General features: G+C 72.7%; 213 protein-coding genes and 6 pseudogenes (2 of these 219 running past the window's edge). 120 read left to right on the forward strand and 99 right to left on the reverse strand.

What is annotated here, in order from left to right:
- The 5 genes from RV983_RS32360 to RV983_RS32380 all read right to left on the reverse strand — a co-directional run.
- On the reverse strand, window positions 1-446 hold the 5' portion of the coding sequence (locus RV983_RS32360; protein WP_475989255.1) for a hypothetical protein. It extends 76 nt beyond the left edge of the window; the window shows 446 of its 522 coding nt (coding positions 1-446); it begins with the start codon at window positions 444-446; its stop codon lies off the left edge, out of view.
- Complete coding sequence (locus RV983_RS32365; RefSeq protein ID WP_475989256.1) at window positions 443-2,227, reverse strand: nickel-dependent hydrogenase large subunit; 1,785 nt, start codon at window positions 2,225-2,227, stop codon at window positions 443-445. Before RV983_RS32365 ends, RV983_RS32360 begins: the two co-directional genes overlap by 4 nt.
- 91 nt (window positions 2,228-2,318) lie before the next feature.
- Window positions 2,319-3,398, reverse strand: coding sequence for an NADH-quinone oxidoreductase subunit B family protein (locus RV983_RS32370; RefSeq protein ID WP_475989257.1), 1,080 nt, complete (start codon window positions 3,396-3,398; stop codon window positions 2,319-2,321).
- Window positions 3,399-3,838: 440 nt separating this feature from the next.
- Window positions 3,839-4,693, reverse strand: coding sequence for a hypothetical protein (locus tag RV983_RS32375; protein WP_475989258.1), 855 nt, complete (start codon window positions 4,691-4,693; stop codon window positions 3,839-3,841).
- Between the two features lie 696 nt (window positions 4,694-5,389).
- Window positions 5,390-7,048, reverse strand: a complete 1,659-nt coding sequence (locus RV983_RS32380; protein WP_475989259.1) for a hydrogenase maturation protein — start codon at window positions 7,046-7,048, stop codon at window positions 5,390-5,392.
- Between the two features lie 214 nt (window positions 7,049-7,262).
- On the opposite strand from RV983_RS32380, the gene RV983_RS32385 reads away from it, so the two are divergent.
- The 8 genes from RV983_RS32385 (at window position 7,263) to RV983_RS32420 (ending at window position 14,243) form a co-directional block, all read left to right on the forward strand.
- Window positions 7,263-8,831: a cellulose binding domain-containing protein gene (locus RV983_RS32385; protein WP_475989260.1), complete on the forward strand. Its 1,569-nt coding sequence runs from the start codon at window positions 7,263-7,265 to the stop codon at window positions 8,829-8,831.
- A gap of 321 nt (window positions 8,832-9,152) precedes the next feature.
- Window positions 9,153-9,590 carry a subtilase-type protease inhibitor gene (locus RV983_RS32390; protein WP_475989261.1) on the forward strand — a complete coding sequence of 146 codons (438 nt, stop codon included), beginning with the start codon at window positions 9,153-9,155 and terminating at the stop codon, window positions 9,588-9,590.
- Window positions 9,591-9,893: 303 nt separating this feature from the next.
- On the forward strand, window positions 9,894-11,090 hold the full coding sequence (locus tag RV983_RS32395) for an alginate lyase family protein (protein ID WP_475989262.1): 1,197 nt from the start codon (window positions 9,894-9,896) through the stop codon (window positions 11,088-11,090).
- A 36-nt stretch (window positions 11,091-11,126) separates the two neighbouring features.
- Window positions 11,127-11,918: a crotonase/enoyl-CoA hydratase family protein gene (locus tag RV983_RS32400; protein ID WP_475989263.1), complete on the forward strand. Its 792-nt coding sequence runs from the start codon at window positions 11,127-11,129 to the stop codon at window positions 11,916-11,918.
- 280 nt (window positions 11,919-12,198) lie between these two features.
- Window positions 12,199-12,531: a putative quinol monooxygenase gene (locus RV983_RS32405; protein WP_475989264.1), complete on the forward strand. Its 333-nt coding sequence runs from the start codon at window positions 12,199-12,201 to the stop codon at window positions 12,529-12,531.
- Window positions 12,528-12,983, forward strand: coding sequence for a group II truncated hemoglobin (locus RV983_RS32410; RefSeq protein ID WP_475989265.1), 456 nt, complete (start codon window positions 12,528-12,530; stop codon window positions 12,981-12,983). The genes RV983_RS32405 and RV983_RS32410 overlap by 4 nt, the downstream gene beginning before the upstream one ends.
- A complete protein-coding gene (locus tag RV983_RS32415; protein WP_475989266.1) occupies window positions 12,980-13,612 on the forward strand; it encodes a TMEM175 family protein in 633 nt (210 codons plus the stop codon). The genes RV983_RS32410 and RV983_RS32415 overlap by 4 nt, the downstream gene beginning before the upstream one ends.
- A gap of 271 nt (window positions 13,613-13,883) precedes the next feature.
- The gene (locus RV983_RS32420) at window positions 13,884-14,243 is read left to right on the forward strand and encodes a nuclear transport factor 2 family protein (RefSeq protein WP_475989267.1); all 360 of its coding nucleotides are present in this window, start codon (window positions 13,884-13,886) and stop codon (window positions 14,241-14,243) included.
- Window positions 14,244-14,474: 231 nt separating this feature from the next.
- Here RV983_RS32420 and RV983_RS32425 read toward each other — a convergent pair whose 3' ends face one another.
- The 11 genes from RV983_RS32425 to RV983_RS32475 all read right to left on the reverse strand — a co-directional run bounded on the left by RV983_RS32425 (window position 14,475) and on the right by RV983_RS32475 (window position 29,606).
- A complete protein-coding gene (locus RV983_RS32425; protein WP_475989268.1) occupies window positions 14,475-14,942 on the reverse strand; it encodes an SAM-dependent methyltransferase in 468 nt (155 codons plus the stop codon).
- Window positions 14,943-15,232: 290 nt separating this feature from the next.
- Window positions 15,233-15,964, reverse strand: a complete 732-nt coding sequence (locus RV983_RS32430; RefSeq protein ID WP_475989269.1) for a PhzF family phenazine biosynthesis protein — start codon at window positions 15,962-15,964, stop codon at window positions 15,233-15,235.
- A gap of 3 nt (window positions 15,965-15,967) precedes the next feature.
- Window positions 15,968-16,582, reverse strand: a complete 615-nt coding sequence (locus RV983_RS32435) for a DUF4328 domain-containing protein (protein WP_475989270.1) — start codon at window positions 16,580-16,582, stop codon at window positions 15,968-15,970.
- Between the two features lie 139 nt (window positions 16,583-16,721).
- Window positions 16,722-17,300, reverse strand: coding sequence for a hypothetical protein (locus RV983_RS32440; RefSeq protein WP_475989271.1), 579 nt, complete (start codon window positions 17,298-17,300; stop codon window positions 16,722-16,724).
- A 246-nt stretch (window positions 17,301-17,546) separates the two neighbouring features.
- The gene (gene sbnA / locus RV983_RS32445) at window positions 17,547-18,644 is read right to left on the reverse strand and encodes a 2,3-diaminopropionate biosynthesis protein SbnA (protein WP_475989272.1); all 1,098 of its coding nucleotides are present in this window, start codon (window positions 18,642-18,644) and stop codon (window positions 17,547-17,549) included.
- A 74-nt stretch (window positions 18,645-18,718) separates the two neighbouring features.
- A complete protein-coding gene (sbnB, locus tag RV983_RS32450) occupies window positions 18,719-19,798 on the reverse strand; it encodes a 2,3-diaminopropionate biosynthesis protein SbnB (protein ID WP_475989273.1) in 1,080 nt (359 codons plus the stop codon).
- Entirely contained in the window at window positions 19,795-20,802 is a 1,008-nt protein-coding gene (locus tag RV983_RS32455; protein WP_475989274.1) for a TauD/TfdA family dioxygenase, read from the reverse strand. The genes sbnB and RV983_RS32455 overlap by 4 nt, the downstream gene beginning before the upstream one ends.
- Window positions 20,803-20,825: 23 nt before the next feature.
- Complete coding sequence (locus RV983_RS32460) at window positions 20,826-24,104, reverse strand: non-ribosomal peptide synthetase (protein WP_475989275.1); 3,279 nt, start codon at window positions 24,102-24,104, stop codon at window positions 20,826-20,828.
- Between the two features lie 33 nt (window positions 24,105-24,137).
- Window positions 24,138-26,753 carry a Pls/PosA family non-ribosomal peptide synthetase gene (locus RV983_RS32465; RefSeq protein WP_475990525.1) on the reverse strand — a complete coding sequence of 872 codons (2,616 nt, stop codon included), beginning with the start codon at window positions 26,751-26,753 and terminating at the stop codon, window positions 24,138-24,140.
- Window positions 26,754-27,153: 400 nt separating this feature from the next.
- Window positions 27,154-27,951 carry a hypothetical protein gene (locus RV983_RS32470; protein ID WP_475989276.1) on the reverse strand — a complete coding sequence of 266 codons (798 nt, stop codon included), beginning with the start codon at window positions 27,949-27,951 and terminating at the stop codon, window positions 27,154-27,156.
- On the reverse strand, window positions 27,948-29,606 hold the full coding sequence (locus tag RV983_RS32475) for a serine/threonine-protein kinase (protein ID WP_475989277.1): 1,659 nt from the start codon (window positions 29,604-29,606) through the stop codon (window positions 27,948-27,950). The genes RV983_RS32470 and RV983_RS32475 overlap by 4 nt, the downstream gene beginning before the upstream one ends.
- 179 nt (window positions 29,607-29,785) lie before the next feature.
- Between RV983_RS32475 and RV983_RS32480 the strand changes: the two genes are divergently transcribed.
- Window positions 29,786-30,751 carry a lytic polysaccharide monooxygenase gene (locus tag RV983_RS32480; RefSeq protein ID WP_475989278.1) on the forward strand — a complete coding sequence of 322 codons (966 nt, stop codon included), beginning with the start codon at window positions 29,786-29,788 and terminating at the stop codon, window positions 30,749-30,751.
- Between the two features lie 184 nt (window positions 30,752-30,935).
- On the forward strand, window positions 30,936-31,898 hold the full coding sequence (locus RV983_RS32485; RefSeq protein WP_475989279.1) for an NAD-dependent epimerase/dehydratase family protein: 963 nt from the start codon (window positions 30,936-30,938) through the stop codon (window positions 31,896-31,898).
- A 60-nt stretch (window positions 31,899-31,958) separates the two neighbouring features.
- On the opposite strand, the gene RV983_RS32490 is transcribed toward RV983_RS32485, so the two are convergent.
- On the reverse strand, window positions 31,959-32,162 hold the full coding sequence (locus RV983_RS32490) for a hypothetical protein (RefSeq protein WP_475989280.1): 204 nt from the start codon (window positions 32,160-32,162) through the stop codon (window positions 31,959-31,961).
- Between the two features lie 322 nt (window positions 32,163-32,484).
- On the opposite strand from RV983_RS32490, the gene kdpF reads away from it, so the two are divergent.
- The 6 genes from kdpF (at window position 32,485) to RV983_RS32520 (ending at window position 40,404) form a co-directional block, all read left to right on the forward strand.
- Complete coding sequence (gene kdpF / locus RV983_RS32495; RefSeq protein WP_360909391.1) at window positions 32,485-32,574, forward strand: K(+)-transporting ATPase subunit F; 90 nt, start codon at window positions 32,485-32,487, stop codon at window positions 32,572-32,574.
- The gene (gene kdpA, locus RV983_RS32500) at window positions 32,574-34,238 is read left to right on the forward strand and encodes a potassium-transporting ATPase subunit KdpA (RefSeq protein WP_475989281.1); all 1,665 of its coding nucleotides are present in this window, start codon (window positions 32,574-32,576) and stop codon (window positions 34,236-34,238) included. Before kdpF ends, kdpA (RV983_RS32500) begins: the two co-directional genes overlap by 1 nt.
- Entirely contained in the window at window positions 34,238-36,355 is a 2,118-nt protein-coding gene (kdpB, locus tag RV983_RS32505; RefSeq protein ID WP_475989282.1) for a potassium-transporting ATPase subunit KdpB, read from the forward strand. The genes kdpA (RV983_RS32500) and kdpB (RV983_RS32505) overlap by 1 nt, the downstream gene beginning before the upstream one ends.
- A 19-nt stretch (window positions 36,356-36,374) precedes the next feature.
- Window positions 36,375-36,998 (forward strand): K(+)-transporting ATPase subunit C, encoded by a 624-nt coding sequence (kdpC, locus tag RV983_RS32510; RefSeq protein WP_475989283.1) that lies wholly within the window; start codon window positions 36,375-36,377, stop codon window positions 36,996-36,998.
- Between the two features lie 215 nt (window positions 36,999-37,213).
- A complete protein-coding gene (locus RV983_RS32515) occupies window positions 37,214-39,724 on the forward strand; it encodes a sensor histidine kinase (RefSeq protein WP_475990526.1) in 2,511 nt (836 codons plus the stop codon).
- Window positions 39,721-40,404: a response regulator gene (locus RV983_RS32520; RefSeq protein ID WP_475989284.1), complete on the forward strand. Its 684-nt coding sequence runs from the start codon at window positions 39,721-39,723 to the stop codon at window positions 40,402-40,404. The genes RV983_RS32515 and RV983_RS32520 overlap by 4 nt, the downstream gene beginning before the upstream one ends.
- Window positions 40,405-40,420: 16 nt before the next feature.
- Here the strand turns inward: RV983_RS32520 and RV983_RS32525 are convergent, their stop codons facing one another.
- The 3 genes from RV983_RS32525 to RV983_RS32535 form a co-directional block, all read right to left on the reverse strand.
- The gene (locus RV983_RS32525) at window positions 40,421-40,999 is read right to left on the reverse strand and encodes a GNAT family N-acetyltransferase (RefSeq protein ID WP_475989285.1); all 579 of its coding nucleotides are present in this window, start codon (window positions 40,997-40,999) and stop codon (window positions 40,421-40,423) included.
- A 270-nt stretch (window positions 41,000-41,269) separates the two neighbouring features.
- A complete protein-coding gene (locus RV983_RS32530; protein ID WP_475990527.1) occupies window positions 41,270-41,347 on the reverse strand; it encodes a 50S ribosomal protein bL37 in 78 nt (25 codons plus the stop codon).
- A gap of 29 nt (window positions 41,348-41,376) precedes the next feature.
- Window positions 41,377-42,186: an SDR family NAD(P)-dependent oxidoreductase gene (locus tag RV983_RS32535; protein WP_475989286.1), complete on the reverse strand. Its 810-nt coding sequence runs from the start codon at window positions 42,184-42,186 to the stop codon at window positions 41,377-41,379.
- A 441-nt stretch (window positions 42,187-42,627) separates the two neighbouring features.
- Between RV983_RS32535 and kdpB (RV983_RS32540) the strand changes: the two genes are divergently transcribed.
- Window positions 42,628-44,778, forward strand: a complete 2,151-nt coding sequence (gene kdpB, locus RV983_RS32540; protein WP_475989287.1) for a potassium-transporting ATPase subunit KdpB — start codon at window positions 42,628-42,630, stop codon at window positions 44,776-44,778.
- A gap of 11 nt (window positions 44,779-44,789) precedes the next feature.
- On the opposite strand, the gene RV983_RS32545 is transcribed toward kdpB (RV983_RS32540), so the two are convergent.
- Together RV983_RS32545 and RV983_RS32550 are read right to left on the reverse strand one after the other, a co-directional pair.
- A complete protein-coding gene (locus tag RV983_RS32545; protein WP_475989288.1) occupies window positions 44,790-45,302 on the reverse strand; it encodes a hypothetical protein in 513 nt (170 codons plus the stop codon).
- Window positions 45,303-45,401: 99 nt separating this feature from the next.
- Window positions 45,402-47,339, reverse strand: coding sequence for an APC family permease (locus RV983_RS32550; RefSeq protein ID WP_475989289.1), 1,938 nt, complete (start codon window positions 47,337-47,339; stop codon window positions 45,402-45,404).
- A gap of 471 nt (window positions 47,340-47,810) precedes the next feature.
- Between RV983_RS32550 and RV983_RS32555 the strand changes: the two genes are divergently transcribed.
- Window positions 47,811-49,382: a Na+/H+ antiporter gene (locus RV983_RS32555; protein WP_475989290.1), complete on the forward strand. Its 1,572-nt coding sequence runs from the start codon at window positions 47,811-47,813 to the stop codon at window positions 49,380-49,382.
- A gap of 1 nt (window position 49,383) precedes the next feature.
- Here RV983_RS32555 and RV983_RS32560 read toward each other — a convergent pair whose 3' ends face one another.
- A complete protein-coding gene (locus RV983_RS32560) occupies window positions 49,384-49,926 on the reverse strand; it encodes a universal stress protein (RefSeq protein ID WP_475989291.1) in 543 nt (180 codons plus the stop codon).
- A gap of 241 nt (window positions 49,927-50,167) precedes the next feature.
- On the opposite strand from RV983_RS32560, the gene RV983_RS32565 reads away from it, so the two are divergent.
- From RV983_RS32565 to RV983_RS32585, 5 genes are all read left to right on the forward strand, one after another.
- Entirely contained in the window at window positions 50,168-50,575 is a 408-nt protein-coding gene (locus tag RV983_RS32565) for an SAV_915 family protein (RefSeq protein ID WP_475989292.1), read from the forward strand.
- A gap of 132 nt (window positions 50,576-50,707) precedes the next feature.
- On the forward strand, window positions 50,708-52,867 hold the full coding sequence (kdpB, locus tag RV983_RS32570) for a potassium-transporting ATPase subunit KdpB (protein WP_475989293.1): 2,160 nt from the start codon (window positions 50,708-50,710) through the stop codon (window positions 52,865-52,867).
- 3 nt (window positions 52,868-52,870) lie between these two features.
- Window positions 52,871-53,710: a potassium-transporting ATPase subunit C gene (locus RV983_RS32575; RefSeq protein ID WP_475989294.1), complete on the forward strand. Its 840-nt coding sequence runs from the start codon at window positions 52,871-52,873 to the stop codon at window positions 53,708-53,710.
- 2 nt (window positions 53,711-53,712) lie between these two features.
- Window positions 53,713-55,335, forward strand: coding sequence for a potassium-transporting ATPase subunit KdpA (gene kdpA / locus RV983_RS32580; protein ID WP_475989295.1), 1,623 nt, complete (start codon window positions 53,713-53,715; stop codon window positions 55,333-55,335).
- A 473-nt stretch (window positions 55,336-55,808) separates the two neighbouring features.
- Window positions 55,809-56,324, forward strand: coding sequence for an HD domain-containing protein (locus RV983_RS32585; RefSeq protein WP_475990528.1), 516 nt, complete (start codon window positions 55,809-55,811; stop codon window positions 56,322-56,324).
- A gap of 9 nt (window positions 56,325-56,333) precedes the next feature.
- On the opposite strand, the gene RV983_RS32590 is transcribed toward RV983_RS32585, so the two are convergent.
- From RV983_RS32590 to RV983_RS32600, 3 genes are all read right to left on the reverse strand, one after another.
- Window positions 56,334-58,535 carry an FUSC family protein gene (locus RV983_RS32590; protein ID WP_475989296.1) on the reverse strand — a complete coding sequence of 734 codons (2,202 nt, stop codon included), beginning with the start codon at window positions 58,533-58,535 and terminating at the stop codon, window positions 56,334-56,336.
- Window positions 58,536-58,881: 346 nt separating this feature from the next.
- Window positions 58,882-59,511 carry a peptidoglycan-binding domain-containing protein gene (locus RV983_RS32595; RefSeq protein ID WP_475989297.1) on the reverse strand — a complete coding sequence of 210 codons (630 nt, stop codon included), beginning with the start codon at window positions 59,509-59,511 and terminating at the stop codon, window positions 58,882-58,884.
- Window positions 59,512-59,694: 183 nt separating this feature from the next.
- The gene (locus RV983_RS32600; RefSeq protein WP_475989298.1) at window positions 59,695-60,702 is read right to left on the reverse strand and encodes an AbfB domain-containing protein; all 1,008 of its coding nucleotides are present in this window, start codon (window positions 60,700-60,702) and stop codon (window positions 59,695-59,697) included.
- A 318-nt stretch (window positions 60,703-61,020) separates the two neighbouring features.
- Between RV983_RS32600 and RV983_RS32605 the strand changes: the two genes are divergently transcribed.
- The gene (locus RV983_RS32605; RefSeq protein ID WP_475989299.1) at window positions 61,021-62,511 is read left to right on the forward strand and encodes an MFS transporter; all 1,491 of its coding nucleotides are present in this window, start codon (window positions 61,021-61,023) and stop codon (window positions 62,509-62,511) included.
- Window positions 62,512-62,530: 19 nt separating this feature from the next.
- Here RV983_RS32605 and RV983_RS32610 read toward each other — a convergent pair whose 3' ends face one another.
- The gene (locus tag RV983_RS32610) at window positions 62,531-63,046 is read right to left on the reverse strand and encodes a mycothiol transferase (protein ID WP_475989300.1); all 516 of its coding nucleotides are present in this window, start codon (window positions 63,044-63,046) and stop codon (window positions 62,531-62,533) included.
- 446 nt (window positions 63,047-63,492) lie between these two features.
- Window positions 63,493-63,648 (reverse strand): annotated as a pseudogene (locus RV983_RS32615) (LysR family transcriptional regulator); the annotation flags it as partial.
- On the opposite strand from RV983_RS32615, the gene RV983_RS32620 reads away from it, so the two are divergent.
- On the forward strand, window positions 63,642-64,145 hold the full coding sequence (locus tag RV983_RS32620) for a DMT family transporter (protein WP_475989301.1): 504 nt from the start codon (window positions 63,642-63,644) through the stop codon (window positions 64,143-64,145). The pseudogene RV983_RS32615 and the gene RV983_RS32620 overlap by 7 nt on opposite strands.
- On the opposite strand, the gene RV983_RS32625 is transcribed toward RV983_RS32620, so the two are convergent.
- Entirely contained in the window at window positions 64,112-64,855 is a 744-nt protein-coding gene (locus RV983_RS32625) for a class I SAM-dependent methyltransferase (protein ID WP_475989302.1), read from the reverse strand. The two genes, RV983_RS32620 and RV983_RS32625, sit on opposite strands and share 34 nt — an antisense overlap.
- 55 nt (window positions 64,856-64,910) lie before the next feature.
- Window positions 64,911-66,437: a S1 family peptidase gene (locus RV983_RS32630; RefSeq protein WP_475989303.1), complete on the reverse strand. Its 1,527-nt coding sequence runs from the start codon at window positions 66,435-66,437 to the stop codon at window positions 64,911-64,913.
- Window positions 66,438-66,666: 229 nt separating this feature from the next.
- On the opposite strand from RV983_RS32630, the gene RV983_RS32635 reads away from it, so the two are divergent.
- Entirely contained in the window at window positions 66,667-67,113 is a 447-nt protein-coding gene (locus tag RV983_RS32635) for an SRPBCC family protein (protein WP_475989304.1), read from the forward strand.
- A gap of 74 nt (window positions 67,114-67,187) precedes the next feature.
- Here the strand turns inward: RV983_RS32635 and RV983_RS32640 are convergent, their stop codons facing one another.
- From RV983_RS32640 to RV983_RS32660, 5 genes are all read right to left on the reverse strand, one after another.
- The gene (locus RV983_RS32640) at window positions 67,188-68,306 is read right to left on the reverse strand and encodes a baeRF3 domain-containing protein (protein WP_475989305.1); all 1,119 of its coding nucleotides are present in this window, start codon (window positions 68,304-68,306) and stop codon (window positions 67,188-67,190) included.
- A gap of 114 nt (window positions 68,307-68,420) precedes the next feature.
- The gene (locus RV983_RS32645; RefSeq protein WP_475990529.1) at window positions 68,421-68,651 is read right to left on the reverse strand and encodes a hypothetical protein; all 231 of its coding nucleotides are present in this window, start codon (window positions 68,649-68,651) and stop codon (window positions 68,421-68,423) included.
- The gene (locus RV983_RS32650; RefSeq protein ID WP_475989306.1) at window positions 68,638-68,904 is read right to left on the reverse strand and encodes a DUF6400 family protein; all 267 of its coding nucleotides are present in this window, start codon (window positions 68,902-68,904) and stop codon (window positions 68,638-68,640) included. The genes RV983_RS32645 and RV983_RS32650 overlap by 14 nt, the downstream gene beginning before the upstream one ends.
- A gap of 109 nt (window positions 68,905-69,013) precedes the next feature.
- Window positions 69,014-69,619, reverse strand: coding sequence for a VanZ family protein (locus RV983_RS32655; protein ID WP_475989307.1), 606 nt, complete (start codon window positions 69,617-69,619; stop codon window positions 69,014-69,016).
- Window positions 69,620-69,884: 265 nt separating this feature from the next.
- A complete protein-coding gene (locus RV983_RS32660; RefSeq protein ID WP_475989308.1) occupies window positions 69,885-70,931 on the reverse strand; it encodes a ricin-type beta-trefoil lectin domain protein in 1,047 nt (348 codons plus the stop codon).
- A gap of 231 nt (window positions 70,932-71,162) precedes the next feature.
- Here RV983_RS32660 and RV983_RS32665 point away from each other — a divergent pair, with 231 nt between their 5' ends.
- The 6 genes from RV983_RS32665 to RV983_RS32690 all read left to right on the forward strand — a co-directional run bounded on the left by RV983_RS32665 (window position 71,163) and on the right by RV983_RS32690 (window position 79,075).
- Window positions 71,163-71,711: a sigma-70 family RNA polymerase sigma factor gene (locus tag RV983_RS32665; RefSeq protein WP_475989309.1), complete on the forward strand. Its 549-nt coding sequence runs from the start codon at window positions 71,163-71,165 to the stop codon at window positions 71,709-71,711.
- 199 nt (window positions 71,712-71,910) lie between these two features.
- On the forward strand, window positions 71,911-75,756 hold the full coding sequence (locus RV983_RS32670; protein WP_475989310.1) for a S8 family peptidase: 3,846 nt from the start codon (window positions 71,911-71,913) through the stop codon (window positions 75,754-75,756).
- Window positions 75,757-75,905: 149 nt separating this feature from the next.
- Window positions 75,906-76,907, forward strand: coding sequence for a helix-turn-helix domain-containing protein (locus RV983_RS32675; protein ID WP_475989311.1), 1,002 nt, complete (start codon window positions 75,906-75,908; stop codon window positions 76,905-76,907).
- A gap of 233 nt (window positions 76,908-77,140) precedes the next feature.
- On the forward strand, window positions 77,141-77,776 hold the full coding sequence (locus RV983_RS32680) for an ATP-dependent DNA ligase (RefSeq protein WP_475989312.1): 636 nt from the start codon (window positions 77,141-77,143) through the stop codon (window positions 77,774-77,776).
- A 333-nt stretch (window positions 77,777-78,109) separates the two neighbouring features.
- Window positions 78,110-78,364, forward strand: a complete 255-nt coding sequence (locus tag RV983_RS32685; RefSeq protein WP_475989313.1) for a hypothetical protein — start codon at window positions 78,110-78,112, stop codon at window positions 78,362-78,364.
- Between the two features lie 402 nt (window positions 78,365-78,766).
- The gene (locus RV983_RS32690; RefSeq protein ID WP_475989314.1) at window positions 78,767-79,075 is read left to right on the forward strand and encodes a hypothetical protein; all 309 of its coding nucleotides are present in this window, start codon (window positions 78,767-78,769) and stop codon (window positions 79,073-79,075) included.
- Between the two features lie 119 nt (window positions 79,076-79,194).
- Here the strand turns inward: RV983_RS32690 and RV983_RS32695 are convergent, their stop codons facing one another.
- From RV983_RS32695 to RV983_RS32705, 3 genes are all read right to left on the reverse strand, one after another.
- Window positions 79,195-80,550 (reverse strand): FAD-binding oxidoreductase, encoded by a 1,356-nt coding sequence (locus RV983_RS32695; protein ID WP_475989315.1) that lies wholly within the window; start codon window positions 80,548-80,550, stop codon window positions 79,195-79,197.
- A gap of 160 nt (window positions 80,551-80,710) precedes the next feature.
- A complete protein-coding gene (gene sthA, locus RV983_RS32700) occupies window positions 80,711-82,114 on the reverse strand; it encodes a Si-specific NAD(P)(+) transhydrogenase (RefSeq protein ID WP_475989316.1) in 1,404 nt (467 codons plus the stop codon).
- A 100-nt stretch (window positions 82,115-82,214) separates the two neighbouring features.
- Window positions 82,215-83,462: a glycoside hydrolase 5 family protein gene (locus RV983_RS32705; RefSeq protein ID WP_475989317.1), complete on the reverse strand. Its 1,248-nt coding sequence runs from the start codon at window positions 83,460-83,462 to the stop codon at window positions 82,215-82,217.
- A 346-nt stretch (window positions 83,463-83,808) separates the two neighbouring features.
- Here RV983_RS32705 and RV983_RS32710 point away from each other — a divergent pair, with 346 nt between their 5' ends.
- A complete protein-coding gene (locus RV983_RS32710) occupies window positions 83,809-84,900 on the forward strand; it encodes a LacI family DNA-binding transcriptional regulator (protein ID WP_475989318.1) in 1,092 nt (363 codons plus the stop codon).
- A gap of 81 nt (window positions 84,901-84,981) precedes the next feature.
- Here the strand turns inward: RV983_RS32710 and RV983_RS32715 are convergent, their stop codons facing one another.
- A complete protein-coding gene (locus RV983_RS32715; RefSeq protein WP_475989319.1) occupies window positions 84,982-85,449 on the reverse strand; it encodes a winged helix-turn-helix transcriptional regulator in 468 nt (155 codons plus the stop codon).
- Window positions 85,450-85,552: 103 nt separating this feature from the next.
- Between RV983_RS32715 and RV983_RS32720 the strand changes: the two genes are divergently transcribed.
- Window positions 85,553-87,121, forward strand: a complete 1,569-nt coding sequence (locus RV983_RS32720; RefSeq protein ID WP_475989320.1) for an MFS transporter — start codon at window positions 85,553-85,555, stop codon at window positions 87,119-87,121.
- Window positions 87,122-87,453: 332 nt separating this feature from the next.
- On the opposite strand, the gene RV983_RS32725 is transcribed toward RV983_RS32720, so the two are convergent.
- From RV983_RS32725 to RV983_RS32750, 6 genes are all read right to left on the reverse strand, one after another.
- Entirely contained in the window at window positions 87,454-88,125 is a 672-nt protein-coding gene (locus RV983_RS32725) for an alpha-ketoglutarate-dependent dioxygenase AlkB family protein (protein WP_475989321.1), read from the reverse strand.
- Window positions 88,122-88,964: an ABC transporter substrate-binding protein gene (locus RV983_RS32730; RefSeq protein WP_475989322.1), complete on the reverse strand. Its 843-nt coding sequence runs from the start codon at window positions 88,962-88,964 to the stop codon at window positions 88,122-88,124. Before RV983_RS32730 ends, RV983_RS32725 begins: the two co-directional genes overlap by 4 nt.
- The gene (locus RV983_RS32735) at window positions 88,961-89,695 is read right to left on the reverse strand and encodes a 2OG-Fe(II) oxygenase (protein WP_475989323.1); all 735 of its coding nucleotides are present in this window, start codon (window positions 89,693-89,695) and stop codon (window positions 88,961-88,963) included. The genes RV983_RS32730 and RV983_RS32735 overlap by 4 nt, the downstream gene beginning before the upstream one ends.
- Before the next feature lie 13 nt (window positions 89,696-89,708).
- Window positions 89,709-90,218, reverse strand: coding sequence for a methylated-DNA--[protein]-cysteine S-methyltransferase (locus RV983_RS32740; protein ID WP_475989324.1), 510 nt, complete (start codon window positions 90,216-90,218; stop codon window positions 89,709-89,711).
- Between the two features lie 117 nt (window positions 90,219-90,335).
- Window positions 90,336-91,844: an AlkA N-terminal domain-containing protein gene (locus RV983_RS32745; RefSeq protein WP_475989325.1), complete on the reverse strand. Its 1,509-nt coding sequence runs from the start codon at window positions 91,842-91,844 to the stop codon at window positions 90,336-90,338.
- Window positions 91,845-91,900: 56 nt separating this feature from the next.
- Window positions 91,901-92,320: a hypothetical protein gene (locus RV983_RS32750; RefSeq protein WP_475989326.1), complete on the reverse strand. Its 420-nt coding sequence runs from the start codon at window positions 92,318-92,320 to the stop codon at window positions 91,901-91,903.
- A gap of 309 nt (window positions 92,321-92,629) precedes the next feature.
- On the opposite strand from RV983_RS32750, the gene RV983_RS32755 reads away from it, so the two are divergent.
- The 13 genes from RV983_RS32755 (at window position 92,630) to RV983_RS32815 (ending at window position 105,228) form a co-directional block, all read left to right on the forward strand.
- On the forward strand, window positions 92,630-92,755 hold the full coding sequence (locus RV983_RS32755) for a hypothetical protein (protein WP_475989327.1): 126 nt from the start codon (window positions 92,630-92,632) through the stop codon (window positions 92,753-92,755).
- Window positions 92,756-93,280: 525 nt separating this feature from the next.
- A complete protein-coding gene (locus RV983_RS32760; RefSeq protein WP_475989328.1) occupies window positions 93,281-94,573 on the forward strand; it encodes an ABC transporter substrate-binding protein in 1,293 nt (430 codons plus the stop codon).
- Between the two features lie 53 nt (window positions 94,574-94,626).
- Window positions 94,627-95,472 carry a carbohydrate ABC transporter permease gene (locus tag RV983_RS32765; protein WP_475989329.1) on the forward strand — a complete coding sequence of 282 codons (846 nt, stop codon included), beginning with the start codon at window positions 94,627-94,629 and terminating at the stop codon, window positions 95,470-95,472.
- Window positions 95,472-96,395: a carbohydrate ABC transporter permease gene (locus tag RV983_RS32770; protein ID WP_475989330.1), complete on the forward strand. Its 924-nt coding sequence runs from the start codon at window positions 95,472-95,474 to the stop codon at window positions 96,393-96,395. Before RV983_RS32765 ends, RV983_RS32770 begins: the two co-directional genes overlap by 1 nt.
- Window positions 96,392-98,503, forward strand: coding sequence for an alpha-galactosidase (locus RV983_RS32775; RefSeq protein WP_475989331.1), 2,112 nt, complete (start codon window positions 96,392-96,394; stop codon window positions 98,501-98,503). The genes RV983_RS32770 and RV983_RS32775 overlap by 4 nt, the downstream gene beginning before the upstream one ends.
- 56 nt (window positions 98,504-98,559) lie before the next feature.
- Window positions 98,560-99,318, forward strand: coding sequence for an SDR family NAD(P)-dependent oxidoreductase (locus RV983_RS32780; RefSeq protein WP_475990530.1), 759 nt, complete (start codon window positions 98,560-98,562; stop codon window positions 99,316-99,318).
- A gap of 65 nt (window positions 99,319-99,383) precedes the next feature.
- Entirely contained in the window at window positions 99,384-100,139 is a 756-nt protein-coding gene (locus RV983_RS32785) for a FadR/GntR family transcriptional regulator (RefSeq protein WP_475989332.1), read from the forward strand.
- Entirely contained in the window at window positions 100,136-101,281 is a 1,146-nt protein-coding gene (dgoD, locus tag RV983_RS32790) for a galactonate dehydratase (RefSeq protein ID WP_475989333.1), read from the forward strand. The genes RV983_RS32785 and dgoD overlap by 4 nt, the downstream gene beginning before the upstream one ends.
- Window positions 101,275-102,075, forward strand: coding sequence for an aldose epimerase family protein (locus RV983_RS32795; protein ID WP_475989334.1), 801 nt, complete (start codon window positions 101,275-101,277; stop codon window positions 102,073-102,075). The genes dgoD and RV983_RS32795 overlap by 7 nt, the downstream gene beginning before the upstream one ends.
- Window positions 102,076-102,117: 42 nt before the next feature.
- Window positions 102,118-102,753, forward strand: coding sequence for a bifunctional 4-hydroxy-2-oxoglutarate aldolase/2-dehydro-3-deoxy-phosphogluconate aldolase (locus RV983_RS32800; RefSeq protein ID WP_475989335.1), 636 nt, complete (start codon window positions 102,118-102,120; stop codon window positions 102,751-102,753).
- Window positions 102,750-103,634 (forward strand): SMP-30/gluconolactonase/LRE family protein, encoded by an 885-nt coding sequence (locus tag RV983_RS32805; RefSeq protein ID WP_475989336.1) that lies wholly within the window; start codon window positions 102,750-102,752, stop codon window positions 103,632-103,634. The genes RV983_RS32800 and RV983_RS32805 overlap by 4 nt, the downstream gene beginning before the upstream one ends.
- A gap of 53 nt (window positions 103,635-103,687) precedes the next feature.
- On the forward strand, window positions 103,688-104,671 hold the full coding sequence (locus tag RV983_RS32810) for a sugar kinase (protein WP_475990531.1): 984 nt from the start codon (window positions 103,688-103,690) through the stop codon (window positions 104,669-104,671).
- Window positions 104,668-105,228, forward strand: a complete 561-nt coding sequence (locus RV983_RS32815) for an SMI1/KNR4 family protein (protein ID WP_475989337.1) — start codon at window positions 104,668-104,670, stop codon at window positions 105,226-105,228. Before RV983_RS32810 ends, RV983_RS32815 begins: the two co-directional genes overlap by 4 nt.
- 50 nt (window positions 105,229-105,278) lie before the next feature.
- On the opposite strand, the gene RV983_RS32820 is transcribed toward RV983_RS32815, so the two are convergent.
- The 4 genes from RV983_RS32820 to RV983_RS32835 form a co-directional block, all read right to left on the reverse strand.
- Window positions 105,279-105,602, reverse strand: coding sequence for a plasmid stabilization protein (locus RV983_RS32820; protein ID WP_475989338.1), 324 nt, complete (start codon window positions 105,600-105,602; stop codon window positions 105,279-105,281).
- A 44-nt stretch (window positions 105,603-105,646) separates the two neighbouring features.
- Window positions 105,647-106,738 (reverse strand): NAD-dependent epimerase/dehydratase family protein, encoded by a 1,092-nt coding sequence (locus RV983_RS32825; RefSeq protein WP_475989339.1) that lies wholly within the window; start codon window positions 106,736-106,738, stop codon window positions 105,647-105,649.
- 82 nt (window positions 106,739-106,820) lie between these two features.
- Complete coding sequence (locus tag RV983_RS32830) at window positions 106,821-108,023, reverse strand: MalY/PatB family protein (protein ID WP_475989340.1); 1,203 nt, start codon at window positions 108,021-108,023, stop codon at window positions 106,821-106,823.
- Window positions 108,024-108,070: 47 nt separating this feature from the next.
- Window positions 108,071-109,339, reverse strand: coding sequence for an ATP-binding protein (locus RV983_RS32835; RefSeq protein ID WP_475989341.1), 1,269 nt, complete (start codon window positions 109,337-109,339; stop codon window positions 108,071-108,073).
- 206 nt (window positions 109,340-109,545) lie between these two features.
- On the opposite strand from RV983_RS32835, the gene RV983_RS32840 reads away from it, so the two are divergent.
- Entirely contained in the window at window positions 109,546-110,187 is a 642-nt protein-coding gene (locus RV983_RS32840) for a class I SAM-dependent methyltransferase (protein WP_475989342.1), read from the forward strand.
- An 18-nt stretch (window positions 110,188-110,205) separates the two neighbouring features.
- On the opposite strand, the gene RV983_RS32845 is transcribed toward RV983_RS32840, so the two are convergent.
- The 4 genes and pseudogenes from RV983_RS32845 to RV983_RS32860 form a co-directional block, all read right to left on the reverse strand.
- Window positions 110,206-111,102 carry an oxidoreductase gene (locus tag RV983_RS32845; protein ID WP_475989343.1) on the reverse strand — a complete coding sequence of 299 codons (897 nt, stop codon included), beginning with the start codon at window positions 111,100-111,102 and terminating at the stop codon, window positions 110,206-110,208.
- A gap of 14 nt (window positions 111,103-111,116) precedes the next feature.
- Complete coding sequence (locus RV983_RS32850) at window positions 111,117-111,467, reverse strand: nuclear transport factor 2 family protein (protein ID WP_475989344.1); 351 nt, start codon at window positions 111,465-111,467, stop codon at window positions 111,117-111,119.
- A 131-nt stretch (window positions 111,468-111,598) separates the two neighbouring features.
- Window positions 111,599-112,702 (reverse strand): Gfo/Idh/MocA family protein, encoded by a 1,104-nt coding sequence (locus tag RV983_RS32855; protein WP_475989345.1) that lies wholly within the window; start codon window positions 112,700-112,702, stop codon window positions 111,599-111,601.
- A gap of 192 nt (window positions 112,703-112,894) precedes the next feature.
- Window positions 112,895-113,649, reverse strand: a pseudogene (locus RV983_RS32860) (YqjF family protein).
- A gap of 187 nt (window positions 113,650-113,836) precedes the next feature.
- On the opposite strand from RV983_RS32860, the gene RV983_RS32865 reads away from it, so the two are divergent.
- Window positions 113,837-114,007, forward strand: a complete 171-nt coding sequence (locus RV983_RS32865) for a hypothetical protein (protein ID WP_475989346.1) — start codon at window positions 113,837-113,839, stop codon at window positions 114,005-114,007.
- A 245-nt stretch (window positions 114,008-114,252) separates the two neighbouring features.
- On the opposite strand, the gene RV983_RS32870 is transcribed toward RV983_RS32865, so the two are convergent.
- The gene (locus RV983_RS32870) at window positions 114,253-114,432 is read right to left on the reverse strand and encodes a carotenoid oxygenase family protein (protein WP_475989347.1); all 180 of its coding nucleotides are present in this window, start codon (window positions 114,430-114,432) and stop codon (window positions 114,253-114,255) included.
- On the opposite strand from RV983_RS32870, the gene RV983_RS32875 reads away from it, so the two are divergent.
- Window positions 114,431-114,973, forward strand: a complete 543-nt coding sequence (locus RV983_RS32875; protein WP_475989348.1) for a hypothetical protein — start codon at window positions 114,431-114,433, stop codon at window positions 114,971-114,973. The two genes, RV983_RS32870 and RV983_RS32875, sit on opposite strands and share 2 nt — an antisense overlap.
- A gap of 15 nt (window positions 114,974-114,988) precedes the next feature.
- Here RV983_RS32875 and RV983_RS32880 read toward each other — a convergent pair whose 3' ends face one another.
- Window positions 114,989-115,822 (reverse strand): class II fructose-bisphosphate aldolase, encoded by an 834-nt coding sequence (locus RV983_RS32880; RefSeq protein WP_475989349.1) that lies wholly within the window; start codon window positions 115,820-115,822, stop codon window positions 114,989-114,991.
- 76 nt (window positions 115,823-115,898) lie between these two features.
- On the opposite strand from RV983_RS32880, the gene RV983_RS32885 reads away from it, so the two are divergent.
- From RV983_RS32885 to RV983_RS32910, 6 genes are all read left to right on the forward strand, one after another.
- Window positions 115,899-116,687 carry a DeoR/GlpR family DNA-binding transcription regulator gene (locus RV983_RS32885; protein ID WP_475989350.1) on the forward strand — a complete coding sequence of 263 codons (789 nt, stop codon included), beginning with the start codon at window positions 115,899-115,901 and terminating at the stop codon, window positions 116,685-116,687.
- Window positions 116,688-116,862: 175 nt separating this feature from the next.
- The gene (locus RV983_RS32890) at window positions 116,863-117,777 is read left to right on the forward strand and encodes an SIS domain-containing protein (RefSeq protein ID WP_475989351.1); all 915 of its coding nucleotides are present in this window, start codon (window positions 116,863-116,865) and stop codon (window positions 117,775-117,777) included.
- A 147-nt stretch (window positions 117,778-117,924) separates the two neighbouring features.
- Window positions 117,925-118,353, forward strand: coding sequence for a hypothetical protein (locus RV983_RS32895; protein ID WP_475989352.1), 429 nt, complete (start codon window positions 117,925-117,927; stop codon window positions 118,351-118,353).
- Entirely contained in the window at window positions 118,347-118,592 is a 246-nt protein-coding gene (locus tag RV983_RS32900; RefSeq protein WP_475989353.1) for a helix-turn-helix transcriptional regulator, read from the forward strand. Before RV983_RS32895 ends, RV983_RS32900 begins: the two co-directional genes overlap by 7 nt.
- Window positions 118,589-119,566 carry an NAD(P)-dependent alcohol dehydrogenase gene (locus tag RV983_RS32905; RefSeq protein WP_475989354.1) on the forward strand — a complete coding sequence of 326 codons (978 nt, stop codon included), beginning with the start codon at window positions 118,589-118,591 and terminating at the stop codon, window positions 119,564-119,566. The genes RV983_RS32900 and RV983_RS32905 overlap by 4 nt, the downstream gene beginning before the upstream one ends.
- A 149-nt stretch (window positions 119,567-119,715) precedes the next feature.
- Window positions 119,716-120,465 (forward strand): GNAT family N-acetyltransferase, encoded by a 750-nt coding sequence (locus RV983_RS32910; RefSeq protein ID WP_475989355.1) that lies wholly within the window; start codon window positions 119,716-119,718, stop codon window positions 120,463-120,465.
- A 17-nt stretch (window positions 120,466-120,482) separates the two neighbouring features.
- Here RV983_RS32910 and RV983_RS32915 read toward each other — a convergent pair whose 3' ends face one another.
- Entirely contained in the window at window positions 120,483-121,787 is a 1,305-nt protein-coding gene (locus RV983_RS32915) for a GAF domain-containing protein (RefSeq protein ID WP_475989356.1), read from the reverse strand.
- Window positions 121,788-121,958: 171 nt separating this feature from the next.
- Here RV983_RS32915 and exaC point away from each other — a divergent pair, with 171 nt between their 5' ends.
- The 3 genes from exaC (at window position 121,959) to RV983_RS32930 (ending at window position 124,553) form a co-directional block, all read left to right on the forward strand.
- On the forward strand, window positions 121,959-123,482 hold the full coding sequence (gene exaC, locus RV983_RS32920; protein WP_475989357.1) for an acetaldehyde dehydrogenase ExaC: 1,524 nt from the start codon (window positions 121,959-121,961) through the stop codon (window positions 123,480-123,482).
- Window positions 123,483-123,687: 205 nt separating this feature from the next.
- A complete protein-coding gene (locus tag RV983_RS32925; protein WP_475989358.1) occupies window positions 123,688-124,092 on the forward strand; it encodes a hypothetical protein in 405 nt (134 codons plus the stop codon).
- A 107-nt stretch (window positions 124,093-124,199) separates the two neighbouring features.
- Complete coding sequence (locus tag RV983_RS32930; RefSeq protein WP_475989359.1) at window positions 124,200-124,553, forward strand: hypothetical protein; 354 nt, start codon at window positions 124,200-124,202, stop codon at window positions 124,551-124,553.
- A gap of 12 nt (window positions 124,554-124,565) precedes the next feature.
- Here RV983_RS32930 and RV983_RS32935 read toward each other — a convergent pair whose 3' ends face one another.
- Window positions 124,566-125,543: an AraC family transcriptional regulator gene (locus RV983_RS32935; protein ID WP_475989360.1), complete on the reverse strand. Its 978-nt coding sequence runs from the start codon at window positions 125,541-125,543 to the stop codon at window positions 124,566-124,568.
- A 144-nt stretch (window positions 125,544-125,687) separates the two neighbouring features.
- On the opposite strand from RV983_RS32935, the gene RV983_RS32940 reads away from it, so the two are divergent.
- The 3 genes from RV983_RS32940 to RV983_RS32950 all read left to right on the forward strand — a co-directional run bounded on the left by RV983_RS32940 (window position 125,688) and on the right by RV983_RS32950 (window position 127,655).
- Window positions 125,688-126,707, forward strand: a complete 1,020-nt coding sequence (locus RV983_RS32940) for an aldo/keto reductase (RefSeq protein WP_475989361.1) — start codon at window positions 125,688-125,690, stop codon at window positions 126,705-126,707.
- A gap of 164 nt (window positions 126,708-126,871) precedes the next feature.
- The gene (locus RV983_RS32945; RefSeq protein ID WP_319660420.1) at window positions 126,872-127,069 is read left to right on the forward strand and encodes a hypothetical protein; all 198 of its coding nucleotides are present in this window, start codon (window positions 126,872-126,874) and stop codon (window positions 127,067-127,069) included.
- A 64-nt stretch (window positions 127,070-127,133) separates the two neighbouring features.
- Window positions 127,134-127,655 carry a hypothetical protein gene (locus RV983_RS32950; RefSeq protein WP_475989362.1) on the forward strand — a complete coding sequence of 174 codons (522 nt, stop codon included), beginning with the start codon at window positions 127,134-127,136 and terminating at the stop codon, window positions 127,653-127,655.
- 1 nt (window position 127,656) lies between these two features.
- Here RV983_RS32950 and RV983_RS32955 read toward each other — a convergent pair whose 3' ends face one another.
- Complete coding sequence (locus RV983_RS32955; RefSeq protein ID WP_475989363.1) at window positions 127,657-128,124, reverse strand: GNAT family N-acetyltransferase; 468 nt, start codon at window positions 128,122-128,124, stop codon at window positions 127,657-127,659.
- A gap of 192 nt (window positions 128,125-128,316) precedes the next feature.
- On the opposite strand from RV983_RS32955, the gene RV983_RS32960 reads away from it, so the two are divergent.
- The 9 genes from RV983_RS32960 (at window position 128,317) to RV983_RS33000 (ending at window position 136,170) form a co-directional block, all read left to right on the forward strand.
- Window positions 128,317-129,186 carry an NAD-dependent epimerase/dehydratase family protein gene (locus RV983_RS32960; protein WP_475989364.1) on the forward strand — a complete coding sequence of 290 codons (870 nt, stop codon included), beginning with the start codon at window positions 128,317-128,319 and terminating at the stop codon, window positions 129,184-129,186.
- A gap of 99 nt (window positions 129,187-129,285) precedes the next feature.
- Window positions 129,286-130,161 carry a LysR family transcriptional regulator gene (locus RV983_RS32965; RefSeq protein ID WP_475989365.1) on the forward strand — a complete coding sequence of 292 codons (876 nt, stop codon included), beginning with the start codon at window positions 129,286-129,288 and terminating at the stop codon, window positions 130,159-130,161.
- A 153-nt stretch (window positions 130,162-130,314) separates the two neighbouring features.
- The gene (locus RV983_RS32970) at window positions 130,315-130,821 is read left to right on the forward strand and encodes a SigE family RNA polymerase sigma factor (RefSeq protein ID WP_475989366.1); all 507 of its coding nucleotides are present in this window, start codon (window positions 130,315-130,317) and stop codon (window positions 130,819-130,821) included.
- A 5-nt stretch (window positions 130,822-130,826) separates the two neighbouring features.
- Window positions 130,827-131,378, forward strand: a complete 552-nt coding sequence (locus RV983_RS32975) for a cellulase (RefSeq protein WP_475989367.1) — start codon at window positions 130,827-130,829, stop codon at window positions 131,376-131,378.
- Between the two features lie 140 nt (window positions 131,379-131,518).
- Window positions 131,519-132,760, forward strand: coding sequence for a bifunctional glycosyltransferase family 2/GtrA family protein (locus RV983_RS32980; protein ID WP_475989368.1), 1,242 nt, complete (start codon window positions 131,519-131,521; stop codon window positions 132,758-132,760).
- The gene (locus tag RV983_RS32985; RefSeq protein WP_475989369.1) at window positions 132,757-134,010 is read left to right on the forward strand and encodes a hypothetical protein; all 1,254 of its coding nucleotides are present in this window, start codon (window positions 132,757-132,759) and stop codon (window positions 134,008-134,010) included. The genes RV983_RS32980 and RV983_RS32985 overlap by 4 nt, the downstream gene beginning before the upstream one ends.
- 73 nt (window positions 134,011-134,083) lie before the next feature.
- A complete protein-coding gene (locus tag RV983_RS32990) occupies window positions 134,084-135,487 on the forward strand; it encodes an MFS transporter (RefSeq protein ID WP_475989370.1) in 1,404 nt (467 codons plus the stop codon).
- Window positions 135,488-135,492: 5 nt separating this feature from the next.
- Window positions 135,493-135,660 carry a hypothetical protein gene (locus RV983_RS32995; RefSeq protein ID WP_475989371.1) on the forward strand — a complete coding sequence of 56 codons (168 nt, stop codon included), beginning with the start codon at window positions 135,493-135,495 and terminating at the stop codon, window positions 135,658-135,660.
- A 360-nt stretch (window positions 135,661-136,020) separates the two neighbouring features.
- Window positions 136,021-136,170, forward strand: coding sequence for a hypothetical protein (locus RV983_RS33000; RefSeq protein WP_475989372.1), 150 nt, complete (start codon window positions 136,021-136,023; stop codon window positions 136,168-136,170).
- A 22-nt stretch (window positions 136,171-136,192) separates the two neighbouring features.
- Here the strand turns inward: RV983_RS33000 and RV983_RS33005 are convergent, their stop codons facing one another.
- The 3 genes from RV983_RS33005 to RV983_RS33015 form a co-directional block, all read right to left on the reverse strand.
- Complete coding sequence (locus RV983_RS33005) at window positions 136,193-136,603, reverse strand: hypothetical protein (protein ID WP_475989373.1); 411 nt, start codon at window positions 136,601-136,603, stop codon at window positions 136,193-136,195.
- Window positions 136,600-137,250 (reverse strand): RNA polymerase sigma factor, encoded by a 651-nt coding sequence (locus RV983_RS33010; protein WP_475989374.1) that lies wholly within the window; start codon window positions 137,248-137,250, stop codon window positions 136,600-136,602. Before RV983_RS33010 ends, RV983_RS33005 begins: the two co-directional genes overlap by 4 nt.
- 65 nt (window positions 137,251-137,315) lie before the next feature.
- Complete coding sequence (locus RV983_RS33015; protein WP_475989375.1) at window positions 137,316-137,672, reverse strand: hypothetical protein; 357 nt, start codon at window positions 137,670-137,672, stop codon at window positions 137,316-137,318.
- Window positions 137,673-137,912: 240 nt separating this feature from the next.
- Between RV983_RS33015 and RV983_RS33020 the strand changes: the two genes are divergently transcribed.
- Both RV983_RS33020 and RV983_RS33025 read left to right on the forward strand, forming a co-directional pair.
- Window positions 137,913-138,092 carry a hypothetical protein gene (locus RV983_RS33020; RefSeq protein ID WP_475989376.1) on the forward strand — a complete coding sequence of 60 codons (180 nt, stop codon included), beginning with the start codon at window positions 137,913-137,915 and terminating at the stop codon, window positions 138,090-138,092.
- A gap of 129 nt (window positions 138,093-138,221) precedes the next feature.
- Window positions 138,222-139,010, forward strand: a complete 789-nt coding sequence (locus tag RV983_RS33025; RefSeq protein ID WP_475989377.1) for a VOC family protein — start codon at window positions 138,222-138,224, stop codon at window positions 139,008-139,010.
- A gap of 70 nt (window positions 139,011-139,080) precedes the next feature.
- Here the strand turns inward: RV983_RS33025 and RV983_RS33030 are convergent, their stop codons facing one another.
- Window positions 139,081-140,223 (reverse strand): glutathione-independent formaldehyde dehydrogenase, encoded by a 1,143-nt coding sequence (locus RV983_RS33030; RefSeq protein WP_475989378.1) that lies wholly within the window; start codon window positions 140,221-140,223, stop codon window positions 139,081-139,083.
- A 218-nt stretch (window positions 140,224-140,441) separates the two neighbouring features.
- Between RV983_RS33030 and RV983_RS33035 the strand changes: the two genes are divergently transcribed.
- Entirely contained in the window at window positions 140,442-140,630 is a 189-nt protein-coding gene (locus RV983_RS33035) for a hypothetical protein (RefSeq protein ID WP_475989379.1), read from the forward strand.
- Window positions 140,631-140,680: 50 nt separating this feature from the next.
- Here RV983_RS33035 and RV983_RS33040 read toward each other — a convergent pair whose 3' ends face one another.
- From RV983_RS33040 to RV983_RS33055, 4 genes and pseudogenes are all read right to left on the reverse strand, one after another.
- A complete protein-coding gene (locus tag RV983_RS33040; RefSeq protein ID WP_475989380.1) occupies window positions 140,681-141,487 on the reverse strand; it encodes a thioesterase family protein in 807 nt (268 codons plus the stop codon).
- A gap of 120 nt (window positions 141,488-141,607) precedes the next feature.
- A pseudogene (locus RV983_RS33045) lies at window positions 141,608-141,956 on the reverse strand (hypothetical protein).
- On the reverse strand, window positions 141,953-143,131 hold the full coding sequence (locus RV983_RS33050) for a PP2C family protein-serine/threonine phosphatase (RefSeq protein ID WP_475989381.1): 1,179 nt from the start codon (window positions 143,129-143,131) through the stop codon (window positions 141,953-141,955). The pseudogene RV983_RS33045 and the gene RV983_RS33050 overlap by 4 nt, the downstream one beginning before the upstream one ends.
- Window positions 143,128-144,717, reverse strand: coding sequence for a sensor histidine kinase (locus RV983_RS33055; protein WP_475989382.1), 1,590 nt, complete (start codon window positions 144,715-144,717; stop codon window positions 143,128-143,130). Before RV983_RS33055 ends, RV983_RS33050 begins: the two co-directional genes overlap by 4 nt.
- A 370-nt stretch (window positions 144,718-145,087) precedes the next feature.
- Between RV983_RS33055 and RV983_RS33060 the strand changes: the two genes are divergently transcribed.
- A complete protein-coding gene (locus tag RV983_RS33060; protein WP_475990532.1) occupies window positions 145,088-145,519 on the forward strand; it encodes a response regulator in 432 nt (143 codons plus the stop codon).
- A 23-nt stretch (window positions 145,520-145,542) separates the two neighbouring features.
- On the opposite strand, the gene RV983_RS33065 is transcribed toward RV983_RS33060, so the two are convergent.
- The 5 genes from RV983_RS33065 to RV983_RS33085 all read right to left on the reverse strand — a co-directional run bounded on the left by RV983_RS33065 (window position 145,543) and on the right by RV983_RS33085 (window position 149,843).
- A complete protein-coding gene (locus tag RV983_RS33065) occupies window positions 145,543-146,643 on the reverse strand; it encodes a glutamate--cysteine ligase (RefSeq protein ID WP_475989383.1) in 1,101 nt (366 codons plus the stop codon).
- A complete protein-coding gene (locus tag RV983_RS33070) occupies window positions 146,640-146,858 on the reverse strand; it encodes a DUF5133 domain-containing protein (protein ID WP_475989384.1) in 219 nt (72 codons plus the stop codon). Before RV983_RS33070 ends, RV983_RS33065 begins: the two co-directional genes overlap by 4 nt.
- Window positions 146,859-147,032: 174 nt before the next feature.
- Window positions 147,033-147,203, reverse strand: coding sequence for a hydrophobic protein (locus RV983_RS33075; protein ID WP_360903042.1), 171 nt, complete (start codon window positions 147,201-147,203; stop codon window positions 147,033-147,035).
- A gap of 442 nt (window positions 147,204-147,645) precedes the next feature.
- On the reverse strand, window positions 147,646-149,244 hold the full coding sequence (locus tag RV983_RS33080; protein ID WP_475989385.1) for a glycerol-3-phosphate dehydrogenase/oxidase: 1,599 nt from the start codon (window positions 149,242-149,244) through the stop codon (window positions 147,646-147,648).
- Window positions 149,241-149,843: a TetR/AcrR family transcriptional regulator gene (locus tag RV983_RS33085; RefSeq protein WP_475989386.1), complete on the reverse strand. Its 603-nt coding sequence runs from the start codon at window positions 149,841-149,843 to the stop codon at window positions 149,241-149,243. Before RV983_RS33085 ends, RV983_RS33080 begins: the two co-directional genes overlap by 4 nt.
- A gap of 70 nt (window positions 149,844-149,913) precedes the next feature.
- Here RV983_RS33085 and RV983_RS33090 point away from each other — a divergent pair, with 70 nt between their 5' ends.
- The gene (locus RV983_RS33090) at window positions 149,914-151,509 is read left to right on the forward strand and encodes an FAD-binding oxidoreductase (protein WP_475989387.1); all 1,596 of its coding nucleotides are present in this window, start codon (window positions 149,914-149,916) and stop codon (window positions 151,507-151,509) included.
- 29 nt (window positions 151,510-151,538) lie between these two features.
- A complete protein-coding gene (locus RV983_RS33095) occupies window positions 151,539-152,420 on the forward strand; it encodes a diacylglycerol kinase family protein (RefSeq protein ID WP_475989388.1) in 882 nt (293 codons plus the stop codon).
- Window positions 152,421-152,651: 231 nt separating this feature from the next.
- Here RV983_RS33095 and RV983_RS33100 read toward each other — a convergent pair whose 3' ends face one another.
- Complete coding sequence (locus RV983_RS33100) at window positions 152,652-153,695, reverse strand: LacI family DNA-binding transcriptional regulator (RefSeq protein WP_475989389.1); 1,044 nt, start codon at window positions 153,693-153,695, stop codon at window positions 152,652-152,654.
- A 467-nt stretch (window positions 153,696-154,162) separates the two neighbouring features.
- Here RV983_RS33100 and RV983_RS33105 point away from each other — a divergent pair, with 467 nt between their 5' ends.
- The 10 genes from RV983_RS33105 (at window position 154,163) to RV983_RS33150 (ending at window position 164,384) form a co-directional block, all read left to right on the forward strand.
- Window positions 154,163-155,488 carry an ABC transporter substrate-binding protein gene (locus RV983_RS33105; RefSeq protein WP_475989390.1) on the forward strand — a complete coding sequence of 442 codons (1,326 nt, stop codon included), beginning with the start codon at window positions 154,163-154,165 and terminating at the stop codon, window positions 155,486-155,488.
- A 275-nt stretch (window positions 155,489-155,763) separates the two neighbouring features.
- Complete coding sequence (locus RV983_RS33110) at window positions 155,764-156,756, forward strand: carbohydrate ABC transporter permease (protein ID WP_475989391.1); 993 nt, start codon at window positions 155,764-155,766, stop codon at window positions 156,754-156,756.
- A 14-nt stretch (window positions 156,757-156,770) separates the two neighbouring features.
- Complete coding sequence (locus RV983_RS33115) at window positions 156,771-157,691, forward strand: carbohydrate ABC transporter permease (protein WP_475989392.1); 921 nt, start codon at window positions 156,771-156,773, stop codon at window positions 157,689-157,691.
- Window positions 157,692-157,876: 185 nt separating this feature from the next.
- Window positions 157,877-159,340: a GH1 family beta-glucosidase gene (locus RV983_RS33120; RefSeq protein ID WP_475989393.1), complete on the forward strand. Its 1,464-nt coding sequence runs from the start codon at window positions 157,877-157,879 to the stop codon at window positions 159,338-159,340.
- A 104-nt stretch (window positions 159,341-159,444) separates the two neighbouring features.
- Window positions 159,445-159,966, forward strand: a complete 522-nt coding sequence (locus tag RV983_RS33125) for an AAA family ATPase (RefSeq protein WP_475989394.1) — start codon at window positions 159,445-159,447, stop codon at window positions 159,964-159,966.
- 329 nt (window positions 159,967-160,295) lie between these two features.
- Window positions 160,296-161,594 carry a polysaccharide deacetylase family protein gene (locus RV983_RS33130; RefSeq protein WP_475989395.1) on the forward strand — a complete coding sequence of 433 codons (1,299 nt, stop codon included), beginning with the start codon at window positions 160,296-160,298 and terminating at the stop codon, window positions 161,592-161,594.
- Window positions 161,595-161,648: 54 nt separating this feature from the next.
- Window positions 161,649-162,137: an RNA polymerase sigma factor gene (locus RV983_RS33135; RefSeq protein ID WP_475989396.1), complete on the forward strand. Its 489-nt coding sequence runs from the start codon at window positions 161,649-161,651 to the stop codon at window positions 162,135-162,137.
- Entirely contained in the window at window positions 162,121-162,954 is an 834-nt protein-coding gene (locus tag RV983_RS33140; RefSeq protein WP_475989397.1) for a DUF4232 domain-containing protein, read from the forward strand. Before RV983_RS33135 ends, RV983_RS33140 begins: the two co-directional genes overlap by 17 nt.
- A 36-nt stretch (window positions 162,955-162,990) precedes the next feature.
- Window positions 162,991-163,266, forward strand: coding sequence for a hypothetical protein (locus RV983_RS33145; protein ID WP_475989398.1), 276 nt, complete (start codon window positions 162,991-162,993; stop codon window positions 163,264-163,266).
- A 146-nt stretch (window positions 163,267-163,412) separates the two neighbouring features.
- Window positions 163,413-164,384 (forward strand): aldo/keto reductase, encoded by a 972-nt coding sequence (locus tag RV983_RS33150; protein WP_475989399.1) that lies wholly within the window; start codon window positions 163,413-163,415, stop codon window positions 164,382-164,384.
- A 25-nt stretch (window positions 164,385-164,409) separates the two neighbouring features.
- Here the strand turns inward: RV983_RS33150 and RV983_RS33155 are convergent, their stop codons facing one another.
- Window positions 164,410-165,642, reverse strand: a complete 1,233-nt coding sequence (locus tag RV983_RS33155; RefSeq protein ID WP_475989400.1) for a PP2C family protein-serine/threonine phosphatase — start codon at window positions 165,640-165,642, stop codon at window positions 164,410-164,412.
- A 474-nt stretch (window positions 165,643-166,116) separates the two neighbouring features.
- Between RV983_RS33155 and RV983_RS33160 the strand changes: the two genes are divergently transcribed.
- From RV983_RS33160 to RV983_RS33180, 5 genes are all read left to right on the forward strand, one after another.
- A complete protein-coding gene (locus tag RV983_RS33160; RefSeq protein ID WP_475989401.1) occupies window positions 166,117-167,883 on the forward strand; it encodes an exonuclease/endonuclease/phosphatase family protein in 1,767 nt (588 codons plus the stop codon).
- Between the two features lie 25 nt (window positions 167,884-167,908).
- Window positions 167,909-169,882, forward strand: coding sequence for a phosphocholine-specific phospholipase C (locus tag RV983_RS33165; protein ID WP_475989402.1), 1,974 nt, complete (start codon window positions 167,909-167,911; stop codon window positions 169,880-169,882).
- 156 nt (window positions 169,883-170,038) lie between these two features.
- Entirely contained in the window at window positions 170,039-170,818 is a 780-nt protein-coding gene (locus RV983_RS33170) for a GntR family transcriptional regulator (RefSeq protein WP_475989403.1), read from the forward strand.
- Window positions 170,819-171,360: 542 nt separating this feature from the next.
- Window positions 171,361-172,224 (forward strand): alpha/beta fold hydrolase, encoded by an 864-nt coding sequence (locus RV983_RS33175; RefSeq protein ID WP_475989404.1) that lies wholly within the window; start codon window positions 171,361-171,363, stop codon window positions 172,222-172,224.
- Window positions 172,221-172,985 carry an SDR family NAD(P)-dependent oxidoreductase gene (locus RV983_RS33180; protein ID WP_475989405.1) on the forward strand — a complete coding sequence of 255 codons (765 nt, stop codon included), beginning with the start codon at window positions 172,221-172,223 and terminating at the stop codon, window positions 172,983-172,985. Before RV983_RS33175 ends, RV983_RS33180 begins: the two co-directional genes overlap by 4 nt.
- A gap of 69 nt (window positions 172,986-173,054) precedes the next feature.
- On the opposite strand, the gene RV983_RS33185 is transcribed toward RV983_RS33180, so the two are convergent.
- From RV983_RS33185 to RV983_RS33195, 3 genes are all read right to left on the reverse strand, one after another.
- Window positions 173,055-173,810 carry an IclR family transcriptional regulator gene (locus RV983_RS33185; protein WP_475989406.1) on the reverse strand — a complete coding sequence of 252 codons (756 nt, stop codon included), beginning with the start codon at window positions 173,808-173,810 and terminating at the stop codon, window positions 173,055-173,057.
- A 368-nt stretch (window positions 173,811-174,178) separates the two neighbouring features.
- Complete coding sequence (gene tmpA, locus RV983_RS33190; protein ID WP_475989407.1) at window positions 174,179-175,816, reverse strand: 2-trimethylaminoethylphosphonate dioxygenase; 1,638 nt, start codon at window positions 175,814-175,816, stop codon at window positions 174,179-174,181.
- Between the two features lie 117 nt (window positions 175,817-175,933).
- Complete coding sequence (locus RV983_RS33195) at window positions 175,934-176,380, reverse strand: MarR family winged helix-turn-helix transcriptional regulator (RefSeq protein WP_475989408.1); 447 nt, start codon at window positions 176,378-176,380, stop codon at window positions 175,934-175,936.
- Window positions 176,381-176,481: 101 nt separating this feature from the next.
- On the opposite strand from RV983_RS33195, the gene RV983_RS33200 reads away from it, so the two are divergent.
- A complete protein-coding gene (locus tag RV983_RS33200) occupies window positions 176,482-177,447 on the forward strand; it encodes a quinone oxidoreductase family protein (RefSeq protein ID WP_475989409.1) in 966 nt (321 codons plus the stop codon).
- Between the two features lie 21 nt (window positions 177,448-177,468).
- Here the strand turns inward: RV983_RS33200 and RV983_RS33205 are convergent, their stop codons facing one another.
- A complete protein-coding gene (locus RV983_RS33205) occupies window positions 177,469-178,155 on the reverse strand; it encodes a TMEM175 family protein (RefSeq protein ID WP_475989410.1) in 687 nt (228 codons plus the stop codon).
- Between the two features lie 100 nt (window positions 178,156-178,255).
- On the reverse strand, window positions 178,256-178,540 hold the full coding sequence (locus RV983_RS33210) for a helix-turn-helix domain-containing protein (RefSeq protein WP_475989411.1): 285 nt from the start codon (window positions 178,538-178,540) through the stop codon (window positions 178,256-178,258).
- Between the two features lie 75 nt (window positions 178,541-178,615).
- Here RV983_RS33210 and map point away from each other — a divergent pair, with 75 nt between their 5' ends.
- Window positions 178,616-179,383: a type I methionyl aminopeptidase gene (gene map, locus RV983_RS33215; protein ID WP_475989412.1), complete on the forward strand. Its 768-nt coding sequence runs from the start codon at window positions 178,616-178,618 to the stop codon at window positions 179,381-179,383.
- Window positions 179,384-179,392: 9 nt separating this feature from the next.
- Here the strand turns inward: map and RV983_RS33220 are convergent, their stop codons facing one another.
- Both RV983_RS33220 and RV983_RS33225 read right to left on the reverse strand, forming a co-directional pair.
- Entirely contained in the window at window positions 179,393-181,735 is a 2,343-nt protein-coding gene (locus tag RV983_RS33220) for a glycoside hydrolase family 65 protein (protein WP_475989413.1), read from the reverse strand.
- Window positions 181,732-182,475 carry an HAD family hydrolase gene (locus RV983_RS33225; RefSeq protein WP_475989414.1) on the reverse strand — a complete coding sequence of 248 codons (744 nt, stop codon included), beginning with the start codon at window positions 182,473-182,475 and terminating at the stop codon, window positions 181,732-181,734. Before RV983_RS33225 ends, RV983_RS33220 begins: the two co-directional genes overlap by 4 nt.
- A gap of 152 nt (window positions 182,476-182,627) precedes the next feature.
- Here RV983_RS33225 and RV983_RS33230 point away from each other — a divergent pair, with 152 nt between their 5' ends.
- On the forward strand, window positions 182,628-183,230 hold the full coding sequence (locus tag RV983_RS33230; protein WP_475989415.1) for a GNAT family N-acetyltransferase: 603 nt from the start codon (window positions 182,628-182,630) through the stop codon (window positions 183,228-183,230).
- A 6-nt stretch (window positions 183,231-183,236) separates the two neighbouring features.
- Here the strand turns inward: RV983_RS33230 and RV983_RS33235 are convergent, their stop codons facing one another.
- From RV983_RS33235 to RV983_RS33250, 4 genes are all read right to left on the reverse strand, one after another.
- Entirely contained in the window at window positions 183,237-183,431 is a 195-nt protein-coding gene (locus tag RV983_RS33235) for a DUF4236 domain-containing protein (protein WP_384296387.1), read from the reverse strand.
- Window positions 183,432-183,992: 561 nt separating this feature from the next.
- Window positions 183,993-184,463, reverse strand: a complete 471-nt coding sequence (locus tag RV983_RS33240; protein WP_475989416.1) for a VOC family protein — start codon at window positions 184,461-184,463, stop codon at window positions 183,993-183,995.
- 121 nt (window positions 184,464-184,584) lie between these two features.
- Window positions 184,585-185,469, reverse strand: a complete 885-nt coding sequence (locus RV983_RS33245) for a DUF3626 domain-containing protein (protein WP_475989417.1) — start codon at window positions 185,467-185,469, stop codon at window positions 184,585-184,587.
- A gap of 76 nt (window positions 185,470-185,545) precedes the next feature.
- Entirely contained in the window at window positions 185,546-186,238 is a 693-nt protein-coding gene (locus RV983_RS33250) for a FadR/GntR family transcriptional regulator (RefSeq protein WP_475989418.1), read from the reverse strand.
- 207 nt (window positions 186,239-186,445) lie between these two features.
- Between RV983_RS33250 and RV983_RS33255 the strand changes: the two genes are divergently transcribed.
- The 6 genes from RV983_RS33255 to RV983_RS33280 all read left to right on the forward strand — a co-directional run bounded on the left by RV983_RS33255 (window position 186,446) and on the right by RV983_RS33280 (window position 191,574).
- On the forward strand, window positions 186,446-187,024 hold the full coding sequence (locus RV983_RS33255) for a hypothetical protein (protein ID WP_475989419.1): 579 nt from the start codon (window positions 186,446-186,448) through the stop codon (window positions 187,022-187,024).
- A 137-nt stretch (window positions 187,025-187,161) separates the two neighbouring features.
- On the forward strand, window positions 187,162-187,686 hold the full coding sequence (locus RV983_RS33260) for a DUF5987 family protein (RefSeq protein ID WP_475990533.1): 525 nt from the start codon (window positions 187,162-187,164) through the stop codon (window positions 187,684-187,686).
- Complete coding sequence (locus tag RV983_RS33265) at window positions 187,683-189,335, forward strand: FAD-dependent oxidoreductase (RefSeq protein WP_475989420.1); 1,653 nt, start codon at window positions 187,683-187,685, stop codon at window positions 189,333-189,335. The genes RV983_RS33260 and RV983_RS33265 overlap by 4 nt, the downstream gene beginning before the upstream one ends.
- Before the next feature lie 311 nt (window positions 189,336-189,646).
- Window positions 189,647-190,183, forward strand: coding sequence for a GNAT family N-acetyltransferase (locus tag RV983_RS33270; RefSeq protein WP_475990534.1), 537 nt, complete (start codon window positions 189,647-189,649; stop codon window positions 190,181-190,183).
- Between the two features lie 33 nt (window positions 190,184-190,216).
- Window positions 190,217-191,239 (forward strand): MerR family transcriptional regulator, encoded by a 1,023-nt coding sequence (locus RV983_RS33275; protein ID WP_475989421.1) that lies wholly within the window; start codon window positions 190,217-190,219, stop codon window positions 191,237-191,239.
- A gap of 32 nt (window positions 191,240-191,271) precedes the next feature.
- A complete protein-coding gene (locus RV983_RS33280) occupies window positions 191,272-191,574 on the forward strand; it encodes an SAM-dependent methyltransferase (protein ID WP_475990535.1) in 303 nt (100 codons plus the stop codon).
- A 48-nt stretch (window positions 191,575-191,622) separates the two neighbouring features.
- On the opposite strand, the gene RV983_RS33285 is transcribed toward RV983_RS33280, so the two are convergent.
- Both RV983_RS33285 and RV983_RS33290 read right to left on the reverse strand, forming a co-directional pair.
- Complete coding sequence (locus tag RV983_RS33285; protein ID WP_475989422.1) at window positions 191,623-193,299, reverse strand: ArnT family glycosyltransferase; 1,677 nt, start codon at window positions 193,297-193,299, stop codon at window positions 191,623-191,625.
- Between the two features lie 96 nt (window positions 193,300-193,395).
- On the reverse strand, window positions 193,396-194,676 hold the full coding sequence (locus RV983_RS33290) for a M48 family metallopeptidase (protein WP_475989423.1): 1,281 nt from the start codon (window positions 194,674-194,676) through the stop codon (window positions 193,396-193,398).
- Window positions 194,677-194,818: 142 nt separating this feature from the next.
- Between RV983_RS33290 and RV983_RS33295 the strand changes: the two genes are divergently transcribed.
- The 3 genes from RV983_RS33295 (at window position 194,819) to RV983_RS33305 (ending at window position 195,864) form a co-directional block, all read left to right on the forward strand.
- A complete protein-coding gene (locus RV983_RS33295; protein WP_475989424.1) occupies window positions 194,819-195,067 on the forward strand; it encodes a hypothetical protein in 249 nt (82 codons plus the stop codon).
- Window positions 195,068-195,221: 154 nt separating this feature from the next.
- Entirely contained in the window at window positions 195,222-195,587 is a 366-nt protein-coding gene (locus tag RV983_RS33300) for a hypothetical protein (protein WP_475989425.1), read from the forward strand.
- Between the two features lie 10 nt (window positions 195,588-195,597).
- On the forward strand, window positions 195,598-195,864 hold the full coding sequence (locus RV983_RS33305) for a DUF4235 domain-containing protein (RefSeq protein WP_475989426.1): 267 nt from the start codon (window positions 195,598-195,600) through the stop codon (window positions 195,862-195,864).
- A 21-nt stretch (window positions 195,865-195,885) separates the two neighbouring features.
- Here the strand turns inward: RV983_RS33305 and RV983_RS33310 are convergent, their stop codons facing one another.
- Window positions 195,886-196,644 carry an MBL fold metallo-hydrolase gene (locus tag RV983_RS33310; RefSeq protein ID WP_475989427.1) on the reverse strand — a complete coding sequence of 253 codons (759 nt, stop codon included), beginning with the start codon at window positions 196,642-196,644 and terminating at the stop codon, window positions 195,886-195,888.
- A 255-nt stretch (window positions 196,645-196,899) separates the two neighbouring features.
- Here RV983_RS33310 and RV983_RS33315 point away from each other — a divergent pair, with 255 nt between their 5' ends.
- Window positions 196,900-198,060, forward strand: coding sequence for a DUF418 domain-containing protein (locus RV983_RS33315; protein WP_475990536.1), 1,161 nt, complete (start codon window positions 196,900-196,902; stop codon window positions 198,058-198,060).
- A gap of 13 nt (window positions 198,061-198,073) precedes the next feature.
- Here the strand turns inward: RV983_RS33315 and RV983_RS33320 are convergent, their stop codons facing one another.
- The gene (locus RV983_RS33320) at window positions 198,074-198,763 is read right to left on the reverse strand and encodes a response regulator (RefSeq protein WP_475989428.1); all 690 of its coding nucleotides are present in this window, start codon (window positions 198,761-198,763) and stop codon (window positions 198,074-198,076) included.
- 224 nt (window positions 198,764-198,987) lie between these two features.
- On the opposite strand from RV983_RS33320, the gene RV983_RS33325 reads away from it, so the two are divergent.
- The gene (locus RV983_RS33325; RefSeq protein ID WP_475989429.1) at window positions 198,988-200,046 is read left to right on the forward strand and encodes a PP2C family protein-serine/threonine phosphatase; all 1,059 of its coding nucleotides are present in this window, start codon (window positions 198,988-198,990) and stop codon (window positions 200,044-200,046) included.
- 45 nt (window positions 200,047-200,091) lie between these two features.
- Here the strand turns inward: RV983_RS33325 and RV983_RS33330 are convergent.
- A pseudogene (locus RV983_RS33330) lies at window positions 200,092-200,543 on the reverse strand (pyridine nucleotide-disulfide oxidoreductase); the annotation flags it as partial.
- Window positions 200,544-200,688: 145 nt separating this feature from the next.
- On the opposite strand from RV983_RS33330, the gene RV983_RS33335 reads away from it, so the two are divergent.
- The gene (locus RV983_RS33335; protein WP_475989430.1) at window positions 200,689-201,141 is read left to right on the forward strand and encodes a DUF3662 domain-containing protein; all 453 of its coding nucleotides are present in this window, start codon (window positions 200,689-200,691) and stop codon (window positions 201,139-201,141) included.
- Here RV983_RS33335 and RV983_RS33340 read toward each other — a convergent pair.
- Window positions 201,056-202,009, reverse strand: a complete 954-nt coding sequence (locus RV983_RS33340; protein WP_475989431.1) for a YihY/virulence factor BrkB family protein — start codon at window positions 202,007-202,009, stop codon at window positions 201,056-201,058. The two genes, RV983_RS33335 and RV983_RS33340, sit on opposite strands and share 86 nt — an antisense overlap.
- Window positions 202,010-202,228: 219 nt before the next feature.
- Here RV983_RS33340 and RV983_RS33345 point away from each other — a divergent pair, with 219 nt between their 5' ends.
- Window positions 202,229-202,492 (forward strand): hypothetical protein, encoded by a 264-nt coding sequence (locus RV983_RS33345; RefSeq protein WP_475989432.1) that lies wholly within the window; start codon window positions 202,229-202,231, stop codon window positions 202,490-202,492.
- Window positions 202,493-202,565: 73 nt separating this feature from the next.
- Here RV983_RS33345 and RV983_RS33350 read toward each other — a convergent pair whose 3' ends face one another.
- A complete protein-coding gene (locus tag RV983_RS33350; protein WP_475989433.1) occupies window positions 202,566-203,393 on the reverse strand; it encodes an aldo/keto reductase in 828 nt (275 codons plus the stop codon).
- A 299-nt stretch (window positions 203,394-203,692) separates the two neighbouring features.
- On the opposite strand from RV983_RS33350, the gene RV983_RS33355 reads away from it, so the two are divergent.
- Both RV983_RS33355 and RV983_RS33360 read left to right on the forward strand, forming a co-directional pair.
- Entirely contained in the window at window positions 203,693-204,916 is a 1,224-nt protein-coding gene (locus RV983_RS33355) for an MFS transporter (protein WP_475989434.1), read from the forward strand.
- A gap of 63 nt (window positions 204,917-204,979) precedes the next feature.
- Window positions 204,980-205,141: pseudogene (locus RV983_RS33360) on the forward strand (aldo/keto reductase); the annotation flags it as partial.
- 121 nt (window positions 205,142-205,262) lie between these two features.
- On the opposite strand, the gene RV983_RS33365 reads toward RV983_RS33360, so the two are convergent.
- The 4 genes from RV983_RS33365 to RV983_RS33380 form a co-directional block, all read right to left on the reverse strand.
- Complete coding sequence (locus tag RV983_RS33365) at window positions 205,263-205,682, reverse strand: SRPBCC family protein (RefSeq protein WP_475989435.1); 420 nt, start codon at window positions 205,680-205,682, stop codon at window positions 205,263-205,265.
- Between the two features lie 59 nt (window positions 205,683-205,741).
- Window positions 205,742-206,761: an aldo/keto reductase gene (locus tag RV983_RS33370; RefSeq protein ID WP_475989436.1), complete on the reverse strand. Its 1,020-nt coding sequence runs from the start codon at window positions 206,759-206,761 to the stop codon at window positions 205,742-205,744.
- A gap of 159 nt (window positions 206,762-206,920) precedes the next feature.
- A complete protein-coding gene (locus RV983_RS33375; RefSeq protein WP_475989437.1) occupies window positions 206,921-207,385 on the reverse strand; it encodes a MarR family winged helix-turn-helix transcriptional regulator in 465 nt (154 codons plus the stop codon).
- Between the two features lie 85 nt (window positions 207,386-207,470).
- The gene (locus RV983_RS33380; RefSeq protein WP_475989438.1) at window positions 207,471-208,055 is read right to left on the reverse strand and encodes an ester cyclase; all 585 of its coding nucleotides are present in this window, start codon (window positions 208,053-208,055) and stop codon (window positions 207,471-207,473) included.
- 128 nt (window positions 208,056-208,183) lie between these two features.
- Here RV983_RS33380 and RV983_RS33385 point away from each other — a divergent pair, with 128 nt between their 5' ends.
- From RV983_RS33385 to RV983_RS33420, 8 genes are all read left to right on the forward strand, one after another.
- Complete coding sequence (locus RV983_RS33385; protein ID WP_475989439.1) at window positions 208,184-208,798, forward strand: TetR/AcrR family transcriptional regulator; 615 nt, start codon at window positions 208,184-208,186, stop codon at window positions 208,796-208,798.
- Window positions 208,799-208,999: 201 nt separating this feature from the next.
- A complete protein-coding gene (locus tag RV983_RS33390; protein ID WP_475989440.1) occupies window positions 209,000-210,100 on the forward strand; it encodes an NADH:flavin oxidoreductase/NADH oxidase in 1,101 nt (366 codons plus the stop codon).
- 430 nt (window positions 210,101-210,530) lie between these two features.
- A complete protein-coding gene (locus RV983_RS33395; RefSeq protein WP_475989441.1) occupies window positions 210,531-211,826 on the forward strand; it encodes an ABC transporter substrate-binding protein in 1,296 nt (431 codons plus the stop codon).
- Window positions 211,823-212,725 (forward strand): carbohydrate ABC transporter permease, encoded by a 903-nt coding sequence (locus RV983_RS33400; RefSeq protein WP_475989442.1) that lies wholly within the window; start codon window positions 211,823-211,825, stop codon window positions 212,723-212,725. Before RV983_RS33395 ends, RV983_RS33400 begins: the two co-directional genes overlap by 4 nt.
- A gap of 53 nt (window positions 212,726-212,778) precedes the next feature.
- A complete protein-coding gene (locus tag RV983_RS33405) occupies window positions 212,779-213,543 on the forward strand; it encodes a carbohydrate ABC transporter permease (RefSeq protein WP_475990537.1) in 765 nt (254 codons plus the stop codon).
- A 166-nt stretch (window positions 213,544-213,709) separates the two neighbouring features.
- Entirely contained in the window at window positions 213,710-215,986 is a 2,277-nt protein-coding gene (yicI, locus tag RV983_RS33410) for an alpha-xylosidase (protein WP_475989443.1), read from the forward strand.
- A 42-nt stretch (window positions 215,987-216,028) separates the two neighbouring features.
- Entirely contained in the window at window positions 216,029-217,039 is a 1,011-nt protein-coding gene (locus RV983_RS33415; protein WP_475989444.1) for a LacI family DNA-binding transcriptional regulator, read from the forward strand.
- Between the two features lie 52 nt (window positions 217,040-217,091).
- The gene (locus RV983_RS33420; protein WP_475989445.1) at window positions 217,092-218,294 is read left to right on the forward strand and encodes a HEAT repeat domain-containing protein; all 1,203 of its coding nucleotides are present in this window, start codon (window positions 217,092-217,094) and stop codon (window positions 218,292-218,294) included.
- Here RV983_RS33420 and RV983_RS33425 read toward each other — a convergent pair.
- Window positions 218,273-218,365, reverse strand: a pseudogene (locus RV983_RS33425) (Lsr2 family DNA-binding protein); the annotation flags it as partial. The gene RV983_RS33420 and the pseudogene RV983_RS33425 overlap by 22 nt on opposite strands.
- 1,012 nt (window positions 218,366-219,377) lie before the next feature.
- Here RV983_RS33425 and RV983_RS33430 point away from each other — a divergent pair.
- On the forward strand, window positions 219,378-220,403 hold the full coding sequence (locus tag RV983_RS33430; protein WP_475989446.1) for an alpha/beta fold hydrolase: 1,026 nt from the start codon (window positions 219,378-219,380) through the stop codon (window positions 220,401-220,403).
- Between the two features lie 90 nt (window positions 220,404-220,493).
- Here RV983_RS33430 and RV983_RS33435 read toward each other — a convergent pair whose 3' ends face one another.
- Genes RV983_RS33435 through RV983_RS33445 form a run of 3 tightly spaced genes read right to left on the reverse strand, consistent with a single transcriptional unit; the run spans window position 220,494 to window position 224,058 of the window.
- Entirely contained in the window at window positions 220,494-222,791 is a 2,298-nt protein-coding gene (locus RV983_RS33435; protein ID WP_475990538.1) for an ABC transporter permease, read from the reverse strand.
- Window positions 222,792-222,850: 59 nt separating this feature from the next.
- Window positions 222,851-223,537 (reverse strand): ABC transporter ATP-binding protein, encoded by a 687-nt coding sequence (locus RV983_RS33440; protein WP_475989447.1) that lies wholly within the window; start codon window positions 223,535-223,537, stop codon window positions 222,851-222,853.
- Window positions 223,534-224,058, reverse strand: coding sequence for a PadR family transcriptional regulator (locus RV983_RS33445; protein WP_475989448.1), 525 nt, complete (start codon window positions 224,056-224,058; stop codon window positions 223,534-223,536). Before RV983_RS33445 ends, RV983_RS33440 begins: the two co-directional genes overlap by 4 nt.
- A gap of 119 nt (window positions 224,059-224,177) precedes the next feature.
- On the opposite strand from RV983_RS33445, the gene RV983_RS33450 reads away from it, so the two are divergent.
- On the forward strand, window positions 224,178-224,552 hold the 5' portion of the coding sequence (locus RV983_RS33450; protein ID WP_475989449.1) for a polysaccharide deacetylase family protein. 462 nt of this gene lie beyond the right edge of the window; the window shows 375 of its 837 coding nt (coding positions 1-375); its start codon is at window positions 224,178-224,180; the stop codon falls past the right edge of the window.

The raw sequence follows: 224,552 nt of genomic DNA on the forward strand, positions 1-224,552 counted from the left end.
TCGACCGTGGTCACCTCGGGCGCCCAGCACGACAGCGCGGCCTCGATGCGCTGCCGCGTGGCGTCCATGGTGCTGGAACACCCGCAGCCGCCGCCCTCGCGGGCGGCCAGCCGCAGCGTGCCGCTGTCGGGATCGAAGCGCTCGATGTCCACCGAGGTGCCGGCCCGGGCGGCGTGGACCGCGCGTCCGGCCCGCGTGAGGGTGTCCTCCGGGTGCAGGTCGTGCAGGACGAGAAGGCCCGCCACCACCTCGTCCGCGAGCAGCGCGGCCATGGGGTCGGCGCCGCGCTTCTCCAGGAGTTCCACGGCGCGGGCCAGGCCCGCGCCGTAGAACTCCATGAGCGTGCGCACCAGTTCCTCGGCGGCGGCCGCGGCCTCGCCGTCGCCGGAGGCGGCGAGGCCGTCCAGGATCTCCTCGATCCGCCGCGCGGTCCGTTCCGCGCTCATCCGGCCATGCCGCTCAGGCCGGTGGGGACGTGCAGCTTCTGGACGGTGCGGCCGCCGCCGACGTACATGTGGACACCGCACGGCAGACAGGGGTCGAAGCTGCGGACGGCGCGCATGATGTCGATGCCCTTGAAGTTCTCCGGGGAGTTCTCCTCGAAGATCGGGGTGTTCTGCACCGCGTCCTCGTAGGGGCCGGGCGTGCCGAAGGTGTCGCGCACGCTGGCGTTCCACGGGGTCGGCGGGTACGGGTGGTAGTTGGCGATCTTGCCGCCGCGGATCACCATGTGGTGCGAGAGCACACCGCGCACCGCCTCGGTGAAGCCCACCCCGATGCTCTCCTCGGGCACCTCGAACTTCTCCCAGGTCTGTGTGCGGCCCGCGCGGACCTCCGCCAGCGCCTTCTCGGTGAAGTGCAGGGCGCAGGCGGCGGCGTACGCCTGGAAGTAGGTGCGTGCCCGGTTGCGCTCCAGGGCGTTGCTCCACTGCGGGATCTTCCACTCGAAGGTGGTCTCCGGCTTGGTCAGCGTCTTGGGCAGGTTGATGACCACGCTGTGGCCGGTGGCCTTCACATAGCCGATGTCGACCAGCCCGTTGAGCGCCGTCGACCACAGGCGGGCCAGCGGGCCGCCGCCGGTGTCGAGGGCCAGGTGCTCCTGGCCGTCGAACCAGCGCGGCGACATGACCCAGCTGTACTTGTCGTCGAAGTCCCTTTTCTGCGGCGCCGGGATGGTGTGCTGGTTCCAGGGGTGGCGCGGGTCGACCGGGTTGCCGAGCGGGTCGTGCGTGACGAACTGCTCCTGGCCCTCCCAGTCCTGGTAGTACGAGCTGCCCAGGAGGATGCGGATGCCGAGGTTGATCTGCGTCAGGTCGTTGGTGACCAGCTTGCCGTCCACGACGATGCCGGGGGAGACGAACATCCGCCGGCCCCAGTCGGTCATGTTGGCGTACGTGAAGTCGCAGTACTCGGGGTCGTTGAACGCGCCCCAGCAGCCGAGCATGATGCGGCGGCGGCCGACCTCCTCGTAGCCGGGCAGGGCTTCGTAGAAGAAGTCGAAGAGGTCGTCGTGGAGCGGGACGACCCGCTTCATGAACTCCACGTACCGCATCAGCCGGGTGAGGTAGTCGGTGAACAGCTGCACCGACGCGATGGTGCCGACGCCGCCCGCGTAGAGCGTGGAGGGGTGGACGTGCCGGCCCTCCATCAGGCAGAACATCTCCCGCGTGTAGCGGCTCACTTGGAGCGCCTCGCGGTAGAACTCGCCCTCCAGCGGGTTGAGCGAGCGCATGATGTCGGCGATGGTGCGGTAGCCGTGCTCCGCGGCGTGCGGAGCCTCGGTGCGCTCGGCGAGCTCCAGGACGCCCGGGTTGGTCTCCCGGACCATCTTCTCGCAGTAGTCGACCCCGACCAGGTTCTCCTGGAAGATGTTGTGGTCGAACATGAACTCCGCGGCCTCGCCGAGGTTGATGATCCACTCGCCGAGGTGCGGCGGCTTGACGCCGTACGCCATGTTCTGCGCGTACACCGAGCAGGTGGCGTGGTTGTCCCCGCAGATGCCGCAGATGCGGCTGGTGATGAAGTGCGCGTCGCGCGGATCCTTGCCCCGCATGAAGACGCTGTAGCCGCGGAAGACCGACGAGGTGCTGTAGCACTCGGCGACCCGCTTCTGCTTGAAGTCGATCTTCGTGTGGATGCCGAGGCTGCCCACGATCCGGGTGATCGGATCCCAGGACATCTCCATCAGGCCACTGCCGTCTCCGGCCGTCTTCGTCTTCGGAGCCATGTGTCTGCGTGCCCTTCGTCAAGCGGGGGAGGCCGGGGTCGGCGGCCGGGGTCGGTGGGCCGGGGTCAGTGGCCGGTAGGGTGCCGCGGGGTCACCAGGGCGCCTTGTAGCCGGTGGTGAGCTTGCGGCCGGTGTGGCGCCACTTGGGCTCGTTGTCGACGGTCTTGGCCGTCATGGAGCGCAGCCGGCGGATCGCGGCGCCGTACACGCCGCTGGCGGTGCTGGACAGCCGCGCACCGGGCGGTTCGTCCATGAACGGCATGAACATGTCCGGGAAGCCCGGCATGGTGCACGCGATGCAGATGCCGCCGACGTTGGGGCAGCCGCCGATGCCGTCCATCCAGCCGCGCTTGGGGACGTTGCACTTGACCACCGGGCCCCAGCAGCCGATCTTCACCAGGCACTGCGGGGAGTCGTAGCGGTCGGCGAACTGACCCTGCTCGTAGTAGCCGGCCCGGTCGCAGCCCTCGTGGACGGTCGCGCCGAACAGCCACGTCGGGCGCAGCTTGTCGTCCAGCGGGATCATCGGCGCGGAGCCGGCCGCCTGGTAGAGCAGGTACGTCAGCGTCTCCGCGAAGTTGTCCGGCTGGATCGGGCACCCGGGCACGCAGACGATGGGGATGCCGGCCTTGGACTTCCACTCCCAGCCCAGGTAGTCCGGCACGCCCATGGCGCCGGTCGGGTTGCCCTCCATGGCGTGGATGCCGCCGTACGTGGCGCAGGTGCCGATGGCGACCACCGCAAGGGCCTTGGGTGCCAGGCGGTCGATCCACTCGCTGGTGGTGATGGGCTGGCCGGTCGCCGGGTCGTCGCCGAAGCCGCACCAGTAGCCCTCGGCCTTGATCGACTCGTTGGGGACGGATCCCTCGACGACCAGCACGAAGGGCTCGATCTCGCCGCGCTCGGCCTTGAAGAACCACTCGATGAAGGTGTCTGCACCCTCGACCGGACCGCATTCGAAGTCGATCAGCGGCCAGTGCACGGCGATCTTCGGCAGGCCCGGAAGCCCGCCGAGGACGATCTCCTCGATGCTGGGCAGCGTCGCGGCGGTGAGCGACACGGAGTCGCCGTCGCAGCTGAGCCCGGCGTTGATCCAGAGAATGTGGATCGGCGCCTCGTCGTCGGCCGGGGTGGGGGCGGCGGCGTTCGTGGTCGAAGCAGTCGCATCCATGGGGATGCCTCCTCAGAGAGCGTCAAATGCCAGATAACGGCATCTCCTCCCCTTGATAGCGACTGGCTCGCCGGAGTGGGATGTTGAAGAGGGCCAATCCGGTGATCTGCTGATCGCCCCGGATTTCGGCGTGACGCTTGCGAACGCTTGTGCGGCCGGGATCGGGGCTGTCCGCGGCGGCGCCGGGGGTGTGGGGAGGGGCCCGGCTGCGGTTGCGCCGTGGCGCGTGCCATGGGTGGCTCTTCGGCGCCCGGGGAGGCTGCGACGTGGCGTGGGCGCGCTCGGACATCCGTCTTCGCGCGGCGGACGTCAGGACCGGGGCGAAGCCGGACCGGCGGGCCGCGTGGGCCGGCTCGGCAGCGGTCGCTGGGCGACGAACCGGTCCTGGTCCTCACCGCGCATTCGGCCTCGCCACGAGTCCGGCCGGCGCCGCACGGTTCCTATGGCGTCCGGCGGTCGCGGGGTTTCGCGAGCCAGGCGGCGAGATCGGCGGCGTCGAGTCGTCGGCCGGCGCACCAGTCGACCAGCACCAGGTCGAACTCGCTCATCAGCCGGCCAAGGCCCTGTACCGACTTCGCGGTGGTGTCGGGTGGGAGGAAGTCGCCGAGCGAGCCGGCGAGGCACAGCTCGACGACCCGGTCGCCGTCGGTCCGGCCGTACACCGTGAGCGGGCCGAAGGCGGCGGCGAACGAGTCGACCAGCCGGGCCGGGCCGCCCCCGCCATTCATGCCCACGTTCGATTTGGTGGCGGCGGGCAGCAGCTCGAACAGCCTTCGCTGCGGCAGCCCGCCCGGGAGGGGGGTGGAGGGCGCCCGGCGTATGTGCAACCGCTCGAAGATCCGCACTGAGGACGCCCCTGCACCAACGACCCGGGAGTGGTCCCGGCGGATCTGCTGAATCGCGCGCAGTTCGGTGTCGACCTCGACCATGACCTCTCGGGCTGTCAACTCGACCTGTCGCCAGTCGTCCTCGTGGAGCATGAAGTGCCCCTCCAAGCTCGTCACAGGCTCGGTCGGCGGCAGTGGGTCGAAGAAGGTCGGCAGGCTGTACTTGATCTCCTGAGGGTCCGCGTACGTGAGCCGGTTCAGCATCAGTACGAGGCTGCCACCGGTTACGAATTCGGCCGCGGTCGGCGGATCGGCCCTGACGACGGTCCAGGACGCTCCGTCCATGTCGAGCCGTGTCGCCGTGTCGAAGGAGTCCGGCAGCTGTGCGGCGGCGTATTCGGTACGGGCGAGTTCCTGCCCCGACTGGGCGTCGACCAGGGTGACCAGAACCAGCTCGGAGCGCGGCATTCGCCCAACCTACCGACCCGGGGGCGACATCGTCGCGCCGGTTTCTCGGGCCCGGAGCAGGCCGTGCCCCTTCGTGTCCGTGCAGTTGGTGAACCATGGTGGGCATGGGCGCCCCAGCAGGGGGTTTCGCCGCGCCCCGGGCCCAGGTGCCGTTTGACGGCACCGAACGACCTGGGAGATGGGGTGATCGTCCTCATAGCAGCGCCACCGGGAGGGGAAATGATCCGCTCCTGCGCCGCAGCACAGCAAGGTTCGCCGTCGCCGGGCCATGTGTTCCTCATGGCAGCAGGGTTCCTGCCGGCCGGTGGCCACCTCATCCACACGGTGAGTCAGTGGAAGGGTGAATGCCCCGCCTCGATGAGTCCGAAGCGGCGGCAGGGGTCACGGCCTTCGGGCGGAAGGCCTACCTGATCTGCGGACGGACATGCTCGGCCTTTGGCGCTTTGTCCCTCGTTGCAGCGGTGGGCGTTGCACTGACCAGCTGACCAGCTGACCAGGGGCCCACAGCAGACTCCGGGCCGTCCGGTGGCACCCAAGGCGAGCCGGCGTCGACGGACCACGGCAACGGGTCAAGGCGCCGGAGCAGGTCACACGCCCGGATCGCCACCCCGGCCCGGGTGGGCTCGGCTCATGACTCGGGCCAGGTGACACCGCAGCCGAGCACGGGCCGGCGGGGATTGCCCCGGACGCGGTGGGTCAGGGGGTGGTGCGGCCGCGGACGAAGGCGGCGCGGAGGGCGTGGTAGGGGGCCGCGGGGTCGGAGAAGGTGGCGCGCATGCGGGTGAGCTCCGCGTCGCGGTAGGCGGACAGGGGCTGGGCCGCTTCGCGGCGTTCGAGGTCGGCCTTCTTGCCGGCGACGCGGGTCTGCGCGGCGGAGGTGCCGGCCAGGCGGGCGGCCAGCCGGGTCACGTCGGCGCCGAAGTCCTGCGGCCCGCACATCAGCAGCCGGTCGACCAGGCCCAGCCGCATCGCCTCCGTGGCGCCGACCGGCAGGGCCCGTTCGGTGAGCCGTCGCGCCGTGTCGGGGCCGACGCGGCGGGGCAGGGAGTACGTCCAGTACTCCGAGCCGTACAGGCCCATCAGGCGGTAGTGCGGGTTGAGCACGACGCCCTGGCGGCACCAGACCTCGTCCGCGGCCAGGGCGAGCATGGCGCCGCCGGCGCCCGCGTTGCCGCCGAGTGCCGCGACCACGAGGCGGTCGGTGGTGGTGAGGACCGCCTCGACCAGGTCGTTCATGGCCGTGATGTTGGCCCAGGACTCCGCGGCGGGGTCGCTGGCGGCCTCGATGGTTTTGAGGTCGATGCCGTTGGAGAACACGTCCCGTCCGCCGCCGAGCACCAGCACGGTGGTGGGCCGTGTGCAGGCGTGCCGGTACGCCGCCAGCAGCCGGTGGCACACCTCGGTGGACATGGCGCCGCCCGGGAGGGAGAACGAGAGCAGGCCCGCGGCCCCCTGCTCGCGGTAGCGGATGTCCGTCCAGTCGTCGTCGTGCGCGTCCCGGGCGGGGACCTCGGGAAGGTCCGGCAGCAGTGCGCCGAGCGCGGTGACCGCGGGCAGGGCGAAGGTGCGGGGGCCGCCGGGGGAGCGGCGGGCCCGCAGCCGCGGGATCCACACCGCGCCGTCCGAGGTCGCGCGGCACACCGCGCCCGCCCGGGTGGCCAGCAGTTGTCCGGGCTCGCCGTGCAGCCGCTGCCCTTGGTGGCCGCCGTGCAGGAACCAGCGGGCGCCGAGCAGTTCGTCCAGCACGCCGGGCCGGGAGTCGGCGGCGCGCAGCTTGCGCAGCACGGTGCCGGTGGTGTCGCGGGCCCAGTCGATCCGGCGCTCGTCCTGTGTGACGGCCGGCCGGGTGCGGACGTGCGGGCGGACCGCGGGGTCGGTCTGCGGACGCGGGAGGTACGTGCCGGAGGCGACCCGGTCGACCGCCAGCAGGACAGCCTCCATGGCGGCGTCGGAGATCTCGCCCCGGTACAGGTCGCTCTTGCCGACCGGCGGCACGGCGCAGCCGACGGAGGCCCAGATCGCCCCGGCGTCCATCTCGGCCTCCGCCTGGAGGACCGTCACGCCCCACGTGGTGGCGCCTTCCAGGATCGCCCGGTCCAGCGAGGCCGGGCCCCGGTCGCCGGGGGGCCCGGGGTGCACGACCAGGCAGGTGCGGGTGGAGCAGACGTCCGGCGGGATCGCGGTTCTGAGCATCGGCGCGATGACCAGCTCCGGCTCGTACCGCGCCACCGCCGCGCGCAGCGCCGCGCCGTCCGCTGTCACCTCGACGGCGACGCTGTGGCCGAGTTCCGTCAGTTCCACCAGGGCACGCTGGGTCAGGCTGCTGAACGCCGAAGCCACCAACAGGATGTGCATTTGGACCTCCCGGCCGCCCGGCACGGTCGGGGAGCGCCAGGACTCTTGGGAGCGATGATGCCCGGCGGGCGGCCGCTGCCCGGTGCGGCCCGGCCGCATGGTCACCCGATCGGCCAGAACCAACTATTGACGCGGACGCATCAAGTCTATAGGTCTATACCAGATACTTTGGTTCAGACCAACTCTGCGCCTTTTCCCGCCTGTGGAGGCATGGATGCGAAGAACTCTGGCCCTGGTCACGGCGTTCGTCGGAGCGCTCGTCCTGCTGCTCGCCCCGCCCGCCGCCGCGGCCACCCCGACCGCGGCCTTCGTGAAGACGTCGACCTGGGACACCGGCTTCCAGGGGCAGTACACGATCACCAACGGCGGCACCACCACGCTCAGCGGGTGGACCGTCGAGTTCGACCTGCCCTCCGGGACCACCGTCGGCTCGTACTGGGACGCGCTGCTCACCCAGAGCGGTAGTCACTACACCTTCAAGAACCGCGACTACAACGGCACTCTGGCCCCCGGCGCCACCACCGCCTTCGGCTGGGTCTCCGGTGGCACCGGCGCGCCCACCGGCTGCAAGCTCAACGGCGGCTCCTGCACGGGCGGTGGCGGGGGTTCCGACACCACCGCGCCCAGCGTCCCGTCCGGTGTGACCGCGGGCTCGGCGACGAGTTCGTCCCTCACCGTGCGCTGGACCGCCTCCACGGACAACTCCGGCAGCGTCGCCGGCTACGAGGTCTCTCGGGACGGCGGCACGCCCGTCGCGGTGACCGGCACCTCCTACACCGCCACCGGGCTCACGGCGAGCACCGCCTACGCCTTCCGGGTGCGGGCCAAGGACGCGGCCGGCAACACCTCCGCGTACAGCGCCGCCGTCAGCGGGACGACCACCTCCGGCGGCACCAACCCGCCGCCCGGCGGCGTGCGGACCGCCCCCTATGTCGACATGGGCGCGTGGCCGACGCCCAGCCTCACCGCCATGTCGTCGGCGAGCGGCCTGAAGAGCTTCACCATGGCCTTCATCACCGCCTCGTCCTGCAAGGCGATGTGGTTCAACGCCTACGACCCGCGCGCGGCGTGGGGCAAGGACCAGATCGACGCCATCCGCGCGGCCGGCGGTGATGTCAAGATCTCCTTCGGCGGTGCCTCCGGCATCGAACTGGCCCAGGCGTGCGGGACGGTCGACGCGCTCTACAACGAGTACAACGCGGTGGTGAACGCCTACGGGCTGACCTACGCGGACTTCGACATCGAGGGCGCGGCCACCGCCGACCCGACTTCCGTCGCCCGCCGCTCCCAGGCGCTGGCCCGCCTCCAGCAGGCCCACCCCGGGCTGCGGATCTCGCTGACCCTGCCGGCGCTGCCCGAGGGGCTGACGGACGACGGACTGTCCGTCGTGCGCTCCGCCCGGGACGCGGGCGTCACCCTCGACGTCGTCAACATCATGGCGATGGACTACTACCGCTCCACCGACTACGGCGACGCCGCCGTCCAGGCCGCCAACAGCACCTTCGCCCAGCTCAAGACGGTCTACCCGGCCAAGAGCGACGCTCAGGTGTGGGCCATGACCGGCGTCACGCCGATGCTCGGCCAGAACGACGACGGGCACATCTACGACCAGGCCGACGCGCGCCAGCTGGTCGGCTTCGCCCAGGGCAAGCACTTGGGGATGCTGGCCTTCTGGGAGATGACGCGGGACCGCAACGCGTGCAACGGCGCGCTCTACATGTGCACGAACATCGCGCAGTCGCCGTACGAGTTCTCGAAGATCTTCGCGGGCTACAGCGGCTGACGCCGCGCCGGCGGCCGCCGCCGGCCGCACCGTTCACTGCTCCATCGGGCCGCCATCGCGTACGAAACGCGATGGCGGCCCGCTGCTTTCCGGCCTATGTGGAGATGCTGTGTCCAGCAGTGAAGGCGCTTTCACGGAGTCCGCGGCTCCGCTGAGTCCTTTCACCGGGTGCCCAGCCCACCCCAAGTGCGACACAACGGATAGTGCACAGTGTGAACAACCGGTGACCGAAAGTCGCGGAGCGATGTGACGCGGACGCGTCCGATGTACAAGACTCCGGGACGTCCGATAACCGGAGCGAGAGCCGAAGGAGTGTTCGCTATGCGGTTCAGTGCGGTGAGTACCTGTCTGGCCCTGGTGGCGGCGGTGGGTTCGGCGGGAGTGGCGGCCGGCACCGCCGAGGCGCGGCCCGCGGGCCCGACGAGCCTGTACGCACCTTCCGCCGTGGTGCTGTCCGTGGGCAAGGGCGAGGATCCGGCCACGGCGACGATGCAGCGCACGGTGGTCCTGCGGTGCAGTCCGACCCCTTACGGCGACCACCCGGACCCGGTGTCCGCCTGTGCGGAACTCAGGTCGGTGCAGGGCGACTTCGCGGCGCTGACCACCGGTCCGGCGAATGCGAGCTGTACCCGCATCTGGGACCCGGTCGTCGTCACCGCGGACGGGGTCTGGGAGGGCCGGCGTGTCACCTTCAGCCGTGCCTTCGGCAACGCGTGCATGTTGCGCGGCAGTGACACGCACGGTGTCTTCGCCTTCTGACCGGCCGTCGAGCAGGCGGTGACGGCGAAGGTGTGACCCGAAAGCCACGGGGTTCACCGTGGGGGAGAACCCTGTGAGGGGCGGCCGACTCGTGGGACGGAGTCGGCCGCCCCTGATTCTTTCCGTGCGGACCCAGGAGTCGCGCGGCCATGTCACGGCGACGCCGCGGCAACCCCCGCTGTTTCACGGGGGCTTGACGCGGCATTGGTCTAGTCCTACCGTCATCCGTCAATCGCAGCGTTCACGGGTGAGTCCTCTGTTCACTCTTGTGAACGTGCCGTCTCCTGGGAAGGCGTCCCCCACATGTCCCACAGATCACGCGGCCTCCTGTCCAAAGGAGTTCTCGCCCTCAGCGCGGCCCTCGTGGCCGCCATGCTGTCAGCGGTCCCCGGCACCGGTCGCGCCTCGGCGGCCCCGGCGGCCTTCACCCACCCCGGCGTCCTGGTCAGCCAGTCCCAACTCGACTTCGTCCGCGGCAAGGTCCAGGCCGGCGCCCAGCCGTGGAAGGCCGCGTACGACCAGATGATGGCGTCGCCCTACGCGTCGCAGTCGCGGACCCCCAAGCCGCGCGCGGTGGTCGAGTGCGGCTCGTACTCCAACCCCAACTACGGCTGCACCGACGAGCGCGAGGACGCGATCGCGGCGTACACCAACGCGCTGGCGTGGTACATCACCCGCGACAGCAGGTACGCGCAGAAGGCGATCCAGCTCATGGACGCCTGGTCGGCCACCATCACCGACCACACCAACAGCAACGCACCGCTGCAGACCGGCTGGGCCGGCTCGGTGTGGCCGCGGGCCGCGGAGATCATCCGCTCCTCGTACGGCAACTGGCCGAACGTGAACCGCTTCGCCACCATGCTGCGCAACGTGTACCTCCCGGAGGTCATCAACGGCTCCAAGAGCAACGGCAACTGGGAGCTGAGCATGATGGAGGCCGCCGTCGGCATCTCCGTCTTCCTCGACGACAAGGCCTCCTACGACAAGGCGGTCACCCGCTACCTCAATCGCGTCGCGGCCTACGTCTACCTCGACACCGACGGAGCGCTGCCGAAGACCGTCCCCGGCAGCGGGCTCGACACCCGTGACGAGATCGTCGGCTACTGGCAGGGCCAGTCCACCTTCGTGACCGGACTGACCCAGGAGACCTGCCGCGACTTCACCCACACCGGCTACGGCATCTCCGCGATCTCCCACGTCGCCGAGACCAGCCGCATCCAGGGCCAGGACCTCTATCCGCAGGTCGGGGAGCGGCTGCGGCAGGCGCTCGGCTTCCAGTCCAAGTACCAGCGGGGCGAGGCCGTGCCGTCCTGGCTGTGCGGCGGCCACCTCAACCTGGGGCTCGGGCCGGTGACCGAGGTCGGCTACAACGCGATGCACAACCGCCTCGGCATCGCCATGACCAACACCCAGGCACTGACCGAGTCCCAGCGCCCCGCCGGCAGCAACAACCTGTTCGTCGCCTGGGAGACGCTCACCCACGGGGATAACCTCTCTTGAACCGGCAGAGGTGGTCGGCGGCGGAAGGGACAGGCCATGGCCGTACGTGTGGAGCGCAGCGGACCCGTCACGACGGTGGTTCTCTCGCGCCCCGGGGCGCGCAACGCCGTCGACGGTCCGACCGCACGCGAACTGGCCGCTTCCTTCCGTGAGTTCGACGCCGATCCCGGCGCCTCGGTCGCCGTGCTGTGGGGCGAGGGCGGCACCTTCTGCGCGGGTGCCGACCTCAAGGCCATCGGCACCCCGCGCGGCAACGAGGTGACCGAGGTGAGGGACGAGGGGGACGGCCCGATGGGCCCGACCCGGATGCGGCTGGGCAAGCCGGTCATCGCGGCGATCTCCGGTCACGCGGTGGCCGGCGGCCTGGAACTCGCCCTCTGGTGCGACCTGCGGGTCGCCGAGGAGGACGCGGTGCTGGGGGTGTTCTGCCGGCGCTGGGGCGTGCCGCTCATCGACGGCGGCACCGTCCGGCTGCCGCGCCTCATCGGGACCTCCCGGGCGATGGACCTCATCCTGACGGGCCGTCCGGTCGGCGCGGCCGAGGCGCACGCGATGGGACTGGTCAACCGGGTGGTCCCGGCGGGCGGGGCGCGCGAGGCGGCGGAGCGGCTGGCGGCGGAGATCGCGGCGTTCCCGCAGACCTGCGTACGCCACGACCGGCTGGCCGTGCTGGAGGCCGAGGGCCTCCAGGAGGGGGCGGCACTCGCCGTGGAACTGCGGCACGGCCGGATCTCGCTCGCGGAGGCGGCCGAGGGCGCGGCCCGCTTCACGGCAGGCGCGGGGCGGCACGGGGCGTTCGGGAAGGACGCGGGCGTACCCGGGCGGTAGCGGGGCGTGGCAGCGCGAGACCGCGCCGCTCTGCGGCCCGGCCCGAATTCGGCGAGCGCCATCATCGATGGTTCCCCGACGAATCCAGGCCAGAGTTGATCGACCGCGACCGCGACCGCCACCGCGACCGCCTCTCGGCTTCCTGTCCCGTCCTCGGCGCCCGGCCGCATCCCGGGAATCCGCATCTCCGTTTCATGTGCTGGAAGCGAACATCCTCGTTTTCCCGCTCGGCATTTCCGATCATTGCAGAGAACCGACGCCCCGGAGGACCGACGTGATCGTGGAGTACATCCGGTACCGCATCGCCGATCCGGAACGCCGAGCCGAATTCGAGAACGCGTACGCAACTGCCGCCGAGCAGCTGGAGCTGGCTCCGCAGTGTCTCGGGTACGAGCTCTCGCACGGAACCGAGGAGCCCGACCGGTACATCCTGCGGATCGAGTGGGCCTCCGTGGCGGACCACGAGCAGGGCTTCCGCACAGGCCCGCACTTCCCGCCCTTCCTCGCCGCCATCCGTACCTACGTGGGGGACATCGTGGAGATGAAGCACTACGCACGGACAGCGGTCGTGTCCGCGGCCGCCGGCGACGTGGCGGGCGGTCGGACGCTGTGACCGAACGTGCCGCCAACCTGTATGAGGCCGTGGGCGGCATGGACGCCCTCCGCCGGCTGAGCAACACCTTCTACGACGGCGTACTCGCGGACCCGCTGCTCGCCCCGGTCTTCGCGCAGTTCACCCGAGCCCATGTCGAGCACGTCGCCGTCTGGCTCGCCGAGGTCTTCGGCGGGCCCGCGGGCTTCACCGCCGAACACGGCGGCCACCACGCCCTGCTCCGTGCCCACCTCGGCCTGTCGATCACCGAGGAGCAGCGGACCCGGTGGATGGAGCTGATGACCGACGCCGTCAGCAGGGAACTCCCCAAGGACGAGACGCTGCGCCGCCGGGTGCTGGAGTACTTCGACTGGGGCACCAGGATCGCCCGTGACGTCTCGGCCGGACCGGTCGGCCAGGACCTCGGCGAACCGGGGCCGACACCCCGCTGGGGCTGGGACGGGCTGGTGTGAGGGAGACCGGACGCGTCGAGGCGTTCAGCGACGGCGTCTTCGCCATCGCCACCACCCTGCTGGTCCTGGAGATCCACGTGCCATCCGAGCATGGCCACGCACTGACCGAGGCGCTCACGCACCAGTGGCCGTCCTACGCTGCCTACGTGGTCAGCTTCCTGGTCATCGGGGTGATGTGGGTCAATCACCACGCCCTCTTCGGCCACCTGGCCCGGGTCGATCGCACGCTGGTCTTCCTCAACCTGTTGCTGCTGATGGTGGTGGCGGTGCTGCCCTGGCCGACGGCGCTGCTCGCCGAGCACCTGGGGGACACCGACGACGCCCGGGTGGCCGGGCTGATCTACAGCGGCGTCATGGTGATGCACGCAGTGTGCTATGCGGCCATCTGGTGGTACGTCACCCACCGCGGGCACCTCCTGCATCCAGAGGTCGACCGGGAGGCGGCGCGTGCCACTCGGATCCGTTTCAGCCTCGGCGGGTTGGCGTATCCGGGGACCGTCGCCCTGGCCCTGGTCTCTCCGGCCGCCATGCTCGCCGTACACGGGCTGGTGGCCGTGTACTACGCGTTCAACCATCTGGCCGTGCCCGACCGGGAGCGGCTCTCCACGGCGGCGGAACCCGGTGCATAACTGGTGCCGCATCAGTAAGTGGCCTCCCTGCCTGCCCACATCGACCTTCGCAAACGCATCGACACCTGGGGCAGTGGGCTGAGAACCAGTCTCCCGCGCAGGCGCCCTCAGCCGACGCCGGCACGGTCGGCCATGTCGGCGGGGTCACCGATCAGGTGGCGGCCCACTGGTTGGAGATCGATGCGGAACGGACGAGGCTCCTCGACGGTTGAGCGGGATGTCCGACGTCTCGACTCCAGGCCGGCGCGGCGGGATCTGGCACACTGGCCGCGTGACGACGACCGACGCGGCGGCGGCCGTACACCGGCACGTAGGGGCCTTCAACGCCCGTGATCTGGACGCGCTCCTGGCGGGATTCACCGAGGACGCCGTGTGGATCACCGGAAGCACGACCGTGCGCGGCCGCGCTGCGCTGACCGAGCTCTTCGACGAGGCGATGCGCGGGCTCCTGCCCACGCTGGAGGTACGCGACGTGATCGCCGAAGGCGCCCGCGCGGCCTGCCAGATGACCGAGACCCTGACGTACGGTGGCGAGACGCGGTCCTATCCGATCGCCGCCTTCTATGTGCTCCGCGACGGGCGCATCGCCTCCGCGAAGGTCTACCGCGAGGGCAGCGCGGACATCGCCTGAGCCGGCAGGCTTCCTGATGCCGCCCCGGCCGTGCACGGTCGTCCCCGACGCGCCTCCGCCCAGGGCGCGACGGCGTTCAAGGGCCCCCGTGGGGAGCTCGGGAAGATCGGAGTGGTCCCACCTGTCGGCCCACGGCACCGAACTCCAGCGGGAGGTCGAGGGCGTCCGGCGCGTGGCCGGGTACGAAGCCCCCACCCGGCTCACACCTGGGGCCTCGCCACCGGACCGCGCTCACGGCCGGAAGTACTCCGACATCAGGCGGCTGACCCATTCCGGCTGCCTGATGTCCACCGGGCGGAATTCCTCCATCGCCGGCTTCAGATCGATGACCGGTGTGCCCGAGACCGCGTCGAGGCCCACCACCGTCAGTTCGCGCGCGTGGACGGATTCGATGGCGCAGCACGTCACCCCGATGCGGTTCGGCCGGCGAGGGCCGCGACCGGCGAAGACGCCGACGGGCGGGAGGTCGGAGCGGCCGCGGTAGGGGCGGGGTTCGCGGTGGTCGTCGCTTTCCGGGAACTGGTCGAAGACGAAGAGGACTTCCACGTGGGAGAAGCCCTCCAGCCCCTGGAGGCACGCTTCGCCGAAGCGCTCGTCGAGGGTGATCGTGCTGCGGACGGCACCCCAGTTGTCCGTGTGCTGGACGTCCGTCCGGTGGTTCCGGACCGTACCTATCGGTGTGATCTCGAAGCTCGGCATGGCCAGAGGCTATCCCCGCCGCGCCGACACCAGGGGTGAGGCGACCGGCCCCTCCGGACCGGGTCACGACCCGCCAACGAGCCCGCGTCCAGCGATCGGCGGCACACGTCACCCATGCCGCCTCCACGTTCCTCCCGGAGGACGTGCGGGCGGGTGAACGCCGTCGACCGGCCGCTGGACCGCGGCCCGGGGATCCGCCGGCAGGTGATGCGGGATCCCACCGACGCGCCCGGGGGAGCAGGTCGTGGCCCAGCGGGCCCGCCGCGTCGCGGTGGAGGGCTGGGGCGCGGTCACAGGTCGAGCAGGTGGATGCGGCGCCGGGAGGACGAGGAGGTGCCGAGGGTGATGGCCGGACGGGGGCGGGTGCCGGGGACGGCGCGGTCGAGGCGGACACGGCCGCCGAGTTCGACCATTCCGTGCGGGGCGGGGGCGGTCAGGATCTGGGAGCCGCGGCCCTGCGTGATGTTGAGCGAGCGGTTCAGCCGGTCGGTGAGCAGCAGGGCCGCGGAGCCGGAGGCCTCGACCTCCGCAGGGCCCGCGGGGCGGCCCGGGAAGCCGCGCGCGCGGACGCGGCCGGCGGCCTCGTCCTCCCAGGCCCAGGCGTAGAGCCATTCGCCGGGCGGCGGTACGGGAAGCGTGTCGACCTCGCGGGGCGAGGCGTACTGGCGCAGCGTGCGGTCCCTGGCCCATTCGGGACGGGCCTCGACCCAGTTGAACTCGCCGGCGAGCCGCACGCCCAGCACACCCGCGGGGGTGATCAGTTCGGGCGCGTCGAGCAGCCAGGCGGCGGCGAGCGACGCCGAGCCCGCGAAGGGCAGCTGCCGGCCGGGGATGCGGAGGTCGACGACCCCGCGCTCGGAGTCGTTCACGAAGACCGTCTCGGGCAGCCCCGACTGCCGGGCGAAGGTGGCGCGTTCGGCCTCGTTGGCGGCGGCGTCCTCGTCGCGGACGACGGCGACGCGGTTGCCGAGGCCGCCGTCGGGGGCGCAGAAGACGCGGACTATGTCATATCCGGAGTGCATGGCTCAGACCTCGGCGGGCGACAGGACGGGAGCCGGGCGGTCGAGCGCGGCGGACTGGAGCGTCGTGACGCGCTCGATCACCAGGATCAGCAGCACGGCCGCGGCCGCCATGAGCACCTCGGCGACCACGAGGCCGGCCATGGACTCCGGGGCGACCTTGAAGGCCGTGGTGAGTGCGATGCCGTGCCCCAGCCAGGCCGCCCACCAGAGGCTCACCAGCGTCGTGTCGCGCATGCGATCCCACGCCGCCGAACTCGCGCGTCCGATGGAGAGGACGTGCCGCAACGGGACGAAGAGGTTGACCACGGGGACGAACCACGCGCCGATCAGCCGGCCGCCGGTGGGCAACTGCGCCTCGGGGGACGATTCCCGCGCGTTGCGCCGGGCCCTGGCGAGCCACACCAGGAAGAGCACGGTCGACAACGTCATCAGCCAGATGAAGATCTGAGTGCCGAGGACCGAGTCCTGCGGCGCCTCGTCCTGCTGGGACACCAGGTGGGGCACGGTGTGTTCCCGGAACTCCAGGGCGCGGAAGACGTCCGCGACGGCGGCCGCGGCTATCGCCGTCTGTGCGGCCCGGGCGAGCAGCCGGGGTGCCTTGCGGGGAGGTGCTGTCATGGTCGGGGGGCCTGCTTCTCAAGGGGCGTGCGCGGAGGCAGCGGACACGGGGCGGAGTGATCATAGGGTCTGATCGCCCTGCGTGCCGACGAGTTGGGGGTCCCGGACCGCACGCGGTCCGGGACCCCCCTGGTCAGGGCTATGTCAAAGGCCGGCAATAGAGCGCGTCGGGTGTGCGGGAGGAGCCGATACGGCCGGTGAAGGCGAGGCCGGCCGCGTCCTCGCCGTCCGCGCACTGGCCCTTGTAGTTCCCGTACGCGAAGTCGCCGCCCTTGGCGGAGGCGGGGCGGTTGTCGCCGCGATCGAACCACACCGTGCGGCCGCCCGGGCCGAGAGAGGTACGGGCGACGGCGCACAGCACGCTGGAGACGGCGGCGCCGCGCACGGCGTAGCCCACCATGAAGTCGCCCTGCGGGCATTGGTACTTGGTGTACCCGGAGGCCCAGTCGCCGCCGGCCGCGACGTACCGTTCGTCGGTGACGACCTCGTACGCGCCGGAGGCGGCCCACAGGTCGCCCGCGCCGTTGTCGGTGCACAGCCCGCGGTTGCCGGTGTGGGCCACCCCCACCAGTCGCTGGCCGTCGGGGCAGGCCGCCTTGCGGGCGCCGGAGTCCCAGGTCTCCGAGGTCCGCGAGGAGCGGCCTGCGGACTGGCCGTCCGGGCGGCGGCGCCAGGACGGCCCGCCCCGGGCGGCCTTCGACGGGTACCGAGGTCGCACAGGCGCGATGACGAAGGCGGTCCGCGTCCGGGGTCTGCGCCGCCCCGACGGACCAGGTGTGCCGTGCGCCGACCGTGCCGTCCGGGCCGGGGACCGAGGCCGGCCGCCTCGGTCCTATAAGGTCCGTGTCCTGCGTCCCGTCGTCGGGAGAGGCCCCCCGACTGCCGTCCGTCTCAGGCAGCGCGCGTACGCACACCCTTGGGGCGAGGGCTGGGCGGAGGAGGGAGCAGACCGCGCCGCCGGGGCCTACGCCTCGGCCTCGCGGTTCTCGGGCTGACGCTGCTCGTCGGTGCTCCGCCGGCCGGCCCCGTTGTAACGACGGCGGTCGGGGGCGGGGGACAGCGGAGGTGGCTGGGGGGCCATCCAGGCGCCGGCGGCCGACTCCTCGGAGTCGAGCACGTCCTCGCCGTAGAGCGCCTGGAGCCAGTTGGTGTGGTACACCGTGTCGAGGTAACGCTCCCCGAGGTCGGGGGCGATGGCGACGGCGGTCAGGTCGTCGGGCGCGTCCTGCCGGGCGAACCACTCCATCGCGCCGCTGACCACCGTCCCGGTCGAGCCGCCGAACAGGAAACCGCTCCTCGCCATGCGGTGGCAGGTGCGGATCGTGTCGGCCTCCTCGACGAGGACGACCTCGTCGACGAAGGACTCGTCGAGCAGCGGCGGCCGGACCCCCATCCCCAGACCGGGGATCATCCGGCGTCCCGGAGGACCGCCGAACGTGACGGAACCGACGCTGTCCAGCGCGACGATGCGCACCGGTCGGTGCCACTCCCGGAACCAGCGCGCGCAGCCCATCAGGGTGCCGGTGGTGCCGGCCCCGACGAACAGCACGTCCAGCTCGGGGAACTGCCGGGCGATCTGCGGCGCCGTCGTGCGGTAATGAGCCCTCCAGTTACCCGGATTGGTGTACTGGCTGAGCCAGACGTACCGGTCGTCGGAGGCGCACAGCGCGCGGACGTAGTCCAGCCGTGCCCCGAGGAAGCCGCCGTTGCCGTCCTGCCCGGCGATGACGTGCACCTGGCTGCCCAGCGCCTCCATCAGCAACCTGGTCGACAGGTTGCAGCGGGAGTCGGTGACGCACAGGAACCGGTAGCCCTTGCTCGCCGCGATCATGCTGAGCGCCACGCCCAGATTTCCGGACGACGATTCGACCAGGATCGTTTCCGGGGTGAGAAGACCGTCGCGCTCTGCCGTCTCCACCATCTCGATGGCCGCTTTGAGCTTGATCGAGCCGGCGAAGTTGAAACCCTCGCACTTCAGGTACAGCGAACGCCCGAAGATGGAGCGCAGGTCGACATAGAGTTCGGCCTCGTTGAAGGCGTGGGGGGCGGAAATGATCGGCACGACGGCCTCCTCATCTGCACGTTGATCTTTTCTCTGCGGGGTGACGCATCGACCTCCTCACTGGGCGAGTCGCCTCATCCGTACCGCCTGAGCTCATGGAAGAAGTCGTCGACGACGGTCAGTTCCCCGGAGCGGACGACCTCGTCGTAGACGAACTTGCCGACCGCGAGGTCGAGCACGCCGAGGCCGAAGGGCGAGAAGACGACCGTGCGGTCCGCCGGCACCGCGACCCGTCCGGCCAGGACGTCGTCCAGGGTGCCCTGCAGGAAGTCCCGGCCACCGGTGAGCTGTTCGGCCAGGTGCGGAGAGGTGTCGGCCTTCAGGCAGTGCTCGACGTCGTCGACGATGTTGAAGGAGTCGAGCACGATCTCCGGCGCGAGGTCGCGCAGCGACACGTGCAGCACCACGGGGTGGTGCGCGAACCAGGACCGCTCGGACACATGCGGCCGGCCGGCGACGGTGGCGAACACCACCAGGTCGCTGGAGCGGATCACCTGTTCCGCGCTGTCGTACCGGGTGACGCGTCCCGCCGCGCCCGACTGCTCCAGGTAGCCCTGGAAGCCCGCCGCACTGTCGGCGGACAGGTCGTGCACGCCGACCTCGTCGAACGTCCAGCCGGTGCCGGTCAGATAGGTGTGGACGTAACGGGCGATCAGTCCCGTGCCGATGAACCCCACGCGCGCCGGACGCGTCCGGCCCCGGCTGAGCCGGTCGGCGGCCAGGGCCGCCAGTGCGGCGGTCCGGGTGGCGCTGATGATCGAGCTCTCCAGGCAGGCGAACGGGTAGCCGGTAGCGTGGTCGTTGAGGATCAGCACGGCCGATGCCCGGGGGATGCCCGCGGACACGTTCTCCGGGAAGCTGGAGATCCACTTCAGGCCGTCCACCCGCAGGTCGCCGCCGATCGAGGCGGGCAGCGCGATGATCCGGGAGCTCGGCCGGTCGGGGAAGCGCAGGAAGTACGAGGGCGGGTTCACCGAGTCGCCGGCACCGTGCAGCCGGTAGGCGGCGCCGACCAGCTCCATGATCTCGTTCTCGCGGCCCTGAAGGGCCCGTTGCACCTGGCCGCCGGGGATCACCGCGAACGACGGCACTGCTGCCGGTCCGTGGGGCACGGCCGCTCCCGGCGCGGGGGCGACGGAGTCGAGGGCGGTCATCCGGCACCCACCTCCACGGTCGGCGCGCAGTCGCCGAGGTTCACCGCGTCGGCCATGCCGACCAGCACCTCGCGCGGACCCGAGAAGGATTCCCTGCTGTGCGCCGTACGGATGTTGTCGACGATCAGCAGATCGCCGGCCTGCCAGGGCTCACGCACGGTGTGCGCCTCGTACACGCCGTTGAGCAGCCGTACGACGTCCTCGCCGACCGGGTCGCCGCCGCCGAAGCGGGTGTTGAACGGCAGGCCGTCGGCGCCGTAGACGTCGACGAGGTACTCGCGCACCTCGGGGTCGAGCGTCCACTCGTTGAGGAAAGCGATCTGGTTGAACCAGCAGCGCCGTCCGGTGAGCGGGTGCCGCACCACCGCGCTGCGGCGCTGGCGGGTGCGGAGCGTGCCGTCGGGCTGCCACTCGAACGCGATCGCGTTGGCGTGGCAGTAGGCCTCCACCGCGGCGCGGTCGTCGGTGCCGAACGCCTCGGCGACGGTCGCGCCGATCTCGTCGTTGTAGCTGCGGGTGAGCAGCCAGCCCTCGCGTTCGAACCGCTGGACCAGCTCGGCCGGCAGCGCGTCCAGTACGGCCGGGGCGTCGGCCACCGCGGTGGCACCGCCCTCGGCAGGCGCCTGGAGGCAGGCGAACATCATCAGGCCGGGGAACTCCAGCGTGTAGCTGAGTTCGTGGTGCATGCACATCGGCTGGTTCTGCGGCCACTTCGTCGAGGAGTACACGCCGCCCGGGTGGGAATGCCGGGGGGCGAAGGACTCCCGTTCGGTCATCAGGCCGCCGGAGAGCCCGGCGAACACCGCTCCCGTTCCGGCCGCGTCGCGCAGTGCGAGGCCCCGGACGAGGACCGCGCCGTGCTCGGCGACGACGCCGCGCAGCGCGTCGCGGTGCCCGGCCGCCCAGGCGGCGGCGTCACCGATGGGACGTGCCTGGAGCAGGGGCGGCGCCGTCGGGCGCAGCTCCAGGTCCAGAAGGGAGGGCGGGGACGGTGAGGTCGACAAGTCGGTCTCCTCTCGGATGCCGGTCATGACGTGGCCGGCAGGGGGACGGCGCGCAGGACGGCGGCCGCGGCCGCCTCGGGACAGGTGCGCAGGAAGTAGTGGCCGCCGCCCGCGATCTCGTGCAGGTCCACGTGCGCGGCCAGCAGGCGCCATTCGGGGTAGCGGCGTTGGTGGCCGGCCGTGTGCGGGTCGTCGGCGGCGACGACCACGGTGACCGGCACCGCGAGCCGGGCGGCCCACGGCTTCTCCAGGGCGTGGGCGAGATAGCGGTGCGCCGAGACGCAGTCGTGGCGGTAGGCGGCGGCGACGTGCCCCGCCCGCGCGGGATCCAGTGCGCCGAGTTCGGGGTGGCCGTCGTACCCGCCGAGCCTCGTCGCGATCTCGGCGTCGCCGAGCGCGGTCAGCTCGGCGATCCCGGCCCGGCGGCCGGCGGCGTCACCCAGCAGCTGCGCGGCCAGGAACACCCGGCGGACCTCCACTCCGCGCTCCAGCAACCGCCGCGCGGTCTCCAGGGCGTAGGCGGCGCCGGAGGAGTGGCCCCACAGCATGACCGGACCCGCCCCGCTTCCCGCGACCTCCGCGGCCACCTGCTCGACGACCTGGGTCATCGGGGCGAACGGCTCGCCGTCGGCCGCCGGGTCGTGGCCGGGCAGCTCCACCGCGAGGACGGCGGGACCCCCGTTCCCCAGCGCCTTGGCCATCGGCTGGAAGTTGACCGCGTTGCCGCCGGCGTACGGGAAGCAGACCAGCACACCGGCGTGTGCCGGGTCGCCCGGATTCAGCTGCTGCACGAGGCCGGAGCGCCGGACCGAGCCTCCGGTGGCCCCGGCGCCCAGGAGCCCGGCCAGGTCGGCGAGCACGGGGTGGCGGGTGACGTCCTTCAGCGAGACGGCGCGGTCGAGCAGGATCGCCATGCGCACCGCGGCCAGCGAGGTGCCGCCGCGCTCGAAGAAGTCGTCGCGCCGGTCGACGCGGTCCTCGGGGATGCCGAGCACCTGCGCCCAGGCGGCCGCGAGCCGCCGCTCGGCCGGGGTGCGCGGCGGATGCCGTTCGTCCTCGGCCACGTCCAGTTCCCCGGCGAGCGCGGTGAGCGCCTTGCGGTCGATCTTGCTGTTCGCCGTGAGCGGCAGGATCTCGCGCCAGTGGAAGGCCGAGGGGATCATGTACGCGGGCAGGGACCTGCCCATCCGCTCCCGCAGCGTGGCCGGCTCGACCGGCTGCGGTCCGCAGTGGAACGCCACCAGCCGTGCGCCGCCGCCGCCGTCCGCCCCGTCCACGACCACCACCGCGCCGTCGTGGACGCCGGGCACCCGTACCAGGGTGTTCTCGATCTCGCCGATCTCGATGCGGAAGCCGCGCACCTTGACCTGGCTGTCCTGGCGTCCCAGGAACTCCAGGGTGCCGCCCGGGTGCCAGCGGCCGTGGTCGCCTGCCCGGTAGAGCCGGCTGCCCGGGTGGTGCGGGTCCTCATCGAACGCCTGCCGGGTGCGCTCCGGGTCGTTGACGTAGCCGCGGCCCACGCAGACCCCGGAGAAGACGATCATGCCGGGGGCGCCGAGCGGCACCGGGGACAGGTGCTCGTCGACGACGTACACGGCCACATTGCGGACGGGCGGGCCGAGGGGCACCCAGTCGGTGTCCGGCGGCCGGTGCATGACCGCGTGATTGGTGTCGTCCGAGGTCTCCGTCAGGCCGTACGCGTTGACCAGCGTGACCCCGGGCCGGGCCGCGAACCAGCGCTGCGTCAGCTCCCTCTTCAGGGCCTCGCCGGTGACCGACACACAGCGCAGGTCCGGCAGGTCGCGCGGCCGGCGTTCGAGCGCGGACAGCACGACCTCCAGGTACGACGGAACGACCTGGAGCACCGCGACCCGGCCCTCCGCGATCCGGTCGAGGAACCGGTCCACGTCGAGGATCACGTCCTGCTCGACGACGAGGGTGCGGCCGCCGGCCAGCAGGGCGGAGACCAGTTGCCACAGCGAGATGTCGAAGCACTGCGGCGCGGTCTGGGCGACCGTCTGCCCCTCGGTGATCCCCAGGTCCTCGATCTTGGCCAGCAGGTGGTTCAGGAAGCCGGCGTGCTCGCACATCGCGCCCTTGGGCTCACCGGTGGAGCCGGAGGTGAAGTAGATGTACGCGAGCTGGTCCGGCGTGACCGGGATACCGAGGTCGGTGCCGGAGTGGTCCTCCTCGTACGCGGTGCCGACGAGCATCTTGCGGACCCCGGGCAGGGCAGGCAGCGCCTGGTCGAGCGCGTCGGTGCTGCCGGGCTCGGTCACCACGAGCGCGCAGCCGGCGCGGGAGAGCACGGCGGCGATGCGCTCCGCGGGGAAGTGCGGCTCGACGGGGAGGTAGACACCACCGGTCTTGAGGACCGCGAGGACGGTGGCCATCCAGTCCAGGTTCCGTGTCGTCACCACGGCGACGACGCCCTCGCGGCGCAGGCCGCGCGCGAGCAGGGCCCGGCCCAGCCGGTTGGCCCGGGCGTTGAGTTCGCGGTAGGTCCACTGCCGGTCGCCGTGGACGGCGGCGACGGCGTCCGGGTGCGTGCGGACCCGCTCCTCGAACAGCTCGTGGAAAGGGCGGCGGGGCAGCTCCCGGCGCGGTCCGGCCATCTCCTCCAGTTGCAGGTGGAGTTCGCCGGGGGACAGCAGGCTCTGCCGGCCGTGCTCGGCGGCGGGCCCGTCGGCCATCAGCCGCAGCGCGGCCAGGTGGTAGCCGGCGATCCGGGCGGCGCTGTCCGCGTCCAGCACATCGTTGCGGTAGCGCAGCCGCAGCCCGGCGGACGGGCCCGCCCCGGCGACACCGACCCACAGCACGGTGGTCCCGGGGAGGACGGTCCCCGTCCCGTCACCGGTCGGGTCGAGGACGGTCTCGTACGCGGGCCCGGTGGCCCCGAGTTCACGGCGCAGGGCGTCGAGGTCGACGTCCTTGTGCGCGGCCACCTCGGACGCGGCGCGGTGCGCGTCGTGCGCCAGGTCCCGCCACGTCGCGGGCCGGGTGGTCAGCCGGCAGGGCAGCGGCGGGGTGTCCTCGGCGGCGACGTAGCCGGTGGTCACCTCCGGCTCGCCGGAGAGCGCGGCCAGCACCTTGGCGTGCGCGGCGAGCAGCACCGAGCCGGGCGGCACGCCCAGTTCGGTGGTGAGCCGGCCCAGTGCGGTGACCAGGTCGGCGGGGAAGGCCTCCTCGTGCGTGCCGAGGCCGGGCGACGGATCCGCGGTCCAGCGGGGGATCGCGGTGAAGCCGCCTGCTGTGAGCACACCGCGCCAGAACTCCCGGCCGGTGTCCGCTGCTGTGTTCATCGGAGCGTTCCTCCACTCACCGCTGACGCGGCGCTACTCTCGGCCGATCAGGGTGCTGCCGCAGGCGGGGACGCCGTCGTGAACTCCCTTGGGGGCGGCGGGCTGCGGGGCGGGGGCGCCTTCCGGCATCTCCCGCGCGGGGTTGCCGCCCCAGCGGGCCTGCGGGGGCATTTCCTCGCCCTTCATCAGGAAGGAGTCGGGGGCCAGTTCGGCCCCGTCGTGCATCGTCACGCCGTAGTGGACGAGGGCGCCCACGCCGAGCGTGCAGCCGGCCCCCAGGGTGATGCGGTCGGACTTGAAGGTGCCGTCCTCCTGGGAGTGGCACTGGACGACGGTGCCCTCGTTGAGCGTGCAGTCGTCGCCGATGGTGGTGAGGGAGCGCTCGGGCAGGAAGCAGCCGTCGTCGTAGACCCGCTTGCCGATGCGCACGCCCATCAGCCGCCACAGCACGCTCTTGAGCGGTGTGCCGTTGAAGAACATGACGAACAGCGACGCCGCGGTCACCTTCCAGTAGCGCTCGTGCCGCCAGAAGGCCCGGTCGTAGATCGAGCAGTAGAGCGGTTCCAGTCCCCGGAAGCCGGTGGCCGCGTGCTCGGCCAGGACCAGGTAGGCGGCGGTGAACGCCAGCGTCACCACATTGGCGAGGGCGACCACCGCGACGCCGTACGCGGGGTACAGGTCGTACAGGTCGGCGGCGAAGGACGCGATCAGGGCCACGCCGAAGAAGAACAGCCACCGCATCAGCAGGTGCAGGCCCATGGTGACGGTGTTGTGCCGGTTCTTCGCCGTGAGGCGGGCGCGGAACTCCTCGCCGCTCTTGAGGTCGTCGAAGCGGCTGTCCCGCAGGACGGTGCGCGGGATCTCGAAGCTCGGCGAGCCCAGCAGGCCGACGTTCTCCCGGATCTCGCCGTCGAGCGGGACCATGACCTTCGTGGCCAGCAGGCAGTTCTCGCCCGTCCTGCCGTGTGCGGGGTAGGCGATGTGGTTGCCGAGGAAGTTGTGGGCGCCGATGGCTACCCGGGTCAGGCGGAACGACGTGCCGGAGTACTCGCCATTGAGCAGGGACAGCCCGTCGGCGACCATCGTGCCGCTGCCGACGGAACTCAGGTACGGGTTCTCGTGCTTGACCTCGGTGCCGAAGTTGGAACCGGTCTGCTCGACCTCCGACAGGTCGTACCCGAGCCGGCGCAGGTAGTGGACGATGGCCGAGCTGTCGCCGAACAGCGTCCGGTAGAACCGCCGGTTGGTCATCAGGCCGATGGTCCGGTGCACGCCGTAGCGGAAGCCGTAGAGGGGGTACACGGTGTCCGGCCTGACCAGCAGGTTGAGCAGCCGTGGCAGCGTGACGACGAGGAGCAGCCCGAGCAGCACGGCGCCGAAGAAGAAGACGAGGGAGGCGGCCAGCGCGTCGGCGTAGAACGTCCACGAGCTCAGCGCCACGGTCCCCGGGTCGAGCAGGGTGGCGAACTGCGGGACCACGGCCAGCAGCAGGGCCACGCCGCCGACGGCGGCGGGCACGTACAGCATCACCGCCATCAGCAGCTGGGACAGGCCGTACACGGCCTTGCGCGCCCCGCCGCAGGCGGCGGCGGGGACCGTCATGAAGTCCGCACCGGCCCCGGGCTGCGCCGGTGAGCCGTGCCAGCGCTCGCCGTCCGGCACGGCCTGGCCGCGGTGGAGGGAGGAGGCGTGGGCGAGCTGGGCGCCGTCGCCCATCGAGACGCCGATGTCGAGCACGGTGACCTCGCCGACGAAGGCGCCCTTCCCGAGGGTGACCGGGCCGGTCTGGATCACTCCGGCGTGCGCCCGGTAGCAGCTCAGATAGGAGTCCTTGCGGATCACCGTGCCGTCGCCGATGGTCAGCAGGTCCGTGCAGACGGGCAGATGCCGCGACAGGACGGTGACACCGCGGCCGATCCGTGCCCCCAGGGCCCGCAGATAGAGGGAGTAGAGCGGTGAGCCCACGAAGAGGATCAGCGGATTCATGCGGATGAGCGTCTTGACGCACCAGAAACGGAAGTACCCCAGGCTCCAGATGCGGATCTGCTGCGGCTTCCAGCGCCCCACGATCAGCCACTTGCCGAGCACGGGCAGCACGCACAGGGACAGGAAGCCGCCGCCGCCGAAGACCACCGCGCGCACGTAGGTGTCGAGCAGGCCGTGCCCGGCGGCCGTCCACTCCGCGCCGGTGGTCGCGATCAGCGCCACCACGTAGGCGTAGCCGAGGAAGAACAGCACCTGGAGGGCGCCGCACAGCACGTGGTGGGGGGTGCCGGCGGGCTCCGGGAGGGCCGGGGGCGCTGCCGCGGCCGGGGTGTCGGCAGGGGCGCCGGGGGGCGCCCCCGCGGTCTCGGTGAGGGCCGCCGCGAGGCTGCGCACCGTGGGGTGGCGGTAGATCTCCCGCATCGACACGGCGGGCAGGTCGGCGTGCTTCCTGACCCGTGCGCAGAAATGCGCCATCACCAGGGAGTCGGCGCCGAGTTCCTCGAAGAAGTGGCCGTCGGCCGGTACCTGCTCGACTCCCAGCAGGCCGGCCAGCAGGCCGGCGAGGGTCGCCTCGATCCCGGCCGCAGGGCCGGGACTCGCGCGCTGGGTGGTTGAAGATTCACCCGTATCGTGCGCCAGGAGTTCGACGGATTCGTCCACGATCTGAGCTCCTTGAGGAGATGTCGCCCCGCCGGCCGTCGGCTCCGCCGACCGCCGGTGTCCTCGCGCCCCGGTAAAGCCCGGGGCAAAAAATCCCAAATACATCGGTTAATGAGCTCTTCTTAAGCAATACAACCATATGTCGCTCCTCGTAGTCTCCGCTGATCTTCTCCGGGTTGCCACTCGAACGTGACCGCCGCGGCTCGCGCCGGATTCCGCCGTGCAGATCCGCAGTGAAAGCGGGGGCGGCCACCGATACCGTTCCCGAGGGCGCCCTAGGCCACGGATTCACGATGTGCGAGCAAGTGGGAGGGCGCGCGGGATGCGGTCACTCAACGTGTTCTTGCCGGGTCCGGTTGTGAGTCGGGGAACACCGGGAGCTGATGTGCCGTCACCGTTCGTGTCAGGCGCACGCGTAAGTGAACACGGCCGTCGCCGAGCGGCTGCCGGGCCCGCTCACCCGCAGTTCGGCCCGCGCGTCATAGGTGCCGTGACCGTGAAAGGTCCACAGCAGGTGCAGCCGGGTCGTCTCCCGGCCGCGCGGCACCTTCTCGTACAGCGTGTCCGACGACGTTCCGTCGTTGCGCAGCCAACGGTAAGTGATCGTTCCGGCGCGGCCGTTGGTGCGGACGGTGGCGACCACGTCCACCCGGGTGTCGCAGGACGGTGCCGAGGGCACCGCGGTGACCGTCACCTCCCGCACCGAGAGCTCCGGACCGAACCGCTGCCACAGCAGGTAGGCCAGCACGGCGAGCAGGACGGCACCCGCCAGGAGGTACCGGCGCGGCCCGCGGCTCCGGCGCGCGGCGCCGGGATCGGGCACGGGGGGCGGGCGCAGGGTGCCGTGCCACACCTGCGCCGCGACGCTCGCGCGGGCGGCGGTCGCCGGGGTCACGCCGGGGCCGAAGCGCATGACCTCGCCGTCCACCCGGTCCGGAAGGGTGACGGACGGCTCCGTGCGGGTCGCGCCGCGTGCCGGCCCCGCGGGCGCGGCCTCGCGCGGCGCGGGCGTCCCGGGTGCCGTGGTGGCGGGCGCCCAGTGCTCGGCGAGGACGGTCGCGCTGTAGTCCGGGGCGGGCTCCGGGCGCTCGGCGGCCGGCGGGACGGCGTCCTCGGGCGGAGGCACGGCGTCCTGGGGTTCCCGGCCGAGCCGCCAGGTGTGCTTCGTGTCCTCCGGCGTGAGGTCGCGCGGCTCGCTCATGAGATGCGTACGCACTGCTGTGCGCCGGAGAGGATCTGCTGCGTGGACTGCCCGTTGCCCGCCGCCGGGGAGGTCGTCGCGACGGCGCCGAACCAGCAGCCCGACGTGCGCGGGAACGAGTGCGGTTCCGTGATCGTGTACGAGGTCCGGCCGCTCAGCGGAAAGACCGACGTACCGTCCGGCGTGCCGGGATCACCCTTCGCGGTGCCCTGGTACCAGGCGATGGTCAAGGTCACCGGTCGCGCGTCGCTCGTCGTCACCCGGACGCTCGCCGACACGTCGAACGGCCCCGTCTGGGACAGCGAGGCCACGGACACCGACTCGACCGTCACAGGCGGCGTGGGCGACGTCGAGGCGGACGGCGAAGCGGTCGTCGGTGACGCGGGCGGTGACGCGGTGGCCGTCCCGCCGGTGGGTGTGGTGGTCGTACCGCCGGTCACCGGCGGCGCGGAACTGGCGGAAGCGGTGGCACTGGCCGTGGCGGACGCGCTCGCGGACGCGGAGGTCGACGCCGACGCCGACGCCGGGGAATTGGGGGACGGGCTGCCGGACGGCGCGACCGTTCCGCCGGGTGCGCCCGAGCCGTCGTCCGGGGTGGCGGTGGTGGTCGACCCGGACCAGTTGGCGGTCGTCTGCCGGGGGCCCTCGCCCGAGGCCACCGCGGCGAAGGTCAGCAGGCCCGCCAGGGCAAGGCCGCCCACCGCGGCCAGGAGTCCCTGCCGGCCGAGCCGCCTGCCGCCCTGCCCCAGCACCGTGGTGGCGAGCGCGGTCTGCGAGCCCTGAGCCCTCGCCGAGGGGAACAGCAGCGGCAGCAGTGCGGCCAGGGCGGCCAGCCTGCGCTGACCGCGTTCCTCCCACTCCGGGCCGTAAGCGGCTCCCGCGACATCCTCCAACTCCGCGACGAAGGCCGCGGCGTCGGTGGGCCGGTCCGCGGGGTGCTTGGCCATCCCGCGGCGCAGCAGCGGGCGTAACTCCTCCGGTGTGCCGTCCTCGGGCACCGGGCCCTCGATGTGCTGCACCGCCAGCTCGGCGAAGTTCTGGCCCTGGAACGGCTTGCGGCCGGTCAGGCACTCGTAGAAGGTCGCCGTCGCCGCGTACACGTCGGTCGCGGGGGAAGCGGACCGCCCGGTCCACTGCTCCGGTGCCATGTAGGCGGGCGTGCCGGCCACGTCCGGGGTCTCGCCGCTGCGGGCCGCGATGCCGAAGTCGACCAGCTTGGACGAGCCGTCGGCCGCGACGAGCACGTTCTCCGGTTTGTAGTCGCGGTGCACGACGCCCGTGCGGTGCGCGGCGGCCAGGCCGAGCAGTGAGCCCTTCAGGACCACCAGCGCCGCTTCGGGCCCCGTCGCGCCCTCCTGCCGCAGCAGCGCGCGCAGCGCGATGCCGTCGACGAGTTCCATGACGATCGCCGCGCCGTGCGGGCCCTCGACGTACTCGTACAGACTCACCACGTACGGGGTGTCCAGGGCGCCGAGGAGCTGCGCCTCGGCGCGGAATTCCCGCAGGAATCCGGCGTCGGCGCGCAGCTCGTCGCTGAGGTACTTGATCGCCACGGGAGTTGACGTGGCGTCATGCAGAGCCAGGACGACACGGCCGCTGCCGCCCGAACCCAGTTCCACGGACTCCGTGTAGCCCGGAGCGTTCCAGCCGCTCATCCCCTCGCCCCCCTCGGCGTCGCACGGTACCCCCGCCCGCACCCGCTGTCCCCCTCACAGACACATTTCCCCCACCGCCGGTTCCCGGCGTCCTGCCGCTGAACGCCGGACGCGGACGGTCCGTAGTAACGGGCGACCCGTCTACTCGACTCCGAACCGGCAAAGGGGAGGCGCCCGGCATGGCCCCATCGCGCCACGTGCTCAGAACCGTCGTCGCGGGGACCGCCGCGCTGCTGCCCCTGCTGGCGTCGGCGGGACCGGCCGCCGCGCACGGGGCGCCCGTCGACCCCGTCAGCAGGGCCGCGGCGTGCGCGGCCGGCAGCGGGCGGTTCACCGGCACGCCGGCCTGCCGCGCCGCCGCGGCGGCCAACGGGGGCGGCGCGGCCTTCGCCGACTGGGACAACCTGCGCGTCGCCGGTGTCGCGGGCCGCGACCGACAGGTCATCCCGGACGGCAAGTTGTGCAGCGGCGGCCTGTCCGCGTTCCGGGGCCTGGACCTCGCGCGCGCCGACTGGCCGGCCACGCGGCTCGTGCCCGGCGCCGCCTTCACGATGCGATACGGCACGACGATCCCTCACGAAGGCACGTTCCGGCTCTACTTGACGAAGCAGGGCTACGATCCGACCCGCCCGCTCACCTGGTCCGAGCTGGCCTCCAGCCCCTTCCTGACCGCCACCGACCCGCCGGTCACGGGGGGTGCCTACCGGATCAGCGGACGGCTGCCCGCCGACCGCACCGGCAGGCACGTGCTCTTCGCGATCTGGCAGAACTCCTCGACCCCGGACACCTATTACTCCTGCTCCGACGTGGTCTTCCCCGCCGCGGCGAAACCGGCCGGCAGGACGCCGGCGAAGCCCGCCGCGTCCGTGAAGCCGACGCCGCGGCCCGGCCGCGCGAGCGCCCCCGCCGAGCGGCGGGTCTCCGCCACGCCCGTCGAGCAGTCCGCCACCCCGTCCCCCGCGTCGCCGTCCGCCGCCGTCCCGGCGGTCGAGTCCCCGGACGCGCAGCCCGTCGCCGCCGAGGGCGGCGGTTCCGGTTCCGGCCCCACCGCCCTGGCGATCGGGAGCGCCGCCGGCCTCGCCGTCACCGGCCTGCTCGCCCTCGCGCTGCGCCGCCGCCGCTCCACGGGCACGCGCTCGGGCTGAGCCCGCTCACAGCCCGGGGTCACGCCGCCGTCCGGCGGCGTGACCCCGGGCTGTCGTGTGTCCGCCGGCCGTCGGCTCCCCCGTCCCGCACGGGGCCTTGCTAGTGCCGATCCTGATAGTTACAGTATCTAACGAACGTGAGAGCAAAGCGCATTATGCAGAGCGTCAACGAAAGGGAATCGCCATGCCCAGCACCGCACGCACCCTGCACACCGTTCTCGGCTCCGGTCCCGCCGGTACCGCCGTCGCGACGGAGCTCGCGCGTCGGGGACACGCCGTCCGCCTGGTCGACCGCAAGGGCGAGGGCCCCGCCCACGAGGGGGTGGAACGCCGTGCGGCGGACGTGAGCACGCTCGAGGGCGCGCTGGCCGCGATCGAGGGAGCGGCGGTGGTGTACCACGCCGTGAACGTCGGCTACCACCTCCAGGTCGAGGTCATGCCCCGGGTCCAGGAGGCGGTCCTCGGTGCCGTCGAGGCCACCGGGGCCCGGCTGGTCGTGCTGGACACGCTCTACCCGTACGGCGAGACGCACGGCGAGGTCATGACCGAGGAGACGCCGTGGCGTGCCACCTCCCGCAAGGGCCGCATGCGCGCGGAGCTGGACGAGCGATACCTGGCCGCGCACCGCGAGGACCGGGCCCGCGTCGTGCTCGCCCGGTCCGCCGACTTCGTCGGGCCGGGCGTGTTCAACTCCTCCCTGGGCGGCGCGTTCTTCCCCGCCGCCCTGACCGGCGGCGAGGCGCTCGGCCTCGGCGACATCGACCTGCCGCACAGCTACACCTTCATCGGCGACCTCGCGGTGGGCCTCGCCACCCTGGGCGAGCGCCCCGGGGGCGACGGGCGGGTCTGGCACCTGCCGACCGCGCCCGCCGTCACGACGCGCGAGGTGCACCGCATGGTCGAGGAGCGGCTCGGGCGGCCGCTGAAGGTCCTCGTGGTGGACGAGCCGCGGCCCGTCGGGCCGTTCGACGAGGTGTTCGTGGGTGAGTACGCCGAGATGTTCTACCAGCACACCGAACCGCAGATCATGGACTCGTCGGCCTTCGAGAACACCTTCGGCATCCGTCCGACGCCGCTGGGCGAGGCCCTGGACGCCACCCTCGCCTTCTACCGCGAGCTGCTCAGCCGGCCCGCAGAGCAGAGCTGAACCACCTGACGGCCGGGTCCAGGGCGGGCGGCGCCTGCTGCCCGCCGCGACGAGCTGCCACTACCGCTCGTAGCGCGCATCGTGGCCGAGCTCCAGGCGCTCCAGCAGCCAGGCGCGGAACTCCGCGCCGTCGCGGCGGCCGGCCGGCCGCGGGTAGGCGGCCACCAGTTCCTCGACCACCGGGCGGGCGCCGGCGGAACCGGGGTCGATCCCGGCCGCGCCCGCGCCCGGCCCGGTCCGCGACGGGGAGCCCGAGCCTGCCACGCATCCGCCCTCCAGGCCCCCGGCGCAGGAGAGGGCGCCTGGAGGCACAGGGGCGGCGGGGCATAACGGCGGCGGGGCGTAAAAACAACGTTAAGCCGCCGCGAGCACCCGTATGGAAGCCGCCAACAAACCCGGTCGGGGCCATCAGGGGCGCTTTTCTACCTGAGGCCGGTTCTCGCCGGCACCGTTCGCCCCCGAGGGCGGGCGGTCTCTGTGCCATACATCTCCCGGGGTGCACTCGCATGCCAGACCTAGCGTTCCTCGTCATCGCCGTCGTCGCCTTCGCCCTCATCGGCCTCGTCGCCAAGGGGGTCGAGCGGCTGTGAGCGTTGACAACATCGTCGGCCTTGTCGTCGCCGTCGCCCTGGTCGGGTACCTGGTGCTGGCGCTGATCCACCCGGAGAAGTTCTAGTGAACGACACCCTCGCGGGCTGGCTCCAGATTCTCGCGCTGGTCGGCGCGCTGGCCCTTTCCTACCGACCGCTGGGCGACTACATGGCCCACACCCTGACCTCGGTCAAGCACCTGCGCGTCGAGCGCTTCGTGTACCGGCTGGGCGGGGTGGACGGGGACGCCGACCAGAAGTGGTCGGTGTACCTGCGGAGCGTGCTCGCATTCTCCGCCGTCTCCGTCTTCTTCCTCTACGGGCTGATGCGGCTGCAGAACCACCTGCTGCTGGACATCGGCATGCCGGCCGTCACGCCGGGCGTCGCCTTCAACACGGCCGTGTCCTTCGTGACCAACACCAACTGGCAGTCGTACTCGGGTGAGTCCACCATGGGCCACCTGGTGCAGATGTCCGGTCTCGCCGTGCAGAACTTCGTGTCGGCGGCCGTCGGCATCGCTGTCGTGGCAACCCTGATCCGGGGCTTCACGCGCAAGAGGACCGACCGCATCGGCAACTTCTGGGTGGACCTCACCCGGATCGTCATCCGCGTGCTGCTCCCGCTCGCCTTCGTCTTCGCGATCGTGCTCGTCGCGGGCGGCGCCATCCAGAACTTCCACGGCGTCGAGTCGATCTCGACCCTCGTCGGTGACCACCAGAGCCTGACCGGCGGACCGGTCGCCTCGCAGGAAGCCATCAAGGAGCTGGGCACCAACGGCGGCGGTTTCTACAACGCCAACTCCGCCCACCCCTTCGAGAACCCCAACGCCTTCACCAACTGGCTGGAGATCTACCTCCTGCTGGTGATCGCCACCTCCCTGCCGCGCACCTTCGGCCGCATGGTCGGCGACAACCGCCAGGGCTACGCGATCATCGCCGTGATGGGCGTGATCTGGGCGGCCTCGGTCGCCATCGTCACCGTCAACGAGCTGCACAGCGTCAGCAGCCAGGCCGGCCACTTGGCGGGCGGCATGATGGAGGGCAAGGAACAGCGCTTCGGCGTGTGGGGCTCGGCGCTCTTCGCGGTGTCGACGACGCTGACCTCCACCGGCGCGGTCAACTCCTTCCACGACTCGTTCTCACCCGTCGGCGGCGGGATGACGATCTTCAACATGATGCTCGGCGAGATCGCCCCCGGTGGTACCGGATCCGGCCTCTACGGCATCCTCGTCCTCGCGATCATCACGGTCTTCATCGCCGGCCTGATGGTCGGCCGCACCCCGGAGTACCTGGGGAAGAAGCTCGGCGGCCGCGAGATGAAGTTCGCCTCGCTCTACATCCTCACCACCCCGGCGATCGTGCTGGTCGGCGCGGGCATCGCCATGGCCCTGCCTGGTGAGCGGGCGGGCATGCTCAACTCGGGCGCCCACGGCTTCTCGGAGGTGCTGTACGCCTTCACCTCGGCCGCCAACAACAACGGCTCGGCGTTCGCCGGCATCACCGTCAACACCGACTGGTACAACACGGCTCTCGGCCTGGCGATGCTCTTCGGGCGCCTCCTGCCGATCGTGTTCGTCCTGGCGCTGGCGGGATCGCTGGCGAAGCAGCAGCCGGTCCCGGCCACGGCGGGCACCCTGCCCACCCACCGGCCGCAGTTCGTCGGCCTGCTGACGGCCGTGATCCTCATCGTCGTCGGCCTCACCTATTTCCCCGCCCTCGCGCTGGGTCCGCTCGCGGAAGGTCTGTCCTGATGTCCCTGACCACCCTCGAACCCCCCACCGCGCCGGGGGCGGCATCGCCCGGGCCGCAGCAGCCCCATCGCGTTTCCGGCGGCATGCTGGACCCCAAGCAGATGCTCACCTCGCTTCCCGACGCGCTGAAGAAGCTCGACCCCCGGGTGATGGTCAAGAACCCGGTCATGTTCGTGGTCGAGGTCGGCGCCGTCCTGACCACCCTGTCGGCGATCAAGGACCCGAGCGTCTTCGCCTGGGTCATCACCGTCTGGCTGTGGCTGACCGCCGTCTTCGCCAACCTGTCCGAGGCCGTCGCCGAGGGCCGCGGCAAGGCGCAGGCCGAGACCCTGCGGCGTACCAAGACCGACACCGTCGCGCGCCGTGTGGCCGACTGGCGGCCGGGGGCCACATCGCTCCGCGAGGAGGAGGTGCCCGCCTCCGGGCTGCGGCTGGGCGACCACGTGGTCGTCGAGGCCGGCCAGATCATCCCCGGCGACGGTGACGTCGTCGAGGGCGTGGCCTCGGTGGACGAGTCGGCGATCACCGGCGAGTCGGCCCCGGTCATCCGGGAGTCCGGCGGCGACCGCTCAGCGGTCACGGGCGGCACCAAGGTGCTGTCGGACCGCATCGTCGTCCGGATCACCTCCAAGCCGGGCGAGACGTTCATCGACCGGATGATCGCGCTCGTCGAGGGCGCCTCCCGGCAGAAGACGCCGAACGAGATCGCGCTCAACATCCTGCTGGCCTCGCTGACCATCGTCTTCCTGCTGGCGGTCGTCACCCTCCAGCCGTTCGCGATCTTCGCGGGCGCCGAGCAGAGCATCGTCATCCTCGTGGCCCTCGTCGTCGCGCTCATCCCGACGACCATCGGAGGTCTGCTGTCGGCGATCGGCATCGCGGGCATGGACCGCCTGGTGCAGCGCAACGTGCTGGCCATGTCGGGCCGTGCCGTCGAGGCAGCCGGTGACGTCAACACGCTGCTGCTGGACAAGACGGGCACCATCACCTTCGGCAACCGTCAGGCCTCTGAGTTCCTGCCGGTCGGCGGCACCACTGCGGCTGAGCTGGCGGACGCGGCGCAGCTGTCGTCGCTGGCCGACGAGACGCCCGAGGGCCGTTCCGTCGTCATCCTGGCCAAGGAGAAGTACGGGCTCCGCGAGCGCCACCAGGGCGAGCTCAGCCACGCCGAGTTCGTGCCCTTCACCGCCCAGACCCGGATGTCCGGCGTCGACGTCGACGGCCGGCAGGTCCGCAAGGGCGCCGCGTCCGCGGTCACCGCGTGGGTCGCCGAGAACGGCGGCCAGGCCGGCGAGGAGGTGCAGTCGCAGGTCGACCGCATCTCGCAGTCGGGCGGCACGCCGCTGGTCGTCGCGGTCAAGGACAACGGCGCGGCCAGCGTCCTGGGCGTCATCCACCTGAAGGATGTCGTCAAGGACGGCATGCGGGAGCGGTTCGACGAGCTGCGGCGGATGGGCATCCGCACGGTGATGATCACGGGTGACAACCCGCTGACCGCGAAGGCGATCGCCGAAGAGGCGGGTGTCGACGACTTCCTCGCGGAGGCGACGCCCGAGGACAAGATGGCGCTGATCAAGCGGGAGCAGGCGGGCGGCAAGCTCGTCGCGATGACCGGTGACGGCACCAACGACGCTCCGGCGCTGGCGCAGGCCGATGTCGGCGTGGCCATGAACACCGGTACCTCGGCCGCCAAGGAGGCCGGGAACATGGTGGACCTGGACTCCAACCCGACCAAGCTGATCGAGATCGTGGAGATCGGCAAGCAGTTGCTGATCACCCGCGGCGCGCTGACGACCTTCTCCATCGCCAACGACGTGGCGAAGTACTTCGCGATCATCCCCGCCATGTTCGCGATCGCCTACCCGGGCCTGGACAAGCTCAACATCATGCAGCTGCACAGCCCGCAGTCGGCGATCACCTCGGCGATCGTCTTCAACGCCCTCATCATCGTGGTGCTGATCCCGCTCGCGCTGCGCGGCGTCCGCTACCGGCCGTCCTCGGCGTCCGCCCTGCTGACCCGCAACATCTGGATCTACGGTCTGGGCGGGCTGGTGCTGCCGTTCGCCGGCATCAAGGTGATCGACATGATCATCCAGTTCATCCCCGGACTCAGCTGACCGAAGAAGGCAATCCGACATGTTCAGCTCCCTTCCCGCCGTGGTCCGGAACCATCTGGCCGCCCTGCGTATGCTGCTGGTGTTCACGGTCGTCGCGGGCATCGTGTACCCGCTGGCCGTCACCGGGGTCGCCCAGGCGGTCTTCTCCGACCAGGCCAACGGCTCCAAGGTCACCCAGGACGGCAAGACCGTCGGCTCCAGCCTCATCGGCCAGAGCTTCAACCTCCCGAAGAAGAACCCGGACGACGCCGACGAGGTCGCCCTGCCGGACCCGAAGTGGTTCCAGCCGCGGCCCGGCGGGTACGACCCGCTCGCCACCGGTGCCTCCAACCTCGGTCCCAACAACGAGGACCTGATCAAGACGATCAAGGAACGCCGCGCGGCCGTGGCCGAGTTCGACGACGTGGCCCCCGGCGACGTCCCGGTCGACGCCATCACGGCCTCCGGCTCCGGCCTCGACCCGAACATCTCGACGGCCTACGCCTACGAGCAGGCCGACCGTGTCGCCATGGCCCGCGGCCTGGACAAGACCGAGGTGCACAAGCTGGTCGCGGACCACGTGCAGAGCCGCGTCATCGGCTTCCTCGGCGCGGAACGCGTCAACGTGGTCGAGCTCAACCTCGCACTCGCCCAGCTCGGGTGACGTCGCGTTCCCTCCGTATCGCACGGACCACGCCGCCCGGCGCCGCAGGCATTCTGCGGCGCCGGGCGGCGTGACATCCCGCCGTGACATCCCGCAAGGAAGGACTCCCGGTGACGCAGCCAGTCGTCACAGCCCCGGCCGGCGCCCGCCACGGGCGGCCCGGCAAACTGAAGGTCTTCCTCGGAGCCGCACCCGGAGTGGGGAAGACCTACCGGATGCTGGACGAGGGCCGCCGGCGGGCCGCCCGCGGCACGGATGTCGTCGTGGGCTACGTCGAGTGCCACAAGCGGCCGCACACCGAGGCGCAACTCGAGGGCCTGGAGATCGTCCCGCGCGCCGAACGGAGCTACCGCGGCGCCGACTTCACCGAGATGGACCTCGACGCGGTCCTCGCGCGCGCCCCCCAGGTCGCCCTGGTCGACGAGATGGCCCACACCAACATCCCCGGCGGTGCGCACGCCAAGCGGTGGCAGGACATCGAGACGCTGCTCGCGGCCGGGATCGACGTGGTCACCGCCGTCAACATCCAGCACCTGGAATCGCTCAACGACGTCGTCGAGAAGATCACGGGCGTACCCCAGCGCGAGACCCTGCCCGACGAGGTCGTCCGGCGCGCCGACGAGATCGAGCTCGTGGACATGCCCGCCGAGGCGCTGCGCCGGCGGATGGCCCACGGCAACGTCTACGCCCCGGAGAAGGTCGACGCCGCCCTGTCGAACTACTTCCGGGTCGGCAATCTCACCGCCCTGCGCGAACTGGCCCTGCTGTGGGTCGCCGGGCGGGTCGACGAGGCCCTCCAGAAGTACCGCACCGAACACGGCATCGGCCGGGTCTGGGAGACCCGCGAGCGCGTCGTGGTGGCGCTCACCGGCGGGCCGGAGGGCGAGACGCTGATCCGCCGGGCCGCGCGCATCGCCGAACGCTCCCACGGCGGGGGTGCGTCCGGCGCGGGCGGCACACGCGACCTGCTGGCCGTCCATGTCGCCCGCAGCGACGGCCTGGCGGATGTCTCACCCGCCGCGCTGTCCCGGCAGCGCGCCCTGGTGGAGAGCCTGGGCGGCAGCTTCCACTCCGTCGTCGGCGACCATGTCCCGACCGCGCTCCTGGAATTCGCCCGGGCCGAGAACGCCACCCAGCTGGTGGTCGGCACCAGCCGGCGCGGCCGGCTGGCGCGCTTCGTCACCGGGCGCGGGGCCGGCGAGACCATCGTGGAACGCTCCGGTGACATCGACGTCCACATGGTCACCCACGAACGTGCGGGCCGCGGGCGCCTCCTCCCCGCCCCCAGCAGCGACCTGCCCCTCGTGCGCAAGGTTGCCGGGCCGGTGGCGGGATTCGTCCTTCCGGCGCTGCTGACCGTCGTCCTCGCGAACACCCGCGGGCACCTCAACCTCACCAGCGAGGCCCTGCTCTTCCTGCTCACCGTCGTCGGCGTCGCCTGCATCGGCGGAGTGGTCTCCGCGCTGCTCGCGTCGGTCACGGCGTCCCTGCTGCTCAACTACTTCTTCATCCCGCCCATCGGCCGGTTCACCATCGGCGAGACCAACAACGTGCTCGCCCTGGCCGTCTTCGCGGTCGTCGCCGTCACGGTCGCCACGATCGTGGACCGCTCCCTGCGGCTGTCCCGGCGCGCGGCCGGAGCGACGGCCGAGGCCGAGACGCTGTCGTCACTGGCCGGGAACATCCTCCGCGGCGACCAGGCCGTGGAGGTACTGCTGCAACGGACGCGGGAGGCCTTCGGGCTGGAATCCGCGGTACTCGTCCACGGGCCCTCCGACCACCGCAGTCCGGTGGTCACCGAACGGGACAGCGAGGCGGGCGACACCGTCGCGGTCGCCGTCGGGCCGCAGGACACCCTCGTCCTGCGCGGACGCCGCCTGGCCGCGTCCGAGCGGCGGGTCCTCGTCGCCTTCGCGGGCCATGTGGCCTCCGCGCTGGAACGGGCCCGGCTCGCCGAGGCCGCCGCCGAGGTCGAACCCGTCAAGGCGGCGGACCGCATGCGGACCGCACTGCTGGCCGCGGTCGGCCACGACCTGCGCACCCCCCTGGCCGGCGCCTGGGCGGCGATCAGCTCCCTGCGCAGCCGCGAGGTGGAGTTCTCGGCCGAGGACCGCGAGGAACTGCTGACGACGGCCGAGGAGTCGCTGGCCCGTCTCAGCCGTCTCGTGGACAACCTGCTCGACATGAGCAGACTCCAGGCCGGCGCGCTCAAACTGACGCTGCGGCCGACCGCGTTCGCCGAGATGGTGCCCCTCGCCCTGGACAGCCTCGCCGACGCCGGCGCACGGGTGGTCACCCAGGGGCTGGACGAGGCACCGCTCGCGCTGGCCGACCCACCCCTGGTGGAGCGGGTCGTGGCCAATCTCGTGACCAACGCGCAACGGCACGCGCCGGAGGGCACCGCGGTCCTGATCGGCGCGAGCGCGCTCGGCGGGCGCGTCGAACTGCGTGTCGCCGACCGCGGGCCCGGGCTCACGCCCGCCGACCTCGAGCGGGTCTTCGCGCCGTTCCAGCGGCTCGGCGACACCGACAACACCACCGGGCTCGGTCTGGGGCTCGCGCTCTCCCGCGGTCTGACCGAGGCGATGGGCGGCACCCTCACCCCCGAGGACACGCCCGGCGGCGGACTGACCATGGTGCTGTCGCTGCCCGTCGCGGACGCCTTCGAAGGCGCCGCATCCACCGACCCCGACCCCGCCCTCGGGGGCGAGGAGGCCCTGACATGAGGCGCGTTCTGGTCGTCGACGACGAGTCGGGCTTCCGCAAGGCCCTCGACATCGACCTCACCGCCCGCCACTACACCGTGACCACGGCGCCCGACGGGGCCACCGCGCTGACGCTGGTGTCCCTCAACCCGCCCGACGCGATCGTCCTCGACCTCGGGCTGCCGGACATGGCCGGGATCGACGTGATCCTCGGCGTCCGGGCGTGGAGCCCGCTGCCGATCATCGTGGTGTCCGGGCGCTCGGACCCGGCCGACAAGGTACCGGCGCTGGACGCGGGCGCCGACGACTACCTCACCAAGCCGTTCTCCATGGACGAACTCGCGGCCCGGCTGCGGGCCGTGTTCCGCCGCCCGGCGGCCGTGGAGGAGCCGCAGACGGTCGACGTCGGCGGATACCGTCTGGACCTGGCCGCGTTCACCGTCGGCCCCCGCTGGGGCCGGGGCACGGCACCGCACCTGACCCCCACCGAGTGGCGGCTGCTGATGCCGCTGCTGCGCAACCCGGGGCGGCTGGTCACCGGCCGTCAGCTGCTGCGCGAGGTCTGGGGACCGGGCAACGAGAAGCGCACCAACTACCTGCGCGTCTACCTCGCCACCCTCCGGCACAAGCTGGAACCGGACCCCGCCCACCCCCGCCACCTGATCACCGTCCCCGGCCTGGGCTACCGCTTCGAGCCCTGACCCGGCGCCGCCGGGGTCACCCCGCCCGGACCACGTGCCGGGCGGGGCGGCCCACGGCGAAGTGGGCGTACTCGCCGAACAGCCGGAAGCCTGCCGCCCTGGCCGACAGCCGGCTCGGCCGGTTGTCCCGCGAGCCGGTCCAGCTCGGAGCGCGGCCGCGGGCCGCGACGTCCGCGCACAGGCCCGCGAGGCAGGCGAGCGCGAGGCCCTGGCGGCGGTGTCCGTGCAGGGCCATGACGGTGACATCCTCGTACGCGGCGCCCAGGAAGTACGCGCAGGCCAGCGACACCGGACGGCTGCCCCGGAAGGCGCCCCAGCAGTGCCCCGAGCCGGCGAGTGCCGTAGGTCCGCCCCAACTGCCGCGGAGCCAGGCGGTGTCCGGGCTCGTTGCCGCGAGAGCCGCGCCGTCAGCGGCCGTCGGTCTGCGTACCACCACGTCGTGGGGAAGGCGGCGTCGCGGCACCGGACGGGGCCGCAGCCAGATCATCCGCTCCCCGGGGACGACCCGGCCGAACGCCGCCGCGAGGACCGGCAGGAATCGCGGCCGGGCCAGGACACGGCCGTCACCGAGCGGAGCCAGGGCGCGCGGGTCCACATGGCGAGGATCTCCCTCCATCAGGACGTGGCCGGCGCAGGCCACGGCGACCACGCGCGGCCCGACGGGCCGGTCCGCCCACCATCGGCCGTGGCCGGTGGCGCGGACGTGCTCCGCGAGCGCGACAGGCCCGGGACATCGGACGGGAACCAGCCGCCGGGGAGGGGGAGTCCCGTGCACTCGATCATCTGTGTCCCTCTTCACGTGTCGGTACGCCGACGGCGGTGCGGACCACCGGATCGCCCGGGTGGTCCGCACCGCCGTGGGGGTTCAGCCCTGATTGGCCTTCTTGCCGTGGTTGGCCCCGTGCTTGCGACGGGCCCTCTTCTTGCGGGCGCGCTTGGACATGTGTTCCTCCTCGATGCGGTGACGGGCTCTCAGACGATGACGAGCAGGTCGGCGACCTTGCACAGGCGGCGTGCGGTGCGCTCCCCGTGGCCGGCGGTGGAGGGGCCGGCGGCGTCGTAGTGGGCGCCTGGGACCAGCGGGGCCCGCGGGTCGCAGAGCCGCACCACGCGGGCGGCGCCCTCGGCCGGCGACGCGCCCTCGTGCGCGGACAGCGGCAGTAGGGCGGTCGTGCCGACCCCCGGGTCGACGCTGACGACCGTGCAGCCCGCGGGCGCCGCCGCGCCGGCGAACACGGTCAGGGCCAGCTGCGACTGCGCGTACGCGGAGTACCGGGAGTAGTGGTGCGCCCGGTTGAGGTCGTTCCAGGCCAGCGACGCCGACCGGTACGTGGTCGACGAGATGTTGACGACCCGGCTGCCCGGACGCGCCGTCAGCGGACGCCTCAGCTCCCGGGTGAGCAGGTACGCGGCCAGGAAGTTGACCTGGAAGGAGAGCTCGTTGCCGTCCTCGGTGAGCGTGTGCTCCTCCGGGGCCGCGACCGCGGCGTTGTTGACCAGGACGTCCAGGACGGGATGGACGGCCGACAGCTCCGCCGCCATCGCCTTGACCTGCGCGAGCCGGCGGAAGTCCGCGACGGCCAGGCGCAGCCGCGCCCGGTCGGCGCCGGCGGCCACCAGCCGCTCCACGGCGTGGTGGGCGGACTCGGTGTCGGGGCCGTGGACGATGACCGTGTGCCCGCGTGCGGCGAGCATACGGGCGGTCTCCCACCCGATGCCGGAGGTCGCCCCCGTGACCATGGCGGTCCTGGGGGAAACGGCGGGAAGGGCGGATGCGGACATGGGGTCATCCCTCCGGGGGAAGGACGCGTCGGCGCGCGCCCGGGCCACAGGTCGTGGGGGTCGTGGGGGGCGCGCGCCGCACGCGAAGAAACGCGGCCGCAGGGCGTGGCCGCGGAACACCGGCTCGTCAGGGAGCCGGCAGGAGAACAGCGCGCGAGACCGGCGGCACCGGACGGGGTGGCCGATCGTCATGGAGCCGACCGCTGTTCACGTCGCCATCCCATCGTCCGCCGCCGCGGGCGGCAAGATCCGCCGCCCGTTCCTGACACCGACCTGACGGCGCGGCCGGCGCGGCGTCAAGGTGCCGTCAGAAGGGCGGCCCACGGGCGCAAAGGTCCTGTCAGGGAAGCCCGTCGGGGACCCGCGGCCGCGATGTGCTGGCCCCGTATCCCCGTATCCCCGTGTCTCCGTGTCCCCGTACCTCTCAGAAGGCCCCCTTCCATGCAGCCCCTGGCCCCCGCCCCCGTGACGGACCGCACCGCCCCTCACCCACCGGCCCCCGGGCGCAGGCCCGGCCGCCGCCGGAAGGTGTCCGCCGGACTGCTCGACCACCGGCAGTTGTGGACCGCGTTCCCGGAGGCGCTGCGCAAGCTCGACCCGCGCGGCATGGTGCGCAAACCGGTGCTGTTCGTCGTCGAGGCCGGTGCAGTGCTCACGACCCTGTCGGCGCTGCTGCACCCCAGTGTCTTCGCCTGGGTGATCACCGCCTGGCTGTGGCTGACGGTGGTCTTCGCCAACCTGGCCGAGGCCGTCGCGGAGGGCCGCGGGAAGGCCCAGGCCGAGAGCCTGCGCCGGGCCCGGACCGGCACCGTGGCCCGGCGGCTGCGCGGCTGGCGCCCGTACGGCCGGGAGTTCACGGAGGAGCCGGTCCCGGCCGGCGAACTGCGGCGGTTCGACGTGGTGGTCGTCGAGGCGGGCGGGACCATCCCCGGCGACGGGGAGGTCGTCGAGGGCATCGCGGCAGTCGACGAGTCGGCGATCACGGGGGAGTCGGCCCCGGTCATCCGCGAAGCGGGCGGCGACCGCTCCGGGGTGACCGGTGGCACGAAGGTGCTGTCGGACCGGATCGTCGTCCGCGTCACGTCGCGGCCCGGCAGAACCTTCCTGGACCGGATGATCGCCCTGGTCGAGGGCGCCTCCCGGCAGAAGACGCCCAACGAGATCGCGCTGAACATCCTGCTGGCGTCCCTGACCGTCGTCTTCATCCTCGTCGTCGTCACCCTCGAGCCGATGGCCTCCTACGCCGGTGCCGCCCAGGGCACGGTCGTCCTGGTGGCCCTGCTCGTCACGTTGATCCCCACCACCATCGGCGCGCTGCTGTCGGCCATCGGCATCGCGGGCATGGACCGGCTCGTGCAGCGCAACGTGCTGGCGATGTCCGGGCGCGCCGTCGAGGCGGCGGGCGACGTGTCGGTCCTGCTGCTGGACAAGACCGGCACCATCACCTTCGGCAACCGCCGCGCCGCCGCCTTCGTCCCGCTGTCCGGCGTGGACGACATGCAACTCGCGCAGGCCGCCCAGGCGTCCAGCCTCGCCGACGAGACCCCCGAGGGCCGGTCGATCGTCGTCCTGGCCAAGGAGCGCTACGGGCTGCGCGCACCGGCCCCCGGCGAGCTGGGGCAGACCCGCTTCGTGCCGTTCTCCGCCCGCAGCCGCATGAGCGGGGTCGACCTGCGCTGGGAGGACGGCGCCGGAGTCGCCGTGCGCAAGGGCGCCGCGGCGACCGTGGCCGCCTGGGTCACGGGCCGCGGCGGGCAGGTGCCCGAGGAGGTGGCGGCGGTCGTGGACCGGATCGGCGCTTCGGGCGGCACCCCGCTCCTGGTCGCACTCGACGACGGGAACGAGGCCCAGATCCTCGGCGTGATCCACCTCAAGGACGTGGTGAAGAACGGCATCCGCGAACGCTTCGCCGAACTGCGGCGGATGGGCATCCGCACCGTGATGGTCACGGGTGACAACCCGCTGACCGCGAGGGCGATCGCCGAGGAGGCGGGGGTCGACGACTTCCTCGCCGAGGCCACTCCGGAGGACAAACTCGCGCTGATCAAGCGGGAGCAGGAGGGCGGCAATCTGGTCGCGATGACCGGTGACGGGACGAACGACGCCCCGGCGCTGGCGCAGGCCGATGTCGGCGTGGCCATGAACACCGGTACCTCGGCCGCCAAGGAGGCCGGGAACATGGTGGACCTGGACTCCAACCCGACCAAGCTGATCGAGATCGTCGAGGTCGGCAAGCAGTTGCTGATCACCCGCGGCGCGCTGACGACGTTCTCCATCGTCAACGACGTCGCGAAGTACTTCGCGATCATCCCCGCGATGTTCGCCGGTGCCTACCCGGGCCTGGACAAGCTCAACATCATGGAGCTGCACAGCCCGCAGTCGGCGATCACCTCGGCGATCGTCTTCAACGCCCTGATCATCGTCGCGCTGATCCCGCTGGCCCTGCGCGGCGTCCGCTACACGCCGTCGTCCGCCGCCGACCTGCTGCGGCGCAACCTGCTGGTGTACGGGGTGGGCGGGCTGGTGCTGCCGTTCCTCGGCATCAAGCTGATCGACATGGCCGTCGTCCAGTTCGTGCCGGGCCTCGGCTGACCGGCGGCGTCCTACGCCATACCCGACACGCGGAACACCGCCCGGGCCCGCGGCCCGTCGACGGCGTCGCCGAGGTGCGCCAGCACCTGGGAACCGTGGCGCAGGACGCCGCGTTCGCGGGAGCGGTGGGCGCCGGCCTCCAGCAGATGCCACAGCAACGGGTTGGCGATCAGCGTCCGGGGATCGACCTGCACGCGGTGACCGAAGGCGTCGTACAGCAGCAGGTGCGCCCCGGGGCCCTGGTGCTGCCGCACCGCCACCAGCGTGTCGGTGCGCACCGTACGGGTCCGCAGCGCGCCGCGCACCGAGAGCCAGCCGTCGCCCGCCGTCACGCGCGGGGGCACCAGCACCGCCAGGACCAGGACCGCCAGGCCCGCCCAGAGTCCGGCGCGCGCCGCGCTGAGGCTCCCCGCGGCCGTGTCGAGGGCCAGGGCGAGGGCGAGGAAGCCGAGCGCGCACCCCGCCGCGGACCGCGCGTCCCCCGCCCAGCGCCGGTCGGTGCGGCCGGTGGTGGTCCGTTTCATGCGGCCGACCGTAGGAGCGGGCGCCCCCGCGAGGACCTCGGCTGACGCGTTCCTGACGGCCGGCCGCGCGATCCTGGCGCGGCCTTGACGGCCGGCGGGTCAGCCGACGTGCACGCGGGGGCGGCGGGTGCGGTCCGGCTCGGCCTCGCGGAGCACCTCGCGGGTGACGGGGGCGACCTCGCCCTGCCCGAAGAGGAAGAAGCGCAGGAAGTTCGCGAAGGGGGTGCCCTCGGTCCACTCGAAGTAGATGTGCGGGCGCTGCCCGCTGGCGTCGCGCACGTGCAGGAGCAGCGCCGCCAGCGCGTTGGGGATGGACGACGACTCCAGCGTGAGCACCCGGTAGCGGCCGTGCAGCACGTCGCCGCGCACGGTGAGCCCGGACTCGAACTCCGAGGGGTCGGAGACGGTGACCTCGACGAAGACGAAGTCGTCCTCCGCGGGGATGTCGTTGTCGGCGCGGATCTGCTGGATCTTGTCGCGGTACTCCGCCATGTCCCGGCGGTCCGGCTCGTTGGCGATGAAGCGGATCCTGCGGTGGGACATGTCGCGGACGAAGCGCTGGGCCATGTCGTCCAGCGTCACGCTGGTGACGCGGAGTTCGAAGGCGCGGGCCAGCCGGGACAGCAGGGAGATGAGGATGATGCCGGCGATGAAGCAGGCACCGATCTTCACACCGTCCGGGCGCTCGATGACGTTGACGACCGTGGTGTAGAGGAAGACCGCCGAGATCACCGCGAAGCCGATGGTCCAGCCGCGCTGCCGGGCCTTGCGGGCGGCGATGGTCACCGCGATCGCCGCGGAGCTGATCAGCACCAGCACACCGGTGGCGTACGCGCCGCCCTGGGCGTCCACGTCGGCGTCGAAGATCCAGGTGACCAGGAACGCGATCAGCGTGAAGACCAGCACCATCGGCCGCACCGCGCGCGCCCAGTGCGGCGCCATGCCGTAGCGGGGCAGGTAGCGCGGCATGAGGTTGAGCAGGCCCGCCATGGCCGAGGCGCCGGCGAACCACAGGATGCAGATGGTGGACACGTCGTAGACGGTGCCGAAGGCGTTGCCCAGGTACTCGTGCGACAGGTACGCCAGGGCGCGGCCGTTGGCCTGTCCGCCGGACTTGAACTCCTGGGCGGGGATGAGGAGCGTGGTGATGAAGCTGGTGGCGATGAGGAAGACGCTCATGACGACCGCGGCCGTGGTCAGCAGCTTCTTCGTCCCGCGGATCCGTCCGGCGGGATTCTCCTCCGTGTCGTCGGCATCGCCCTGGACGTGGGGCATGACGGCGACACCGGTCTCGAAGCCGGAGAGGCCGAGCGCCAGTTTGGGGAAGACCAGCAGGGCCACGCCCACCATCGCGATCACGTTGCCGTGCTGCGCGGTCAGCGCGCTGGACCAGTCGGTGACGACGTGCGAGGCGGTCGCCACATGCCACAGCCCGACGACGACCACCACCGCGTTGAGCGCGAGGTAGAGCCCGACCAGGACCACGGCGACGCCGATCGCCTCCAGGAAGCCCTTGAGGAACACCGCGCCGAGCAGGGCCACCAGGAACAGGGTGATGACCATCTCGTGGCCGTGCAGCACGCTCGTCAAGTGCGGGTTCTCCACCAGGTGGGTGGAGGCGTCCGCCGCCGACAACGTGATCGTGATCAGGAAGTCCGTGGCCGCGAAGCCCAGCAGCGTCAGCACGAAGAGCTTGCCCTGCCAGAACGACAGCAGCCGTTCCAGCATCGCGATCGAGCCCTCGCCGCGCGGGCTCTCCTCGGCCACCCGCCGGTACACCGGCAGCGCGCCCGCGAGCGTCACGATCACCAGGACGATCGTGGCGACGGGCGACAGGAGGCCGGCGGCCAGGGCCGCGATGCCCGGCTGGTAGCCCAGGGTGGAGAAGTAGTCCACACCCGTCAGGCACATGACCCGCCACCACCGCTGCCCGCGATGGGCGCTCTCGGGTACCGGCTGCCCGCCCTGCTGGTGCCGGGCCATGTCGGACAGGCCCTCCAGCATCCACGCGCGCAGCCGATTCGGATGAGCGGACATGGCCACTTGCACTCCCGTCGACAACAGTCAAGCCTCCGCCGTCGGCGGACGGCCACGTCAGCGTACGCAGCCCGGCCGGGGCCGTCGGCGCGCGCCGCGGCGGCGCGACGGCACCGCGGTGCCCAGGCGGCCGTCCCCGTGTGACGGTCCGGGGCCGGCCCCGGGCTGCGTCGCGGGGTGCGGGAGCCGTCCGTCCGGAGATCAACTCCGCAGGTCGGGGCGGGGGGTGGGCGCGGACCGGGGGAGCGGGCGCGCCGGGACCGACGGCGGCGCTGCCACGCGGGTCGTCGGGGCGTTCCCTTGACGAGCTCCATACGGCTGACGCGCAATCCTGACGCGTTCTTAACGCCCAAGGTCCCCGCAGGCCCGGGAGGGGTGTCAGGGTCGGGTAAATTCTCCTGTGGGGTGCCGGGAAGTCTGGTCGGCGTAAAGACGCAGCAGCCGCAATAGATCTTTCCGGGGGAACCTCGCATGACCATCCTGACCGCCGTCCTCCTGCTTGTGGCACTGGCGACCACGGTGGCCACGGGAGCCCGGCACTGGCGGGTCCCCGCTCCCTCGCTCCTGGTCGTGGCGGGGCTGCTGGTCGGACTGCTGCCGTGGGTGCCCGCGGTGCACGTCGCGCCCGAGGTGATCAGCGTCGTCGTGCTGCCCCCGCTGCTGTACGCCTCCGCCGAGGAGATCTCCTGGCGCGAACTGCGCCGCGTGTGGCGCCCGGTCACGGTCCTCGCCTTCGGGCTCGTGGTGACCTCGGCCGCGGCCGTGGCCGCCGTGGCGGCCACCCTGACCCCGCTCGGCGGGCCGATGGCGCTGGTCCTCGGCGCCGTGCTGGCAAGCACCGATCCCGTCGCCGTGACGGCCCTCGGGCGCAGGCTGTCCCTGCCGCCCCGGGTGAAGGTGCTGGTGCAGTCCGAGAGCCTCTTCAACGACGCCACGAGCCTGGTGCTCTTCAAGGTCGCCGTCGGCGCCGCGGTCGCCTCGGGCTCCCTCCTGACTCCGGGGGCCGCGGGCCGCTTCCTCGAACTGGGCGGTGGCGGAGCGCTGGTCGGCGCCGCCGTGGCGGGGCTCGTCGTGCTCATCCGCCGGCGCACCGAGGACCCGGTCCTGGAGACGGTGGTCTCCCTGGTCACACCGTACGGCGTCTACGTGCTCGCCGAGGACCTGCACACCTCCGGGGTCACGGCGGTCGTCCTGGCGGGCGTGGTGCTGGGCAGCGCCGGGCACCGGGTCACAAACGCACCGATCCGGCTGCAGATCCACGCCGTCTACGCCACCGTCGTCTTCCTCCTGGAGAACGTCGTCTTCGCGCTCATCGGCCTCCAGCTGCCGACGCTCGTGCGCGAACTCGATCCGTCGGAGCGGGGCCTGCCGCTGGTGGTGGGCGTGCTCGCGGTGGCCGCCACCGTCGTCGTCCTGCGGCTCGTGTGGGTCTTCCCGCTCTCGGCCGTCATGCAGCACCGCCGCAAGGACGGCCCGGTCTCCTGGCGGGTGCCGCTGGTGACCTCATGGGCCGGTACGCGTGGGGTCATGCCGCTGGCCGCCGCGCTGTCGGTGCCCCTGGTGACCTCCGGAGGGGCGCCGCTGCCGCACCGCTCGCTGGTACTCACCCTCACGACCGGCGTGGTGGTCCTGACCGTCGTCGTCCAGGGGTTCACCCTCGCCCCGGTGGTGCGGCGCTCGGGCATCGCCCTGGAGCCGGAGCACACCGCCCGCGAGGAGGCGCGGGCCCGGGACGCCCTGTCGCGCGCGGGGCTGCGCTACCTCGACCAGCTCGCCGACCTCGAGGCCGCTCCGGCTTCCGTGGTCATGCAGCTGCGCCGCCACTTGGAGGCCGGACTCGACGAGGGGGACGAGGGCTCCGGGGCGGATCGCGCCGCCGTCTCGGCCGAGGCCGTCACCGCCCACCGGGACCTGCGCCGGGCGTTGATCGGCGTACAGAGCGGCGAACTACGGCGGCTGTACGAGACCGGCCGGGTGAGCGACGCCACCCTGCGCGCCGTCCAGCGGGCCCTGGACCTGGAGGAGGCCGGGCTCAGCGGGTGATTCAGGGCGTGAAGGAGTCGTGCGCCCCGCGCCCGAGGCCGAATCGCGCGCGTGACCCGCGACGCTCGGCCTCCACGAGCTGCGACAGCAGGGGCGACGGCGGTACGGCGAGCACGGGGCAGCGGGCGTGGTTCAGGCAGTGCCGGGCGACCGACGGCGACAGCAGGCGGCGCAGCGGGCCGTGCGAGCCGGTGCCCACCACCAGCAGGTCGGACTCCTGGTCGGCCACCCGCACCAGCGTGGGGCCGGGCAGGCCGAGCGCGATGACGGGGCGCAGCGGAGGGTCCAGGGGGATGCTGCCGCCGAAGGCCGTGTCCAGGGCGGCGAACAACTGCCGGCGCGCGAGGGAGTGCCAGCGGTCGAGCAGGGGCGGCGACGGCGGCCGACTGGAACCGAAGTCGACACCGACGTTCTCCCAGGCGATCACCACCGTCAGCGCCGCCGACCGGCGGCGTGCCTCCTCGACGGCCCTGTGGAGTGCCGCCAGGCTGCCCAGGGAACCGCTGACACCGACCACGACACGGTCTTCGCGGGACTCACGCATGACTCCATGCAAACGCCGTGCCACCGGCCGGTGGCGTGCCCTTGTCGCGATCCTGACGCCGCCTCCCCCGGGCCTGACGCGCCCCTGACCCACCCGCGATCGCGGCGTCAACATATCGGCGCACGCCGTCAACGTCCCGTCAGGGAAGGCCGTCACCCCCCTTACCCCGGGCGTAGCTTCCTGGTGCGCCCCGGTCCGACGTGCCCGGACCGGGGCCCTGCCTTCCCTCTTGGAGGAATCCATGACCGAGTCCGCGTCCGAGGACGACCCCGAGCCTTGCGAACGCACCCCGGCCGCAGACGGCGGAACGCTCTGCGTCCCCGTCCGGCCGGGACCCGCCGGCTGCGTCGCGCGGATGTTCCGCACGCCGCTGGGCGACCGCACGGCGGTCGCCTTCACCACGCCGGAACTCCTCACCGCGACCCTCGGCGCGGAACAGGCGTGGATCAGCCTGTCGGAATCCGCGCTGCGCTCGCTGGCCAGGCCACTCGGTGTCACCGCTCTCACGGTGGACCCCCGGTTCGCCGCCCCCGCCGTCAAGGACGACCCCGACGCGTCGTCCGACCGGTTCGGCTCCCAGATCATGGGCGTCCTGCGGGTGACCGGTGCGTTCGCCCTGGTCGACGCCCTCTGTCTGTGGATCCACTGACGGGTCCGCGGCAACCCGGCCCCCCAAGGGGCCCTACCTTCGCCCTCCGGGCAGGTGCCGTCCCCGCGTTGCCCTGCCCGGAGGTGCCCCCTCGCTACCGCACCACCGCCTGATTCCCTCGGAGCACCTCAGATGACCACAGCCCCAACCCTCGTCAAACCGGCCCCGGAGAGCGAGGCCGGCGCACCCGGTCCCGGCCGGAACCGCCGTGTCGGCGGGGGCCTGCTCGATCCTCGGCAGCTGTGGCTCGCCCTGCCGGAGGCGCTGCGCAAGCTCAACCCCGTGACGCTCTTCCGCAACCCGGTCATGTTCGTCACCGAGATCGGCGCGGCGCTGACCACCGGGCTCGCGATCGCCCACTCCTCGCTGTTCGCGTGGCTGATCACCGTGTGGCTCTGGCTCACCGTGGTCTTCGGTAACCTCGCCGAGGCCGTGGCCGAGAGCCGTGGCAAGGCACAGGCGGACTCGCTGCGCCGGACGCGCCGGCAGACCACCGCCCGCCGCCTGACGGCGACAGGGGAGAAGACCGTCCCCGCGATGGCACTGCGCCGCGGCGACAGGGTGGTCGTGGCGGCCGGCGAGCTGATACCCGGCGACGGAGATGTCGTCGAGGGCGTCGCCAGCGTCGACGAGTCCGCGATCACGGGGGAGTCCGCACCCGTCATCCGCGAGTCCGGCGGCGACCGGTCGGCCGTGACCGGCGGCACCAAGGTGCTGTCGGACCGCATCGTCGTGCGCATCACGCAGGAACCCGGCGAGAGCTTCCTGGACCGGATGATCGCCCTCGTCGAGGGCGCCAACCGGCAGAAGACCCCCAACGAGCTGGCCCTGAACCTGCTCCTGGTCATGCTGACCTTCGTCTTCCTGATCGCCGTCGTCACCCTCCAGCCCATGGCGATCTTCTCCAAGGGCATCATGGGCGCGTCCCCCGACAGCACCGCGCTGACCGCCGACGGCGTGACCGGCATCGTCCTGGTCTCCCTGCTGGTCTGCCTCATCCCGACCACCATCGGGGCCCTGCTGTCGGCGATCGGCATCGCGGGCATGGACCGGCTCGTGCAGCGCAACGTGCTCGCCGCGTCGGGACGCGCCGTGGAAGCGGCGGGCGACGTGAACACCCTGCTGCTCGACAAGACCGGCACCATCACCTACGGCAACCGGCAGGCAAGCGGGTTCCTGTCGATCGGCGGCATCGAGCCGGAGCAACTCGCCCAGGCCGCACTGCTGTCCAGCCTCGCCGACGAGACCCCCGAGGGCCGCTCGATCGTCGCTCACGCCCGGGAGCACTTCGCGCTGACCCACCACCGCGCCGACGAACTCGACCTGCCCGAGGCCGCGTGGGTGCCCTTCAGCGCCGTCACCCGCATGTCCGGCGTGGATCTGCCCCGGGGCGGGCGGCAGTTGCGCAAGGGCGCCGCGGCCGCCATCGCCGGCTGGGTGCGCGAGAACGGCGGGACGGTGCCGGCCGGCCTGGACGTGTACGTGGAGCAGGTGTCGGCCTCCGGCGGCACCCCGCTGGCGGTCGCCGAACGCACGGCCGGCGGACCGGCCCGCCTGCTCGGTGTCATCCACCTCAAGGACGTCGTCAAGCCCGGCCTGCGCGAACGCTTCGAAGAGATGCGCCGCATGGGCATCCGCACCGTCATGGTCACCGGCGACAACCCGGTGACGGCCCGCACCATCGCCGAGGAGGCGGGGGTCGACGACTTCCTCGCCGAGGCCACTCCGGAGGACAAACTCGCGCTGATCAAGCGGGAGCAGGAGGGCGGCAATCTGGTCGCGATGACCGGTGACGGGACGAACGACGCCCCGGCGCTGGCGCAGGCCGATGTCGGCGTGGCCATGAACACCGGTACCTCGGCCGCCAAGGAGGCCGGGAACATGGTCGACCTCGACTCCGATCCCACGAAGATCGTGGAGATCGTCGAGATCGGCAAGCAACTCCTCATCACCCGCGGGGCGCTGACGGCCTTCTCGATCGCCAACGACATCGCCAAGTACTTCGCGATCCTCCCCGCCATGTTCGGCGGGGTCTACCCCGCGCTCGACGCCGTCAACATCATGCGGCTGCACTCTCCGGCCTCCGCGATCCTGTCCGCCGTCGTCTTCAACGCCGTCGTCATCGTCGCGCTGATCCCGCTCGCCCTGCGGGGCGTGCGCTACCGGCCGTCCTCGGCGTCCGCCCTGCTCACCCGCAACCTGTGGCTGTACGGCCTCGGCGGCGTCATCGTCCCCTTCCTCGCCATCAAGCTGATCGACCTCGTCCTCGTCCAGTTCGTCCCCGGGATCTGAACCATGCCTCCCCTCACCCGCCTCCCGCACTGGGCGGCCCACCAGCTGGCCGCCGTGCGGGTCGTCGTGGCGCTCACCCTCCTCGTCGGCCTGGCCTACCCGCTCGGCATGACCGCGCTGGGACAGCTGCCGGGACTCCGCCACACCGCCCACGGCACCGCCCTCGGCAAGGCGTGGACCGACGCCAAGGGCCGTCCGCTGCCCGGCTACTTCCAGTCCCGGCCCTCCAACGCCGGCGCAGGCTACGACCCGGCCGCCTCGGCGGCCGGCAACCTCGGCCCCGAGAGCGTCGTCGACACCCCGGACAAGCCGAGCCTGCTCACCCAGGTCTGCTCGCGCAGCAAGGCGGTCGGCGAGCTGGAGCACGTCGACGGCTCGCGCCCCTACTGCACGGCCGACGGTGTCGGCGCCGTGCTGGGCGTCTTCCGTGCGGGCGGCACCACGGGCGACGTGGAGCGCGTGATCAGCGTCAACCAGCCGTGCCCCGCACGGCCGTTCACCGCCTCGTACGAGGGCGTGGCCGTCGTGTGCGCCGCACCGGACGAGGACTGGTCCAAGGCCGTCGTCGTCCCCGTGCGGGGCGGCGCCCCGGCCCGTCCCGTGGTGCCCGCGGACGCCGTGACCGCGAGCGGCAGCGGCCTCGACCCCGACATCAGCCCCGCCTACGCGCGCCTTCAGATCCCCCGTGTCGCCCGTGAACGCGGCCTGCCCGAGAGCGCGGTGAGCGCACTCGTCGCCCGGTGCACCACCGGCCGCGCACTCGGTGTGCTCGGCGAGCCGGCCGTCGACGTCGCCGGCCTCAACAGCGCGCTCGACCGCGCCCGTCCGCTCCAGGGAGCCTGAGCATGACCGTCTTCGGCTGGCTCCAGGCCACCCTCGTCATCGCCGTCGTCGTGGGCCTGCACGTGCCGCTCGGCGACTACTTCGCCCGTGCCCTCGACGGCGGGCGCCACCTCGCCCCCGAACGCGTGCTGTACCGCGTCTGCGGCATCGACCCCGACCGCGAACAGAACTGGCGGCACTACCTGTTCGCGCTCCTGGCCTTCTCCGCCGCGAGCATCGCCGCCCTCTTCGCGCTGTTCACCCTCCAGGACCGGCTGCCCTGGTCGCTCGGCCGTGACGGCATGCCCTGGCCGCTCGCGCTGCACACCGCGGTCAGCTTCACCACCAACACCAGCTGGCAGAACTACGCGGGCGAGTCCACCACCGGCCACCTCGCCGTGATGGCGGGCCTGGGCACCCAGGCCTTCGCCTCCGGGGCCGTCGGCATCTGCGCCGCTCTGGCCCTGGTCCGCGGCCTGGTGCGGGGCGGCACCGACGAACTCGGCAACTTCTGGGTCGACCTGATCCGCTCGGTCCTCCGGGTGTTCCTGCCGCTGTCCGTCGTCTTCGGTCTGCTGCTTATGGCATTGGGCGTGACGCAGCACCTGTCCGGCGTCGACCAGCTGGCGGGCCCGGTCGGCTCCTGGGAGCCCATCAAGCTGATGGCGGGCGACGGCGGCGGCTTCTTCAACGCCAACAGCGCCCACCCACTGGAGAACCCCTCCGCCTGGACCAACACCGTCGAGATCGTGCTGATGCTGCTGATCCCGACCGCGCTCATCCGCACCTACGGCCGCATGGCCGGCAGTCTCCGCCAGAGCTGGACCCTCCTCACGGTCGTGGGCATCCTGTTCTGCCTGCTGCTGGTCGCGGGCAACCTGGCGCAGAGCATGCACACCGGCACCGTCACGGCGGCCGTCGGCGGCCAGACCGAGGGCACCGAGACCCGTTTCGGCGTCCCCGCGAGCACCCTGTTCGGCGTCTCGGCCACCGCGTCCGCCGACGGCGCGGCCAACGCCTCGTACGACAGCTTCTCCAGCCTCGGCGGAGGCGTGCTCCTCGCGGGCATGATGCTCGGCGAGATCGCGCCCGGCGGCACCGGCAGCGGGCTGTACGGCCTGCTCATGGCGGTCCTGGTCGCCGTCTTCATCGGCGGGTTGATGGTCGGCCGCACACCCGAGTACCTGCGCAAGCGGATCGGTTTCGGCGAGATGCGGCACGTCGTGCTCTACGCCCTCGTCGCCCCCACCGCGATCCTCGTCTGCTCCGCGATCGCGGTCGCCCTGCCCGACGGGCGCTCGTCCATGGGCAACGCCGGCCCGCACGGGCTCACGGAACTGATCTACGCCTACACGAGCAACACGGCGAGCAACGGCAGCGCGATGGCCGGGTTCAACGGGGCCACCGACTTCCACAACCTGCTCATGGTGGCCGCCATGCTGATCGGCCGCTACCTGCCGATCGTGTTCGTGCTCGCCCTCGCGGGGCGCCTGGCCCGGCAGCGCCCCGGCGTGGTCACGGTCGGCACCCTGCGGCCGTACGGCGTCAACTTCGTCGTCCTCGCCACCGGCGCCGCACTCGTCCTGGCGCTGCTCAACTTCCTGCCGGCCCTCTCCCTCGGGCCGGTCGCGGAGGGGCTGCGGTAGCCGCCCGGCGGTGCCGGCGGGAGCCGGGCGGGGGGACCGCGTCCGGGGAGGGCCCGCCCGCCCGGCTCCGTGCTCGCCGCCGCCCCGGTGGCGCCGGGTCGGCCGTCCACGGGGCGCGGTCGCCGCGGGGCCGGGGCGCACGGCCGGGTTCCGGCGCCCGGCCACGACGGACGAGGCCGATCCCGGCGGCTGTACCGCTGCCGTCCGGCGGGCAGGGTCCCATGGAGGACCTCGGGTGCCCACCGGCGTCCACGGCTTCCGCCGTGTACCGTCCCGCCGCCGTCAACGCCGGAGACGGCCACGCCGGTTCGCCGGCATGGGCCGGCCGCTCCCGGACGGGCCGCGTCGTCGTCCGCCCGGCTCCCCGCGTCGCGACCGGCCGCCGGGCACAATCCCCCCTCCGCCGGCGGAGCCGGTCGCCGGAGGCGCTGGACGAACCGGGCGGCGCCCCCGCAGGATGGTGTGCCGTGAAGGTGAACAGCGTCGCCGACGCCGACGCGCTGGCGAGCAGCGCGCACGAGGGCCAGACCGACCGCATCGGCGTGGCGTACGTCGAGCACGTCCGCGCCGTCGCCGCCGGGCTCGCGCCCTTCGGGCCCGAACTCCAGATGGCCGGCCTGCTCCACGACGTCATCGAGGACACCTCCTGGACGGCGCGGCGGTTGCGCGCCGCGGGCGTTCCCGAGCGCGTCGTCGCCGTCGTCGAGCAGGTCACCAACCAGCCCGGCGTCGCCTACGCGGACAAGCTGCGGCGCATCGCCACGGGCCGGGACGCCACCCTGGTCAAGATCGCCGACAACGCCCACAACAGCCGGGCCGACCGCGCCGCCCGCCTCGACCCCGCCGCGCGCGAACGCCTCGCCGCCAAGTACCGGGCCGCCCGCGCCGTCCTGTGGCCGGCCGCGTCCCGCGAGGACATCGCGGCGATCCTCGCCATCGTCAACCCGGACCTGCTCGCCGAACTGCCGGCGGACCACGGCGCGCCCTGAGCACCGTGCTCAGTCCGGGGCGGCGGCCGCCGGGTGCCGCCGCGCGGGGCGGGCGGCGGTGATCGCGGCCTGGAGGCTGGCCAGCCAGATCGCGGCGTCGACGGCGTAGTAGAGCAGCGGGTCCGGGGCCCGGCCCGCGGAGGCCGTGCAGACGTCCTTGATGACCGTGCGGTCCGTCGGCGGGTCGCCCGGGTGCGGGTTCTCGGGGAGGGGGCGTTCGCGGTCCAGGCGCAGGTCGTAGCTGAACGGCAGCGCCACGCCCCGCAGACGGTGGGCGGCGTCGCGCAGGTGCGCGGCGCTCAGCGGCCAGGCGGACAGCGCGCCCGGCGGGCAGTTGTCCAGCAGGACCTGCCCCATCGTGATGACACGGTTGCCGGCCAGCATGATCACCTGGAAGTCGATGTCCCCGGACGACGCGTGCCGGGGGTCGTGCCGCTCGGTGGCGTACTGGGCGTAGGTCGCCTCGACGATCAGCTGGGCGAGCCGGGCCTGCGGAAGGGCGTCGGTGGCCCGCGCCCCGTCGGTGATCCTGTCGGTGATGTCGGCGACCGCGCGGGTCCCCTGGTCCAGGACGCGGGCACAGGCGCGCCGCAGTTCGCCGGTTCCGCCGTGCGGCCAGGCGAGCAGGCCGACGACGGCGCCCGTGACGGCCCCGGTGAGCACGTCCAGTAGGCGGGCGGCGGCCAGTTCGGGCCCGCTGCGGGCGATCTGGGTGAACGCGGCGGCGACGGTCAGCGTGAAGAACGCCTGGCCCCAGCCGGGCCCGAGCACCGAGCCCGCCGCGAAGGCCAGCAGCATGCACGGCGGCAGCATCGCGGCGAACACCAGCGGCGTCCCCGCGGCCAGGTACAGGATCAGCGCAGCGACCACGGCGCCGGCGAGCGTCCCGCGCAGCGCGGGCCACAGCGCGGTCCGTGTGTCGACGGCGCTGGTGCGCATCACCGTCAGCGTGGTCAGCAGCGCCCAGAAGCCGTGCTCCAGGCCGAGCGCGCCGACGACCAGCCGGACCGCGGCGAGGGCGACGGCGATACGCACCGCGTTCTGGAAGTACACCGACCGCGGCGTGAGATGGGCGCGCAGCCGGTGGTAGTACAGCTCGGCGGTGGGGCGCCCGGCGTACCAGAAGGCCCCGGGACGGGCCTCCGGCGGTGTGCCGTCGGCAGGCACTCGGGCGCCGAGCACGATCCGGGCCGCCGTGACGACGAAGTCCGCCGTGTGTGTGATGTCCAGGACGATCGCGCCGTTGCGCACCATCGTGGCCGAGTCGGTGCCCGTCCCGCGCGGCCGCACGCGGTGCGACTCGAAGGTGCTCGCGGCGGCACCGCAGACGGCCTGGAGGGGCGGCGGGGCCCGGCCCGTCAGGGCGCGGTCCACGTCCTCGCACGCTGCCGCCGACGTCAGCAGCAGCCCCATGGCGGCCGGTTCCGGCGGTGCCGCCCCCTCCTCGGCCGACTCCGTCAGCTGCCATGTCTGCGCGAGCAGATGACGCATATGCGAGGCCGCCTCGGACAACGCCCGGTCCCGCGCGGACGCCGAGGCCGGGCGCTCGTCCACCGGCACATGGCTCATCCGCAGTTGCTGCGACGCCTTCAGCAGCGTCTCCGGGTCCGGCGGGCGGGGCGGGTCCGCCGCCAGCCCGTACAGCGCGTCGGCCGCCGTCCGCGCGGCCCGCGCGAGCCGGTGCTCGTACCGGCCGGGGCACGGCGCGGGCCACAGGAAGCGCTCCGCGACGCAGACCAGCACCACGCCGGCGACCAGGCCCGCCAGCCGGTGTCCCAGCGTCGACGGCGCGTACGGCGGGAAGCACGGAAGGATGTAGAACAACTGGAGCCCGTTCGCGAGGCCCACCAACTTCGGCCCGCCGACCCCGCTGAACGTGACGAGGAAGCCCACGACCAGCATCCCCAGGGCCGCCGTCCAGGCGTGTGCCGCCAGCACCGTGCCCAGCGTCACCAGCACCATGCCGATCGGCAGTGCCGCCAGCAGTGTGCGCGCCCGCTCGCGCGGCGTTCCGGGGACGGAGGACAGCCCGCCGGCCGCGACAGCGCCGAACAGGGCGTAGATGGCCACCGTCCGGTCGCCGAGGCCGTACCGCGCGGCGTAGAAGCCCGCGCAGGCGACCACGGTCACCCGTGCCGATCGCCGCACCGCCGCCAGACCGGGATCGCGGGCCCGCAGCCACTCCAGTCCGCTCCGCCGCGCCACTCCCATCGTCAAACGGTAGGCCGCCCGCTGACGCCGGGCCACCGCGGCGCGCGGCCCGCGCGCGGCAACGGGCCGCGGGGGGCCGCGGTCGGGCGGGCCGGCCGCTTCGGGGCGGCGGCGCCGCCGGGACCGCGGGTTCGAGGGGCGGTGCACGGCTGGTTGCCGGAGCGCCGCCACGGGGCGAGTGCTCCTGATCGTGGGGCTGAGGGTGGGCGCCGGCTGTTGCCGGTGCCGGGCTGCGGCGGCGACGCGGGGCGAGTGACCGCGGTCGCGGCTCCCCGGCCTCGAAGGCTCGCGGTGGGCAGGCCGGCCGACGGCGGGGGCGGAATGGCCGGCGGGTGGCGGCGCGGGGTCAGCCGGGGGTGCGGGACTCCAGGTCGCGGCGGGTGGCGTCGCCGTACTCGCCGTTCTCGTCGCCGCGGATGCCGTACCAGACCTGGAAGCGGGCGACAGCGGCCGCGAGGCGTCGGTCGAAGCGGCCGTCGACCGCCCCGCCGGTGTAGACGTCGGGGATGCGCAGCAGCCGGGTCTGGAGGTCGCTGACGGCGGGCCCGCTGTCGCCTTCCCGGAGCACGCCGGAGGCGGTTCCCGCGGCGGGCGGCGCCGTGGTGGCGGGCACGGCGGGAGCCGGGGGCGTGAGGGTGGCACCGGGACTGGACAGCGCGAGAGCGAGGCCGAAGCCGGCCGCGCCGGCTCCCGCGACGAGGGCGCCGAGACCGGTCAGCCGGACGGCGCGGGACGAGCGGTGCCGCCGGGTGCCGCCGCGGACGTGGGGAGCCGGAGGCGGTGCCGGGGCGGGACGCCGGCCAGGGGTCGGTGCCGCGGGCGGCGGCAGGGGCTGGGTGTCGGGGCCCGGGCCGGGACCGCCCGCACGCGGGGGAGCGGCGTCGTCGGCGGGACGGAAGAGGTCGAGGGACTCCTCCCAGGAACTGCCCGCGGCGGTGGACTCGCGCGCGGGGATGACCCGCGTCGGCTCGATCATGCGGCGCCGTGGCGGCCCTCCGGCGGACGGGTTCGGCACTGCGGTACCCCTTGTCTCCCCCCTCGGCCCTGCTGGTTCGCCCACGTTAGGACCGAACTGCCATGCCCCCGCCGGGAATCCGCGAACCCGCCCCACCCGGCGCCGCACTGCGCTATGCGCCGCCCGGTGGGCGGACGACGCCCGTCAGCCGGCCCAGGGCGGTGCGACCCGGAAGGAACTGTCCGCGCGGTATCCGGATTCGCGCCGGTAGGGGTCGATGCACAGCCGGAAGTCGCGGTGCCGCAGGAGGTACCCCGGGTGGTTGTACGACGCGAAGGAGACGGTGCCCCGCCAGGCACCGGGCCGGACGCAGAAGGTCGCGTCCTCGCGGAAGAGCGCGGAGCCGTCCGGCCGGTCGAGGCGGACGCGGAAGTGCTCGTGCCGCAGGTAGCGGCCGTCCGGTGTGGCGAAGGAGGCGCAGTGCGTGTCGGCCAGGCCGGGGACGAGGACGAAGGTGGCGGCCCGGCGTGCCGCGCGGGAGGAGGCCGCGTCGAGTGGGTCGAGGCGGCCGGTGCCCTCCGGGGCGCTCCAGAAGCGGTCGGGGAAGTTCACGGACTGCACGGACAGGCTGTGTCCCCGGGCTGCACGGGAGTCGCCGCCGCCCGCCCGGTGACGGGTCGCGGTCGCCCTGGGCGTGGCGGGCGCACCGCGGGACGGTCCGGAGGCGCCGCTCGCGGGGGGTGTGCTGATGGCCGGGAGCCGGGTGGTGACCGGCTGGATCCGCGGGGCGGAGGGTGAGGGCGAGTGTGCGGGCGACGCCTTCGCCGCGGCCGCCGTGGCCGTTGCGGACCCTGCCGTCAGGCCGCCCGGCGGCTGGGCGAGCGCGGCGTGCTCGGCGGCCGTTCCGCCGGGCGCGGGAGCCGCGTCGTGGAACACCACGGGCGTGAGCAGGGCGCACACCGCGACCACCGCGGTGCCCGTGACCAGCCGCAGCGCCCGCGTCGGGCGCCGGGGCGGCGGTTCCGCCCGGCCCGGCGCGGTGAGGGCGACGCGTAACGGCGCGCGCCGCGCCGACCGCGTCCACGCTTCGTCGTCGAAGCCCGGGTACGAGTGGCGCGGGCCGGGGGCGGCGGGGCGCGGCTGGAAGACGTCGAGCTCGTCGTCGTCAAGGCCGCCGGGGCCCTCGGGGCCCTCGGGCTCTGCGGCTGTCACGTGGAGTGCTCCGTCGCTGTCGGGCCGGAGGGACGGACGGCGGTATCCGGCTGCCGGACGGACGCCTTCCGTGATCGGCGAGATTAGCGAGACCGGGTGGTTTCCGCGGGGCTTCCGTGAAAACTGTCAACCGGTGATTCTCCTGTTGCTACCGCTCCAACTCTCCTTGTCATCCGGGCGGTTGACTTCGGAGGCGGGCCGGCTCCGGCCGCCCCGCCCGGGCCCCCACCAGGCCTGCCCCTGGCATGAACGGTCCCACCGGCGGGAAGGCGCGCCTGCGGAACCCGCCCCGCACGCAGAACGCCAGGAGGTGGCCCCATGGCAGGGTCGACCGCTCACGCCGATCCACCGGGAGCAATCCGTACGGACGTGCCCGCACGCCTGGACCGGCTGCCCTGGACCCGCTGGCACTGGCGCATCGTGATCGGCCTCGGCACGGTCTGGATCCTCGACGGCCTGGAAGTGACGATCGTCGGCAACATCGCCGGCCGCCTCGCGGAGTCCGGCAGCGGCATCGACATCAGCACCACCCAGGTCACCACCCTCGCGGCGGCGGTGTACGTGGCGGGGGCGTGCCTGGGGGCGCTGTACTTCGGCCGCCTCACCGACCGGCTCGGCCGCAAGAAGCTGTTCATGGTCACCCTGGCCGTCTATCTCGCGGCGACCGCGGTCACCGCGTTCTCGTGGACCGCCTGGTTCTTCATCCTGTGCCGCTTCTTCACCGGCTTCGGCATCGGCGGCGAGTACGCGGCCATCAACTCCGCGATCGACGAGCTGATCCCGGCCCGGGTCCGCGGCCGGGTGGACCTGATCATCAACGGCAGCTTCTGGGTCGGCGCGGCGGTGGGCGCCTTCGCGTCCATCGCCCTGCTGAACACGGCTCTGTTCGCCACCGACGTCGGCTGGCGCCTCGCTTTCGCCATCGGAGTCGTCCTGGGCCTGGTGATCCTCCTCGTGCGCCGCCATGTGCCGGAGAGCCCGCGCTGGCTGTTCGTCCACGGCAGGGCCGAGGAGGCCGAACGCATCGTCGCGGACGTCGAGCGCGAGGTCCATGAGCAGACCGGCCGGCCCCTCCCGGCGCCCGAGGGCAGCATCCTGATCACCCCGCGCGGCGACATCGGCTTCCTCACCATCGCCCGCACGGTGACCCGCACCTACCCCCGGCGCACGGTGCTCGGCCTGGCTCTCTTCGTGGGCCAGGCCTTCCTCTACAACTCCGTCACCTTCGGCTACGCCGTCATCCTGACCACGTTCTTCGACGTCCCCAACGGGGACACCGGCTACTACTTCGCCGTGATCGCGGTCGGCAACTTCATGGGGCCGCTGCTGCTCGGCCACCTCTTCGACTCGGTCGGCCGCAAACCGATGATCTCCGGCACCTACATCGGCTCGGGCGTGCTGCTGCTGGGCACCGCCTGGCTCTTCCAGCAGGGCGTGCTGAGCGCGTTCACGATGACGGCCTGCTGGACCGCCGTGCTCTTCCTGGCCTCGGCGGGTGCCAGCGCCGCGTACCTCACGGTCAGCGAGATCTTCCCGCTGGAGACCCGGGCGCTGTGCATCGCGTTCTTCTACGCGGTCGGCACGGCCCTCGGCGGCATCTCCGGACCGCTGATCTTCAACGGACTGGTCAGCAGTGGCAAGCCGTCCGACACCACGCTCGCCTTCTGCATCGGCGCGGTGCTGATGATCGTCGCCGGGTGTGTGGAGGCGGCCATCGGCGTGCGCGCCGAGCGCCGCAGCCTGGAGTCGCTTGCCTCGCCGCTCAGTGCCGTCGACGAGTCCGGGCGGACCGCCGCCGCGAAGGGCTGAACCCGTCCGGTGCCTTCGGTCAGCGGGCGCGACGGGCGGCCAGGCCGCGCAGGAACGCGGCCTGGCCGGCGTGCTGGAGGTCGTCGGAGACGACGCTGACCAGCCGGACGGCGAGCGTCACGGGCGGGTCCCAGCTCTCGTCGACGACCCGCTCGAAGTCGGCCTCGTGCAGCGTGCGCAGATAGCCGACGGTGTGGTCGTGGACGGCGTCGTGGTAGCCGGTCAGCAGCTCGCCCGAGGGCACCCGTACCGCGTCGACCTCCTTGCGGACATGCCCGTACCCCGTGTCGTACGGCGGCAGGTCCAGGCCGAAGCGGCTCGCCCAGCCGTCGGCGGTCCACAGCTGCTCGGTCCCGGCGGCGTCGGCGACATGGTCGTCCTGGATCCGCGTGAGGTGCCAGACCAGCCAGGCGATGGAGTTGGAGCGGTCCTCCAGCCGGGCGTGCAGTTCGCCGGGGGACAGACCGTCGACGGCCTCATGGACGACCTCCTGGATCCGGCCGAAGGCGTCGACCAGCAATTGGGCGCTCTTCACCGGGAACTTCCGAGGATGCCCCGGCCTACAGGCCGGGGAGAAATCGGACCCCTGCGGAGCAGGGCAGGGAACGGGGTTTCGCCGTCAGGGCGAAAGACCGCCCACACGGTCGGGTGAAGTGATCGCCGTGCGTTGCGAGAACCAAGTAGCGCGTACACCGCGCTGATCGAGAGCCAAGACAGCACATGCACCTCTGAGATTCGCTTCATCAAACCGGGCTGGTCTCAACCCGGCTGGTGCTGATCGTGCAAGAGCTGACGGACCGCAGGTCCCCAGCCCACGTGAGCCGGGAATCCCCCTGCTTTGACTGGGGGAGGATTCAACGGTACTCCTTGCGATCGGTGGGGGGGCCGGGGCTGCGCTCCACGCTGGGCGGCCTCCCCCGCGGCGGCCACGAGACACTCCAGAGCCCTGCGCAGCGCGGGCTGCTGCGCGGTGCCGGCGGCGAGCAGGGCGGAGAGGGTACGGGTCACCGGGCGGGCCGCCGGGTGGAGGCTGACCCCGTCCACGGCCGCCGGGAGGGCCATCCGCGGCACGAGGGCGACGCCCGCCCCGGCCCCGACGAGGGCGGTGAGCACGGAGAAGTCGCTCGCCAGTGCCACCGTGCCGGGGGACGAATCCGGCGGCGCCGCAGGCCCGCCGGGTCAGCTCGTGGCAGGAGGTCTCGGGTCCCGGCATCAGCCAGTTCTCCCCGGCGAGGCAGGGCCTGGAGGTCGCCTGCTACGCCATGTGGGCCGGGACGGCGCTGCTGCTTCCGCTCGCACCGGGGACGGTGACGGCGTCGGCCCACGCGCCCACCGCCGCCATCGGGGCGGCCGTCTACCTCGGCCTGCTCCCCTCCGCGCTGGGCTTCGTGATCTGGGGGTACGCGGTCGCCCGGACGACGCTCGCCGTCTCGACCGCGGCGCTCTACCTGGTCCCGCCGGTCGCCATCGCCGTCGCCTTCGTGTGGCTCGGCGAGGCGCCGCACTGGATCGAACTGGCCGGCGGCGTGCTCGGGATCGCCGGGGTCGTCCTGATCAACCGGCGGCGGCCTCGGGCCGGGGTCGTTCGGAGTGCGGGGGCTCAGCGGAGCGTGACGGCCAGGGTGACGACGTAGGGTTCTTCGACCGTGCCGTCGGGGAAGAGCGCGGTCAGCCGTTCCCGTTCGGCCGCGAGGAACTCCCGGGCCCGTTCTTCGCCGAGCACGAGGAACGCGGAGTGGCTGCCGAGGCTGCCCAGGTGGACGTCCAGCGGCACCCGGCGGGTCCAGGCCACCTTGCGCACGGTGAACCGCGGCCCCTCCGGCACCCGGTCCTCGGCCCCGCCGCCCAGGGCCCCGCCCCCGTGCCCGAAGTACGCCCGCAGCCGCGCCTCCTGGTCCGCCAGCCACGGCGCCGAGCGGTCGAAGTCGTTGCGCCACACGGCGAAGGCGCCACCGGGACGCAGCACCCGCAGCGCCTCCGGCACCGAGGACGCCGGGTCCGTCCAGTGCCAGGCCTGCGCATACGTGACGAAGTCCATGGCCCCGGTCGCGAGGGGCAGCCGGTCGCCCTCACCGCGTACGACGGGCACGCCCGGCAGCGAGCGGCGGAACTGGGCGGCCATGCCGTCCCCCGGCTCGACGGCCACCACACGCGCGCCGCGGGCGTGCAGCAGCGCCGTGGCGATACCGGTCCCCGCCCCGACGTCCGCCACGCGGGCACCGGCCAGCGGCCGTCCCGCGACCTCCTCCAGGGCGTCGAGCAGGGCCACGGGGTAGGAGGGGCGGTTCGCCGCGTACAGGGCGGCCGCCTTGTCGAAGGAACGGGCGCGGGAAATGATCGTCATGCCTCCATCCTGCGTCGCCGCGCGCCCGACGGGCGAAAGCTTTGCCCTTCCGTGGTCAATTCCACTGGCGGCGGTAGGCGTGCCCCCCTCCGCCGCCCGCGGGCCGGATCCACAGCGTGGCCAGTAGCCCCAGGAAGCTGATGGCGATGACCAGCACACCCGGGCCGATACCGCGGCCGCTGCTGATGGCGGCGAAGGCCGATGTGTCGGCGGCGGTGCCCGGATAGCCGCCGGCCCCCGGAACCGCCGGGGTGTTCTGCCCGTTCTGCGCCCCCGGGGCGGCGGGTGCGGCCGGGGCCGCGGGCGTCGCCTGTCCGTTGGGGGCGCCCTGCGCGCCGCCGTCGCCCGGAGTGGTGCCGCTCGCGCCCGTGCCGGTGCCCGGGGCCCCGGCGGGTGCGGAGGAGACCGGGGTCGCGACGCCGTCCTGGTCGCCGGGAGGCGCGCCGTCGCTGTCCGTGGCACGGGGGATGCCCACGCCCAGCGCGGCCAGCGCGGTCGTCACGGGCTGGAAGAAGGTGATGCCACCGGCGGTGCAGTCGCCGCTGCCGCCCGAAGTGACGCCGAGTGCGAGGCTCTGGGCGAACAGCGGGCCGCCGCTGTCCCCGGGCTCGGCGCACACCGTCGTCTGGATCAGGCCGCCGACCTGCCCCTCGGGGTAGTTGACCGTCGCGTTCAGACCGGTGACCTGGCCCGAGTGCAGGCCCGAGGTGCTGCCGCTGCGGAAGACCTGCTGGCCCACCAGGGCCTCGGCGGCCCCGTTGATCCGCACCGCCCGGCCGTCGCCGAGGTTCACCGCGCTCGTGCGGTCGTCGTCGGCGCCGACGGGGTCGCCGTAGCGGATCAGGGAGAAGTCCCCGCCGGGAAAGGAGCTCGCGACCGTCGTACCGACCCCGGTGGCTCCGCGATTGTCGCCGAACCAGGTGGTGCCGACCGGGCCGCAGTGCCCCGCGGTCAGCAGGAACGTCCCCTTGCCGTCGGTGACGTTGAAGCCGGCCGAACAGCGGCTGCCCCGGGTGAAGATGGGCGCGGCGCCGGCGGTGCGGATGGTGAACGTGTCCGTCGTCCGCTCCATGCGGACCGCGCCGCCGATGCCGTCGGCCACGTCCTTCATCCGCGACCAGTCGGCGGCCGAGACGGTGCTGTCCGCCAGGACCACCACCGTGTTCGTCTTCGGGTCGACCGACCACGCGGTGCCCGCCACCCGCGGTGCCTCGCGGAGCGTCTCGCCGGCCGAGCTCAGCTCGCGCATGCTGTACCGCACGACCTTCGCCTGCGCGCCCGCCTTGGTCACCTCGGCCGCGGACGCGTCATCGGTGACGGCGACCACCGGGCGGCCCTGGGCGTCCACCCAGCTGCCCGCGGTGCGGGAGTCACCGAGCCGGCTCTCCAGCTGTCTGGCCAGGGTGGCCGCGCTCCCCACGCTCTGCGCACCGTCGGACGGGGCGTCCAGGACCCGGCGGCCGCCGCCGCCGTCCTGTGACGCGTTCGCCCCGGACTGCGACACCATCACCCCGCCGCAGACGACTCCCGCGACGGCCACGAGCCGTATCGCGCGCTGCACGTGACGCCGTGTGCGCCTCACCCAGACCCCTACTTCCGCATCCGTACGCGAACCCGCGACCCGGGCCCACCCTCCATACGTGCGGTACGCGCCGAGTGCTCACCGCCGCGGCGACCCTCTCCGCGGAGCCCGCGCGGGCGTCCCGGGTGCCCGGGTCCGGGCGAGGACCTATCGTGACGGAGAGGCGCCATGCGGGCGCCGCCCGCGACGGCGCGTCCGCGCCGCGGGGGTGAGCCATCAAGGAGTCGGGATGGGCGGACAGTTCGAGGCAGTGGTCGAGATCGACCGGTCCGTGGGCGAGGTCTTCGCCTACCTCGCCGAGGGGACGCACGACCCCGAGTTCAGCCCCCGGGTGCAGGAGATCAGGAAGAGCCCGGCCGGCCCGACCACCGTCGGCACGATCTTCACCAGCGTGGTCAAGGACGCCGGCATGAAGACCCGGCGGGAGTTCCGGATCACCAAGCTGGACGCGCCCAACCGGATCCGTTGGGCGGAGCAGTCCAAGAATCTGGTCACCGCCACGCAGGGCGGTTACGACCTGGAGCCGGTCGGCGAGCGTGTGACGCGGGTGCGCATCTTCAACGAGCTGGAGGGGCACGGCATTGGCAAGCTGCTCGCGGGGCTGGCCCTGAGCGCGGCCCGCAAGGACGCGCCCGCCTTCGCGCAGCGCATCAAGGCGGCCGTCGAAACCTCCTGACCTGCGACGGACGACGCCGGGCGACAGGCCCGGCCGCGCTCCCCGGGTCACCGGGGAGCGCGGCCGGGACCGCGTCAGTAGCGCAGCACCGCGGCGATGCGCTCGTGCTCGGCCAGGGTGTCCGGGGGCAGGAAGGCGACCTCGGCGCCCTTGTCGAGCGCGGTCTCCACGACCTCGTCCACGATGTCCTCCCGCACGCCGCCCTCGAAGCCGCCCGCCTGCCCGCCGTCGCCGTCGACCGGGATCAGGTGGCCCTCCGACAGCCGCACGAGGCGCTGGTAGTCCTCCTCGACCGCGACCAGCTCGGCGCGGCCCCCGCACACCGACTCCCAGACCTCGTCCAGTCCGGCGGCAAAGGTGCGGCGACTGCGGGCCTCCTCGAGCCGCCCGCCGACCCGTTCGGTCTCCTGACGTGCGAACTCCTCCTGTGCCGGGGCGAGTTCCCCCAGCAGTGTCGGTTCGGGGGCGTCCACGAGACCGCCCTTGAGGACGGTGGCCACGGCGGCGTCGGAGGCCGTGCCGACCTCCTTGAGCAGCCCGACCGCGTCGGGGAGCCCGACCAGGTACAGCGGGCGGGAGTCCGCGCCCAGCAGCGCGGCCAGCGCGCTGTCGACGGTGCGCAGGAAGCGCCGGGTCTCCTCGTTGCTGAAGGTGCTCGGGTGGTCGCCGATCCGCTCGAGCCGCTCGGGGTCCCACTCCAGGTGTTCCGGCTCCGCGGGGAAGCCGCCGCCCTCGTGGGGCTGGAGCGACTGCCCGCTGCCGCTCCACAGCGCCGCGCGGTCGGCGGCGACGCCGAGCACCCAGTACGGGCGGGCACGGGCCTTGGCGGCGACCAGGTTCCGGGTGAGGAAGCTGTCGCTGATGATGACGCGCTCGGGCACCGGACGCGGCAGCACCCACAACTGATGGTCTTTCTCTGTGGCGTACATGACCAGCCCGTCGAGGGAATGCCGTAGGTCCACCTCGGACGCGACCCGCTGGAGCTGGCCCTTGATGTTCATCCGGGCCCGGCGGGACGCGTCCGGGTCGTTCTCGACCCGGCGTTCGGCCTCGGCGATCAGATTGCGCAGCCGCACCGCGTCCTGGGCGTTGTCCGGACGCCGGTGCGTGGGCATGGTCAGCGACACCGCTGGGTACGGCCTGGTCGCACGGAGCTCCCGCAGCGTTCCGGCCGTGAGGGCGTCGGTTTCCATGGTCGCCTCCCTGAGGTCCACGGTTGCTCCCCGCGGACGGGGGCAGCCCACCTCACGAGCTTTTCACACCCCGCGCCGGGCCGCCTGCCGGGACGGACCCGGTCCGGCGCGGGTTCAGCCGGCCGTGCGGTGGTGGGCGCCGAAGCCGCTGTCCCAGGACCACATGTGCGTGCACGACGGGCACTGCAGATGCACCACGGGACCCTGGTTGGAGAGCAAGTAGCGCCAGTGGTCGGGGCAGTTGCGGCCCGCGGCGCATGTGGCGCAGTCCACGTGGTCCTCGCAGCGGGGGCACGGGATCCAGGCCCGGCGGCCCGGGTCCGCGGAGGGATCAATCGGAAGCAGCACCGTCGTCCTTCCCGGTCTCCTCGCGGGCCGGCAGGACGCCGGCCGCGACGAGCATGCGGTGCACCGCCTCCTGCTCCTCGTCCAGTCCTGAGTAGAGCAGCCGGTGCGCCTCGTCCTCGCCGCGCAGGACCTCGACGGGATCCCAGCCGTCGCCGAGGGCGGCGACGACCTCGGCGCGACGGGCCGTCTCGTGCTCGGTGAAGTCGAGCTCGAAGGTGTGGAGCTCGTCCGGGGAATCGTTATGGTTCATGGTCGCTCGCCCGCTTCCGCGGCACTCGGGGGTGGATCACCTGTGTGTATCAAAATGCCGGACTCGCCGGGAAGTGTTCAAGCCCCGAATGTGACGCATTCCATGCTGGTCAGGAGCGTTTGGCCGGTCCGCGGCGGATGGTCGCGAAGGGCCGGAAGGGCTTGCGTGGTGCGGGGGCGCCGGGGGTGGTCCCGGTACGGGCGGTCTTGGCGGGAGCCGCCTTGCGCGGCGCGCTCTTGGCCGCCGGGGCGGGGGCCTCGGCAACCGGCTCGGGGGTCGCGTGCACGACCCGGCCGAGCCGGCGGCCGATGAGCAGGTAGCCGAGCAGGGCGCCGGTGGTGTTCATGATCACGTCGTCGACGTCGAAGGCCCGGCCCTGCACGACCGCGCCCTGTGCGAGCTCGACGAGGATCATGACCAGCCCGGTGGTCACCACGACCCGCAGGGCGCCGCGCGCCTTGGGCGCCAGCACCGGCAGCAGCACACCGAAGGGCATGCCCAGCAGCACGTTTCCGCCGACCTGACGGACCGCGCCCGCCACCGTGTAGCGCTCGTAGTACTGCCGGAGCGAGGCCCCCGGGTGCAGATTGGCGTGCGCCAGGCCCGCGGAGGCGTACGAGGGGGAGAGCGTCGCGCGGGCGAGCACCGCCCCGAAGGCCACCATGGCGACGAACGCCACCGCCATCGCGGCCCACCGGCCCACCGTCGCCAGCACCGAACGGCGCCTCGGCCGGGTTGCCTCCGACGCCTCCGGTGATCTCCGACGCAACACTGACCGCACCACTGAGCCCCTCCTCCGGTCGTGACCCCGCCCTCGACGGATACCCCGGAAGCACCGGAGGATTCCCTGGTCCGGCAGCGGTTTCCGGAGCACGTGCGCTCCAGGTGTGCCGTCCGCCACGGCAGTTGGGACCGCCGGCGCCCCCGTCGCCTCAGGGGCGGCGGGGGCGCCGGCGGGCACGACTCGGCATGACGCTCCGTCAGTTGCGGTACCACTTCTGGTTGGGGGTGCCGTAGCAGGTCCACAGCTGGAGCTTCGTGCCGTTGGCGGTGCCCTTGTCGACGACGTCGACGCACTTGTCGGCGTGTGGGTTCACCAGGTCGCCGGAGCTGTTGAGCACGAATTTCTGGGCCCAGCCGCCGTTGCACTTGGCGAGCTGGACGGCTGTGCCGCTGTCGGTGGACGCCCAGGCCAGGTCCATGCACAGGCCGAGGGAGCGGACCGAACCGTCGGAACGGAAGTCCCACTTCTGCGAGGCGCTGCCACCGCAGTCCCAGATCCGCAGGCGGCTGCCGTCGCGGCCGATACCGTCCGCGGAGTTGGTGATGTCGATGCACCGCCCGGTGGCGGAGCTGCGGACGCGTACGCCGGGGACCGTCACATTCTGCTGCGTCTTGGTGGGCGTGGAGGTGGGCTTGGTGGGCGAACCGCCCGAAACGGTGCCGGTGCCGGTGCCGGTGCCGGTGCCCGTGCCCGTGCCGGAGCCCGAACCGGTGCCGGAACCGGACGAGCCCGTGCTGCCGGTGCTGCCCGTGCCCGCTCCCGTGCTGCCGCCGCCGGTCGTGCCGCTGCCGCTGCCGCCTCCGGTGCCGCCGCTGTGGACGGTGCCGGTGGAGTCGCCGCCGGTGACAACCGTCCCGGTGCCGCCGCCCGTGCCGTTCACCTGGCCGTGCGGGCCGGAGTTCTGCGGGCCGGTGTGGGTGCCGGTCCTGGATGACGTGGTGGACGCCGAGGGGTCCGATCCCGTCTCCCCGGGCGTACCGGCGGACACGGAGGCGGCCGGGGCGGCGAGGGCCGCCGGGCCGTCGCCCCCGCGATCGGGAAACACATCTATCTGTGCGAGTAGGGGAACCACCAGCACCGCGCAGCCGACGACGGCGGTCGCGGTGGCGGCGGCGGCCCATACCCGCTTGCCCGGCAGCAGCCCCCGGCGGGGGAGCGCGGGGCGCCGGGCGAACTGCTCGGTGAAGCGGTCGGGTGCTCCTTCGAGCACCTCGGGGTGCCGTGGCTCGGATGGGGACGGCACATCGTCTCCTGTCGTATCGGTGAGGCTGCCGGGAAGCATGAAGGCGCAGGTCCGCGCGACTTTTGCCGGAACATGCACATTGGGCGAACGTCGTCTTAAGAGCCTCGCCAAATGATCGACTGTTCGCCAGCCTCGTAAGTACAGCACGCCCTGGCGGCCAATATCGTTCACCCCGTGCGCTTGAACGAGGCCGTTCGCCAGGGCCGATCAGACCCTCCGGGAGCCGGCGGCGTGACCCCCACAGAACATGACGCGGAAGGGGGGCGGCCGGACCTCGCGGCCCGCCTCCTTTCCGAGACCGAGGGCCTGCGACGCTACGTCGGGGGCCTGATGGGCGGCGATGTGCATGCCGCCGAGGACGTCCTGCAGGAGACCCTGCTGCGGGCCTGGCAGAGCGCCGGGCGCCTCGACTTCGACGACCGGCCGATCCGCATGTGGCTCTTCCGGGTCGCCCGCAACCTCGCCGTCGACCACCGCCGCCGCGACCGCTCCGTACCCGTCGGGGTCACCGCCGCCGACTTCGCGGGCACCGCGCTCGCGCCCGTCCACGACCACGCCGGTGCCGTCGAGGACCGCTCCGTCCTGGTCGGCGCCCTGCGTGCGCTCGCTCCCGCGCACCGTGAAGCGGTGGTCCGCGTCCATGTCATGGGCCAGGCGGGCGAGGACGTCGCCGCACAGCTGGGCGTCCCGCGCGGGACGGTCAAGTCCCGCACCCACCACGGCGTCCGAGCCCTGCGGGCGGAACTCGCGCGGCTCGGCATCCGCGGCGCCGCCGCCTGAGCGGGCCTCTCCCGCTCCTTGGGGCCGGCCCCCCACGGCAGAGTGCCGCGTTGACACCTTACCGACGCCGTGGCCGCACCCCGTGGCGCCGTTGGGACATGTCGCAGCTGTGCCACCTGAGGCCAGTGACATGCCCATCGCCACAGCAGATTCTGTCGGACAGCGCGTGACCCCCAGCTGTACGAAAGGTGCTTGGCTGATGGCATGGATCCGCCTGACGGCGGCAATATCGACAGGATTGTTGCTGACCGCCGGAGGCGTACCGTCCGCCTCCGCCCGGACACCCGAGGACACCGCGGCGCGACCCGCCGGCGGCGAGGGCGTGCCGTCCGTGACCGTACGACTGGTGACCGGCGACCGTGTGACGGTGACGCCGGGCGCCGACGGGCACCGCGCCGCCTCGGTGGAGCCCGGACCCGGCCGTGAGGGCATCGTCTTCCGGACCTTCGAGAAGGACGACGGCTCCCTGACCGTACTGCCCTCGGACGCCGCCGACCTGGTGGCCGCGGGAACGCTGGACCGCCGGCTCTTCGACGTGACGACCCTCATCGCCCAGGGCTACGACGAGACAAGGACCGCGGCCCTGCCGCTCATCGTCTCGGCCGCCCCGCTGCCGGGCGTGGCCAGGGTGACGGAGGCGAGTGCGAAGGCGGCGGCGGCCGTCGCCGGCCGGATCGCCGCGTTCGGCGTGCCGTCGGCCCCCGAGCACCGCCTGGACAGCATCGGCGCACGGTCGTTGAGCGTGGCCGGCGACGATCTCGGTGCGTTCTGGAAGACCCTGCGCCCCGGCGACGCCTCGGGCGGCGCCCGGGTCGCGGCGACCCCCCGCGTCTGGCTGGACGGCAAGGTGGCGCCGGTACTGGACCGGAGCACCGCACAGATCAACGCGCCCACCGCCTGGAAGGCCGGCTACGAGGGCCAGGGCGTGAAGGTGGCCGTGCTGGACACCGGCGTCGACGCCCACCACCCGGACCTGGCGGGGCGGATCTCGGAGTCCAAGGACTTCTCCGACAGCGGGAACACCGATGACCACTTCGGTCACGGCACGCACGTCGCCTCGATCGTGGGCGGCAGCGGCGCCGCGTCGTCGGGGACCCGCCGCGGTGTCGCCCCCCACGCCGACCTCCTGATCGGCAAGGTGCTGGGCGACGACGGCTTCGGCACGGAGTCGGCCGTCATCGACGGCATGGAGTGGGCGGCCGGCGAGCACGCCAAGGTCGTCAACATGAGCCTGGGCTCGGACGAGCCGACCGACGGCACCGACCCGATGAGCGAGGCGGTCAACACCCTGTCGGCGCCGGGCGGCACGCTCTTCGTCGTCGCCGCGGGCAACGCCGGCGAGCAGGGCGACTCCACCATCGGCTCGCCCGGCGCGGCCGACGCCGCGCTCACCGTGGGAGCCGTCGACCGCGACGACTCCCTCGCCTCCTTCTCCAGTCGCGGTCCGCGCCTCGGTGACAAGGCCGTCAAGCCCGACGTGACCGCGCCCGGGGTCGGCATCGTCGCCGCCCGCGCCTCCGGCACCACCATGGGCGACCCGGTCGACGCGAACTACACCGCGGCGTCCGGCACCTCGATGGCCACCCCCCATGTCGCGGGCGCCGCCGCGCTGCTCGCCCAGGAGCACCCGGACTGGAACGCGCAGGCGCTGAAGGACGCGCTCATCAGCACCGCGCACACCGTCCCCGGCACCAAGGTGACCGCGCAGGGCGGCGGCCGTATCGACCTGGCCACCGCCACGGGCCCGGTCACGGCGACCGGCACCGTCATGCTGCCGCCGCTGCAGACCGACGGCACCGGCGGGCAGCAGCAGGCGGCCGCCTTGCACTACACCAACACCGGTGACAAGGCGGTCGACCTGAAGCTGGCCGTCTCCCTCGCCAACGCCGACGGGATCGCCCTGCCGGCCGGCGTGGTCACGCCCGGTTCGGGCACCGTGCACCTCGCCCCCGGCGCCTCGGCCGACGTGCCGCTGCGCACGGACGCGGCGCACGCGGTCCGCGGCACCTACTACGGCTACGCCACCGCGACCGGCGCGGACGGCGCCGTGGTCGCCCACACCACGGTCTCGCTGGCCGTGCACGCACCGCTGCACAAGCTCACCGTGGTCGCCCGCGACCACGACGGCAAGGTGATCCCGGGGGCCGCGCCGACCATCTGGGGCGCCGACGGCTTCGCCGCCTACACCAGTTTCGAGCCCTCGGTCGCCGTCGTGGAGGAGGGCACCTACCAGGTCAGCTTCAGCACCCTGGACACCGCCGCGGACGGCCAGGAACTGCGCGAGGTGGTCAACCCGCAGGTGAAGGTCACCAAGGACACGACGGTGACGCTGGACGCCTCCAAGACCACCGAGGTGCGGATCCGTACGCCCAAGCCCGCCGAGCAGCACGGGATTATCAGCTATCAGACCTACCGGCGCATCGAGGGGCACGGGCTGATCCAGGGCGTGATGTTCTTCGACGTCGCCAAGCGCGTCTACGTCAGCCCGACCGCCCAGGTCACCGACGGCACCTTCGAGTTCGCCTCGCGCTGGCAGATGACGGCGCCCCAGTTGCGGGCGAAGGTCTCCGGCACCTCGTCGGCCTTCACCCCGTACTACCTGCCCGCCTCGCGGGTCTTCGACGACAAGGGCGTCAGGCTGACCGCGGTGGACGCGGGCGCCGGCACGGCCGCCGACCTCAAGGCCGCCCACGTGCGCGGCAAACTGGCCGTCATCCGCTACGACTTCGGCAACGACGCCGCGCTGGCGCAGGCCGCCGCGGACGCCGGGGCCAAGGCGCTGATGCTCGTCATGCCCGCGGGGTTCTTCCCCTGGACGCGGTGGTACCCGGACGGCGAGCGGATGGCCCTGCCGATCATGCGCGCCGGGTCGGTGGAGGGTACCGACCTGCTGAAGCGGACCGGTAAGCGCACCACGACGGTGGACTTCTCGGGCACGGTGCGCAGCCCGTACCTCTACGACGTCATGCAGGTGTCGAAGCAGCGGGTCCCCGAGCACCTCGTGTACACCGTCTCCGATCACGACAGCGCCGTCGTGCGCGCCGACTACACCCGCACCGGCGCCTCCGCCTGGGCGAGCGAGCAGCGTTTCGGCTGGCGGCCCTACCAGGAGTTCGCCTGGAACCAGTACACCCGCGACGTACCGGTGGGACGGCAGCGCATCGAGTACGTGACGGCCGGGGACACGCTGTGGAACCACACGGTGCACCACAACCTCGTCCAGGACCGTGACTTCGAGCTCCAGGCCGGCATGCGGGACGCGTCGCACACCTACCGGCCAGGACAGCGCGTCAGGGAGCGCTGGTTCGCGGCCCCGGTGCGGCCGTCGATCCCGCGCGGCGTCGGCGGCTGGCCCGCGTCGGTGCGCCACGGCGACACTTTGTCCTTCTCCGTCCCGGAGTTCGCCGACTCCACCGCCGGCCACTGGTCCTTCGCGGAGGTCGTCAGCAGCGGCGGCGGCGTCGGCACCCGGGTCGCGGACCTGAGCGACGTGGCCCACGCGGAGCTGTTCCGCAACGGGGAGCGCATCGCGCAGTCCGACCTCGGCGCGTGGGGCGACTTCGAGGTGCCCGCGGGCAAGGCCGGCTACCGGCTGGACCTGACGACCGCCCGCACCTCCGACGACTGGCGCTTCTCCACCTCCACCAGCACGTCCTGGACGTTCCGTTCGGACACCGCGGCGACCACCACGCTGCTGCCGCTGCTCCAGGCCGACTGGTCGGTGCCGGTGGACCTGAGCAACGCCGTGGGCGCGCAGCGCACGCACACCCTCGGCCTGGACGTGCGCATGCAGGACGGGATGGCCGCGCCCCGCGTGGTGGCGCTGCGCGTCGACGCCTCGTACGACAACGGGCGGACGTGGCGCGCCGCCCGCACCGCGCGGCACGGCGGCACGCACTTCACCGCCGCGGTCGAGCGGCCGGCCGGCGTGCGCGGGGACGCGTACGTGAGCCTGCGGGTGACCGCGGTGGACGCCGCGGGCAACACCGTGCGGCAGACGGTCGACCGCGCCTACCTGCACCACGGCCCCTCCTCGGGGCGGTGACGCCGGTCCGGCGGAACGGCTGAAGGACGGCGGGTGCCGGGGCGGGAGTCCCGGCACCCGCCGTTCGCTTGCCCGGAGGGGACTTGCAGTGCAAACTTCGACGGGCCGTTCCGCTTCACGGGGCCGGCCTGCACGAGGGAGGGCACGGCATGCTGGAGGCGGCAGGCCTGACGGGGATCGAGGAGACGGTGTACCGGCTCCTGGTCGGGACCGCGACCGCGTCGGCCCAGGAGGTCGCCGACCAGACCGGCCTCCCGCGCGACTCCGTCGAGGCCGTCCTCGCGGCCCTGCGCGGCAAGGGACTCGCCAGCCCCACCGACCGCGACCCGCTGCACTACGCCGCCGTACCGCCCGACGTGGCGCTGCTGCCGCGGTTGCAGCGCAACGCCGACGCGCTCGACAAGGCCCGTACCGCCGTCACCGACCTGCTCGACAGCTACCGCAGCACCCGCCGCAGGCACGACCCCGGTCAGCTCATCGAGGTCATCACCGGCGCGGAGGCACTGCGCCAGCACCTGCGCCAGATGCAGGACAACGCCCGCCACGAGATGCTCTGGTTCTGCAAGGCCCAGTACGTGGCGATGCCCTCGGGCAGCAACCGCGCCGAGTACGACGCCCTGGGCCGTGGGGTGCGCTACCGCGTCCTGTACGAGCAGGCCTTCTTCGACGACGAGGGCGCCATCGACAATGTCGTCGAGGGCGTACGCGCCGGTGAGGTCGCCCGCTCGGTCCCGCACCTGCCGCTGCGTCTGGCCGTCGCCGACCGCGCCATCGCCATCTGCCCGTTGGTCCCCGGGGGGCCGCAGGGCAGTGCCGGCGAGGCCACGGCAGCCCTCGTGCGCGGCAGCAGCCTGCTGGAGGCGCTCATCTCGCTCTTCGAGCGCTACTGGGAGACCGCGGTCCCGCTGAAGGTCAGCGCCTCCGGCGGGGTCGAGGGAGGCGACGGGGTCGTCGACTCCGACCCGCTCACCGAGACCGACCGCCGGCTGCTCTCGCTGCTCGTGGCGGGTGTCGCCGACAAAGCCATCGCCAGTCAGATGGGACTGAGCAGGCGCACCGTGCAGCGCCACATCCAGCACATGATGACGCTCGCAGGCGCCGACACGCGCATGCAACTCGCCTGGCAGGCCGCTCGCCGCGGCTGGCTCTGAGTCGCGTCGCGGCCAGGCGATCTGACGGATCGTCGGTTCGTGGGGTGCCGCCGTCCGGCGCGGGACCGGGCGGGCCGGCCGGGCGCGGGGGGAGCCCGTGCGGGCCGGCGTGGGCAGCCGGCCGGCGGCGGGCCGTGGGCCGTTACCGTTGGCCAAGGCTTCCCGCCCTCGTCGCGGACCCGGCCGGTTGGTGGGAGGCTTGAACCATGAGTACCCGCCTACCAGCGGGTTCCGTGGAGCAGGCTGCCCTGCCGTCCTGGTCGCCCATGCTGGCGGTGGCCGGTCCGCTGCCCGGGCCGGAGGACGAGGCGCAGTACGGGTTCGAGCCGCTCTTCAACGGTGCCCGAGTTCTGGTCCATCTGCCGGGGGACGGCCGGGTTCGGCTGATCTCCGGGATCGGCCAGGACGTCACGAGCGTCTATCCCGAACTACGACAACTGCCCGACGTGCTGCCACCGGGGATGGTCGCCGTACTCGACGGCGAGATCATCACCCTCGGCAAGCACGGCGGTCCGTCCATGGAACGGCTCCAGCGGCGGATGAGCCTGCGGCACCCGGCGGCCGTGGAACAGGCGGCCGCGGACATGCCTGCCCGGCTGATGGTCTACGACATCCTCCACCTGGGGGAGCCGGTGCTGCACTCCCCGTACACCGCGCGCCGCGCCCTGCTGGACGACCTGGGCATGTCCGGCCCGTTCGTCGCCGTCCCGCCCTACTGGCCGGCCATGGCGGAGGAAGCGCTGCAGCACATCCGCCAGGAGGGTTATGACGGGATCGTGGCGAAACGGCTGACCAGCCCCTATCTGCCGGGGCGGCGCAGCCGTGACTGGATCAAGATCAAGAATCTGCATCCGGACGCGTCCCACTGATCCGTTCCGGCCGTCGGTGCGGCGGCCGGCTCCGCCGGTCCCGCGGCCCGGTCGCGGATCGGGCTGCCCGCCGGCGTGAGCCGGCCCCTTCGCCTTCCTCTTCCCCTTCTCTTCTCCGCCCCTTCTCCCCCCTGTGTGGTTCCGCGGTTCGGCGCTCCCGTGCGCACCTGCGCGCGTACGGGACGCGCCCGCCTGCCTCCGTTTCGTGACCGCCGCGGGTGCGTTCCCCGCGATTCCCGGGGTAGTGGCCGTGCGACCGCCGGGGTACAGGTATCCCGCAGCAGCCGATGCGAAGAAGAGGGCACAGGGACATGAAGAAGAGGGCACAGGGACATGACGCATGACGTCGCGCAGATCGTCCGCAGGGTCGTCGCCGAATGTGCGGGCGTGGCGGTGGACGAGGTGAGGCCCGAGTCGACCTTCGGCGGGCTCCGACTGGGGGACCGGGGCAAGCAGCGGGCGGCCGACGCCGTCGAGCGCAAGGTGGGCGTGATGCTGCTGGCCGACGAGGTGGAGCGGATGGGGACGGTGGGCGACCTCGTCGACACCGTCTCGGAGAAGCTCTCCGAGCAACTCTCCTCAGGCTGATCACGTACTCTCGGTAGTCGCACACGCCGCGTAGCCGGTGCGAACCGTGTGCGTCCGGCGGTGTTGACGCGGTGGTCAAATCCCCTGCCGAGCACGGGATTTGGGCTGCGGACGACACGTCAGAAGACGCGGTTCCCACCCCGGGGGAAGCATGTTTATTTGTCCGAGTTCGCGTAATTTGTCGGAAACCTTTGACTCTGGGCCACTAACGTGCCTACGGTTCTCGTGGGACGCCTTCAACTAGGCACATCGGATACGGCGTTCCGTACCAGTGATGGTGTGCCCCGTCCCAAGGACCCGGGCACATCCCGGTCGCACCGGGGTCACGCGCACGAAACCGGTGCGGCGGCGACCAGTTCTATTGGTCGCACCTTCAAACGTTCACACCCCAAAGGGAACGACATGCGCGCGAACAAGAACACCACTCGCAGGATTGTCGCAGCGGCCTTTGTTGCTCCGCTGCTGGCATTCGCCGGAGCATCTGCGGCAAGTGCGGCGACCCCGCACGAGTCAGCCACGCAGCAGGCAGTCGTCGCCCACGGCGGCTGGGGCGGCGGCTGGGGCGGCGGTGGCTGGGGCCACGGCGGCTGGGGCGGCTGGGGCGGCTACGGCGGCTGGGGCCACGGCGGCTGGGGCAACGGCTGGGGCGGTGGCTGGGGCCACGGCTACGGCGGCTACGGCGGCTGGGGCGGCTACGGCTTCTACCGCTGAGGTCTGACCAACCGAGAAAAGCAGTGACAGTACGACAGGGCCGCCACCTCGAACGAGGTGGCGGCCCCGCCACGTCCGGAGAGCGTCGTCGTTTTCGCGGCGAACCGCTATCGGGCCGGCTACGGGAACGCGTGAAAGACCCCGTCGGGGTCGTACCTCGCGCGCAGCGCGCCGAGTCGCGCCCAGCTCGCCGCCGTGTAGGACCTGCGGGCATGCGAGTCGTCCGCGGACAGATCGGCCTCGGCGATGTAGTGCCCGGTCCCGAACGGGGCGACCGAAGCCGTCGCCTCGCGCAGCCACCGGACGTTGGCCTCGTCCTGCGAGGCATCGTCCCAGACCGCGTACGGCACGACTTCGGCATCGCCCAGGACGGAGAACGCCATGTCCCGCAGCAGTTCCTCGTTCCGCGAGGCCGGGGCGAGCGGCGCCAGGACGAGGGACTTCGCCGAGGGCGCGCGACCGAGGGCGTCGCCGAGACGCGTCAGCAGTGTGCCCAGGTCGGCCTGGGACCACATGGCGTCGGCCGCGTAGCGGTGCCCCTCCGGCCAGGCCTCGGCCGCCCGTGCGTAAAGGGCTTCCATGGACGTGGGCTCCGCGACGGCCCGGTGCAGCGGGGCTGAGGTGAGCGGCGCCCCGGCCAGCGGCGCCAGCGCGCGGGCCGCCTCGTCATGGGAACCGGCGAACGCGGTGCCCGACAACGAGACGACGACCTCCCCCGACCCGGGATCGGTCAGGAGGACGAACGCGACCTCCACGTTCGGCCGTAGCTCTCCCGCGGTGTCGGTGACCCAGTCGGCGAGGCTCTCGATCTCGCCGAGGTGGCACACGTAGGAGGTCGTGGCGATCGCCGCCGGGCGGGGCCGCAGTGCCAGCCGGAACGCGGTCACCACCGCGAAGAATCCCGGTCCCGCGCCCCGCGCCGCCCAGAACAGGTCGGTGTTCTCGCGCTCGTCGCACCGCACGACCTCGCCCTCCGCGGTGACGACCTCGATCGCGCGCACGCTCGCGCACGCCGGGCCCCACTCACCGGAGTTCCAGCCGAGGCCACCGCTGAGCAGGTAGCCGCCGAGGGCGACCGTGGGGCAGTGGCCGGTGGGGAAGGCGAAGCCGGAGCCGGCCAGGATGCGCGAGAGTTCCGCAGACCGGATCCCGGGTTCCACGGTCGCGGTGGACTGCCCGGGGTCGATGGTGCAGCGCCGCAGGGCCGACAGGTCCAGCAGCATGCCGCCCTCGCGCAAAGGCGCGCCGCACCAGCTGTGGCCGCCGGTGCGGACCGCGATCCGCAGGCCCTCGGCCCGGGCCAGTGCGACGGCAGCCGGGACGTCGCGCACGGAGGCGGCGCGGACGATCACATCGGGGTGGCGTCGCGGCTGGTACCCGTTCCACAAGCGGCTCGCCCGGACGTCCTCGTAGCCGGCGTCGCCCTTGCGGACGATCGCCCCCTCGACGACCGGAACCCGTGCGGGATCGCTCATCACGACCTCCTGGCCGCCGTCAGGCGGTGCGGCGCATGCGTCGTCCCAGGCTAACCGCAGGTCGCACGGGGCGCCCGCGGCCACAACGGCCGCGGGCCCCGGGGGCACCTCTCCCAGCGGTGGCCGGGGGAGGCGCCCGGGCCGCGGCCGCCGCGCGGGCTCAGCCGGTGAGCCGGTCGATCTGGCGGATCTTGTTGGTCGCGTCGAGCGCGGCCACCTTGTAGGACTCGGCGAGTGTCGGGTAGTTGAACACGGCGTCCACCAGGTAGTCGACCGTGCCGCCGCAGCCCATGACGGCCTGCCCGATGTGCAGGAGTTCGGTCGCTCCCGAGCCGAAGCAGTGCACGCCGAGCAGCGTGCGGTCCTCGGGCGACACCAGCAGCTTGAGCATGCCGTGGGAGTCGCCGATGATCTGGCCGCGGGCCAGCTCCCGGTAGCGCGAGATACCGACCTCGAACGGCACGTTGTCCTCGGTCAGCTGGTCCTCGGTACGGCCGACGAAGCTGATCTCGGGGATGGTGTAGATGCCGATCGGCTGCAGGCCGCGCATGGCGTTCACCGGCTCCTCGCACGCGTGGTACGCGGCGGCCCTGCCCTGCTCCATCGAGGTGGCGGCCAGCGCGGGGAAGCCGATCACATCGCCGACCGCGTAGATGTGCGGCACCGCGGTCCGGTAGTGCTCGTCGACGGTTATGCGGCCGCGCTTGTCCGCGGTCAGCCCCGCCTTGCCGAGGTCGAGTTCCTCGGTGAGCCCCTGCCGGCCCGCCGAGTACATCACGGTGTCCGCGGGGATCTTCTTGCCGCTCGCCAGCAGGGTCAGCGCACCGGTGGCGTGCCGCTCGACGGCCGCCACGGTCTCGCCGAAGCGGAAGGTCACCGCCAGGTCCCGCAGGTGGTACTTGAGCGCCTCGACGACCTCGACGTCGCAGAAGTCCAGCATGCCGTCGCGCTGCTCGACCACCGTCACCTTGGTGCCGAGCGCGGCGAACATCGAGGCGTACTCGATGCCGATGACCCCGGCGCCGACGATCACCATCGAGCGGGGGACCCGCTCCAGGTTCAGCACGCTGTCGGAGTCCATGACCGTGCGGTCGTCGAACTCCACGCTCGCCGGGCGGGCCGGCCGGGTGCCCGTCGCGATCACGACGTGCCCCGCCGTCACCAGCGAGTCCTGGCCGGCGGCGTCGCGCACCGCGACGGTGTGCTCGTCCACGAAGCGGCCGGTGCCCGGCAGCATCGTGACGCGGTTGCGGGCCAGTTGGCTGCGGATCACGTCCACCTCACGGCTCACCACGTGCTGGGTGCGCGCGGTGAGGTCGGCGACGGTGATGTCCTCCTTGAGGCGGTAGCTCTGCCCGTACATGTCGCGCTGGGTCAGGCCGGTGAGATACAGCACCGCCTCGCGCAGGGTCTTGGACGGAATGGTGCCGGTGTGGATGGAGACGCCGCCCAGCATGTCGGGGCGGTCGATGATGGCGACCCGGCGGCCGAGCTTGGCCGCGGCGATGGCGGCCTTCTGGCCGCCCGGGCCGGATCCGATGACGAGCAGGTCGAATTCGGTCACGGGCCGAGTCTGACAGGGGGTGATGCCCCGGGGAAAGAGAGGTCCCGGGTCGGCGACGGCGCGCGCCGTTCCGCCCGCGCTCCGCCCCCGCCGGATGACTTCAGCGGGCCTCGGCGGGGGTGACGACCTCGGTGATGCCGCGCGCGGCGAGATGCGCGGGATCCTGCGCGCGCCCGGCCAGGACGAGGGCCGGGCGGACGCCGCGAGCGGTGAGGGCCGCCCAGGCCTCGAACACCTCACCTCCGGGGGCGCAGGTGGCGCGCCGCGGCGCCGCCTCGGGGTCGCCGACGTCCACCACGAGCGCGGTCGTGCGGGGGAGCGGTGCGGGCGCGGGTCCCGAACGCAGCTCCGCTGCCGCTCGGGCGACAGCGGCGCCGGCCGGTTTCACCTGGCGGTCGTTGGTGAGCAGGCCGAGCGTGTACTCCAGCTCCGGGAAGTCCGCGAGGCTCCGCGCGACATCGTGGGAGCACCACCAGGTGATGCCCCACAGGTCCGTGCAGTCCAGCGCGTTGACGAGGGTGGCGGACGCGAAGGCCGCCGCGTGGTCCGGGGGGATCAGCGGCGCGGGGGCGCCGACCTCCTGGAGCCAGACGGGACGGTGCGGGTCGGTGGCCCACGCCTTGGAGAGTTCGATGAGGTAGGCGGCATGGTGCTCGGTGGCGACACCCGTCCGGCCGTGGCGCTGCGCGGTGCCGTTGAAGACCCAGGAGTGGACGGCGGTGGCGAAGCCGAGGCGGGCGGCCTGGCCGGGCGTGAAGGCGTGGTCGTCCTGGTACCAGGCCGCGTCGTACTCGGCGTGCAGGTGCAGCTTGCCGGGGGCGCCGCGCTCGCACGCGTCCAGCATCAGGCGCAGCCACGCCTCTGCCTGCGCGGGGCCGATGCGGTCCGGGTCCGGGTGGGGCGGTCCGGAGAACTGGTTGATCTCGTTGCCGACCGTCATACCGAGGAAGTTGGGCCGGTCGGCGAGTGCCGCCGCCAGGGTGCGCAGGTACTCGGCCTCCGCCGCGACGACGTCGGGGTCGGTGAAGATGTTCCGCCGGTGCCAGGTGCCCGTCCATGCGGGAAGGAAGTCGAAACTGGACAGATGGCCCTGCAGGCCGTCGACGTTGACGTCCAGGCCGCGCTCGGCGGCGGCGTCGGTGAGGGCCACCAGTTGCTCGACCGCCCGCGGCCGGATCAGCGCGCGGTTGGGCTGGAACAGCGGCCACAGCGGGAAGACCCGGATGTGGTCGAGGCCCAGGCCGGCGATGGAGTCGAGATCGGCGCGCACCGCGTCGAGATCGAAGTCGAGCCAGTGGTGGAACCAGCCCTGGCTCGGGGTGTAGTTGACGCCTAGGCGCGGGGTCATGGCAGGTCCAGGGGGAGAGGGGCGGGCGCGCGGCGGCACGCCGGGGCTGTCGGGCGGGCCGGGGAGGGGAGGGGCCGTGCCGCGACCGGCTTCGGCCGGGGGAGCCGGCCGCCGGCGCCCACGCCAAACTCGCATCGCGCCCCCGGTGAAGTCAACTCAAGCCGGGTAAAGGCTTTTTGAGCGTGAGAATTCGCAGGTCACAGCCTTGGTGAAGAAGGTGGGGAGAGGTTGCTAATGCGCTTTAGGAATACCTCGCTCAAGCGCTATAGCCCGTGGTGGTGTTCCGCTGGTGGATACTGGCACCCCACCGCGGGGACCCGTGGCGGCGAACGGTGAGAGGGGCCTGATGGCGGCGCACGAGGGGCCGGCGGAACCGGCGTCCGCGGGCCGCGCCGAGCGGCGCCACCCGGCACGCCGCCCCACCATGAAGGACGTCGCCCGCCGGGCGGGGGTGTCCGAGAGCGCGGTCTCCTTCGCCCTCAACGACCGGCCCGGCGTGTCCGATGCCACGCGCCGCCGGGTCCGCGCCGTCGCCGAGCAACTGGGCTGGCAGGCCAGCACCGCCGCCCGCGCGCTGTCGGGGGAGGGCGCGGCCACGGTCGGCCTGATCCTGGCCCGGCCCGCGAACACCCTCGGCGTCGAGTCGTTCTTCCTGCAACTCGTCTCGGGCCTCCAGGAGGTGCTGTCGGCACGTCAACTGGGCCTGCTCTTCCGCGTGGTGGAGGACGGTGCGGAGGAGTGCGCCGTCTACCGCAGATGGTGGGCCGAGCAGCGGGTCGACGGGGTCGTCGTGGTCGACCCGCACGCCGGCGACCCGCGACCGGCACTCCTGGACTCCCTGGGCCTGCCCGCCGTCGTCATCGGCACCACGCCGGACGGCGCTGCCGCGTACCCTGGGATCTCCACCGTATGGGCCGACGACACCGCCGCGATGGCCGCCATCGCCCGCCACCTCCACGCCCTCGGCCACCGCCGTGTCGTGCACGTGGCCGGGATGCCGCACCTGGCGCACACCGCGCGCCGCATCGCCTCACTGCGCGCCGAGACCGCCCGCCTCAAGGTGGCCTCGGCCCGCTCGGTCACCACGGACTACTCCAGCGACCAGGGCGCGGAGGCCACCCTCCGGGTGCTGGCCGACGCCGATCCACCCACGGCGATCGTCTACGACAACGACGTGATGGCGGTGGCGGGGGCGGCTGTCGCCGCCCGGAGCGGGCTGTCCGTACCGGGTGACCTGTCGCTCGTCGCCTTCGACGACTCGCCGCTGTGCCGGGCGACGCACCCTCCGCTGACCGCGCTGGTGCGCGACACGCCGGCGGTGGGCCGCCATGTCGCGGCGGAGTTGCTGGCACTTCTGGACGGGGGCGCTGCGCGCCGGTCACAGGTCCCCACGCCTGAGCTTTGCGTGCGCGCGAGCACGGGACCCCCTCCGGGGTAACCAGGTTCTTACCCCGCCCGCCCGCCCGCCCTCCCCCGACCTTCGGCCGGGGGAGGGCGGGCGGGGAAAAAGACCTACGCGTCAGGTGCGCGCACGCGCACCCGGGCCGGGCCGGCGATCGACCTCGTCGCCGGAGGCGACGAGGTGGCCGTCTTCGCACATCAGCGCGACCCGGACGGGCGCCCCGCACGCGTGGTGGGTCGCCAGCAGCGACGGACCCTCGGGGTCCGCGAGGTACGTGTCGCCCCAGTTGCGCAGCGCGGTGATCAGCGGGTAGAGGTCCTTGCCCATCGTGGTGAGCGCATATTCCGAGCGCCGGCGCGCGCCCGGCTCCTGGTAGTCGCGCAGTTCCAGCAGACCCCGATCGACCAGGCCGTTCAGCCGGTCGCTGAGGACCGAGCGGGACACGCCCAGGTGGGTCTGGATGTCGCTGAACCGCCGGATCCCGCGCGAGACCTCGCGCAGGATCAGCAGCACCCACGGCTGGCCGAGAAGGTCGACGGCGCGTCCCACGGAGCAGTTGGAGGTGTCCTGGTCGAGGTAGTCCATGCGGCCGATCCTATCTGAGTTCTACTGAAGAACTCAGGCATGGTAGCGTGCGGCACCCCGGCTGAGTTTGACGGCCGGACTCAGCCCAGGAGGGACACCACTCATGACACCCCCGACCGCCGCCGGCGCGTCCGTCGCACCGCCCCGCACGCAGCCGCCAGCCGTTCGGCAGAGCCGCAGGCAATGGATCGGGTTCGTCGTCGCGAGCCTCGGTCAGATGGCGATGTTCGTGAACATCACCCAGACCACGGCGGTCCTCGCGCCCCTCCAGCAGGACCTGCACGTATCGGGCTCCGCGCTCGTCTGGATCGCCGGCATCTACTCGATGATGGTCGCGAGCTTCGTGCTCTCCGCCGGCACGGTCGGCGACATCCTGGGACGCCGCCGCGTCTTCGCGCTCGGCATGGTGCTCCTGGGGGCCGGAAGCCTCGTCGTCTTTCTGGCGTCCGGTGCCGGGACGGTCATCGTGGGCCAGGCGCTCATGGGCATCGGCGGCGCGGCGATCCTGCCCAACAGCCTTTCCCTGGTCACCCACATGTTCCCGGACCCGCACGAGCGCACCCGGGCGGTCGGCATCTGGGTCGCCGTGTCCGGCATCGGGCTCGCCTTCGGTCCCGTGGCGGCCGGGCTGATCCTTGAGCGCTTCTCCTGGAACGCGGTGTTCCTGGTCAACGTGGTGCTCGCGGTGGTCGTGCTGATCCTGACTCCTCGTTTCGTCACCGAGAGCCGGCAGCCCGGCCGCCACCTCGACCCGCCGGGCCTGGTACTGGCCGTGATCGCCATCGCGGCGCTCAACTACGGCCTGGTCGAGGGCGGTCACAGCGGATACGGCACCTGGCACGCGACCGGGGCGTTCGTCCTCGCCGCCGTCGCGCTGGCCGCCTTCGTCACGCAGGAGTCCCGTACCCGCACGCCGATGCTCAACCTGCGGCTGTTCCACAACCGCACCTTCGCCACGGCCAACGTCGTCGCCATGATCGGCCAGTACGCGTTCGTGGCCGTCGCCTTCGCCCAGGTGCTCTACTTCGAGCGCGTCCGGCACGAGTCGATCCTCCACGCGGGACTGCTGCTCCTGCCGGTGATGATCGCGTACGTCCTGGTCAGCTATGTCGCCGCCGGGATAGCCCGGCGCGTCGGCTTCAAGACGACCCTCGTCACCGGAAATGTGCTCGCCGCGGTGGCCGCGCTGCTGATGACCGCGCAGACCCCCACCACGTCGATCGCCGTCATCGGGGTGCTGATGGCCCTGTTCGGGGCCGGCGCCGGGCTCATCCTGCCGCCGGGCACGGCCGCGGCGGTCATCAGCGTGCCGCACACCGACGGCGGCATGGCCAGCGGCACGGTCAACCTCTTCCGTCAGGTCGGCGGCACCCTCGGTGCGACCGTCACCGGCACCGTCCTCACCAGCGGCCTCGCTTCCCGGCTGCCGGACGCGCTCGCCGAGCGCGGCACCCCGTCCGCGGTCACCGGCCAGGTGGTCAAGGCGGTCGGCAGCGGTTCCTCGGGCGCGGGCCTGCCCGCGGGGCTGCGGGCCACCGTGGACTCCGCGGTCGGCGACGCCTTCTCCGGCGCACTGCACCTGGCCGTGCTCATCCCGGGTGTCGCCATCGCCGTGGCGGCCGTCGCGGCCGTCACACTGGTGCGCAACCGTCCCACCCCGCAGCAGCACTGATCCCGCCGCCTCGTCGCCCGCGCGTCAGGACCCCGCCGCGCCCGAAGCGGCGTGCCCGGCCGAGGTACGCGGTCACGTGGACTGCACCACGGTCACCGAGAGCGTCGCCGGCGTGGGCGCGTCGGTCGCGGTGCAGTCCCGGGGTCGGTTCGCGGTCGGTGCCGGCAGCCAGACCGACTTCCCGCGCTCGCAGGTCACCGGGCGCCTGGACGTGGTCGGCACTCCCATACAGCAGGACGCAGCCTCCCCCTGTGACCCGTGGAGATCGCGGACGAGGCCGGCGCCCCGGTCGCCCGCGGCCGGGTACGGCTGTTCAACCGCGATCCGCCCGGTCACTGACCGGGCGGATCCGTCAGTCCGGTGACCCGCAGGGTGATGTTCAGCCGCCCGGCCGTGAGACCGGTGGCCGGGTCGCCGGTCCCGGGCAGGATTCCCGTGACCCCGTGGTAGGCGAAGCGCGACGGGCCGCCGAAGACGAACAGGTCGCCGGAGGCCAGTTCCAGATCGGTCCAGGGGCGGTTGCGGGTCTCAGTGTTGCCGAAGCGGAAGAGACCGCTGTCGCCGATGGTGAGCGACACCACGGGGGCGCCGGAGCGTTCGTCCTTGTCCTGGTGCATGCCCATCCGGGCGTCCGCGTCATAGAAGTTGATCAGGGCGGTGTCCGGTGCGTATCCGTCGCCCGCCGCCGGGTCCTGGTAGGCGTCCACCAGCGCCCGGCGGCCCATGTCGGTCAGCCAGCCCGGGAAATCCGCGACCCGGGCACCGTTCACGTCATCCGCGGTCCGCGTATAGCGGTACGGCTGCCAGTGCCAGCCGACGCAGACGGTCTGCACCGACATCACGCCGCCGCGCGGCAGCCTTGTGCGGCGCATGGGAACCGGCCCGGTGGCCCATGCGCGGCAGGCGGTCACGAGCCGCCGCTGTTCGCCGGGACCGAGCCAGCCCGGCACATGCACCGCGCCCGGCGCGACCTCCAGCCGGGGGCGCGGGATCAGCGCGCTCATAGGGCGCCTCCGGCGGTCTCCCGGACGACCCAGCCGCGGTCGAAGCGCCAGACGCCGCCGTCGGGCGCCGCCCCGCGCAGTCCCTGGAGTGCCGACGCGCCGGTCGCGGCCGCGATGCGGGGATCGCCGAGCGCGGCGAAGCCGACGGTGCGGGCGGGGTCCCAGCCGGTGCTGTGCCGCAGCCGGCGGACGAGCTGAGCCCCACCGCGGGGCGCCGCCGCGATCACCCAGGCGTCGGGCGGATCCGCGGTCAGCCGCAGGGCCGGCCGCAGCCAGGAGGCGGCGCTCTCGGGCCAGTCCACGACGGCGGCGACCTCGCGGCCCGCCGTGTGCCAAGCGGCGGCGAGGGCCGCCGCGGCGTCACGGGAGGCCGCGTCGCGGCCGTGCCCGATCGCCACGACCCGCGCGCCGTCCAGCAGCCTGAGGAGAGCGGCCAGTTCCGCCGCCGTGTGGGCCGCGGGCGCGGGCGCTTTCCCCAGGGCGGTCAGGTCGCCGGCAGCGAGGAGGGGCGATGCTGTCCCGTTGCCGGGGAGATTCGGCAGTGCCATGGTGTCGGGGTCCTGGTTCGCTCGGCTCGCCTTCCATTGTGCGTACCGCCGCGGCAGGCATCGCGCGCACGGCCGGTGGCCCGCCGCAACCGCCGTGGCCTCGTCGGCGAAGAACACCCGCTCCCGGACGTAGCCGCCGCGGGCCAGCGCCCGCAGCGCGCTCGGGCAGTCGAGCCTGCCGTAGAGGCGGCCGCGCCGGTGCCCTCCGAGGGTGCCGGGCGCCGCGCTGGGGTACGGCAGTCCGTCCGGTCCGGTCAGCGTGTACGTCCGGGCGGGGCGGGGACGCGTCACGCCGCGTCGTGGAGTACCAGCCCCAGCGTGTGCCGGCGGCCGGAACGGACGGTGCTCACGCCGTGCCGCATGGGGCCGGCCGACCAGCCGCGCGCGGAGCGGACGGGGCGGTCGCGGGTGGTGAACACCAGCGCGTGGCCCTGGGGGAGTGCGACGGCCGAGCCCCGGGACTGGGCACGCGCCCGCTGCTCGGTCATCAGGAACTCGCCGCCGGTGTAGTCGTCGCCGGGCACGTCCAGGCCGATCACGACCTGGAGCGGGAAGACCAGGTCCCCGTAGAGGTCCTGGTGCAGCGCGTTCCAGTCGCCCGGGCCGTAGCGCAGCAGGATCGGCGTCGGCCGCCGCTGGCCCGCGGCGTGACACATCCCCAGCCACTCCTCCAGGGTGTCCGGCCAGGGCGCGGGGCGGCCCAGCCGCGCCGCCCAGTCGCGCGCGACGGGCAGCAGCCGGGGGTAGAACGCCTCCCGCAACTCGCGCATGAGGTCCGGGAGCGGATGGGCGAAGTAGCGGTACTGGCCGGAGCCGAAGCGGTGCCGGGCCATGTCGACGGTCGAGCGGAAGCGCGCCGGCTCGTCGTACAGGCCGGCCACCGCACCGCATTCGGCGGGGGTGAGGACGCGGTGGGCGGTCAGGGCACTGCCGTACGCGTCGAGCTCGCCCGCCAGCGCGGGCCAGTCGGCGGCGGCGACCCGCGCGGGGACCGCCGCCGGGGCGTGGGTGGTGGGGGTCATGCGGTCCTCCGGGTCAGGCGGTGCGGTGGCCGGATTCCAGCGTCAGCAGGTGCTCCTTGCGCGGCATGCCCCCGGCGTAGCCGGTCAGGGCGCCGCTGGAAGCGACCACGCGGTGGCAGGGCCGGACGACCAGCAGGGGGTTGCGGCCGATCGCGGCGCCCACCGCGCGCGAGGAGCTGCGCGGGATGCCGCACCGCTCCGCGACGTCGGCGTACGAGAGGGTCGTGCCGTAGTCGATGGACTCCAGCGTCTTCCACACCTGCTGCTGGAACGGGGTTCCGGCCGGGGTGAACTCGATGTCGAAGCGGGTCAGTTCGCCCGCGAAGTACGCCGTGAGCTGGCCGAGGATCCCGGCGAACGCCGCCCGGTCCTCGCGCCAGCCGGCCTCGGGGGCCGTGACGCCGCCCTTCTGCCCGGGAACGGACAGCGAGGTGAGTGCCGTGCCGCCCCTGGCGGTCGTCGACTCCTCGCCGACGAGCAGGAGTTCACCGAGGGGGCTCGGCGTCGTGGTGTAGACCGTCATCGGTCCGGTCCTTCCGTCGTTCGTGCGGTACAGCTACGATTCTTGCCCTTCGGCGAGGGCGCTGCTGGCGGGATTCGGACGTCGCATTCCCGCTGCCCGAAGTGCCTTCCGGGCCCCTCAGGACACGGTCTGCCCGGCGTTCCAGAGATGGTGCGCGGCGTAGGTGCGCCAGGGGCGCCAGGCCTCGGCCTCCTCCAGCGAGACGCCCGCCCGCGCGGCGCCCGCGCGCACCGCCACGTCGTCCTCCAGCAGGACGTCGGGGTCGCCCAGGGCGCGCATGCGCAGGTAGCCGGCTGTCCAGGGACCGATGCCGCGCAGGGCGAGCAGCGCCTTCTCCGCGGCGTCCCGGTCGACCCCCGGGTCGAGGACGACGGTGCCGTCGGCGAGCGCGGCGGCGAGGCCGCGGAGTGTGTCCCGGCGGGCACCGGGCATGCCGAGTGCCTCCAGCGACGCCCCCGCGAGGGTGTCCGCCGCGGGGAACAGATGGGTGAGGCCGCCGCTCGGCGCGGGCAGCGGCGTCCCGTACGCCGTCACGAGCGCGGCGCCCAGATGCCGCCCCGCGGCCAGGGTGACCTGCTGGCCCAGCACGGCGCGCACCGCCGTCTCGTGCGGATCGGCGGTGCCGGGTGCGCGCGTGCCGGGGCGGAGCGCGGCCAGCGCCCCCATCGCCGGGTCGGCGGCGAGCCGTTCGGCCACCGCGTACGGGTCCGCGTCCAGGTCGAACAGGCGCCGGATGCGCTGGGTGGCGGTCGTCAGGTCGCGCAGCTCGCTCAGGTGCATACGGCACTCCAGCCAGCCGCCGCCCTTGCCCGCGGACTCGCGCACCTCGACGACGGCGTGGCCGCCCGGCAGGCGCAGTGTGCGGCGGTACGTACGGCTGCCGGGGAGACCGGTGACCTCCTCGATGCCCCGGAGGGCGCGGAGCTCCAGGTGGTCGAAGACCTGCCGGGTGTCGTAGGGGCCCCGGTAGGCGAGCCGCAGCGGCACCCCGGCGGCGGGGGAGGCGCTCTCGCCGGCCCCGGCGGCGCCGGCCGCGGAACGCCCGTTGCCGGGCCGGGCCGCGCGCAGTTCGGTGGGCGTCATGCCGTAGATCTCGCGGATCGTGTCGTTGAACTGGCGCACACTCGCGAAACCGGCGGCGAACGCGATTCCGGCCGCCTGCATCCCGGTCGTCTGGAGGAGGATGCGCGCGGTGTGCGCCCGCTGCGCCCGCGCCAGGGCGATCGGGCCCGCGCCGAGTTCCGCGTTGAGCTGCCGTTGCACCTGGCGGGCGCTGTATCCGAGCCGCGCGGCGAGGCCGGCCACGCCCTCGCGGTCCACGATGCCGTCGCCGATCAGCCGCATCGCCCGGCCGACGACGTCGGCCCGCACGTTCCACGCGGCGGAGCCGGGCACGGCGTCGGGGCGGCACCGCCGGCAGGCCCGGAAACCGGAGCCCTGCGCCGCGGCCGCGGTCGGGAAGAAGCGCACATTGCGCTGCCGGGGCGTCACGGCGGGGCAGCTGGGACGGCAGTAGATCCCCGTCGTCGTCACCGCGAAGAAGAACTCCCCGTCGAACCTGGCGTCCCGGCTGCGCACCGCCTCGTACCGGCGGTCTTCCCTCGTCACCCCTCCACTGTGCGGCATCCCGCACGCGAACACCGGCGGAAATCGGACGCAGTGTTCCGTGGTGGTGCGCCGGGTCAGGTGCCGGCCGCCCGGGCGGCGCGGCGGATCCGCCACCCGAACACCGCCGCACCGAGGGGGAGGCCGACGAGCCCCCCGAGTGCGGAGCCCACGCCGAAGGAGTCCGGGGAGATCCACCCCTCCACGGCGTCTCCCAGCAGGATCAGTGCCAGCAGCGTGGCCAGGGCGGCGACCGCGGCGGAACGCCGGCCCGGCGGCCTGGTCCGGTACAGCTCGGCCACCGGAACGCCACCGGCGAAGACGGTGAGCCACAGGCCCGGGAGGGCGGTGCCGGGCAGCAGCCCGAACGCCCAGGCGATGAGTCCGAGGACCGCCAGGGGGACGAGACAGATGAGCAGGTGCACGACCGCGGCGGCGGCGAGATCCCAGGCCCCGTACGGCACGGGACCGGCTCCGGCGGTCTCCTCGTCGGCCATGCCCGGAGCGTACCGGGCGGCCCGGCACGCTCGGCACCCCCGTGTCCTACGAAGGTTCCCGGCGGCGGGTCGGCGCGGGCGTCCACGGGGCGATGCCGCCCGCGGCGAGGCGGTCGAGCGCCGCGCTCAGCCGCCGGCACACCTGCTCGGTCTCCTGGCGCGAACGGTCCCGTTCGGTGATGGTCGCGGCCAGCAGGAGTGCGGTCAGCGCGACCGACCCGTTGAACGCCTGGAGCGAGTTCCGTCGACAGCATCGACAGGGACATCTGGGTCGACGGCAAGGACCTGCCGGTCCGGATCATCCAGGTGATGGGGAAGGCCAAGGCCACCATCGACTTCCTGAAGTTCGGCGACGCCAAGACCGTGACGCCGCCTCCGGCGTCGGACACCGCCGACCTCAGCGCCCAGTTCCGGGCGGCCCAGCCGAAGTCCTGACCGCCTCACCGCCGCTTCACGAACGCCCCCGCCCGCGTGCCGCGGACGGGGGCGTTCGGCTGTTCTGACGTGGGCACGACCGTGGTCCCGCCACCCCGTTTTTAAGTTAATTAGCAATTAATATTGACAGGCCCCGGACGCCCGGCCACAGTTTCCGCCGTGGCACCGACGCCCGGCACGACCGAGGCGGGGTGTGCGTGTACCCCAACTCCCGGGAGTGACAAGTGGCTTCGCATCGTGCAGGGGTGGGCCGCGTCCGCGACGGCTTACTCGCCGCCTTCCCGGGGCTCTGAGGGTCGTTCCGCTGGTCTGTCACACCTCCGGCTCACCTCGTTCCACCAGCTCGTTCGCTCCATCAGGCGTGCCCCCGGGCCTTGTTCGGCCCGAGGTGCACCACCCCAGAAATAAATTAGTAATTAATCTTGACGGCGCGCTGAGCCCTGCGACAGTCTGTTCCTGCCGCACCCAGAGCCGGGCCGTCAGGGGGCCTCAGCTCCGTTCCGTGGGCACATTAGGAGTACACAGATGACCGCCATCAACGCCAGCCGCCGCCGGTTCCTCGTGGGAGCGGGCGCAGTCGGCGCCGGCGCACTGCTGAGCAGCTGCGTCACCCAGAGCCCGGCCGCATCCGGAGGAAAGTCCGGCGGCCCGGTGACCCTGCAGTCCAACCTCTCCTCCCCGCAGGCCAAGGCCGCGATGCAGGAGATCGTCGCCGCGTTCGACAAGCACGGTGAGACCAAGGCGCAGCTCAACACGGTCGCGTCCGAGACCTTCCGTACGCAGCTGCCGACCTACCTCACGTCCGCCAACCCGCCGGACGCCTACACCTGGTACCCCGGCTCCGTCGCCGAGTCGTACGCCAAGAAGGACCTGCTCCTCGACATCAGCGACGTCTGGGAGAAGCCCGAGCTCGCCGGGTACTCCGACGCCCTGAAGAAGCTGTGCACCTCGGCCTCCAGCGGCAAGAAGGTCTTCGTGCCCACCAGCTACTACTGGTGGGGCATGTTCTACCGGAAGTCCAACTTCGAGAAGTGGGGCGTGCAGGAGCCCAAGACCTGGGACGAGTTCCTGGACCTGTGCGACAAGCTCAAGAGCAAGGGCGTCGCCCCCATCGGCCTCGGCGCCGGCGGCGACACCCCGTGGGTCGCCTCCGCGTGGTTCGACTACCTGAACATCCGGGTCAACGGCGCCACGTACCACCGCGAACTCCTCGCCGGCAAGCACCGCTTCGACGACCCCGAGGTGCGCAAGGTCTTCGACACGTGGGACCAGGCGCGCCCGTTCTTCGACCCGAACGGCACGGCGATCCCCTTCCAGGACGCCACCACCGCGCTCCTCCAGGGCCGCACCGGCATGATGCTGATCGGCACCTTCTTCGCCGACGCCGCGCCCAAGGACGCCCTCGGGGACCTGGACTTCTTCCAGTTCCCGATCATCGACCCCAAGGTGCCGGTCGCCGAGGAGGCGCCCACCGACGGTTACTTCGCCAGCGCCCGCACCCAGCGCGCCGACGGTGTCAAGGAGCTGCTGCGCTACCTCGCCACCGCCGAGGCGCAGGAGCTGTACCTCAAGAGCTCGTCCGGCACCACGCTGCCCACCCACCCGGACGCCAAGGACAGCGGTACCCCGCTGGTCCTCAAGGGCCGCAAGCTCATCGAGGGCGCCGCCGACCTCACCCAGTTCTTCAACCGGGACTCCAGCGACGCGCTCCAGCCGACCGCCGACACGGCGCTGGTGCACTACCTGGCGAAGCCCAAGGAGATCGGCTCCATCCTCACCACGTGGCAGCGCAGCGCGCAGAAGATCTGGAGCCAGTGACAATGGCGCTGATCGGCTCAGCACGACGGTCCAGGGCCACTCGGGTGCCCCCGGTGGTCCTGGCCTTCGTTCTCATCCCGCTGCTCGTCGAGGCGTTCTGGGTCTTCTGGCCGGCCCTCCAGGGGTTCTATCTCTCCCTGACCTCCTGGGACGGCCTGGGCGCCCCGAAGTTCGTCGGCCTCGGCAACTTCAGTGAGATGGTGCACGACGCGGTCTTCCGCACCGCCGCGATCAACACGGTGCTGTGGCTGCTGCTCTTCGGCGGGCTGTCCGCCGCCCTCGGACTCGGTGCCGCGCTGCTGCTCCAGCAGGAGCGGCGCGGCATCGCGTTCTACCGGGCGGCGCTCTTCCTGCCGGTGGTCTTCTCGCTGGTCGCCACCGCCCTGGTGTGGCAGGCGATGTACCAGCCGGACGGCCTGATCAACAACGTCCTCGAGGCGATCGGCCTCGGCAGCTGGAAGCACGCCTGGCTGGCCGACCAGGACACCGCCTTCTACGCGGTGATCGTACCGGCGCTGTGGCGCCAGGTCGGCTACGTCATGGTGCTGTACCTGGCCGGGCTCAAGGGCGTCGACCCGGCGCTGTACGAGGCGGCGAAGGTCGACGGCGCCACCCGCCGGCAGCAGTTCCGGCACATCACCCTGCCGCAGCTGCGCAGCGTCAACGCGGTCGTCCTGTCGGTCATCGTCATCGACTCGCTGCGCTCCTTCGACGTCGTGTGGGCGCTCACCCGCGGCGGCCCCTACCACTCCTCCGAAGTGCTGAGCACCTACATGTACTCCACCGCGTTCCAGTCCCTGCGGCTGGGATACGGCTCCGCGCTCGCCGTCGTCATCTTCGTGCTGGCCTTCGGCGTCATCGCGAGCTACCTCGTGCGTGCCTTCAGGGAGGCCGACTGATGACCGCCACCCACGCCGCCACGCGCGTCAAGGACCCCGAGGGTCCGGCGGACCGGGCCGGCGAGGTCCCGGCCGCGCGGCCCCGCCGGTCCCTGTGGCGCGGCCCCGCACTGCGCACCGCCGGCTTCCACCTCTCCGCGGGACTGCTGTCCGCGGTGTGGCTGCTGCCGATCGCCCTCGTCCTGGTCACCAGCACGCGGACGTTCGACGACATCGCCGCGCACGGTGTCGGCAGCTGGCCGCACTCGTTCACCTTCGACAGCTTCCGGCAGGCCTGGGTCGACGGCGGCCAGCAGCGCGCCCTCATCAACAGCATGCTGGTCACCCTTCCCACCGTGCTGCTCTCGCTCGGCCTCGCCTCGATGGCGGCCTTCGCACTCAGCCGCTACGACCTGCCCTTCCGGCGCGCCCTGCTGCTGCTCATGCTCGGCGGCAACCTGCTGCCCCCGCAGATCCTGCTGATCCCGGTCTCCAAGCTGAGCGAAGTGCTCGGCATCTACGACCAGTTGTATGCCTTGATCGGTGTGCAGGTCGGCTTCGGCGTCGGCTTCTACGTGTTCGTCCTGCACGGCTTCATGCGGTCGATCCCCGGCGAGATCCAGCAGGCCGCCGTCGTCGACGGCGCGAACCCCTGGCAGATCTACTGGCGGATCATCCTGCCGCTGGCCAGGCCCGCGCTGGCGGCGCTCTGCGCGCTGTCGTTCACCTGGATCTTCAACGACCTGCTGTGGGCCATCACGGTGCTGCGCACCGACACGCAGATGCCCATCACGGCGTCCCTCATCGGACTCCAGGGACAGTACGTGTCGATGTGGAACGTCATCGCGGCCGGCTCGGTGATCGCCGCCGCCCCGACGGTGGCCGTCTTCCTCCGCTTCCAGCGCCACTTCGTGGCCGGACTCAACCTCGGAGCCGTCAAGTGACCGCGCACGACCGGTGGCTGCTGCGCACCGACACCACCACCTACGCCGTCACCCTCGGCGGCGAGGGCCGCTGGGCCGAGCTCGCCGCCTGGGGGCCGCACGGCGCCGAGGACGGCCCGTCGCCCATGGACTGGTCGCGGCGCACCCACTTCATCACGCCCGCGGACGCCGCGCCGGCCGAGTACATCCCGTACGGGCTGCGGCCGTTCACCGGCGCCGACCTGGTCGCCTCCCGCCCCGGCGGCGACCGCGGCAGCTGGTGGCGCTTCGAGGGCGCCACCCCGGACGGCGACCGCGCGCTGCGCCTGGACTTCGCCGACGACGTGCTCGGCCTGCGCACGACGCTGTGCTACGAGACCGTGCCCGGCACCGATGTCGTTCTGCGCTGGACCGAGCTGACCTGCACCGGGAACAGCGACGTGCGGCTGGAGCGCTTCGACTCCGCCGCCGTCAACGTCCCCGTCCAGGGCGGTGCGCGGCTGACCTACCTGGCCGGCCAGTGGTCGCAGGAGTTCCAGCTGAGGGACGTCACGCTGGAGCGCGGGCGCTTCGAGATGGAGAGCACCCAGGGCTCGGCCGGACACGCGTACCACCCCTGGCTCGCGGTCCAGGACGCCGCCGCCCCCGCCGAGGGCGCCACCCCCACCTACGGCATCGCCCTGGAGTGGTCCGGCAACTGGCGGATCACCGCGGACGCCGAGCCCGGCGGCGCGGTGCGGGTGCGCGCCGGCCGGGTGCCCCACGAGGGCGCGGTCCGCCTCGCCCCCGGCGCCACGCTTGTCACGCCCCGGCTGGCCTGCGCGTTCAGCCCGGACGGGCTCGACGGACTGGCCCGCGTCTGGCACCGCTACGAGCGGCACCTGACCGGCGAGCGCATCGACCGGCCCCGCCAGGTGCTCTACAACTCCTGGGAGGCGACCGGCTTCGACGTCGACGCCGCCGGGCAACTGGAGCTCGCCAAGGTCGCGGCCGAGCTCGGCGCCGAACTCTTCGTCGTCGACGACGGCTGGTTCACCGGACGGCCCGACGACACCGGCGGCCTCGGCGACTGGGACCCGGACCCGGCCGAGTTCCCCGGCGGGTTCGACCGGTTCGTCGAGGACGTGCGCGCCCTCGGCATGGACTTCGGCCTGTGGGTCGAGCCCGAGGGCATCAGCCCCCGTTCGAAGCTGTACGCCGAGCACCCCGAGTGGGTGTACCGCATCGACGGCCGGCCCGCGACGCTCGTGCGCAACCAACTGCTGCTCGACCTCGGCCGGGGCGACGTCCAGGACTTCGTCATCGGCACGCTCGACCGGCTGCTCGGCTCCCACGCCATCAGCTACCTCAAGTGGGACATGAACCGGCCCCCCACCGAGCGCGGCCGCCCCGGCCACCCGGCGGGCGCCGACCCCGAGCTCCAGGACCTCGACGCCGCGCACATCGCCGGCTACCTGCGGGTCCTGGACCACCTGCGCACCGCCCACCCGCACGTCACCGTCGAGGGCTGCGCGGGCGGCGGCGGACGCGTCGAGCACGCCACCATCGCGCGCACCGACGTGGTGTGGCCCAGCGACAACACCGCGCCCATGGACCGGCTGCGCATCCAGTACGGCTACCTCCACGCGCACGCACCGCACACCATGAGCTCCTGGGTCACCGACGCCCCCGGCGTCTTCGACCCGCGGCCCCGCTCACTGGCCTTCCGGTTCGTCAACTCCGCCGCCGGCGTGCTCGGCATCGGCGCCGACATCCGGCACTGGACGCCGGAGCAGCGCTCCGAGGCCGCGCGGTGGATCGCCCGCTACAAGGAGATCCGCGACGTGGTCCACCACGGCGAGGTCCACCTGCTGGGCAGCCCCGCCGACCCGACGTGCGGCATCCAGTTCGAGGAACCGGGCGGCGCCCGCCTGGTGGTGACGGCCTGGAACACCGGAACACTCGACGGCGCGCCCCTGGTGCCCGGCCGGGCCGCCCGGCTCCGGCTGCGCGACGTGCCGCGGGACTCCGTCTGGACCGACACGGCCACCGGTACCCGCTACAGCGGCGCCCATCTGCTGCACTCGGGACTGCCGTTCGCGTGGACGGCGCAGTACGACGCGGAGCTCGTCGTCCTGGCACGCCAGTGACAGCCGGGCGACAATCTGCACCCATGGCACGGAACGAACAGGAGACGACCAGCCCCATGAACCCAGCGGCCCGCTTCACCAACCGCGTCGCCGTCGTCACCGGCGCCGCCTCGGGCATCGGCGCCGCCACCGCGGTGCGTCTGGCCGCCGAGGGCGCTGCCGTCGTCCTCGTCGACATCGCCGCCGACCGCGGGGAGGAAGTCGCCGTGCGGCTGCGCAAGGACGGCGCGCGCGCCGTCTTCGTCGCCGCCGACGTGGCGAGCGAGGACGACTGGCGGCGGGTCACCGACGCGGCCCACGGCTTCGGTCCCGTCGGCGTCCTGGTCAGCAACGCGTACACGGTGCGGGTCGCCCCCGCCCACGAGACGAGCCTGGCCTCCTGGGAACGGCAGCTGTCGGTCAACCTCACCGGTGCCTTCCTCGGCTTCAAGGCGGTGCTGCCCGACCTGCGCGAGGAGCGCGGCGCGGTGGTCCTCACCTCGTCCGTCCACGCCCACCACGGCATCCCCGGCCACCCGGCCTACGCGGCGAGCAAGGGCGCGCTGCTGTCGTTGTGCGCACAGCTCGCCGTCGAGTACGGACCGCAGGTGCGGGTCAACGCCGTGCTCCCCGGGCCGATCCTGACCGCAGCCTGGGACCGGGTACCGCAGGACGAACGCGAACAGAGCGTCGCCGAGACCGCCGCCGGCCGCTTCGGCACCCCCGAGGAAGCCGCCGCCGCCGTCGCCTTCCTCGCCGCCGAGGAAGCCTCGTACATCACCGGAACGAGCCTGGTCGTCGACGGCGGCTGGAGCGTCGTCAAGTCCTCCGCCTGAGGCACGACGGAGACGACGCAGACGACGGGGTCCCGCCCCGACCGACCAGCAAGAAAGGCATACACATGACGCCATACGCGCGCCGCGGAGTGCACGGACAGACCGTGGAGACCCTCGCCCGCCGAGTGCTCAGCGGCGAGATCCCCGAGGGAGCGACGCTCGACATGGCGGCCCTGCAGAGCGAACTGGACGTCAGCCTGACGGCCCTGCGTGAATCGCTGAAGGTTCTCGCGGCCAAGGGCATGGTCGACGCCCGGCAGAAGCGCGGCACCTTCGTGCGGCCGCGCGCCGACTGGAACCTGCTCGACGCCGACGTCCTGCGCTGGCAGTTCTCCGAGAGCAACGGTTCCGGCGCCGACCAGGCGCTGCTGCGCAACCTCGGCGAGGTCCGCGGCATCATCGAACCCGCCGCCGTACGGCTGGCCGCGAACCGCCGCACCGACGAGGACCTCGCGTCGCTGGACGCGGCCCTGGCCGCCATGGGCGAGGAGGGCAGCGCGAGCCACGCCGTCGAGGCCGACCTCGCCTTCCACCGCGCGCTGCTGGTGGCCACCCACAACGAACTGCTCGAACGCATGGAGATGGTCATCGAGTCCGGTCTCGCCCAGCGTGACCAGATCGTGCACAGCGCCCCCCACAGCGAGGACCCCGTGCCGAGCCACCGCGCCGTCCTGGACGCCGTGCGCGACCGGGACGCGGACGCGGCCGAGCACGCCATGCGTGCCCTGCTCGACCAGGCGATGCGCGACCTCGACAAGGTCAGCGGACCGCACGACTCCGAGCAGCCCCCCACCGAAGAGAAGGACGACCCCGCAAAGTGAAGATCGCGCGCATCGAGACGTTCCTCGTGCCGCCCCGTTGGCTGTTCTGCCGCATCGAGACCGATGACGGCGTCGTCGGCTGGGGCGAACCCGTAGTCGAGGGCCGCGCCGAGGTGGTGCGGGCCGCCGTCGAGGTGCTGGCGGAACAGCTCATCGGCAAGGACCCGCTGCGCATCCAGGACCACTGGCAGGTGCTGACCAAGGGCGGCTTCTACCGCGGCGGGCCCGTGCTCTCCAGCGCTGTCGCGGGCATCGACCAGGCGCTGTGGGACATCGCGGGCCGCACCCTCGGCGTCCCCGTGCACACCCTGCTCGGCGGGCCGGTGCGCGACACCGTCCGCGTGTACGCCTGGGTCGGGGGCGATGAACCGGACCGGCTGAAGGACGAGATCACCGCCCAGGTCGAGGCCGGTTTCACCGCCGTCAAGATGAACGCCGCGGGCGCCACCCCGCCGCTCACCAGCCCCGCGGAGACGGCCGCCGTCGTCGAGCGCGTCGCCGTCGCCCGTGAGGCGCTGGGCCCCCACCGCGACGTCGCCGTCGACTTCCACGGCCGGTTCAGCGCGGCCAACGCGCGCCGCGTGCTGCACGAGATAGCCCCGCTGCACCCGCTCTTCGTCGAGGAGCCCGTGCTGCCGGACCAGGCGCACCTGCTGCCCGGCCTCGTCGGCTCCTCCTCCGTGCCGCTCGCCACCGGTGAACGGCTCTACGGGCGGGCCGACTTCCTCACCGTGCTCAACGCGGGCGTCGCGGTCGTGCAGCCCGACCTCTCCCACGCGGGCGGCATCTCCGAGGTCACCCGGATCGCCGCGCTCGCGGAGACCTTCGGCGCCCACCTCGCGCCGCACTGCCCGCTCGGGCCCATCGCGCTCGCGGCGAGCCTCCAGGTCGCCTTCGCCACGCCCAACTTCCTGATCCAGGAGCAGAGCCGGGGCATCCACTACAACAAGGACGCCGACCTGCTGTCGTACATCGTCGACACCGAGCCGTTCCGCTTCGTCGACGGCCAGGCCCGCCGCTCCGAGGCGCCCGGTCTCGGCATCGACGTCGACGAGGAGGCCGTGCGCGCCGCCGACCGCGCCGGGCACGCCTGGCGCAACCCCGTCTGGCGGCACGCCGACGGCTCCTTCGCCGAATGGTGACCGCGCCCCGGGCGGTGCCGCTCACCGTCGCCACCGACCCGGCGCACGGCGGCCGCTGGACCTCGCTCGCCGGCGGGGGCCGCGAATGGCTCTGGCACCGCGAGGAGCCGCGCCGCGCGGGCGTCGTGCCCGGCGACGCCTTCGCCGACGCCGGGGGACTGGAGGAGTGCCTGCCGACCGTGCGCGGGCTCCCCGACCACGGGGACGCCTGGTCGCGGCCGTGGCGGACGGAGGGCGACGGGTACGCCGTCGAGTGCCCCGACTTCCGGCTGACCCGGCGCGTCACCGCCGAGGCAGGTGCCGTCGTCGCCGCGTACACGCTCCGCGCCGAGCCCGGCTACCGCTTCGTGTGGGCCGCGCACGCCCTGCTGGACCTGTCGCCCGCCGCCCGCCTCGGCGTCGACGGGCCCGCGGCCTGCCGGCTCTACCCGGACGAGGGCACGACCCGGGTCCACGGCACCTGGCCCTCCGTGGGCGGTGTCCCGCTCGACGTGCTCGGGCCGGACGACGGCACCGCCGTCGGCGCCGTCGTCGACACGGCCCGGGTGACGGTGACCGACGGCCCCGACACGCTGCACCTGGCGGTCGAGGCGGAGGGACAACCGGTCGCCCTCGCCCTGTGGCGCAACCTCGGCGGATTCCCGACCGGCGCGCCGTACCGCTCCACCGGCGTCGAGCCGATGCTCGGCCGCGTCTTCGACCGCGCGGGCGCGGACGAGGGCGACACGGCCGTCGTGCCCGCCTCCGGCGAGGTCTCCTGGCGGCTCACCGTCGCCGCGACCCGCCGCGTCTGACGCCGCCGTACCCGAACCACCCACCAGCAGAAGGGATGTCGGATGGACCTGCTCGCCGCGCTGCGCGCCCACCGGCTGCTCGCCATCGTCCGGGGCAACGACCCGGACGCCGCACTCAAGACCGTCCTGACCCTCGCCGAGGAGGGCGTCACCCTCATCGAGGTCTCCCTCACCGGGCACGGCGCGCTCGACGTGATCGCGCAGGCCCGCGCCGCGCTCGGGCCGGAGGCGACCCTCGGCGCGGGCACCGTGCTGAGCGCCGACGACGCGCACGCCGCCCACCGCGCCGGCGCCGCCTTCCTCGTCACCCCCGCACTCGGTGACGGCGTCGCCACCGGCCGCGAACTCGGACTGCCCGTCCTGGCCGGTGTGATGACCCCGACCGACGTCCTCCAGGCCCTGAAGCTGGGCGCCCAGGCGCTCAAGCTGTTCCCCGCCGGCAGCGCGGGCGGCCCCGGCTACCTCCGTGACCTGCGGGCGCCCTTCCCCGGCCTGCCGTTCGTGCCGGTCGGCGGCGTGGACGCGGCCGCTGCCGCCGCCTACCTTGCCGCCGGTGCCGTCGCGGTCGGCGTGGGCTCGCCGCTGGTGGCGGACGCGGCGGCCGGGGGCAGCCTCGCCGCACTGCGGGTGCGGGCGCGGGAGTTCCTCGACGTCGTCCGCGCGGAGCCCGCGCCGTGACGGCCGCCGGCACCGCGTACGAGGTCGTCGGCGGAGAACGGCTCGAACTGGGCGAGGGCATCCGCTGGACGGACGGCCGCGTCGTGCTCACCGACATCCTGACGGGCCGTCTGCTGACCGCCCCCGCCTTCGGTACCGTGGCCCGGCTGTCCGTCCCGCTGGGCGCGGTGGCCCCCGTCGAGGGGCGCCCCGGTCACTGGATCGCCGCGGCCGGTACGGGTATCTGCCGTATCGACCCCGCCGGGCGGGTGCGCTGGCTCGCCCGGCCCGAGGTCGACGCCCCCGAGCCCATGCGTATGAACGACGGCGTCGCCGACCCGCACGGCCGCTTCTGGGCGGGCAGCATGGCCTACGCCGCGACCGAGGACGCGGGTTCCCTGTACCGCGTCGACCGCGACGGCCGCGTCACGCGCGCGCTGCGCGGCATCACGGTGCCCAACGGGCCCGCCTTCACCGCCGACGGCCGCACGATGTACCTCGCCGACAGCGCCCGCGGTGTCGTCCGGCGCTACCCGGTGGACGTGGCCACCGGTGAACTCGGCGCGCCCGAGCCCTTCGTGACCCTGGACTCCGGCAGCCCGGACGGCATGACCGTCGACGCCGAGGGCGCTCTGTGGACCGCGGTCTGGGGCATCGGCCAGGTCCGTCGCCATCTCCCCGACGGCACCCTCGACCGCGTCGTGGAACTCCCCGCCGTCCAGCCGGCCGGCCTCTGCCTCGGCGGTCCCGACGGCCGCACCCTCCACGTCACGAGCGCCACCATCGGCCTCGACGCCCCGGGCCCGCTCGACGGCGCCGTCTTCGCCGTGCGCGTCGACGTCCCCGGCACCCCCGCCGCGCCCTACCGCCCGGACGGCCCCGAGCCGGAGGACGGCTCGTGACCCACCCCGCGCCGCAGCTCGGCCCCGGCCCCGTGGTCTGCGTCGGGGAGACCATGGCCGCGCTCGTCCCTGATCCCCTCGGGCCGCTGGAGAGCGCGGACCGGCTCGGGGTCGAGGTCGCGGGCGCCGAGTCCAACGTCGCCCTCTACCTCGCCGACCACGACGTGCCCGCGCGCTGGGTGTCGGCCGTCGGCGACGACCCGTTCGGCCGCCGCGTCCTCGAGCGGATCGCCGCGGGCGGTGTGGACGTGAGCGGTGTGCGCGTCGACCAGGACCGCCCGACCGGGCTGCTGTTCAAGGACCCGGGGGAGCACGGCACACGCGTGCACTATCGCCGCCGCGACTCGGCGGCGTCGGCGCTCACCGAGGCCCTGCTCGACGACCCGGCGCTGCACGGCGCCGCGTTGCTCCACCTCAGCGGGATCACGCCCGCGCTGTCGAGCGGTTGCCGCGCCCTGGTCGAGCGCGCGCTGCGCCCCGAACGGCCGTGCCCCGTCAGCTTCGACGTGAACTACCGCCCCGCCCTGTGGAGCGACCGCGCCGCCGCCGCGGAGGTGCTGCGCACCCTCGCCGACCGGGCCGACATCGTGCTCGTCGGGCTGGACGAGGCGCAGGAGCTGTGGGGGGACGCCGTCACCGACGTCCGTTCGGTCCGGGCGCTGCTGCCCGCGCCGCGGGTCCTGGTGGTGAAGGACGGCGCGCGGGCCGCGACCGCCTTCGTCGGCCCCGACGCCCGCACGGTGCCCGCGCTGACCGTCCGCGTGGCCGAACCCGTGGGCGCGGGCGACGCGTTCGCCGCCGGCTTCCTCGCGGGCCTGCACCGCGGCCTCCCCGTCGGGCGCGCGCTCCGCCTGGGCCATCTGACCGCCGCCTCGGCCCTGCGCGTGGCCGCCGACCACGGCCCGCTGCCGCCCCCGGAGGTCATCGCCGCCCTGCTCGACGCGGACGAGGCGACCTGGCGAGAGGCGTCCGTGGGGTTCGAGGACACCCCCGGGCGGGGCGAGATGTCGGAGCCGGGCGATATTCGTACCGCATGAACGGTGATCAGGCCGACCCCGCCGAACTGGCCGGGCTACGAGCGGCGTTCGGCGTCGACGACGGCGGTGAGTCGGCTCTCGGCTGGGAGGCGGTCCGTGCCTTTGAGGCACAGCACGGGATCGTGCTGCCCGAGCCTTATCGGACCTTCGTCGCCGAGGAGACGGACGGTTCGTCCTCCGGGCCCCCGGACTACGGACTGCTGTCGGTGGCGGATGTGCCGAGCGACTGGGGCGGCGATGAGCGGGAGCGTTTCCTGAGCAAGCCGTTCCCCTTGACGGAGGCATGGACGTGGGAGGAGGACCCGGATCCGTCCGATGACTTGGACGAGGTCCTCGACCAGATCGACCACCACGGCTCGATCGTGCTGGGCACCGACGGATGCGCGATGGACTGGCACCTCGTCGTCACGGGCCCGCACCGAGGGCACGTCTGGCTCGTCACCGACGTCGGTGCCGCTCCCTTCGGGGCGGAGTTCGGCTTCACCACGGGGGAATCCGGCTTCGCCGGCTGGGTCCGGCACTGGGCTGCGGGCAAGCCCTGGTACGACGCCGCGTGACGTGCCGCCGCTTTGGCGGGTCCGCGCCGCCGGAGCCCTGACCCTACGGGTCAGCTCTCGCCCAGAGCCCGCTCGAGCTCGGCCTTGCCCGTGTGCGAGCGGCCGTCGGCACCGCGCCGTCGTGCCTCCGCGTACAGCTGGTCGTACGTGGGGCTCTGCGCGCCGTGGCCCGAGCGCAGGCCGCCGCGGCGACCCGAGGAGATGTCGTGCGGAGAACTCCGCCTCGCGGTCTTCGACTCGCCCGCGCGGGCGCGTTCCTTGTCGACGGTGCGGGCGGCGATCTCCTCCGTCACGCCGCGCTCCTCGGCGCTCTCCCTGATGTGTTCGTACTGCCGCTCGCGCTTGGGGCCGGAACCCGCCGACGTGACCGTCACCTCGCTTTTCCGATCCGTGTCCGCTGTCTCTCCCCCCCGGCTGTTCAGGGCCGTGAGCCGACACCTGTCGCGACCTCGTGGAGCCGTCCGACCGCCCCGCTCGGCGCCAGCACCGCGGTGGACGCGCCGCTGCCCTCGCGCAACCCCTCGAGGAACTCCTCGACCGCCCCGGTCGCGCTGTGCAGGGGACGCCAGTCGAGTTCGCGCCGGGCCCGGCCGGTGTCGAGCAGCGGCAGCCGCAGCACCGCGTCGAAGAGCCCCGGCGAGGACGGCACAAGGTGCAGCCGCCAGGCGCCCGCCAGGGCGGCGCGCACGGCGGCGCGGGGCATCCGTACGACCTGGGCGCCGAATATCGAGGCCAGTTCCACCGCGTCCAGCGGCGGCTCCGCGGCCAGGTTGAAGGCACCCCGCACCGGTCGCAGGACCGCTTTCCGGTAGGCCTCGGCGGCGTCGTCGGTGTGGAGGGCCTGGAAGCGCAGGCCCGGCATGTCGGGCACCACCGGCACGAGCCGCGGCCGGACCAGCCGTCCTGGCAGGAACGGACCGGCGAACAGACGGCGTTGCTGCGCGGCGGCCTCCTTCTTGAAGATGAAGGCAGGACGCATGCGCACCACCCGCACCCGCGGATGGTCGGTCTCGTACCCGTCGAGGTACCGCTCGATGTACGCCTTCTCGCGGCAGTACGCGGCCCCCGGCCAGCCGTGCGTGGGCCAGGACTCGTCGACGGGACGGTCCTTCGGGCCGGGGGAGTACGCGGCCACCGACGAGGCGTGCACCAGCGCCGGGACGCCGGCCGCCGCCACGGCGTCGAAGACCCGCATGCCGCCCAGGACGTTGGTGCGCCAGGTGATCGCCGGGTCGTGGGTGGGCTGAAGCAGCCAGGCGAGGTGGACGACGGCGTCGGCGCCGCGGAAGAGGTCCGCCAGCCGGGTGTCGTCGCCGGTGATGTCGGCACTGACCCACGTGGTCCTCGCCGGCCGCCAGTCCGAGGGCACCCGGCGGGCGATTCCGGTGATGCGGGCGACCGCCGGGTCCTCGCCGAGCACCCGCAGCAGGCTGGTGCCGACATTGCCCGTCGCACCCACGACGACGACGTGCAGCCCGTCGCGGGGTCCGTGTGCCGGAGTGCTGGTCACGGCGCTCGCCTCCTCGCTGCTCCTCGGTTCGCGTTCTTGGGGCGGCTACCCGTGTGCGGCGGATTCACCGGATTCACCGGATTCAGGCGGTCGGGCCGGCCACGGCGGCCGCCATGCGGCGTACCGCCTCCGTGATCACCTCCGGGCCGGTCGCCAGGTTCAGCCGCACATGACCGGTGCCGCCCGTGCCGAAGTCGGGGCCCGGACTGAACGCCACCCTGCCGCGTTCCACAAACGCCTCCGACGGGTTCGCGCCGAGGCCCAGCGCGCGGCAGTCCAGCCAGGCCAGATAGGTGCCCGGGGCGGGCCGGTAGCCGACGGACGGCAGGTGTTCGGCCAGCAGGGAACCGAGCAGCCGGCGATTGTGGTCCAGGTCCGCCAGGACGGCGTCCAGCCAGTCGCCGCCCTCCCGCAGCGCCGCGGTGTGCGCGATGACGCCCAGGTGGCTCGGGCCGTGGCCGACCTCTTCCGGCATCCGTGCCAGGTCCTCGGCCGAGGCGGGTCCTGCGAGGGCGAGCGCCGCCTTCAGCCCGGCCAGGTTCCAGGCCTTGGACGCCGACATGAGCGACAGCCCGCTCTCCGCGCCGGGCACGCTCAAGTACGGCACGAAGACGGTGCCCGGGGCCACCACAGGGGCGTGGATCTCGTCGGCCACGACCCGCACCCCGTACGCGCCCGCCAGCGCCGCCACGGCGGCCAGCTCGGCGGCGGTGTGCACCGTGCCGGTCGGGTTGTGCGGGCTGCACAGCAGATACGCGGCCCGCCTGCCGCCCGCCGCGCAACGGGCGAACGCATCCTCCAGGGCGGCGAGGTCCAGCCGCAGATCTGCGCCGAGCGGTGCCTCCACCACGCGCCGGTCCATGTGCGCAACGAACTGGTAGAACGGCGGGTACACCGGGCAGTTGACGATCACCGGGTCACCGGGCGCGGTCACGAGCTTCAGCATCTCGACGACGCCGAGCATCACGTCCGGGACGATCGCGGCGTGCTCGCGGCGCACGCCGTCCCAGCCCCAGCGTTCACGCGCGAAGCCCGCCAGCGCGTCGGCGTACCCGGTGCCCGCCGGGTAGCCGGTGTCGCCGATCGCGATGGCCTCGGTGAGTGCCCGCGCCACCGGCTCGGCCAGGGGGACGTCCATCTCGGCCACCCACAGCGGCAGCACGTCGGCCGGATAGGACCGCCATTTCATGCTCGTACGGCGCCGGAGCTGATCGAGCGTGAGCCGGTGCAGCGGGCCGGGCGCGGACGCGGACGCGGGTGCGGATGCGGGAGAAATCGTGTCCATGACATCAACATAGGGCGGAACCGCGTCCGCACGACCCCTCGCGACGCTCATGTGCGGCCGTAGCGGACGCTGTGCTCCGCGAACTCCAGCGCCATGTCGCTGGTGACCGTGGGGCGGGTGGAACGGATGGTGCGCAGGTAGTCGTCCGTGGTGGCCTGCGTCTTCCTCCCGGTGTCCACAGTGCGTTCGAACGTGGTCTGCGCGACGGCGCGCGCGGCCTGCTTGATGTCGGCGGGTGTGAAACCCTCGCTGGCGTCGGCGAGCACCGTGGTGTCCGCGTCGGCTCCCGCCTTGGCGAGGTAGCTTCCCCACAGCGCGCGCCGGGCCTCGTGGTCGGGCGGGCCCACCGGCAGCACGTAGTCGAAGCGGCCGTGCCGCAGGAACGCCGGATCGAGGGCCGCGACGGTGTTCGTCGCACAGATCAGCAGCCGGCCGTCGCGGTCGCGGAACCGCACGATGGACTTGAGGAGTTCGTTGACCACGCCCACCGAGGCGGGGTCGGCGAGATTGCGGCGGCCCGCCACCTCCTCCACCTCGTCGATGAAGACCAGTACATGGTCGAGCTGCGCGATCTCGTCGAAGCGCCGGCCGAGCCCGGTGGCGATGCCGCCCTCCAGGGCCAGCCGGGAGGGGAACAGCTCCACGAAGGGCCAGCCCAGCCGGCTCGCCACCGCCTGCGCGAAGGTGCTCTTGCCCGTGCCCGGCGGCCCGAACAGTACGACGGCCTGCGGCGGTTCCACCCCGTGCTCGTCGGCGAGCTCGGCATTGGCCAGCGGCAGCACGATACGGCGCTCGATCAGCGACTTCTCCCGGCCCATTCCGGCGAGCTTCTCCCACAGGCCCGCGGGCGGCACGAGCGCGCCGAGCGAGGCCAGCACCGCCGGGTCCTGGGCCGTCACCGCCTCGGTCTTCTCGAAGTAGGTCAGGCCCTGGCGCCGGGTGAACCCGGAATTGCACAGCGCGGCGGTGCCCGTCTCGTCCTCGGGCAGCACGGCCGCGAGCGTCCGCGCCCCGGCCACCTGGAGGCGGTGCTCCACCGCGGACAGCAGCGCGGTGCCCAGGCCCAGGTTCCGCCACGACGGATGGAGGCTGATCCGCAGTACCCACGCCCGGTCGCCGTCGACCCGGCCGATCGCGGCACCGATGAGGTGGCCGTCGGCGATCGCCACCACACTGGGGTGCTGCGCCTGGAGGGCGGCGACCGCCTCGGAGAGGCGGAAGACGGCGGGCTGGTCGGTGGTGCCGCTCTCGCTGTCCAGCCGCACCACGGCCTCGAGATCGTCCGGGGTGAAATCACGTACGTGCCACACGGCCATGGCAAGCCTCCACGCGCGACGTCCTGCCGTCCCCCCATCATCGGCCGGGCGGCACGCGAGCGCCCCCCGGGCCCCGCCCCGGCACGGGATGTTGCCGAACCGGCAAGGAATCTTGCCCGGGCGCGGGGACCGGGCGCATCGTCGGCACCGAGGCGGCGCCCGCGACGGCGCCGCGCCGCGCACGTTCGAAGGGACCCGATCCACCGATGACCGACGACATCGCCTCGCAGGAGGACTACTGGGACGACCGCTACGCCTCGACCGAGCGCGTGTGGAGCGGAAACCCCAACGACATCCTGGTCCGCGAGACCTCCGACCTGAAGCCGGGCAGCGCCCTCGACCTGGGCTGCGGTGAGGGCGGCGACGTGATCTGGCTGGCCCGGCGCGGCTGGCGCGTCACCGCCGTGGACATCTCCGGCGTCGCCCTGCGGCGCGGGGCGGGGCACGCGGCCGACGCCGGCGTGGGCGAGCTGATCACCTGGGAGCGCCACGACCTCGGCGAGTCCTTCCCCGAGGGCTCCTTCGACCTGGTCTCGGCGCACTTCCTGCACACCGTCGGCTACATGCCGCGCGAGCGCATCCTGCGTTCCGCCGCGGCCGCCGTCGCCCCCGGGGGCATCCTGCTCGTCACCGGCCACGGCGGATTCCCCGCCTGGGAGCACAACCACCACCCGGAGGTGCACTTCCCGACCCCGGACGAGGTCGTACGCGATCTCGAACTCGCCGAGGGCGAGTGGGAGGTGCTGCTGAGCGACGAGCACGAGCGCGTGCAGAACGACCCGGAGGGCCGGCCCACGACGCGTCAGGACAACGTGGTCAAGGTGCGGCGCCTGCTCGGCGCCGGCTGACGGCCGCGGGGCGGCCGGTCACGCCGTCGCGGACCGGCCGCCGTCGAGCAGGGACAGGTCGTCGGCGTCGAGGACGATCGCGGCGGCGGCCATGTTCTCCTCCAGGTGGGACAGCGAGGCCGTGCCGGGGATCTGGACGATCGAGGGGGAACGGGCCAGACCCCAGGCCACGGCGATCTGGAACGGCGTCGCGCCGTGCCGTTCCGCCACCTTGGCGAGGGCGTCGCCGTCGAGCGGGGAGTGGCCGCCGCCGAGGGCGAAGAACGGCATGTAGGCGATGTCCACGGTCGCGCAGAAGTCGACCAGTTCGCCGTCCCGCTGGTCCAGGACGCCGAACTGGTTCTGCACCGCGGCGACCGGCGCGATGGCGCGGGCCTCGTCCAGTTGACTGCGCGTCACATTGCTCACGCCCAGGTGCCGGACGAGTCCCTCCTCCCGCAAGCCGGCGAGTACGGCGAAGCGTTCGCCGAGGGAGTCGGCCGCGTCGGCGCCGAGGCGGCCGACCCGCAGGTAGACCAGGTCCAGGACGTCGACGCCGAGTTCCCGCAGGTTCTCCTCGACCAGGGCGCGCAACTGCCCGGGCCCCGCCTGTCCGTGCATCAGCCCCTTCGCGTCGCGCAGCGGGCCTACCTTGGTGGCGATGGTGACGTCCGCCGGGTACGGGTGGAGGGCTTCGCGCAGGATCTCGTTGGCCCGGTTGCCGCCGGAGAAGTAGAAGGCGGCGGTGTCGATGTGACGCGCGCCGAGATCGACGGCCCGGCGCGCGACCGCCACCGACGTGGCCCGGTCGGCGGCGGTCCCGTTCCACCGGCCGGGCAGTTGCATCGCGCCGAAGCCCAGGCGCGGGATGGTGGTCGTCCCGTCGAGGGCGAGGGTGGAGGCGGGGGAGGGGGGTTCGACCGGTGCGCTCGTCATGGGGGAAGCATGCCTCACGGCGCGATGTCGAGCCGCTCGATCAGGCCGTCCCGGAGCGCGAAGCGGTAGCGCAGGTCGACCACGCCGCCCGGGAAGTCCCCCTCCAGGTGGTTGGTCACGGTCCAGTGCTCCGCGTCGGCGCGTTCGGCGGCGGTCAGTTCCGTCGTGTAGGTGTACTCGCTCGCCGCCCGGTCGAGCCACCGCTCGATCGCGGCGAGGCCTTCGTATGCGCGGCCGTCGTCGGTCACGGTGGCGTCGGGGGTGAAGGCGGCGACCGCCGTCGCGGTGTCGCGGGCGATGTGGGCCCGGAGGTAGCGCGTGACGGCCCCGGGCAGGTCGGCGGGGACGATGGGCTGCGCAGTCATGGCGTCGTTCCTCGGGGAGCAGGGGGCGCGGGTGCATGGGTTGCTGCTAAATCAGAAGCAAGTTACTTCGATATTAGCAGCAACTCCATGGTGGGGGGCGCCCGCGGCGGGGCCCGGCCGGCCCCCGCCGCTCAGCGGGGCGTCTGCGCCGTGCCGGTGGCGGAGGCGCGCTCGATGGCGTCGATGAGTCGGTGCCGGTCAAGGGCGTGGCGGAAGTCGGGGACGGTGCGGCTGTCCTCGGTGAGGTCGCGGGCGAACTCGGCGTACAGGCGGGCGACGTTGCCGGCCATGGAGCGGGAGAGGTCGACGGGCAGGCCGTCGCCGAAGTACGACGCGGGGATCTGCAGGGGCTGGGCCGTGGCGTCCGCGCCGCGGCCACCGGCCAGGGAGAGATCGGCGACCTGCATGTTGCCCCAGTCCGCCGAGAGGATCAGATCGCCTTCTGTGCCGTTGATCTCCCAGCGGAAGTTGTCGCCCCGGGAGGCTCCGCCGCGGTAGAACACCGAGGCGGCTGCGCCGCTGGTGAGGGTTCCGATCACGGCGACCTGGTCCGGCGCGGTGATGGGGGCCGTGCCGCCGTCCTCGGTGATCCGCGCTTCCGTGCGGCCGACCACGAGGTTGGCGCTCAGCGTCGCGAAGTCCCCCAGTATGTGGTTCAGCGGGTCGACGGCGTGCGAGAAGGCCGAGGTCAGCGGGGTCGCGGCGTTGGCGTTGTCGTAGAAGTAGGCCGCCTGGCGGGTGGTTGCCTCAGGGCCCCAGGCCATGCCCGAGCCGACCATGGTGGTGCCGATCACCCGGCCGACGTAGCCGTCGGCGATCAGGTCGTGGGCGTACCGCACCTGCGGGGCGTAGCGGCCCTGCGTGCCGATGACGGTGCGCACCCCGGCCTTCTCCGCCAATTCCGTAAGGTGCTGGGCCTCGGCCAGCCCGTTGCCCAGCGGCCACTCGCTGTAGACGTGCTTGCCCGCCTCTATGGCGGCCGAGAGCAGTTCCAGGTGCTCGCTGACCTTCACCGCCACCACGACCAGATCGATACCGGGGTGCGCGAGGAGTTCCCGGTGGTTGTCGTAGGCGGCCACCCCGTGCCGTGCCGCCGCAGCCTCCGCCGAGCCGCGCCGGGAGGTGCTGACGGCACGCAGCTCGAATGCCGGGGACGCCGCGATGGCGGGGATGTGCGAGATCGAGGCCCAGCCCGTGGTGCTGCCGCCGATGATGCCTACGCCGATCGTTTTCATGGGTTTCCCCTCAGGGGTCGAGAGACTGTTTCTGGAATGACTCGGCGGTATTGGGCGTCGCCTGTGGGATCGCCGCCGTCCTGAATGGGATGCGGGAGCGGGTTTCTAGCTGGTCATTGACGTTAACACATTATGGAACGATCGTACGTTAAAGATTGCGCAAGGGTCCGCACGACGGGTGACGCGGCCGCTTCAGGGCGTCGGGATACCGGCCGGACGGGCGGGGCGGCCGAAGCGGACGGGGACGCCGGAGGAGTACAGAACGCTGACCGGCGGGCCCGTGGGCGCGGGCAGACCGGCGGCGGCGACGAGGTTCTCCTCGCAGGCCAGGAGCTCGGCGCGGTGCAGGGGCCAGCGCGGATGTGTGTTGGGCAGGTACAGGGGCCGCTCGAAGAACGTGTTGTGCAGACCCCAGCGCGCCGTGAGGAAGTGCTCCAGCTCACTGGGTTCGGCGACCGGCTCGCCCACCCGCACGGTGATCCGTGCGTGCGCCCCGCCCGCCCCGGGTCCGCGCCGCCGGCTGGTGTACGTGAGGGTGTCGCCGTCGCGGCGGATGTCCATGCGCGCCCACTGGTACGGCAGCCGGAACGCGGCCCGCGCCACAGCGACCGGGATCAGCCGGGACGCGTCGAGGGACCGGAAGACCACACCGCGCCGGCCGTGTTCGTCCAGCGAGTAGAGGCGGACGTTGGTCTCGGGGAAGGTGCCCAGATACGGGACGCCGGGGAGCCGGAACCAGCCGACGCGGTGCATCCGGAAGGCGACGAGCCCCACATAGGTGACCCCGTCGAGGGTGTCGGGCGCCGTGCCCATGCCGGCAGCAGGGGCGCCACGTCCGCGGGATCGGCGGCCCAGTGCAGGAACGCCAGGTCGAGCCACGACTGCGTCAGCAGCGGATTCGCCGTGGCGCCGGGCGGGTCGGCCGTTATCGGTTCCGGGGCGAGCACACAGCCAGCATCGCAGAGCCGGGCGCGGCATTGCCCGGGAGCGTCCGGCCTGCCCGTTCACGTGCGGGTTCGGAGTGCACGGGGACGGGGCGCCGTGGGAACGCGTCTTGCGCGTGCTCGGCGGCAAGTGACAGCATCGCGCTGCGCAGTCAGCGCCGCATGATCAGAACGCGATCCGGAGGCACGCATGTTCGGCAGAATCGGGCCGACGGAACTGATCCTCATTCTCGTGATGTTCGTCGTACTCGCCGGCATTCTCGGAATCTTCGCCGTCGTCCGCCTCGGCCGCCGGAACCAGCAGCCCGACGCGTCGGCGCAGCGCCACAATCCGGCAGCCTGGCAGGATCGGGAGCGGTGACCGGGCCGCACGCGCGCTAGAGCGCGGGCCGCCCCCACAGCGTCCCCAGGATCCAGCGGGCTCAACTGTGGGGCTTCGTCACCGTCCCGGGCGTTCACAGCGGCATCCGGGCGTCCCGGCCGCGCGCCGCCTGCGCCGATCCGCGGGCTCGTCGGTCGTGCGGGGTCGTCGCCGCAGCGCTCGCGGGAGGGGCCGCCGCGGCGGCCCGGCACGAACCGCCCCCGGCGTCGCACGGTCGCGTCGCTTCAGTTGCCGTGGAAGCCCTCGGGGACCCGGCGCGGCAGGTGGATCGTGGCGACGGGCGGCGCGGACATGTCGCCGGCCTCGAGGATCACCAGGGCCGCGCTCGGTGCCGTGACCCATCCGCTCCGGGCGCCCGGCCTTGTCGCGCTGCGTCCGGAGGCGGCCGATTCTCTGGAGCGCATGGCGCGAGGAGCCGGTGCGCGCCGGGAGCGGGCGGCGGCTCTCCTCGCCCTCGCCGCGCTGGGCAGGGACACGCGGGAGCTGCTCGCGGACCCGGACCCCGCCGTGAGGGCCTGCGCCGCGCTGGGCACCGGCGATCCGGAGGCGGTGCCCGTCCTGCTCGGCGTGCCGGCCGATCCGGCCGCCGTCGACGCCTGGTTCGAGGAGCCCCCGCCGCTGGCCGAGGGCCCGTTCCGCTACACGCTGCTGGCCGGTCTGCTGGACCGTACCGAACGCTTCGAGGAGGTGCTGCCGGTCGCCCTCGCCGGGGTGCCGCTGTGCGCCGCTTCCACGGTGGACCACGACGGGGGGCCGTTGCTCGCCTGCGCCTTCCCCTGCGGCCACCGGCAGGGGAGGGCCCTCACGCGCGCTCAACACGCCCTCCTGACCGGCCTGGTGGAGCGGAACGCATGCTGGGGCGTCATCGCCGGCTGCGTCGCGGCCGGCCTGCCGACCGGCCGCGACGCGCTGCGCGCCCTGCCGGCGGAGGACGGTGCGGTGTGAGCGGGCGCGGCCGGATCACCCCAGGACGCGCAGGGCCCGCTCCACCGCCGCCGCCATGTCCGTGCGGGCGGGTGCGAGATAGCGGCGAGGATCGACCGTGGCGCCGTCCGCCGCGAGGAAGCCGCGGACCGCGCCGGTGAAGGCGATGTTGAGGGCGGTGCCGATGTTGATCTTGGCCATGCCGCCGGCGACGGCGCGCCGCAGCTCGTCCTCGGGGACCCCGGTCGAGCCGTGCAGGACGAGCGGGACGGCGACGGCCGCGTGCAGGAGGGCGATCAGGCCGTGGTCGAGGCGGGCGGTGCGCGTGGTCATCGCGTGCGAACTGCCGACCGCGACGGCGAGCGCGTCGACCCCGGTCGCGGCCACGTAGGCGCGGGCGCCGTCGGGGTCGGTACGGGCGCCGGGGGCGTGGACGCCGTCCTTGCCGCCGATCTCGCCGAGTTCGGCCTCCAGCCACAGGCCCGCGCCGTGCGCCCACTCGGCCGCGGCGCGCGTGGCGGCCACATTCCGCTCGTGCGGCAGCGCGGAGGCGTCGTACATGACCGAGCCGAAACCGCAGTCGGCGGCCTGCCGCAGCAGCGTGTCGTCGGTGACGTGGTCGAGGTGCAGGGCGACGGGGACCCGCGCGGACTCGGCCACGGCCGCGGTCGCCCGGGCTATGGGCGCGAGGGCGCCGCCGTGGAAGCGCACGGCGTTCTCGCTGATCTGGCAGATCACCGGACGCCCCGCGGCCTCGGCCCCGGCGACGATCGCCTCCGCGTGCTCCAGGGTGATGACGTTGAAGGCCCCCGCGCCGCGGCCCTCGGCGCGGGCGGAGCGGACGAGTGCGGCGGTCCCGATCAGCGGCATGAGGTCGTTCTTCCTCTCGACGGGGCGATGGCCTGTGGTTTCATGGCCGCCAGGTCCGGCGACAAGGGGCGAGACGATGGCGGCACCGCAGGCCCGATGGAGCGCGCTGCTGGAGATGCTGACCCGCGACGGCCGGATCGAGGTCGAGGCCGCGGCCGCCGAACTGGCCGTCTCCGCCGCCACGATCCGCCGCGACCTGGATGAGCTGGCCCGCCAGAACATGGTCACGCGCACCCATGGCGGCGCCACGATCAACGCCATCGCCTACGACCTGCCGCTGCGCTACAAGTCCGCCCGCCGCGCGGCCGAGAAGGAGCGCATCGCGCGCGCCGCCGCGGACCTGGTGAAGCCCGGCGCCGTCGTGGGCCTGAACGGCGGGACCACGACGACGGCGGTCGCCCGCGCGCTGGCCGAGCGGGGCGACCTGGCCGAGGACGCCGGCGAGCCCACGCTGACCGTGGTCACCAACGCGCTCAACATCGCGGGGGAGTTGGCCGTGCGCCGGCATGTGAAGCTCGTCGTCACCGGCGGGGTCGCCCGTCCGGCCTCGTACGAGCTGATCGGCCCCCTGGCGGCCGACCTGCTCGCGCAGATCACGCTCGACCTGGTCTTCCTCGGGGTCGACGCCCTCGATGTCGCCCATGGCGCCACGGCACGCCACGAGGGCGAGGCGGCCGTCAACCGCGAGCTCGCCCATCGCGCCGCGCGGGTTGTGGTCGTCGCCGACGCCTCGAAGCTCGGCCGGCGGGCGTTCGCCCGGATCTGCCCGGTCGAGGACGTGCACGTCCTGGTGACGGACGAGGACGCCCCACCCGCGCTCACCGAGCCGTTCACGGCGGCCGGTGTGCAGGTCGTCCGCGCCTGACCGCGCGCCGCGCCGGCCTTCGTCCACGGGGACCGCCACCTCCTTCCGCCGTGCGCGTTTGTGCGCGAATATTGCAGGAGTCGAGCAACATCGCTCATCATGCTGGATCGAACGTGCGGCGTGTCAAGACCGGCAGCACTGGCAGAACCGGATCGAATCGAGCGGACGGAGTCCCATGAGCCAGACCGAGATCGAGATCGCGACCCAGCCCGACTGCTGGCGCCGGGCGGTCGCCCTGGCCGCCGACGCGAACACCTCCAGGCGGGCCGCGATGCCCCGCCCGGGCGAGCGTGTGGCGGTCGTCGGGTGCGGCACCTCCTGGTTCATGGCCCACGCCTACGCCGTGCTGCGCGAGTCCGCGGGCCTGGGCGAGACGGACGCGTTCGCGGCCTCCGAGATGCCGGCCGGACGCGCCTACGACCGCGTCCTCGCCCTGACCCGGTCCGGCACCACGACCGAAGTGCTCGACGTGCTCGGCCGCCTGCGCGGCACGACCCCCACGGTCGCGGTCACCGCCGACCCGGCGACCCCCGTCATGGAACTCGCCGACGCGGCCGTGGTCCTGGACTTCGCCGACGAGACGTCGGTCGTGCAGACGCGCTTCGCCACCACCGAACTCGTGCTCCTGCGGGCGCTGCTCGGCGAGGACCTGGGCGGGCTGGCCGCGCAGGGCGAGTCGGCCCTCGCCGACCCGCTGCCCGGCGAACTGCTGGAGACGGAGCAGTTCACGTTCCTCGGTAAGGGCTGGGCGTACGGTGTGGCCCAGGAGGCCGCTCTCAAGATGCGCGAGGCGGCGGGCGCCTGGACCGAGGCCTACCCCGTCATGGAGTACCGCCACGGCCCGATCAGCATCACCGGGCCCGGCCGGGTCGCCTGGTGGTTCGGGGACCCGGCCGATCTGCCGCCGGGCCTGCCGGGGCAGATCGCCCGTACCGGCGGTCGCCTGGTCGCGGCCGGCCGCGACCCGCTCGCCGACCTCGTCCTCGTCCAGCGCCTCGCGGCCGCCCTGGGAGCCGCCCGCGGACTGGACCCGGACTCCCCGCGGCACCTCACCCGGTCCGTGATCCTGGCCCCGGCGGAGGGTGAGTGACGGTACGTCACATCTGACGTCCGGGTTCCGGGTTCCGGGTTCCGGGTTCCGGGTTCCGGGTTCCGACAGTGTCAAACATTCTTGACATGGAGTCAAGAGTGCTTGACACTGCTCGATGTCAGGTTTTCTTTACATGGGGGCTCTGTGATGGCTGTCGAGGAAAAACGCGCCTGGATCATGGTCGTGGTCACGATCGCCTCGTACGCGGTGTATCTGACCGTCGTCCTCGGCCGGGCGGGAGGCGCGTCGCCGGCCGGCGTGCCCTATGTGCCGGCGCTGGTGTGGTCGGTGGGTGCCGCGATCGCGGCGTCGGTCCTGCTGCACATCGCGGTGTCGGTGGCCTCGCCCCGGGAGGCGAACGTCAAGGACCAGCGCGACCGGGAGATCCACCGCTTCGGCGAGTACGTCGGCCACGCGTTCGTGGTCGTCGGCGCGGTGGCCGGACTCGTCCTCGCGATGGCCGGATCGGACCGGTTCTGGATCGCCAACGCGATATACCTCGCCTTCGTCCTGTCGGCGGTCGCCGGTTCCGCGGCGAAGATCGTCTCCTACCGGCTGGGCTTCCACCCGTGGTGAGGCCGACCAGGGTCACCAACGAGATCCGGGCCCTGCGCTTCGCCAAGGACGAGATGACACAGGCCGAACTCGCGCGGCGCATCGGCGTGACCCGGCAGACCGTGATCGCCATCGAGCAGGGCCGCTACTCGCCGTCCCTGGAGATGGCCTTCCAGATAGCCCATGTCTTCGGCGTGCCCATCGACGCCGTGTTCCAGTACCCCGAGTCCGCCCCCGCGTCCCCCGAGGAGCCCCGGTGAAGGCCGTCGTCCAGGACAGCTACGGACCGCCGTCCGTCCTGCGGGTCGAGGAGACCGCCCGGCCCGTGCCCGGCCCGGGCGAGGTGCTCGTACGCGTCCACGCCGCGGGTGTGGACCAGGGCGTCTGGCACGTCATGGCGGGCATGCCCTACCTCCTGCGCGCCCTCGGCTTCGGCCTGCGGGCGCCGAGGAACCGGGTGCGCGGCACGGACCTCGCGGGCCGCGTGGAAGCCGTCGGCCCCGGGGTCGTGCGCTTCGCCCCGGGGGACGCGGTGTACGGCAGTGGCGCCGGCACGTACGCCGAATACGCCTGCGCCAAGGAGGCGCACCTCGCGCCGAAGCCGGACCGCCTCGGCTTCGAGGAGGCGGCCGCCGTCCCCGTCTCCGCGTGCACGGCACTGCAGGCACTGCGCGACAGCGGGCGCCTGCGGGCCGGGCAGCACGTCCTCGTCATCGGCGCGTCCGGCGGCGTCGGCTCGTACGCCGTGCAACTGGCCAGGGCGCTCGGCGCGGCCCACGTCACCGGCGTGTGCAGTACGGCCAAGACCGCCTTCGTCCGCTCCCTCGGCGCCGACGAGGTCCTCGACCACACCCGCGAGGACCCCGCCGACGGCGCCCGCCGCTACGACCTCGTCCTCGACATCGCGGGCAATCGCCCGCTCTCCCGGCTCCGCCGCGTCCTGACCCCGCGCGGCACCCTCGTCATCGTCGGGGGCGAGCACGGTGGCCGCTTCACCGGGGGCATCGGCCGGCAACTGCGCGGACTGCTGCTGTCGGGTTTCGTCCGGCACCGGATACGCACCCTCGTCGGGACGCAGCCGGCCGCCGACCTCGAAAGCCTCGCCGGACTCATCGACGCGGGCGCGGTCACCCCCGCCGTGGACCGTGTGTACGCCGCGCTCGCCGACACCCCCGAGGCGGTTCGCCGGCTGCGCGGCGGCGACGTGCGGGGCAAACTCGTCCTGCGCGTGTGAGGCGGCGAGTCGCCCCCCGGCCCGCGCCCGGCGGGCGCGGGGCCGGGCCGTAGGGTGGAAGACGCTCGTCAGGGCAGGAAGGGATGCGGCTCCGTGGCCGTTGCACCCAGTGGCCCGCACGACCCCACGGATCGGAGAACCGCCCCGCCATGTCGACCAGCGTCCACCCCGCCCACCCGTCCGACTCCGGTGCGGAGCCGCTCGCGGCCGGAGCGCCGCATCCGCTGGACAACCCCGTATGGTTCGCCCTGACCGGCGCGCACGCGCGATTCGCCGAACGGCACGGCCGGGCCGTGCGCTACCCCGGCGACATGTCGCCGTTCGCGTCCCTGGAGGACCAAGCCGACCCGGCGGCCTGGGCGGACCTGGCCGAACTGCTCGGCCCCGGCGCAACCGCGCTGGTGACGGGCTCGCCGGAGGTGCCCGGGGACTGGCAGGTCCTGGAGGGCGGCGAGGGCGTGCAGCTCGTCGGCACGGATCTGCGTGTCGCGTACGATCCGCAGGCCGTGCCGCTGGGCGCCGACGACGTCCCCGAGATCATGGACCTGATCGCCCGCACGAAGCCCGGCCCGTTCGCGCCGCGCACCATCGAACTCGGCACCTACCTCGGCGTGCGGGAGAACGGGCGCCTCATCGCCATGGCCGGCGAGCGCATGCGCCCGCCGGGCGGCACGGAGATCAGCGCCGTGTGCACCGACCCTGACCACCGCGGCCGCGGCCTGGCGAGCCGGCTGATCCGCGCGGTCGCCGCGGGCATCGCCGACCGCGGGGAGACGCCGTTCCTGCACGCCGACCCCAGGAACACCAACGCGATCCGGCTCTACGAGTCCATGGGCTTCGCACTCCGCCGCCGCCCGCTGTTCCTCCTGGTCAGGGCGCCGGGCGACGCGACGTCGTAACGCCGGGAGGGGAGCGCTCAGGCACGCTCCAGCAGTGTCCGCAGCATCAGCCGGCGCGGCGACTCCTGCGGAAGCGCGCTGATCGCCGCTTCGAGCATCTCGGTGTCGACATGGTTCTCGGGGCGCTCCAGCCAGGCGAGCAGCAGCCGGGCGTCGCCGCGGTGGCGCAGCGCCCGGCGCATCTCGCAGTCGAGTTCGTCGCGGGCCTCGGCCACGGCGGGGGCGGCGGACCCGGGCAGCAGCGCGCCCGGATAGGCGGCGAGCGCCTCTCGGTACGCGCCGCGGGCCAGGAGGGCGTGCACCTCCTCGGCATCGCTGGCGGCGGGCAGCAACAGCCGGTACGGGCGCGAGCCGAGGACGTGCGGGCCCAGCAGACGCCGCAGTCTGGACATCTCGGCGCGCATGGTGACCCGGGCCGCCTCGTGCTCGTGCAGCCGGACGGCGAGCGCGTCGGCGCCGAGCCCGCGCGGATGCAGGGCGAGGACGAACACGATCTCGGAGTGACGGGGGCTCAGCTCGACGCTCCCGTCCGGTGAGACGAACCGCGCCCGGTCCCGCGAGAGCACCTCCAGCCGGCATGCCGGAGCGGCGCTCGCCCCCACCGCCGGCCCGGCCCCCGGAGCAGCCGCCGGGATCTCCCCGCGCAGCCGGAGCACCCTCAGTTCCGCCTCCGCCGCCGCGACCGTGGCCCGTACCAGCGCCAGCGCGTGCGGCGCCGCGATGTGGTCGCCCCCGGTCAGGTCGAGCACGCCGATGACCCGCCCGGTGTCCGGGTCCCGCAGCGGCGCCGCCGAGCAGCTCCAGGGGTGCACCGGGCGCACGAAGTGCTCCCCCGCGTAGATCTGCAACGGCCGGCCGAGGGCGAGCGCCGTGCCCGGCGCGTTCGTACCGGCGGCCTCCTCGGCCCACACGGCACCCTCGACGAAACCGATCCGCTCCGCGCGCGCCGCCAGGCCCGGCGCGCCCTCGACCCACAGCAGGCGGCCGTGCTCGTCGCCGATGGCCACCAACTCGTCGCTCTCCTGCGCCGATTCGACCAGCAGCCGGCGGACCACGGGCAGCACCGCCGCCAGCGGGTGGCTCTCGCGGTAGGCGCGCAACTCCGGCCCCGACAGGGCCGGGACGCTGGGCCCCGCCCCCTCCGGGTCGACACCGCGGCTGCGCGAGCGCTGCCACGAGTCCCGCACCACGTCGCGCACGGGCCGCGGCGCCCGCCCGGTGCTGAGGAACTCCTCGTGGGCACGTGCCACGTCCCGGCGCAGCGACTGCGGATCGGTCCCGGGTGGCCAGGCCGTGTAGGAGGCCGCGTACGAGGCAGTCATGGTCGCCCCTGGGTCGGGGGTGGGCCGGCGCCCGGCGGCACCGGCCGGTTGCTGCCGAGTGTAGTTCCGCTGGTACGCCGCGTCGCAACCCTCCTGCAACCTTCCGCGTTCTACGGTCGCACCACCGCCGTCCGCAACGGAGCGGGCGGCCCATCCATGGGAGGCCGCCCCATGACCCGCTACGCCAACCCCGGTTCCGAGGGCTCCATCGTCAGCTACCAGCCCCGCTACGACCACTGGATCGGCGGCGAGTACGTCCCTCCCGCGCGCGGCGAGTACTTCGAGAACCCGACCCCGATCACCGGTCAGCCCTTCACCGAGATCGCCCGCGGCACCGCCGAGGACGTCGAGCGGGCCCTGGACGCCGCGCACGCGGCGGCACCGGCCTGGGGCCGCACCTCGGTGAGCGACCGCGCGAACATCCTCAACCGGATCGCCGACCGCATGGAGCAGCACCTGGAGGAACTGGCCGTCGCCGAGAGCTGGGAGAACGGCAAGCCGGTCCGCGAGACGCTGGCCGCCGACATCCCGCTGGCCATCGACCACTTCCGGTACTTCGCGGGCGCCGTGCGGGCACAGGAGGGCAGCCTCGCCGAGATCGACGACGACACGGTCGCGTACCACTTCCACGAGCCGCTGGGCGTCGTCGCCCAGATCATCCCGTGGAACTTCCCGATCCTGATGGCGACCTGGAAGCTCGCCCCGGCCCTGGCCGCGGGCAACGCCGTCGTCATCAAGCCCGCCGAGCAGACCCCGGCCTCCATCCACTTCTGGATGAGCCTGATCGCCGACATCCTGCCGCCCGGTGTCGTCAACATCGTCAACGGCTTCGGCGTCGAGGCCGGCAAGCCGCTCGCCGCCAGCCCGCGCGTGGCCAAGGTCGCCTTCACCGGCGAGACCACCACGGGCCGGCTGATCATGCAGTACGCGTCGCAGAACCTGAAGCCCGTGACGCTCGAACTCGGCGGCAAGAGCCCCAACATCTTCTTCGAGGACATCTCGTCCGCCGAGGACGACTTCTACGACAAGGCGCTCGAGGGCTTCACGATGTTCGCCCTCAACCAGGGCGAGGTCTGCACCTGCCCGTCCCGCGCCCTGATCCAGCGCGGCCACTACAGCCCCTTCCTGGAGGCGGCCGTCACCCGCACGGAGAAGATCGTCCAGGGCCACCCGCTCGACACGGCCACGATGATCGGCGCCCAGGCGTCCAACGACCAGCTGGAGAAGATCCTCTCCTACTTCGACATCGGCCAGCAGGAGGGCGCCAAGGTCCTCACCGGCGGCGAGCGCGCCCAGCTCAGCGGCGAACTGGCGGGCGGCTACTACGTCCAGCCCACCATCCTGGAGGGCGACAACCGCATGCGGGTCTTCCAGGAGGAGATCTTCGGCCCGGTCGTCGCCGTCACGTCGTTCAACGACTTCGAGGACGCCATCTCCATCGCCAACGACACCCTCTACGGCCTCGGTGCCGGCGTCTGGACCCGTGACGGCAGCACCGCCTACCGCGCGGGCCGCGCGATCCAGGCCGGCCGGGTGTGGACCAACTGCTACCACGCCTACCCGGCGCACGCCGCCTTCGGCGGCTACAAGCAGTCCGGCATCGGACGCGAGAACCACAAGATGATGCTCGACCACTACCAGCAGACCAAGAACCTCCTGGTCAGCTACTCGCCGAAGAAGCTCGGCTTCTTCTAGGAACGGGCGGACAGGCGCCTGACCGGCCGGCAGGCCCGTCAGGCGCCTGCTCACGGCCACTGGGGAGCCGGCGTCCGGAAGCCCGGCGCACAGAAGGCCGCCATGCTCCCGTTACCCGGACGCGTGAGACTGAAAAGATCGAGAGACGCGATGTGTTGAGGCTTTCCGCGCTCGCGGGCGCGACCGGCGTGCTGAAGCCGGCCCCATGAGTTTCGCGGCCGCATCCGACGCCGGCCGGGCCTGCGGTCACCCCGGCGGCACCGGCGGACTCCCGCCGGAGGGGACCGTGCAGAGCCGGGTGGTCACCGGGCATCTGCCGGCCGGCGCCGCCGACTTCGTCCACCTGCCCGTCGAAGTGCCGCGCGGGGTCAGGCAGATCGCGGTGTCGTACAGCTACGACAGGCCGGCCGTGCCCCCCGGGACGCAGGGGAACGCCTGCGACATCGGCATTTTCGACCAGCACGGTACGGACGTCGGCGGGTGCGGCTTCCGCGGCTGGTCGGGCGGCGCGCGGACGGAGTTCGCGATCAGCGCCGAGGTGGCGACCCCCGGCTATCGGGCGGGACCGGCCCTGGCGATCACCAATCCGATCTGGCTGGGCCGGAAGTAACCGGGGCGACGGTCCGGGCACCGTGGCTCGGTGCCGGGGCCGTCGTACGCCGTCGATGCCCCGGGGTACGTACGGAGCACCGGCGGCGCGTGGCGGAGTCCGGCAGGATGGCATCCATGACTGCCATCCCCGAGAGGTCCTCGCTCTCCCTGTGGTCGAAGGGCTCCGTCCTGTCCATCGGATCCGTGGACTCCGTCCTCTCGATCGGCTCCGTCGGCTCGGTGCTGTCCGTGGGTTCGGTCGGCAGCGCGCTGTCCGCCGCCTCCCTCGGCTCCAGCCTCTCCCTGCTCTCCGCCGGTTCCTGGCTCAGCGTCGGCTCGCTGCTGTCCGCCCAGTCCCGCTGGTCCGTCCTGTCATGGCGCTCCTCCCGCACCATCCTCACCGCGGCGACGGCCGCCGCGGTGACCGGCGCGGCGCTGGTCCTCCTCGACGGCGCACGCACCGGCCGGACGCCGCGCTGATCCGACGGCGCCTCACCCGGTCGCCTGCGCCGCGCCCCGTTCCCCCCGGCGCAGCGCCAGGATCCGGTGGCGGGCGGGCGGCTGGCCGGTGACGCGCTTGAAAGCGTTGCTGAAGGCGCTCTCGGAGGCGTAGCCCCACTCGGCGGCGACGGAGGCGACGGTGCGGTCGCCGCCGCGGAGGGCGGCCGCCGCGCGCTGGATGCGCCAGCGCAGGAGGTAGTCCAGGGGCGGCCGGCCGACGAGCGTCCTGAAGCGCAGCGCGAAGGCGGAGCGCGACATGCCGACGGCGGAGGCGAGTTCGCCGACCGTCCAGGGGTGCGCGGGCCGCTGGTGCATGTGCCCGAGCGCGGCGCCGATCTGGGGGTCGCTGAGGCCGCCGAGCCAGCCGGTGCCGGACTCGCCCGCCTCGGCGGTCAGTTCGAGGTAGGCGCGCAGCGCCTGGAGGAAGAGGATCTGCGTGAGGCTGGCCGCCATGACCGCCGAACCGGGGCGGTCCTCCGCGGTCTCGTCGGCCAGCAGTTGCAGCGTGGGCCGCAGCACGTGTGCCTGCGGGCTGTCCGCGGCGATGCGGGCGGTCGGCGGCAGGCTGCTGAGCAGCAGCCCCGCGGTGACGTCGTCGAACTCGATGCTGCCGCCGACGACGACGGCGCGGTCCGGCGCCTCGGGATCGCCGTACCGCACGGTCATCGAGCTGCTCCGGGCCCGGGCCCGCGCCGCCTGGTAGACGGCGTGCCCGTCGACCGGCTCCTGCAGCGGATCGCTGCCCACCTGGTAGGGCCGGTCGCCCGTGAGCAGGTAGCAGTCGCCCGCCTCCAGCCGCAGTGGGGGAGTGCCGTCCGGGGCGAGCACACAGGAGCCGGTGAGGACGGCGCCGACCTTGACGTACGGGTAGGCGCGGAAGCGCAGCGCCCATGGCCCGCCCGCCTCCATCCGGGAGGGCGAGGCTCCGCGGAGGTGGAGCAGGTTCAGGACGTCGGACAGCGGATCCATGGTCACTCCGGACGATTGCGCAACTTCGAAGGACTTTCTCTTATGGATTGTCCATCGCCGCGGTCCTAGCGTGCAGATACGGAGGCACCGCGGGCCTCCGGCAGATGACGTTCCGCACGCACCAGAAGAGGCAGTGAGACAGCAATGCAGTACGAGCAGCTGGGCAGCACCGGAGTCTTCGTGTCCAGGATCGCCCTCGGCGCGATGACCTTCGGCGGGGGAAACACCCCGCCCTACGACTCGGTCGGCGGGCTGGACGTCCGGCAGACCGACGAGATCGTGGGCCTCGCCCTCGACAGCGGCATCAACCTGATCGACACCGCGAACGTCTACGCCGCGGGCGAGTCCGAGGAACTGCTCGGCGAGGTGCTCGGCAAGCGCCGCCGCGACGTGGTCCTCGCCACGAAGATGACCGCCCGCGTGGGCCCCGGCCCCAACGAGGTCGGCCAGTCGCGGCTGCACATCATGCAGGCACTGGAGGACAGCCTGCGCCGTCTGCGCACCGACCACATCGACCTCTACCAGATCCACAACATCGACCCGGTCACGCCCGTCGAGGAGACCCTCGGCGCCCTCGACGACGCTGTACGCCAGGGCAAGATCCGCTACATCGGCGCCTCCAATCTCGCCGCCTGGCACATGATGAAGGCCCTCGGCGCCTCCGACCGGCGCGGCCTGGCCCGCTACTGCTCGCTCCAGTCGTACTACTCCCTGGCCGGACGCGACATCGAGCGCGAGATCCTGCCGCTGGTCCGCGACCAGAAGCTGGGCATGCTCGTCTGGAGCCCGCTCGCCGGCGGCATGCTCACCGGCAAGTTCGACCGCAGCGGCGCGAGCGACGCGGCCGCCCGCCGCGCCAAGCTGGACTTCCCGCCCGTGGACCGCGAGCGCGTCCACGACGTCGTCGACGTCCTGCGCGTGGTGGCCGCCCGCCACGATGCCTCCGTCGCGAGCGTCGCCCTGGCGTGGGTCCTCGGCCGGCCCGGCGTCACGAGCGCCATCGTCGGTGCCCGCCGTCCCGAGCAGCTCACCGACAACCTGTCCGCCCTGGACCTGACGCTCTCCGCGCAGGACCTGGAGGAGCTGGACGCCGCCAGCCGCCTCCCGGTGGAGTACCCGGGATGGATCCACGGCTTCTCGGACCGGGTCCCGAACAGCGCGTGACGTTCGGTGAACTCACCGGAACCGCTGGCACACGGGCGCCCTGTACGGTACGACTGCACGAGTGAACCGTACGAACCGTGGCGCGTCCGTGCTCCAGGGCCCCGGAGGGCGCTGGTCCCGCAACAACCGCGGCGCATCCGGCTGAGGAGTAAGGACAGGTCGCCATGGACTGTGAGCGCTGCCTCGAACCCGTCATCGAAGGCCCCGAGGGCGGTTACGTCTGCGGCCTGTGCCTGTTCACCGTGGAGCCCCCCGGGTACAACAAGCGCCGCGAGGAGGGGCTGAAGGCGGCCGCCGCGGAGCGCCGGCGCCGCACCCTGGAACGGCGTGCCCGCAAGGAGCACAGCGCCGGCCGCACCTGAGCCGCGGGGGCGGGTATGCCCCCGCCCCCACGCGGGCGGACCCGGTTCCGGGAGAATCCCGCGCATGTCCGACTTCGGGATCGAGGGCCACCGGCCGCAGTGGCTGAACGGTCTCTCCGCCGTCGCGGCAGGTCACGGTCACCGGCTGCGCGCGCCGGCCGGCCGGCCGCTGACCTGTTCCTGGCTGGTCCGGGAGGTCGAGGGCGACGCGTGGTTCTCCGACTGCCCCGTCCTGCTCGACTTCGCCGGGGAGCAGGTGGGGATCAACCACGAGAAGTTCGACGACCTCTCGATCACCTGGAACACGGTCGATCCCCGGCAGCCGGTCGTGTGGCCCGGCTTCGATCTGCTGTGGCGCCACGACACGAGTCCCGAACTGCTCGCCCTGCAGGGCGAGGTCCTTCAGGACGTCGAGCTTCTCGAATGGACCGGCGAGGACATGGCACAGGGAATGGTCGCTGTCTGCTTCCGCTTGCCGCGTGGCCGGCTCACCGTCTACAACGCCCTTGACGAGAACGGACTGGGCTTCGGATCACCGGACTCCCGGTACCGGCGTCACTCGCTTCGCCGCGGCGGGCCGCCGTGAGCTACGGCTGCGGCACGTCACCTGCCGACGCGGCCGGTTCGCGCACCATGAAGACGTCCACCGTGTCCTCGGTGTCGAGAGTGAAGCCGTGCCGCTCGTACAACCGCCGCGCCGGGCTGCCCTGGAGCACGTTGAGCCGTACCGGGGTGCCGTCGCGGTCGCACTGTTCCAGCAGGGCGCGCAGTACCGCCGTGCCGATGCCGCCGCCCTGGAGGTGCGGAGCGAGGTAGAAGTGCTCCAGCCACCGGGTGCCGGCGGCCGGCCGCAGCGACACGCAGCCGGCGAACACGCCGCCCACCTCGATCACCCGGCTGTGCGCCGCCGTGAAGCCGTCGCGCAGCCGCTGCCGTACCCGCTGCTCGTCGTACCGCCCGAGCCGTTCCAGATCCGCCCGCAGCACCACGGCCCGCAACGCGGCCACCGTTTCGACGTCCGCGGCCGAAGCGGGTCGCATCTCCCAGTCCGCCATGATCGGCAGGGTACCGAGCCCGCGTACCGGTCTCGGTCACGCCGCTCTTCCTCACCCCCGCCGGTCAGGGGTGATACCCGCCGGGCATCACAGAGGCCGCGACAGGTCTTGGACCGTCCCGGCGTCTCGCGGCAAGACTCGACGACATCGCATCCGTCAGGAGTCGGCGGGGCAACGAGAGAGGCGAGCGGCATGAAGGTCTTCGTCACCGGAGGATCCGGGTACATCGGGCAGGCGACGATCAAGGCGCTGGTGCGTCGGGATGTCCAGGTGAGCGCTCTGGTCCGCAGCTCGGAGTCGGCGGCGGTCGTGAACGGGCTCGGGGCGGCCGCCGTCCACGGCGCGCTGACCGACACCGCCCTGCTCACCGAGGCGGCCCGGGCCGCGGACGGGGTGGTCCATCTGGGCCAGCACGCCGGTCCCGACAGCGCCGATGTCGACCGGGCGGCCGCCGAGGCGCTCCAGGACGGGGCCGGCCCCCGCCCGTACGTGCACACCGGCGGGGTCTGGGTCTACGGCGACACCGACGGCGTCGTCGACGAGGACGCGCCGCTCACCCCGCCGCGGCTCACCGCCTGGCGGCTGGAGAACGAGAAGCGGGTCCTGGCCCGCGCCGCGACCGGCGAGCGTCCCGTGGTGGTGATGCCGGGTGTGGTGCTCGGCCACTCGGCCGGTCTGGTCGAGATGTTCTACGCGGAGCCGGGGCGCGCCGACGGCGCCGTGCCGTGCATCGGCGACGGTGCCAACCACTGGTCCGTCGTGCACGTCGACGACGTCGCCGAGCTCTATGCGCTCGCCCTGGGCGCTCCTGCGGGCTCCGTCTACGCGGGCACCATCGACGTGTATCCCACGGCCGCGGAGATCAGCGAGGCGGTCAGCCGGGCGATCGGCCGCCCCGGCGACGTCCGCCGCCTGTCGCTCGACGAGGCCGAGGAGCGGATGGGCCCGATCGCCCAGGCCTTCGCGCTCGACCAGCGGATCACCGGCGCCCGTGCCCGCCGCGAGCTGGGCTGGGCCCCGACCCGGCTGGACCCCCTGGCCGCCCTCGTGGACGGGTCCTGAACCGGCGCCCGGCGCCGGTTCAGGAGCCGGGCGCTTCGTCCGGCCGCGCGAAGGCGCATAGGCTCGGTCGGGAGGAGTCCGGCCGCTAGGGAGGTGCCCGTGGACCTCGATCTGCGCAAGCTGCGGTACTTCGTCGCGGTGGCCGAGGAACTGCACTTCGGCCGGGCCGCCGAGCGGCTGCACATCGCGCAGCCGGTGCTGTCGCGGCAGATCCGGTCGCTGGAGCACGAACTCAAGGCACAGCTGTTCTCCCGCGACCGGCGCAGCACCGGCCTGACGGCGGCGGGGGAGCAGCTGCTCGCCGACGCCAGGCCCCTGCTGGCGTCGGCCGGGGCCGCGCGGCGCCGGGTGGCCCGCGCCGCGCTGGGCGGTCCCGGGACCTTCACCGTCGGCTTCATGCCGGGCCTGATCGTCACCGGCGCGGTCCGGGAGTTCTCCGGGCGCCATCAGGGACTGTCCGTCGAGGTCGTCAGGACCGGCTATGACGACCAGGCCGAGGCCATCCGTGACGGCCGGGTCGACGTCGGGTACGTCAGGATGCCGCTCGACGCCCGGGGCCTGAACATGTGCGAGCTGATGACCGAGGCCCGGGTCGCGGTCCTGCCCGCAGACCACCGCTGTGCCGGCAAGCCCTCCCTCGCCATCGCCGACCTCGCCGGGGAGCACCTGCTCCAGCACCCCGACGCGGTCCCCGAGTGGCGCGACATCGCCGAGGAGCTGCGCGCCGGCGCCCCGGCCCCGGTCCCGGCGTTCCGTACGGTCGAGGAGAAGCTGGAGAGCGTGGCGGCCGGGCGCGGAGTGGTCGTCCTGCCGCTGTCCACCGCCTCCTACTACACCCGCCCCGATGTCACCCACGTGGAGCTGTCCGACATCGGCCCGAACCGCGTGTGCCTGGCCTGGGACGGCAGCCGCCACGACGCGCTGGTCCAGGAGTTCGTCTCCGTCGCCCTCGCGCACCGCCACCCCCTCCCGTAGCGCCCGCGCTCCCGGTCCGTCCCGTGCCCCCCGTCCTGCCGGACCGGGGGGCGCAGGCGTGTGACGGGGATCACGGCCCCCGGGCGCATAGTGGCGCGGGGTCCGGCGTCTTTCAAGAGGTGCAAGAGGCTGTGAAGGGCAGGGGCGGTGCTGATGGGTTCGACGCGGACGGACGAGTTCGATGAGTTCGTGGCAGCCCGTTGGTCCGCTTTGTTCCACCTTGCACGGTTGCTGACCGGTGGCGACCGGCACCGGGCCGAAGACCTGCTCCAGGAGGCGCTGGTCAAGCTGTGGTTCGCATGGCCGAGGGTCGGCTCCCAGGCACCCGAGCCGTATGTGCGCAAGGTGCTGGCCCGGGCGGCGGCGCGCTCCGCACGGCGGCGCTGGTGGGGGGAGCGGCCGGTGGGGGAGGTGCCGGAACGGGCCGCGGCCGGTGACGTGTCCGCCACCGTCGCCGAACGCTCGAGACTGGAGGCGGCCCTGGCGCAACTGCCGTCACCGCAGCGTGCCGCGGTGGTGCTGCGCTACTACCAGGATCTGCCGGAGGCGCAGGTCGCCGAGGCGCTGGGCTGCCCGCTGGGCACCGCCCGGTCGCACGCGTCGCGCGGCATCGCGCGGCTTCGGCAGCTCCTGGCCGATGCCATCGAGCCGGTGGGATGAGGGACATGAGGGAGGAGGGAGAGGGGATGGACTCCATGGACGACTTCGAGCGGCAGCTGGCGCGGATGATGCACGCCTCCGAGGAGCACACCCCTTTCGAGCCGCGGCACCGGGAGCGGCTGCGCGGCGGTGTCGCCGTCCGCCGCCGGGTGCGTACGGCCTGGCAGGCCGGCAGTTCGGCGGTCGCGGTGACCGCCATCGCCTGCGCCCTCGTCCTGCTGCCCGGTTCCTCGTCCGGGCAGGTGGTGCCGGCCGGCCCCGGCGGTGCGGCCACGTCCGGCACGGCGTACCCGAGCACCTCCTCGCCCGGTAGCCCGAGCCCCAGCGGCAGCGCGAGCTCGACCCCGACGTTCTCGCCGAGCGGCCCGGCCACGGGCGGGACCTCGACCGGGCCCGCCGGTGGCGCGGATCTCCCCGCGAACCCGTCGACCGCCACCGCGACCGGCACCGGCACATCCAGTGCCACCGACACCTCCACCGACAGCGCGTCGGGCGGGGCGCACTCCACGACCTCCCCTCCGGTCAGCCCCTACGGGAACTCCACCGGCACGGGATAGCACCCGGGCGCCCCGGCGCCACCACCCCTTCGAACGCCCGTAGTGCCGTCGGCGCGCCCATCAGGCCGCCCCGGCACCGTCCCGGCATGTCCCGGCGCGCTCCCGCGCGCCCCGGGTCAGAGAGCAGATGCGGACAGACCATGAGAAACGAACCCCCCGGTGCCCTGAGGGAACGCGTCCCGCTGCCGGCCCGGCACCAGGAACCCGTCCTGGACGTGGTTGTGCCCGTCCACAACGAGGAGGGCGACCTGGAGCGGTCCGTGCGGCGCCTCCACGCCCATCTGCGGGAGACGTTCCCCTACCCGTTCCGGATCACCGTCGCCGACAACGCCAGCACCGACCGGACCCCGCTGATCGCTGCCCGCCTCGCCGAGGAACTCCCGGAGGCGCGGTGGCTGCACCTGGCCGAGAAGGGGCGGGGCCTGGCGCTGCGCACCGCGTGGTCCCACTCGACGGCGCCGGTGCTGGCCTACCTGGACGTGGACCTGTCGACCGATCTGGCCGCGCTGCTCCCGCTCGTCGCCCCGCTCATATCCGGGCACTCCGACATCGCCATCGGCACCCGTCTCGCCCGCGGCTCCCGCGTGGTGCGCGGGCCCAAACGGGAGGTCGTCTCCCGCTGCTACAACGCGATCCTGCGCTCCACCCTCGCCGTCCGCTTCACCGACGCGCAGTGCGTTTTCAAGGGCGTGCGCCGGGACGTCGCCGAACGGCTGCTGCCGATGGTGGAGGACGGCGGCTGGTTCTTCGACACCGAGCTGCTGGTGATCGCCGAGCGCGCCGGCCTGCGCATCCACGAAGTGCCCGTCGACTGGGTGGACGACCCCGACAGCCGGGTGCACATCGTGTCCACCGCCGTCGCCGACCTGCGCGGCGTCGCGCGCATCGGCCGTGCCCTGGCCGCCGGCCGGCTCCCGCTCGCCGAACTGCGCCGCAGCGCCGTGGACACCGGGCCGCCGGGCGGTCTGCTCCCCCAACTGCTGCGCTTCGCCGCCGTCGGCGCGGTCAGCACCGCCGGTTACCTCCTGCTGTACGCGGCCCTCCGCCCCGCCGCCGGCCCGCAGGCCGCCAACGCTCTCGCCCTGCTGGTCTGCGCGGTCGCCAACACCGCGGCGAACCGCCGGCTCACCTTCGGCGTGCGCGGCCGCGAGGGCGCCGCCCGCCACCACGCCCGCGGGCTGGCGGCGTTCCTGATCGGGCTGGCGCTCACCAGCGGGGCCCTGGCCGCGCTGCACCACGCGGCACCCGGCGCCGGACACCGCGTCGAGACCGGTGCGCTGGTGGCCGCCAACCTCGCCGCCACGCTCCTGCGCTTCCTGCTGCTGCGGTCCTGGGTCTTCCCCGGCCGGCACACCCCCCGGACGGAAGCCGGCTCCCGATGACCCTCGTGCCCGGCACCCTCGACGTGCCCGCCGACGCCTGCCCCCCGGTCGGGGATCCGCGCCCGGAACCCTCCCGCGCCGCCCGCTGGGGCCGCGTCCTCGCGACGTACGGGACGCTGAAGCTCGCCGGCTTCGCGGTCTTCCTCCTGCTGCTGCAGTGGGCGGGTGACTACCGCGCGAAGAACCCGCGCTTCGGGGGTGGCGCACGCCCCTGGGACGTCCTCGCCAGCTGGGACGGCTGGTGGTACCAGCAGATCGCCGCCCACGGCTACCACCCCGCCCTGGTCCCCGTGCCCGGGGCCACCGGCCTGATCACGCTCGAAGGCAACTCCGCGGCCTTCTTCCCGCTCTACCCCGCGGTGATGCGGCTGGTCGCCGAGTGCACCGGCCTCGGCCTGTACGGCGCCGGGATGCTCGTCTCGATCGTCTGCTCGTTCGTCGCCGCACTCGGGGTGTACGCCCTCACCGCGCGTTTCGGCGGGCACCGGGCGGGCCTCGCCGCAGCGGGGCTGTGGGCCGTGTGGCCGGGCTCCGGCATGGAGTGGACGGGGTACTCCGAGTCGCTCTACGTCGCCCTCGCGGTCTGGGCCTGCCACGCCGTCATGAGCCGCCGCTGGATCACGGCGGGACTGCTGACCGCCACCGCCGGTCTGGCCCGGCCCACCGCCACCGCGCTGATCGCCGCCCTCACCGTCGCCGCGCTGCTCGCCATGGTGCGCGACCGGCGGCGCTCCGGCGTGCTGCGCCCGCTGACCGCGATCGCGGTCGCGCCGCTCGGGTTGTTCGGCTACCTCGTCTGGGTGGGGTACCGCATGGGCGACTACGGCGGCTACTTCAAGCTCCAGGAAGGCGCCTGGGCGCACACCTTCGACTGGGGGCGGTACACGGTGGACGTGTTCACCTCCGTGCCGGTGGGCCGCTTCGACTACCTGTCGGCGTTCCCGTTCGCCGATCTGATCGGCGTCGCCGTGGTCCTGTTGGACATCGCGCTGATCCCGCTGCTGATCCGCCTGCGGCCGCCCGTCGAGCTGGTCGTCTACACGGTGCTCACCGTGGTCACGGTGCTCGGCACCCAGCAGATCTTCTGCAATGTCTCGCGTTACCTGCTGCCGGGCTTCCCGCTGTTCATCCCGCTCGCCCTGGCCCTCGCCCGGCTCAAGGCCCCGCACCGGGTCGCGCTGCTGGGGATGGCGGCCCTGGCCTCGGGCTCGTACGCGGGGTACGCGCTCTTCGAGCTCGGCGTCCCGTAACCGCGGCGCGGCGCGGCACGTTGGACCTCGGCGCCGGACCCCGTCCCCCGCCGGGCCTTCCCCTGGAGCCGCCATGTCCTCGAACGCCGCCACGCCGCAGCCTCCCGCCAAGGCGGCACGGCCGCCCGGGGACGAGCGCGGCCGGCGCCGCCTCGCCCTGGCGGGCGGATCGCTGGGCAATCTCGTCGAGTGGTACGACTGGTTCGTCTACGCGAGCTTCGCCGTCTACTTCGCCGAGTCCTTCTTCCCCGGCGGCAACCCGACCACGCGGCTGATGAACACCGCCGGGATCTTCGCCGTCGGCTTCCTGATGCGCCCGGTCGGCGGCTGGGTGCTCGGCAGGGCCGCCGACCGGCACGGCCGCAAGAGCGCGCTGGCGCTCACCGTCACCATGATGTCGGTCGCGGCGCTGCTGATCGCGGTCGCCCCGGCCCATGCGGAAGCGGGCCCGCTCGGCGCGCTCGTCCTGCTCGTCGCCCGGCTGTTGCAGGGGCTGAGCATCGGCGGCGAGTACGCGGCCAGCGCCACCTACCTGACGGAGGTCTCGGCGCGCGACCGGCGCGGGCTGGGCTCCTCCTTCCAGTACGTGTCCATGACCTGCGGCCAGTTGCTGGGACTCGCGGTCCTGATCACCCTTCAGCACATCCTGACGGAAGCGCAGTTGACGGACTGGGGCTGGCGCATCCCCTTCGTGCTGGGCGCGGCTCTCGCGGTCGTGGTGCTGTGGATCCGGCGCCGCCTGGAGGAGACCGACGCCTTCGCGGAGGAGGCCGCCGAGCCCGCAGACGCGCGGGGATCGCTGGCCCTGCTGTGGCAGCACCGGCGGCAGGCGCTGCTCGTCATGGCGCTCACCCTCGGTGGGACGGTCGCCTACTACACGTACACCACCTATCTGACGAAGTACCTCATCGGCAGCGCCGGGATGGCCAGGACCACGGCAACGCTGGTGAGTTTCACGGCCCTGGCCGTCTTCGCGCTGCTCCAGCCGCTCGCGGGCGCGCTGTCCGACCGCATCGGCCGGCGTCCCCTGCTGATCGCCTTCGGCGTCGGCTGCACGGTCTGCACGTACCCCGTCATGACCGCGCTCGGCTCGGCGACGTCCTACTGGCCCGCTCTGGGGCTGTCCCTGATCGCCCTCACGGTCGTCACCGGCTACACCTCCATCAACGCCGCGGTGAAGGCCGAGTTGTTCCCGACCCGGGTACGGGCGCTGGGCGTCGCGCTGCCGTACGCGCTCGCCAACGCGCTGTTCGGCGGGACGGCCGAGTACGTGGCCCTGTGGTTCAAGAACGCGGGCCACGAGAGCGCGTTCTTCTGGTACGTGTCCGCCTGCGCGCTGGTCTCGCTCGTCGTCTACGTCCTCATGCCGGACACCCGCGCCGCCGCCCTCAGCCGCGCCGAGGAGCGGGCCGACGGTGCGCACACCGAACGTCGCCCGGCGGCTGAGGCACCTCCGGAGCGCACCGGCGGCTCGTGAGCGGGATGAATGTCAGCCGCGCGAAAGCAACCCCGACGAAGGCGCCGGCCGCGACGGCCGCCGATGTGGCCGTCACGGTCGTGGCCCGGCCGGCGCACGCGGTGGTGCCGCCCGAGCACGCGATCATCGTGTGCCAGAGCGCCGGTTTCCACGCCGACGACAGTTCCTCCTGACCCAGCGGCCTGATCCGCGTCCTGGGCTACGGCAACAAGGTCGGCCACACCCGCGGCGCCCACCCCGTCCGCAACGGCCGGGCCGCCACCCTCGACATCGGCAAGGGCGACCGGGGTCGTGTCCGCGACGAGTGCCTCGGCGGATACGGCTCGTGGTGATCCGCCCGCCGGTCCGCCACCGCACCGCGACCCAGGAAGGAAGCACCGTGCCCGTACTCGTGCTCCGCACTGTCCGGATCGCGCGCGCCGCCGCGGTTGCCGTCGCCCTGGCCGCGGGCCTGCTGATGACCGCGGGGCCCGCCCAGGCGGCCAACGGCGCCATCGGACAGCGCGAGACCGTCTGCGGGCCAGGACCCGCACGTGCGCACCGCCCCTGGCGGCGCCTGGACGGCGACCCTCTGCACCGGCCGGACCTTCACCAGGGAGAGCGAGCAGAGCGGCCGGGCCTACGGGTTCGCCCACGGCGACATCAACCGCCCCGGCGGGGTCCAGGACGGCTGGTTCTGCTGAACCCCGGGCTGAGCCCTCCGGCTCACCGTGCCACGGCGGCCGGTCCCGGCCCGCTCGCCCCGGGGCGCGGCTCGACGTTCGGGCCCGGTACCGTGCCGGCCGGCGCCGTGGCGTCCGGCACCGGCGAGGGAAACGGTTCGCCACGCCGCTGCTCCGGCGCCGTGGGGGAGTGGGTGGGACTGGCCGGCGGCACGGGACGGCCGTCCTCCCGCTGCGCGGCGGACACGGCGAGCAGCACGCACGCCACTGCCGCCGCGAGCCCCATCACGGCCGCCGCGGTGGCACGCATCCGCACCCGCGGGCGGGGTACGGCAGACGGCGGTGCCGCCCGGCGCAGGCTGTCCTGCCCCACGGTGCGGGCCTTCGCGTCCAGTGCGGCGCGCAGCAGTCCCTCGGTCCGGGCCCGGTCGGGCCGGTGGACGACAGCGGTCATGACGATGCCTCCAAGCGGCGGGCCAGGGCGTCCAGCGCCCGGCTCGCGGTGGACTTCACCGTGCCGCGCGACAGCCGCAGGGTGTCCGCGATCTGGGCCTCGGTGAGGTTCGACCAGTAGCGCAGGACGAGCACCTCACGCTGCCTGCGCGTCAGCCGCCCGAGCGCGGTCAGCACCTCCTGGTGCTCCTCGCGCAGCAGCACATACTCCTCCGGCGGGGGCGCGTGCCCCTCGCGCTCCGGGACGTGGGCCCGCATCGTCCTGCGCCGGCGCAGCACGGACCGGGCCCCGTTGACCACGCTGGTGCGCACGTACGCCTCGGGGTCGTCCACGCCCGCCAGCCGTTCGCCGTGCCGGCGGTAGAGCGCGGCGAAGGCGTCCTGCACGACGTCCTCCGCGGTGGGCAGGTCGTCGACCAGGAACAGCGCCAGCCGTACGAGGTCGAGACGGCGGTGGTGGTAGAGCTCGTCGATCTCCGGCGGCGAGGTGTGTCCGGCCCGTCCGGTACGCGCCCGCGACGGCGGGGGGACCGCTCGCGCCTCGGGCCGCCGGGCGTCTTTGGACACGACACTGCGCAGCCGCACCCAGACATGCCGGAGCGGGGTTGCCGGGAGGGAGGGGCGCGACCCCACAGCCGCAGTGCTCATGGATCTCCTGGGTAGCGGTTCGGGAGGCGGCCGCCAGGCCGGGGCGGGCCGGCGGCCGCCTCGGATCAACGGGCCGGTACGGGCGCGGGCGCGGTGCCGGTCAGGGCCTGCTCCGGTACGGGCGTCGGTTCGCCCTTCGCGGGTGCGGGGGCCGCTCCGCGGGCCTGGGCCGGTACCGGTGCGGTCGCCGGAGCCGAGTGCGCTCCGCGGGCCGGGGCCGGGGCCGGGACAGCGGAGGGTGCGGGTGCCCCGGTGTCCGTGTCCGCCTGCGCGGCGTGGGCCGGCGCCGGCTTCGGCGTGGCGGCGTGCGCGGTCATGGCGGCGCCGCCGAGGGCCAGGGCCGCCGCGACCGTGGACGTACCGACCACGAGACGTGCCCGGTGCCGGCGGGTCAGGCCCGCGATGGCGTGACGTGCGGTCATTCCGTTCCTCGAATCATCAGGGGGAGAGCTGGGTCGAAGGCGCCTTCACTCCCACAGACGTGTGCCGCCGCCCGAGGTTGCAGAGGTGGCCTGTGAGATTTTCGGCCCGGCGGCGTCCAACCTCTCCGCAGCGCGTCCCCGCCGCGACCGGCCTCCGCACGGACCTGGCTGCGCCCCGCGCCCGGCCGCGGGCTCGTCGTGGACGGCGGCACCGCGCCGTCCGCTCAGCCAAGGAGCCGCATGACCCGCATCACGACCCCCGTCGGTCTCGCCTCCACGGCCCAGGACGTGATCGACGGCGTGGACCTCGCCGGACGCCGTGCCGTGGTCACCGGCGGCGCCTCGGGGATCGGCGCGGAGACCGCCCGGGCGCAGGCGCGCCGACGCCCGGACCGCCGCGGCCGGACCGCCGCGGCCTGAGCGCCCGCGGCCTCCGGCCGCGTGGCCGGGAGTGGACGAATCCGGCGGGGCGCACCCCCGAACCGTGCCGGGCGGCGCAGAATGACCGCAACGGCGGGACCGTTGACCCCGATGCGCTGGAGGCCCCTCATGCCCTACGCCACGTCCCCCTATCCGCCCGGCACGCCGTGCTGGATCGACCTCATGGTCCCCGACCAGCAGGCGGCACTCGACTTCTACCGCGACCTCTTCGGCTGGCAGGGAGAGGTGGGACCGCCCGAGACCGGCGGCTACGCGGTCTGCACCCTCAAGGACAAGCCCGTCGCGGGCATCATGGCGACGATGGCGCCCGACGGCGCTCCCACCCCGCCCACGGCGTGGACCACCTATCTCGCCACGGCGGACGCCGACTCCGCGGTGGACGCGATCACCAAGCACGGCGGCACGGTGCTCTCCCCCGGTATGGACGTCATGACCCTCGGCCGCATGGCGATCGCCGCCGACCCCACCGGCGCGGTCTTCGGCCTGTGGCAGGCCGGTGATTTCCTGGGCGCCCAGGTCGTCAACGAGCCCGGCTCGCTGGTGTGGAGCGAGCTCGCCTCCGGCGACCTCAAGGCCGCCTCGGCGTTCTACTCCGGCGCCCTGGGCCTGGCGACCGAGCCGATGGAGGGCGCCTCCGACTACTTCTCCCTCACGGTGAACGGCCGGGTCGTCGGGGGTGCGCAGGGGCTGGACAACCTGCCGCCGCAGACGCCGCCGCACTGGCTGGCGTACTTCTCCGTGGACAACACCGACAGCACCGTGGACGCCCTCGTCCGCGCGGGCGGCAATGTGCTCGCCGCACCCTTCGACATGTCGGCGGGCCGCCTCTCGGTCGTCCAGGACCCGCAGGGCGCCGTGTTCGGGCTCATCGACGCGACGGGTCCCGAACTGTCCTGACGCGCGCACGGGCCGGGGCCGCCACCCTTCGCCGGGTGGCGGCCCCGGCCGTGACGATCGTGCTCCGCGGCTACTTCTGATCCGGGTGCAGGACCACCTTGGTGTAGCCCTCGACGCGCTTGTCGAACTTCTCGTACGCCGAGGGTGCGTCGGTCAGCGGCAGTTCGTGGGAGACCACGAAGCTCGGCTTGGCCCGGCCCTCGATGATGAGGTCGCGCAACTGCCGGTTGTACCGCTTGACGTTGCACTGCCCGGTGCCCAGCCGCAGCCCCTTCTCGAAGAGCCGGCCGATGGCGACCAGCAGCCTGCCGCTCTTGGCCTGCTCGTCCGGGCCGCCGGGGTCGGAGGGCACGTACAGGCCCGGGATGCCGAGCGCCCCGGTCGCGCGCACGGTGTCGATCAGCGAGTTGAGGACGGCCGCGGGCTCCTCGCGGTCCTGGCTCTTCGCCTGGGCCTGGTATCCCACGGCGTCGATGCCCTTGTCGGTGCCCGCACCGTTCATGTGTTCCTTGATCTGCTCCACCGGGTTGCCCTCGGCGAAGTTGATCGGGACAGCGCCGATCTCCTCGGCCTTGTGCAGCCGCTCGGTCACCCGGTCGACCACGAACACCTTGGAAGCGCCGCGGATGAGGGCCGAGTACGCCGACATGAGCCCGACCGGTCCACCGCCGTACACCGCGACGCTCTCACCGGGTTTGACGTCGGCGAGTTCGTTGCCGTGGTATCCGGTCGGGAAGATGTCGGCGAGCAGGATGAAATCCGTCTCGTGCTCGGAGCCGGCGGGCAGCTTCAGGCAGTTGAAGTCCGCGTACGGCACCCGCAGGTATTCCGCCTGGCCGCCGGGCCAGGGGCCCATGGCGACATATCCGTAGGCTCCGCCGGCGAATCCCGGATTCACCGTGAGGCAGTACCCGGTGAAGCCGGCCGAGCAGTTCTTGCAGAATCCGCAGGCGACGTTGAAGGGCATGACCACGCGGTCGCCCTTCTTGAGGGTCGTGACGCCCTGACCGAGATCCTCGATGATCCCCATGTTCTCGTGCCCGAAGACGATGCCCGCCTCGGCCGCGGTGCGGCCCTCGTACATGTGCAGGTCGGACCCGCAGATGGCGGTGGACGTCACCCGTACGACCACGTCGTTGGGGTGCTGTATCCGGGGTTTCTCGACTTCCTCCACTGCTACTTCGAAGGGTGCTTTGTAGACGACGGCCTTCACCTGACACCTCCGTTGGTGTCGTGCTCTCGTACGTTCCGGATGGCGAACGGGGCCGTCGGCCCGGCGTGCCGCGGTGAGAACGGACGGTGAGGGGACGCGGTCGTTCGCCTCGCGTGACCTATTTCTCATGCTGCCCCCATGGGAGGAATGGGACAAGCCAGCTAATCTTTACCTCGTATCGGGCGATTTCGGTTTGATTTCCAAGGAAGGCGGGAACAGTGGCGCAACGTTTGGGAACCCTCCTGGTCCCCGTGCCGGGGTTGTCCGGCGCGACCTACCCGGTGGGCACGTCCGTGATCATCAACGGGCGCGGGTCGTCGGTCGACGCCTTCGTGGACGGTGACTGGCTTCCGCTCGCGTGGTGGGAGTTCTCCGAGGGCCACGCCGAGGACGCGACCGACCTCTGACCGCGACCGACCCCTGACCGGCCTCTGACGGGGCAGGCCCGCCCGCCCGCTCAGCCGCGCGGGGCCACGAAGAGGCTCTGGACCCCGCGGCCGATCGGCCCCCGCTCGTCGTGGAGCGCGGCCTCGGCCATGCCGATCCCCGCGCCGTCGACCACGGTGCGGGCGTCGAGGCAGACCCACTCGCCGGCCGGGTGGCGGTGCAGGTGCACCGTCAAGTCGGGGTTGACGAACAGGTGGGCCGAGAAGTCCAGCACATTGCTCACCCCGTTCCCCGAGTCCGCCGCCACCAGCACCCGGTCCAGCGGGGCCGTCTTCTCCCCGGCGACCAGGGGCACCCGCATCCGCAGCCAGCAGGTCGCCGGACCCGGCTCCAGGTAGGAGCCCGCGGCGAAACGCGACTCCATCGCCGTGTGGTAGCCGACGTCCCACGGCACCGGGAAGAACGGCACCGTCCGCGACTCCTGCGGCCCGGGCACCGAGGGGCCCGGCGCGACGTCGGGCACCGACCCCGGCTCCGTCCGGATACGCAGCGCCCTGGCCCGCATGATCTCCTTGCCGTCGTCCGCCGCGAGCGACGCCTCCACCAGTTCCACGCTGCGTCCCTCGCGCAGCACACGGGTGCTCACGGTCAGGGGCAGCAGTGGCACGGGACGGTGGATCTCGAAGGTGATCCGCGTCAGCCGCATGTCCTCCCGCGCTCCCGGGCGCTCGCGCACCGCGCGGCCCAGCAGCGCGGCCGGCGGCCCGGCGTGCTGGCTGTGCGCGTCCCAGGGGCCCCGGGTGTACTCGGTGGGGGCGAAGCGTTCCTCGGCGATCCGCTCGAAGAAGGCCTCGGCACTGCTGGACGGGACGGTCACGACGCTTCTCCTGTCCGGGGACGACACGAAGACTACTCACCGGTAGGCCAGTGCGGCCAGTAGATCAGTGCCCGTGGCCGGCGGGCAAGGCTACGGTCCCGCTCCCGGCCGCCGCGGCGGTCAGCGGAACTCGTGGACGACCTGGATCTCCCCGACGATGTGCGCGTTGAACTCCGCCAGCTCCTCGGCCGGCACCCACAGCTCCAGGATCGTGCGCCCGCCGGCCTGCTGGACGGGGTAGCGCTCCAGGAATTCGGTGCCGACCTCGAAGCGGGTGACGAAACCGGCTCCGTCGTGCTTGACGTTCCAGTCCCGGGCGATCCTGATCGCGTAGTCCTCGTTGAGGACCGGGTAGAAGATCGGCTGCTCCGGAAGCCGGGGCGGCCAGGCGCGCCAGCCGAGCGCGGACCAGGTCCAGTTCCACCGGGCCGGTGGGACGCCACAAGGTCGTCGTCCGCGGGGGGGTCATGGGGCGCTCCAGTCCAGTCGCAGCACGGCCAGGTCGTCGGTGTGGCGGTCGGCGTCGAGATCGCGGATCCGCGCGATCAGCCGGTCGAGATGGTCGTCCGGGTCGGCCTGGGAGAACTGGCCGATCAGGTCCAGCAGACCCTCCGGACCCAGCCGCTCGCCGTCGCCGCCGGTGTGGCCCTCGACGAGGCCGTCGGTGTAGAGGGTGAGCGCCCCCCGCGCGGGAAGGGCGAACGTGGTGGCCGGCCAGTGCGCCAGATCGGGCATGATGCCCAGCGCGATACCGTGCCCGGCCTCGACCGGGTGGGTGACGCCCGCCGTGGTGAGCAGGGGTTCGTGATGCCCGGCGAGGTGCATGGTGGCCGTCCGTGAGGACAGGTCGAGCGTGAGCAGGGTGCAGGTGGCGAAGAGGTCCGGCTGTGCGCGCTCGGCGACCAGGATCCGTTCCAGCAGGCGCAGCAGGTCGTGCCCTCGGTGGCCGCCGAGGGTGAGTGCCCGCCAGGTGATGCGCAGGCAGACCCCCAGAGCCGCGGCGTAGGGGCCGTGGCCGCTGACGTCCCCGATGACGGAGTGCACGAGCCCGTCGCCGGTCTGCACGACATCCAGGAAGTCGCCGCCGAGCAGGGCGCGTTCACGGCCGGGGATGTAGCGGGTGGTGGCGGTGACCTCGTCCGTGGTCAGCAGGGGCTGGGGGAGCAGCCCGCGCTCCAGGCGGGAGTTCTCCTCGGCGCGCAGGGCGCCGGCCTGCAGCGCGGCCGCCGCGCGTTCGGCGTGCTTGCGCTGGACCGCGTAGCGCACGGCGCGTTGCAGCAGGTCGGGCTCGACCTTGCCCTTGACCAGGTAGTCCTGGGCACCCGCCGCCATGGCCCCGCGACCGGCCTGGGACTCGGCGAGGCCGGTGAAAACGATGACCGCGGCGTCGGGTGCGGCTCCCTGGACCGCCGAAACGCCCGCGGGCCCGCTGGCGTCGGGCAGGTGCAGGTCGAGCAGCACGCAGTCGGCGGCCTGCGCGGCGAGCTCGGAGCGCGCCTCGGCCAGCGTCTTGTGCCAGGTCAGCTCGTACCTCAGTCCGGTGTCGGCGAGGAGTTCGGTGACCAGCAGCGCGTCGCCGGGGTCGTCCTCCACGAGCAGGATGCGGTACGGCGGTTCCTGCACGGGTGCGGGGGCGGGGATCATCTGGAGCCGGGCTCCGCGGTGCTGTCCGCGGTCGTGTCCGCGGCGGTGTCCGCTGCGGCGACCGCGACGGGCAGGGTGAAGGCGATGCGGGTGCCGGGCGTGTGCTCCGGGTCCACGCCGATCGTCCCGCCGTGGAACTCCACGATCTTCTTGCACATCGCCAGGCCGATACCGTTGCCCGGATAGGCGTCCTTGGTGTGCAGGCGCTGGAAGATCACGAAGACCCGCTCGGCGAACTCCGGGTCGATGCCGATTCCGTTGTCGGTCACCGCGAAGTGCCACATGTCACCGTCGCGGACCGCCTCCAGATGGATCCCCGACGGCACCTCGGGACGGCGGAACTTGACGGCGTTGGAGACCAGGTTCTGCCAGAGCATGCCGAGTTGGGTGGTGTCCCCGACGACGCTGGGCAGCGGGTCCCTGGTGACCTCGGCGCCGGACTCCTCGAGGACCACGCTCAGCGAGTCCAGGGTGCGGTCGACGACGGCGTCCAGGTCCACGGTGCTGTGCTCGTTGTGGATCCGCCCGACCCGGGAGAAGGCCAGCAGGTCGTTGATGAGGGTCTGCATGCGGTTCGCGCCGTCCACGGCGAAGCCGATGTACTGGTCGGCCCGGTCGTCCAGTTGCCCGCCATAGCGGCGCTGGAGCAGCTGCGTGAAGCTCGACACCTTGCGCAGCGGCTCCTGGAGGTCGTGCGAGGCCACGTACGCGAACTGCTCCAGCTCGGCGTTGGAGCGCTTGAGTTCCGCGGCCTGCTCGTCCAGCATCTGCCGGGCCCGCTCGGCGAACGCGAGCTCGTCCACCAGGCGCCGCCGCATCGCCTCCACGTCGCCGGCCAGTCGCCGCAGGTCGGCCGGACCGGTCGGGGTGATGGGGTGCTCGAACTCCCCCCGTGCGACCTTCCGGGCGTCGTCGCTCAGCCGGGTCAGCGGGTCGGTGATGCCGCGCCGCAGGCCCTCGAAGACGAGTGCCGCCAGCACCACGATCAGGACGGCGGCCGCGGCGAACACCCAGTTCCGCAGGACGATGGACCGGTCGAGCTTGTCCCCGGCCTCCAGCCGCGCGTCCCGCAGGTGGTTCTGCTGGCGGGTCATGGCCCTGCGGACGGAGTCGAAGGCCGACCTGCCCGTGTCCGCGCGGTCGGTGGCCAGCCGGACTGCCTCGTCGGACGGGGCGCCGGCGATGGGACGGGCGACGGTCCGCTGCCAGGACTCCGCAGCGCTCACCACTTCGGCCAGGTCCGTCCTCGCCCTCACGTCATCGCGGACCAGGGGGCGCAGCCGCTCCAGCGCGGTCGTCTCGTTCGCCAGACCCTCGGTGTACGGGGTGAGGAAGTCCTGCTGCCCGGTGAGGCCGTAACCGCGGATTCCGGTCTCCTGGTTGACCAGGGCGGCTTCCAGCCGGATCGCGTTGACCAGAGCGGGGGAGCGCGTGTCGACCAGCTGGCGGGTGAGCGTCGTGCTCCGGTCCAGCGACCATATGCCCAGCGCACCGAGGACGGCGAGCACCGCGAGGGCCGCGCTCACCCCCACCCGGAGCCAGCGGCGGGTCGTCCACCGCGCAAGCCGGCCCGTCTCGTCCACCACGTCGCAGCCCCTTCTGATGCCGAATCGGTGTCTTTGCCCGCCGCCGCGGCCGCTCGTGACTTCGTGCGGCAGGCACTCACTGTAGCCGTCCTCGCGACAACGTCTGTTGTCCTATGTGATCGCGACCCCCTAGGGTGGGGCCCATGCCCGGCATCGACTCCCTCCTGCGCCCCACCGTGCAGGGAGTCGCCGCGGAGGCGCCGGCCGATCACCCTGTGCCGGCCCACCGGCGGCAGCCGGCGCGGGCCGTCCGCGGACCGGCCGGGCCCGCCATCCGCCGCCAAGGTGGCCGTCGGCGCCGGCCCGGCCTCGTGACCACCGAATCCCCCCACCGCCTCGTGCGAGGCACCGAATGGACCCGGAGCCGATGATGATGATCGCCTCACCCCGCCCCTACGACGTGCTGCTGGTCGAGGACGACCTCGCCGACGCCATGCTCATCGGGGACGCCCTGTCCGAGCGCGGCGCCCGCAACCTCACCCAGGTCGAGGACGGCGTCGCCGCCCTGGACTACTTGCGCGACGAGAGCAACGCGCGCCCCGACCTCATCGTGCTCGACCTCAACATGCCCCGTATGAACGGCCGGGAGCTGCTGGCGATCCTCAAGGCCGACGACGATCTGCGCGCCATCCCGGTCGTCGTCCTGACGACGTCCGCCGCGCCCGACGACGTCGCCGGTGCCTACCAGCGGCACGCCAACGCCTACGTGACCAAGCCGGTCAACCTCGACGACTTCAACCGCGCGGTGCAGAGCATCGACGCCTTCTACCTCGACACCGCCACCAAACTGCCGCGCGAGTAGCCGCCGCGGGACGGCGTCCCGGATCATCCCCGGGTACGCCGGACACAGGCGGCGACGACGGCCCGCAGGTCGCCGCCCCGCTCCAGCAGGTTCCGCTGGAAGCAGGCGCCGTTGCCCGCCTTCAGCAGGCCGGCGAGGGCTTCCTGGGCAGGGACGAGGTCGCCGTTGTCCTCCAGGGCGTCGCGTACGTGCTCGAACAGGGCGCGCACCGCCGCCTCGGCGGGAACGGGCTCCATGCCGAGGGGATGGAGGAGCCGTCCGCCCAGCCCCTCGCGGGCCGCCCGCCATGTCGCCAGCCGCAGCAGCGCGACACTGTGGCGCGCCGGCGGCTCGCCGTCGTTCCACTGCCGGGTCGCGGTCTCCACCAGGGCCCGTACGAGGGTGGCGAGCAGGGCCGTGTGCCATGCCTCGAGGCAGACGTCGGCCACCCTGATCTCCACCGTCGGATACGCGCGGGACAGCCGGGCGTCGAAGTAGACCATGCCCTCGTCGCGCAGCGCGCCCGTGCCCACCATCGATGCGACCAGTTCGTGGTAGCGGTCGGCGGAACCGAAGACCTCGACCGGGCCCGCCGAGGGCCAGCGGCCCCACACCCGGTTGCGATAGCTGGCGTACCCGCTGTCCTGGCCCTGCCAAAACGGGGAGTTGGCGCTGAGCGCGAGCAGGACGGGCAGCCACGGGCGGATCCGGTCCAGGACCGCGACGCCCTCATCGTCGGACTCCACGGACACATGGACGTGGCAGCCGCAGGTGAGCTGTTCCTGCGTGGTCAGCCCGTACTGCTCACCCAGCCACCGGTAGCGCTCGCCGGTGCTGAGGGCGGGATCCACCGGCAGCGGCGAGGTGGCGAGTGCGGCGACGCGGGCTCCCAGGTCCTCGGCGTGCCGGGCCGCCTCGCCCCGCCAGCGGGTGATCTCGGCGCTCAGGTCCTCCATCCGGAATTGCGGCCGGGTGGCGAACTCCAGCTGCTGGCGCTGGAGTTCCGGCTCGAACACCTCGTCCGCGGCCGCCGGGTCGCGGCGTGCCGAGGCCAGTACGGCGGTCGACAGCGCGCGGGGTTCGCCGGACTCGGCGTCCAGCAGCAGCAGTTCCTCCTCGACACCGACGGTGCGGACGGCCGTCATGCGACGGCCGAATCGTCCAGGCGCGTCGCACCCGGCAGGCGCAGCCGTGCGGCGATGAGGGCGGCGTCCACCTCGCTGGTGCCGGTCGCCACGCACAGCGTGTACGAGACGTCCTCCATCCGGCGCCGGACCTCGGGGTCCGCCGGGTCGAGCACGCGCAGCGTCTCGTAGCGGTCGACGAGGTCGTTCAGCACAGCGGGATGGGCCATGAGCATGGGTCTCTCCTCGACAGTCCGCGGCACGGGCCGGACGGTATGTATGAGCCGCTTACCCCCGCTTCGGGGTGTCACGCAGGACGGCCGTGCGCCGGGTGCGGGCACGCGGGCATGAGGGCATGCGGACGGCGGCGGCCCGAGGGCCGCCGCCGTCCGCAGGGGGTCAGAGTGAGGTCACCACCGGTACCAGCGCGACCGGCCGCCTCCCGAGGAGGTGCCGCGCATGACGAACCCGAGCAGCCACAGCACCAGGATGATCAGGGCGACCCACCACAGGGCCTTGAGGGCGAAACCGGCCCCGAACAGGATGACGGCCAGAAGCAGAACCAGCAAAAGGGGAACCACGTGTGCCTCCCGAGAACGAATGCCTGACGACGGGAATTCGGTTGCGCAGTCGGGTGGCCGGCCGGAGAGGTGTCCGGCACCCGACTGCGCCGCTCACCGCGTTTTTCGGGTGCCCCGGATGTCGGTCCCCAAACACCCCCCGTTCCGCGCTGTTTCACCTGTCCAGAGCGATGAGGATGCGCGCCGCGGTGCCGACGCCCTTTTGCGCGGACCGCACTCCGCGCCTCCGCCGGCCTTTCCGGACGGCACCGGTCGCTTGCCTGCGCGGAATTCCGGACCGTGATGTCCAGCGTCGACGGGCGGGAATACGCCCAGGCGGCGGCACCGCCGAAACTGCCCGGAGTGAGCGCGTTCCCGGGAAATCCGGCGACCGCGCCGGGCGCACTCCTTCCCCGGCCCATCCAGACAGTGCCCTCGGCCTTCAGCCCTGAGCCCTCAGCCCTCAGCCCTCGGCCGCGCGGGCCAGCGCTTCCTCCGCCGCCTTGACGGCCCCGTCGCGGTCCGCGGGGACCAGGCCGATGCGGCTGCGCCGGTCGAGGAGGTCGGCGGCGTCGAGGGCGCCCTCGTGGCGCACCGCCCACACGAGTTCGGCCCGGGTCACCGGATGCCCTGGCACCACGGGCTCGCGCAGGGCCGGTTCGGTGGCGCCCAGCGCGTGGACCGCCGGGGCCTCGGTGCCGTACCGCCGCACCAGTCGGCGCGGTGCCGCGAGTCCGGTCAACTCCGCGACCGGGGCCGCGCCCACCAGCGGCAGGGACGTCGTGCGGGACGGCCCGGCGGTGAGGCCGCGGGCGGACACCGCGGCGTCGACCGCGTCCTGCGCCATCCGCCGGTACGTGGTCAGCTTGCCGCCGACCACGGTGACGACGCCGTCGCCCGAGGTCAGGACCGCGTGCTTGCGGGAGATGTCGGACGTGTGCCCGGCGCCGTCCGTCGTGCTGTCCAGGAGCGGCCGCAGTCCGGCGAAGGCGCCGACGACGTCCTCGCGCCCCACCGTGGTGTCCAGCGCGGTGCCGAGGACGTCGAGGAGGAAGCCGATGTCGGTCTCGGGGACCTCGGGCACGTCGGGGATGTCGCCGTCGACGGGCTCGTCGGTGAGTCCGACGTAGACCCGCCCGTCGCCCTGCGGCAGCACGAGCACAAAGCGGTTGGTCTGGCCCGGGATCGGGATGTGCAGGCCCGCGGGGACGTCGCCCAGGGGTGCCGAGCGCAGGACGAGGTGGGTGCCGCGCGAGGGCCGCAGGCGGATGCCGTCCACCAGTCCGCCGGCCCACACCCCGGCGGCGTTGATCACGGCGCGGGCACGGATCTCGGTCTCCTCGCCGGTGAGTTCGTCGCGTATCAGGGCACCGGAGCCGGTGAGCGCCACCGCGCGGACCCGGGTCAGGACGCGTGCGCCGTGCGCCGCGGCGGTGCGGGCGATCGCCGTCACCAGGCGGGCGTCGTCGGTGAGTTGGCCGTCCCAGGACAGGAGGCCGCCGCGCAGCCCGGACAGGCGCAGCGCGGGGGCGAAGTGCCGGGTCTCCACGGCGGAGAGCCGGCGCGGTGCCGGCAGCGTGGCGCGCGAGGTGCGGGCGGCCAGCCGCAGCACGTCGCCGGCCCGGAAGCCGGTCCAGGCCAGGGCCGCCTGGCCGCGCGAGACCAGCGGGGTGAGCGGGAGCACGAAGGGTTGCGCCCGGACGAGGTGGGGGGCGGTGCGCTCCATCAGCACGCCGCGTTCGACGGCACTCTCGTGTGCGACGTCCAACTGGCCGGAGGCGAGGTAGCGCAGACCGCCGTGGATGAGCTTGGAGCTCCAGCGGGAGGTGCCGAAGGCCAGGTCGTGGGCGTCGACGGCGGCGACCGACAGGCCGCGAGAGGCGGCGTCGAGCGCCGCCCCCGCGCCGGTCGCGCCGAGGCCGACGACGAGGACGTCCACGATGCCGCCGCCACCGGCGAGTTCGGCCAGTTCGCGGGCGCGCCGGGCCGCGGACAGCGACGACCCGGGAGCGGCGGGGGACGCGGACGGGGCGGACGGTGCCGGGTTGCTCGTGGGGCTCATGGCGTCAGGGTCCTCTCCAGCATGGTCCGCAGTTCCTCGAGGAACGCGGCCGAGTTCAGGTCGGGGTCGTCCTCGTCGGTCATGGTGCGCAGCGAGAGCGTGAACGACTGCACGAGCAGCAGCACGGCCCGCGCCTGCCGGGCGGGGTGGGCGCGGCGGACCGAGCCGTCGGCGTGGCCCTCCTCCAGTGCGGTCGTGATCAGTTGCAGCAGCGCGTCCTGGCTGGCGCCGCGGCGGTCGAGTACGTAGGGGAGCAGCAGTTCGGGATCGACGTCGACGATCTTGACGAACAACGGGTGCGTCCGGAACGCGCGGACGCCGTCCACCAGCCCGCCGACCAGCTGTGTCCGGATGTCGGGGTCCTGGGTGTGCGCGGGAATCGTGTCCATCGCGACGCCCACCCACTCACGGGTCATCAGATCCCCGACCAGGGTGCGCACATCGGGCCAGCGCCGGTACAGGGTCATGCGCGAGACGCCGGCCCGGCGGGCCACGTCGGTGAGGGTCGTACGGCGGACGCCGACGGCCAGGACGCAGTCGCGGACCGCGTCGAGCACCGGATCCACCGCCGTCCGAGTGTTGTGACGAATAGGCGTCATGTGTCACAGTGTAACGCCTGTGGGGGCCGCAGGAGCTGGCTCCCCGACCCCGACCGGTGAGGACGGCAACATGGACATGTTGTGGAGCGGCTGGGGTGACCCGGCCAAGGCGGCCCCGCTGCCCGACACCGTGATCGGCCTGCTGCGCGACCTCCTCGGGGTCAAACCCCGTGAAGCCGCCTCGGCCGGCCTGGCCGACATCGAGGTCCCGGAGAGCCCGCTCGGGGACGAGGCCCACGACGCACTCGCCGACGCCGTCGGCGGCACGTCGTACGTCCGCACCGACGCCGAGAGCCGGATCCGGCACACCCGCGGCAAGTCCACCCCCGACCTCCTGCGCATCAGGTCCGGCGACATCGCCGATGTCCCGGCCGCCGTCGTGCTGCCCGCAGGCCATGACGAGGTACTCGCCGTACTGGCCGTGTGCGCCGAACACGACCTGGCCGTCGTGCCGTTCGGCGGCGGCACCTCCGTCGTCGGCGGCCTGGCCCCGCAGGGCGGCCGCGCCTTCATCGCCCTCGACCTGCGCCGCATGGACCGGATGCTGTCCCTGGACCCGGTGTCACGGACCGCGATCCTCCAGCCCGGTCTGCGCGCCCCCGAGGCCGAGGCGCTGCTGGCCGAACAGGGCTTCACCCTGGGCCACTTCCCGCAGTCCTACGAGTGGGCCACCATCGGAGGGTTCGCCGCGGCACGCTCCAGCGGCCAGGCGTCCGCCGGATACGGACGCTTCGACGAGATGGTGCTGGGCCTGACGGTCGCCACCCCGCGCGGCACCCTCGACGCCGGCCGCGCACCGCGCTCGGCCGCCGGCCCCGACCTGCGTCAGCTCGTCCTCGGCTCCGAGGGGGCGCTCGGCGTCATCACCTCCGTCACCGTGCGTATCCGCCCGGTCCCGCAGGTCACGGTCTACGAGGGCTGGCGCTTCCCCGGGTTCACCGAGGGCGCCGCCGCGCTGCGCCGGCTCGCCCAGGACGGTCCCCGCCCGACGGTGCTGCGGCTGTCGGACGAGACGGAGACGATGATCGGGCTGGCCCAGCCCGACGCCATCGGCGCCTCCGGCGGCCCCTCTGCGGCGGGTTGCGTCGCGATCACCGGCTACGAGGGCACCGAGGAGGACACCGCCTACCGCCGCGCCCGGGCCGCGGCGGTGCTGCGCGACTGCGGCGGCGAGTACCTCGGCGAGGAGCCCGGGCAGCGCTGGGCGCACGGGCGTTACTCCGCGCCCTATCTGCGGGACGCCCTCCTGGACGCGGGCGCCTTCGCCGAGACCCTGGAGACCGCGACGTTCTGGTCGCGCCTTCCGGAGCTGTACGACTCCGTGCGCCACGCACTGACCGCCACGCTCGCGGGCGCCGGCACCCCGCCGCTGGTGATGTGCCACATCTCGCACGTGTACGAGAACGGCGCCTCGCTCTACTTCACGGTCGTCTCGGCGCAGGGGGAGGACCCCGTCGCCCACTGGGCGCCCGCCAAGACCGCCGCGAACGAGGCGATCATCGCCGCGGGCGGCACCATCAGCCACCACCACGGCGTGGGCGGCGACCACCGCGACTGGTACGTCCGCGAGGCCGGCCCGCTGGGTATCGCCGCGCTGCGGGCCGTCAAGGACGCGCTCGACCCCGCCGGGTTGCTCAACCCCGGCATCCTCCTGCCGTCCCGCTGAGCCCCACCCCCGTCCCCGGAGGCACGCGCATGCGACAGTTCACCGCCGTCGTCAACCCCACCGCCGGGGGCTCCACCGGGGCCGCCGCCCTCCTTCCGCTCGCCCGGCTGTTGCGCGAGGCCGGTGCGGGACTGGAGACGGAGTACAGCACCAGCCTGACGCACGCACAGGAACTCGCCCGCCGGGCGGGCGAGTCGGGCCGAGTGGTGCTCGCCGTCGGCGGGGACGGCATCGTCGGCGGCATCGGCGGTGCCCTCAGCGGCACGGACACCGTCCTCGGGCTCGTGCCCACCGGCCGCGGCAACGACTTCGCCCGCGCCCTCGGCCTGCCGCCGGGACCGGACGAGCTCGCCCGTGTCCTGCTCCACCACGACCCGCGCCCCGTCGACACGATCGAGGTCGACTCCGCGGTGCACCACCGGACGGTGGTGCTGGGCAGTGTCTACGCGGGCGTCGACGCGCTCGCCAACCGCCACGCCAACGCCTCCCGGCTGCTGAGCGGCGCCGCCTCGTACTACGCGGGCGGGCTGCGCGCGGTCGCCGGCTGGCGCGCGGCCGCCTACCGCGTCACCGTCGACGGGATCGTACACGAGCGCCGCGGATACACGGTCGTGGCCGCCAACTCGGGATTCTACGGCTCCGGTCGGGCGATCGCGCCCGGCGCCCGCGTGGATGACGGACTGCTCGACGTCGTCATGATCCACGACGCGCCGCGCCGGCTGTTCTTCGCCCTGATGAACGAACTCAAGACCGGCGCGCACGTGAACCGGCCCGAGGTCGAGATCGTACGCGGCAGGGAGATCCGCATCGAGGCCGACCGCGACGTCCCCTACGGTGCGGACGGCGAGGTCGACGCCGTCCTCCCGGTCACCGCGCGGATCCGGCCGGGAGCGCTCAAGGTGCTGTGCTGAGGCGCGGTTCCCCTCCCGGGGCCGACCCGCCGTCCGTCCTGGAGCACCACGGCGGCAGCGGGTCTCCGGTCCCACCCGCGCCGGCGGAACTCAGCGGGTCGGGGCGGCTCCCGTCACCCCGGCCGGGGACGCGACGCCGGCGACCGGGAACGCCGCAGTGCGCCGGAGCCGCGCCGGTGGTCCGGAGCGCGGACCGGCCCCGGCGCGCCCGGATATGTGCACCGGGACCGCTCATGCCGACTGCCGCACCACCAGTTCCGTCGGCAGGACGACCGCCTGCCGGCCCTTGCCGCGCTGGGCGATCTCGTCCAGCAGCAGGCTCGCCATGGTGTGGCCCATCTCCTCGATCGGCTGGCGCACGCTGGTCAGCGGGGGATCGGTGTGCCGGGCCACGATCGAGTCGTCGAAGCCGATGACGGCGACGTCGTCGGGTATCCGGCGCCCCGCCGCGCGCAGTTCGAGCATGGCGCCCGACGCCGTCACGTCGGAGGCGGCGAAGACGGCGTCGAGAGCGGGGCGCCGTCGCAGCAGTTCGCGCATGGCGGCACGCCCGCCCTCCTCGGTGAAGTCACCGACCGCGACCAACTCCTCGTCGGCCCCGATGCCCGCGTTGTGCAGGGCCTCCCGGTAGCCGTCGAGACGTGCCCGGGCGACCTCCATGTCCAGCGGTCCCGTGACGGTCGCGATGGTACGGCGGCCTCTGTCCAGCAGGTGCCGGACCGCGGCACGCGCGCCGCCCTCGTTGTCGGCCCGGACGTGCCCGAGGGGCTCCCCGGCTCCGCGGCGTCCGGCCAGCACCGTGGGAATGGCGCGTTCGGCCAGCAGGTCGGGGAGCGTGTCGTCGCGGTGGACGGCCACCATCAGCACGCCGTCCACGCGCTGTTCGGTCAGATACGTGGCGAGCCGGGCCCGCTCGCTCTCGTCGCGCACGAGCACGAGCAGCAACTGCATGTCGGCGCCCTCGAGGCCGGAGCTGACTCCCCGGATGATGGCCGAGAAGTACGGCTCGGAGAAGAGCCGGGTCTCGGACTCGGGGACGACCAGGGCGACGGAATCGGTGCGGCTGGTGACCAGCGAACGGGCCGCGCGGTTGGGGACGTAGCCGAGTTCGGCGATGGCCTGCTCGACGGCGGCGCGGGCCTGGGGACTCACCTTGGGAGAGCCGTTGATCACCCGGGAGACCGTGCCGCGTCCAACACCGGCACGAGCGGCCACAGCGTCCAGAGTGGGGCGTCTGGCGCGCGTGGTCGCGGGTGGCTGTGAGGCGGGACTCATCTTTCACCTTCCGGCTTTCTGCATGGGCTGCTTCATTGTGACCCCGGAACCACGAGAGCTGACCCCGGGTGGTCCACCGGCCGCCCTGTTCGGTAGCCACTCCGCCGTGACCTGCGAGGATTGTGCACCACGCGGCCGGGGCGCGACACATCCATGTGACGCGTTGGACACGCTTACGCAACGACGACGTTTTCAACTCTTGACATCCGGCCCGTCAAGAAGGAGTCTTCCGGCATGCCGCGTGGGAGCGGTCCCACGGATCGTCGGGGGCTTCTCACGCGGCTCCGAAGAACCGAAGGCCTTTCCCTCCGATCGCGCATCGAATGCCGTATGACCAGCGCACTTGCACTGCACGCCGTGCTGTTGCGCCGGCCACTGCTCGGCCCGCGAGGGACTGGTCAGGACCGTCGACCGCTGACGGCCCGAATCCTGAGGTCCGTTCCCCCCTGGAACAAGGAGTAGTGGAAATGCGCATAACTGGCACCGGCGGCGGTCGCGGCCGCAAAGTGGCGGTCCTGACCACGTCGGTCCTGGCAGCCTCGGCGCTGCTGCTCACGGGATGCAGCAGCAGTGACGACGGCGACTCGGACGCGTCCGGCTCCGACAGCGGCCTCACCCTCACGGTCGCTGACTTCGGACAGTTCGGCTACAAGGAGGCCGACCTGTTCGCCAAGTACCACCAGCTCCACCCGAACATCACGGTGAAGGAAGAAGTCACTGCGAACGAGCAGGACTACTACCCGAAGCTCCTTCAGCAGCTGAACACGGGCAGCGGTCTGGGGGACGTCACCGGCATCGAGGTCGGCCGCATCAAGGAGGTCGTCGACACCCAGGCCGACAAGTTCGTCGACCTGAGCAAGTCGATCAACGTGAGCGACTGGGTGTCCTGGAAGGAGAAGCAGGCCACCACGAAGGACGGAGCGGTCATCGGCGCCGGCACCGACATCGGCCCGATGTCGCTGTGCTACCGCAAGGACCTCTTCCAGCAGGCGGGCCTGCCGACCGACCGCGCGGAGGTCGCCAAGGCGGTTGCCGGCGGCTGGGAGGACTACCTCAAGCTCGGTGAGAAGTACAAGGCGAAGGCCCCGGCCGGGACCTTCTTCATGGACTCCGCGAGCGCCATGTACAACGCGGTCGTCAGCTCGGACGCCAAGCAGTACTACGACGCCGACGGCAACCCGGTCTACAAGGACAGCCCGGCCGTGAAGCAGGGCTGGGACCTGGCCGCCGAGGCCGCCCAGAAGAAGCTGACCCAGGGTCTGCCGCAGTTCACCGACGCCTGGACGGCGGCGCTGCGCAAGGGTTCTGTGGCCACCGTGGCGTGCCCCGCGTGGATGGCCAACCAGATCTCCAACAACTCCGGTGACGCCTACAAGGGCAAGTGGGACATCTCCCGCGCGCCCGGTACCACCGCGGCCAACTGGGGCGGTTCCTTCCTGGCGGTCCCCAAGGGCGGCAAGCACGTCAAGGAGGCCACCGACCTGGTCAAGTGGCTGACGGCCCCCGAGCAGCAGGCAGCCGTCTTCAAGGCCGCCGGCATCTTCCCGTCGAACCAGGGCGCCTACGAGCTCCCCGATGTGAAGAACGCGACGCTCCCGTACTTCAATGACGCGCCGATCGGTCAGATCTACGCCGAGGAGGCCAAGACCATCCCCGAGGCCGTGCTCGGCCCGAAGGACGGCGTGATCAAGGACACGATCTCCACGCAGATCAACAACATGGAGCAGCGGGGCACCAAGCCCGACGACGCATGGAAGGCCGCGACCGACACGATCGACAAGGCCATCGGCTGACGCACTCCGGCGCGGGCGGCTCTGGCAGCCGCCCGCACCGGGTCCGGGTGCCCGGGCCGCACGGCAGGCCAGGGCCTGCCGCGGCGGCGGGGCACCCGGACCCGTGAGCGCGAGGGCGTCGCGGCGCCCGCCGTGCGGCTCCGGTGCCGTGCCGGCCGTGCCGCGCCCGGTACCGTACCGACCCGCTTCGGGGGATGAGGGGACCGGCGCCCGGCCCAAGGACGCGACTTCGGTTCCGAACGTATCCGGCCGAACCCCAGAGAAGGACCTCCTCCGTGGCAACAACGACCACCACCCCGGACGCCGTCAGCCCGCCGCCCGGCGGCTCCGGTGCCCCGTCGGGCAGCAGGCAGGCGTGGCGCAGCCGGCTGTGGCGCTTCGACGACCTGGCTTCCCCCTACGCGTACATCGCGCCCTTCTTCCTCATCTTCGGCGCCTTCGGGCTCTACCCGCTCCTCTATACCGGGTGGATCGCCCTGCACCGGGTGGAGATGACGAGCCTGGACCAGTCCCAGTGGGTGGGCTTCGACAACTTCGCCAAGATCCTCCAGGACTCCGAGTTCTGGACGGCCGTAGGCAACACCTTCGTGATCGGTGTCATCTCGACCGTTCCGCAGTTGCTGGTGGCGCTGGGCCTCGCCCACCTCCTCAACTACAAGCTGCGCGCCAGCACCGTGTGGCGGACCGTCATCCTCACCCCGTACGCGACCTCGGTCGCGACGGCGGCCCTGGTGTTCGCCCTGGTCTTCCGGGCCGACGGCGGACTGCTCAACTGGGTGCTGCACTTCGTCGGCTTCCACAACATCGACTGGGGCAACGGGGAGTGGACGTCCAAGATCGCCATCTCGGTGATCGTGATCTGGCGCTGGACCGGCTACAACACGCTGATCTACCTCGCGGCCATGCAGGCGGTGCCCGCCGACCTGTTCGAGGCGGCGGCGATCGACGGCGCGTCGCGGTGGCAGCAGTTCCGCAAGGTGACCATCCCCTCGCTGCGGCCGACGATCCTCTTCACGATCGTCATCTCCACCATCGGCTCGATGCAGCTCTTCGGTGAGCCGCTGCTGCTGCAAGGCGGAACCCTCGGATCCATCGGCGGCAGCGAGCACCAGTACGAGACCCTCAGCATCTATCTCTTCAATTACGGCTGGAAGCTGGGGCACTTGGGCCCGGCTGCCGCCGTCGCCTGGGCGATGCTCGTCCTGCTGCTGCTCATAGCCCTGATCAACTGGATCGTCGGCCGGCTCGTGCACAAGAGCGCGGCCTGACGGGAGCGAATTCGATGACCACGACCAGCCCCACCAGCACCGCACCGAATCTCGCTCCGGCAGAGCCGCCCCAGGTCCAGGGCAAGCGCCGCAACCGCCTCAAGCTCGGCGCCGGCCAGCAACTCAAGGCCGGCCCGCTGACCTACACCGCTCTCGTCATCGTCGGCCTGGGCTCGATCTTCCCCCTGTACTGGACCCTGGTCGCCGCCTCGCACGATCAGCAGCGCGTTCTCGACACCCCGCCGCCGTTCCTGCCGGGCGGCCGTCTGTGGAACAACCTCCAGGCGGCCTGGGAACAGGCGAACCTGGGCAAGGCGATCGTCAACAGCATCATCGTGTCCGGCTGCATCACGCTCGCCACGCTGTTCTTCTGCACCCTCGCCGGTTACGCCTTCGCCAAGATGCGCTTCCGCGGGCGTGGTTTCCTGATGACAGGGGTCATCGCCACCCTGACCATCCCGCCGCAGCTCAGCGTCGTCCCGCTGTTCATGATGATGTCGGACATCGGCTGGGGCGGAAAGCTCGAGTCGGTGATCTTCCCGACGCTCGTCGGCGCCTTCGGTGTCTTCTTCATGCGCCAGTACCTCATCGAGGCCCTGCCCTACGAGCTGATCGAAGCCGCCAAGGTGGACGGTGCGAACAACCTGAGGATCGTCCGGAGCGTGGTCCTCCCCGTGGCGCGCCCCGCGATGATGGTGCTGGGCATGCTCACCTTCGTCCAGGCGTGGAACGACTTCTTCTGGCCCTTCCTCGCGCTGAACCAGCAGAACCCCACCATCCAGGTCGCCCTCGGCCAGCTCAGCGCCTCCTACACCCCCGACCAGAGCATCGTCATGGCCGGTGCCCTGATCAGCACCCTGCCGCTGCTCCTGGTGTTCGTGATCTTCGGCAAGCAGATCGTCGGAGGCATCATGGCGGGCGCCGTGAAGGGCTGACACCACCGCACACCGGGCCGGAGCCCGCGGCAGCCCCTGTGCTCGCCCCGTCCGCCGTTCCGTGCGGCCCGCCCCTCGGGCGGGCCGCACCAGGCGGGCGCTCACGCCCGCTTCCCTTCTGCACTTCCCTCGAGCCGGACCCCGCTGTCCGGCCGTTCACCCGATACTTTGGGAGCGTTCTCACGATGACCGCCGTACGACCCGAGGCGAGCCCCCGGCAGGCCTCGGCCTCCTCCTTCCCGCAGGGCTTCATCTGGGGAGCCGCCACCGCCGCCTACCAGGTCGAGGGCGCCGCGGCCGAGGACGGCCGGACCCCCTCCATCTGGGACACCTTCAGCCACACCAGCGGCAAGGTCCGCAACGGCGACACGGGGGACATCGCCGCCGACCACTACCACCGCTACCGCGACGACGTCGCGCTCATGAAGGACCTCGGCCTCCAGGCGTACCGGTTCTCCGTCTCCTGGTCGCGCGTGCAGCCCACCGGCCGCGGGCCCGCCGTCGAGCGGGGTCTGGACTTCTACCGCCGGCTCACCGACGAGCTGCTGGAGGCGGGCATCACCCCCGTCGCCACCCTTTACCACTGGGACCTGCCGCAGGAGCTGGAGGACGCGGGCGGCTGGCCGCACCGCGACACCGCCCACCGCTTCGCCGAGTACGCGGACATCATGGCCAAGGCCCTCGGTGACCGGGTCGGCGTCTGGACCACCCTCAACGAGCCGTGGTGCTCGGCGTTCCTCGGCTACGGCTCCGGTGTGCACGCGCCGGGCCGCACCGACCCGGCCGCCACCCTGCGCGCCGCCCACCACCTCAACCTGGGCCACGGCCTCGCGATCGGGGCACTGCGCGCCGCGCTGCCGACGTCCGCGCAGACCTCCATCACGCTCAACCTGCACCAGGTGCGCCCGCTCACCGACAGCGCCGGCGACATCGATGCCGCACGCCGCATCGACGCCGTCGGGAACCGGATCTTCACCGCCCCGATCCTCGACGGCGTCTACCCCGAGGACCTGCGCCAGGACACCCGGCACCTCGTCGACTGGGACCGCCTGGTGCACGACGGCGACCTGGTGGAGATCTCGCGTCCGATCGACGTACTCGGCGTCAACTACTACTCCCCGACGGTGGTCTCGCTGCCCGTCGACGGCGCCGGCACCACCAAGAACGACGGCCACGGCGCCAGCGACCACTCGCCGTGGAGCGGCTCGGAGCACATCGCCTTCCACCTCGCCAACGACAATCTCACGGCGATGAACTGGGCCATCGACCCCAGCGGACTGCACACGCTGCTCACCGACCTGGCGGCGTCGCACCCGGAACTGCCGCTGATGGTCACGGAGAACGGTGCCGCGTTCGACGACTACGTCTCGCCCGAAGGCGTGGTCAACGACCCGCAGCGGATCGCCTACCTCCACGCCCACCTGGACGCGGTGCGTCAGGCCGTCGCCGACGGCGCGGACGTGCGCGGCTACTTCCTGTGGTCCCTCCTGGACAATTTCGAGTGGTCCTACGGCTACTCGAAGCGTTTCGGCACGGTCTACGTCGACTACGCGACCCAGCGCCGCATCCCGAAGGCGAGTGCCCACTGGTACTCGGACGTGATCCGGAAGAACGCACTGCCCGCCGGTGACGAGCAGGGCAACAGCTGACCTCCGGGTCGAAAGGGTGCCGCCGCCCGTGCGGCGGCACCCTCGGCGCGGCCGCCGGGGACCGTCGGCCGGGCGCCGGTGAGGGGCCCGGACAGCCTGCGCCGATGAGACGCATCCTGGTCGCCGGCATCAGCGGGGCGGGCAAGACCACCATGGCCCGTGCGCTCGCCGCGCGCCTGGACCTCGCCTTCCACGAGATGGACTCCCTGAAGTTCACCGGGCCCGGATGGGCCACCGACCCGGCGTTCCCCGCGCGAGTGGCGGAGATCGCCGCCGGTCCGCGGTGGGTCTTCGACTCCTTCGGTTACCCGGAGGTCCGGGACCTGGTGTGGACGCACGCCGACACCGTCGTCTGGCTCGACTACCCGAAGACGGTCGTCATGCCCCGGATCCTGCGCAGATCGCTGCGGAGGACCGTGCTGCGCGAGCGGATCTTCGGCGGGAACGTGGAGACGGTGTCCTCCTGGTTCCGTGCCGACCACCCGGTGTGGTGGGCCTGGTCCCAGCACGCGGCCCGTCGTGCCGAGATCGAACGGCGCTCCCTCGACCGGCGCTTCGCGCCCCTGCGCGTCGTACGCCTGCACAGCCCCCGGGCGGCACGGGACTGGCTGCGCGCCACGGGGTGAACAGGCCCTGCAGCGGGCTCGGATGCGGCGGTGGCTCCGCGCCGCTTCGCGCGGGTGGGCCGGCGGTGAGGGAGCCGGCGCCGCGCACATGCCTTCCGTTCGCCCTGCGTCCGCCGCGGAGTCACCCCGGCCGGGGAACCTGTTGTCCACGCCGGAATCGGCTGTGCGCCGGCTCGGAACGCCGGTGCCCGGGGCGGGAAGGGACCGGCCCGGGGTGCTCTGTTGCCGTTCTGTCACAACCAAGGGTGCCGTTCCGGTCTCTATAGAGGTGTCGCCGCACGGAACGCGGCGACACCCGGTTTCCGGCCGTCAACAGTGAGTGAGCGAGAATGAGCGCGTCACGTCCTTCGCACGAGCAACCGTCCCGGCTGCCCCGCAGGGTGTTCATGGGACTGGGTGCCGGGGGCCTGCTGTCGGCCGGTGGCTACGCGCTGTACCGCGGCGTGGGCGGAGAGGCCTTCGCACGTGGCAACCCTTCCTCGCCGCCGTCGGCTTCGGCGCCCTCCGCCCCGGTGTCCTCGGCACCGCCGCGCCCCCAGCCCCCGAGTGTCACCAACCCCCGGCTGATAGGGGACGGTTCGACGGCCTACACCGGCATACAGCCGCGGCAGCCCGCCGTACGCAGGCTGGAGAAGGGGGAGCGGCCGCCGCAGTTCGTCGTGATCTCCTGGGACGGGGCCGGCGAACTGGACAACGGCCTCTTCGCCCGGTTCCGGAAGATCGCCGAGGAAGCGGGCGCGGCCATGACCTTCTTCCTCTCCGGGCTGTATCTGCTGCCCGAGTCCAAGAAGCACCTGTACGACCCGCCCCGCAACCCGGTGGGAGCCTCCGACATCGGGTACCTGACGGACGCCCATATACGTCTGACGCTGGAGCAGTTGAGGGCCGGGTGGCTCGAAGGCCACGAGATAGGCACCCACTTCAACGGCCACTTCTGCGGCGGCTACGGTTCGGTGAAGCGGTGGTCGTCCGCGGACTGGCGCAGCGAGATCGAGCAGGCCACGCGTTTCGTGCGGGAGTGGCGGACGAACACCGGCTTCGACGACATGGAGCCGCTGCCCTTCGACTACACCAAGGAACTCGTCGGCGGCCGCACACCCTGCCTGATGGGCCAGTTCAACCTGCTGTCCACCGCGGCCTCCCTCGGCTGGCGGTACGACGCCAGCTCGCCGGGCGGGCTCCAGGTCTGGCCGCGCTGCAAGCTCGGCATATGGGACTTCCCGCTGCAGTCCGTGCCGTTCCCCGGGCACAGCTTCGAAGTGCTGTCCATGGACTACAACATGCTCGCCAACCAGTCCGGGACCACCAACGGGGACCCGGCACGCCGCCCCGCGTGGCGCGACCAGGCCCGCGGCGCCTACCTGGCCGGCTTCGAGCGCGCGTACAGCACCAACCGCGCCCCGTTCTTCATCGGCAACCACTTCGAGCAGTGGAACGGCGGGATCTACATGGACGCCGTCGAGCAGGTGATCCACGAGATGGCCGAGAAGGACGACGTCCGCATGGTGTCGTTCCGCCAGTTCTGTGACTGGCTGGAGGCACAGCACCCCACGGTGGTCCGCAATCTGCAGGGCCTTAACCTGGGGGAACGGCCCGTCGGCGGCTGGAACAGCGTCGTCACCGTCTGACGGCGGTGCCGTCGCGCGCGCGAGGGGGAGCGAGACAGGAATGGCGGGTTCGGTGTGAGCAGCGCAGCGGAGGAGGCGGAGGAGTTCTTCGAGTCCTTCTATCCGCGCCTGGCGGGCTGGTGCCGCAAGCTCGTGGAGAGCGACTCCATCGCGCACGAGATCGCGTCCGAGTCGTTCACGAGACTGTGGTCACGGTGGACGACGGTCCGGGAACCCGCCCCCTACCTCTTCTCCATAGCGGCGAACCTCGTGAAGGACCACTGGCGCCGGCAGGAGCGGGAGAAGGTCACCGTACGGCAGCTCGAGGTCGTCACGGTGGAGCACGCCCCGGCCGCTGACCACGGCACCGACATCCGCGCCCTGGTGGAGGCTCTGCCCGGACGGCTGCGCGTCCCGGTCCTGCTGCACTACTACGCCGACCTGTCGGTGAACGACATCGCGGCGGCCCTGCACCGCCGCCCCGGCACGATCAAGAGCGATCTTTACGCAGCCCGGCAGCACCTGCGGGCCTCTCTCAGGGGGCTTCATGAAACGACCGTCTGACCTGGGCGACCCGGGCGACCTCCCCGAGGCCGGCGCGGGGCGCGGACAGGACGTGCCGAGCGAGATCGCCGAGGTGTTCCGGCAACCCGTCGTCCTCCTGGCCCCGCCTCCCGGGGCCTTCGCCACCGTCCAGCGCCGGGCCCGGTCCGTGCGACGGCGGCGGGTGTTCGCGCTCGGCACCGCACTGACCGGCTGCCTGGCGGCGGCGGTGTTCCTGGTGCCGTTGCCGGGCGGCAGCGGCGGCACGGGCGTGCGGCCCGCCGCGCCGTCGGTGAGCGGACTGCCCTCCGCGGGCAGCGACACCGCCGCACCCGTGCCGTCCAAGACGTCGCCGTCGCCCGTGGTAGGGCCCACCAGCTCATCGCCTTCCACGCCCGTGGCCCAGGTCTCCGCCTGCCGGTCCGCGCAGCTCAAGATCACCCTGGGTGACTCCCGGGGCGCCGCGGGCTCGGTGGAGCGCGTGCTGGTCTTCGTCAACTCCGGACCGCGTTCCTGCACCCTGTACGGCTTCCCCGGGGTCTCCCTCGTCGGCGGCGCCAGGGGCCCGCAGGTCGGCAATCCCGCCGAGCGCACCGGTACCGCCGGCAAGGCCGTCCTGCTGCCGCAGGGCGGATCCGCCGAGGCCGGGCTGCTCATGGCCCGGGTCGAGAAGTACGACCAGAAGACGTGCGTGCCGCAGAAGGCGCGGGGTCTGCGGGTCTATCCGCCCGACGAGCGCGACGCGATCTTCCTTTCGGACGACACACTGGCGGGCTGCGCCGCGACCGGCGTCAGCACGCTGTCCGTCACCGCCGTGCACGGTCCCGCAGGCTATTGACACCGGGCCGCCGCGGCGGCCCCGTCCGCTCCCGCCGTGGACCCCGGCACGCGGGCGCCGGCCAGGACTTCCCCGCCTGGCCGGCGTCTCGCGGTGGGGTGCGGCCGCCCTCGGTCGCGGGCGGTCTGCGCGACCCGGGCCGCCGGGGCGAGGAAGTCGCCTTCCGCCGGAGAGGCGTACGAGCAGGCCGCCCGCGCGCTCATCGCCGCCGTCCGTGAGATCTCCGGCGCGGTCGGCGACGCCGTCACGCGCAGCAACCCGCGGCGCGTCACCGAGGCGGAGGTGCCGGAGATCCTGGAGTCCGTGTGCTGAGGCCCGGCGCGGGGCATGACCGGGGGTGCGGTGCCGGTCGGGAGGGCATGATCGGGGGTGCTGTGCTGTGCTGTGCTGGTCGGGAGGGCGGGTACGTGCCCTGTCGCGCCGCCCCCGGACACCCATTCGCAGAGATAGGCAGGAACATGCAGTACACGAAACTCGGCTCCACCGGTCTGGACGTCTCGCGCATATGCCTCGGCTGCATGAGCTACGGCGTGCCGGAGCGCGGAGGCCACTCCTGGACGCTCGACGAGGACGCCGCGCGCCCGCTGATCCGTGCCGCTCTCGAAGCGGGCGTCACCTTCTTCGACACCGCCAACGTCTACTCCGACGGCACGAGCGAGGAGATCGTGGGGCGGGTGCTCGCCGAGCACGCCAACCGCGACGAGATCGTTCTGGCCACCAAGGTGCACGGCCGCATGCGCCCCGGGCCCAACGGCGCGGGACTGTCGCGCAAGGCGATCCACACCGAGATCGACGCGAGCCTGCGCCGCCTCGGCACCGACCACGTGGACCTCTACATCACCCACCGCTGGGACTACGACACGCCCATCGAGGAAACGATGGAGGCGCTCCACGACGTGGTCAAGGCCGGCAAGGCCCGCTACATCGGGGCGTCCTCGATGTACGCCTGGCAGTTCGCCAAGGCCCAGCACACCGCGGAGCGGGGCGGCTGGACGAAGTACGTCAGCATGCAGAACCACTACAACCTCCTCTACCGCGAGGAGGAGCGCGAGATGCTGCCGCTCTGCGCCGACCAAGGCGTCGGGGTCACGCCCTGGAGCCCGCTGGCCCGCGGCCGGCTCACCCGTGACTGGGACGCCGGCAGCGCCCGTCAGGAGACCGACGAGTTCGGGCGGGACCTCTACGGCGAGCAGGACAGCGTCATCGTCGACGCGGTGTCGGCCATCGCCGCCCGGCGCCGGGTGCCGCGGGCCCAGGTGGCCCTGGCCTGGCTGCTGCGGCAGCCGGGCGTGACCGCCCCCATCGTCGGCGTCGGCAAGGAGCAGCACCTGCTCGACGCCGTCGCCTCGCTCGACCTGCACCTGGACGAGGCGGAGCTCAAGGCGCTGGAGGAGCCGTACCGGCCGCACTCCGTCGTCGGCTTCCGCTGACGGACCGTCATCGTCACCGCACCGCTCACAGGCGGACCACGACCAGTGCGGTGTCGTCGGTGATCCCGCCGGGCGGCAGCAGCTCGCCGAGCACCGCGTCGGCGAGCCGCTCCGGCCCGGCACCGCGGTGCCGGGCCAGGGCGTCGGTGAGCCGGGTGAGACCGGCGTCGATGTCCTCGCCGCGCCGCTCGACCAGGCCGTCGGTGTACAGCACGAGCGTGTCGTCCTCGTTGAACGGGACCACGGTCTGCGGCCTGGTCACATGCGCCGGGCGGGCTCCCAGCGGCGGATCGGTGGCCTGGTCGAGGAAGTTCGCGGTGCCGTCTGCGTGGAGGAGGACCGGCGGCAAATGCCCGGCACTGCTGTAGGTGACGGTCCGCTCGTCCCAGTCCACGAAGGTGCTCACCGCCGTCGTCGACTCGGCTCCGGGCACCGAGCGCGCGTAAAGCCCCAGCACCTCCAGGGCGCCGGCCGGGCCCTCCGCGACCCGGGAGGCCGCGCTCAGCGCACTGCGCAACTGCCCCATCACGCACGCCGCGGACAGGCCGTGCCCCACGACGTCGCCGACCGAGACCGCGATCCGGTCGCCCTCGCCGGGCAGGACCACCAGGTCGTACCAGTCGCCGCACACGTTCAGCGCGCCCGTGGCCGGCCGGTAGCGCACCGCCACGCGGTGCTGCCGCAGCGGCTGCGGGGCGGGCAGCATCGCGGCCTGGAGGGCGAGTGCCACCTCCCGCTCGCGGGCGTGGGCGCGCCGCAGCCGCTCGTTGAGCTCCTGGAGCTCGCGGGCCCTGCCGTACAGCTCGGCCTCCAGCACCCGGGCGCGGCCCTGGTCGGGGCCGCCCCGGGCACGGAGGAGCTCGGTGACCTCCTCCACCCGGTGCACCACCAGCGCCACGTGCCCGTCGTCCCCGAACACCGGTGTGTTGACCGGGCTCCAGTACCGCTCCTCCCACTGCCCCGGGTGCTCGGGGTCCTCGACGTCGTACCGCTGCAGCGCCATGGCGTCCCGCTCGCCCGTCGACGCCACGCGCCGCAGCGACGCTCCGAGGTCGCGCATGCCGGACGCCTCGCGGTGGACGGGGTTGTCGGGGAACACGTCGAAGAGGAAGTGCCCGATCACCTCCGCGGCCGGCCGGCCCGAGAGGGAGAGGTACTCCTCGTTGGCGTCGACGAACAGCAGCTGCGGTGTCAGGAGCGCCACCGCGCTGGGCAGTCCCCGGAAGACCGCCGCGTAGTCGATTCCCGGTTGTGTCACGTCCAGACCGCCTCGGTGCCGACGTCGTCCTGAGCCTGGCGATCATACGAACGGGACCCACGCATGACGGTGATCGGCGGGGGCGCGCCGGGCGAGTCCACACGGGCGGGCCTGACGCGGCTCGCGGCGTCCGGCCTCCGGAACCCCTCCGCTGCGCACAGTTTCCCACGCCGGCCCCGCTCGCCCCGTGACCGGGTGGCGCGCCCCGGACGCGGGCGCGCCGCCCGCCTCCGTACCTCTCGGAGGCGCCGCCTCCGGCCCGACAGGCGCCGTTGGCCTGGTGTTTCACCGCTTCTCGTGCTCGGCGGCGCTCGCGCGGCGCGAAGCGAGAATTCCGTTTTCCGCCCCGTCTGCGGCAATCCCTCGTTCACCGGGACGTCGCCACGGGACGGCTTGCTGGAACGAAGTTATATAGACAACTTTGCTCACCCGGGTCCCGCCGTGGCGGTCCCCGGGCGGAGAGGACCCATCACCGTGCCACCTCTCACTCGTGACGCCGCGTCCGGGAGCACCATCGCGCTCAGCTCCCCGACGTCCCCGCAGCGGGGCGACAAGCTGACCTTCACCTGGACGACGGACGCCCCCGACTCGAAGAACTGGATCGGCGTCTACGACGGCAACCGCAAGCCCGCCAGCGGCAGCGGCTCCCTGGTGTGGACGTACGCCCCCGGTGCCTCCGGCAAGGTGACGCTCGACACCTCGGGCCTCAGCGGCGGCCCGTACACCGTCTACCTCCTGGCGAAGGACGGCTACGGCATCCTCGCGCAGACCGCGCCGTTCAGCTTCGCCGGTGCCCCCACCGGCGACTCGATCACGCTCAAGACCGCCAGCCCCTACGAGGGCGACCAGGTCGTCTTCCACTGGACCACCGACACGCCGTACAGCACGAACTGGATCGGTGTCTACGACGGCGACCGGCAGCCCGGCACCGGGTCGTCGCTGGCCTGGGAGTACACGCCCGCCGCCTCCGGCGACATCACCATCGACACCTCCGGTCTGACCGGCGGGCCCTACACCGGCTACCTGCTGGCCAAGGACGGCTACGGCATCCTCGCCAAGACGTCCCCGTTCAGCTTCGTGCCCCGGCCCGTCATCCCGCGCCCGCACGCGGTGGTGGACGCGCTCACGACCGCCCCCCAGCTGACCGGCACCGAGTTCTCCGTGCCGCTGGCGGGCCTGTGGGCGCGCCCCGAGGGCAACCCGGCCGGCAGCGCGACGTTCCGGCGCACCGGGGGCGACTCCTGGCTGTCGGTGGCCGCGGACGGCACCGTCACCGGCAAGGCGCCGGCCACCACGCCGAAGAATCCTGGGCGCGTGGCCGTCTCCGTCACCGACAGCGCGGCGGGCAGCGACACGATCACCGTCCAGGTGCCGGTCCGCGACAACCGCGACCGCATCCCGCTCAAGGTCGCCTCGCTGAACCTCTGGGACGCCGGCACCCACATCGACGGCTTCGCGGAGAAGCTGCTGAGCCTGGTGCTCACCCAGGGCCTCGACGTCGTCGTCCTCCAGGAGTCCGGCGGCACCGCGGCCGGCGACCTGGCCCGGGCGCTCGGCTGGAACGTCCACCAGGCCGGCGGGCTCGGCATCGTCAGCCGCTACGCGCTCACCGACGTCGTCGCCCCCACCGCGGACCTGCCGGCCGCGGCCGCCACGCTGCAGCCGTCGGGCGGCCCCGCGGTGCGGCTGTGGGCCGCCCAGCTGGACGAGGCGGCCTACGGGCCGTACGCGCTCCTCGCGGGCAGCAGCGCCGCCCAGGTCGAGGCGGCGGAGGAGCAGACGCTCCGCTACCGGCAGGCCGTGGCGCTGGTCGCCGCGATGCGGGCGGACATCGCCTCCCGCGGCCCGGTCGTCCTGGCCGCCGGCCTGGCCTCGCCCTCGCACCTGGACTGGACGGCCAAGACGGCCGACCAGCACGGGGGAGTGGGCCGCCTGCGCTGGCCCGTCACCGGAACCCTGGAGCAGGCCGGCCTCACCGACGCCTTCCGCGCCGTGCACACCGACCCGGCCGCGGTGCCCGGCACCACCTGGTCGCCCGTCAGGCCGCAGCGTGACAGCGGCAGCGGTGCCGAGCCGCAGGACCGCGTCGACCAGATCCAGTACGCGGGACCGCTGCGCGTCGTCGAGGCGCACAGCCTCGTCACCGGCTGGCCCGCGCCCGTGCCCAGCACGGCGGCCAACGGCTGGCCCTCCGACCACGCCGCCGCCGTCGTCACCTTCTCCCTGTCCGCCCGCGGCTGACCCGAACGACCCGAAGGACCACCTCATGACCCAGTTCAGCCGCCGCGCCTTCATCGGCACCGCCGCCGCCGGGGCTGCCGCCGCAGCCGTCGGGCTGCCCGGCACGGCCGAGGCCGCGAGCCACGACGACCGGGACGGCAGCATCGCCGACGTCAAGCACGTCGTCATCCTGATGCAGGAGAACCGCAGCTTCGACCACTACTTCGGCACCCTCAACGGCGTGCGGGGCTTCGGCGACCGTCAGTCCGTCGTGCTGCCGAACGGCGACTCCGTCTTCCGCCAGCCCGACCGCAGCCGCTCCGAGGGCTACCTGCTGCCCTTCCGGATGGACACCACCAAGTACAACGCCCAGAACGCGGGCGGCCTCCCGCACGACTGGGACACCGGCCACTCCGCGGTCAACAACGGCTCCATGGACAAGTGGGTCTCCGCCAAGGGCGAGCGCACCATGGGCTACTTCAACCGCGAGGACATCCCCTACCAGTACGCCCTCGCCGACGCCTTCACCCTCTGCGACGGCTACTTCTGCTCCCTGAACGGCCCCACCGACCCCAACCGCCTCTACCTGTGGACCGGCACCGCCGGCCCCGGCGTCGACGGCACCACGGGCCCGTGGACCGACAACACCCCGGTCACCGACAACCCGGTGGCCGACTGGACGACGTACGCGGAGCGGCTGGAAGAGGCCGGCGTCAGCTGGCGCGTCTACCACAACCCGGACGGCTCGGACGACCGCTACGGCGACTACGACGACAACGCGCTGTCGTACTTCAAGCAGTTCCACGCGTTCCCCAAGGACGACCCGCGCTACATCAACGCCATGACCAAGTTCGACCCCACGGCGTTCGACAAGCACTGCAAGGACGGCACCCTGCCCACCGTCTCCTGGCTGGTGGCGCCCTACCTGTTCAGTGAGCACCCGTCGGCCGGCCCCGACTACGGAGCGCACTGGGTCAACACAGCGCTCCAGTCGCTGTTCTCCAACCCCGAGGTCTGGAAGCACACCGTCTTCCTGGTCATGTACGACGAGAACGACGGCTACTTCGACCACGTGATCCCGCCGATGCCCGAGCCGGGCACCAAGGACGAGTTCGCGAACGGCAAGCCGATCGGCCTGGGCAGCCGGGTGCCGCTGTGGGTCGTGTCGCCGTGGTCGCGCGGCGGCTGGGTCAACTCCCAGGTCTTCGACCACACGTCGGTGGTGCGCTTCCTGGAGCGCGTGACCGGTGTGCGGGAGCCCAACATCTCCGAGTGGCGGCGCACTGTCTGCGGCGACCTCACCAGCGCCTTCGACTTCACCAAGCCCGACTACAGCATCCCGGCCCTGCCGGACACGGTCGCGCTGATGGCGAAGGCGGACGCCGGCAACTCCTTGCCCGGCGTCAAGATCCCCACCGCGCAGTCGATGCCGGCGCAGGAGGAGGGCGAGCGGCCGCACCGCCCGCTGCCGTACCTGCCGTGGGCCGACGTGACGGTCGACCGGGCCACCGGCAAGGTCACCTGCACGCTGACCAACGACGGAACCGTGGGCTACCACTTCACCGTGCTGCCCAACATCGCCCTGCCCCGCGTCGGCACCCCGTTCACGGTGCAGCCGCACTCGTCGCGCACGTACGTGTGGGACGCGGCGGCCACCGACGGCCGCTACGACTTCTCCGTGCACGGCGCCGACGGCTTCGTCCGCCGCTTCGCGGGGACGGTCGTGCGCGACGGCCAGGACGACGTGGCCGCGCCGCTCGTCGGGGCGACGCTGCGCCGCGCCGACGACCCCGGCCACGCCACGGTCGAGCTGGAGCTGAGCAACGAAGGCGGCTCCGACGTGGCGTTCACCCTCACGCCGAACGACTTCGACGGTGAGGAGGAGATCGTCTGGGTCCGCGCCGGGCACCAGGACACCGTGAAGTGGCGCACCGACGACGGCCGGTACGACGTGACCGTCACGGCCGGCACCGGCACCCGCTTCGTCCAGCGGTACGCGGGCACCGTCCACGCCGTGTGACGGACGTTCCGAGGGGTCCGGGCCGGGGCAGTCGCCCCGGCCCGGCCCCGCGATGTGCCCCACCTGCGCCTGAACCGCCGGGCCCGGCCGGATAGGGTCTGTCCGTGGCCGGCCGGACCGCCGGCCCGGTGGACACGAGAGCGGCCGGGAGACACGTTGCGTGAGGACCACGGCAGCGGCGACAGCGACCTGCGGTACCGCAGGGTCGCCGCCGAACTCCGCGCGGCGATCATCGCCGGCGAGTACGCCTCCGGTGCCAAGCTGCCCCCGGAGGCCACGCTGGCCGAACGCTACGGGGTCTCCCGCGGCACGGTGCGGCACGCCCTGGCGGTGCTGCGGTCGGACGGCCTGGTCACCTCGCGGCGCGGCACCCCGCGCACGGTGCTCGGCGGCCCGCGCTCGCAGAGCTTCTCCGAACTGCTGAGTTTCACCAACTGGGCCCGCTCCCTCGGCGAGACGCCGGGCGGGCGCGTCGACCGCGTCGTGCGGCGGCCGGCCGAACCGGCGGAGGCCGCGCAACTGGGCCTGGAGGCAGGGACGGAGGTCTACCTGGTCCTGCGGGTGCGGACCCTGTCCGGCGAACCGGTCATGGTCGAGCGGTCCCTCTACTCCGCGCGGGTGGGCGCGTTGGTGGCCGAACTGGCGCCCGACGTCGTGTCGCACACCGAGGCTTTGGTGGGGCACGGGGTGCTCTTCACGGACGCCGACCACACCATCGACATCGCGTGGGCCGACGAGGACGACGTCCGGCTCCTGGAGTGCCCGCCGGGCCAGGTCCTGCTGCGCGAGCGGCGCCGTACGACCGATCCCGCGGGGGCGCCGGTGGAGTGGTCCGAGGACCGCTACCTGCCCGGCACCATCGCTTTCACGGTGCACAACTCGGTGGCCGCCTCCTCCTTGGGCCGCCAGCACAGCCCGCGCACGGATCGGGCCTGAAGGCCCGGAGGTCCCGAAGAGCGCACCTCGGTACCGAGCCCGCCCTGCCCCGCCCCGCCCCGGCATCGAGCGGAGCCGCGCCTGCGCCGCGGGCCATGCCCGTGGGCTCGCCGTCCGGCGGCCGGGCAGGTCCACAGGGTGCGGACCAGGTGCAGGCGTAATCCCCGAACCACCCACACGCCGTCGCCTCACAGCGCGGTGATGCCTGAGGCGAATCCTGCGTGGCGGTGGCGGTTCCGTGCCCAAGGGGGTCAATCAGCGGCCGGGAGACGGCGAGGGCCGCCGGACGCACCCGCAATGATTCAACATATCCGAATCCGATCACCCTTTTGAGCTGAATGATACGAAATCGTTGAATGGAGCCGGTCCGCACGCTCGGCATGCGGGACAGTGCGGTGAACACACCAAGCAAGGGCGTGGACCTCCGCGACGTGTGACCGTGCCGGCTCGCAGGCGTGCCGTGCGTCCATGTACGCCATGGACTCTCAGCCCGACGCCTCCGGGCGGTGCCCCCTTACCAACTCCTCGGACAGGAAGTCGTCATGACACCCTTCTCCCTCGACGTCCCCGACGCATTCGTGGACGTGGACGGTATCCGTTTCGCCTATCGCAGGTTCGGCGCGGCAACCGGAACTCCGCTCGTCTTCCTGAACCGGTTCCGCGGCACGATGGACGATTGGGACCCGCTGCTTGTTGACGCCCTCGCCGAGGAGCGGCCGGTGATCCTGTTCGACAACGCCGGCATCGGGCGATCCAGCGACAGGACCCAGGGCACAGTCACCGAGATGGCACAGGCTGCTGCAGCCTTCGTCACCGCCGTCGCCCAGGGGCCGGTGGACCTGATCGGGTTCTCGCTGGGCGGCTACGTCGCTCAGCGTCTGGCCCTGGGGTATCCCGAGATGGTGCGCCGCGTGGTTCTCGCGGGAACGGGGCCGGGCGCGGGAGAAGGCATTCTGCCTTCGAAGCCCCAGGTCGGGCCGCTGCGATCGGCGCCGCACATGGATCTGGCCGCGCTGCGTGTCCTGTTCTTCACCGGGTCCGCTGCGGGGATGCGCGCCGGCGACGGTCTCTGGGAACGGACGCACCGCCGGGCAGATCGGGAGCCTGAGGTGAGCCCGGACTCGTACGAGCAGCAGATCGAAGCCATCAAGCACTGGTCGACGAGCGGTGGCGATGCCGCCTACCCGGAGCTGGACCGGCTGTGCCACCCTGTCCTGGTTGCCAACGGCCACGACGATGTGATGGTCCCTACGATCAACTCGTTCATCATGTCGCAACGTCTGCCCAACGCCGAGCTGGTCATCTACCCGGACTCCGGGCACGGATTCCTCTTCCAGTACGCTGAGATCTTCGCCGCACGCGTCAACGAGTTCCTCGACCGGGCAGATGAGGGAGCGGCGTCATGAATGGCCCCTTCGACATGACGGGGCAGACCGCGCTGGTCACCGGCTCGACAGCCGGCATGGGTCTGGAGATCGCCCGTGGGCTCGTGCAGTCGGGCGCACGAACGGTGATCTCCAGCAATGACGGTGCGGATCTTGAAGCCGCCCACGCGCGGCTGCGGTCGGAGGGCGTCGACGTCGGAGGCATCGTGTGCGACATCAGCGATGCCGCCAGCGCCCGCTCACTCGCCGAGCGTGCCTTCGAGCAGTTCGGCGCGATCCACAGTCTGATCGTGCATGCGGGCGGGTTCACCCCGACCGGCCCGCTTGCAGAAGCCGGCCGGCACGATGTCGAACGGGCCTTCTCCACCACGGTCTTCAACAACCTGGAACTCGTCCAGAATTTCCTGCCGCGAATGGCCGGCGCCGGAGGCGGGAGTATCGTCGTCACCTCCAGTATCGCCCCTGTGCAGGCCTCACTGATTCTGGGCGTTTACGGTGCGGCCAAGGCAGCCTTGAACTCGCTCGTGAGGAACATCGCCGCCGAGTGGGGCGACCGCGGCGTGCGAGCGAATCTGATGGCTCCGGCCACGGTGCGAACCCGCTTCTCCGAGATTCTGTGGTCCGACCCCCGTCGCGAAGCAGCCGTCAGTCGCAAGACCGCATTGGGCCGTATCGCCGAGCCTGACGAAGTCGTGGGCGCCGTATTGCTCTTCGCCTCCCCCGCCGGTTCTTACATCACAGGCCAGACTCTCCTGATCGACGGCGGGCGATCCGTTCTCTGAGCTGAGAGTTGCACGTTTCTGAACTCCACTCCCGGTAATCTCGAAATCGTCGGTTCTTCCGGCGCTCTGTCAAGCCGGCCAGTCGGACGAACACAACCGCTCCGTCACCTTGGCCGCAGCCCCATGCACCGCCGCGGCGAATTCCCTCTCGCGACGGGAGAAGCGGCGCAAGGGAGCGCTGAGGCTGAGTGACGCGACAACATCTCCCTGGGGTCCCCTGATCCCCGTGGCCACACACCCCACATCCGGCACAGCCTCACCGTGGTCGAATGCGACCCCAGCGCGACGAATCGTTTCCAGCTCGCGCAGTAGTTCATCGGGGTCGACGCGCGAGTTGCCGGTGGGGGTACGGAGTTCGCGTCCGCGCAGACGCCCTTCCGCCGTTTGTCGAGGAAGCGCAGCAAGCAGCGCGCGGCCCGAAGCGAAGCCGTGGGCCTCGTAGCGCGCGCCCACGCGCGGTCCCAGCACCGACAGTGGTGTATCCCCGACTACCTTGTGGATGAAGAGCACAGACTCACGCAGGAACACGCCGAGGCAGACTGTCTGGCTGAACCGCCGGACAAAGGCCTCCATAACAGGCCTTGCCGCGGGGGCGAGGGCCGTCGAGGAGCGTTGGACTTCGCCGAGTTCGAATACGCGCCATCCAAGCACGTAACGGCCTCGCCGCCGCACCTCCAGGAGTCCCGTCTCGGTGAGGCTCGTGAGCAAGAAGTGTGCCGTGGAGCGAGGGATGCCGAGTGAAGCGGCGGCCTCGCTGACTCCCCACTCCGGCGTCGCGGCACTGAAGAGGTCCAGCAACCGGCCTGCTTTCCCGATCGTCGACATCAGCACGCTCCTCGTCCGCTTTGAGTCTCCTTGCCGGACACTGCCTCCCGCCGAGCGCAACCATCACACCACCCGGACATCCATGCCCGGATTTCAGCATACGTCCGTCAGTTCGTTGTTCAAACCCACTAAAACAGGAGGCCTTGCCCGGAGTCTGTCGCTGTCGGGATCGGAACGTCATCGTTGCAGGTGGCAGCGGTAGAGCAGGCTCGGCTGCCGCCAGGCTCGCGTGATCGTTTCGCTGATGTGCAAGGTGGCCCGCAAGCTCCTGGCCGTCCGCGGATTCTGCTGCGCAGTGAAAGGGTCAGCGCGGGGAACTGCGCGGTCAGCCCCCGCGGACCCGTATCCGGAAGCGACGTCGTCGGGGTCTAGCCGCGCACCAGCGCGGTGAGCAGCGGGACGAAGTGCTCGAACGGCGGCGTGAAGGCCTCGGGGTCCTTCGCGGCCTCGTCCCAGCGGCGCACGGCGACCGCGTCGGCCGCGCCCGGAAGGGCGGCGAAAACGGCCGCCTGCTCCGGGCTCATCGGCCCGCCCTGGACCGCCAGCGTGTGCTTCGACGCTTCCGACAGCCGGTCGTAGTACTCCGGCTCCACCGCGCACAGGTAGCGCTTCGCCGCGACGTGCAGCCGCACCGGCTCGGTGACCTCGGGCCCGAACCAGCGGGCCAGCAGGTCCGCGCCGGTGTGGCTGTGCCGGTTGTCGGTGCCGTCCATCAGATCCTGCCCGGTGACCTCGCCGGCGAAGTGCCCGACGTCGTGCAGCATCGCGGCCGCCACCAGGTGCGGCGGGGCGCCGGCGGCCTCGGCCAGGGCGCCCGCCTGGAGCATGTGCTGCGCCATGGAGACCGCCTCGCCCAGGTACTCCGCGGAGCCCGCCCCGGCGAACAGTTCGGCCAGCGGCTCCACGGTGTCCGCGCGTCGCAGCACGGCCAGGCTGCTCGCGAGTCCGTCGAGGTCGGCGTAGCAGCCCTGGAGGTGGCGCGACCCGTCCTGGGCGAAGGCCGTGCGGGCGTGCAGCAGGCGGGTGTTGTCGAAGACGAGGCAGTCGCCCGGCGACAGGCGGAAGTTCAGCTGCAGTTCCGGCCGGAGCAGCAGCTCCGCGAAGGTGCGGTACGCCGCGTAGAAGGCGTCGAGCTCGGCGGCCGGCAACCGCAGCGCGCCGATCGAGCGGTTGTTGAAGCGCACCTCGCGCACCCGGCCGAGCGCGTCGGTGCCGATCAGGGGGTGGTCGGCGCGCAATTGGGTCCCCGCGTCGCGGAAGACGAACGGCACGGGCGTCCGGCTGAGGACGGCGAACGCCTCGGGGTCCTCCCGGCGCAGCAGCGCGGCCGCGGCGAAGCCGTCGACGAGGCCGGAGTCGCCGCCCTCGGCGTCGTTGACCAGGCAGTGCAGCAGCTGGATGGTCGGGACGGGGTCGCGGTACGGGTTGTCGGTGTGCGGCGTGATGGCGACCGAGGTGAAGGCGAGGTTGTTCGGGTCGGGCTCGACGCGCACGTCGAAGAGCTTGCCGTAGTTGGTCTCGCGGACGAAGCCGAAGGTCTCGGCCACGGCGAGCACCTGCTCGTCGCGCTCGGGCACCCCGTGCAGCAGCATGAAGCCGAGCCGCAGGACCGACTCCAGCAGGCGCGCCCGCACCCCTGGGTCGGCCATGTAGGCGTCCCAGCCGGCCTCGGGCAGCCGCCCGGCCAGGTCGCGGGCCCGCCACAGCTCCTTGCCGTCCTCGGTGCGCCGGTCGCCGTACGAGGTGCCGCCGGGCCGGTGGGCCGTGAGCCAGGCCACGGGATATGCGGAGCGGTGCCCGTCGGGCGCCCAGACGACCTCGATCGCGGGCTCCCCGGCCGCGCCGGTGACCTCGGTCGCCGTCTCGGCCCGGAGCCCGTCGGGCAGCGCGCCGATCTGGAAGAGCTTCTGGCCCGACCGCGGGTCGCGGCAGTCCGTGCAGGGGCAGTTGTCGCGCAGCCACATCGCGGGCAGCTCGGCGACCGGGAAGGCGGTCAGGGGGGTCATGCTCACTCCTCGGCAAAAGTTGTATAGCCAACTTCCCCGACCGTCACAGGGTGATGCGACCGGATGATGGCGGGCGGATGACCGTGGAGCGAAGCCCCGCCGACCTGCGGGGCGCGGTCACTTTCCGGCAGCGCGCAGGAGCTTTTCGGTGACGGCGCGGATCGCGGAGCGTTCGGCCGGCGTCAGGGGTGCGGTCAGCGCCGCGACGTGCTCGTCCATCTCGTCGGTGCACCGCTGGGCGAGCTGCCGCCCGAGCGGGGTGAGGGCGACCAGGATGCCGCGTCCGTCGTGGGGCGAGGGCAGCCGCTCCACCAGCCCGCGCTTCTCGGCGCGGCCGACCAGGCCCGTCATCGAGGACTTGTCCAGCTCCAGGTGCCGGGCCAGTTCGAGCATGCCGGGCCGGCGGTCGCGCAGGATGCCGAGCAGGCGGATCTGGATGAGGGACAGGTCGTGCGTTGCCGCGACGCGCGCCAGCGTTCCGTGGACCAGGAACGACAGTTGGGCGAGCGCGTCCGTCGTGTTCCGGGGGCCTTCGGTGAGGTCCGGGTCGCGCTGCTCGGTCATGGCTGCCTCCGCTTGACGTGGTACGTGACACAAACTATTTTCACATTGGTACGCGATGCAAACTATATGCGTCCGCCCCTCCCACCTCCCTGGAGGCCGCCATGCACGCCGCCGTCGTCCACTCCTTCGACGCACCGCCCCGCTACGGCACCGTCACCACCCCCGAACCGCGCGGGGAGCACGAGATCCTCGTCGACGTCCTGGCCGCCGGGCTCCATCCCCGGGTGCGCTCCGGCGCCGACGGCACCCACTACACCTCGGACGGCGTCCTGCCGCTGGTTCCGGGCATCGACGCGGTCGGCCGCACTCCACAGGGCGAACTGCTCTACTTCGTGGCCCCGGACGGTGCGACGGGCACCATGGCCGAGCGGGCCGTCGTCGACCGCCGCCGCGCCGTCACCCTGCCCGCCGGCACCGACCCGGTCGCGGTGGCAGCCGCGATGAACCCCGCGATGTCCTCCTGGATCGCCCTGCGCTGCCGCGCCCTCCTCCGCCCCGGCGCTTCCGTCCTGGTCCTGGGCGCCACCGGCAGCGCCGGCCGGCTCGCCGTCCAGATCGCCCGACACCTCGGCGCCGCCCGTGTCGTCGCCGCCGGGCGCGACCCCGAACGCCTGGCGCTCCTGGCCGGTCTCGGCGCGGACGAGACCGTCCCCCTGCTCGGTGACCCGGAGCAGACCGCCGACCACCTCGGGCGCGCCGCCGGAGACGCCGACATCGTCCTGGACTACCTGTGGGGGCCCGCCACCGAGCACGCGCTGCGCGCCGCGCTGACCGCTCGCACCGATCGCGCCAAGCCCCTTGCCTGGGTCCAGATCGGCTCCGTCGCCGGACCGGACATCACCCTGCCCTCGGCGTTCCTGCGCGGCGCGAACCTTCGGCTCATGGGCAGCGGTCAGGGCTCCGTCACCACCGCGGGCATCCTCGCCGAACTGCCCTCCCTCGCGGGCCTCATCGACTCCGGCGGCCTCGCCCTCGACACCCTCCCCGTCCCGCTTTCGCAGGTCGAGCACGCCTGGACCGCCCCGGCGGCCCCCGGACAGCGCGTCGTGCTGACCCCGGACGCCTGACCCATCGGGCGCGTCCGCAGCTCAGCGTCGGAAGGCCCGCAAGAGCCGGCCGGCCGGTCCTTCCCGAAGGCCCTCGCTGGTGAGGGCGTGATAGAGGATCACCACGGCGATGCAGACCATCCCCACGACCGGGCCGACGAACCACCCGCCCACTCCGCAGACCACGTACAGCACGAGGCCGGTCAGCGGCCGCATCCTCTGCGCCTCGAGGTAGCGGGGCGGGACGCCGGGCTCCCGCAGGTCCGGGTGGTGGCACAGGTACCTGAACGACATGACGGCGGCGACCAGGGCGTACAGGACGACGGCGACCCGCTGGTCGTCGGTCCCTGCGCCCTCGGCCAGGGCATCGCCGAGGACCGCCGTGGGAAAGGGCACGATCACGGTGCTGAACAGGATCGCGAGGTTGATCCACAGCAGGCCGCTGTCCATCCTGCGGATACGGCGGAAGAGCGCGTGGTGGTTGAGCCAGATCACGCCGACGTAGAGGAACGAGACGACGAACGCCAGGTAGGTGGGCCACTGTGCGACCAGGGCCGACGCGAGCTCACCGGGCCGGAAGTCGTGGTCGTAGAGGTCGAGGACGAGCAGCGTGATCACGATGGCGAAGACGCCGTCGCTGAAGGCCTCGACCCGGCCGGTGTCCGGCAGTCGCAGGTCGTCGCCGCCGGATCCGTCCGCCGGGAACTCGGGATCCGCTGTGCTCGCCATGTTTCGGATCTTACGGACGGAAGTGCCGCACGCTGCGCAAGCCGAAGTGCGCGGCGGCGGGACGTCGAAGCGGACGCGCCCACCGGGCCCGCGGGGGGCCTCAAGCCGACAGTGCCTCCCCCGCCTCCCCCGCGCCCGGCTCCGCGGCCGCGCAGGCCGCGACCAGGACGTCCAGGGAGATGTCGAGGGCCGCGGCCAGGGCCGCGACCGTGAAGAAGGCCGGGGTCGGGGCGCGGCCGGTCTCGATCTTGCGCAGGGTCTCCGCGGAGACCCCCGCCGCCGCGGCGACGTCCACCATGCTGCGGTCGCCGCGGGCCTCCCGCAGCAGCGCGCCGAAGCGCTCGCCGCGTTCGCGTTCCCACGGGGTCAGGGGAGTTCTCACCATGACCGTGATACTAATACCGGTATAAGTATTGGGTCACGTCGACCCTCGAGAACCCCGGAGAAGAGGACACGGCACATGGTGGAGATCAAGACCGATGCGGCCCTGGAGGCCATGAGGGAAGCGGGCCGCGTGGTGGCCCACGCGCTGGCCGCCGTACGCGGGGCGGCCCGCGTCGGCGTGTCGCTGCGCGAGCTGGACGAGGCGGCGCGCGCCGTCCTGGACGACGCGGGCGCCCGGTCCCCGTTCCTCGGGTACCGCCCGTCGTTCGCGCCGACGCCGTTCCCCGCGGTGATCTGCGCATCCGTGAACGACGCCATCGTGCACGGCATCCCGGACGGCTACCGCCTGCGCGACGGCGACCTGGTCAGCATCGACTGCGGCGCGGAACTCGACGGCTGGACCGGGGACGCCGCGATCAGCTTCACCGTCGGCACCCCGCGCCCCGGCGACCTGGAGCTGATCGACGCCACACGGCGCGCGCTGGACGCCGGGATCGCCGCGGCCACCGTGGGCAACCGCATCGGCGACATCTCGCACGCCATCAGCGGCGTGGTCCGCGAAGCCCGTTGCGGCATGCCCCAGGACTTCGGCGGCCACGGCATCGGCCGCCGCATGCACGAGGACCCCCACCTCCCCAATCACGGGCGGCCGGGCCGTGGCTTCCCCCTGCGCCACGGCCTGACCCTGGCCATCGAGCCGATGCTGATGGCCGGCGGTCACGACGGCTACCACGCCGCCGCCGACGGCTGGACCCTGCGCACCGACGACGGCAGCCGGGCCGCCCACATCGAGCACACCGTCGCCATCACCGAGGAGGGCCCGCGCATCCTCACCGCGCTGTGAACCAGCCCCTCAGCGCCGCGCCGGCCGGCGGCCCGGCGGCTGCTCCGGCTCGGGTCGTGCGGTGACGGCCGGCACGGAACGGCTCTCCGGACCGTCGGTGGACACGGTCAGCAGCTCGTCGAAATGCCGGATCTCCAGCGGGTCACCTTCCAGCAGCGCGTACGTGGCGACCGAGTCGGTGATGGCGACGTGCAGGCGCCGCCCGAGCACCTGCACCGTGAAGGCCAGCCGGCGCACCTTCTCCGGCAGCCGCGGGGCGAAGCCGACCCCGCTCGCGCTGCGCCGCATCCCGCCGAAGCCCGCGACCAGTGCCATCCACGTGCCGGCGAGCGAGGCGATGTGCAGCCCGTCGCGCGTGTTGTTCTCCAGGTCCTTGAGGTCCATCAGCGCGGCCTCGCCCAGGTAGTCGTACGCCAGGCGCAGATGGCCCACCTCGGCGGCGATGATCGCCTGGACGCACGCCGACAGGGAGGAGTCCCGGACGGTGAGCGGTTCGTAGTAGGCGAAGTTGCGGGCCTTCTGCCGCTCGTCGAAGCAGTCGCCCCGCAGGAACATCGCCAGCACCAGGTCCGCCTGTTTGATGACCTGCTTGCGGTAGAGGTCGAAGTACGGGAAGTGGAGCATCAGCGGGTACTGGTCGGGGCGGGTCGCCGAGAAGTCCCATACCTGGTGCCGGGTGAACCCGGACGACTGTTCGTGGACGCCCAGGGAGCTCTCGTAGGGCACGGTCATGGCCTCGGCGGCGTCCCGCCAGGCGGCGGTCTCCTCGTCGTCGACGCCGAGGGCCGTGCCCTGCTCGGCGTGGCGCTCGACCGTGTCCGCGGCGTGGCGCAGGTTCGACTGGGCCATGAGGTTGGTGTACGTGTTGTCGTCCGCGATCGCGCTGTACTCGTCGGGCCCGGTGACCCCGTCGATGTGGAACCGGCCGTGGTGGTCGTGGTGGCCCAGCGAGAGCCACAACCGGGCCGTCTCGACCAGCAGTTCCACACCGGTCTCGCGCTCGAAGACCTCGTCGCCTGTGACGGCGACATAGCGCACCACGGCGTCGGCGATGTCCGCGTTGATGTGGAAGGCCGCGGTGCCGGCCGGCCAGTAGCTCGACCCCTCGGAGCCGTCGATGGTCCGCCAGGGGAACGCGGCACCCTTGAGACCCAGCTGCGCGGCCCGCTCCCGGGCGGCGGGCAGGGTCGCCTGCCGCCATCGCAGCGCCTCGGCGACCGCGTTCGGGGAGGTGTAGGTGAGCAGCGGCAGCACGAAGCTCTCGGTGTCCCAGAACGAGTGGCCGTCGTACCCCGAACCGGTCAGGCCCTTGGAGGGGATCGCGCGCTGCTCGGCACGGGCGCCGGCCTGCAGTACGTGGAAGAGGGCGAAGCGCACGGCCTGCTGGATCTCGGCGTCGCCGTCGATCTCGACGTCGGCCCGGGCCCAGAAGGAGTCCAGGTACGCGCGCTGTTCGTCGACCAGGCCCTGCCAGCCGGTGCTGCGGGCGCCGGCGAGGGCGGCCTCCACCTGGTCCCTGACCGCCGGCAGCGAGCGCACCGCGGACCAGCCGTAGGAGACGATCTTCTCCATGCGCAGCGTCTCGCCGGGGGACAGGTCGCAGGTGATGGTGAGCCGGCTGGTCTCCTCGTTGCTCTCGCTGAAACTCTCCGTGGACTCCGGTCCGTCCACCCGGTGGTCGGCGGCGGCCGCGACCCGCAGTCCGGTGACGGCGGTGCGGTGCACCAGCCGCAGCCGGGTGCCGACCGCCACGTTCTCCTCGGGCACGAGCGGGGACTCCAGCACTGCGGAGACGCGGGGGTCGCCGGAGATCTGCGGCAGTTGCTCGTTGGCCACCAGCTCGGACTGGACGACGAGCCGGACCGTGGACTCGACGGCCTCCACCTCGTACAGCACCGCGGCGATGGCCCGCTGGGTCAGGGAGACCATCCGCGTGGAGCGGACCCGCACCGTGCAGCCGGCCGGCGAGGTCCACTCGCAGGTACGTTTCAGCAGTCCGGTGCGCAGGTCGAGCTCGCGTTCGTGGGAGCGCAGCCGCCCGTAGCGGACGTCGAAGGGTTCGTCGTTGACCAGCAGCCGGATGAGCTTGCCGTTGGTCACGTTGATGACGGTCTGCCCGGCCTCCGGGTAGCCGTAGCCGGCTTCGGCGTACGGCAGCGGATGCCGTTCGTGGACGCCGTTGAGGTAGGAACCGGGCAGCCCGTGCGGCTCGCCCTCGTCGAGGTTGCCGCGCCAGCCGACATGTCCGTTGGACAGGGCGAAGACGGATTCGCTCTGCGCCAGCACGTCGAAGTCGAGCTCGGTCTCGCGCAGCGTCCACGGCTCGACCGAGAACGCGGAATGGGTGATCACGCGTTGTCCTCCAGCAGTTCGGCGAGGTCCTGCACCACGATGTCGGCCCCGTGTTCACGCAGCGCGTCCGCCTGGCCGACCCGGTCCACTCCCACCACGTACCCGAACCGCCCGGCGCGGCCCGCGTCCATACCGGCCAGCGCGTCCTCGTAGACGACCGCGGCGCCCGGCTCGACAGCGAGGTCGCGGGCCGCCTCCAGGAAGGTGTCGGGGTGCGGCTTGCCGGGCAGTTTGCGCCGGGCGGCCACGACGCCGTCGATCCGGACGTCGAAGAGGTCCTCGATCCCGACGGCGACCAGCACGTCGCGGCAGTTGGCGCTGGAGGAGACCACGGCGGTACGGAGCCCCGCGGCGCGCACGGCGTGCACATAGCGGACGGAGCCCTCGTAGGCCTCCACGCCGTCCGTGCGGATCTTCTCCAGGAGGATGGTGTTCTTGCGGTTGCCGACCCCGTTCACCGTGTCCCGCTCCGGCGGGTCGTCGGGCGTCCCCTCGGGCAGCTCGATGCCCCGGGAGGCGAGGAAGGTGCGCACGCCGTCGGCGCGCGGGCGGCCGTCGACGTACTCGTCGTAGTCGGCCACCTTGTCGAAGGGGCGGAAGTCCGCGCCGTCACGGCGTCGCAGGAAGTCGTCGAACGTCTCTTTCCAAGCGGCGGCGTGGACCAGCGCGGTCTTGGTCAGCACACCGTCGAGATCGAAAAGGCAGGCCCGGATGCCCTCCGGGAGACCGGTCTTCGTCATGCAACCCGCCTCCCCGCCCGGGCGCCCCGGCATGCCTGCCATGGCCTTCTACCAGCCGGACGCGGGAGCGCCGGTCGGCCGTACCGCCGGAAGACCGTGCGGGAATCGGCGACCGGGTGCCGCCGCGGGGCCGATCGGATTAGCGTTCGGGCATGGCAGTCCGCTTCCCTGCTTCCGTCACCATCGACGGCCGGTACGCACGGCTGGTACCGCTGTCGCGCAGCCACGTCCCCGACCTGTACCAGGCGGCCCGCGGCGACGAGGAGGTGTGGCGCTGGCTGTCGACGACGCCGCCGCGCTCGACCGCGGAGATGGGCGCCGTCGTCGACCAGCGGCTCGCCCAGGCGGCGGCCGGCGAGGCGGTCGCGTTCTCCGTGGTGCCCCGCGCGACCGACCGCCCCTCGGGCTGGGCGGCGTACGTGCGCATCGCGGCCGCCGACGAGCGCGTCGACATCGGCTGGAGCTGGCTCGACCCCGCGCTCTGGGGCACCCCGGTCCATCTGGAGACCCACTTCATGCTGGTCTACTACGCCTTCGAGGACCTCGGCTTCGGGCGCGTGCAATGGCGGCTGGACCACCTCGACCGGCCCACGCAGGACGCCGTCAGCAGGATCGGCGGCATCCGCGAGGGAGTGCTGCGCCGCCACTGCCGGCGCGTCGACGGCACGTGGCGCGACACCGTCTACTACTCCCTCGTCGCGGCCGAGTGGCCGGCGGTCAAGGAGCGGTGGATGTCCGGGTGGATCCTCGAGTAGCCGCGGTCACCGCCGCTTGCGGCGCGTGGTGCGCCGCCAGGAGAACGGACCCGGCAGGTCGACGGACTCGGTGCGGTCGCCGCGCGTGTTCACGGTGTGGTGCGCGTGCGGGCCGCCGGTCGTGATCGACAGCGACTTCTTGTTGATGTTGAGACGGACGCCGGGAAAGATCCGGAACGACTTCCGGAAGTTCAAGGGCATGCGAGCACTCCTCAGGACAGTACGGAACGTGACGTGGTCGTCTGATGACCGCCTGCCCCCCTGAGGGACTTTCATGACCGACGGGGTGTCAGATCGGCTCCCACCCACCGCCGATGGGGAAGCCGCGTGCCGCGGCGGGTGGTGGGCGCTTGCGCGTGGCGGGTACGGCGTCGGTGGGGCTGTCCGTTCGCGTGCGCGGACCGGGCCGGGGCTTGGCGTTCGATGGTCGCCGCGAGGGCGGGGCGTGGCCGGCTTTCGCCGGCCGATGGTGGGTCAGGTCGGCTGCGGTGCCGTGCCGATGGTGAGGCCGCGTGCCGCGTTCGGGCGTGGCGGGTGGTCGGCGTTTGTGTGTGGCGGGTACGGCGTCGGTGGGGCTGTCCGTTCGCGTGCGCGGACCGGGCCGGGGCTTGGCGTTCGGTGGTCGCCGCGAAGGCGCGGTCGGCGGGAGCCGGTTCGTGACCGCCCCCCGGCGCGTCGTCGTGCACCCAGTGTGCGCCCGCCGCGCCGGGGCCGTGTCCTTCGGTCACGCCTGCGTACGCCGAGGCACCCCGGCGGGGGGCGTCACCACGCGTAGGCGCGGTTCATGATCAACTGGGCGACGACGGGTTCGAGCCGCGGATGGGCCACCATCACCGTGAGGCCGTTGGGGTCGCGTCCCTCCACCACGGTGCGGCCGTCGACCGAGGTCGTCTCCACATGCGCGTCGCGCTCTCTCAGCAGGCGCTCGCACCGGTCCAGGTCCTCGGCGTCCCGCGCGGTCCACACCGTCGCCTGGACGCCGACGCCGCCGAGCGAGTGCTCTCCGCGCGGCATCGCCCGCAGCACCACCATGGAGCCCACGGCATCCGTCAGCAGCAGGGCCGTCGTGTCCCGGGTGGCGATCTCCATCCGCAGCAGGTCGCCGTAGAACGCGGCCGACTGGTCCAGGTCGCGTACGTAGATCACCAGCGCGGACAGCCGCGGCCGGTCGTCCGCGGGGTCCTGGCTCCCGGCGGGCGCGGGGGTGCCCGTGTGCGGCGACGAAGGCGTCATCGGGGCTCCCGTCTCAACGGCCCATACGGAACGGCGGCCGGTCGCGGGACCGCGGCCGGTGCGCTTTCCACGCTATCCGCCCCCGCGCCGGGTCGCTCCCCGCGCAGGTGTTCCAGGGTGCTCAGGCCGCCCGGCAGCACGGGGACGGAGCCTCGCCGCAGGGATCCTCCGGGGCCCCGAAGCGCGCGAGCACGTGCCACACCCGCTTGAGCGCCTGCGGGTCGTGGCGGCCGGTGCGGGCCGCGTCCCCGATCATGCGCGGGACGAGGAGCCCGCCGGCGGAAACGGCGGCGCCGAGGTCGGTGTACTCCCGGCCGCGGTAGTCCGCGTGGCGCAGCAGGTGCTCCGTGCTGAGCCGGAAGCCGCCGTGCCACTCGACCGGGCAGGGCAGTCGCCGGGCCGCGGCCTCCACGGCGGTGCCGCGGAAGGAGGGGTCCAGCACCAGCGCCTCCACGTCCCCGTCCAGTACGACCGGGCCGTGGACCTGGGCCTCGATGTGGCCGTCCAGGGTGTCCAGCCCGTCGGCCGCCGCCGGCTCCAGCAGCGAGAAGCGGGCCGCCACCGCGAAGAGCTCCGGTTCGGTGGCGCTGTCCGGGTAGCAGAACGTGGTCCGCGGCAGTGTCCGCGGGGCGAGCCGGAAGTGGCAGGAGCCGAAACGCGGCGCCCCGCCGGCCGGGTCGCGCCGGTGGTTGACCGCCCCGTACACCGGACGCTCGTGAGCCGCGGCGCGGTCGTAGGCGCCGCCGAAGATGCGGCTCTCCCAGCGCCGGCGGTCGCCGCCCGGGTGGGCGGTCAGGCCCCCGTTGCTGGTGCCCGTCACGAACTGGGAGCGGTAGGCGCCGTCCTTCGCGATCCTCGCCAGTGTCGGCAGGCCGCCCGCGTCCCGGTCGGGGTGGAAGTTCAGCGTGACGCGAAGGCGCGGGTCGAGCGGGCCGCCCGACGAGCGGGCGGCCACGTGGCGCAGGGCGTGCTCCTGCGGTGTGCGGGCGGGGGCACTGGCGTCCATCGCCACAGTGGCCCGGGTGCGGGACGGGGCCGCACCGGGGTTTTCGGAGGGCGGACCGGGGCGCGGCGGCGGGCGGTCAGGCCGTGTCGAGCGCTTCCACCATGATCGCGCGGGTCTCGTCCAGATACGCCTGTGCGGCAGTCCGCGCGGCCGCGCCGTCCCCCGACTGCACGGCGCTGACCAGGGGTTCGAGCCGGGCGGCGGCCTCAGCCGGGTCGCGGAAGGGTGCGACGAGCCGCGCGCGCAGGGGGAGATAGGCCGCGAAGAGGGTGTTGGTGAGCAGTACGTAGACGCGGTTGCCGGTGGCGTGGGCCAGGGCCCGGTGCACCTCGGCGTCGGCGAGTTGGGCCGCGTCCGGGCCGGGGGCGTCCGCGACGGCGGCCAGCAGTTCGCGCAACCGGGCCCGTTGGCCCGTCGTCGCGGCGACGGCGGCGCGCTCGGCGATGAGCACGCCCACGCCGGCGCGTACCTCGAAGATGTCCGCCAGCCAGCCGGGATTGTGGCGGACGAGCATCGGCAGCAGGTCGGCGCCGCCCAGGCGCAGGTAGTCGCGCACGCGGGTGCCCACACCGTGCCGGGTCTCCAGCAGACCGGCTTGGGTGAGCCGCCCGAAGGCGTGCTTCACGGTGGTGCGGGTGACGCCGTAGCCCTCGGCGAGGCGCTGCTCGGGCGGCAGGAGGGCGCCTGCGGGGTGCACTCCGTCCAGGATGTCGTCCTGGAGGCGGCGCTCCAGGACGTCGACGAGGGTCTCGCGGGTCAGTGGGTCCACCGGGGCCGTCCTCTCGAGCAGGCGTACCGAAGGTACGGGTGTGCGGTCCCAGCCCAGCCGCCCCGGGGGCGCTGAGTCAACACACAGGGGCAGTGGCTGAGCCACTCATTCAATGAGTCTCTGTACAACCTCTTGCCCTGACGTCACGTCAGGAGCATCCTTCGGTGGTGCCCCCGGCCCGTCCCCACTGACCACCGGAGTGTGCTCGTGTCCCCGTTTCCCCGCCCCGCCCGCCTGCTGACGGCGGTCGCCGCCGCCCTCGTCGCCCTCACCGTCGCCGCCGGCCCGGCCGCCGCCACGGAGCCGTACACCGAGCCCGGGTTCGCCGGTTCCTGCGCCTGGCACTCCTACGGCGAGGGGGAGACGCCCGACCCCTGGCTGTGGCTCACCGACCCGGTGTGCGTCGAGTACTCCAAGCGCGACATCACCCTCGACAACGGCGGCGCCATCCGCTTCCTGCTCGCCGAGCCCTCCCGCTTCGCCCTCGCCCTGCCCGTCTGCCGCTACTACCAGCGCGACCACTGGAGCGTGCAGGCCACGACCGGCGCGGTCCCGTACGTGACATGGAACGGCCGCTACTGGTTCGACAAGCGGGCCCGGCGGGCCGCGATGCGCCTGACGGACTTCCGCGTCAACGGCGCCGGCGTCGGCATCGGGGATGTGGTGGCCGCGCTGCGCCCCGATCTGCCCGAGGTCGCGGACGTCCTTTCCGCCTACGGCGACGAGGCCGGCGAGACCGGTCTGTCCATCACGCTGCCGTACAGCCTGTTCTGCCCGGCGCGGTAGCCGTGGACGCGGGTATCGACCGCCGCGCCGTGCTGCGCGGACTGGCCGCCGCCGTCGCCGCCCTGCCCGTTCTGGGCACCGGGGCGGCGCCGGCGGCCGCCGCGACGGCGTCGTACGGCGCCTGGCCGGTCTCCACGCTGGAGGCGTTCGCCGACACCCTGGTGCCGGGGGAGCGACGCGGTCCATCCGACCGGGCCGTCGCCGGTGCCGCCGCGGGCCCCGGCGCCGTGCAGGCGGGCGCCATCGCGCTGCTGACGGCGCCCGAACTCCCCCTGGCCCCGCTGCTGCCGGGCATCGCCACGCTGCTGGACGCGCGGGCCACCGGCTACGCCGTCACGCATCTGATCCTGCTGCCCCTGGACCGGCCGCCCTTCGTGGGGCTGTCCTTCACCCACCGCACGGCCGTGACCGCCGGGCTGTTCCAGGCGGACGACCCCGACCGGCCCATCTGGCAGTTGCTGTCCTTCCTCGTCGGGCTCGCCTTCGACACCGCCGCCCACCTGCACACCGCGCAGGCCCTGGCCGACGGCCACCCCGGCCTGACCTGGATCGGCTTCCCGTCCCCCGATCCGGACGGCCTGTGGCGCTTCCCCGACCACTCGTACGGCAGGGCCCTGGCCGCACCGCACCCCGCCACCACGCCCTCCGGGAGCCCCGCATGAGCCCGCAGACCACCGATGTCCTCGTCGTCGGCAGCGGCTTCGGCGGCGCCATCCCCGCCTACCACCTGGCCGCCGCCGGCGCCCGCGTCACCGTGCTGGAACGCGGACCCCGCCTGGCCACCGAGGACTTCACCCACGACCTCAACCTCGGCGCCTACCCCCGCATCGTCGACGTCATCAAGGGCGACGGCATCTCGGTCGTGGCGGGCAACTGCGTCGGCGGGGGCAGCGTCGTGTACTTCGCCGCGTCGCTGCGCGCGCCGTCGTTCGTCTTCGGGCGGCGCGACCCCGCCGGGCGCAGGCTGTGGCCCGCGACGATCACCCGGTCCACGCTGGACCCCTGGTACGACCAGGTGGAGCAGGCCCTGCCGGTGACCCGGCTGGACTGGCCGGACGTCTCCTACGCGGGCGGTGTGCTGGCCGCCGCCTGCGACCGCGCCGGGCACACCTGCAACCCGGTGCCGGTCGCCGTCGACCGCGCGCGCTGCACCGACTGCAACTGGATGCTGTCCGGCTGCCGCTTCGGCGCCAAGCGCTCCATGCTGCTGAACTACCTGCCCGCGGCCGAGGCGCACGGCGCGCAGATCAGGCCGCTGCACGAGGTCCAGCTGGTCCGGCCGTCCACCGAGCCCGGCTACCGCTACGCCGTCGACTACACCACCCTCGACGCCGGTGACTACACGTGCCCCACCGGGGTGGGCACCATCCACGCCAGGACACTGGTCCTGGCCGCGGGCGCCGTGGGCACCCCGGTCCTGCTGCAGCGCTCGGCACTGCTCCTCGGCGGCGTTCCGGCCGCCGTCGGCGGGTGGTTCTCCGGCAACGGCGACCGCGTCAGCGTCGCCGAACTCGACGAGGGCAAGGTCCGCTCGCTGCTCGGGCTGGCGCGCAGCTCCTCCGTCGCGTACGAGGGCCTGCCGATCGGCATGCCGATCACCTCCGCCTCCTACGACCGACTGGACGCCGCGGCACCCGAGTTCTCCCGCTTCACCCTCCAGCAGATCTACTTCCCGACCGTCACCAACACCATCGCGCAGACCGCGGCGGGGCTCTGGTCCGGCGTCGACAAGAAGCGGATGCGCGCGCGCTGGCGCTCGTGGCTGACCGTGCTCGCCATGACGGAGGACGAGACCGAGGGCCGCTTCGGAGCGCCGCCGCTCACCGGCAGCTTCACCCGCCTGGCCAACGGGATCGGGCTGGGGACGATGAGCTTCGCCCCCGGCGCCGGTACGCGCCGCGGCTGGGACGCGGCCGACGCCCACCTGCGGTCCGTGCTGGAGAAAGACGGCCTGGCGACCGTGCGCCCCTGGGACGAGCACGTCACGGGGACGGTGACCGCGCACCCCCTCGCGTCGTGCCGCACCGGCGACTCGGCCGCCCTGTCCGCGCTCGACGACCTCCACGAACTCCGTTCCCATCCCGGCATCTTCGTCACCGACGGCTCCGCCGTGCCGACCTCCCTGACCGTCAACCCCTCCCTCACCATCGCCGCACTCGCCGAACGCGCCTGCCCGGCGATCGCGGCCCGCTGCGCCCAGTCGGGCGTCGCGCTGAACTACACCCCGAGCAACCCGCTCACCGGGCGGGCCCAGGGCGGTGCCGTCGCCGCCGCGGCGCGGGAGCTGGCGACGCGGGCCGCGCACGCGTGACCGGTGTGGCGCGCTTCCCGTGACCGGGCATGATCGTGGCCATGGGCATCATGGAGGACGTCGTGGAACGGGTGGCCGCCGGGCACACCGTGGAGTTCGCCTGCCCGGACGGGGCCGGTGCGCCGCCGCTGCGCGGCGGCAGGCGGGTCGTCGTGGCCCCGGCCGGCCCGGCGCGGATCGCGGCCGGGGACATCGTCCTCGCCCGGGACGGAGGCGCGCCCGGTCTGCACCAGGTGACGGCCGTGGACCGGGACGGCCACCGCGTACGGTTCGGCGCCGGTGACTGGACGGGCGGCGAGCGGGTCTTCGGTGTGTGCGTCGCCGTCGACGGCGCCCCGCGCTCCGCCCGCCTCGACCTGCTTCCGCTGCGCGCGGGCCACGCCGACGAGATGGCCCGCGTCCTGGCCGACCCCGCCCTGCACGCCTTCACCGGCGGCCGGCCCGACACCGCCGGCGAACTGCGCGCCCGCTACACGCGCGTGCTCGCCGGTTCCCCCGACCCGGCCGTCTCCTGGCTCAACTGGGTGCTCCGGCTGCGCGACGAGGGGTGCCTGACCGGTTACGTCCAGGCGACGATCTCCCCCGGAGCCGCGGGCCCCGAGGCCGAGATCGCCTGGGTCGTCGGCACCCCCTGGAAGGGCCGCGGCCTCGCCGGGGAAGCCGCCCGCGCGCTGACCGGCTGGCTGGACTCCCGCGGCGTCCGCACGGTCGTCGCGCACATCCACCCGGACCACCACGCCTCCGCCTCCGTCGCCCGGGCCTGCGGCCTCACCCCGACCGGTCACCTGCAGGACGGGGAGCGCCGCTGGCAGCGCGATGTGCCGGAGGGCATCCCGGAAACCGCTTGAGTCTCCCCCGGGGGGAGACGCGAGAGTGGGGCCATGGACGACGGCACGCTCCATTCGATCGGCGAACTGGCCCGGCGCACGGGACTGACGGTCAAGACCGTCCGGTTCTGGTCCGACCGCGGCATCGTGGTCCCCACCGGCCGCAGCGCGGCCGGCTACCGGCTGTACGGCGCGCGGGCACTCGCGCGCCTGGAGCTGGTGCGGACCCTGCGCGACCTCGGGCTGGATCTCGCCACGATCCGCAAGGTCGTGGACCGCGAACTCACCCTGCCCGAGGTGGCCGCGGCCCATGCCGAGGCACTGGCGGCGCAGATCCGCGTCCTGCACCTGCGGCGTGCCGTACTGACGGCGGTGGCCGAACGTGGCTCCACACCCGAGGAGATGGACCGCATGAACCGACTGGCCAGGCTGACCGAGCAGGAGCGGCGCCGGGTGATCGAGGACTTCCTGGACGCCGTCCTCGGCGGCCTCGACGACCCGGCGGTCGCCGGGATCCGCCGGACGCTGACGCCCGAACTGCCCGAGGACCCCGCCCCCGAGCAGCTCCGCGCGTGGGTGGAGCTGGCCGAACTCGCCCAGGACGACGGCTTCCGCCTGCGTCTGCGCGCCGTCGCCGAGGACCTGACGGCCCGGCGCGCCCGCGGCGGCGGGGGGCTGCCGCGCCGCGACCTGGTCGCGGTGGTCCGGGACGTGGCCGGCCCGGCGGTCGCGGCCGGCGTCGATCCGCTGTCCCCGCGGGCAGCGCCCGTCGTGGCGGCGCTGACCGCCGGCTGCGCCGAAGCGCTGGGCACGGCGGACGACGACGCCTCGAGCAGCCGGCTGCCTGCCCTGCTGGCGGCCGTCGACGACCCGCGCCGGGAGCGGTACGCCGCACTGCTGGCGACGGTCAACGGCTGGCCGGCACCGGAGTCCGCCGCCCCGGGACTGACCTGGTCGCTGCGGGCCCTGGCGGCTCGTCGCGCCGGCGCCGCGGGTCCCGAGGGCCCCCCGGGCACCACCGTGACCCGTGGGGGAGGGGAGGCACCAACTCACCCCCGGGCAGCCACGTCGTCCTGACCCACCTCACCTCCGACCTGAACGCCGAGCAGATCGCCGAGGTGGCCAGGACGTGCCAGGACCGGGGCTTCTCCTTCGTGCTCCGTCCGCACGACGAGGTCCTGCGCTTCGCGAGCGGCAACGGCCTCGAACTGGTCGAGCCGGGCCTCGTTCCCGTCCACCACTGGCGTCCCGACCACTCCCCGGACACCGGCGCCTCCACCGCGGACATGGACCCGGCGTTCATCGACGGCCTCGACGACATCGACAAGATCCACTACAACGACATCAACGACGTGACGGACGCCGACATCAACGTCTACGGCATGTGGCCCGCAAGCCCTGAGCGCCCCTGAGCGGCGCCGACAGTCCTGTCGCCGAACGCTGCGCGCGCGGCCCGGCGTTCAGCGCCGGTAGATCGTGATGGAGTGCCCGACCTCGTCGACCGGTGCGGCCCCCTTCAGGAGCGCGGCGAGCCGGCCCTCGGCCTTGGCGACCGAGGAGTCCGAGACGACGAGCAGGCCGTGCACCTGATCCGGGGGCACGGTCAGCGGGTTCCGTGACGCGATGCCGTAGGACGACGGCACGCCGCTGCCCTTGTACACCAGCCAGACCGGTTCTCCGGGGTGACGCTCCCTCAGGCGGTCGGCGAGCCGCCCCAGGTCCTGGCCCCAGTCGACATTGGAGTCGTGCAGGCGCAGATGCGTCTGCGCGGGACCGCCGAACGCCTCGTTGGAGTACGGGAGATAGTAGGGGAACGTCAGCAGCGAGCTGACCGCGGAGAAGGCGACCAGCGCGGCGGCCGTCACCTGGACCCACCGACGCCGCACGGCCGTGACCCCCGCGGCCGCGACCGCCCCGAACACCGGCATGAACACCGCGTACCGGACGCCCAGGTCCCGCGACCCGGTCATCGCCGCGGCCAGCAGCACCAGTGGCGGCAGCAGCACGTACGCCGCCGCGGGCCGCAGCCGGGGCACGGCGAGCAGCGCGGCCGCCCCTGCCGCCCACAGGGCCAGCATGCCGAGCGGGGTCTTCACCAGCAGCGCCGCCGGCAGGTAGTACCACAGCGCCCCGCGATAGTGCCGGCCGAAGAGGAAGCCGTCCCACGTGGCGTTCTCGAAGCCGAACTGCAGGCGCATCCCGTCCCGGTAGGCCTCCGGGAACGGCAGCAGCGACGTCGCCGTCCCGCGCAGTCCGTGCACCGCCGGCACCCCCTGCGGTGCCGTCCACCGCAGCCGCGGGTCCACCGCGAGATAGACGGCCCAGACCACCGCCACCGCGACCAGCCCCACGCCTGCCGCCGCGGCGAGGCCGCGCGCCCAACGCCGGTGCCTTCCCCGGTCCACGGCGACCAGGAGCAGTACCACGGGCACCGCCACCAGCATGTTCATCTTGGTGGCCAGGGCCGCCCCGAGCGCCGCGCCGGCGAGCGGCAGCCACAGGCGCGGCCGTCCTCGGGCCCGCCACAGGCACCACACCGCGGTCAGCGCGAAACCGGCGGCGGGCACGTCCAGGGTGGCCAGTGACCCGTGCGCGACGACGTCGGGCGAGAAGGCGTACAGCGCCAGCGCCACCAGCGCCCCCGCCGGACCGAACAGGTCCCGTGCGAAGGCCAGGACCACCAGCCCGAACAGCAGCGTCAGCACGATCACCGGCAGGCGCGCCGCGAGCATCACCCGCCACGGGTCGTTGCCCGACTCGTACAGGACGCGGCGCCCCAACTGCGTCTGGTCCCCGGTGAAGCCGGGGTCCAGACGCACGTCGGCGAACGCCAGCCCGCTCGCGACGACCAGCTTGCCGAGCGGCGGGTGCTCGGGGTTGAAGCGCAGGCTGTGCTCGCGCAGGTAGACCTCCGCCGTGCCCACGTACACGGGCTCGTCGATCGTGGGGGTCTGCTGCACGGCGGTGGTCACCATCGCGAACGCCATCTGCGCCAGCAGCGCGACCACGGCGAGGCCGAACAGCCACCGCCCGCGCCGTCGCCGGTCCCGGGCGCGCTCCGCCCGCCCGTGCTCCGGTGCGGCAGCGGGCGGCGGCGCCGCGTCCGGGGCCGCCAGGGGGTGCCGCCGTCCAGTCATCGTTCCCGCACCCCGCGCCGCGCCCGCGCACAGGGCCGTCCCTGTGCCTGTCCGCCTCGCATCATGGCACGCGGTCCGGCGGCGTACGCCGCGTTCTCAGCCGCGCAGCACCTTCCGGCCGAACGTCCGGCGCGCGGTGTCGAGCGCCGTATCGACCTCCTTGGCCCGTGCGACATCCAGCACGATGGCGGCCTCCCGGTGCTCCCTGGAGGCCAGGGCGGCCCGGCGCAGGTGAGTCGGCGGATGGGTGCCGTCCTTGGCGTGGGCGGTCAGGACCGACACCCGTCGCCGCCGCTCCACCTCGTGCGAGGGGATCGAGGCCACGTATGCGGCCAGCCTTTCCCAGACAGCCTCGTCGGGTTCCCCGGGGCCGCGGGTGCCCCGGTGCGTCGTCCTGGCCGAGACGCTCTGCCGGTGGAGCCAGAACTGGACGGCGTCGGCAAGCAACAGGCGGTCCATCAGCTCCATCGCCGCCGCCGATGAGCCGGCCCGTGCGGCGAGGTCGTCCGCGAGGTACTCGGCCTGCTGGGAGGTGCGCAGCGTCAGGTGGTCCAGGACGTACAGGAGCAGCAGCGCGGCGTAGGCGGGAGGGAACAGCAACAGCCGTGAGACGGACTCGACCGGTCCCATGCCCCTGGTGTCGCGGCTGGGGCGCAGCAGGTAGTACCACTGGGCGAGGGCCTTGCACGCGGAGCCCACGAACAGCCCGTCCCGGAAGTCCCCGTTGACCAGGTGCCCGAACTCGTGGCCGAGCAGGGCCACCCGCTGCTGCGGGGTCAGCGGGTCCCACAGCCCGAGCCCGATCGTGAGGACCGTACGGCGCCGCACTCCCACGACCATCACCGAGGCGTTCACCTCCGGATCCACCAGGACCACGTCCGCACGCGGTGCTCCCAGGTCGTCGGCGACCTCGTCCAGCAGCGCGTACAGCGCGGGCGCGTCCGCACGGCGCACCGGCATGCCGTGCGGCATCCGTGTGAGGCGCGGGCGCATCAGCCACGCCAGGCCCAGCAGCAGGGCCCCCAGGACCACCGGGACGCCCGCTTCCCAGCCCCACACCGCGAGCCACACGCCGCTCACCGCGATGGCCAGTGTGAGCAGATGGATGAAGGTGGCGAGCGCGAGTGCCGCGCCGTACGCGGCGCCGCGTCCCGGGCGCGGCGGCCGCGCCGACGTCATCCTGCCGAACAACTCCTCGCCGTAGGCCCGCGAGAGCCGCCGCCGGAACCGGTCGACGCGGCCGCCCGCGTCGCCGTCCTCGTCGTCGGCGCCGCCCCGCACGTTCCACGCGCACTCCACGCACCACACGACGAACCGGGCGTCCGACGGCAGTTCCGCCTCGCACTGCGGGCACCGCCCGCGCATCTCGTTCCCCACCCCTGCCCCTCCCCTTGATCACCTCTGGCGGGGTGAGCGTAGGGGACGACGAGGACACCCGGCGCGCCAGAGACCCGGCGCGGGCCGGAGGTTCACCCTTGGTTGGTTGTCCCGCCCCGGCCCGGCAACGGAACATGGGGGCATGAGCCCTGACGAACTCCCCGCAGACGGACACCACGAGGGGGTCCGCGGCCTCGTCGCGCGGATCGCCGAGCACCACTGGCAGGCCGTGCGACGGCACGAGGAGGAGGAGGTGACGGAGGCGGTCGACCAGGCGGCGTTCGACCTCGGAGCGGACATCGCCCACCCCGGCGCGGGGCACGGGCAGGTCGGCCACGACGTGGAGACCGGCCTCGGCCGCGACAAGGAGCCGCCGCAGCTGCGCCCGTAGCCGGCGCCTGCGCCCCCCGGCATGCAGTGCGCGGCCAGGGGTAGCCGCCCAGTGAGGGCCGAGGGGCGGGGAACATTCCGCTGACGATCCATCAGCACCGCGGAGCCCGCGGTGCGAGGGCCGGTTCGGCCGGGATCACGGAAAGGGCGGAACGATGTCGGACAAGGAAGAGGGGCACGGGGCGGCGTCGGCCCCGGCACCCGGGCAGTGGCGCGAGGACGCGGCGCGCGCCCGGGAGGAACCCGGCGGCACCGTGGCGGAGTCCGCGGCCCACGCCGAGGGCAGCGCTCACGCGCGGGAACGCGTGGCGGCCGCGCGGCAGCAGATCGACGAACGGACGGCGCGGGCCAGGGACAAGGCCGCCCGGGCGCTCAAGCGCGTGCACGAGCGCACCCCGGAGCGCGTCCGGTCGCGGGCCCGGGAGGCCGCCGTGACGGCGGGCCGCAACCGTGACCAGATCCTGGCCGTCGTCTCAGGGGTCGTCCTGATCTACCTGGCCGTGCGCCGCACCAAGCGGTGAGCGGCCGGCCATGAGGAAGTCCAGGATTCTGTACCGGCCGGTGGGACTGGCCCTCGGCGCGGCCGGCGGCGCCGTGGCAGGCGCGCTGTTCACCAGGGCCTGGAAGCTCCTCGGACGGGAGGGCGAAGCACCCAAGGCCACCGACGAGGACCGCGCGTGGCGGGAGATCCTGATCGCCGCCGCCCTGCGCGGCGCGATCTTTGCCGCTGTCAAGGCCGCCGTCGACCGGGGCGGCGCGGTCGGCGTGCGGCGGCTGACGGGTACCTGGCCGGGGTGACAACCCGGGCGCGGGGCCGCGCTACCGGCCGTCCCCGGCCGTCCTGCGCAGGTACTGCCCCGCGATGTGGCGCAGCCGCGCCCGGTCGAAGCTGCGCCCGTGCCCCGGGTGCACGACGGACATGTCAAGGCCGCACAGGAACTCCAGGCTGCGCCGGTAGGCGGCCACGTCGGACCCGGGCAGATCGTCCACCAGGTGCCCGTCGTAGACGACGTCCCCTGACCAGAGCGCCCCGGTGTGCTCCTCCAGCAGCGCGAGGCACCCGGGGGTGTGCCCCGGCAGATGCAGGACGGTGAGCGTCCGGCCGCCGAGTTCGATGCGGTCCCCGTCCTCCACCGGGCGGGTCAGCGTCACCGGAGCGACACGGTACGTCGCCGGGTCGTACCCCGGCTCGGGCAGGGCGTCGATCATCACACCGGGGAAGTCCGCCCCCATGTCGCCGGCGCCGAGCAGACGGGCGAGTTCGGGCCCGCCCAGGCTCGCCGGGACGCCCGCGGCCAGGACGGCGGCGTCGGCGGGGTGCCCCGCCCGCTCCCGGAACTCGTGCGCCCCGCCGACGTGGTCCAGGTGCGCGTGGCTGAGGACGACCAGCGGATCGCGCGCGAAGAGCGCGGGCAGTTCCCCGCGCAGGCCGACCACGCCCAGGCCGGCGTCGACGACGACGTCGCGGTCCGTGCCCCGCAGCCACCACATGTTCGCCTTGAGGATCTCGTGGACGTGCGGCTCGGTGAGGCGGATCAGGCCGTCCCCGTACCGCTGTTGCTGGAACCAGGAGCTCATGCACGGCCATTGTGCCCGGCGTCCGCGGGGACCCGGCCGCATGGTCCCGCCAGGCGGCGGGGGGCGGGCACCCTCCGCCCGGCGGGGCAGGACCGGACGCCTGCCGGATACCCGTCGGCGGTCCCGCCCGGGGAGTATCGAGACATGGCGCACGATGTTCTCTTCACCGTGTCGGCCCCGGGGCGACCGGTAGCGGAGCGGGCGGCTCCCACCGGCGCCCCGGTAGGCACCACCGGACAAGCCCCGGTGGGGCGCATGGTGGGTGTGGATCTCGCGCGTGGAATCGCGGTGTTCGGAATGTTTGCGGCCCATGTGGGCCCCGACCCCGCGATCGGCGGGTTCCGGGGCTGGATGATGGAACTCGCGCAGGGCCGGTCCGCGGCCCTCTTCGCTTTCCTGGCCGGTTTCTCGGTGGTTCTCATCACCGGGCGGCAGGCCCCTCTGACCGGTCGCGCGGGCCGGCAGGCGGTCGTCCGGGTCATGATCCGCGCGGTCATCCTGGTGGCCCTGGGCACCGCGCTCACGATGTCGGGCACCTCGATCGAGGTCATCCTCGCGTACTACGGCGTGTGCTTCCTGCTCGTTCTCCCGCTCTACCGGCTGCGCCCGGCCGTCCTCGCCGCGATCGCGGCGGTCAGTGTGCTGGTGCTGCCACAGGCGCTGTTCGTGGTGCAGCGCTCGATCGATCAAGGCTCGTGGGCCGAGGTGGTCACGCGGTACGACCCCCTGGCCCATGTCAGCGGCACGGACGGTGTCATCGGGCTGATGTTCACCGGTGACTATCCCGTCCTCGCGTGGGTGCCGTTCCTCATCGCCGGCATGGCGGTTGCCCGTCTCGACCTCCGGTCGGCAACCGTTCGTGCGCGGCTGGCGATGACAGGTGGGGCGCTGGCCCTGGTCGGCTACGGCGGATCATGGCTGGCGCTGCACCTGATTCCCGGCGTTGTGCCGGGAATCTCCATGTTCGGGGCCGACGCGGAGCGCGGTGGCGCGCGGTCGGCCTGGTGGTCGGACGCCGCGGGCTTCCCGAGCGGAGACGGGGACAGCACGTCCTGGCTGTGGGCGGCCTCTCCGCACAGCGAGACCACGCTCTCGGTGATCGCCGGTACGGGTGTCGCCCTGCTGGTGCTCGTCGGCTGCACGGACGCCGTCACCCGCCGGCGCACGGTCCGGCGGATCGCGATGCCGGTGATCGCGGTCGGCACGATGTCCCTGACGGTCTACGTGGGGCACATCCTTGCCGTCGAGGCACTGGGCCTGAACCTCGACGACCTGCCCGGCCCGCCGGCGGCGATCCTGCTCGCGTTCGTCGCGGCCGCCATACTGGCGGCCGTCGTGTGGTTGTCCTTCTTCCGGCGGGGTCCCTTGGAGTACGCCCTGAACAAGGCGACCCGCCTCAGCCGCTACGTGGCCTGATTCCCGGCCTCGCTCACGGCGCCCGCCCGGCGGCCCCGGCGCCGTCCTCGTCCCCGTGCCTGTGGCGCAGCAGCCCGGCGCGCTCGGCCAGCAGCGCGGCCTGCACCCGGCTGCCGACCCCCAGCTTGGTGAGGATGGCGCTGACGTGGTCCTTCACCGTGCCGGTGCTCAGATGCACCCGTGTGCCGATGTCGGCATTGGACAGTCCCTCGGCGACCAGCACGAGCACGTCCCGCTCCCGGTGGGTCAGCCCGGCCACCGCGTGGGCAGCGGTGGCCTGCTCCTCGCCCTCCAGGTAGCCGTCCACGACGGTGCGGGTGACCGCGGAGGCGAGCACGACCCCGCCCGCCGCCAGGTTCCGCACCAGGTACGCCAGCTGCTCGGGGTCGGTGTCCTTGAGCAGGAAGCCCGCCGCCCCGGCCCGGAGGGCGGCGGTGACGTACTCGTCGGTGTCGAAGGTGGTCAGCATCGCCACCACCGGGGGCGCGGGCATCCTGCGGATCTCGGACAGAATCGTGAGTCCGTCCACGTCGGGCATGCGGATGTCGAGGAGCACGACGTCCGGACGCAGCTCGTCCACCGCCCGCAAGGCCCGTCCCCCCGCCACCGCGGCGACCGTCTCGATGTCGTCCGCCGCGTCGAGGATGTGCTGGAAGCCCGTGCGGATCAGCGCCTCGTCGTCCACGACCAGTACCCGGATCACGCTGGATCCCTACCCCGCACCGACCCGAGCGCTGCCAGTTATGGTGTTTTTGGTAGAGAAAAGAATGTTTGGTCTATTTGTTGGATGCGCTGCACGATGGTTGGTGCCGTCGTGCAGGCCCGCGGGCGGGCCGCGGGAGAGGAGCCGGGATGGACGCGTGGTGGCGTGACGGTCCCCGTGCTGCGGGGCACCGGGAAGCCGCCGCGGCATGTGCTGGTGACTGCGTGATCACCATCATGGCCGTGATGCTGATCGTGGCCGTGCCGGTGGCGGATCTGTTTCTGCCGATGAACATTCACATAGCGCACGTCCTGGTCGTTCCCGTGGCGCTGGTCGCCGCCTTCGCGGGGCCTCTGCGCGGCGCTCTGACCGCGCTGCTCGCCGTGCTGGCGCTGATCGCCGCCGGCGCCGAACGCTCTGCCCTGACCTCGGAGAACGTCCTGGTGCAGTTGGCATCCCTGGTGCTGGTGTCGGTGCTGCTGGTGGTCTTCGCCCTGGCGAGCGAGCGGAGACGGCACGAGCTCGCCGGCGAGCGCCGTGTCTCGGAGGCGGCCCAGCGGGTCGTCCTGCGGCCCCTGCCCGGCCGCTCGGGACCGCTGACGATCGCGTCCGCCTACCGCTCGGCCGACGACGGCGTCCTCGTCGGCGGCGACCTGTACGCGGTCGCCCGCACCGCGAACGCCACGCGCCTGCTCATCGGTGACGTACGCGGCAAGGGGGTGGACCTGCTCGGGGAGACCGAGACCGTCCTCGGCGCCTTCCGCGCCGCGGCCCACCGCCAGGAACCGCTGCCGGAACTCGTCGCCTCGCTGGAGGGCAGCGTGCGCTGGGGTCTGGCGGAGTTCTGCGACGCGTCGGCCGAGGCCGACGTGGGGGAGCGGTTCGTGACCGCCGCGGTCGTCGAGATCCCGGACGACGAGCCGTACGTCCACGTGGTCAGCTGCGGTCACCTGCCCCCGCTCCTGCTGCACGGGGGCCGGGCGACCCTCCTCGACGTGGCCGAGCCCGCCCCGCCGCTCGGCCTCGGCGCCCTGGCCGAGAGCACCTACGCCCCCAGCACCTTCCCCTTCGTCGGCGGCGACCAGTTGCTGCTCTACACCGACGGCCTCACCGAGGCCCGCGACGCCGAGGGCGGCTTCTACCCGCTGCTGGAACGCGCAGCCGGACTGACCTGCGCGGGCCCGGCCACCCTGGTGCGGGCGGTCACCCGGGACCTGCTGGGCCATACCCATGGGCCGCTGGGCGACGACATGGCCGTCGTCGCCCTCCAGCGCGAGCACTGACACCCGCGCGGCGCCCGCCCGCGCGGCGCCCGCCCGCGCGGCGCCCGCCCGGGCGGCGTGCCACGGCCGGTCGACCGGGATCTGCCCGGCGACGGCCACCGTGGCGGAGTACAGCAGTTCGCTGACGTCGGGCCCGACGAAGGTCACGCCCAGCAGCCTGCCGCTGTCCACGTCCACGACCATGCGGGCCCGGCCCGTGCAGCCGTCGGCGTACAGATTCGCCCCCTGCACCGAGCGGCCCGGGTCGACGTCCACCGCGCGCACCCGGTGACCGGCACGCTCCGCCTCCGCCGCGGAAAGGCCCACCGCGCCCGCCTCGGGGTCGCAGAAGAACACCTGCGGCACGGCGTGCACGTCGGCGGTGGCCGCGTGCGGGCCCCCTGCCGCCGTGTCCAGCTCGCGGCGGCCGCCAGGGCGCCGATCGCGGCCCCCGCGATGCGGGCCTGGTACGTGCCCTGGTGGGTCAGCGGGGCGTGGCGGTTAATGTCGCCGACGGCAGGTTCCGTCGCTTCCGTCACTTCCGTCGCAGCACACCTCCCGTCGGGTCGCAGTTCCGGCTGTTCGTCCCGTCCCACCGCCCGTTTCCGGCCGCGGTCGCGGGCCGGCGGCATCAGGCGCGGCCTGCCGGGCAGGCGCGACGACATGGGCATGCTGCGACGCTGGGAAAGGGCGATCGAGCGCTGGGAGCACGCGCTGTACGCCAGGGTCTTCGGCCACGAGCCGGTGGAACTCCTCCACGCGCTGCGGCGCGAGTGCGACGACCACGCCGTGGTGTGCAGTGCCAGCCGGGTGGTGGTGCCCAACGTCTACACCGTCGAACTGGCCGTGCCCCTCCTCGAGGAGCTGGGCGAGGACCGCGGCCGTGTGGGGGAGGCGCTCACCGACGCGCTCCAGCGCCACGCCGAACGCCGGGACTACGAATGGGCGGGCCCGCTCACCGTGCACATCACCGGTGCCGCCCCGTTGCCCAACGGCCGCTACCGGGTGGTCAGCAGCCCGATGCGGCAGATCAGGGCCGACGTGATCGCGCCGCGTCCGGGCGGCCGTCGCCGGACGCAACTCCGGCCGTCCGGTGGCGCCGCAGCTCCGCGTTGAAATGCGCACCGCTCAGCAGCGCGAGGTTGGACACCCACAGCCACATCAGGAAGACCACAGTGCCTGCCAGCGGCCCGTACAGCCGGCTGTACGTCCCCACGTGCGAGACGTACAGCGTCAGCACGGGAGTCGACGCGAGCCACAGCAGCACCGCGAGCACGCCGCCGGGCAGCATCACCCGCACCGGGCGTACCTGCGGCGGCCCGGAACGGAACAGGACCAGCACCAGCAGCGTCGTCAGGCTCAGCAGCAGCGGCCACTTGACGACGTTCCACGCGGTCACCGCCACCCCTGACACGCCGAGCAGGGCGCCGGACCGCCGGGCCAGCCGGCCCGTGAGCATCAGCGTCAGAGGGCCGAGCGCCAGCAGGGTCAGCAGCACCGAGGCCGTCGCCGCGATGCGCGGTGCCGTGCGCCAGGACGGCCGGTGGTCCCGCACCCGGTTCATCGCGTGCAACGCCCGCCGGAACACGGCCAGATAGCTCACCGCCGACCACAATGCGGCCGTCGCGCTGGTGACCGCCAGCACCCAGGCGGCCGATCGTTCCCGCGCCACCGCCCGCATCGTGCGCGCCAGCATCTCCCCGGATCCGGCGGGGGCGAGGGCGCTCACCCGTGCGATGAGGTCACCGGTGGCCGAGGCGTCGGCCAGGCCGATGACCGACACCGTCAGCAGCATGCCGGGGAAGAGCGTCAGCACCCCGTAGTACGTGAGGGCGGCGGCCCTCTCCGAGGCGTCCTCGTCCCAGAGCGCCACGGCGGTGCGGCGCGCGACGATCAGCAACTCCGCCGCCCTGTACCGGCGGTCCGGGGTCCGCGGGCCGCCGGTCCCGTGGAACCCGCCCGTCACAGTCCGCTGCTCCGCCATGGTGTTCCCGTCCGCTCCCGTGCGTCTCCGTCCGGTCGTTGCCGTGCACCGGGCGGGCCCGTCCCGCGTGACGCGTCTGCCCGGGCGGGGGTGTGACATGCGCCGTTTCGCCGGTTCGGCCGGCGTCGCCCGCAGGTTCACCCAGGGAGACGATCCCTGGAATAACCGGTGTCGCAGCGGGGCAAATGTGGTGAGGAAGGCGAAAGGGAGTGATTCTTCGTGGAATTGAAGACTCGCGGGATCGTTTTCGGCGCGGGACTGGCCGGCGGCGCGCTCGGTGCCCTCATAGGCGCCGTGTTGGCGGGAGGCCTGGTCAACACCGCCTCCGCCGCGCTGCTGTGCGCCGCGACCGCGATCGCGGGTGTGTTCCCTTCGGCCCCTTCGGCCCCTTCGAGCCCTGCGCGCCGCGCCCGGCGTCCGGACCAGATCCCGCACCAGCGCCGCGGCGGACACGTCGGCGGGCAGGACGCGCTGAGCTGGTGACCGTACCGAACGGCGCCGGACGGCGGCCGGCCGCCGACGGGGGCCGGCGGCGGCCGGCGCGGCCGCCCGGTGGTCAGTTGAAGGTGTCGGGGTCCGGCCCGATGCGGCCGCCGTCGTCGAGGGCGTCGATCGCCGCGATGTCGGCGTCGGTGAGTTCGAAGCCGAACACGTCGAGGTTCTGGCGGATGCGCTCGGGCGTCACGGACTTCGGGATGACGACGTTGCCGAGCTGGAGGTGCCAGCGCAGGATCACCTGGGCCGGCGTCCGGCCGAGGCGTCCGGCGATGGAGGTGACGGCCGGGTCGCCGAGCAGCGCGCCCTGCGCGAGCGGGCTCCACGCCTCGGTCGCGATCCCGTGCCGCGCGTGGAAGGCGCGCAGTTCGCGCTGCTGCAGCCGCGGGTGCAGTTCGACCTGGTTGACCGCCGGGACGACACCGCTGTCGTCCATCAGGCGCTGCAGATGCGCGGGCTGGAAGTTGGAGACGCCGATCGCACGGGCCCGCCCCTCGGAGTGGATCTTCTCGAAGGCGCGCCAGGTGTCCTTGTAGCGGTCGTGGGCGGGCGCGGGCCAGTGGATCAGGTAGAGGTCCACGTGGTCGAGGCCCAGTCGCGCGAGGGAGGTGTCGAAGGCGGCCAGGGTGGTGTCGTACCCCTGGTCTGCGTTCCACAGCTTGGTGGTGACGAACAGCTCGTCGCGGGGGATGCCGGAGGCGGTCAGGGCCTGGCCGACGCCGGCCTCGTTGCCGTAGATCGCGGCGGTGTCGATGCTGCGGTAGCCGCTCTCCAGGGCGGTGGTGACGGCGGCGGCCGTCTCCGCGTCGGGTACCTGGAAGACGCCGAAACCGAGCTGCGGCATGGTCACGCCGTTGTTCAGCGTGAGGTGGGGGAGGGGTGTGGTCATGGCGCCGATCCTTTCGCGTCACGGCCTGCCGGGGCCGTGGGGCGGGTGCGGACGGGTGAACGTCCGGGCGGAGGAGGGAACCTTCCGCGCTTCCTGCCGTCACGCTATTTGCGTCCCCCGGTATTTGCAAGCGCGGCATATGCGGGACAGCGGACAGGGCGCGTACACCGTATATCGGCGTGCAGGCCTGCCCGGCCGCTCGGCCGGCCCCGAAATGGGCCGCGTTTGACGTTATGCAGCGCGTGCAAATATTGTGGACGCCAGTTAGGTGTCCTTGCAATCTCCGAGAGGTCCTCACCATGCCCATCGCGCTCCTGGCCCTCGCCATCGGGGCCTTCGGGATCGGAACCACCGAATTCGTGATCATGGGCCTGCTGCCGCAGGTCGCCTCCGACTTCGGGGTGTCCGTGCCCACCGCCGGCCTCCTGGTGACGGGCTACGGCCTCGGCGTCATGATCGGCGCGCCGATCATGACGCTGGTGGGCACCAAGATGTCGCGCAAGGACATGCTCATGCTGCTCATGGTGCTGTTCGTCCTCGGCAACCTGGTGTCCGCCTTCGCCCCGGCCTTCGGGGTCATGCTGGCCGGACGCATCCTGGCCTCCTTCACCCACGGTGCCTTCTTCGGCATCGGCTCGGTGGTCGCCGCCGAACTCGTCGCGCCCGAGAAGAAGGCCCGCGCCATCGCGCTGATGTTCACCGGGCTGACCGTCGCGAACGTGGTCGGCGTGCCCCTGGGAACGTTCATCGGCCAGAGCGCCGGGTGGCGGGTGACCTTCGTGCTCGTCGCGGCCCTCGGCGTCCTCGGCCTGGCCGGCGTCGCCAAACTGGTCCCCGACCTGCCCAAGCCCGAAGGGGTGAGCCTGCGGCACGAACTGGGCGCCTTCCGCAATGTGCAGGTCGTGCTGGCCATGGCGATGACCGTGCTGGGCTTCGGCGGCGTCTTCGCGGCCATCACCTACATCGCGCCGATGATGACCGACGTGGCCGGCTTCGCGGACTCCTCGATCACCTGGCTGCTCGTCCTGTTCGGCGCCGGCATGGTCGTCGGCAACCTGATCGGCGGCAGGTACGCGGACCGGGCCCTGATGCCGATGCTCTTCACGGCACTCGGCTCCCTGGCCGCCGTGCTCGCCCTGTTCACCCTCACCGCGCACAGCCGGCCCGCCGCCGCAGTGACGATCTTCCTGATCGGCGCCCTGGGCTTCGCGACCGTACCGCCGCTCCAAAAGCGCGTCCTCGACCAGGCGTCCGGGGCGCCGACCCTGGCCTCGGCCGTGAACATCGGAGCCTTCAACCTCGGCAACGCCCTGTCCGCGTGGCTGGGCGGCATCGTCATCGCCGCGGGATTCGGTTACACCGCGCCCAACGTGGTCGGTGCGGCGCTCACCGGCTCCGCCCTGGTGCTGGCGGTGGTCTCCGCCGGCCTCGACCGGCGGAGGGGCCAGGGCCGGGGCGGCCGCAGCCGCGTCGTCGCCGACTCCACGGGCCGCGAGCAGCCCTCGCTCGCCGGCCGGCACTGACCCCGACCGCCACGGGCGCCGCGCCCGCGAACCCGCGACCCCGGCATCCGAGGAGGACCCCTCGTGAACGTCACCCGCATCCTCCCCGACAAGATCGGCTTCGGCACCGCGCCGCTGGGCAACATGTTCCGGGCCATCCCCGAGGGCGAGGCCGCCGCCACCGTGCAGGCGGCCTGGGACCAGGGCATTCGCTACTACGACACCGCGCCGCTGTACGGGGCGGGCCCGCCGCTGACCACCGGCGTACGGCGGGGCGGGCACCGGCGGGCACACACCGCCGGTGCCCGCCCCGCTTCGTGGTGGTCCGTGGTGGTCCGTGTGCGGCGAAGTGCCGGTCCGCGGCGTGTCAGCCCGCGAGTGCCTTCAGGAGGGCGTCCACGCCGTCGCGGTAGATCCCGGTGAAGAGGGCGATCACGTCGTCGTCGCCGACCCCCTGCGGGACGAACCGGCCGGACCACTGGACCTCGGCCGCGTCCTTGTCGCCGGGGACCGCGTGCACCCGCAGCGTGGCCAGGTAGCCCGTGGCCGGGAAGGGCGTCTCCATGAAGGTGTAGGAGTAGCTCCGCTGCTGTTCGTCGAAGGACATCAGCCGCTCCACGACGACCTCGCCGTCGGCGGTACGGAGGCGGCGGACCCGGCCGCCCTCCAGGAGGACGGTCTCGGGGATGGAGGGGATCCAGTCGGACAGCGAGCCGAAGCCGCCGATCAACTGCCACACGCGCTCGGGAGCGGCGGGGACGACCTGGCTCACCGAAGTCGAAGCCATGGGGTTCTCCTGGTGTCGTCGGCTGGTGCACGGGAACGGGTCGGCCGGAGGGCGCGGGTTCAGGCGCCGCCGGGGAGTGGCGCGGCGGGGCTGACGAGTCCCGCCTCGCGCAGGTCGTGCCAGAACGCGGCCGGGATCTCCTCCCGCGCCGCGGCGATGTCCTCGGCGATGCGGCCCGGACGGGTCGCCCCGGGCACGACGGCGCAGGCGACCGGGTGGGCGAGCGAGAACTGCAGCGCGGCCGCCTTCATCGCCACGCCGTGCCGGTCGGCGATCTTCTTGATCCGGCGGACCTTGTCGAGCACTTCGGCGGACGCGGGCCGGTACTCGAAGTGGTCGCCGCCGGCCAGCACCCCGGAGCTGTAGGGTCCGCCGACGACCATGCCGAGGCCCTGGTCCGCGGCGGTGGGCAGCAGCCGCTGGAGGGCGCGCTCGTGGTCCAGGAGTGTGTAACGGCCCGCGAGCAGGAAGCCGTCGGGCTTCGGCTCGTCCAACTCCAGCGCCAGCTCGATGGGTTCGACACGATTGGTGCCGATGCCCCAGGCCTTGATGACACCGTCGTCGCGGAGGCGGGTGAGCACGCGGAACGCGCCGGTGCGGGCCTCCTCGAATTTCCCCAGCCAGGCGTCGCCGTGGAAGTCCTGTGCGATGTCGTGCACCCACACGATGTCGATGCGGTCGGTGCCGAGCCGCTTGAGGCTGTCGTCCAGCGAGCGCTCGGTGGCCTCGGCGGTGTACTCGGTCACCATCGTCAAGGGCCGTCCGTGTTCGAACAGGCCCTCCTTGTCGCCCAGTTCGTGTTCGCGCGCACCCGGATCCTCCCTTTCGTCGAACACGACGCGTCCGACCTTGGTGGACAGCACGTAGGTGTCCGAGGGCTGCCGGGACAGGAGTTCGCCGAGGCGCAGTTCCGCCAGGCCGGCTCCGTAGAACGGGGCCGTGTCGTAGTAGCGGATGCCCTGGTCCCAGGCCGCCCGGAGGGTCGCGTGTGCCTCCTCGTCCGGCACGGCGCGGAACATGTTGCCCACAGGGGCGGTGCCGAAGCCGATGCGGTCGGGAAGGATCGAGGCGAGCCTCATGACGGGTCCCTTCAGCGATGTCCGGACAGTCCAGCCTGACACGACAGAACAAACGATCGCAAAAGGGACTTCACGTCGACGCCGCCTCGAACGGCGGCACTTCTCACGGTGAGTTGAGGCCGGTCGCGCAACGCGACCGGCCTCATGCGCCGCGGATGCTCAGACGGCGGCCGGGAGGTGCAGCCCCTCGACCGTCCTGACCAGCGGGGCCAGGTTCGGGTTCTTCGCCGCCTCGTCCAGCGCGTCGCGCAGCGCCGCGTCATTGGTCGGCCGGGCCTTGGCGAGCAGCGCCAGGCCGGGCTCGGTGACGTCGGTGTAGATCCCGCGGCGGTCGGTGACGCACAGGTAGCGGCTGAGCAGCCCCCGGTCCTCCAGCCGGGTCACCAGGCGGGTCGTCGCGCTCTGGCTGAGCACGACCGCCTCGGCCACCTGCTTCATCTGGAGGTGGCCGCCCGGTCCGTCGTGCTGGCGGCTCAGGACCTCCAGCAGAGAGTACTCGCGCACGCTCAGCTCATGTCCCGCCTGCAGGGCGCGCTCGATGCGCGCCTCGATCCTGCCGTGCAGGGCCGAGAGGGCGTACCAGCTCTGCGAAAGCCCGGTCAGGGCCGGATCCGTCGCGGTCATCGCCGCCTCCCGATGATCTACATCTGCAATAGTTATCGTCTGCAAGTATTGTGGACGCCGAACTGCTGTGACGCAAGCATCCTGGTCAGCCGTGCCGGCCGCCGGCGCCGAGGGCGTCCAGGGTGCGGGCCGCCTGCTCCGCCGCGGCCGTGACCTCCGCTGCGGCGCGCGCGGCGCGCCCCGAGATCTTCCACGCGGCGACGCGCAGCGCGACGGCCGGCGAGGGCGGGAAGACCCCGAGCTGGCCGAGCATCGTCAGGTCGTCGCGCAGGGCCTCGTGCCCGACCACCTTGCCGTCGCGGATGTCGAGAAGGTGCACCTGCTCGAAGTCGACCTCCCGCCCGGTGGGCGGGACGGCCTGGTCGAGCGCCCCGTCCTTGAAGCGCACGAACGGGCCCGTGTGCCGCCCCTGCATGCGCAGTCGCACCCAGACCTGATGGTCGTTGGCCGCCACCCCGAGGAACGGGAAGCGCAGGCCTTCGAAGGCCGAACGCAGCCACACGCCCGAGGCCAGGGTCCCGGCGGGACCCGGGATCGCACAGGCGGCGGGGGCGACCGCGGCCTCGCGGTTGTGGTTGCCGGCGCCGACGACCTCGGCGGCCAGGGCGGGATCGCCCGTCTCGAGTATCCGGAAGAGCCCGTGTGCCAGTTCCACGGCGTCCATCGCCATCGTTGTGTGCCTTTCGCCCGCGTCGGGTGGGTCCGTGTGGCGCGGGTGATCGGGTGCCGCGCACATTGAGGTTACTGAGCACCGAATGAATAGGTCAAAGCGGAGGTCATTTTGACTAGGATGATCCGGTGACCCAGAAGCGCGTATACGTCTCACCGCTCCGCGAGCAGGCCGCGGCCCGCACCCGCGCGCTGATCCTCGAGCGTGCCGCCGAGCTCTTCGCCGAGCGCGGCTACGGGCGCGTGACCGTGGCGGACATCGCCGCGGCGGCCGGGGTGGCGGCGAAGACGGTGTTCGCCAGCGCGGGGAGCAAGGGCGACATCCTCGACCGGATCGTGGACACCGCCGTCGTGGAGTCCGGGTACGGGGACGCCGTCGCGCACGTGCTCACGCTGCGTACCCCGGCCGATGCGCTGCGCGCCGTCGCGCATGGCACGCGGGCCGGGAACGAGAGCCAGTTCCGGGTCCACGAGGCCGTCCACAAGGCGCTGCCGGTCCACGAGAACGGCGAGGCGCTGTGGGAGCGGGCCACCACCGCGTACCGCGGGGCGCTGCGCACCGTCGCCGGCCATCTGCACGCGCTCGACGAGCCGCCGCGCCATTGCGCCGTCGAGGAGACGGCCGACCTGCTGTGGTTCTGGTTCGGTCCCACCGGCTGGCGCACGCTCGTCGTCGAGAACGGCTGGCCCTGGGGGCGGGCCGAGGACATGCTGCACCGCACTGCCGTCGCGACGCTCTACTGACCGGTCGCCGCGGCCGGTGGCGTGGCCGGTGGCGAGCGGTCGGCGGGCCGTGGCCGCACGGGCGGACATTATGCGCTTGCATTTATAAGCGTCTGCAATTATTGTTGCTGCTCGTAAGGCGCTGTTGCACTGATGTGGTGGCCCCCGGGTGCCCGCGCCGTCGCCCCGGGCCTCCCGACGCCATCAGAGGAGACACCCCGCGTGACCACCCTGTTCGAGCCGTACACCCTCAGGTCCCTGACCGTCCCCAACCGCATCTGGATGGCGGCCATGTGCCAGTACAGCGCGGCACCGGACGGCCCCGACGCCGGCGTGCCGAACGACTGGCACTTCGCCCATCTGTCGGCCCGCGCGGCCGGCGGAACGGGCCTGATCATCACGGAGGCCACCGCCGTCAGCGCCGACGGCCGGATCAGCCCCTACGACCTCGGCATCTGGAACGACACCCAGGCCGCCGCGTTCCGGCGCATCACGGCGTTCCTGAGGTCCCAGGGCACCGTCCCCGGCATCCAGCTCGCCCACGCGGGCCGCAAGGCCTCGACCGAGCGCACCTGGGTCGACCGCGGCGCGCCGATCCCGCCCGGCGAGCCGCACGGCTGGACCCCGGTGGGCCCGAGCCCCGTTCCGTTCGCCGAGCGCTCGACGACCCCGGTGGAGCTGACCGCCGAGGGCATCGCGGAGATCGTCCGGCAGTTCGCCGACGCGGCCCGCAGGGCACTGGCGGCCGGCTTCCAGGTCGCCGAGATCCACGGCGCCCACGGCTATCTGATCCACCAGTTCCTCTCGCCCTACAGCAACCGGCGCACCGACGCGTACGGCGGCTCTTTCGAGGGCCGCACCCGCTTCGCCCTCGAGGTCGTCGACGCGGTCCGCGCCGTGTGGCCGGAGGAACTGCCGCTCTTCTTCCGGACCTCCGCGACCGACTGGCTCGCCGAGAACGAGGACGACGACCGGGACGGCTGGACCGCCGAGGACACCGTCCGCCTCGCCAAGGAACTGCACGCTCGTGGAGTGGACCTGCTGGACGTCTCCACGGGTGGCAACGTACCGGACGCCAGGATCGAGGCCGTCCCCGGGTACCAGGTGCCCTACGCCGAGGGCGTGCGCAGCGCGACCGGCATGCCGGTCGCGGCCGTCGGCCTGATCACCGAACCCGAGCAGGCGCAGGCGATCGTGGCCTCGGGCAGCGCGGACGCGGTGCTGCTCGCCCGGGAGTTGCTGCGCGACCCGTACTGGGCCCGCCACGCGGCGCGGAAGCTCGGCGGCGAGATCGCCACGCCGCCGCAGTACCACCGAGCGTAGGACGGCACCGGAAGACACGGTACGAGGGGCGGAGCGCCGGACGCGCTCCGCCCCTCGTGCGTGCTCCGTCCGGCGCGCCGGACGTCACGTCCTCGGTTGTGCCGGCGGGACGGGCGGTGCCAAGTGGCCGTCCGGGCCCGCGCTTTGGAGCGGTTCGACGGCCCCGCCGACCGGACCGCGCGGCGGCAAGCGCTTCGCCACCGGCGCGGGGGCGCTCCACAGGGAGTCCGCACCGGCGGCCGGGGCGGCGGCGGTGCCGCTCACCTGCTCCTGGCCGCCCGCTGGAAATCGCCGGTCGGTGATTTGTTAACACCATTGACATACGACTCCACCCTGCATACGGTCCTGCGTCGAAGCGCTTCGACGCGCCGCATCGAATCCATTCGATGGGCGTCGCTCCGTTCGTACAGCCCAGGTGGAGGTCACTTCAATGTTGAAGGTGCGCAGACCGGCAGCTCTCGCGGCAGCTGCCCTGGCGGGCGTCCTGCTCATCACGTCGTGCGGCAGTTCCGGCGGCAGTGAGGAAGGCGACGGCAAGACCCTCAAGCTCTGGCACTACGAGGCCCCGAACAGTGCCATGGGTGTCGCCTGGGACCAGGCGATAGCGGAGTTCAAGAAGTCGCACCCCGGCGTCAAGGTGGAGTTCGAGGCCAAGGGCTTCGAGCAGGTCCAGAAGACCGCCTCGATGGTGCTCAACTCCAGCAACGCCCCTGACCTCATGGAGTACAACAAGGGCAACGCCACCGCCGGCCTGCTGGCCAAGCAGGGCCTGCTCACCGACCTCACCCCCGAGGTCACCGAGCACGGCTGGGACAAGCTGCTCAGCCCCAGTGTGACCACCACCAGCCGCTACGACGCCAAGGGCGTCATGGGCTCCGGGAACTGGTACGGCGTCCCCAACTTCGGCGAGTACACGATGGTGTACTACAACAAGGACCTGTTCCAGAGGAACGGCGTGCAGGTCCCCACCACGTTCGAGGGATTCGAGCAGGCGCTGGCCGCCTTCAAGGCCAAGGGCATCACCCCGCTCGCCAACGGAGGCGCGGAGTACCCGGCCCACCAGTACCTGTACCAGCTGGCGCTGACCAAGGCGGACCGCAGCTGGGTCGACTCCTTCGAGCTCTACAAGGGCAAGACCGACTTCCACGACGCCGCGTGGACGTACGCGGCCAACACCCTCTCGGACTGGGTGAAGAAGGGCTACATCGCCAAGACGAGCAGCGGCGCCAAGGCCGAGGACGCCGGTGTCTCCTTCATCAGCGGCAAGTCCCCGATCTTCTTCTCCGGCAGCTGGTGGTACGGGCGCTTCCGTGACGAGAACAAGTTCCAGTGGGGCTCGTTCCTCTTCCCCGGAACCAAGCTCACCCTCGGCTCCGGCGGCAACCTCTGGGTCGTCCCGAAGAACGCCAAGAACAAGCAGCTGGCGTACGACTTCATCGACATCACGATGAAGAAGGGGATCCAGAACACCCTCGGAAACAACGGCGGCGTCCCCGTCGCGGCCGAGCCCACGGCGATCACCGACCCCAGCTCCAAGGAACTGATCGAGAACTTCAACAAGGTCTCGTCCCAGGACGGTCTGGCCTTCTACCCGGACTGGCCGGTCCCCGGCTTCTACGACGTGCTGGTCTCCGCCACCCAGAAGCTGATCACCGGCAGCGCGAGCCCCGACGCGGTCCTCGACGAGCTCCAGAAGGCCTATGACGCGGGTGCGCCCACGTCATGAGTGCCCGACCCCTCCGGCTGCGCAACCCGTACGCGCTGTACCTGATCCCCGGTGTCATCGCCTTCCTGGCGGTCATCGTCGTGCCGTTCGTGATGAACATCTACTTCAGCTTCACGCACTGGCAGGGCGTCGGGTCCCCGGCATGGGCGGGACTGGACAACTACCGGGAACTCATGAAGGACTCGCGCTTCTGGGAGTCCTTCCGGCACAGCCTCGCCATGGTCGTGGCGATGGCGGTGGTCCCGACCGCCGTCGGTCTCGTCGTCGCCGCGGCCCTGTTCGACTTCATCGGCAAGCACTTCGGATCGAAGCTGGCCAGCGTGCTGCGTGCCTGCTTCTACCTGCCCCAGGTCCTGCCCATCACGGTCGCCGGCATCGTGTGGAGCTGGATCCTCGCCCCCGAGAACGGCTCGCTCAACGAGGTGCTCAAGGCGGTGGGCCTGGGCTCGCTCCAGCAGGACTGGCTGGGCGACCCGAAGTTCGCGCTCTGGAGCGTGATGGCCGTGATGGTGTGGGTGCAGCTGGGCTTCCCCGTCGTGATCTTCATGGCGGGGCTGCAGCGGGCCGACCCGGCGCTGTACGAGGCGGCCGAGCTGGACGGGACGAACTGGTGGCAGCGTTTCTGGCACGTGACGCTGCCCCAGATCCGCCCCGAGATCTACGTGGTGATGCTCTGGTGCACCATCGCCGCCCTCAAGGTCTTCGGCGCCGTGTACGTCCTCACCAAGGGCGGACCGGCCGACGCGACCATCGTGCCGTCGTACTTCTCGTTCGCCACGTTCTTCGAGAAGACCGACGTCGGCTACGGCTCGACGATCGCGACGGTGCTCACCCTGATCATCCTGGCGCTGACCATGGTCGGCCTGCGCTTCCAGACCCGCGCGGAGGACGCCCAGTGACCGCGGCAAAGCGCTACCCCGTACTGGTGGCGATCATCCTCGGCGCGATCTTCATGGTGCTGCCGCTCCTGATCGTGCTCAACAATGCGCTGAAGTCGCCCGCCGACTACTCCGCGCACGGCCCGCTCGCCCTGCCCCATGGCCTCCACTTCGACGCGCTCACCGACTTCTGGACGCGTGTCAATTTCGGGCAGATGCTGATGAACTCGGTGCTGATCTCCGGCCTGGTGGCCGTGTTCGGCGTGGTCCTGTCCGTGCTCAACGCGTACGCGATCGGCATCGGCCGGATCAAGGGACGCGCGTGGATCCTCGCCTTCTTCGTGCTGGCCAACGTGCTGCCGCAGGAGGCCCTGGTCTACCCGCTGTACTACCTGGCCAAGGAGGCCGGGCTGTACGACACCCGGGTCAGCCTGATCATCGTCTTCAGCGTCATCCAGGCGGCGTTCGGCACCTATCTGCTCTCCTCGGTGCTGGGGGCCTTCCCCAAGGAGGTCATCGAGGCCGCCCGGATCGACGGCGCGAACAGCTGGCAGATCCTGTGGCGGATGGTGGTCCCGATCAGCCGGCCCACCCTCGGCGTCCTGATGGTGTTCTTCTTCATCTGGACCTGGAACGAGTTCCTGCTGCCCCTGGTCATGCTGCCGTCGAACGACAACCAGACCGTCTCGGTCGCGCTCGGCGTCCTTCAGGGCCAGCGGCTGATGGACGCGACGATGACCAACGCGGCCGGCCTGCTCGGCGCGCTGCCCGCCATCGTCTTCTTCCTGGTCTTCCAGCGGACCCTGACCCGCGGCATCGCCGTGGGCGCGGTGAAGTGACCCGGCCGAGGGCCGCGACTCCCACCGCCCGCCCGCGGGGCGGCTGACCGTCCCGCGGGCCCCGCCGCTCTGCCTCCCGCCCTCCCTCCCCGGGCGGGAGGCAGGGCCCCATGCTTCCCACACGTACCGAGAACGCCGGTGGGCATCCACCGGGAAAGGCATCGCCATGAAGTTCACCGACGGGTACTGGCTGCTGCGCGAAGGCGTCACGGCGGCGTATCCGGCAGAGGTCCTCGATGCCGTCCCCGGAAACGGCACGCTCCGGATCTACGCACCCACCCAGAACATCCAGCACCGCGGCGACACCCTCAAGGGCCCGGTCGTCACCGTCGAGTGCACCGCGCCGATGCCCGGCGTGATCGGTGTGCGCGTCACCCACTTCGAGGGCGGCGTCGAGACCGGCCCGCACTTCGAGCTGCACGAGCAGCCGCACGAACCCGTCGTGACCGTCGACGACAAGGAAGCCGTCCTCACCTCCGGCGAGCTGAGCGTGCGCTTCGCCCGCGACGGCGAGTGGCGGATGGAGTTCCGCGACGCAGACGGCCGCACGATCACCAGCAGCGACGTCAAGGCCATGGCGCTGATGAGCACCGCCGACGGCGGCCACCACGTCCGCGAGCAGCTGCGCCTGGGCGTCGGCACCTCCGTCTACGGTCTCGGCGAGCGCTTCGGGCCGCTGGTCAAGAACGGCCAGACCGTGGACATCTGGAACGCAGACGGCGGCACCAGCAGCGAGCAGAGCTACAAGAACGTCCCGTTCTACCTGACCGACGCCGGCTACGGCGTCTTCGTCGACGACCCCGGCAAGGTCTCCTTCGAGGTCGCCTCCGAGCAGGTCTCGCGCGTCCAGTTCAGCGCCGAACGCCAGCAGTTGCAGTACTACGTCATCCACGGCCCCTCGCCCAAGGAGATCCTGCGCAAGTACACCGCGCTCACCGGCCGGCCGGCCCTGCCGCCCGCATGGTCCTTCGGGCTGTGGCTGACCACGTCGTTCACCACCTCCTACGACGAGCAGACCGTCACCGGATTCGTCGAGGGCATGGCCGAGCGGGACCTGCCGCTGTCGGCCTTCCACTTCGACTGCTTCTGGATGCGCGAGTTCAACTGGTGCGACTTCGAGTGGGACCCGCGGGTCTTCCCCGACCCCGAGGGGATGCTGCGCCGGCTCAAGGAGCGCGACCTGCACATCTGCGTGTGGATCAACCCCTACATCGCCCAGCGCTCCCCGTTGTTCGCCGAGGGCAAGGCCGCCGGCTACCTGCTCAAGCGCCCCGACGGCGGCGTCTGGCAGTGGGACCTGTGGCAGCCCGGCATGGCCCTGGTCGACTTCACCAACCCCGACGCCTGCGCCTGGTACGCCGCCAAGCTCGAAGCGCTCCTCGACATGGGAGTGGACTGCTTCAAGACCGACTTCGGCGAGCGCGTGCCCACCGACGTCGCGTACTTCGACGGTTCCGACCCCGAGCGCATGCACAACTACTACACGCAGCTGTACAACAAGACCGTCTTCGACGTGCTGCGCAAGCACCGCGGCGAGGGCGAGGCCGTGCTCTTCGCCCGCTCGGCCACGGCCGGCGGCCAGCAGTTCCCGGTGCACTGGGGCGGCGACTGCGAGTCCACGTACGAGTCGATGGCCGAGTCGCTGCGCGGCGGCCTGTCGCTCGGCCTGTCCGGCTTCGGCTACTGGAGCCACGACATCGGCGGCTTCGAGGGCCTGCCCGATGCGGGGCTGTTCAAGCGCTGGTCCGCCTTCGGCATGCTCTCCTCGCACAGCCGGCTGCACGGCTCCTCGTCCTATCGCGTGCCGTGGCTGTTCGACGAGGAGGCGGTGGACGTCCTCCGTCACTTCACCAAGCTCAAGCTGAGCCTCATGCCCTACCTCTACGGCGCCGCCCACCAGGCGCACACCGAGGGCATCCCGATGATGCGCGCCATGGTGCTGGAGTTCCCCGGCGACCCGGGCTGCGCGCCGCTGGACCGCCAGTACATGCTCGGCGGCGACCTGCTGGTGGCGCCGGTGTTCTCCGAGGACGGCGAGGTGTCGTACTACGTGCCCGAGGGCACCTGGACGCACTTCACGACCGGCGAGCAGGTCGCCGGCCCGCGGTGGCTGCGCGAGACGCACGGCTACCTCAGCGTGCCGCTGCTGGCCCGGCCCGGCTCCGCCATCGCCGTCGGCGCGGTCACCGACCGCCCCGACTACGTGTGGGCGGACGACGTGACCGTCCGGGTCTTCGAGCCCGCCGACGGCTCCCGGACCACCGTCCGGATCCCCGGCGAGGACGGCTCAGCCGCGGCGGAGATCACGATCGTGCGCGACGGCGCCACCCTGCGGGCCGAGACCTCCGACGCCCGCTTCCCGTGGGGCGTCGAGGTCGCGGGCGGACCGGCCGCCCGCGCGGTCGCGGGTACGGCGGTGCTCACGCTGGACCTGTCCGTCTAGGCGGGGACAAGGAGCGAGGGGGCAAGGGGACAGGGGAGTCGCATGGTCAAGATCACCGATGTCGCGCGGCACGCGAGGGTGTCCCCGAGCACCGTCAGCTACGCGCTGAGCGGCAAGCGGCCGATCTCTCCGGAGACCCGGGAGCGCATCGAGAACAGCATCCGTGAACTGGGCTACCGGCCGCACGCCGGTGCCCGGTCGCTGGCCAGCAGCAGGTCACGGGTGCTGGGTCTCGTCCTGCCCCTGCGCAAGGGCATCCACGTGCCCGTGGTGATGCAGTTCGCCACCTCCGTGCTGACCGCGGCCCGCGAGCACGACCACGATGTCCTCCTCCTCACCCAGAGCGAGGGTGAGGAGGGGATCATCCGGGTCGCGGAGAGCGCCATGGCGGACGCGTTCATCATCATGGACGTCGAGCTGGAGGACCGCAGGCTCCCGCTGCTGCGAGGCCTGGACCGCCCGTCGGTGCTCATCGGCTTCCCGTCCGACCCGGCCGGACTCACCTGCGTCGACCTGGACTTCGCGGGGGCCGGCGAGGCCTGCGTGGAGCACCTGGCCTCGCTCGGCCACCGCACGGTGGCCCTCGTCGGCTCGCCCCCCGAGGTCTACGTCCGCGGCACCGGCTTCGCCCGCCGGGTCGCGGCCGGCTTCACGGCCGCCGCCGACCGGCTGGGCCTGCGCTCCTACGTCCACCCGTGCCCGGAGACACCGGCCGAGGCCCGGGCGATGGCCGAGCAACTGCTCCGGGAGCAGCCGTCGTTGACGGGGGTCGTGGTCCACAACGAACCGATCACCCAGCCCCTCATCGACGCCTTCACCGCCATGGGGCTGCGGGTGCCGCAGGACATCTCGGTCACCGCGATCTGCCCCGACGAGATCGCCGAGCAGACCCCGCTGCCGATCACGTCCGTCGCCCTCCCGACGGCCGAGATCGGCACGCGCGCCGTGGGCCTGCTCATCGCCAAGCTCGCCGACGAGGACGTCCCCGAGACCACGGTCCTCCCGGCCCGCCTCACCGCCCGCGCCACCACGGCGCCGCCGCCGGCCGGGTAGCCCCACCGCCCGTCGTGATCAACGGAGTTGTGGTGTGCCAGGATCTGCTGCTGTGACGGACAACGACCCTCTCGCCGGCCTGGACGATGTGCCCTGGGCCCGGTTGCGGCACTCCTACGGCACGGCCGAGGACGTCCCCGGACACCTCCGGGCGATGCGGGCCGGGGTGTGGGAGGGCCGGTACCCGCCGATCACGCAGCTCGCGGACCACATCGTGCACCAGGGCACGCGATCGCAGGCCGCGGTGTACACCGTTCCGTTCCTCGTGCGGATGGCACTCGACCCAGGACTGGTCAACAGGCACCGGATCGTCGGTCTGCTGGGCGCCATCGCGATCGGGCTGGACAACAACTACCTGCCGAACGGCTACGACCCTTCGGAAGACCGCACCAACCTGGCGAATCTGCGCGGCGAAGCCGACAGTTGGGCCCGGTGGATCGGCGAGTCGGCGGACGACGAGCAGCGCAAGGACCGCGAGGAGACCTGGGAGCACGTGCTCATCGCCGCCGAAGCGGTGGTGCGTTCCTACGAGGCCGTGCGGGAAGCACTTCCCGCACTCGCCGTCCTGCTGACCTCGGACAGCCCCGAGCTGCGGGCCGAGACCGCGAACCTGCTGGGGTGGTTCCCCGAGTGCGCGGCGACGTCGATTCCGCTTCTGAAGGCGTTCATCGCCGGCGAGGACTCTCCCGGCGCGGCGGCGACGGGACTGGTCGCCCTCGGTCTGCTCGGCGAACCGGTGACCGTTCCCTTCATCGAGCGCTACCTGGACGGCCCCGTCGTCGAGCTTCGCTGGGCCTCCGCCTTCGCGTTGACACGGTTCGGCATCGCCGGCCCGGCCGTCGTCGATGCGCTGACCCGGGTCGCCGCCCGGCCGCCGGAGGCGACAGGGACCATGACGTTCCTGAGCGGCTCCTACGGCGGCCTCGCGGCGATGGCCCTGGAGGAGACATCCGAAGCCGCGACGCTCCGGACGGTCGAGGCCCTGCTCGCCGGACTGGCCGGCCTTGAGGGCGTCAAAGGGTCCTGGGACCGGAACCACCTGGCGCGAGCCTTGGGCAGAGTGGCTTTCCCGGGCGATCCCGCCGACCCGCCGCCGGCCTTCGGCGACCTGACCGACGCGCAGCAGCGTGTCGTGCGCTTCGTCACCGACCGGGACGACGACGCCTGGCCACTCGGAGTCGAGGACGCCATGCGCCGGTGGAAGATCCCGACCAGGCGCGCCGAACTGCGCGACTACCTCAGTGATGCCTCGTAGGCCTCGCGGAAGGCGCTGGGGACACGGCCGCGATCGTTCACCTCATAGCCGTTGGCACGGGCCCAGAGGCGTACCGGCTCGTCCTCCGGACGGGGTTCGAGCGCGCGGGCCCGGGCGAGGCCGCCAGGGCCTCTCCACTCTCCGGACGAGACCCCTTCCAGCCGGTCCGCCGCATCCTGGAAGAAGGCGGACAACGAGGCGTACTCGCCTTCCTGAGGGAATTCTGCATCGGCCCACGTGCCGATGGTTCCGTTGATCGTGTCCAGAAACGTGCCGTGGAGACCGTCGCTCTCCGCGGCGACCGGCACCCACTCTCGACGCCACAGTTGGTCGTCGGGACCCTCGGACGGGCACGCGTCCGCCATGTCCATCCGGCTCCCGTAGATCCATTGAATGTCCGTCAGGCCGAGAAGGAAGTGGCCGTCGGGGAAGACCGCGTCGCACCCGAGCGCCACCAGGCACGAGTGCGCAGCGGGTTGCCTGCCGGCATCGAGGTCGTTCGCCAGAAGCCACTGCCGCAGCTCCCTCGGCAGCTCCAGGCCCATGCGCAGTTCGGCCCGGCCGATGGCCGCCTCGCTCCCGGGACCGCCGAGGGCGGCAAAACCTCCGGGGTTGTGCCGCTCGAGCCACGCGGTCACCCGGCCCCACGCTTCCCGTACGTCTCCGGTCCCGTGCAGCGGCGTCTGGCTCGCGGGAGGGTTGTCCGTGCGAGGAAGCGACGACCTCTGATCATCCATGGGAGGACCGTATGCGGGGCCACTGACAATGCCGGCTTCGGCACCGCCGCCGTGAGCACCGCACCCCAGCCGCACCTGCGGACACCGCCCAGGTGCCGCCGGTTCTTGAGCCGACCGTGGAGCCGGCGTGAGGGCCGTCCTTCCGATGGCGTATCCCCGCGTGCTGTGCTCATCATGGTTCGGTAGGGCCGATGTCCAGTGTCGCCCGGCCTGCTGGGCCGGAGGTGGGAGCGCGGACGCGGCACGTGGGGGAGATCAAGGGCACGCGGGCTGAATGCGTCAGTGTGTGGCGTTCCGGATCCGGTGGGTCGCTTCGCCGTGGCCATGTGCACTGGACAGGTGAATCATGGACATATTCACAAGAAAGACCGACAGGCTCATCGCGCTCTTCGCGGCGCTGGCGGTTGTCCTGCTGGTTTCCCTCGGCGCGAGCGCCGGAGCCAGGGGTGACAGCCGTGGGCGGGGCACCGAGGCGGCGGAGCCGTCTCCGTCGTCCTTCCCGCAAGGGGAACCTCCGTCCGGTTTCACGTCCAAGTACGCGGAAGTGAACGGCTTCCGCATGCACTACCTGCGAGGCGGCAAGGGATCACCGGTCGTGCTGATCCACGGGTTCCCCCAGTCCTGGGCCGAGTGGCGGGACCAGATGGGCCCGCTCTCCAAGAACCACACGGTGATCGCGGTCGACCTCCGCGGAGCCGGCAACTCCGAGGTCACCAAGGGCGGTTACGCGAAGGCGCAGATGGCCCGGGACGTGCACGAGCTGCTGAAGCAGCTGAAGCTGAACAACGGCGTCCAGGTCGTCGGGCACGACGTCGGCCTGTGGGTCAGCTACGCCTACGCGGCCCAGTGGCCGCGGGAGGTGCGGCGGCTGGCCGTGATGGAAGCGCCCGTCCCGGACGACAGCATGTACAGCTTCCCGGCTCTGAACGCCAACCCGAAGGTCCCGTCGATGTGGCACTTCGGCCTCTTCCAGCTGCCTCTCGCCGAGCATCTGATCTCCGGTCACGAGCGTGTCTTCGTCCAGGGCTTCATCGGGGAGCTCCTGGAGAACACGTCCGCGTTCTCGCCGGCCGACTACGACTTCTACGCCCACTACCTGAAGGAACCGGGCCGCACGGTGGCCTGGATGAAGATGTACCGCGAGCTGCGCGGGGACGTCGAGCAGAACAAGAAGTTCCTGGCGCAGGGCAGGCTGAGGATGCCGGTCCTGGCGGTCGGCGGCCAGGCGTCGTTCGGCGGCAGGATCGGTGACCAGTGGCGCACCTACGCGACGAACGTCGAGGGCCGGGTCATCAAGGGTTCGGGCCACTGGGTGACCGAGGAGAAGCCCCAGGACGTGACGAACCTGCTGCAGTCCTTCCTGCAGAAGTAGCCGCCACCGCCGACCGGCGGCGGGGCCGTCCGTCCGCGCGAGGGATCGCGCGGACGGACGGCCACCGGGTTCTGGCGCGGATCGGTGAGGCTACTCCGTACGCAATCCGTCCGGCCGCATCATGCGGACCAGCGGAGGCAGGCTGAGCGCGGTCACCAGCAGGACGACGCCCGCCGCGATGCCGGCCATCGCGGCGACGCCCGGCCAGTCCACGCCGACCGCGGTGTCGACCATGCGGAGCAGGACCGCGCCCAGGCCGATGCCCACCGCGGAGGCGAGCGCGAGACCGAGGGCGACGGGCAGGGCCGTCTGCCAGAGGACCGACAGACTCAGCGTGCTGCGCCGGGTGCCGAAGGCGACCAGGGTGGACAGCAGCCTGCGGCGCTCGCGCAGTTGCTCCAGCTGGGAGACGAGCAGACTGGCCCCGATCATCACGAGCACGCACGTGGCGCCGACCATCAGGCCGCTGCGGATGGCGGCGAAGTGCCGGGACTGCTCGGTGGCGGCGAAGGCCGTCGGGGAGGCCAGGGGGTCGAGCCTGGCCGCGGCGTTGCGCAGCAGTTCCCGGGCGTCGGGCACGGCCGGGTCGAGGGAGACGAACACCTTGCCGGTGAGCGCCGCCGCGGCCGTGGCCGGGAAGGCGCCCGGGGTGACGAGGACGCCGCCGCGCTCGTACCCCGAGGGGTCGCTGCGCAGGGCCGCCGACTTCAGGGTGCGCGGCAGGTGCCAGGGCACGCGCAGTGCGGCGGTGTCCTCGTCGTAGCCGGGGTCCACGTACACCGTCCTGCCGGGGCGGGCGAGTGCGGAGGTGTCCTGGTCGTACGGGCGGTCCCCGATCACGAAGGTGTCGCCGTCCCGGCAGGAGGGCAGCGTGGCGACCTCGCGCAGCGCGTCGCAGCCGCCCACCGTCAGTTCGGCGTAGCGCTGCGGGGTGGTGGCCCGTTCGCCGAGTACGCCCTCGGAGAGTCCGGTGACGCCGCGTACGCCGCGGGTGGCCTTCAGGTCGCGCGCCGCGTCGGCCACGGGGACGGCCGCGGGCAGGGCGACCGCCATCTGGGCGCGCGTCAGGTCCTTGCCGGTGTGGCGGGTGTAGTCGGCCTGGACGCCCGCGAACAGCATCTGGAGCGCGATGGCTCCGGCGACCGCGACCGCGATGCCGTTGACCGTGCGCGCGGCGGTACCGCTGCTCAACTGAAGCCTGCGGACGGCCAGTTGCCACGACAGCGAGCCCGCGCCCAGACGGGACACGACGGCCTCGACGATCCACGGCAACAAAGCCGTGATGCCGACCAGCAGCAGCACGGTGCCGCCGATGACCATGCCCTGGTTGAAGTTCCCGTTGTTCCTGCCCTGGCCCGTCATCGGGGCGAGCAGGCCGAGACCGCCCAGCGGCAGCAGCAGCCGCCACCACAAGCGGCGGCTGAGCGGTTTCGCGGTGCGGACGACACCCAGGGGTTCCACCACGACGCCGCGCAGGGCAAGCAGCGTCACCATGACCGCGGCCGCGGGCACAGCGACCACCACCAGGGTGGCAAGCGCGGGTACGGGTTCGAGGTCGCCGGAGAAGACGTCGACGCCGAAGACCGTGAACCGGTCGGCCACGGAGCGGCCGATCCCGAACAGCACGCCGCCGACGGCGAGTCCGCCCACCGCGCCGGCCAGCGCCTCACCTGCCGCGACCAGCCGCGTCGTGCGCGCGTCGGCGCCGACCAGGCGCAGCGCGGCGAGGCGGCGATCGCGCCGTTCCCCGCCGAAGCGCACGGCGGACGCGATGAACACTCCGACCGGCACCAGCAGGACGACGGAGACGATCAGCACGAGGAGCACCAGGACCGGGTCCGGGCCGAGACCGGGGTCGCGGGAGCCGAAGGCGTGGATCCGCTCGACCCGCCCGGGCCCGGAGCCGGCGCGCAGGCCCGACGCGCTCGCGTAGTAGACGAGTTCGCCCGGCCCGACCAGCCCGCCCTCGCCGATGGTCCCGCTGACGCGGTACGGCAGCCGCTCGCGCAGAAGCGCGCCGCCGGGGGAGTCCAGCAGCCGGCGCAGCGCGGGGGAGACCAGCATCGTGCCGCGGCCGGGCAGTCGCGTCACGCCCGGCGGAAGCGGGGCGCGCGGGCCCTCGGGCTGCACCAGCCGGCCCCGGACGGGCTCTCCGCGGTAGCTGGTGTCGGTGATGGCGATCAGCATCGTGTCGGCGGCCCGGTCGCCGGTCAGCGAACGGGACGTCATGTCGTTGCGGGCGCGCTCACGGTCGTGCCGGTGGGCCAGCGCGTTCGGCACCGCGGTGGTGAGCAGCAGCAGTGTCACCCCGAGGCCCACCCCGACGGTGGTGAGCAGGGTGCGCGCCCAGCCCTCGCGCCCGCCGGTCACGGCGAAGCGGATCCCCATGGTCAGGTCGCGGGCGAGGCCCCGCGCGCGGCCGGCGAGGCGGCCGGTGGTGGCGGCCGTCACGCCGCGCGCTCCGTGTCCCGGGCCCGGCCGTCGCGCACGACGATCTCGCGGTCGGACCAGGCCGCCACCCGCGCCTCGTGGGTGACCAGCACGACGCCGGCCCCCGTGTCGCGGGCCGCCCCCGTCAGCGCCTCCATCACGCGTTCGCCGTTGAGGGAGTCCAGCGCGCCTGTCGGTTCGTCGGCGAACAGCACGCGCGGGCCGGTGACCAGCGCGCGGGCGACCGCAACGCGTTGCCCCTGGCCGCCGGATATCGCGCCGGGCCGCCGTCCCGCGACGTCGTCGACCTCCAGGCGGCGCAACCACTCCATGGCCGCGTGCACGGCCTCCTTGCGCGGGGTGCCGCCCAGGCGGAGCGGCAGCGCCACGTTCTCGGCGCAGGTCAGCTCGGGCACCAACTGCCCGAACTGGAAGACGAAGCCGAAGTCGGCGCGTCGCAGCGCGCTGCGCGCCGCGTCGTTCATCGCGGACACCTCGCGTCCGTCGTACGTGATCGTGCCGGAGTCCGGCGGCACGATGCCGGCCAGGCAGTGCAGCAGCGTGGACTTGCCGGAGCCCGACGGGCCCAGCACGGCGACGACCTCGCCGGGCCGCAGGGAGAAGTCCGCCCCGGCGAGCGCCGGCGTGCTCCCGTAGGTCTTGTGCAGGTCCGTGGCGGTGAGCAGGGGCTGATCGGCGGTCACGGACGGACCTCCCGGGCCAGCCGGTCCAGGCGCTCGGCGGTCAGTTCCAGCCAGCGCAGGTCGGCCTCCAGGTGGAACAGGGCATGGTCGCAGATGAGTTGGTCGGCGAAGTCCCCGGTGCGCTTGCGCTCGGTGAGCGTCCGCATGAGCCGCAGGTGCTCGGACCGCTGCACATCGAGAACGCCCGCGGCGTCGCGTTCGGTGAGCAGGGCGAGGACGACCTTGGTGTAGAGCGTCGACTGCAGGTACGGCTCGGGCTTCTCGGGAGTCTCCAGCCAGTGCCGGACGTCGGTGACCCCGGCCTCGGTGATGGCGTAGCGCTTGCGCTCGGGGCCCTCGCCGGGCTCTATGGCGTCCACCTCGACCAGGCCGTTCTTGAGCAGGCGCGACATCGTCGAGTACACCTGCCCGTAGTGCAACGGGCGGTCGTGGCCGAACCGTTCGTCGAAAGCGCGCTTGAGGTCGTAACCGTGGCGCGGGCCGGATTCGAGGAGGCCCAGGAGGGCGTGACCGATGGACATGGGCGTCACTGTACAAACGCGGTATACACCTTGTGTAGACCGGGTTGCCCCGATGGAAGGAGGCCATAGGGGGACCCCGGTATGAATATCACGTATACGGTCTGTGTATAGTCCCCGGCATGCACTTCTCCAGCCTGCGCCGACGGCCGTCCGCGAGTCCGCAACCCGCCTCGGCGACGGTGCGCCGCGCCGCGACAGCCCTTTCCGCAGCCGCGGTGGCCCTGACCCTGACGTTGACCGGATGCACACGGGTGGAGACCACCTCCCCGAGCGAGGCGCGCAACGCGGCGGGAACCCACGGCACCGGGCACTTCGGGAGCGTCGACTGCCGCAAGGCCAAGTGCATCGCCCTGACCTTCGACGCCGGACCGAGCCGGAACAGCGGGCGGCTGCTGGACATCCTCAAGGAGAAGCAGGTGCACGCCACCTTCTTCCTCCTGGGCAAGAAGCACATCGAGCGGTACCCCGAGATGGTCAAGCGGATGGCCGCCGAG

This window comes from Streptomyces sp. RLA123 (assembly GCF_056270165.1).

Coding starts and splice junctions, on each gene's coding strand:
- RV983_RS32365 (WP_475989256.1), bottom strand. CDS start 2,227: ATGGCTCCGAAGACGAAGACGGCCGGAGACGGCAGTGGCCTGATGGAG.
- RV983_RS32370 (WP_475989257.1), bottom strand. CDS start 3,398: ATGGATGCGACTGCTTCGACCACGAACGCCGCCGCCCCCACCCCGGCC.
- RV983_RS32375 (WP_475989258.1), bottom strand. CDS start 4,693: ATGCCGCGCTCCGAGCTGGTTCTGGTCACCCTGGTCGACGCCCAGTCG.
- RV983_RS32380 (WP_475989259.1), bottom strand. CDS start 7,048: ATGCACATCCTGTTGGTGGCTTCGGCGTTCAGCAGCCTGACCCAGCGT.
- RV983_RS32385 (WP_475989260.1), top strand. CDS start 7,263: ATGCGAAGAACTCTGGCCCTGGTCACGGCGTTCGTCGGAGCGCTCGTC.
- RV983_RS32390 (WP_475989261.1), top strand. CDS start 9,153: ATGCGGTTCAGTGCGGTGAGTACCTGTCTGGCCCTGGTGGCGGCGGTG.
- RV983_RS32395 (WP_475989262.1), top strand. CDS start 9,894: ATGTCCCACAGATCACGCGGCCTCCTGTCCAAAGGAGTTCTCGCCCTC.
- RV983_RS32400 (WP_475989263.1), top strand. CDS start 11,127: ATGGCCGTACGTGTGGAGCGCAGCGGACCCGTCACGACGGTGGTTCTC.
- RV983_RS32425 (WP_475989268.1), bottom strand. CDS start 14,942: ATGCCGAGCTTCGAGATCACACCGATAGGTACGGTCCGGAACCACCGG.
- RV983_RS32430 (WP_475989269.1), bottom strand. CDS start 15,964: ATGCACTCCGGATATGACATAGTCCGCGTCTTCTGCGCCCCCGACGGC.
- RV983_RS32435 (WP_475989270.1), bottom strand. CDS start 16,582: ATGACAGCACCTCCCCGCAAGGCACCCCGGCTGCTCGCCCGGGCCGCA.
- sbnB (WP_475989273.1), bottom strand. CDS start 19,798: ATGACCGCCCTCGACTCCGTCGCCCCCGCGCCGGGAGCGGCCGTGCCC.
- RV983_RS32460 (WP_475989275.1), bottom strand. CDS start 24,104: ATGAACACAGCAGCGGACACCGGCCGGGAGTTCTGGCGCGGTGTGCTC.
- RV983_RS32470 (WP_475989276.1), bottom strand. CDS start 27,951: ATGAGCGAGCCGCGCGACCTCACGCCGGAGGACACGAAGCACACCTGG.
- RV983_RS32475 (WP_475989277.1), bottom strand. CDS start 29,606: ATGAGCGGCTGGAACGCTCCGGGCTACACGGAGTCCGTGGAACTGGGT.
- RV983_RS32480 (WP_475989278.1), top strand. CDS start 29,786: ATGGCCCCATCGCGCCACGTGCTCAGAACCGTCGTCGCGGGGACCGCC.
- RV983_RS32485 (WP_475989279.1), top strand. CDS start 30,936: ATGCCCAGCACCGCACGCACCCTGCACACCGTTCTCGGCTCCGGTCCC.
- kdpB (WP_475989282.1), top strand. CDS start 34,238: ATGTCCCTGACCACCCTCGAACCCCCCACCGCGCCGGGGGCGGCATCG.
- kdpC (WP_475989283.1), top strand. CDS start 36,375: ATGTTCAGCTCCCTTCCCGCCGTGGTCCGGAACCATCTGGCCGCCCTG.
- RV983_RS32515 (WP_475990526.1), top strand. CDS start 37,214: ATGCTGGACGAGGGCCGCCGGCGGGCCGCCCGCGGCACGGATGTCGTC.
- RV983_RS32520 (WP_475989284.1), top strand. CDS start 39,721: ATGAGGCGCGTTCTGGTCGTCGACGACGAGTCGGGCTTCCGCAAGGCC.
- RV983_RS32530 (WP_475990527.1), bottom strand. CDS start 41,347: ATGTCCAAGCGCGCCCGCAAGAAGAGGGCCCGTCGCAAGCACGGGGCC.
- RV983_RS32535 (WP_475989286.1), bottom strand. CDS start 42,186: ATGTCCGCATCCGCCCTTCCCGCCGTTTCCCCCAGGACCGCCATGGTC.
- kdpB (WP_475989287.1), top strand. CDS start 42,628: ATGCAGCCCCTGGCCCCCGCCCCCGTGACGGACCGCACCGCCCCTCAC.
- RV983_RS32545 (WP_475989288.1), bottom strand. CDS start 45,302: ATGAAACGGACCACCACCGGCCGCACCGACCGGCGCTGGGCGGGGGAC.
- RV983_RS32550 (WP_475989289.1), bottom strand. CDS start 47,339: ATGTCCGCTCATCCGAATCGGCTGCGCGCGTGGATGCTGGAGGGCCTG.
- RV983_RS32555 (WP_475989290.1), top strand. CDS start 47,811: ATGACCATCCTGACCGCCGTCCTCCTGCTTGTGGCACTGGCGACCACG.
- RV983_RS32560 (WP_475989291.1), bottom strand. CDS start 49,926: ATGCGTGAGTCCCGCGAAGACCGTGTCGTGGTCGGTGTCAGCGGTTCC.
- RV983_RS32565 (WP_475989292.1), top strand. CDS start 50,168: ATGACCGAGTCCGCGTCCGAGGACGACCCCGAGCCTTGCGAACGCACC.
- kdpB (WP_475989293.1), top strand. CDS start 50,708: ATGACCACAGCCCCAACCCTCGTCAAACCGGCCCCGGAGAGCGAGGCC.
- RV983_RS32575 (WP_475989294.1), top strand. CDS start 52,871: ATGCCTCCCCTCACCCGCCTCCCGCACTGGGCGGCCCACCAGCTGGCC.
- kdpA (WP_475989295.1), top strand. CDS start 53,713: ATGACCGTCTTCGGCTGGCTCCAGGCCACCCTCGTCATCGCCGTCGTC.
- RV983_RS32590 (WP_475989296.1), bottom strand. CDS start 58,535: ATGGGAGTGGCGCGGCGGAGCGGACTGGAGTGGCTGCGGGCCCGCGAT.
- RV983_RS32595 (WP_475989297.1), bottom strand. CDS start 59,511: ATGATCGAGCCGACGCGGGTCATCCCCGCGCGCGAGTCCACCGCCGCG.
- RV983_RS32605 (WP_475989299.1), top strand. CDS start 61,021: ATGGCAGGGTCGACCGCTCACGCCGATCCACCGGGAGCAATCCGTACG.
- RV983_RS32625 (WP_475989302.1), bottom strand. CDS start 64,855: ATGACGATCATTTCCCGCGCCCGTTCCTTCGACAAGGCGGCCGCCCTG.
- RV983_RS32635 (WP_475989304.1), top strand. CDS start 66,667: ATGGGCGGACAGTTCGAGGCAGTGGTCGAGATCGACCGGTCCGTGGGC.
- RV983_RS32640 (WP_475989305.1), bottom strand. CDS start 68,306: ATGGAAACCGACGCCCTCACGGCCGGAACGCTGCGGGAGCTCCGTGCG.
- RV983_RS32650 (WP_475989306.1), bottom strand. CDS start 68,904: ATGAACCATAACGATTCCCCGGACGAGCTCCACACCTTCGAGCTCGAC.
- RV983_RS32670 (WP_475989310.1), top strand. CDS start 71,911: ATGGCATGGATCCGCCTGACGGCGGCAATATCGACAGGATTGTTGCTG.
- RV983_RS32675 (WP_475989311.1), top strand. CDS start 75,906: ATGCTGGAGGCGGCAGGCCTGACGGGGATCGAGGAGACGGTGTACCGG.
- RV983_RS32685 (WP_475989313.1), top strand. CDS start 78,110: ATGACGCATGACGTCGCGCAGATCGTCCGCAGGGTCGTCGCCGAATGT.
- RV983_RS32690 (WP_475989314.1), top strand. CDS start 78,767: ATGCGCGCGAACAAGAACACCACTCGCAGGATTGTCGCAGCGGCCTTT.
- RV983_RS32695 (WP_475989315.1), bottom strand. CDS start 80,550: ATGAGCGATCCCGCACGGGTTCCGGTCGTCGAGGGGGCGATCGTCCGC.
- RV983_RS32705 (WP_475989317.1), bottom strand. CDS start 83,462: ATGACCCCGCGCCTAGGCGTCAACTACACCCCGAGCCAGGGCTGGTTC.
- RV983_RS32710 (WP_475989318.1), top strand. CDS start 83,809: ATGGCGGCGCACGAGGGGCCGGCGGAACCGGCGTCCGCGGGCCGCGCC.
- RV983_RS32715 (WP_475989319.1), bottom strand. CDS start 85,449: ATGGACTACCTCGACCAGGACACCTCCAACTGCTCCGTGGGACGCGCC.
- RV983_RS32720 (WP_475989320.1), top strand. CDS start 85,553: ATGACACCCCCGACCGCCGCCGGCGCGTCCGTCGCACCGCCCCGCACG.
- RV983_RS32725 (WP_475989321.1), bottom strand. CDS start 88,125: ATGAGCGCGCTGATCCCGCGCCCCCGGCTGGAGGTCGCGCCGGGCGCG.
- RV983_RS32735 (WP_475989323.1), bottom strand. CDS start 89,695: ATGACCCCCACCACCCACGCCCCGGCGGCGGTCCCCGCGCGGGTCGCC.
- RV983_RS32740 (WP_475989324.1), bottom strand. CDS start 90,218: ATGACGGTCTACACCACGACGCCGAGCCCCCTCGGTGAACTCCTGCTC.
- RV983_RS32745 (WP_475989325.1), bottom strand. CDS start 91,844: ATGCCGCACAGTGGAGGGGTGACGAGGGAAGACCGCCGGTACGAGGCG.
- RV983_RS32750 (WP_475989326.1), bottom strand. CDS start 92,320: ATGGCCGACGAGGAGACCGCCGGAGCCGGTCCCGTGCCGTACGGGGCC.
- RV983_RS32755 (WP_475989327.1), top strand. CDS start 92,630: ATGGGGAAGGCCAAGGCCACCATCGACTTCCTGAAGTTCGGCGACGCC.
- RV983_RS32760 (WP_475989328.1), top strand. CDS start 93,281: ATGACCGCCATCAACGCCAGCCGCCGCCGGTTCCTCGTGGGAGCGGGC.
- RV983_RS32770 (WP_475989330.1), top strand. CDS start 95,472: ATGACCGCCACCCACGCCGCCACGCGCGTCAAGGACCCCGAGGGTCCG.
- RV983_RS32780 (WP_475990530.1), top strand. CDS start 98,560: ATGAACCCAGCGGCCCGCTTCACCAACCGCGTCGCCGTCGTCACCGGC.
- RV983_RS32785 (WP_475989332.1), top strand. CDS start 99,384: ATGACGCCATACGCGCGCCGCGGAGTGCACGGACAGACCGTGGAGACC.
- RV983_RS32795 (WP_475989334.1), top strand. CDS start 101,275: ATGGTGACCGCGCCCCGGGCGGTGCCGCTCACCGTCGCCACCGACCCG.
- RV983_RS32800 (WP_475989335.1), top strand. CDS start 102,118: ATGGACCTGCTCGCCGCGCTGCGCGCCCACCGGCTGCTCGCCATCGTC.
- RV983_RS32810 (WP_475990531.1), top strand. CDS start 103,688: ATGGCCGCGCTCGTCCCTGATCCCCTCGGGCCGCTGGAGAGCGCGGAC.
- RV983_RS32815 (WP_475989337.1), top strand. CDS start 104,668: ATGAACGGTGATCAGGCCGACCCCGCCGAACTGGCCGGGCTACGAGCG.
- RV983_RS32830 (WP_475989340.1), bottom strand. CDS start 108,023: ATGGACACGATTTCTCCCGCATCCGCACCCGCGTCCGCGTCCGCGCCC.
- RV983_RS32835 (WP_475989341.1), bottom strand. CDS start 109,339: ATGGCCGTGTGGCACGTACGTGATTTCACCCCGGACGATCTCGAGGCC.
- RV983_RS32840 (WP_475989342.1), top strand. CDS start 109,546: ATGACCGACGACATCGCCTCGCAGGAGGACTACTGGGACGACCGCTAC.
- RV983_RS32845 (WP_475989343.1), bottom strand. CDS start 111,102: ATGACGAGCGCACCGGTCGAACCCCCCTCCCCCGCCTCCACCCTCGCC.
- RV983_RS32850 (WP_475989344.1), bottom strand. CDS start 111,467: ATGACTGCGCAGCCCATCGTCCCCGCCGACCTGCCCGGGGCCGTCACG.
- RV983_RS32855 (WP_475989345.1), bottom strand. CDS start 112,702: ATGAAAACGATCGGCGTAGGCATCATCGGCGGCAGCACCACGGGCTGG.
- RV983_RS32865 (WP_475989346.1), top strand. CDS start 113,837: ATGTTCGGCAGAATCGGGCCGACGGAACTGATCCTCATTCTCGTGATG.
- RV983_RS32875 (WP_475989348.1), top strand. CDS start 114,431: ATGGCGCGAGGAGCCGGTGCGCGCCGGGAGCGGGCGGCGGCTCTCCTC.
- RV983_RS32870 (WP_475989347.1), bottom strand. CDS start 114,432: ATGCGCTCCAGAGAATCGGCCGCCTCCGGACGCAGCGCGACAAGGCCG.
- RV983_RS32880 (WP_475989349.1), bottom strand. CDS start 115,822: ATGCCGCTGATCGGGACCGCCGCACTCGTCCGCTCCGCCCGCGCCGAG.
- RV983_RS32885 (WP_475989350.1), top strand. CDS start 115,899: ATGGCGGCACCGCAGGCCCGATGGAGCGCGCTGCTGGAGATGCTGACC.
- RV983_RS32890 (WP_475989351.1), top strand. CDS start 116,863: ATGAGCCAGACCGAGATCGAGATCGCGACCCAGCCCGACTGCTGGCGC.
- RV983_RS32895 (WP_475989352.1), top strand. CDS start 117,925: ATGGCTGTCGAGGAAAAACGCGCCTGGATCATGGTCGTGGTCACGATC.
- RV983_RS32910 (WP_475989355.1), top strand. CDS start 119,716: ATGTCGACCAGCGTCCACCCCGCCCACCCGTCCGACTCCGGTGCGGAG.
- RV983_RS32915 (WP_475989356.1), bottom strand. CDS start 121,787: ATGACTGCCTCGTACGCGGCCTCCTACACGGCCTGGCCACCCGGGACC.
- exaC (WP_475989357.1), top strand. CDS start 121,959: ATGACCCGCTACGCCAACCCCGGTTCCGAGGGCTCCATCGTCAGCTAC.
- RV983_RS32925 (WP_475989358.1), top strand. CDS start 123,688: ATGAGTTTCGCGGCCGCATCCGACGCCGGCCGGGCCTGCGGTCACCCC.
- RV983_RS32930 (WP_475989359.1), top strand. CDS start 124,200: ATGGCATCCATGACTGCCATCCCCGAGAGGTCCTCGCTCTCCCTGTGG.
- RV983_RS32935 (WP_475989360.1), bottom strand. CDS start 125,543: ATGGATCCGCTGTCCGACGTCCTGAACCTGCTCCACCTCCGCGGAGCC.
- RV983_RS32940 (WP_475989361.1), top strand. CDS start 125,688: ATGCAGTACGAGCAGCTGGGCAGCACCGGAGTCTTCGTGTCCAGGATC.
- RV983_RS32945 (WP_319660420.1), top strand. CDS start 126,872: ATGGACTGTGAGCGCTGCCTCGAACCCGTCATCGAAGGCCCCGAGGGC.
- RV983_RS32950 (WP_475989362.1), top strand. CDS start 127,134: ATGTCCGACTTCGGGATCGAGGGCCACCGGCCGCAGTGGCTGAACGGT.
- RV983_RS32955 (WP_475989363.1), bottom strand. CDS start 128,124: ATGGCGGACTGGGAGATGCGACCCGCTTCGGCCGCGGACGTCGAAACG.
- RV983_RS32960 (WP_475989364.1), top strand. CDS start 128,317: ATGAAGGTCTTCGTCACCGGAGGATCCGGGTACATCGGGCAGGCGACG.
- RV983_RS32970 (WP_475989366.1), top strand. CDS start 130,315: ATGGGTTCGACGCGGACGGACGAGTTCGATGAGTTCGTGGCAGCCCGT.
- RV983_RS32975 (WP_475989367.1), top strand. CDS start 130,827: ATGAGGGAGGAGGGAGAGGGGATGGACTCCATGGACGACTTCGAGCGG.
- RV983_RS32980 (WP_475989368.1), top strand. CDS start 131,519: ATGAGAAACGAACCCCCCGGTGCCCTGAGGGAACGCGTCCCGCTGCCG.
- RV983_RS32985 (WP_475989369.1), top strand. CDS start 132,757: ATGACCCTCGTGCCCGGCACCCTCGACGTGCCCGCCGACGCCTGCCCC.
- RV983_RS32990 (WP_475989370.1), top strand. CDS start 134,084: ATGTCCTCGAACGCCGCCACGCCGCAGCCTCCCGCCAAGGCGGCACGG.
- RV983_RS32995 (WP_475989371.1), top strand. CDS start 135,493: ATGAATGTCAGCCGCGCGAAAGCAACCCCGACGAAGGCGCCGGCCGCG.
- RV983_RS33005 (WP_475989373.1), bottom strand. CDS start 136,603: ATGACCGCTGTCGTCCACCGGCCCGACCGGGCCCGGACCGAGGGACTG.
- RV983_RS33010 (WP_475989374.1), bottom strand. CDS start 137,250: ATGAGCACTGCGGCTGTGGGGTCGCGCCCCTCCCTCCCGGCAACCCCG.
- RV983_RS33015 (WP_475989375.1), bottom strand. CDS start 137,672: ATGACCGCACGTCACGCCATCGCGGGCCTGACCCGCCGGCACCGGGCA.
- RV983_RS33020 (WP_475989376.1), top strand. CDS start 137,913: ATGACCCGCATCACGACCCCCGTCGGTCTCGCCTCCACGGCCCAGGAC.
- RV983_RS33025 (WP_475989377.1), top strand. CDS start 138,222: ATGCCCTACGCCACGTCCCCCTATCCGCCCGGCACGCCGTGCTGGATC.
- RV983_RS33050 (WP_475989381.1), bottom strand. CDS start 143,131: ATGATCCCCGCCCCCGCACCCGTGCAGGAACCGCCGTACCGCATCCTG.
- RV983_RS33060 (WP_475990532.1), top strand. CDS start 145,088: ATGATGATCGCCTCACCCCGCCCCTACGACGTGCTGCTGGTCGAGGAC.
- RV983_RS33065 (WP_475989383.1), bottom strand. CDS start 146,643: ATGACGGCCGTCCGCACCGTCGGTGTCGAGGAGGAACTGCTGCTGCTG.
- RV983_RS33070 (WP_475989384.1), bottom strand. CDS start 146,858: ATGCTCATGGCCCATCCCGCTGTGCTGAACGACCTCGTCGACCGCTAC.
- RV983_RS33080 (WP_475989385.1), bottom strand. CDS start 149,244: ATGAGCCCCACGAGCAACCCGGCACCGTCCGCCCCGTCCGCGTCCCCC.
- RV983_RS33085 (WP_475989386.1), bottom strand. CDS start 149,843: ATGACGCCTATTCGTCACAACACTCGGACGGCGGTGGATCCGGTGCTC.
- RV983_RS33090 (WP_475989387.1), top strand. CDS start 149,914: ATGGACATGTTGTGGAGCGGCTGGGGTGACCCGGCCAAGGCGGCCCCG.
- RV983_RS33095 (WP_475989388.1), top strand. CDS start 151,539: ATGCGACAGTTCACCGCCGTCGTCAACCCCACCGCCGGGGGCTCCACC.
- RV983_RS33100 (WP_475989389.1), bottom strand. CDS start 153,695: ATGAGTCCCGCCTCACAGCCACCCGCGACCACGCGCGCCAGACGCCCC.
- RV983_RS33105 (WP_475989390.1), top strand. CDS start 154,163: ATGCGCATAACTGGCACCGGCGGCGGTCGCGGCCGCAAAGTGGCGGTC.
- RV983_RS33115 (WP_475989392.1), top strand. CDS start 156,771: ATGACCACGACCAGCCCCACCAGCACCGCACCGAATCTCGCTCCGGCA.
- RV983_RS33120 (WP_475989393.1), top strand. CDS start 157,877: ATGACCGCCGTACGACCCGAGGCGAGCCCCCGGCAGGCCTCGGCCTCC.
- RV983_RS33125 (WP_475989394.1), top strand. CDS start 159,445: ATGAGACGCATCCTGGTCGCCGGCATCAGCGGGGCGGGCAAGACCACC.
- RV983_RS33130 (WP_475989395.1), top strand. CDS start 160,296: ATGAGCGCGTCACGTCCTTCGCACGAGCAACCGTCCCGGCTGCCCCGC.
- RV983_RS33140 (WP_475989397.1), top strand. CDS start 162,121: ATGAAACGACCGTCTGACCTGGGCGACCCGGGCGACCTCCCCGAGGCC.
- RV983_RS33150 (WP_475989399.1), top strand. CDS start 163,413: ATGCAGTACACGAAACTCGGCTCCACCGGTCTGGACGTCTCGCGCATA.
- RV983_RS33165 (WP_475989402.1), top strand. CDS start 167,909: ATGACCCAGTTCAGCCGCCGCGCCTTCATCGGCACCGCCGCCGCCGGG.
- RV983_RS33175 (WP_475989404.1), top strand. CDS start 171,361: ATGACACCCTTCTCCCTCGACGTCCCCGACGCATTCGTGGACGTGGAC.
- RV983_RS33180 (WP_475989405.1), top strand. CDS start 172,221: ATGAATGGCCCCTTCGACATGACGGGGCAGACCGCGCTGGTCACCGGC.
- RV983_RS33185 (WP_475989406.1), bottom strand. CDS start 173,810: ATGTCGACGATCGGGAAAGCAGGCCGGTTGCTGGACCTCTTCAGTGCC.
- tmpA (WP_475989407.1), bottom strand. CDS start 175,816: ATGACCCCCCTGACCGCCTTCCCGGTCGCCGAGCTGCCCGCGATGTGG.
- RV983_RS33195 (WP_475989408.1), bottom strand. CDS start 176,380: ATGACCGAGCAGCGCGACCCGGACCTCACCGAAGGCCCCCGGAACACG.
- RV983_RS33200 (WP_475989409.1), top strand. CDS start 176,482: ATGCACGCCGCCGTCGTCCACTCCTTCGACGCACCGCCCCGCTACGGC.
- RV983_RS33205 (WP_475989410.1), bottom strand. CDS start 178,155: ATGGCGAGCACAGCGGATCCCGAGTTCCCGGCGGACGGATCCGGCGGC.
- RV983_RS33210 (WP_475989411.1), bottom strand. CDS start 178,540: ATGGTGAGAACTCCCCTGACCCCGTGGGAACGCGAACGCGGCGAGCGC.
- map (WP_475989412.1), top strand. CDS start 178,616: ATGGTGGAGATCAAGACCGATGCGGCCCTGGAGGCCATGAGGGAAGCG.
- RV983_RS33225 (WP_475989414.1), bottom strand. CDS start 182,475: ATGACGAAGACCGGTCTCCCGGAGGGCATCCGGGCCTGCCTTTTCGAT.
- RV983_RS33230 (WP_475989415.1), top strand. CDS start 182,628: ATGGCAGTCCGCTTCCCTGCTTCCGTCACCATCGACGGCCGGTACGCA.
- RV983_RS33235 (WP_384296387.1), bottom strand. CDS start 183,431: ATGCCCTTGAACTTCCGGAAGTCGTTCCGGATCTTTCCCGGCGTCCGT.
- RV983_RS33240 (WP_475989416.1), bottom strand. CDS start 184,463: ATGACGCCTTCGTCGCCGCACACGGGCACCCCCGCGCCCGCCGGGAGC.
- RV983_RS33245 (WP_475989417.1), bottom strand. CDS start 185,469: ATGGACGCCAGTGCCCCCGCCCGCACACCGCAGGAGCACGCCCTGCGC.
- RV983_RS33265 (WP_475989420.1), top strand. CDS start 187,683: ATGAGCCCGCAGACCACCGATGTCCTCGTCGTCGGCAGCGGCTTCGGC.
- RV983_RS33275 (WP_475989421.1), top strand. CDS start 190,217: ATGGACGACGGCACGCTCCATTCGATCGGCGAACTGGCCCGGCGCACG.
- RV983_RS33285 (WP_475989422.1), bottom strand. CDS start 193,299: ATGACTGGACGGCGGCACCCCCTGGCGGCCCCGGACGCGGCGCCGCCG.
- RV983_RS33295 (WP_475989424.1), top strand. CDS start 194,819: ATGAGCCCTGACGAACTCCCCGCAGACGGACACCACGAGGGGGTCCGC.
- RV983_RS33300 (WP_475989425.1), top strand. CDS start 195,222: ATGTCGGACAAGGAAGAGGGGCACGGGGCGGCGTCGGCCCCGGCACCC.
- RV983_RS33305 (WP_475989426.1), top strand. CDS start 195,598: ATGAGGAAGTCCAGGATTCTGTACCGGCCGGTGGGACTGGCCCTCGGC.
- RV983_RS33310 (WP_475989427.1), bottom strand. CDS start 196,644: ATGAGCTCCTGGTTCCAGCAACAGCGGTACGGGGACGGCCTGATCCGC.
- RV983_RS33315 (WP_475990536.1), top strand. CDS start 196,900: ATGGTGGGTGTGGATCTCGCGCGTGGAATCGCGGTGTTCGGAATGTTT.
- RV983_RS33335 (WP_475989430.1), top strand. CDS start 200,689: ATGGGCATGCTGCGACGCTGGGAAAGGGCGATCGAGCGCTGGGAGCAC.
- RV983_RS33340 (WP_475989431.1), bottom strand. CDS start 202,009: ATGGCGGAGCAGCGGACTGTGACGGGCGGGTTCCACGGGACCGGCGGC.
- RV983_RS33350 (WP_475989433.1), bottom strand. CDS start 203,393: ATGACCACACCCCTCCCCCACCTCACGCTGAACAACGGCGTGACCATG.
- RV983_RS33355 (WP_475989434.1), top strand. CDS start 203,693: ATGCCCATCGCGCTCCTGGCCCTCGCCATCGGGGCCTTCGGGATCGGA.
- RV983_RS33365 (WP_475989435.1), bottom strand. CDS start 205,682: ATGGCTTCGACTTCGGTGAGCCAGGTCGTCCCCGCCGCTCCCGAGCGC.
- RV983_RS33370 (WP_475989436.1), bottom strand. CDS start 206,761: ATGAGGCTCGCCTCGATCCTTCCCGACCGCATCGGCTTCGGCACCGCC.
- RV983_RS33375 (WP_475989437.1), bottom strand. CDS start 207,385: ATGACCGCGACGGATCCGGCCCTGACCGGGCTTTCGCAGAGCTGGTAC.
- RV983_RS33380 (WP_475989438.1), bottom strand. CDS start 208,055: ATGGCGATGGACGCCGTGGAACTGGCACACGGGCTCTTCCGGATACTC.
- RV983_RS33395 (WP_475989441.1), top strand. CDS start 210,531: ATGTTGAAGGTGCGCAGACCGGCAGCTCTCGCGGCAGCTGCCCTGGCG.
- RV983_RS33400 (WP_475989442.1), top strand. CDS start 211,823: ATGAGTGCCCGACCCCTCCGGCTGCGCAACCCGTACGCGCTGTACCTG.
- RV983_RS33405 (WP_475990537.1), top strand. CDS start 212,779: ATGGTGCTGCCGCTCCTGATCGTGCTCAACAATGCGCTGAAGTCGCCC.
- yicI (WP_475989443.1), top strand. CDS start 213,710: ATGAAGTTCACCGACGGGTACTGGCTGCTGCGCGAAGGCGTCACGGCG.
- RV983_RS33415 (WP_475989444.1), top strand. CDS start 216,029: ATGGTCAAGATCACCGATGTCGCGCGGCACGCGAGGGTGTCCCCGAGC.
- RV983_RS33430 (WP_475989446.1), top strand. CDS start 219,378: ATGGACATATTCACAAGAAAGACCGACAGGCTCATCGCGCTCTTCGCG.
- RV983_RS33435 (WP_475990538.1), bottom strand. CDS start 222,791: ATGGGGATCCGCTTCGCCGTGACCGGCGGGCGCGAGGGCTGGGCGCGC.
- RV983_RS33445 (WP_475989448.1), bottom strand. CDS start 224,058: ATGTCCATCGGTCACGCCCTCCTGGGCCTCCTCGAATCCGGCCCGCGC.